We start from the raw sequence: 226,793 nt of genomic DNA, 5'->3' as shown, positions 1-226,793 counted from the left end.
AGCGGCTGCGGCGGCAGCGGCCGCCCCACCGCCTTGCAGGCCGGCCTGCAGGTTCTGCGCCAGCACCTGGCCCAGCGCCACGCCGGCGCCCAGGCCCATGGCGTCACCGGCCACACCGCCGCCGCCCGCACCTTCGGCCAGGCGCGGGATGGCCTGGGCGGTCTGGTACTGCATGAACTGACCCATGTCGCGGCCCACCATGCCCATGCCGATCTTCTGGTCGAGCACCTTCTGCAGCTCTTCGGGCAGGGACAGGTTCTGCACCGTGAAGGTCTGCAGCTGCAGGCCCAGGCGGGCGAACTCGGGGCCCAGCTGCTGGGTCAGGGCCTCGGCGAAACGCTGCTGGTTGGCTGCCAGGTCGAGGAAGGGGATGCCGCTGGCGGCAATGGCCTGGCTGATGTTTTGCAGCACCAGGCCGCGCAACTGGCCGTCCAGGTCGGCCACGCCGTAGCGCTCGCGGGTGCCGGAGATGCCGGCATGGAAGGCCTTGGGGTCGGCGATGCGGAAGCTGTAGTTGCCGAAGGCACGCAGGCGCACGGCGCCGAACTGGGGGTCACGCACGGTGACGGGCTGGGGCGTGCCCCATTTCTGGTCGAGCTGCTCGCGGGTGCTGAAGAAGTAGACATCGCTCTTGAAGGGCGACTCGAAGAGCTTGTCCCAGTTCTGCAGGTTGGTCAGCACCGGCAGGGTCTGGGTGCCCAGCCGGTAGGTGCCGGGGCCGAACAGGTCGGCGATGCGCCCTTCGTTGACGAACAGGGCCATCTGCGACTCGCGCACCACCAGGGTGGCGCCGTTCTGGATTTCCATGTCGGCCATGGGATAGCGCCAGGCCAGCGTGCCGTCGCCCTCTTCGGTCCATTGAAGGACGTCGATGAACTGTTTCTTGATGAAATCCATCAGGCCCATGGCCGTCTCCTGCTCGGTGGGGAACGGCTCAGATGATACCTGCGTACCAGCCCGAAAAGGGCCTGACGGCGCCGGTGCTCAGACCTTGACGTCCAGCAGCGAGCCCATCATCTGGTCGTGGACCTTGAGGGTCTTGAGGTTGGCCTGGAAGCTGTAGCTGGACGAGATCTGGTCGACCATGTCCTGCTCGAGCTGGCTGCCTGGCTGGGGCATGCGTGACACGCTGGTGGTGGTGCCCCCATTGGAATCGGCCTGCTGGTCAACCCGCTCGCGGCGGTAACCCTCGGTGTTCTGGTTGGCGATGTTGTTGGCCGCCGCATCCTGGCGCTGCAGCGCGGCCTGCATGCCGGACTGGGCGATCGAGCTGATGCTGGACATGGTGAAGGCCTCACGGTAGACAGAAGGCCAAATTATCTGCCGCAGCGGCCATTTCACCAAACGGCAGCCCGCCACAAGGCGGGCTGCAGGGGCGCGGGCCCTACTTCTTGGGCCGGATCGCGTCGGCCGTGCCCTGGATGAAGGCCTTGATCTTCTGCACATCATCGAGGCTGAGCCGGTCGCTGAAGTCGGGCATGCCGCGCGCCATGGCCGGGCCCTTGAAGATGAACTTGTCCAGGTGCTCGATCATGGCGGCATCCATGTAGCCCAGGTTGGGGATGTTGCCGCCGCGGTCCACGCCCGGCACGCCGTGGCAGAACACGCAGTTGCTGACATACAGCATGGTGCCGGCCTGCACCTGGGCCGGGTCGTACTTGACGCCCGACACCAGCTCGCCCAGGCGGTAGCCCACAAAGTCGGGCAGGGGCGCCTTGCCGCCCACGGCAAAGGTGTAGACCGTGCCGGGGCCCTGGCGCTCGGTGGCGCGCTGGGCCAGGCCATAGACGCCGCCCCAGCCGACGGCAATCGACACGAACTGGCGGCCGTCCACCTCGTAGGTGATGGGGGCGGCCACCACGCCGGTGCCGGTGGGCGACTCCCAGAGCTTGCCGCCGGTCTTGGCGTTGTAGGCGATCAGGCGCCCGTCGGCCGTGCCCTGGAACACCAGGTTGCCGGCGGTGGTCAGGGTGCCGCCGTTCCAGGGCGAGACTTGCTCCTGGGTCCAGGCGGCCTTCTGGCGCACCGGGTCCCAGGCGATCAGGCGGCCGAAGGGCTTGCCCTTGGGCGGCTCGACGTTGGCGTACATGGCCAGGTTCCAGCCCAGGCCGCCGTGGGGCTCCCCGGGCTGGTTGCCGTTGAACTTCCAGTTCTGGTTGTCCATCAGGTTGATGGGCACGTTCTGTGCTGGCAGGTAGACCAGGCCGGTCTGCGGGTTGAAGGACATCGAATGCCAGTTGTGTGCCCCGAACGGGCCCGGCACGGCGTCATAGGGCTTGTCGGTGGCGCGTGCCTCGGGGTTCTCGATGGGGCGGCCGTTGGCGTCGTAGCCCTTGGCCCAGTTCACGTCGACAAAGTTCTTGGCCGAGATGAAGCGACCGTTGGTGCGGTCGATGACGAAGAAGAAGCCGTTCTTGGGCGCATGCAGGATCACCTTGCGCGGGCGGCCGTCGATCTTCAGATCGGCCAGGATCATGGGCTGGGTGGAGGTGTAGTCCCAGTTGTCGCCCGGGGTTTCCTGGTAGTGCCAGACGTACTCGCCGGTGTCGGGGTTGAGGGCCACGATCGAGGCCAGGTACAGGTTGTCGCCGCCACCCGGGCTGCGCTTGCTGCGTGCCCAGGGCGAGCCATTGCCGGTGCCGATGTACATCAGGTTCAGCTCGGGGTCGTAGGTCATGGTGTCCCAGGCGGTGCCGCCGCCACCCGACTCCCACCACTTGCCGCTGGCGTCCCAGGTCTTGGCGGCGCGCGCCATGGCCTCGTTTTCGAAGGGCTTGGACGGGTCGCCGGGCACGGTGAACCAGCGCCAGGCCTGGGCACCGGTGCCCGCGTCGTAGGCGGTGACGTAGCCGCGCACGCCGTACTCGGCGCCGCCGTTGCCGATCACCACCTTGCCTTTGATGACGCGCGGCGCGCCGGTGATGGTGTAGCTGTGGGTGTGGTCGATCAGGGTGTCCTGCTCCCACACCTTCTGGCCGCTGCGGGCGTTCAGGGCGATCAGGCGGCCGTCATAGGCGGCCACGAAGACCTTGCCCTGGTAGAGGGCCACGCCCCGGTTGACCACGTCGCAGCAGCCCTTGTAGCCCTTGGATTTGTCGACCTGCGGGTCGAAGCTCCAGAGCCGCTTGCCGCTGCGCACATCCACCGCGTGCACCACGCTCCAGGAGGCGGTGACGTACATCACGCCATCGACCACCAGCGGGGTGGATTCCACGCCCCGGGTGGATTCCAGGTTGTACGACCAGACCAGCCCCAGCTGGCCCACGTTGCCGGTGTTGATCTGCTGCAGGCGCGAGAAGCGGGTTTCGGCGTAATCCAGGCCATGGCTGGGCCAGTCGGTCGACTTGGCGGCATTGGCCTGGATGTAGGCGCCGTCAACCTGATCGACACGGCTGGCGGGCTGGGCCTGGGCTGGCAGGGCCACCGTGGCGGCCAGGGCCAGCCCGGCGAGCCCGATGCCCAGACGGCGCCAGGCCGATACCCCAGAAGCGGGGCGGGTGGTGGATTTGGCTTGATGCATAGGGTGATGTCTCCTCGGAATAGGCTTGGGGGGATGGCCTTCGGACCCGACGCTTCTCGCTTCCCGTTCGGGGTTCGTGAACGGCGGGAATCTGTGTGCACCGTCGCTGGTGCACGCCGGAGCGCGGGCGGACCACCCGGATCGGAGCATCTGCTTTTGCCCGCGCCGCTTCATCACCGGGATTTCCCTAGGCCGAAACTGTTCCAAGATGGAACATTCCGGAATCAGGCCGCCAGGGCCACGGCGGCTGTCTCAATTTGCGAATTTCCGACTTGCCCCCACGGTTTCTATGGGCTAACCCTGAGAACGCGCAGCCCCGGGGCTGCCGATACTGCGCTCACCCACCCACCGACCCACCGCTTGATGGAGGCCCCATGCCCCGGCAAGACCCTGGCCGCCCCTGGGCGCGCCCGCTGTTCTTCAACACGCCCAGCCAGCGCGTGGCCCAGGCACGCCAGCAGCTGTTTGAAGAGGGGCAACGCCCCAGCGGTCTGGTGCCCGAGGGGGTGCTGCAATCGTGGCTGCGTTGCCTGCGCCAGGAGCCCCGCACCAGCCGCACGCTGAGCTTCGACCCGGTCACACCCAGCCGCCTGCACGGCGCCCTGGGCCGCAACCGCCCGCTGCTCAGCGCCTCGGGCGACGAACTGCAGGCGCTGGAACACGCCCTCAGCGGCACCGACTGCCGGGTCATCCTGACTGACAGCGAAGGCGTGATCGTGCATGTCACCCACCACCCGCTGGCCGACCAGCCCCTGCTGGGGGTGGCCGCGCGCCTGGGGGTGAACCTGTCGGAATCCGCCGTGGGCACCACCGCCCCCGGCCTGGTGGCCCACACCGGCCAGGCCTGCAGCGTGATGGGGGCGGAACACTATTACGACTGCCTGCAAAGCTTTCACTGTGCCGCAGCCCCGATCCGCGACATCCATGGGCGCCTGGCCGGGGTGCTGGACCTGACCATCGAAACCCACCCCTTCGGCTTCGATGCGGCCAGCCTGGTGGGCGCCTACGCCACCTCGATCGAAAACCGATTGCTCAAGGCCCAGGCCCGCGAGCAGCTGGTGCTGCAGTTCCAGGCCCACCCGGATCTGCTCGACAGCGTCCAGCAAGGCCTGGCCGGCATCGACGATCGGGGCCGGTTGGCCTGGGTCAACCCGGCCGGGCGCCGCCTGCTGGGCCTGGCCCCACGGCCTGCGCAGGAAGACGTCGACGCCACGCTGGGGCTGGACCTGCGCGATCTGCTGGCTTTGAGCCACCACGACCAGCCCCAGGCCAGGCGCCTGGGCAATGGCCTGACCGTCTGGCTGCGCGTGCGACTGCAGGCCACCGATGGCTTGCGCCACCTGCAGGTGATGGGCGAGCCGGTCAGACCACCGGAACCACCCCCTGAACTCAGGTCGGGCCCCACAGCCACCGACACACCGCAGCCCACCGAAACCCGACCCGCCCTGCACGAACACAGCCGCCAGCACATCGAAGCTGCACTGGCCCAGGTCGGCGGCAACATCACGCGCGCCGCCCGGGCACTGGGTGTGTCCAGAGGGCTGCTGTACCGGCGTTTGAAAAGCCGAATCCCGCCATCAGGCCCCGATTGAGTTCGCAGCGGCCCAAAACCCATTCAGAATGGGGCCAGCTTCAGCCCTCCGTTTGACGTGCGGGCTTTTGCCAAATAGTCAAAACCCATTCACCTTTTTACGCAGATTTACTGACTAGGGTTTCCCCCCAGGTGGGTCTACAATCGCGAACCCTTGCGAGTCCGGACAGGCCGCCACCGGTGCGCGACCCCAGCCCCAGCAAGCCAGCAGGAGACATTGGATGCCCATCAACCCACAGGCCAACAAAGAAGAACAGCGCGCTGAATTGCGGCGCGCCGCACTGGAATACCACGAGCTGCCGACCCCCGGCAAGGTGGCCATTGCCGCCACCAAGCAACTGGTCAACCAGCACGATCTGGCCCTGGCCTACTCCCCCGGCGTCGCAGCCCCCTGCGAGGAAATCGTCAAGGATCCCAACGCCGCCTTCAAATACACCAGCCGCGGCAACCTCGTGGCCGTGATCACCAACGGCACCGCCGTGCTGGGCCTGGGCAACATCGGCCCGCTGGCCGCCAAGCCCGTCATGGAAGGCAAGGGCGTGCTGTTCAAGAAGTTCGCCGGCATCGATGTGTTCGACATCGAGATCGACGAGCAAAAAGACCTGGACAAGCTGGTCGACATCATTGCCTCGCTGGAGCCCACCTTCGGCGGCATCAACCTCGAAGACATCAAGGCCCCCGACTGCTTCTATGTCGAGCGCAAGCTGCGCGAACGCATGAAGATCCCGGTCTTCCACGACGACCAGCACGGCACCGCCATCGTGGTGGGTGCGGCCCTGCTCAACGGCCTGAAGGTCGTGGGCAAGGACATCAAGAAGGTCAAGCTCGTCACCTCGGGCGCCGGCGCCGCCGCCCTGGCCTGCCTGAGCCTGCTGCTCAAGCTGGGCCTGCCGCGCGAAAACATCTACGTGACCGACCTGGCCGGCGTGGTCTATGAAGGCCGCACCGAGCTGATGGACGAGGACAAGATCCAGTTCGCCCAGAAGACCGACGCCCGCACCCTGGGCCAGATCATCGAAGGCGCCGATGTCTTCCTGGGCCTGTCGGCCGGCGGCGTGCTCAAGCCCGAGATGGTGGCCAAGATGGCCGCCAATCCGCTGATCTTCGCGCTGGCCAACCCCACGCCCGAAATCCTGCCCGAAGAGGTCAAGGCGGTGCGCGACGACGCCATCATGGCCACCGGCCGCACCGATTACCCGAACCAGGTCAACAACGTCCTGTGCTTCCCGTACATCTTCCGTGGCGCCCTGGACGCCGGCGCCTCGACCATCACGGTGGAGATGGAGATTGCGGCCGTGCACGCGATTGCCGAGCTGGCCCAGGCCGAGCAAAGCGAAGTGGTGGCCGCCGCCTACGTGGGCCACCCCCTGGCCTTCGGCCCCGAATACCTGATTCCCAAGCCCTTCGACCCGCGCCTGATGATGAAGATCGCGCCGGCCGTGGCCCAGGCGGCCGCCGACAGCGGCGTGGCCCTGCGCCCCGTGAAGGACCTGGACGCCTACCGCGAGAAGCTGCAAAGCTTCGTGTATGCCTCGGGCACCACCATGAAGCCGATCTTCACCGCCGCCAAGTCCGCCGCCAAGAAGCGCGTGGCCTACGCCGAGGGTGAAGAAGAACGCGTGCTGCGCGCCGCCCAGATCGTGGTCGACGAGGGCCTGGCCCGCCCGACCCTGATCGGCCGCCCGGCCGTGATCGCCGAGCGCATCGAGAAGTTCGGCCTGCGCCTGCAGGAAGGCCGCAACTACGACGTGGTCAACGTCGAAAACGACCACCGCTACCGCGACTTCTGGCAGACCTACCACCGCATGACCGAGCGCAAGGGCATCACGGTGCCGATCGCCAAGATCGAAATGCGTCGCCGCCTGTCGCTGATCGGCGCCATGCTGCTGCACAAGGGCGAGGTCGACGGCCTGATCGCCGGCACCTGGGGCCATACCACGCTGCACCTGAACTACCTGGATCAGGTGATCGGCAAGCGCCCCGGCGTCAGCACCTACGCCTGCATGAACGGCCTGCTGCTGCCCGACCGCCAACTGTTCCTGGTCGACACCCACGTCAACTACGATCCGACGGCCGAGCAACTCACCGAGATCACCATCATGGCCGCCGAGGAAATGATGCGCTTCGGCATCAAGCCCAAGGCAGCGCTGCTGTCGCACTCGAACTTCGGCAGCAGCAGCCAGCCCAGCGCGGTGAAGATGCGCCGCACCCTGGAGCTGCTGCGCGAACAGGCCCCGTGGCTGGAAGTGGACGGCGAAATGCACGGCGACGTGGCCCTCGATGGTGCCGCCCGCCAGGCGCTGATGCCGCACAGCACCCTTTTGGGCAGCGCCAACCTGCTGGTCCTGCCCAACATCGATGCCGCCAACATCTCGTACAACCTGCTCAAGACGGCGGCAGGCGGCAACATCGCGATTGGCCCGGTGCTGCTGGGCGCGGCACAACCTGTGCACATCCTCACCGCCAGCACCACGGTGCGCCGGATCGTGAACATGACAGCCCTGACGGTGGCCGACGCCAACGCTTCGCGATAAGCAATCGCTCCATAGCGAGCGCTAACTTTTAGACGACGGAAACCCGAGCGCGGCTGCCCATTTTTTGGGCAGCCGCTTGCTTTTCAGGACCAGATACGTCAAACTTGCGACCTTGAAATTTTGGGGTTTACCCGGAGTTTCTGAAAGGTGTTATTTCATGCTGCGAAAAGTTGCCGCCAGAACAAGCCAATTCCTGCTGGTTTGTCTGATGTCGGCAGCGGCGCTCTCAGGCACCACCCTGGTGCATTCCCGAGAGACGCCCGCGATCAGTGCCCAGGCCACGATCTCCCTGGCGGAACTGCCGGCGCAAGGGCGCCAGACTTATCAATTGATCCTGTCCGGGGGGCCGTTCCCCTTCGAGAAGGACGGTGTGGTCTTTGGCAACCGCGAGCGAATCCTGCCCCACCAGCCGCGCGGCTTCTACCGTGAATACACCGTTCAGACTCCAGGCTCGCGTGACCGGGGTGCCCGGCGCATTGTCTGCGGGGGACGCCAGATCAGGGCGCCCGAAGCCTGCTACTACAGCCAAGACCACTATGCGAGCTTTCGCCGCATCGTCGAATGACCTTTGAAATCACCGCAGCCATGAAGGTGCCCCAGGTGGATACCGGGACCAACAGCGTGGACGGACCCATTTTTTTTGACCATAGAGAAAGAGAAGCGGAGATGGATACGCCACTTCGTACCGTTCGAACCAACATCGTTCAGTCGATTCGGGCCTTTCGGGTACAAGACCTTCAGGAAGCCGCACGCGACCTGGGCCAGCACTTTCTGTACGCCAACCTGGCCAATGCACAGTCCAAACAGGACGTGCTGGACATGATTGCGGCGCAATTCACCTTTCCGGCGCACTTCGGCAAGAATTTTGACGCCTTGTATGACTGCATGACCGATCCCTTGCACAAATCGGGCCCGCAGCCAGGCTTCATCGTGGTGCTGGAACAGATTCCGGCCCACGCCAAGTTCGACAAGGAAGCACGCGAGCAATTGCTCGACATCTTCCGGGATGCCGCCGATTACTGGAGCGACCGGAAGATCCCCTTCCGATGTTTCTATTCTTTTCTGTAGCCCGTTCTGCACAAGCTGGCCAAGCAGAACGGGCCAACGAGGCTGAAGTCGGCAAGACCCTGACGGGGATTGCCCTGAACCCGGACAACGGCGACCGCATGCCCACCGACAAACTGGTGGATGTCTCGCCCCAGGCGCTGCGCATGAGCAGCCCTTTCAATGCCGGGTACTGGTTGTCGGCGGCCTGAAGCGCCCCACCTTTGCCCTCTCAAAAAACCCGCAGTCGCGCACTGCGGGTTTTTTTTTGCCGCCTTGGTTCGCCTGGTCGATCGGGCTTGCAAAAAGCCCCGCCAGCTGCGGGCAAGCCCTGCTTGCATGGCATGACTCGTGCAGGCAACATTCGCGCTCCTGACGCAGGGAGGCCCTTCAAATACCCAGTTGGCGTGGCTTTTGCCTGTGCGAGACCGACACGACCCAAAAGGTGCCTATGAACTTGTTGAACCGCCTATCCATCCGGGCCCGCCTTTATTTCGGCACCGGATTCTCCTTGCTGCGGCTGACCGTCATCGGACTGACCGGTTTCTGGGCCCTGCACAGCACCCAAGGCACCCTGAAGACCTTGCTGGAGCAGAAGGTGCAGACCCTCACCTCGCTCGACGAACTGCGGCTCAAGGCCGCCGACATCCGCCGCAGCGAGAAAGACATCATCATCAGCTTCAACAACAGCGTGGAAGTGGCTAACCTGCGCGAAGCCTGGAAGAAGCAACTGGGCAGCCTGCTGAGCGCCACCAGCACCCTGCAAACCCAGAATGCCGATGACAGCGCCCTCACCGAGTCCCTCAAGCAGGTGCAGGCCGCCTTGAAGGAATACGAGACCGGCCTGACCCCCATCCTCGAACAGGTGGAACGCGCCCAGATCGATGGCGCTGCCGCCGGCGCCTATGCCGACCGCCTGAAAAAGCACATGGAGGCCGCCGACCAGGGCCTGTCGCAACTCAGCCACCAGGCCAGCGAGGCCATGCACAACGCCGAAGCCGACATGCAGCGCGACATCTACCGCCTGGGCTCGCTGATCGTGGCCCTGCTGGTGGTGGCGCTGGTGGTGCTGATCCCCTTGACCGTGTTCAGCGTGCGTGGCCTGGCCCGCTCCATCACCCAGGCGCGTGACCTGGCCGAGCGCATCGCCCAAGGCGATCTGTCCAATGAGGTGCGCAGCGATTCGGACGACGAAATCGGCCAGCTCGTCAGTTCCATGGGACAGATGCAGGAATCGCTGCGCGACCTGGTCAAGCAGGTGATGCAGGCCACCGAAAACATCGCCACCGCCAGCAGCGAGATCGCCAGCGGTAACAACGACCTGTCGCACCGCACCGAGCAGACCGCGGCCAACCTGCAGAAGACCTCGTCCTCGATGGAGGCCCTGACACACAACGTGCAGCAATCGGCCGAATCCTCACGCCAGGCCAGCGCTCTGGCAGGCTCGGCCTCCCAGGTGGCCGAGCAGGGCGGGCAGGTGGTGTCACGCGTGGTGAGCACCATGGAAGAAATCCGCACCGCCTCGCGCAAGATTGGCGATATCACCGGTGTGATCGACGGCATTGCCTTCCAGACCAACATCCTGGCGCTCAACGCCGCGGTCGAAGCAGCGCGCGCCGGTGAGCAGGGCCGGGGCTTTGCCGTGGTGGCCGGCGAGGTGCGCAACCTGGCCCAGCGGGCCGCCCAGGCGGCGCGCGAGATCAAAACCCTGATCGGGGCCTCGGAGGCCAAGGTCGAATCGGGCTCGGAGCTGGTGCAGCAGGCCGGCAGCACCATGAGCGAGGTGGTGGTCTCGGTGCAGCGCGTGGCCCACATCGTGGCCGACATCACCCAGGCCACCGGCGAGCAAAGCGGCGGCCTCAGCGAAGTCAACTCGGCCGTGGCCCAGCTCGACCAGGTGACCCAGCAAAATGCCGCCCTGGTGGAAGAATCAGCCGCCGCCGCGCAATCCATGCAGACGCAGGCCGAGCAGCTGGAGCAACTGGTGCGCAAGTTCCGCCTGGGGGCGGGCGAATCGGCCGCCCTGCGTCGTCCTGAGCCCAAGCCCATGTCCAAACCCCTGCCGGCACCGCTGCCGCGCAGCCAGGCCGCACCCGCCCGTGTGGCCGGGCCGGCCCCTGCCAAAGCCGCCGCAACGCCAGCGGCCCAACCCGCAGCCATCGCCCACCAGGCTACGGCCAAGCCACCGGCCAAGGCGGCAGCAGGTCAGGAAGACGACTGGGAAACTTTCTGAACCCGCTCCTGGGGCGCCAAACAAGGCGCCCCGAGCGGGGCCTCAGAGCGACTGCGCCAGCGCCACGTACTCGGCCACCGGCACCTCTTCGGCACGGCGCTGGGTGTTGAACTCACCGCTGAAGCCGCGTGCTTCCAGCCAGCGGCCCAGCGTATGGCGCAGCAGCTTGCGCCGCTGGCTGAAGGCCACCTGCACCAGCTCTTCAAGCAGCTTGGGGTTCAGAGGGGCCGGCTCCGCGCGCGGCACCATGCGCACCACGGCGCTGTCCACGCGGGGCGGTGGGTCAAAGCTCTCGGGCGGCACGAACAGCACGTTCTGCATCGCGTAGCGCCACTGCAGCATCACGCTCAGGCGACCGTAGTCCGAGGTGCTGGGCGCGGCCACCATGCGGTCGATGACCTCTTTTTGCAGCATGAAGTGCTGGTCTTCGACCACGTCCACATGCTCGAGCAGGTGAAACAGGATGGGCGTGGAGATGTTGTAGGGCAGGTTGCCCACCACGCGCAGGCGTGGCACCCCCAGGCTCTGGGCCAGGGCGGTGAAATCCACCTTCAGGACATCCGACTCCACCACGTTGAGCTGGGGGTGCTCACGCAGGCGCCGGGCCAGGTCGCGGTCCAGCTCGATCACGGTGAGGCGGCCCACGCGCTCGACCAGCGGCTGGGTCAGCGCCGCCAGGCCGGGGCCGATCTCGACCATGGGTTGGCCGGGCTGCGGCGCGATCTCGTCGACGATGCCATCGATGATGGCCCGGTCCGACAGGAAATGCTGGCCGAAGCGTTTGCGGGGAATGTGTTTCATGGCTTATTGCGGCGGGTCACGCAGTTCCACGTAGGCGCGGTCACGCACCTCCTGGGCCCAGCTCACGTAAGCCTCTTCCATCTTCTTTTCGCGCAACATGTTGCGCGCCACCTCGCGCTGGTCGCGCAAGGACATCGGCGCGTCGCGCCGCTCCATCAGCTGGATCAGGTGCACGCCAAAGCGCGACACCACCGGCTCGCTGATCTCACCGGGCTCCAGGTGGTTCATCACCTCTTCAAACTCGGGCACGAACTGGCCCGGGTTGACCCAGCCCAGATCACCGCCTTGCTTGGCGCTGCCGTCCTGCGAGTGCTCGCGTGCCAGGTCGGCAAACGAGGCGCCCCCCTCGACGATGCGCTGGCGGTAGCCCTTGATCAGGGCCACGGCGGCGCTTTCGCTGAGCTTCGGGCCGGTGCGCAACAGGATGTGGCGCGCGCGCGACTGGGGCACGGTCACCACGGCCGGCTTGGGATCGTTGCGGTCGATCACCTTGAGGATGTGGAAGCCGGCGCCGCTGCGGACCGGGCCGACGATGGCTTGCACCGGGGCGTCCTTGATGGCATTGATGAAGATCTCGGGGTAGCGCTCGGCAGCGCGCAGGCCCATCTCGCCGCCGCGGGTGCGATCGGTGCCATCGGAGTAATCGCGCGCCAGGGCGGCAAAGTCGACCCCGGCGCGGGCCTGGGCCGCCACCCGGTCGGCACGGGCCTTGAGGTTGGCCACCGTCTCGGGTGAGGCGCCTTCGGGCACCGCCACCAGCACCTGGGCCAGGTTGATCTCCTGCTGCGCCAGCGACTGGCGGGCCAGTTGCTCCTGCAGGAACTGGTCGATCTCCAGGTCGGTGACCTTGGCGCGCGGCTCCACCTCGCGCTCGCGCAGGCGGGCCAGCAGCAGCTGGGTGCGCAGATCGTCACGCAGCTGCTTGAGGCTCAGGCCATCCTGGCTCAGCCGCTTGCGCAGTTCGGCCACCGTGAGCTGGTTCTGACGGGCGATGTTCTGCTCGGCCAGATCGATCGCGCCTTCCTCGACCTTCAGGCCCTGTTCGGCGGCCAGCTGGGCCTGGGCCTTCTCGCCGATCATGCGCTCCAGCACCAGGCGATCCAGCTCAGCGGCAGAGGGCGGGGTGGTGCCCTGCTGCGCCAGTTGCTGCAGGGTGCGGGCCACACGGGCACGCACCTCGTTGTTGGTGATGGGCTCGGAATTGACCACGGCCACGATGTAGTCGGCCTGCTGCGGGCCGCTGGGGGCGGCGGTGCGCACGGCGGGTGCCGGGGCAAACGCAGACGAGGAGCCGCTGCCAGGCATGCGGATGCCCTGGGCCTGGGCTGACAAGGCAGTCAGGCAGGCCAGCGTCAGAACGGTGAGGCGTTGGATCATCATGGAGGGAATAGCTCTGGCCTGGGCCTTAGTCATAGTTGCTGAAACGGCTCGGCGCCGTGACCTGCTCACGCAGGTACTGGTAGCGCGGGATGCTTTGCCGCAAGGTCTGCAGGGGGCTGGCCCCGATGCGGGAGAAGCCCACGAATTCGATCTGGAACAGGATGCGGGTGTTGGCCGTCACCAGGGTGGTGTTGAGGCGGTCCAGCACCACGCGGCCGATCCAGCAGTCGGCATCGTACTCAAAGCCCACGATGGCGTCGACCATGCGGGCGTTCATCATGTCGTAGTTCAGGCGCCCCACGCCATACCAGCGGCCCGGGCCCAGCCCGCGGCCGGCGCCCTTGTCCACGCCCTTGTCACCCCACAGGTCGTTCAGCGGCCATTGCCAGCCGATGTCGACCTGCTCGCTGCTGCCACGCTGGAAGCGGTAGGCGGCATTCACCACCCGGTAGTTGCTGGGGCTGTAACGGGCACTCACGGACGAGGTGTTGGTGACCTTGGTCTCAGGGTTGACCGACACCGTGGTGTCGAACATCCATTGCGGGGTCCAGTTGACCGCCGCGCCCAGCAACAGGTCGCTGGCCCGGTTGGTCACTGCGGTGCCGCCCGGCATGGTGACCAATTGGTCACGGAACAGCAGGCGCTGCGCGATGCCGAAACGGGCGATCTCGGCCCCGCTGTCAGGCGCCAGCAGGCGGCTGGTCACGCCCAGCGTGAGCTTGTTGCTGTCGGAGATGCGGTCATGCCCACCGAAGGCGTTCTCGGTGTAGATGGTGGCAAAGTTGAAATCATTGAGCGCCGTGTCGTACACCGGCAGCGTGCTCTGGTTGCGGTAGGGCGTGTACACGTACATGGCCCGGGGCTCCAGCGTCTGGCGGTAGGCCCGACCGAAGTAGTTGGCGTCACGCTCGAAGAACATGCCGCCGTCCAGGCTGAAGGTGGGGGCCGACAGGGCCGCCGAAGTGCGGCCATCGCTCAGCGGCGCGCTGAAGCTGTAGTTGCTGGTGTACAGCTGCATCTTGGGCGTGAAGAACCAGCCCGGCGCCAGCCAGGGCCGGCTGATCTGGGTCAGGGCGTAGCTGCGCTGGGCATTGGGCTGGCTGGTCAGTGTCGGGTCGGCCTGGAACTGGGTGTGGTCGGCCTCGACCAGCAGGTCGAAGCCCGACAGGTTGTTCTTGGTGTAGCGGCCCAGGAACTGGGGCGCCCGATCATACGGCGGCGTGATCGGCGAGGTCACGTCCTGCAGCGTCTGCCACTTCAGGCGACGGAACTGCGCGAAATACTCGTTGCGCGCCCAGGTCACCGAGACGTCGTTGGGCAGCAGGCGCTGGGTCAGCGAGGGGATGCTGCGGTTGAAATCGCGCCAGTAGTTGTCGTCGCTCACCCGGTTCAGGTTCACGCCCAGGCCCACGGCGCCCAGGCCGGGGAGGCCGGTGTCCACCGTTCCGGTGTGGTTGACCGCATAGCCCCAGCGCGAGCTGTCGCGCAGCTTGTCGCTGGGCATGTAGTCGCCCCACAACTGGCCCCGGTAGCCGTTTTCGAGGTAGCGGAAGTCACCGGCCAGATCCAGCCCGCGCTTGGACATCAGCGTGGGGTAGAAGGTGGCGTCGCGGTTGGGCGCGATGTTCCAGTAGTAGGGCTGGGTGTATTCGAAGCCATCGCGTGAGGACACGCCCACCGAGGGCGGCAACCAGCCCGACTTGCGTGCATCGCTGAGCGGAAAGCTCAGCTCCTTGGCGCGCAGCACCGGCTTGCCATAGAACTCCAGCACCCCGTTCTGGGCGGTGCCGATGCTGTCTTCCTGATCCAGCTTGACGGCGTCGGCGCGCAGCAGCCAGGCCGGCATCCAGTCGGGGCCGGGGGTGGGGCGGCAGGTGCTGTAGGTGCCGTTGCGCACCACCATGTGGTTCTCGCCCACAAAATCGATGCGGGCCGCGTCGCCATAGGCCTGGGTGGCCAGAAACTCGTAGTGCGGCTGGGTGAAGAAGCCCTCGAAGGCATCGACCTTGAGCTCCAGCTCGGTGCCCTGGTAGGTGTTGCCGGCGCGGTTGATGAACACATTGCCTCGGGCCCGCGCCTGGTCATCGGGCTGGAAATACTCCAGCCGGTCGCCGCGGATCACGGTGTCGGCCCGGCGCAACTCACCATGGCCTTCGACCACGGTCTGCAGCTCGCTCTGGCCGGAGATCTGGTCACCCGTGATGAAGGTGGGCATCTGGGGGCGCACCAGTGGCGAAATCTTTTCCTGCAGCAGCGGCGAGGTCCGCAGCCGAGGGCCCGGCGTGTCGTCGGGCTCGGCCGTCTGGCCCCAGGCGCCCTGGCACATCAGGGCCACCAGCAGGGCCACCGGGCTGAGAAGGAAGGGCCGCCGGGCGTGGTTTCTCGGTTCAAGCATCGGTCGGTGCATCCATCGCAGGCAATCAGGGGTCGGGCTCGGGGGGAGAGGCTGGCAGGGCCAGTCCGGATCAGACCGGGCCGGGTTTGTAGAATTCGATTATCCATGACCCAGCCTGTGCCCAACTCCCCCGCCGCCAACACCCCTTCCCCGGTGATCTGGTCCGACCCGGCCCGCGAAGCCGCCTTTCACCAATGGCTGAGTGCCGTGGCCCCACGCCACGGGCTGGAGCCGGCCAGCCTGAGCCTGGCCTCGGCCGATGCCAGTTTCCGCCGCTACCTGCGCCTGCAGGGCAGCCAGGGCCCGCGCATCGTGATGGACGCCCCTCCTGACAAGGAGAACTGCGCGCCCTTCGTGCAGGTGGCCGCGCTGATGGCCGAGGCCGGCCTGAACGTGCCCCAGGTGCTCGAATGGGAGCAGGCCACGGGCTTCATGCTGCTCAGCGACCTGGGCCAGAACACCCTGATGAGCGTGCTGGACGCCGCCCAGCCCCAGGCCGCCGCGCCGCTGTACGAGCAGGCCACCGGCCTGCTGGTGCGCTGGCAACAGGCCTCGCGCCCCGACGTGCTGCCCGCCTACGACGAGGCCCTGCTGCAGCGCGAACTGGCGCTGTTCCCCGACTGGTACCTGGCCCAACACCGCCAGTTCAGCCTGGACGACACCCAGCGCGCCATGCTGAGCAAGACCTTCGACACCATCGTGCGACACAACCTGGCCGCCCCCCGGGTCTATGTGCACCGTGATTTCATGGCGCGCAACCTGATGCTGGGCCTGCCCGATGCCCAGGGCGTGGCCGGCCCGCTGGGCGTGCTCGACTTCCAGGATGCGGTCTACGGCCCCATCACCTACGACATCGCCAGCCTGATGCGTGACGCCTTCCTGACCTGGGAGGAAGACTTCGTGCTCGATGTCACCGTGCGCTACTGGCAGAAGGCCCGCAAGGCGGGGCTGATGGATTTCGAAGACTGGCACAGCGATTTCGGCAGCTTCTACCGCAGCGTCGAATGGATGGGCCTGCAGCGCCACCTGAAAGTGGCCGGCATCTTTGCCCGCCTCACCCTGCGCGACGGCAAGCCGCGCTACCTGGCCGACACGCCGCGCTTCATCCACTACATCCGCTCCACCGCCAGCCGTTACCGCGAGCTGGGCCCGCTGCTGCGCTTCATCGACCAGGTGGAGAACCTGCAGGTGCTCACCGGCTTCGCTTACGGGCGGATGTGAGCATGCCGCGTTTCCACTGCCCCAGCGCGCTGCACAGCGGCGCCACCCTGAGCCTGCCGGCCGCCACCGCGCGCCATGTGCAGGTGCTGCGCCTGCAACCCGGCGGGGTCATCACCCTGTTCAACGGCGAAGGCGGCGAATTCGAGGCCACCGTGACCCGCATGGGCCGCTCCGACGTCGAGGTCGAGGTGGGTGCCCACCACGCCATCGAGCGCGAACTGGCCCGGGCCGTGCACCTGGTGGTGGCCATGCCCGCCAATGACCGCATGGACTGGCTGGTCGAAAAAGCCACCGAGCTGGGCGCCGCCAGCCTGACCCCGGTGATGAGCGCCCACAGCGTGCTGCGCCTCAAGGGTGAGCGGGCCGACAAGAAAGTGGCCCACTGGCAGGCCGTGGCGGTGGGCGCCTGCGAGCAATGCGGGCGCAACCGCGTGCCCCTGATCCACCCGGTGACCGAACTGGCCGACTGGCTGCGCCAAAACCCGGCCCCCGCCGCGGCCGACGACGCCCGCCTGCTGCTGTCGCTGCGCGAGGGCAGCCTGCCGCTGCGCCAGCGCCTGGGCCCGCCAGGCGGCGCCCTGACCCTGCTGAACGGCCCGGAAGGCGGCCTGCAGGCCGAAGAAGAAGACGCCGCCGTGGCCGCCGGTTTTCTGCCCACCGGCCTGGGCGCACGCGTGCTGCGCGCCGAAACCGCGCCCCTGGCCGTGCTGGCCGCCGTCGGCGACTGAAAGTGAATGTGCTCACACTGCAAGACCTGGCCCTGCCCGACCTGAACCTGCCCTTCGCCCCGCCAAGCCCCAGCCCCAGCCCCAGCCCCAGCCCCAGCCCCGAGCCGGGCCCGGCCCCGACCGGCCAAGCCGCCGAGTCCGGCCTGGGCGATCTTTTCAGCCACCCTGACCCCGCCACGGCTTCGCCCTGGGTGATGCACATCGAGCAGCAGTCGGCCCAGATCGACGGCCTGCGCGGCCTGTTCCACGGGCCCGCCGGAGTGGTTCGGCTGCGCCTGTGGATGTTCATGACCCTGGTCGAGCAGCCCGGCATGGTGCTGCACCGCGACGAAGTGGACGCGCTCTGGCAAGCGCTGCGCCCCGACGCGGCGGGCCTGGCCGACACCGTGCTGCAGCGCTTTCGCGACACCGGCCTGCTGGCCTGGGACGACAGCCGACACCGCTGCACCATCACCCCCCTGGCCCGGCAACTGGCCCGTGTGCTGAGCCCCCTGGCCGGCACCAGCGACGCGCCGCCCGCACGCTGAACCAGGGCTTGCCCTGCGCCGACCCGCCCCACCCACCACCCCACCACCAGGAACCCATCCATGTCAGGTTTTCAAGAGGGCAACGAGCTGGACGCGCGGGCCTGGCCCACGACCCCGGCCCCCGAGGTCGACTTCTTTCCGCCCCCACCGCCGCCCCTGCCGGAGCCGCCCCTGCTGGGCGTCTACACCGACCCGAACCTGCAGTTCCGCGCCGGGGTGATGCCGGGCACCGACACCGTCCAGGCCATGACCGCCATGAACGGCGTCCTGCAACGTGAGGCCTGGGCGGCAGACGAAGCCCGGCGCCAGGCCGAGCGAGCCAACACCAACACCAACACCAACACGCCCTCCGGGACCGGCCCCGCCAGCCTGCCGCCCCGCAGCGCCCCCCGCCCCATGACTGCGCCCGCCCCGGCAGCCCCACCCCGGCCCGAGGCCTATGACCTGTGCTGCCAAAGCACCCGGCAGGGCCTGCAGGCGCTGCAGGAGCAACTGCAGGAGCGGCGCGACGAACGCCGCCAGGCGGCCCGCCGCACGGCCCGCCAGGGCGCGGGCCTGTTCGGCCTGGCCGTGTTGTGGATGCTGCTGGCACCGGCGCTGGCCGGGTGGTTCGGCGCACTGCTGCGCCACCAGGGCGCGCTGCTCGTCCTGGGCTGGGCGCTGATGGGGCTGGCCGCCGCCTTCGGGCTGCGGGCCCTGTGGCAAGGCCTGCGCCGCAGCCCCGCCGAGCAGGCCACCGCCACCGTGCTGGCCTGCTGGCAGCAGTTGCTGCCCGACACCCAGGCCCTGCTGGGCCCGGAGCAGGCCGAGGCGCTGTGCGTGGCGGCCCAGCTGCGTGGCGTGCGGCTGCAAGTGCGCTTTTTCAAGTGGCAGGTGCCCGCCCACCGCGTGCACACGCCGCCGCCCGGGCAGAACGGCTTTGTGCTCGAATCCGAGCACTGCCGCCTGGGCCTGGCCCCAGCCCCTCAACACGCCAGCGAAGTGAGCCGCCACCCGCGCGAAAGCATCGCCAACCGCACCTTCCGCATGCTGGAGGGCCACTGAGCCATGAGCCCCGACACGCCGCAAACGCCCCACCCACCGGAAGCGGCCATCCCAGCGACGGCGCCCGACTGGGACACCCTGCTCGAAAGCCCGGCCAGCCAGGCCCTGCTGGAGCGGCTGATCACCGAGGCTGAGGCCGAGATCGAATCACTGCCGGCCCCAGACCAGCCCAAGCCGCCGCGCTGAAATTCCCCGCGCGCATCATCGGCGAGGGCGACGCACCTGCAACAGCAGTTGCACCGGCCCATCGGGGCGCAGGGTCACGTTCATCTGCGGCAAGGCCTCAGGGGCTGGCTCAGGCAGCACAAGACGAAAGCGCTGCAGCAGCATGGCCGCCACCACGGTCATCTCCAGCAGGGCGAAATGCTGCCCGATGCAGACCCGCGGGCCGACACCGAACGGTATCCAGGCGCCACGCACCGGCGGCTCGGCCTCGGGCAGAAAGCGCTCGGGGCGAAAGGCCTCGGGCTCGCTGAACCAGCGCGGGTCGCGGTGCAGCACCCAGGGCGTGATGCGCAGCACCGCCCCGCGGGGAATCTGCCAATGGCCCAGCCGGATGTCGCGCACCGTGCGCCGGCTCATCAAGGCGGCCACTGGCGGGTAAAGGCGCAGGGCCTCCTTCAGGCTGGCGCCCAGCCAGGGCAGTGCCGGCAGGTCTTGCGGGCCAGGCAGGCGGCCCTGCAGCACCTGGTCCACCTCGGTGTGCAGGCGTTGTGCCACCTCGGGGTGGCGCGCCAGCAACAGGCTCCACCACAACAAGGCGGTGGCCGAGGTTTCGTGACCGGCCTGGAAGCTGACCATGCACTGGTCAAACACCTCGGCCGGGCTGAGCGCACTGCCATCGCTTTCGTCGCGCGCCGCCAGCAGGCGGGCCAGCAGGTCGTCGCGCCGGTCGGGCTGGGGTTGGCCACGGCGGGCCTCGATGTGCCGCGCGATCAGCCCGCGCAGGCTGCGCAAGGCCTGGCGCTTGGCGCGCTTGCCCGGCAGCGGCAACCAGTCGGGCAGGGTCATGGGGTGGAACATCTCCCGCATCGCGGTCTCGCTCAGGGTCTGGGTCGCCCAACTGGCGCTTTGCACCTCGTCGACACGGGCCCGGTGGCTGAACAGTGTCCGCAGAATCACGTCCATGGTCAGGCGCGAGAACAAGGCCTCCATCGCCACCAGGCCCTCGCTCTGGCCCGGGGGCAGGGCCTGCGCCAGGGCCTCTGCTGCGGCCTCGCACATCAACCCGGCATAGCCGGCGACCCGCTTGGGGCTGAAGGCCGGCATCAGCAGGCGGCGCTGGCGCTGCCAGAGTGACCCCTCGGTGACCAGCACGCTGCGCCCGAACACCTGCTCGAACACCGCGATGCCACGCTCCCAGCGGATCAGGTGCTCGGCGTTGTCGACCAGGGCCTCGCGCACCAGCTCGGGGCTGAGCAGGTCGTAGGCGCGCTCGTGCACGATGCGCATCAGGGTGAGGTCGCCATGCTCGCGCTGCAGCCGGGTGACAAATCCCAGGTAGTCGCGGCGCAGGGCACGCCACTGGAGCAGCCCCAGCCAGCGCGTGGGCGGCCCCGGCGGATCGGTCGCCTGCCTGGCGCCCCCGGGATCGGGGGAGGGGTTGGTGATGGGCGTGGCGTGGAGCGTGGCGTGGAGCGTGGGCTTTGTGCGGTTCATGTCGCGTAGCGTGCGCGCCCTGCCCCCAGGGGTATAGAACAAAGTCGACATCGCAGGGGCTTTGACAGGGGGTCGCCGCCACGATCTAGACTCTGCCCATGCTGCCAACTCCCTCCTTGCTGGGTGCGCCAACCCGCCTGTACCTGCCCAGGGCCTCGCTGGTGGCCTGCGTGCGCGGCACCATGGTGCGCAGCACCGTGGGCCTGGATCTGAGTGATGAACAGCGCTTCAGCCATTTCCCGGCCACGCCTTTGTGCAGTGTGGGGTGGATGTTCGAGGGCGACGGCGAGTTGCTGGCACGGAGCGCACCGGCCTCACTGGCCTCGCCGCGCCGCCCATACGAATCACGCCTGATGTTCAGCGGCCCGCAAACGGCGCCCTCGATCACCTGGAGCCCCGGGCCGGCCGCCGGCATGATGCTGATGCTCATGCCCGACGCCTTGCAAAATCTGACCGGACTCGATGTCGGCGCCTGGGTGGACCGCGTCGCAGACCTGCGCGAGGCCCTGCCCGCCGACTGGGTGGCGATGGCCGAAACCGTGCTGACCCTGCCCGATGACGCCAGCCGCCTGGCCTGCCTGGAAGACTTCATCGAGCCGCGCTGGCAGGCCGTGCGCCCGCGACTGCCGCTGCAGGCGCAGCGTTACCAGGATTGGGCTCAGTCGATGGCGCTGCGTGCCGCCACCTCGTCGGTGGGACGCAGCCTGCGCCAGGTGGAGCGGCGCATCAAGCAATGGGCCGGCCAACCCATGCGGGAGTTGCGCGGCTTCGGTCGCTCCGAGCGCGCCTTTTTCATGGCCCTGGCCGAAGCCGAAGAAGGCCGGCGCCCGCGCTGGGCCGAAGTGGCCGAGGCCAGCGGCTATGCCGATCAATCGCACCTGTGCCGCGAAACGCGCCGGGTGACCGGCTTTGCCCCCGACGAGCTGATGCGGCGGCTGGCCCGGGACGAGGGCTTCTGGGCCTACAGGCTCTGGCAGTGAGCCCACCTGGCCCCGGGGCTCAGGGCATGGGCAGGCAGTGCAGCCGCGCCGCGCGCCGCGCGCCCGTGGCCGGGCCCAGCCCCTGCAGCACCACGCTGTCGAGCTCGGGCAGGTAGACCACGCTGGCCGGCCCGAGCACGGTGTAGCGCGGGCTGTCCTTGAGGTGCTCTTCGAACACGGCCTGCACGCCGCTGAGCACATGCTCGATCACCAGCCGGCGCCGCCCGGTGTAGAGGCGCTCTGCCTTTTGCTCGGCTTTTTGCTCAGCCTTGTGCTCCCCCTTTTGGCCGGCGCGCGCCGGCGCCAGGCGCGTCTGGCCCTCAAAGCTCAGGCGCAGGCGCAGGGCGCCGTCGTGGCTCAGGCACTGGCCTTCGAGGCCGCTCAGGCAGCGCGGGGGCAGGGCCAGTTCCTCATCGGGCAGGGGGTGCAGCTCGGGTTCTTGCAGGCGCTCGGGTGGCTGCGCCTTGAGGCGGGGGCAGGCGCGGCCGCCGGGGTCGCTCTCCAGCGCCCACAGATGGGCCGGGGGGGTGCCGCCGGCCAGGGCCGTGCTGGCCAGAAAGTACTGCCCCTGATCGCTGCGCCACCAATGCCAGGCGGTGACGGTCGCTCCCACCGGATCGGGGCCGGCCATGGCACGCACCGGCCAGGGGCTGCGCACAGCCTCCAGGGCCCATGAAGCAGGCAGGAACAGGCCCAGCAGGGCCAGCGCAAACACGACACGCATCGGGCGATCCGGGGTGAAACAAGCTCCGGAGTTTAGAGCGTGTCACCGTGGCCCCCCGGGGCACGCCGGCCTCAGCGCCGCGCCAGTGCCGCCTCGCGCAACCCCTGCAGGGTGCCGGCCGGGGTGATGGCCTCGGGGTCGAGCAGGCAGTGCAGGATGGCCGGCAGGCCGCTGGCCCGGGCACGCGCCAGCGCCGGGGCGAAGTCGTCGCTGTGCTCCACCCGCTCGCCATGGCCGCCGAAAGCCTGCGCATAGGCCCGGAAATCGGGGTTCTTCAAGGCCGTGCCGCTGATGCGGCCCGGGTACTCGCGCTCCTGGTGCATGCGGATGGTGCCGTACATGGCGTTGTCCAGCAGCACCACGATCAGGGGCAGGCCGTACTGCACCGCGGTGGCGAACTCCTGGCCGTGCATCATGAAGTCGCCGTCACCGGCGAACACCACCACCTCGCGCTGCGGCCACAGGCGCTTGGCCCCCACGCCCGCGGGCAGGCCATAGCCCATGGAGCCGCTGGTGGGCGCCAGCTGGCTGGCGTAGTGGCGGAAGGGCCAGAAGCGGTGCACCCAGGTGGCGAAATTGCCCGCGCCATTGCAGAAGATGGTGTCGGCCGGCAGCACCTCGCGCAGGTGCTGCATCACCGAGCCCATCTGCAAGGGGCCGGGGATGCGGATGGGCGCGGGGTCGCTCCAGCGCAGAAAGTCGGCATGGGCTTCATCCGCCCGGGCCCGACCCGGGGCCGGTACAGGCGGCGGCAACTGCGCCAGCGCCGCGGCCAGGGCCTGAGGCGTGGCATGGATCGCCAACTCGGGCCGGTACAGGCGGCCCAGTTCGTCGGCATCGGCGTGCACATGCACCAGCGGCTGGCCCGGGTTGGGGATGCCCAGCAGCTCATAGCCCTGCGAAGGCACCTCGGACAGGCGCCCGCCCACCAGCACGATCAGGTCGGCCTCGCGGATGCGCGCCAGCAGACGCGGGTTGACGCCCAGGCCCAGGTCACCGGCATAGCAGGGGTGGTTGGCGCTGAACAGCATCTGGCGGCGGAACGAGCAGGCCACCGGCAGCGCATGGGCCAGGGCAAAGGCCTCGAACTGCTGCACCGCCTCGGCCGACCAGCGCGAGCCCCCCACGATGGCGATGGGCCGCTGTGCCGCCTGCAGCCGCTGCTGCAGCGTGGCCAGCTCGGCGGCCCCCGGGTGGGTTTCGGGCACGGCAAAGGGCTGAGCGTCGGCCACGCTCGCGGCCTGGGTCAGCATGTCTTCGGGCAAGGCCACCACCACCGGCCCGGGCCGGCCCGAGGTGGCCACCTGGAAGGCGCGGGCCACCAGTTCGGGCACCCGGGCGGGGTCGTCGATCTGCACCACCCACTTGCTCATGGTGCCGAACACGGCGGCGTAATCCAGCTCCTGAAAGGCCTCGCGGCCCATCGCGCCGCGGGCCACCTGGCCCACGAACAGGATCATCGGGGTCGAGTCCTGGTGCGCAATGTGGATGCCGGCGGCCGCATTGGTGGCCCCGGGCCCGCGCGTGACAAAGCAGATGCCCGGGCGCCCGGTGAGCTTGCCCTGGGCCTCGGCCATCATGGCCGCCCCACCTTCCTGGCGGCACACCGTGACCGCGATCGAGGCATCGTGCAAGGCATCGAGCACCGCGAGGTAGCTCTCGCCGGGCACACAGAACAGCTGCTGCACACCGTGTGCCAGCAGTTGGTCCACCAGGATCTGGCCGCCGGTGCGGGGGGTGGGATGGGAGGGGAGCGTGGAGGGCGTCATAGCGGGTGCAGGGGTTCAGTGAAACAGGCGCTCTTCAACGAGCGGCATAGCTTTCGAGGGGCAGGTCATTGGGGTTGGCGATCAGCTGGCGCAGGGCCGTGCTCATGGACAGGTTCAGCGGGGTCTGACGCGGCGGGATCGGCTCCAGGAACCACTTGGCATACAGACGTTCCAGCTCGCCGGATTTCATCAGCGCCCGGATCGAGCCATCCACCGCCGCCTTGAAGGCCGGGTCGTCCTTGCGGAACAGCAAGGCGATGGGCTCGGAGCCCAGCGGCTCGCCGACGATGCGCCAGGCCTGGGGCGTCTTGGAATTGGCGATGATGCCGGCCAGCAGGTTGTCGTCCAGCACAAAGGCATCGGCCCGGCCCGACTCGAGGATCAGAAAGCTCTCCAGGTGGTCCTTGCCCAGCGCGGTCTTGAACGTGAGGTTCTGCGCCCGCTCCAGCTTGCGCAGCAACTGGACCGCCGTGGTGCCGGTGGTGGCGGCCACGCTGCGGCCGGCCAGCTGGGCCACCGAGGTGATGCCGGAGTCGGCCCGCACGGCCATGCGCACCTCGCTCACATAGGTGGTCAAGGCAAAGGCCACCTGCTGCTGGCGCGCCAGGTTGTTGGTGGTGGGGCCGCAGCCGATGTCGACCGTGCCGTTGCTCACCAGCGGCAGGGTGTTCTGCGCGGTCAGGGCCATGTACTCCAGCCGGGCCTTGGGCGCGATGTCCTTCAACACGCGCTCGCACAGCTCGACGTGGTAGCCCACAAAGCGCTCATTGGCCCCCAGCGCATAGGCCATGGGCGGCGAGGCTTCACGCACGCCCAGCACCACCTTGCCGGTGTTGCGGATCTTGTCCAGCGTGCCCTCGGCCGGTGCGGCGGTCTGGGCCTGCGCCAGCAGGGCGCCAGCGGCCAGCACCAGGCTCAGGGACTTGGCCAGCCAGGCCAGCGAAAACGTCGATCTCATGCGCGTGCTCCTTGAAGGGGGGTGGGGCCGTCTGAAGCGGCCGCTTTTTTGCAAACGGCCAATATCAGACAAAGCCGGCGCTTGCGATAGCTATAAATCCTCAGCACTTGATTCCGATTGCTCATCAAGTCCAGCCCAAGCCTTGCTTGGTCTGGGTTATCGTGAGGCCTGCCTCATGACGTGAAGACATCACATGCTGCGCCGCAACCTGCTGCCCCCCATCCCCGGCCTGCTGGCCTTTGAAGCCGCGGCCCGCCACGGCAGCATCTCGCGCGCCGCCGCCGAGCTGCACCTGACGCAGGGCGCGGTGTCGCGCCAGATCCACCAGCTCGAAGAGCAACTGGGCCTGGCCTTGTTTCACCGCGTGCGCCAACGGGTGGTGCTGACCGACCCGGGCCGCATCTATGCCGGCGAGCTGCGCCCGCTGCTGCGCCAGCTCAGCGACACCACACAGAAGGTGATGGGCTTTGCCGGCGACGGCGGGGTGCTGAACCTGGCCGTGCTGCCCACCTTCGGCACCCGCTGGCTGACGCCGCGCCTGGGCCGCTTCATGGCCCAGCACCCGCAGGCCAGCCTCAACCTGGCCACCCGCACCGAGCCCTTCGACTTTGCCAGCGAGCCCTTTGACGCGGCCATCCATTTCGGCGCACCGCACTGGGCCGGCGCCACCTGCTACCCCCTGATGCGCGAAGAGGTGGTGGCGCTGAGCAGCCCGGCCTACCAGCGCGAGCAGGGCCTGCGCCGGGTGGCCGACCTGGCGCGCGCCGTGCGCCTGCAGCAGACCACCCGCCCCACACTGTGGGCCGACTGGTTTGCCGCCGCCGGCCACCCGGTGGCGCAGGCGGCGCGCGGGCCGCGCTTCGAGCAGTTCTCGATGATTGCCCAGGCCGCCGTGCATGGCCTGGGGGCCGCCCTGCTGCCGCGCTTTCTGGTGCAGGAAGAGATCGACAGCGGCGCCCTGGTGCCGCTGCCGGGCCCGCACCTGCAAGGGCCCGATGCCTACCACCTGGTGGTGCCCGACGCGCGCGCCGAGACCCCGCTGGTGCAGGCCTTGCGCGACTGGCTGCTGGCAGAGTGCGCGGGCAAGCCCTGAGTCTTCTGACATGGGCTGCGGGATACGATGGACGGTTTGTCTTTCGCCCCCCCCGGAGTCGCCCATGAATCGCCACCTGTTGCTGCTGACCCTGTGTCAGGGCCTGTTCCTGACCAACAACGTGGTGTTCATTGCCATCAACGGCCTGGTGGGCCTGAGCCTGGCCCCCGTGAGCTGGATGGCCACCCTGCCGGTGATGGGCTATGTGGTGGGTGGGGCCTTGTCCACCGCCCTGGTGGCCCGCTCGCAGGCGCGGTTCGGGCGCCGGGGCTCGTTCCAGATCGGGCTGGCGGTGGCCTTTGTGTCGGCGCTCACCTGCCTGGTGGCGGCGCTCACCCGGCAGTTCTGGCTGCTGTGCGCGGCCACGCTGGTGGCGGGCTACTACAGCGCCAATGGCCAGCTGTACCGTTTTGCGGCCGCCGAGCTGGCCGCCCCCGCCTTCCGCGAAAAAGCGGTGTCGCTGGTGCTGGCCGGCGGCCTGATCGGTGCCGTGGCCGGGCCCAACCTGGCCAAGTACACGCGCGACCTCGGCGCCGTGCCCTTTGCCGGGGCCTATGCGGCGCTGATGGGGGTGGCCCTGCTGGCCATGGCCTGCATGTCGCTGATCCGCTTTCCCGAGCCGGCCCGGCCCCCGCACGCTGGTGCCGCCCCGGTCGGGCGGCCGCTGGGCGAGATCATGCGCCAGCCCGTGTTCGTGGTGGCGGCCCTGAGCGCGGCGCTGGGCTACGGCGTGATGAACCTGCTGATGGCCGCCACCCCGCTGGCCATGCAGGTGTGCGGCCTGGGCTTTGACGATGCGGCCCTGGTGCTGCAGTGGCACGTGGTGGGCATGTTCGCCCCGGGCTTTTTCACCGGCCACCTGATCAAGCGCTACGGCCCGCTACCGGTGATGGGGGTGGGCGTGCTGCTGAACGCGGGCTGCGTGGCCGTGGCGCTGAGCGGGGTGGATCTGCAGCAGGTCCTGGTGGCACTGCTCCTGCTGGGGCTGGGCTGGAACCTGCTGTTCACCGGCGCCACCACGCTGGCCATGCGGGCCTACCGGCCCGAGGAAAAAGACCGTGCCCAGGCGGCCATCAATTTCTGCGTATTCGGCACCATGGCCTTCACGGCCTTCGCCTCGGGGGCCCTGGTCACCACCCAGGGCTGGACCCTGCTCAACCTGGGCTCCTTGCTGCCGGTGCTGCTGACCGGGCTGGGCCTGGGCTGGCTGGGCTGGCAGCAGCGTCAACAGCGGCAGCGCAAGCCGGCCAGGGCCTGATCAGGCCGGTGATCAGACCGGCAGTGGGGCGAAGTGCTTGTCGAGCCAGGCCTGCAGGCAGGCCAGCACCGAGGCCGGATCATGCTCTTTGAACGGCTCGTTGAACAGCTCGTGGTAGAGCGCCGGGAACTCGGTGCTTTCAACGCATGAGGGCGCGGCAGCGGCAAAGGCCCGGCTGCCTGCGGGCTGCACCAGGCGGTCGTCGCCCGCATACATCAGCAGGCTGGGCACGCGCCAGCGTGCTGCCTGGGCCACCACGGCCGGGCCGCCGTGGGCAATGAAGCTGGCCAGGCGGGCCGAGATGCGGTCGTGCACCAGCGGGTCGGCCAGGTAGGCGCGCACCACCTCGGGGTCGTGCGACAGGTACTTGGGCTGCAGGCCGTTGCCCACGCGCAGATTCGGCAGCCAGCGCGGCAGCACCGCCAGCAGCAGCTTCTGCAGCGGGCTGAGGCCCGCATCCAGGGCCGGTGAGGACAGCACCAGGCCATCGACCCGGCTCGCGTAGCGGGCCACGAACTGGGCCGCCACCAGGCCGCCCATGCTGTGGCCCAGCAAGATCAGCGGGGTGTCGCGCGGGTAGCGCGCCCGGGTGCTTTCCACCAGATCGGCCAGGTCGTCGAGCAGCCGGGTGTCGCTGCTGAGGCCGCCGCGCGGGCCCCCCGACTCGCCGTGGCCGTACTGGTCATAGCCCCGCACCTCGAAGCCCCAGCCATTGAGGCGGTGCGCCAGCGCGTCGTAACGGCCCGCATGCTCGCCCAGGCCATGCACCAGCAGCACGGCCGCGCGTGGCACACGGCCCTCGGCCAGCGGCCAGTCCTGCACCGCCAGGTTCTCGCCATCGGAGGCGGTGAAGGTGGACAGGGTCGATTCGGGGCTCATCGTGGGTGGGTGTCGTTTGAAGACCGCTGCCGCATCAAGCCGCCGCCGCGGGGGCGGGCAGGCTGGCAATGACCTGCGCCACGGCGGCGGTCAGCTTCTTGGCGTAGGGCACGTGCAGGAACTCGTTGGGGCCGTGCGCATTGCTCTTGGGGCCCAGCACGCCGCAGACCATCATCTGGGCCTTGGGGAAGCCGGCCGACAGCATGTTCATGAGCGGGATGGTGCCGCCCTGGCCGATGTAGCCGCACGAGGCGCCAAAGTGGGCCTGCGAGGCCGCATTCAGCGCCTGCTCGAACCAGGGTGCCGTGTCGGGGGCGTTCCAGCCGGTGGCGCCACCGTTGCTCTCGAAGGTGACCTTGGCCTGGTAGGGCGCGTTGTCTTCGAGCAGCTGCTTGAGTTCGGCCACCGCGCTGTCCGCCTGCACCAGGGGCGGCAGGCGCAGGCTGAGCTTGAAGGCGGTGTAGGGGCGCAGCACATTGCCGGCGTTTTGCAGCGTGGGAAAGCCATCGGCCCCGGTCACGCTGAGCGTGGGCGTCCAGGTGCGGGCCAGCAGGGCCTGCACCGGGTCGGTGGTGGTGGGCAGGGCGAAGCTGGTGGCGCCGCCGCAGTCGTAATGGGCCCAGGGGAAGCGCTTGTACAGCTCGTCGCCCAGGATGGCGGCGGTGGCCCGGGCCTGGGCCAGGCGCTCGGGCGGCACCTCGCAGTGGAAGCTGGCGGGCAGCAGGCGGCCGGTGGCGCTGTCTTCCAGGCGGTCCAGCACCTGGCGCATGATGCGAAAGCTCGAGGGCACCAGGCCCGAGGCATCGCCCGAGTGCACGCCCTCGGTCAGGATCTCGACCTTCAGCGTGCCGCTGGCCATGCCGCGCAGGCTGGTGGTGAGCCAGAGCTGGTCGTAGTTGCCGGCGCCCGAATCGAGGCAGATCACCAGGGCCACCTCGCCCAGGCGGGTGCGCAGGGCATCGATGTAGGGCAGCAGGTCGTACGAGCCGCTTTCCTCGCAGGTCTCGATCAGGCCGACGATGCGCGGGTGGGGCGTTTTCTGCGCCTTCAGGGCCTGCACGGCGGCCATGCTGGCGTACACCGCATAGCCGTCGTCGGCGCCGCCCCGGCCGTACAGCTTGCCGTCTTCGTATTTGGGGGTCCAGGGGCCCAGGTCGTTGCGCCAGCCGCTGAACTCGGGCTGCTTGTCCAGGTGGCCGTACATCAGCACGGTCTGGCTGCTGTGGGCCTGGGTGGCGGCCACTTCAAAGAACAACACCGGGGTGCGGCCTTCCAGGCGGATGATCTCCAGCGTGAGCCCCTCCACCTTCTGGGCCTCGACCCATTGCGCGGCATTGCGCAGCACGGTGTCGAGCAGGCCTTGCTGGGCCCAGTCGGCGGCAAAGGCGGGCGACTTGGCGGGGATGGCGATGTAGTCGGTGATCTGGCGCACCAGATCGCTGTCCCAGCGCTGGCTGACCTCGGCCAGGGCCTGCTCGGGCTGGAAGACGGAAGAAGGAACACGGGCGTTCATGGGGCTCTCCTGGTGATACGGTGCGCACGGTGCGGGGCCCCCGGCATCAGGCCGGGGCCGGGCACAGCGTTTTGATTTTGCCTGAGACCCGGGCGCCCTGCCGGGGCCGCGGCCTGGGCGCTCAGCCTGCGGCGCCGCGCCGCCGGGTTTCGGAGGGCAGCTCGCCGAACAAGGCCTTGTAGTCCTGCGAGAAATGGCCCATGTGCGAAAAGCCCCAGCGCGCCGCCACGGTCTGCACCGAGGCGTCCGCCGGCCCGGCCCGCAGCGCGCGCCGGCAGGCATTGAGGCGCACCGCCTTGAGGAACTCGGCCGGCGATTCGCCGAGCACGGCCTGGAAATGGTTTTGCAGCGTGCGCCGCGTCAGGTGCAGGCGCTGGCACAGCTCGTCCACGCCCAGGGCCTCGTGGCTGGGCTGGCGGGCCAGCTCGCGCGCGGCCATCACCAGGGCAAAGCGCCGCTGGGCCGCCGCCGGTCTGGGCACGCCCGCATCGCCGCCCGGGCCCGCACACAGCAGATGCAGCAATTGCGCCAGCCCGGCCTGCAGGGCCAGCCGGCCCCAGGGCAGGTCGACCTCGCCCGACTGGCCGAGTTGCAGCAACTGCTCGATGGTGTGGCACAGCGCGGCATGGTGCCCGTCACTCAGGGAGATGGCCTGGGCGGGAGAGGCCAGCCCCGGGGCCGCCAGGCCGGCGGCCTCAGCCTGGGCGTGCAGCCAGTCCTGGTCCAGCACCACGCCGTAGATGCCGAAATCGGGCGGGGTGCGCAGCTCGAAGCCTTCGCTGGCGCGCGCCCGCAGCAAGGCGCGCCCCGGGTCGGTGCGCTGGGCCTGCCCACAAAAGTGCAGGGGCTGCCGGCCCTGCCGGTCGGCCAGGCCGAACCACACCGAGCCCGACCAGGGCGCGCATTGCTGGCTGGTCTGCCGCGAGGTGTGCTCGTGGAAGACCTGCAGCCGCGGCCCGTCGACCCACAGCTCACGCACCCGGCCCGAGAAGCGCCCGCCCGAGAGCTGGTCGTACTGCTGCTGCCAGGCCGACAGGTGGCCGGCGTGCTCGTCCACATCGTCGCTGGTGCGCACGCGGTACTGCGGCGGGTCCATCGACCAGCCGGCAGCAGGCGGGGCAGGGGCACGACCGTTGAAGGCCGAGGCAGGGAACATGGGCAGTCAGGCGGCAGAGAGTGACAGAGCCCCCAGTGCAGCAAGAAAAATGCCCGCGGGCAAGCTGCAGTGCAGCACCGAGGCGGGGCGGCGCTGTCCCAAATCGGAAAAAAGCGCGCCGGGCTGGGCGGTTTTCCGATTCGGGATAGGACGCTGGCGTCGTCTTTGCTGCAATGGCAGGCAACGACCACCCACCGAGGCCCCACCATGAAGCCAGCCGCCGCAGCGCCCACCGCCCACCTGAAAAAAGTGCTGGGCACCTTCCAGCTCTGGGGCATTGCCGTGGGGCTGGTGATCTCGGGCGAGTACTTCGGCTGGAGTTATGGCTGGGCCAGCGCCGGCACGCTGGGCTTTCTGGTGGCCACGCTGCTGGTGGCCACCATGTACACCACCTTCATCTTCAGCTTCACCGAGCTGTCCACCGCCATTCCGCACGCGGGCGGCCCCTTTGCCTATGCGCGCCGCGCCTTCGGGCCGCTGGGGGGCTTTGTGGCCGGCTTTGCCACCCTGATCGAGTTCGTGTTCGCGCCGCCCGCCATCGCGCTGGCGATCGGGGCCTACCTGAACGTGCAGTTTCCGGCCATCGACCCGAAATGGATCGCGCTGGGGGCCTATGCGGTGTTCATCGCCCTGAACTGGGTGGGGGTGGGCATTGCCGCCGCCTTCGAGCTGGTGGTGACGCTGCTGGCCATCTTTGAGCTGCTGGTGTTCATGGGTGTGGTGAGCCCGGGCTGGTCGTGGGCCCAGTTTGCCGCGCTGGGCTGGGCCGGCTCGGACGTGCTCAATGGCACGGCCGTGGCGGGCATCTTTGCCTCGATCCCGTTTGCCATCTGGTTCTTTCTGGCCATCGAGGGCGCGGCCATGGCGGCCGAAGAGGCGCGCGACCCGCAGCGCACCATTCCGCGCGCCTACATCGCCGGCATCCTGACCCTGGTCAGCCTGGCCTTCGGCGTGATGATCATGGCCGGCGGCGTGGGCGACTGGCGCAGCCTGGCCAACATCAACGACCCGCTGCCCCAGGCCATGAAGGCCGTGCTGGGAGCGCACAGCGGCTGGCTGCACATGATGGTGTGGATCGGCCTGTTCGGGCTGGTGGCCTCGTTCCACGGCATCTTGATGGGCTACTCGCGCCAGATCTTCGCGCTGGCCCGCGCCGGCTACCTGCCACGCAGTTTTGCGGTGCTGAGCCCCCGCTTCCAGACCCCGCACCGGGCCTTGCTGGCCGGCGGCGCCGTGGGGGTGGCGGCGATCTTCAGCGACAACTGGATCGAGTTCGGCGGCCAGACCCTGACGGCCAACATCGTCACCATGTCGGTGTTCGGCGCCATCGTGATGTACATCATCTCGATGGCCGCCCTGCTGCGCCTGCGCCGCACCGAGCCCGACATGGCGCGCAGCTACCGCGCCCCGTTCTTCCCCTGGTTTCCGCTGCTGGCACTGGGCCTGGGCCTGGTCTGCCTGGGCGCCATGGTGTGGTTCAACCCGGTGCTGGCCGGGCTGTTCGCGGCGCTGATGGCCCTGGCCTGGCTGTACTACGCGGCCACCGCCCAGCACCGCGCCGATGCGGCCCCCGATGCCCTGCTGGACGCAGGCGCCTGAACCCGCACGGAGCCCCCGCATGCGCTACCACACCACCCTGGGCGGCCAGGGCCACTTCTTCGAGGACCTGCGCCAGGTGATGGCCATGGCCAGCCCGGCGCGTTCGGGCGACTACCTGGCCGGCCTGGGCGCGGCCACCGCGCAGCAGCGCATGGCCGCGCGCCATGTGCTGGCCGAGCTGCCGCTGAAGGTGTTCCTCAACGAGGCCCTGGTGCCCTATGAAAGCGACAACATCACGCGGCTGATCCTGGACCAGCACGACGCCCAGGCCTTTGCCCCGGTGGCCCACCTGACGGTGGGCGACTTCCGCAACTGGCTGCTGGGCCCGGCCGCCGACACCGCCACGCTGAGCGCTCTGGCCCCCGGCCTGACGCCGGAGATGGTGGCCGCGGTGAGCAAGCTCATGCGCAACCAGGACCTGATCGCGGTGGCGCGCAAGACCCGGGTGGTGACCCGCTTTCGCAACACCCTGGGCCTGCCGGGCACGCTGGCCGTGCGGCTGCAGCCCAACCACCCGACCGACGAGCTGCGCGGGGTGGCGGCCTCGGTGCTGGACGGGCTGATGATGGGCGCGGGCGATGCGGTGATCGGCATCAACCCGGTGTCCGACAGCCTGCCCACGCTGGCCCGACTGTGCCATGGCTTTGACGAGCTGATCCAGCGCCTGGCGATCCCGACACAGGCCTGTGTGCTGACCCATGTGACCAACACGCTGCAGCTGATCGAGGACGGCGTGCCGGTGGACCTGGTGTTCCAGTCGATCGGCGGCACCGAACTGACCAACCGCAGCTTCGGCGTGAGCCCCGAGCTGCTCGACGAGGCCTGTGCGGCGGCCCGTTCGCTGCAGCGCGGCACGCTGGGCCAGAACGTGATGTATTTCGAGACCGGCCAGGGCAGCGCCCTGTCGGCCAACGCCCATGGCGGGGTGGACCAGCAGACCTGCGAGGCCCGGGCCTATGCGCTGGCGCGGCGCTACCAGCCCTTGCTGGTGAACACGGTGGTGGGCTTCATCGGGCCCGAGTACCTGTACGACGGCAAGCAGATCATCCGCGCCGGCCTGGAAGACCACTTCTGCGGCAAGCTGCTGGGCCTGCCCATGGGCTGCGACATCTGCTACACCAACCACGCCGAGGCCGACCAGGACGACATGGACACGCTCAGCGTGCTGCTGGCCAGCGCCGGGCTGAACTTTCTGATCGGGGTGCCGGGCGCGGATGACGTGATGCTCAACTACCAGAGCACCTCGTTCCACGACGCCCTGTTCCTGCGCGAGACCCTGGGCCTGCAGCGGGCCCCCGAGTTCGAGGCCTGGCTGCAGGCCCAGCAGATCACCGACTCGGCAGGGCGGTTGCTGAGCCCGGGCCAAGGCCACCCTCTGCTGAGCCATTTGAGCCATCTGGGGCAGGAAGGGCGCGCATGACCCCCCAAGAACGGCCTCAGCTTGAGCTTTCGGCGCAGGACCCGCCCGAGGGCGTGACCCCCATGCCCTGGACCGACTGGCGCCGCAGCACGCCGGCGCGCATTGCGCTGGGGCGGGCCGGTGTGGCCATCCCCACCGATGAGACCCTGCGTTTCGGCCTGGCCCATGCCATGGCGCGCGACGCCATCCACACCCCGCTGGACACGGCCGCCCTGCAAGCCACGCTGGAGCAGGCCGGCCACGGCGTGCTGCAGGTGCGCAGCCAGGCCGGCGACCGCACCGAGTACCTGCGCCGCCCCGATCTGGGCCGCCGTCTGGCCCCCGACGATGCGCAGCGCCTGCGCGCCTTGGCCGCCGCGGCGGGGCCGGCGCCCGAGCTGTGCGTGGTGGTGGGCGACGGCCTGTCGTCGCTGGCGGTGCAGCGCCATGCCGCCCCGCTGCTGGCGGCGCTGCTGCCGCGCCTGGCCCCGGGCTGGCGCCTGGCCCCGGTGGTGCTGGTGCAGCAGGCCCGCGTGGCCGTGGCCGACGAGGTGGGCGAGGCCCTGGGTGCGCGCCTGAGCGTGATCCTGATCGGCGAACGCCCAGGCCTGAGCTCGCCCGACAGCCTGGGCATCTACCTGACCCATGACCCCCGCGTGGGCCGCCACGATGCCCAACGCAACTGCATTTCCAACGTGCGCCCGGAGGGCCTGTCCTACCCGCAGGCCGCGCACAAGCTGGCCTGGCTGATCCGCCAGGCCCTGCAGCGCGGCCTGAGCGGCGTGGCCCTGAAAGACGACAGCGAGGCCGAGCCTTGGCTGCCCGGCGCCGCGCCGCGCCCCGAATCCCTTGTCAGCACTCCCCCCTCATCCCAGGAGAAAACATGAAGACCCCTGCCTTGCTCCGCCTCGCCCCCCTGACGCTGGCCCTGAGCCTGCTGGCCACCCTGGCCAGCACCGGCTGCAGCAGCCCGCCGACCGCCGTCCAGGCCGCCGCCCCCCAGACCCTGGCCCCCGGGCAGTGGGAGAGCTTCAACCGCCAGCAGATCAATGAGTTGATCGCGCGCGTGGGCAAGACCAGCGCCGGCTACAACCCGGCCAAGCCGCCCTATGTGGTGTTCGACTGGGACAACACCAGCGTGTTCCTGGACATCGAAGAAGCCGCGCTGATCTACCAACTCGAGAACCTGCGCTTCGGCGCCAGCCCCGAGCAGCTGGAAGTGGCGCTGCGCCGCAACATCCCGGCCACCGCCTTCAAGCCGGCCAACAACAACGCGGCCGGCCAGCCGGTGAGCATCGACACCATCGTGCCCGACATCCTGGACAGCTACCGCTGGCTGTACACCCACTACAGCGGCCTGAAGGGCCAGCAGCCCCTGGCCGAGGTACAACGCAGCCCGCACTACCAGGCCTTCGTGACCAAGGTGCGCTACCTGTACGAGGCGATCGGCGACACCTTCGACCATGACACCGCCTACCCCTGGGTGACCTACCTGTTTGCCGGCATGACCGAAGCCCAGGTGCGCCAGCTCACGGTGGACACGGTGAAGTGGCAGCAGACCCAGCCGGTCGAGAAGGTGAAATGGAGCACACCGGCCGAGCTGCCGGGCCGCGCCGGTCTGGTGTCGGTGAGCTGGAAGAACGGCCTGCGCCTGGTGCCCGAGATGCAGGACCTGTACGGGCGCTTCAAGGCCGCCGGCTTTGATGTGTGGGTGTGCTCGGCCTCCTTCGTGGACGTGATCAAGGAGATCTCGTCCAACCCGGCCTTCGGCTACCAGGTGAAGGAAGGCCATGTGCTGGCCATGGAGCTCGAACGCGACGCCCAGGGCCGCATCCTGCCCGACTACCGCCACGGCTACGACCAGACCCAGGGCCCGGGCAAGACGCGCAGCATCCAGCGCTTCCTGGTCAGCCGCTACGGCTACGGGCCGGTGTTCATCGCCGGCGACAGCGAAGGCGACCAGAACATGATGGCCGACTTCAGCGAGACCCAGAAGGTGCTGATCGTGAACCGCCTGCGCGACCCCAAGAGCGCCATCGGCCAGTTCTCGGCCCTGGCGGTGCAGAACTACGGCAAGCCCGACAGCCGCTACCTGTTGCAGGGCCGTGACGACAACACCGGCCGCTTCGTGCCCAGCCAGCTGCACACGCCGCTGGGGGCGACGGCGGCCAAGGCGCTGAAATAACGATCACCCCTCCAGCAGGGGCTGCGACGACTGAAAAATAGCCACCGCCTGGGCCAGGCGCTCGGCCTGCTCGGTCAGGCTGGCGGCGGCGGCCGCCGATTGCTCGACCAGGGCCGCGTTCTGCTGGGTCATCTGATCCAGCCCGCCCACGGCGGCGTGCACCTGGCTCAAGCCTTGAGACTGCTCACCGGCCACCAAAGAAATGTCGGCAATGATGTGCTTGACCCGTTGCACCGAAGCCATGATGTCGTCCATGGTGCGGCCGGCGGCATGCACCTGCTGGGTGCCGGCTTCGACTTTGTCGGCCGACTGGCTGATCAATGCCTTGATCTCTCGCGCCGCCTCGGCGCTGCGCTTGGCCAGGTTGCGCACCTCGCTGGCCACCACGGCAAAGCCTCGGCCTTGCTCGCCGGCCCGGGCGGCTTCCACGGCGGCATTGAGCGCCAGCAAATTGGTTTGAAACGCAATGCCGTCGATCACCCCGGTGATGTCGGCAATTCGGCTGGAGCTGACCTGGATCGCCTCCATGGTGCTGACCACCTGGCGCACCGCCTCACCACCCCGTTCGGCCACCTGGGCTGCCGAGCCCGACAGTTCGTTGGCCTGACGGGCCGATTCGGCGGAATGCTGCACCGTGACCGTCAACTGCCCCAGGCTGGAGGCGGCCTGGGCCAGGTGGCTGGCCGTCTGCTCGGTGCGGTGGCTGAGGTCGAGGTTGCCAATCGAGATCTCCCTGCAGGCCGACTCGATGCTGCTGGTGGAGGCGTGAACCTGCGACACGGCGCTGTGCACCCGCAGCAGCGCCTGTTGCAGGGCCTGCGCCGGCGCTGAACGCAGCACCAGCTCAGACACGTCAAGCCGGAGGTGGCCGCTGTCAGACACATGGGCGACCAGGCGGGCCAATTCAGCGCCCTCGGTGCCGGCCCGCTTCATGGCCACGGCAAACACCACCTCGAGCGAGGTCTGAATGACCACATAGACCGCGTGCACCAGCACCCGCCCGAAATCGGGCTGGGTCACGCAATAGACCCCGAAACCGGCGGCCTGCAAGCGATCGAACAGCACGTGGTGCACGGCGAACAGGGCGGCGGCCAGCACGATGGGGCGCCAGTCGCGGTACACCAGCAGCAAGGCCAGCGTCACGAAGACACCGAAGTGGTACTCGACCTGGCCCTGTGCCAGCTGGATGTGCAGCATGACCATGACTGCCAGTCCGGTGGTGAGCAGCAATCGCGAGAACAGAGTGGCCGGGGCCACGGCCTGCCCCAGGCCGCACAGCAACAGCAGGGGCAGCGCGACCCCGAGGGCCAGGGACAAGGTGCCATGCAGCCACCCGAGCAGCAGGGCAGCGAGCGCACTCAGCACCATGGCGACCAGCATCATCCGATCGGGCCAGACCGCCCGGGAGGCATCGGGTGTGTCAGTTTTCAGGCGATCAGCAGCGGTGTTGGATGCGGGGATCATGGGGCGCGACCTACTGGTTTGTTTGAAACTGGAATATTGGGTCACATTCTGACCAAATAGTCTCAAAAGGTCGCAGAAAGCCGCCGAACGGTTGTGGACTTGCCGGGCGCCACGCCGGCCGGAACTATCCCAGGTGGAAGGCCTGGATGGCCTCGGACAGGCGCGTGGCCTGGTCGCGCAGGCTGGCCGCAGCGGCGGCCGATTCCTCCACCAGGGCGGCGTTCTGCTGGGTCATCTGGTCGAGTTGGTTGACCGCCCCGTTGACCTGGCCGATGCCGTTGGACTGCTCGACCGCGGCCGATGAGATCTCGCCCACGATGTCGCCGACGCGGTGCACCGAGCTGACGATGTCGCTCATGGTGGTGCCGGCGCTGCCCACCAGCTGGGCCCCGGATTCGACGGCTTCGACCGAGTTGCCGATCAAGGCCTTGATCTCGCGCGCGGCCTGGGCGCTGCGCTGGGCCAGGGTGCGCACCTCGCCGGCCACGACCGCAAAGCCCCGGCCTTGCTCGCCAGCGCGCGCGGCCTCGACCGCCGCGTTGAGGGCCAGGATGTTGGTCTGAAAGGCAATGCCGTCGATGACGCCGATGATGTCGGCGATCTTGCGCGAGCTGCTGTGGATGGCGTCCATGGTCTTGACCACCTCGCCCACCACCGCGCCGCCGCGGGCCGCCACCTCGGCCGCCGAGGCCGCCAGCTGATTGGCCTGGCGCGCCGCATCGGTGGATTGCTGCACCGTGGCCGTGATCTGCTCCATGCTCTGCGCGGTGGACTGCAGGCTGCTGGCGGTCTGCTCGGTGCGCGCGCTCAGGTCCTGGTTGCCGTTGGCGATCTCGACGCTGGCGTTGGTGATGCCCTCAACCGCCGAGCGCACCTGCAGCAGCAGGCGCAGGTAGAGCTGGCGCATGGCGTCGACCTCGCGCACCAGGGCGCCGATCTCGTCCTGGCGGTCGCTGCTGAAGCTGCGCGTGAGCTGGCCCTGGGCCACCGTGGTGACGGCCGCCGTGAGCTCGCGCAGGGGCTGGCTGACACGCCGGCGCAGCAGCCAGAACAGGCCGCCCCCCAGGCCCAGCACGGCCAGGGCAATCACGCCCCAGACCCAGCCCATGGTGGCGCGGTGGCTGGCCATGGCCTCGCGATCAGACACCTCGGCCACCACCCACCAGCCCTGGGTCTTGACGACCTGGCGCACGGCCCAGGGGTCGACCAGATCGACGCCGCGCAGCGGGGTGGCGTCACTGAGGGCGGCCTCTGCGCCGTCGGCCTGGCGCAGGCGATCCAGGAAGGGGCCCGCCTGGGTCACCACCTCCAGCACCCGCTTGCCCGAGGCCTGGGGATGGGCCAGGAAGCGGGCCTCCTCGGCCGTCTTGCCGGGGTCGATCACATACAGGCCGCCACTGTCGAAGAAGCGGGTCTCCTGGGCCTGCTTGAACACCGCCTCTTCGAAGATCGAGATGTCATTGCCCACGAACAGGGCGCCCACCACCTTGCCGGCGTCGTCCTTGACCGGCTCGTAGTGCGTCATGTAGGGCTTGCCGAACAGCACGGCGCGGCCGGTGTAAGTCTGCCCGGCCTGCAGCCGTGCATAGGCCGGGTGCTGGCGGTCCAGCGGGGTGCCCAGGGCGCGCTCGCCATCGGGCTTTTTCAGCGAGGTGGTGACGCGCATGAAATCGTCACCCTTGCGGGCGAAGACGGTGGCCACGCCCCCCGTGTCCTTGGTGAATTTGTCGACCTGGCTGAAGTCGTTGTTGACGGCGATGCCGTAGCTCTGCAGCTCACCGTTGTCCTCATTGAGGCTCATGGTGGGCTGAAAAGCCAGCTTGAAGGATTTGAAGGAGCGCCGCACCAGCTCGCGGGCGGTGGCGTCCTGCGACTCCAGCACCTGCACCACGTTCTCGGCCTTGTCGGCCGCCAGGGCCTGCACCTGCAGGCGGGCGGTGCGCGCGGTGATGCTGCTGATGGCCAGACTGGCCGCCACCAGCACCACCGCCAGCATGGCGATGGCCAGCAAGGAGACCTCGCGGGCCACGGAGCGCTGGGAGCTGGAAGACGTGAGTTTGGCCATGGGGATCCTCTGTTCCAGGTCGGTTGGATGACACGCAGTCTGTTGCCCGGTCAAAACATTCTGAAACACAGGATTGAGCCAGGCCACTGCGGGAATCCCGTAGCCATTCACACATCAGGCGATCAGACGTATCCGATCGCCCTGCGGCCGAGGCTCAGGCGGTGGCGCGGCGCAACCAGCCCAGGCCCTCGGAGGTGCCACCGGGGGTGGCGCCACGGGCGGGGCGGTACTCGCAACCCACCCAGCCTTCATAGCCCAGTTCGTCGATGACGCTGAACAGGTAGTCGTAGTTGAGCTCGCCCAGATCGGGTTCGTGGCGTTGCGGCACGCCCGCGATCTGCAGGTGGCCGACGCGGCCCGTGGGCAGGTACTGGCGCAGCTTCATGGCCACATCGCCTTCGACGATCTGCAGGTGGTAGAGGTCCATCTGCACCTTGAGGTTGGCTGCGCCCACCTCGGCGATCACGGCGTGGGCATCGTCCTGGCGGCTCAGGAAGAAGCCGGGCATGTCGCGCTGGTTGATGGGCTCGATCAGCACGTCGCGGCCCTCGCGCGCGGCTTCGGCCGCGGCCCAGCGCAGGTTGGCGATGTAGGTGGCCCGGTGCTGGGCGCGGTCGGCGCCGGCGGGCAGCATGCCGGCCATCAGGTGGATGCGCGGGCAGTCGAGCACGCGGGCGTATTGCAAGGCCAGCGCGATGCCGGCGCGGAACTCGGCCTCACGACCCGGGATCGAGGCGGTGCCGCGGTCGCCGGCCACGTCCCAGGCCTGGGCGATGCTGGCCGCTTCGGTGCCGCCGGGCGGGGCGTTGAACAGGGCTTGGCTCAGGCCATGGGCCTTCAACTGGGCGAGGATGTCTTCGGCCGCAAAGGCGTAGGGGAACAGGTACTCGACGGCCTTGAAGCCATCGCGGGCGGCAGCGCCAAAGCGCTCCAGAAAGGGCAGCTCGGGGTAGAGCATGGACAGGTTGGCGGCAAAGCGGGGCATGGACGGGTTCTCCAGTCAGGAATCAGAAGTTACCAGCGCGCACCAAAGGTGGTACGCAATTCAGCGATCTGCGGGCCACTCAGCGCGGGCGGCTGGCCGGCGCTGAGCTGCCAGAGGCGGGCGGTTTCCTCGAGCTCTTCGAGCGTGGCCATGGCGGCCTCGGGGCTGTCGTGCCACACATTGGGGCCCAGGCGCTCCAGCATCACGGCGCGGATGGGCGCACCCTGCTCGCCATAGTGGGCGATGGCCTGGGCCACGGCCTGGGCGGCCTCGGGCGCACCGGGGCGGTGGTAGGGGATCAAGGGCACATGGCCCACCTTCATCACGAAGTAGGGGGTGAGGGCGGGCAGCAGCTCCAGGCCCGTGAGCGGCGCCGCCGCCGGCGATGCATACCGGGCGGGCTGCAGGCTCAGCGCCACGCAATGGGTGCTGTGGGTGTGGATGACGCAGCGGGTGCCGCTGTCGAAACGCGTGGCTGCGGCATAGATCTGGCGGTGCAGCACGATGGTCTTGCTGCCGCGGTCGCCCGACAGCTGCTGGCCCTGGGCGTCGAGCCGGGCCAGGCGGGCCGGGTCGAGCGTGCCCAGGCTGGCATCGGTGGGGGTGATGAGGTAGCCGTCGTCCAGCCGCACGCTGATGTTGCCGGCGGTGGCGTGCACATAGCCGCGCTCGAACAGGCTGCGGCCGACGCGGCAGATGGCCTCGCGGGCCTGGTTCTCGTTCATGGGCGGGCTCCGGTTCAGAGCAGGGCGAAGGCCTTGCTGAAGAAGTCGACCGCCCCGAAGTTGCCCGACTTGAGCGTGAGGTGCAGCCCCCCTTCGCCGGCCACCGGCGAGGCGGCATGGCACCAGGGCACGCCCGGGTCGATCTGCGGGCCGATCTGCATCTGGGCGATGTCGAGCGCCTGCACGCAGGCGCCCGAGGTCTCGCCACCGGCCACCACCAGCTGGCGCACGCCCAGGGCCACCAGACCGCGCGCAATGGCGGCCACGGCGTGCTCCACCATGGCACCGGCCTCGGCCACACCGAGCTGGCCTTGAACCGCCTTCACGGCGCCGGGCTCGGCGGTGGAGTACACCAGCACCGGGCCGCTGGCCAGCAGGGGGGCGGCCCAGGCCAGGGCCTGGGCGACCACGTCTTCACCGGCCGCCAGCTTGATCGGGTCGATGGCCAGGGCCGGGCGGCCGCTGGCGATGAAATGCGCCACCTGCTGGTTGGTGGCCACCGAGCAGCTGCCCGAGACCACGGCCTGCAGGCCGCGCGCGGCCGGCAGGGCCGCCGCCTGGGCCGATGGGGCCAGGCCGAAGTTGTGCGGCAGGGCAATGGCCACGCCCGAGCCGGCGGTGAGCAGGGGCAGCTCGGCCAGGGCCGGGCCCATGCGCAGCAGGTCGTCGTTGGAGATGGCGTCGACCACGGCGACGCCCACGCCTTCGGTACGCAACGTGGCGATGCGCTCACGCACGGCCTCGGCGCCCCGGGCCACCACGGCGTAGTCGATCAGGCCGACCCGGCGCTTTGTCTGGGCCTGCATGACGCGCACCAGGTTCGGGTCGGTCATGGGCGTGAGCGGGTGGTTCTGCATGCCGCTCTCGTTGAGCAGGCCGTCGCCGGCAAACAGGTAGCCCTTGAAGACAGTGCGCTTGTTGTCGGGGAAGGCCGGGGTGGCGATGGTGAAGTCGGTGCCCAGCGCGTCCATCAGCGCTTCGGTGACGGGGCCGATGTTGCCCTCGGGGGTGCTGTCGAAGGTGGAGCAGTACTTGAAGTAGATCTGCCGCGCGCCCTGGGCCTGCAGCCAGTGCAGCGCGGCCAGCGACTGGGCCACGGCCTCGGCCGGGGCGATGGTGCGCGACTTGAGGGCCACGACCACGGCATCGACCTCGGCGGCCAGGGGGCCGGTGGGCACGCCGATGGTCTGCACCACGCGCATGCCGGCGCGCACCAGGTTGTTGGCCAGGTCGGTGGCGCCGGTGAAGTCGTCGGCGATGCAGCCGAGGGCAATCTTGGTCATGGGGTTCAGGCCTTCAGGGGCAGTTTCACGGCGGCGGGGTTTTCGCGCACGTAGTCACGGATGATGGTTTCGAAATCGGCATCGGGCAGCAGGCCCAGGGCCTGGGCCCGGCGCGAGGCGATGCGGCTGGGCCAGCTGGTGACGATGGCGGCCACGCGGGCGTCGGGCTGCCAGTCGATCAAGGCGGTGGCGGCCGGGCCGGCCACGCGCTCCAGGGCCTGTGCCATCTCGCCCACGGTGGTGGTGATGGCCGGCAGGTTGAGGGCCACGCGGGGGCCCCACTCGGCGTCCGTGGCCTGGGCGGCGCGCAGCAGGCCGGCGATGGTGTGGCCAGGCGAAGCCAGGGCCACCGGGGTGTTGGGCGACACCGGGCAGTTGGCGCGCTCACCGGCCAGGGGCTCGCGGATCATGCCGCTCAAGAAGCTGGAGGCCGCGCCATTGGGGCGGCCGGGGCGCACGCTGACGGTCATGAGGCGCACGTTGCGGGCGCGGATGAAGCCCTTGCGGCCGAAGTCGGCCACCAGTTGCTCCCCGACGAATTTCTGCACGCCGTAGCTGCCCTGCGGGGTGGGCAGGGTGAGGTCTTCGATGACCTCGGGCAGGGGCAGCTCGGGCGAGCTGCCGAACACGGCCACCGAGCTGGAGAACACCAGCGTGGGGGTGGTCTTCAGGGCGCGGCAGGCCTGCAGCAGGGCCAGGGTGGCGTCGATGTTGCTGTGCAGGCCCAGGTCCATGTCGGCCTCGCACTCGCCACTGACGGCCGCGGCCAGGTGGTAGACCAGCGCGGTGTCGGCCGCGGGCAACTGGCCGGCGGCCAGTTGCTCGTTGAGGTCACCGCCCAGGTAGGCGATGCGGGGGTCGGCGGCCAGGTCGGCCGGCGGCGGCATGCGGTCGGCCAGGGTGATGCGGGTGATCGCGGCAGCGGGTGCGCCCGCCAGGCTGAGCTGGCCGGCGGCCAGCAGGGCGCGGGCCAGGCGGGCGCCGAGGAAGCCGCAGCCGCCCGTGATGAGGATGTGCATGAGAGGTGCTCCGAAGCAGACAGGGTGTGAAGGCTCAGCCGATTGTCATTCGGCGCCCGGCAGGGTGATGCCCGGGAAAATCTTGATGACGGCGCTGTCGTCTTCACGACCGAAACCGGCGGTGGAGGCCTGCATGAACATCTGGTGCGCGGTGCTGGACAGCGGCAGCGGGAATTTGCTGGCGCGAGCGGTGTCGAGCACCAGGCCCAGGTCCTTGACGAAGATGTCCACCGCCGACAGCGGGGTGTAGTCGGCCGCCAGCACGTGGGCCATGCGGTTCTCGAACATCCAGCTGTTGCCGGCGCTGTTGGTGATCACCTCGTACAGGGCCTTGGCCTCGACGCCTTCGCGCAGGCCCAGGGCCATGGCCTCGGCGGCGGCGGCGATGTGCACGCCGGCCAGCAGCTGGTTGATGATCTTGACCTTGCTGCCGGCGCCAGCGCGCTCACCCAGGCGGTACACCTTGGCGGCCATGGCGTCGAGCAGGGGGCCAACCTTGTCGTACACGGCCGGCCGGCCGGCGGTCATCATGGTCATCTGGCCGCTGGCGGCCTTGGCAGCGCCGCCCGAAATGGGCGCATCCAGATAGCCCAGGCCCAGGGCCTCGAGCCGGGTTTCCAGCGCGGCCGACCAGTTGGGGTCGACGGTGGAGCACATCACGAACACGGCGCCGGGCGACATGGCGGCGGCGCAGCCGCCTTGCCCGTCAGCGCCGAACAGCACAGCCTCGGTCTGGGCCGCATTCACCACCACCGACACCACCACGTCAGCGCCTTGCGCGGCCTCGGCGGGCGAGGCGCAGGCGCGGCCGCCCTGGGCGGCAAAGGCGTCGGCCACCTCGCGGCGCACGTCAAACACCTGCAGCGCGTGGCCGGCACGGCGCAGTGAGGCGGCCATGCCGCTGCCCATGGCGCCCAGGCCGATGAATCCGATGGTGCTCATGTGAAGGTTACTTTTTTGAGGTCTGGAATGGGGGTTGAGAGAGTTCGGCTCAGCGGTTGACCAGTTGCTTGGGCGTGAGCCACACCAGCACGGCGCCCACCACCAGCGAGCCGGCCAGCACATACATGCCGATGGCGGTGCTGCCGGTCAGGTCTTTCAGGTAGCCGATCAGGTAGGGGCTGGCAAAGCCGGCCAGGTTGCCCACCGAGTTGATGGCGGCAATGCCGGCGGCGGCGGCCGTGCCCGACAGGAAGGCGGTGGGCAGCGACCAGAACAGCGGCGCGCAGGTCAGCACGCCGGCCGCGGCCAGCGACAGGAAGACCAGCGAGACAACCGTGTTGTCGGCAAACGAGGCGGCCACGGCAAAGCCCACGGCGCCCATCAGGGCCGGGATGATCAGGTGCCAGCGGCGCTCGCGCTTGCTGTCGGCGCTGCGGCCAAACAGGTTCATGGCCACGATGGCGCACAGGAAGGGGATGGCGCTGAGCAGGCCGATGTTGAAGTTGCCTTTGACGCCGGTGGCCTTGACCAGGGTGGGCAGCCAGAAGGTGAGGGCGTACTGGCCCATCACGAAGGCGAAGTAGATGGCAGCCATCCACCAGATGCGGGCGTCGGTGAAGACCGCGGCCACGGTGTGCGGGCCCTTGCTGCCATGGGCTTGATCGAGGTCGATCTCGTGCTGCAGCAGGCGCTTTTGCTCGGGGCTGAGCCACTTGGCCTCGGCCACGTTGTTGTCCAGGTAGGCCAGCACGGCCAGGCCGATCACCAGGGCGGGCACGGCCTCGATGACAAACATCCATTGCCAGCCGCTGAGCGAGGACACCTGGTGGAAGGACTCCATGATCCAGCCCGACAGCGGGTTGCCGAAGATGCCGGCCACCGGAATGGCCGACATGAACACCGCCACGATCTTGGCGCGGCGGTGCGCCGGGTACCACAGCGTGAGGTACAGGATCACGCCAGGGTAGAAGCCCGCCTCGGCCAGGCCGAGCAGAAAGCGCAGCACATAGAACTGGGTGGGCGTCTTGACGAACAGAAAGGCTGCCGAGAGCAGGCCCCAGGTGATCATGATGCGGGCGATCCAGATGCGCGCGCCCACCTTGCTCATCAGGATGTTGCTGGGCACCTCGAACAGGAAGTAGCCCAGAAAGAAGATGCCGGCGCCCAGGCCGAACACGGTTTCACTGAAGCCCAGGTCCTGCGCCATCTGGAGCTTGGCAAAGCCCACGTTGACGCGGTCCAGGTAGGCCACGACGTAGCACAGCATGAGAAAGGGCACCAGGCGCCAGAACACTTTGGCGTAGGTCTGACGTTCGAGATCGGGCGGCGCAGCGGTGGCGCCAGCCAGGGTTTGGGCGGTCATGAGGGTTGTCTTCCTTGGTTGTAACGCCGGGCTGCAGCGGGCAGGATCACCCCTCGGCGTTATTCATATGGTTATCATACAAATTTAAGCGAAGCTCAAAGACAAGGGTTTACCCTGGGAATCAGGGCCCTCAGGCCTGCGGTGTCAGCGCCTTGATCAGTGGCTCGGCCAGCGCCTGGCCCTGCTGCTGCCAGAAGGCGGGGTCGGCCTGCTCGATGCGACGGATGGCGTTGTCCATGTGGCCGGCCGCGGCGGCGCGGGCCGCCGGGGGGTCGCCGGCCTCGATGGCGCGCCAGATGCGCTGGTGCTCTTCAGCCACCTCGCGGGCAAAGTCGGCGCGGCGCGCCTCGTTGGCGCGGGTGACCTGGGTGGCGCCGCGCAGGAACTGGCTCAGGTACTCCAGCGTGCCGATCAGGAAGGGGTTGCGTGCCGCGTCTGCGATGGCGCGGTGGAACAGCACGTCTTCATTGACGCCATCGCCGCCGGCCCGCACCGCAGCATCCAGGGCCTCGATGGCCTGTTGCACACGCAGCACGTCGTCCGGGGTGCGGCGCTCGGCGGCCAGGCCGGCCACCTCGGCCTCCAGGGCCCGGCGCACCTCGGCCATCTGCACCACGGCGCTCTTGGAGACGGCATGACGGGCATCGAAATTGAGCGGCTGGAAGGACTTTTCGCGCACATACACGCCGCTGCCCTGGCGCGAATCGACCAGACCCAGCGACTTGAGGCGCGACACCGCCTCGCGCACCACGGTGCGGCTGACGGCGAACTGCGCCACCAGCACCGCCTCGGTGGGCAGCTTGGCCCCCACCGCCAGCCGCCCGGCCCGGATCTCGGCCGCCAGCGCCTCGGCCACCCGGTCGGACAGGCGGGCGCCGGGGGTGATGGTCTGGAACTGGGGGGTCATGGGCAGAGCGCCTTGGGCGTGGAGAAAAAGCGTGGAGAGGAAAATTGATCGTACAACTTTAGCCCAGGCCGCTGCCCTTGCGGGCTGCGGTTTACCCGGCCCGACAACGGCCCCGACTCAGGCCCGCACGAACTTGAAAACAGCCGTTCCGGCCCGCGCGTTGGGCATCCAGCGCACTTCGCGCCCCTGCTCCAGGCCGAAGCTGTCGACGATGCGCAGTGCGTTCTTGTGTGCCAGGTCGATGAAGTCGGCAAAGGTGCCCACGCGGATGTTGGGCGTGTCGTACCACTGATAGGGCAGGCGCTTGGTGACCGGCATGCGCCCGCGCAGCACACTCAGGCGGTTGGGCCAGTGCGCGAAGTTGGGGAAGGCCACGATGCCGGTCTTGCCCACGCGGGCGGTCTCGCGCAGCATCACCTCGGCATTGCGCAGGTGCTGCAGGGTGTCGATCTGCAGCACCACGTCGAACGAGGCGTCGTCGAACATCGACAGCCCCTCGTCAAGGTTGAGCTGGATCACGTTGACGCCGCGCTTGACGCAGGCCAGCACGTTGGCGTCGGCGATCTCGATGCCGTAGCCGGTGCAGCCACGCTCGCGCTGCAGCACATCGAGCAGGGCGCCGTCACCGCAGCCCAGGTCGAGCACGCGGGCGCCGCGGGGCACCAGGGCGGCAATGCTTTGGAGGTTGTGGGCGTCGCTCATGCCGGCACCTTGTGGTTGAAATAGGCGCGCACCACATCGAGGTAGCGCGGGTCTTCGAGCAAGAAGGCATCGTGGCCATGCGGCGCATCGATCTCGGCGTAGCTGACGTCGCGGCGGTTGTCGAGCAGGCCCTTGACGATCTCGCGGCTGCGCTGGGGCGAAAAGCGCCAGTCGGTGGTGAAGCTGACCAGCAGAAAGCGGCATTTCGCCTGCGCCAGCGCGGCACTGAGGCTGCCGCCGAACGAGCGGGCGGGGTCGAAATAGTCGAGCGCGCGGGTGATCAGCAAGTAGGTGTTGGCGTCGAAGTACTCGCTGAACTTGTCGCCCTGGTAGCGCAGGTAGCTCTCGATCTGGAACTCGACGTCCTGGGTCGAGTAGCGGTAGCCGGTGGCGCTGTCGACCACGGCCTCGCGCAGCTGGCGACCGAACTTCTCGTTCATGACATCGTCGCTGAGGTAGGTGATGTGACCGATCATGCGGGCGATGCGCAGGCCGCGCTTGGGCACCACGTTGTGCTCGTAGAAGTGCCCGCCGTGGAAATCGGGGTCGGTGACGATGGCGCGGCGCGCCACTTCGTTGAAGGCGATGTTCTCGGCGTTGAGGTTGGGCGCGCTGGCCACCACCACGGCGTGGCGCATGCGATCGGGGTACTGCAGGGTCCAGCTCAGGGCCTGCATGCCGCCCAGGCTGCCGCCCATCACCGCCGCCAGCTGCTGGATGCCCAGCGCATCGAGCAGCCGGGCCTGGGCATTGACCCAGTCCTCGACCGTGACCACGGGGAAATCGGCGCCATAGATGCGGCCGGTGTCGGGGTGGGTGTGCATGGGCCCGGTGCTGCCGAAGCAAGAGCCCAGGTTGTTCACGCCGATCACAAAGTAACGGTTGGTGTCCACCGGCTTGCCCGGGCCGATCATGTTGTCCCACCAGCCTTCAGACTTGGGCTGGCCTTCATAGACACCCGCCACGTGGTGCGAGGCATTGAGGGCATGGCAGATCAGCACGGCGTTGGAGCGCTCGGCGTTCAGCGTGCCGTAGGTCTCGTAGGCGAGGGTGTAATCGCGTATCGAGGCGCCGCTTTGCAGGGGCAGCGGGGCCTCGAAGGTCATGAACTGAGGTGTGGCTAGAAAACTCATGGCAACAAAAAACCCGGTTCGCCAAAAACGAGACCGGGTTGAGCCTATCTGTCTTTAGCTGAATTTCGAAACACGGTGGTTTCGGCGCCCGCAAGCTGGAATCAAATCGGCGCCCTGTGAACAGGTGGCCGAAGTATAGCAAGGAGCACCTCTCATGCGTCATGCCGGGGCGAACAGCGCCAGCCCACCCAACACGGCAAAGATCAGGGCCGACACCAGATGCACCACCCGCAGGGGCACCCGCCGCGTGAGGCGGTCCCCCAGCCAGACCACCGGGGCGTTGGCCAGCATCATGCCCAGGGTGGTGCCCGCCACCACCGCGGCCCAGGCCTGGTACTGCGCGGCCAGCATGACGGTGGCGATCTGGGTCTTGTCGCCCATTTCGGCCAGGAAGAAGGCCACCACGGTGGTGCCGAAAATGCCCAGGCGGGGCGAGGCGCCGCCGGTGTCGTCGTCATCGAGCTTGTCGGGGATCAGCATCCACACCGCCATGGCGATGAACGAGGCGCCCAGAATCCAGCGCAACCACTGCGGCCCGAGCACGGTGGTGACCCACGAGCCCACGGCACCGGCCAGGCCGTGGTTGACCACGGTGGCAACGAAGATGCCCAGCACGATGGGCCAGGGCTTGCGGAAACGGGCGGCGAGGACCAGCGACAGCAGCTGCGTCTTGTCGCCCATTTCAGCGAGGGCGACGATGCCAGTGGAGACGAGGAAGGCTTCCATGGGGGAACAGAACTCCGGCCGGACAAAACCCATGACTGCGCTGCACCCCCCGGCCAAAAACGGGGGCTGCGCAGTCAAAGGTCTCGCCAGGTCCGCAGACCGTTTGCGCCATGGGCACTCACCTCGATGGCGGTGCACAAGTCTGTTGACGCAAACCCCTCTCGCGGGCCTGCTGTGGCCCGGAAGGGAGGCTACTCCCCCTTGAACAGGGCGCCAGTGTACCCAATCCGCAAGGCCCTCCGCAGGGTGTGCCGATGCACCGAATCGGCACACCGGGCACGGAGGCGCACCACGATCAAGCAGACAACACCGTTATGGCGCATTTATTGCTTACTACTGGTGCGCATTCTTCGTGAAACGATCGAATGCACCATTTCAGTTCATTTTCTCCACGAGGACACTATGGAAGCACTAAAACAGGGCGCAGACGCCTTGTTCATCCTGCTGGGCGCCGTGATGGTTCTGGCCATGCACGCCGGCTTTGCCTTTCTTGAGCTGGGCACGGTCCGGCAGAAAAACCAGGTCAATGCCCTGGTGAAGATCCTGGTGGATTTCTCGATTTCGACGGTGGTGTATTTCGTGGTGGGCTACGGCGTGGCCTACGGCACCCACTTCTTTGTGGGCGCGGAGGAACTGGCCGCCAAGAACGGCTATGAGCTGGTGAAGTTCTTCTTTTTGCTGACCTTTGCCGCGGCCATCCCGGCCATCATCTCGGGCGGCATTGCCGAGCGCGCCCGCTTCTGGCCCCAGTTGATCGCCACCGCGGTGATCGTGGGTTTCATCTACCCCTTCTTCGAGGGCATCGCCTGGAACCAGCACTTTGGCGTGCAGGCCTGGATCAAGGCCTTGACGGGCGAGGAGTTCCACGACTTTGCCGGCTCGGTGGTGGTGCACGCGGTGGGCGGCTGGATCGCCCTGCCGGCCGTGGTGCTGCTGGGTTCGCGCGCCAACCGCTACCGCAAGGACGGCGCCATTTCGGCCCACCCGCCCTCGAACATCCCGTTTCTGGCGCTGGGGGCCTGGATTCTGGTGGTGGGCTGGTTCGGCTTCAACGTGATGAGCGCCCAGACCCTGGACAAGATCTCGGGCCTGGTGGCCGTGAACTCGCTGATGGCCATGGTGGGCGGCACGCTGGCGGCCCTGGTGCTGGGCAAGAACGACCCGGGCTTTGTGCACAACGGCCCGCTGGCCGGCCTGGTGGCGGTGTGCGCCGGCTCGGACCTGATGCACCCACTTGGGGCATTGGTGGTGGGCGCCGTGGCCGGCACGATCTTCGTGCTGATGTTCACCCTGACGCAGAACAAGTGGAAGATCGATGACGTGCTGGGCGTGTGGCCCCTGCACGGCCTGTGCGGCACCTGGGGCGGCGTGGCCGCCGGCCTGTTCGGCAGCAAGGCCTTCGGCGGCCTGGGCGGCGTGAGCCTGGGCGCCCAGTTGATCGGCACCGCCATGGGGGTGGCGTGGGCCGCCGTGGGCGGCCTGGTGGTCTATGGCCTGCTCAAGGTCACGCTGGGGCTGCGCCTGTCGCAGGAGGAAGAGTTCGAGGGCGCCGACCTGTCGATCCACAAGATCCGCTCCACCCCGGACCGTGAGGCCAGCTGGTAATTGCCGGCGGTGCCCCGTCATGAACGCGCCTCACGGGGCGCGTTTTTCATGGGGTGGTCAGCGTTGAAACCAGCGCGCCAACAACGCGTCCAGGGACCAGCGACCGGTGCCGAAAATCGCCAGTGCGGCCAGCAGACTGCCCCAGAACACATGGCCCTGCAGCGCCTCGGACGAGATCTCGGACAAAGACAGCACGGCCATGATGTTCACCACCAGCAGGCCCAGCGCCGGGATACGCCCGGCCAAACCCAGCACCAGCAGCACCGGCAGCCCGACCTCGCCAGCCGTGCCCATCACGGCCGCCAGGGCCGGTGGCAACAAGGGCACGTGGTACTCGTCCTGGAACAAGGCCAGCGTGATGTCCCAATCACGCAGCTTGGTGAGGCCAGACAAAAAGAACACCTGAGCCACATAGAGGCGGGCCAGCAAGGCGGCCACGGGCTGCAGGGCATCCAGCCCCCCCACCAGCAAGGCGTAGGGCTTCAGGATCGGGTGGCTGGTGGGGGTCATGAAAATCTCCGTGGCATCGTTGTTCAGCGGGGAATGGCATCGCGCACAGCCAACAACAGGCCTTGCGTGACGGCCTCTGGCAGCCAGGCCCCCAGGTCCAGCCCGGGATGGTGCGCCTCCAGCCACTGCATGGCCGCGCCCAGGCTGGGCTGGGTGTGCAGGGCCTGCAGCCAGGCAGCTTCGGCCGCATCGATCAGGCGCACGCGCGGGCGCCAGCCCTGGCGCCAGAACACGGCAAGTTCGGCCTCGCCCGCCTGCAGGCGCTGGCCGGCGGCCTGCAGCGCCTGGGCCGCCGGCTCAGCGCCTTCATCGCCAGGGCCATGGGCCAACAGGACAGAAATCACCGCCGCCTCGAAAGCCAGCACCTGGGTGCCTGCGGGCAGCTCCAGGCGCAGCTGATCGGGGTCTTCCTGTACCAGGCGCGCCAGCGTGCCGGGCTCGGGCAGGGCGTCAGCTGCGGTGGCCAGTTGGTGCAACACCCATTCGGCCCGGGCCAACTCAGGCAACCAGGCCGGCAGTTCATGCTCGGGCCCCAGACGGCGCAGCCAGTCGGGCAATTCAGCCCCCCACCAGGCCAGGTCGCCGCGCAGGGGCGGGCAGTCCAGCCAATGGTCACGGGCCAGGGCCGCCAAGGTGGCTTCGCCCACGCATTGGCGCAGCACGGGGTAGGCGGCCGCCAGGGCGCGCTCGGCCACAGCCCGGGCGTTGCGTTGGTAGGCCGGCAAACCCGCTTCACCCAAGGGCACCGCGGTGGCGGGCGACCACAGCGCGGCCAGCAGCGCCGCTTGCTGCTCCAGCAGGGTCTCGCTCATGGGGCACACTCCGCCAATGCGCCTGCAGCCTGCCGGGCCTGGTCCATCAGCACCGCCCAGGGCGGCAGATCGGTGTCCCATTCAATCAGGGTGGGGCGCGGGCCCCAGCGCGACACGGCGTACCGGTACAGCGCCCAGACAGGCTCACTGGTCGGGCTGCCATGGTCGTCGATCAGCCATTCGCCGGTGTCGGCATGGCCGGCCAGGTGGATCTCGGCCACGCACTCGGCGGGCACCGCATCAAGCCAGGCCCGGGAGACCTCCAGCAGACCCTCAAGGGGCTCCGGCACCTGGGCACCGTGGCGGCGGCGCCAGGCGTTGCGGGCATTGACGTGCAGGTTGTTCAGATCGACCAGCAAGCCGCAACCGGTGCGCCGGGCCAATTCGACGAGGAACTGCACTTCAGAAAAATCATGGTCAGCCCAGCTCAGGTAGGCCGACAGGTTCTCGACCGCCAGCGGGCGGCGCAGCCGGTCTTGCACCTGCTGCACATGGCTGGCCATCAAGTTCAGGGATTCGGTGGTCCAGGGCACGGGAAGCAGATCGGCGGCATGCACGGTCTGGCCGCGCAGGCCCCCGCGTGAAAAACTGGCGTGGTCGCTGACACGCACCGGATCGACGCGCGCCACCAACTCGGCCAACTGGTCCAGATGCCAGGGGTCCAGCCCCACGGCCGAGCCCAGCGACAGGCCCACCCCGTGCAGGCTGATGGGGTGTTGCTCGCGGGCCTGCATCAGCACCCCGAGCGCGGCGCCCCCGGCGCCGAAGAAGTTCTCCGAGTGAACCTCAAGAAAGCCCGGGGCAGGCGCGCCTTGCAGCAGCTCGGCATAGTGGGGCTGGCGCCAGCCCAGGCCCACCCAGGACTCGGGTGAACGCAGGGCTTGCAAGGGCTCGGACATGGAATGCTCCTGCTCAGGCAACTTCAGCCTCAGCCCTTCTTGCCGGCAGCCATCTTGGCTTCGTCCATGGTCATGCCCGACATCTGCTTGCACGTGCCCTTGGCCACGTACTTCCAGTCGGCCTTGGACATGTCTTCCTTGGCCTGGCCGGCACACGAATGGCTGCCACTGAGGTTGGCGCAGTCGTTCTGGCCCGCCTTGGCGATGCCGAAGCATTTTTCCTTGGCCGTGTCTTGCGCCAGCACGGGGCCGGAAGCCAGCAGGGCGGAGGACAGCAAAGAGGCGGCAGCAGCGGCAAACAAAGCACGTTGGTTCATGGAAATCTCCTGGGGTGACGTTGAAGAAAATGACTTTCAACCGGGGCCCGGGTGGGCCAATCAAATCGCCGGTTGAGGGTGAGTCGGCCCGACACAGCGATTCTTACAAGATTGGTGAAATATTTTTTTGCAAGCCTTTCAGTGCTTTGCATGTCATGCCGTTTCAATACACTGCGGCCATGAGTTTCGAACACCAGCTGGCCGAGCATCGGCCCTATCTGATCAAGTTTGCGCGACTGCAATTGCGCAACGAGACCTGGGCCGAGGACGCGGTGTCCGAGACCTTGCTGGCGGCCCTGAGCCGACCCCAGGCGTTTCAACAGCAATCGCAACTGAAGACCTGGCTGGTGGGCATCCTGAAGCACAAGGTGGTCGACCAGATGCGCCAGCGCGCCCGCGAAGTGGTGCTGGACACCGGTGACGACGAGAGCGATGAACTGGAAGCCCTGAGCTTCACGGCCAACGGCCACTTTGCACAGCCCCCGCTCGACTGGGGCAACCCTGAGCAGCAATTGCAGTCGCGCCAATTCATCGAAGTGCTGGAGACCTGCACCGAACGCCTGCCGGCGGCCATGGGCCGGGTGTTTCTGATGCGCGAATGGCTGGAGCTGTCGTGCGAAGAAATCTGCCTGGAACTCAAGCTGAGCCCGAACCACCTGTATGTGCAACTGCACCGGGCCCGCTTGCGGCTGCGGGAGTGCCTTGAAATCCACTGGTTCGGCCTGCCCCGGGGGGTCACGCCATGATCCTGCGACGCAACTGCAAGGAAGTGGCCGCCCTGCTGCTGGCCCGTGAAGACCGCCAACTGGGCCTGAAAGAGAAGCTGGCACTGCGGCTGCATCTGGCCGCCTGCGATGCCTGCCCCCTGTTTGCCAAACAGGTGCTGACCATGCGCAGCGCCTTCACCCAATGGCGACATCAGGCTGACTCTGGCGAAGCCGGCAACCCCCCTCCTCCTGGCGATCAACCCTGACGCAAAAAGGCCATGTCACCTGCGCCACCGATATCGGCCATGAATTGAATTTGTTTTTTTTCGGTTCATTTCCCGCAAAGAAACAAAAAAACACTTGCATTTTTCAATACACCATGGTTTTAATGCAGAAGCATGGCTTCGATTCCATGCAAGCTTGCGGTGATCGGTCAGGTTCGCGTCCGAAGTGTGCGTTTTCGGGACTCCATCGCTTTGTTAATGTGTTTTTGAGGAGTCCCTTGATGGGCAACAAACTGTACGTAGGCAACCTGCCTTACTCGGTGCGCGACAACGACCTGGAACAGGCTTTTGGCCAATTTGGTGCTGTGACCAGCGCCAAGGTCATGATGGAGCGTGACACCGGCCGCTCGAAGGGTTTCGGCTTTGTGGAAATGGCGAGCGACGCCGAAGCACAATCCGCCATCAACGGCATGAACGGTCAATCCCTCGGTGGCCGCAGCGTGGTGGTCAACGAAGCCCGCCCGATGGAACCCCGTCCCCCGCGTAGCGGTGGCGGCTTCGGCGGCGGCGGCGGTGGTGGCGGCTACGGTGGTGGCGGCCGCAGCGGCGGCGGTGGTGGCGGCTTCGGCGGTGGCCGCAGCGGTGGTGGTGGCGGCGAAGGCGGCTTCCGCAGCCCCTACGGCGCTGGCCCGCGTGGCGGCAACGGCGGTGGCCGTGGCGGCTACGGCGGTGGTGGCGGCGGCGGCTACGGCGGCGGCAACAGCTACTGATCGGTTTTGAACAGTACGCACCTGGGCGTTCAACCAGGCAGGCAAAAGGCTCCCCAGGGAGCCTTTTTCTTTGGGGGGCCCACCCACAGCGCCAAACTGGGGCTTGCCGCTGGACGGCCCGGGCTCAGCCCTGCGATGACTGCCGGTGCTTGCGAGGACGGCCCACCAACAGGCGGTCGAACCAGGCATTGGGCAGGGCGCGCAACAAGCTGGCCACCACCCCCATCTGCCAAGGAATGACGCGGTATCGCACGCCCGCGAGGATGGCCCGGTAAGCGCTCTCGGCGAAGGCCTCGGGGCTCATGAGAAAAGGCATGCCGTAGCGGTTCTGGCGGGTCAGGGGCGTGTCCACATAGCCGGGGCAGATCGTGACCACCTTCACGCCATGGGGGCGCATTTCACCGCGCAGGCTCTCGCAATAGCTGATCACGCCGGCCTTGCTGGCGCAATAGCCACCATGGCCCGGCAGGCCACGGATGCCGGCCACGCTGCCCACGCCGACCAGGGTGCCGGCACCGCGCTGGACCATGCCAGTGATGAAAGGGTGGAAGGTGGCCGCCAGACCGATGTTGTTGGTGGCAAAGATGCGGGCCAGCACCGCCAGATCCTCGCGCTCGGCGGTGTCCACCCCGACGCTGATGCCGGCATTGGCCACCACCACATCGGGCAAGCCCTGTTGCTGCAGGCAGGCCTGACCCGCCGCCACGATCTCATCGGTCACCGACACATCGGCCGGGTAGAGGGCGTAGCGCTCAGGGGCCAAGCCCTGCTGCTCGGCCCAGGCCTGCATCTCGGCGTGGCGCCGCGCCACCAGAGCGAGGCGCCAGCCAGCCTGGTGGAACCGCCAGGCCAGGGCCTGGCCGATGCCGCTGGAGGCACCGGTGATGAACACCAGGGGACGCTGTTGCGGGCTCATGCGGCCCTCAGCGCCTGGGCTTCACGGCCACACCCGGCACCAGGGTGCCGTGCACATGGCCGCGCAGTTCGAGGGTGCGGGCCAGGTTGTCGAAATCCATGGTGTCGCCGGTGAAACGGTCATCGCCACGGATCAGCACCACGGGCAGGTGACTGCGCACTTTCTCGGTGTCGGTGAAGGCGTGCAGGAACTCGCTGCGGAACTCCATGCGCGGCGCCACCCGCCCGCTGGCGTCGGTGAAAGGCTCACGCACCACCACGGCATTGCCGAACAGCTGCACCTCGGTGCTGTCGCTGTTGCTCAAGGCCCGCTTGGCGGTGGCCACCGTGACCTGGCCCTCGGCACTGTAGGAGCGCAGATGGACCTGGTCGATCTCCAGCGTGTCGGTGTCGGGGTAATGGCGCCCCTCGGTGCCGCGCACCTCGCTTTTCAGGCGGCCCTGCGGGTCAAAGGTCTTGACCGCGAAGTCGCGCATGAAATAGTCGGGCTCGTGACGCGGCGCCTGCTGCGGGCCGGCGGGGGAGAACACCGGGGTGGTGCGCACCAACCAGTAGGTGCCCAGGGCCAGCACGCCCATGAGCATCACCGGCAGGTAGATGGACAGGTGATCGAGCAGCAGGCGCAACAGGCCCAGGGCGGGCCGGCGCCGTGGCAGGGTGGCGGTGCTCATGAGGCGGCGTCCTGCAGCAGGCCGGCGTAGCGGCCGCTGGCCACCAGCAGCAGGTCACAGAACTCACGCCCGGCCCCTTCGCCCCCACGCAGCCGGGTGACATAGCGGGCGCAGGCCAGGGCTTCGGGGTGGGCATTGGCCGGCGCGGCGGCCAAGGCGCAGCGGCGCAGCACGGGCAGGTCGGGCCAGTCGTCGCCGATGGCGGCGGCCTGCGACCAGTCCAGGCCCAGGGCCTGCAGGGTCTGCTCGGCGGCCGGCCGCTTGTCTTCGGTGCCGTAATGCACATGGGTGATGCCCAGGGCCTGCAGGCGCCGGCGCAGCGGCTGCGAATCACGGCCTGTGATGACCACCGGGGTGATGCCGGCGCGGGGCAGCAGCTTCAGGCCATGACCATCCAGGGTGCTGAAGCGCTTGAGCGTCTCGCCCGCCTCGCTGAAATACAGGCCGCCGTCGGTGAGCACACCGTCGACATCGAAGAAGGCCACCTTGATGCCCTGGGCGGCCAGCAGCAGCTCGGGGTCGAAGCGCAGGGCGGGGAGCAAGGGCGCGAGGGGCGCCAGGGCGGCCACAGAGGCGGGGGCAGAAGGGTTCACAACAGGCTTTCTCAGATGACCTTGGCGCGCATCAGGTCGCCGATGTGCACGATGCCCACCAGGGTATCGTCGGGTTCGCAGACCAGCACGCTGGTGATGCTGTGCTGCTCCATCAGGCTGGCGGCGTCGACGGCCAGCGCATCGCTGCGGATGCGGCGTGGGCGCGGGTGCATCACCTCGCGGGCCACCACGCCGCGCAGGTCCACGCCCTGCTCGATCAGGCGGCGCAGATCGCCATCGGTGAAGATGCCCACCACGGCGCCGGCCTCATCGACCACGGCCGAGGCGCCCAGGCCCTTGACGCTCATCTCACGCATCAGCTCCAGGAAAGGGGCCTCGGGCCGGACCTGGGGCACGGCATCCCCGCGGCGCATGACATCACCGACATGGGTGAGCAGCCTGCGGCCCAGGGCCCCGCCCGGGTGGGAGCGCGCAAAGTCTTCGGCGCCAAAGCCCCGGGCTTCCAGCAGGGCCACGGCCAGGGCATCGCCCAAGGCCATCTGGGCGGTGGTGCTCGCGGTGGGCGCCAGGTTGAGGGGACAGGCTTCGGCTTCGACACCGCTGTCGATCACCAAGTCGGCATGGCGCGCCAGAGATGACTGAGCGCCGCCGGTCATGCCGATCAGCAAGGCCCCCAGGCGCTTGACCACCGGCAAGATGGCGTCCAGCTCGGCCGACTCACCGCTGTTGGAGATGGCCAGCACCACATCGGCTGCGGTGATCATGCCCAGGTCGCCGTGGCTGGCCTCGGCCGGGTGCACAAACATGGCTGGCGTGCCGGTGGAGGCCAGGGTGGCGGCGATCTTGCGGCCCACATGGCCACTCTTGCCCATGCCGGTGACCACCACGCGCCCTTGCGTGGCCAGGATGCGCCGCACCACCTCCACAAACGCGGCCCCGGTGCGGGCCTTGAGGCCCTGGACCGCAGCGGCCTCGATGTCAAAGGTTTGCAAGGCGCGGCTCAGCACCTGTTGGGGATCAAATGTCATGCCGGTGATTTTATCGACCGCACCATGCCCGCAACCTCCGTGGGCTAGTATCGAACGCTATGACCTCACTGGAACTCACGCTGCTTTACCTGCTGGCCGCCGTGCTGGGCGTGGTGGGCTGCCGCAGCCTGAAGCTGCCCCCGATGCTCGGCTACCTGATCGCGGGCGTGCTGATCGGCCCCCATGCACTGGCCCTGGCCCAGAACTCGGAGGGGGTCCGCCACCTGGGCGAGTTCGGGGTGGTGTTCCTGATGTTCGCGATCGGGCTGGAGTTCAGCCTGCCCAAGCTGCGCGCCATGCGCCGCCATGTGTTCGGCCTGGGCCTGCTGCAGGTGCTGCTGACGATCGGCCTGGGCACGCTGGGATCGCTGTTCTTGTCGGTGCTGGCGCCCACGCTCTGGAAGATGGGCTGGCAGACGGCCCTGGCCCTGTCCGGGGCCATGGCGATGAGCAGCACGGCCATCGTGGTCAAGCTGATGGCCGAGCGGCTGGAGCTGGAGAGCGAGCACGGCAAGCGTGTGATGGGCGTGCTGCTGTTCCAGGATCTGGCCGTGGTGCCCCTGCTGGTGCTGATCCCGGCCCTGAGCAGCCCGCCCAACCAATTGCTGACCGAGCTGGGCGTGGCCATGCTGAAGGCCGGTGCGCTGGTGGCCCTGCTGCTGGTGGGGGGCCAGCGCGTGATGCGCTGGTGGCTCACCCTGGTGGCGCGGCGCAAGAGCGATGAGCTGTTCATGCTCAACCTGCTGCTGATCACCCTGGGCCTGTCCTGGCTCACCGAGACCGCCGGGCTGAGCCTGGCACTGGGTGCCTTCATTGCCGGCATGCTGGTGTCCGAGACCGAATACAAGCACCAGGTGGAGATCGACATCCGCCCCTTCCACGACGTGCTGCTGGGGCTGTTCTTCATCACCATCGGCATGATGCTGGACTGGCACATCGTGCTCGAGCGCTGGGGCCTGGTGCTGGTGCTGCTGCTGATGCCGGTGCTGCTCAAGCTCACCCTGGTGGCGGTGCTGGCCCGCACCCTGGGCGCCACGGCCGGGGTGTCTCTGCGCACCGGCCTGTACCTGGCCCAGGCCGGTGAGTTCGGCTTTGTGCTGCTGTCGCTGGCGCAAGAGCACAAGCTGCTGTCGCCCGAGCTGACCAACCCGATCCTGGCGGCCATGGTGCTGTCGATGCTGGCCACGCCGTTTCTGATCATGTACAGCAACCGGATCGTGATGAAGCTGGTGGCCAGCGAATGGCTGCAGCAGTCGCTGCAGATGACCACCATTGCGCGCAAATCGATCAACACCAGCAAGCACGTGATCATCTGCGGCTATGGCCGTTGCGGCCAGAACCTGGCGCGCATGCTGGAGCGCGAAGGCATACCCTACATGGCGCTCGACCTCGACCCCGACCGGGTGCGCAAGGCGGCCGCCGCCGGAGACTCGGTGGTGTTTGGCGATGCGGCCCGGCTGCAGGCCCTGATGGCCGCGGGCCTGGCCCGGGCCAGCGCGGTGGTGGTGACCTACCTGGAAGTGCCCAGCGCCCTGAAGGTGCTGGCCAATGCGCGCTCGCACGCGGCCCATGTGCCGGTGATCGTGCGCACCCAGGACGACCACGATCTGGAAAAGCTGCAGGCCGCCGGCGCCACCGAGGTGGTGCCCGAGGCCATCGAAGGCTCGCTGATGCTGGCCAGCCACGCCCTGGCCCTGGTCGGGGTGCCCATGCGCCGAGTGATCCGCGTGGTGCAGGACCAGCGCGATGCACGCTACAACCTGCTGCGGGGCTACTTCCACGGGGCCGACGACGACACGGGTCTCGAACGCGATCAGGAGCGCCTGCACACCGTCACCCTGCCCGAAGCCAGCCGCCAGGCCGGCCGGCTGCTGGGCCACCTGGCCCTGCAGGCCATGGGGGTGCGGGTGCTCAGCCTGCGCCGCCACGGCGGGCAGTTGGCGCCGATCGCGGACGACACCCCCCTGCTGCCCGGCGACACGCTGGTGCTGTCCGGCCGCCCCGAACCCCTGGCCCTGGCCGAGGAAAAGCTGTTGCGGGGATGATCAGCTGAAGGAGCGCAGGCTCAGGCTGCTTCGCGCACGGCCAGGTCCAACGGCCGCCCCTCGGACTGCTCATAGCGCCGGATGCGGTCGATCAGTCCCTGGGTGAGTTTCTGCCCCGCCGCCAGCAACACCACGCCCTCGGGGGTGGTGAAGTCCTTGCCCAGCACCATGCCCGGGGCCAGGCCATCGGTGTTGACCGGCTGGAGTTTGACCACCCGAGGCACTTCGACCTGGGTCAGCTGCAGGATCACGTCCACCACCTCGGGGTCGAACTGGATGCCACGGGCGCGCTGCATCAGGGTCTGGACCTCGGCCTGTTTGAGCTGGGCCCCGGTCAGGTGCCCCTGCAGCAGGTCGTCCCAGGTGTCGGCCACCGCCAGGATGCGGCTGCCCAAGGGGATGGCGCTGCCTGCAATCTTGTCGGGGTAGCCCTTGCCGTCAAACCGTTCGTGGTGGGCGCGGATCAGGCCGGCCACGGTCTGCATGTCGTCCAGCGCCATCAGGGACTGGGCACCCAGCGCGGCATGGCGCTGATAGAGCTGCATTTCGTCGGGCGTGTAGCGGCCCACCGGCTTGGCCAGCAGGGTGTCAGGCACCGCCATGAAGCCGATGTCATGCAGCAGGCCCGCGACAAAGATGTCCTGCACCTGGTCGCTGGGCACTTCCATGGCCACGGCAATGCGTCGCGCCAGATCGGCCACCCGCTTGCCATGGCCGCCCAGCAGGCCATTGCGCATTTCGAGCAAGCCCGCAAACACGCGGATGGTGGTGAGGTAGTTCTTCTTGAGCCTGTCGTGCGCCACGCCCAGCTCGGCCGTGCGTTCGGCCACCCGTTGCTCAAGACCGGTATTGAGCACCTGGAGTTCTTCGTTCTGTACCTGGGTGAGTTGCTGCAACTGGTCGCGCTCGCGCTGCAGGAACTGGCGTTCGGCGGCCTGACGCACGGTCAGGCGCAGTTCGGTCTCGTCCCAGGGCTTGTGGATGTAGCGGTAGATCTGGCCCTCGTTGATGGCCAGGATGGTGGCATCCATGTCGGCATAGCCGGTGAGCAGCACCCGGGCGGTGCCGGGCCAGCGGGCGCGCACCTCGGCCAGCAGGCGGGCGCCATCCATCACGGGCATGCGCATGTCGCTGACCACCACATCCACCGGCTCGGCTTCGAGCAGCGCCAGCGCCTCGGCCCCACTGCCGGCGGTGAGGATGCGGCAGCCCTCGGCGCGCAGCACCCGGCGCAAGGCCGACAGGATGCTGGGTTCGTCGTCCACGCACAGCACGCTCCAGGACACCATCGAGGCGCTGGCGGGGTTGGCAACAGGGGTCTCTTCCATGAATGTCCTCAGGCCGGCTGCGCCTGACGCACCGGCAGGGTGATGCGAAAGCGGGTGCCCTGCCCCAACTGGGAGCTGACCTCCATGCGCCCGGCATGCTTTTGGATGATGCCATAGGACAGCGACAGCCCCAGGCCCGTGCCCTGGCCCACCGGCTTGGTGGTGAAGAAGGGGTCAAAGATGCGCGACAGGTTCTCGGGGGCGATGCCACAGCCGTTGTCGGCCACCTCAACCCACACCTCGGCCCCCTCATGCCCGGTGCGCAGCGTGATGGTGCCGCGCTCGGCGGTGATCGAATGGGCCGCATTGACCAGCAGGTTCATGAACACCTGATTGACCTCCGAGGGCAGGCACTGCACCTCGGGCAGTTCGCCGAACTCACGCACCACGTCGGCCTTGTATTTGATTTCGTTGTTGACGATGTTGAGCGTGGAGTTGAGGCCGTTGTGCAGGTTGACCCATTCCCACTCCTGGCGTGCATCGACGCGGGAGAAATCCTTCAGGTCCTGCACGATCTTGCGCACGCGCTGGATGCCGTCGCGCGACTCGTTCATCAGGCTGGGGATGTCGTCCTTGAGGTATTCGATCTCCAGTTCTTCGTACAGGGCGCGCAGACGGGCGGCCACCGGGCTGCTGCCCAGCTCGCTTTCGGCCTGCTCATAGGCCGACAGCATCTGGAACAGGTCCTGCAGGTACTTCTCGAGGGTGCTGAAGTTGGAGAAGATGAAACCGATGGGGTTGTTGATCTCGTGCGCGACCCCGGCAGCCAGTTGCCCGATGGAGGCCAGCTTCTCCGACTGGATCAGCTTGGTGCGGGCATCCGACAGCTTGCCATTGAGCTCTTTGAGCTCCTCGTTGGCCTTGAGCAGCTCGCTGACCATGGCACGGACCTGGTCCATGGACATCTGGTCCAGCAGCACTTCGGGCAGGCCGTTGTCGGGGGATGCGGTGTTCATGCCGGAATCTCCTGAGTGGGGCGGAGAATCGCCCGCAGTTGTTCGAACTCCTGCTCGATGCGGGGCAGCAGGCGCGGCAGATGCTGGCGCACGGAGGCCATCCGACCCCAGGCCCCAGGCTGCAGCGGAGGCACGGCTTCATGGGCCACACCCGCCAGGTCCAGGGCATGCACCAGGGTGTTGGCACCGTGCACCAAGTCCGTGAGGCTGAGCTGCGCGCTGTCAGACGGGTGGTGGTGCCCTGCAATCGCCTCGACCACTTCGGGCGCAAAATGCCAGTGCTGGGCCAGCCAGGCCCCCACCTCGGCATGCGACACCCCCAGCAAGGCCTGCTCGGCCTGAAGGTGCGGGGCATCATGTTCGACAGCCCATTGCAGGGCCTGAGCCATCTCGATCGGGTAGAGGCTGTCCAACACCAGCAGACCGACATCGTGCAGCAAGCCGGCTGTGAAGGCGGAGGACTCGTCCAGCCCCTGCGACTCGGCCAAGGCACGCGCCGCCACGGCACTGGCGATGGAATGGCGCCAGAACTCGTCCAGGTGCAGGGCCTTGCCATGCAACTGGTCGAACTGCACGGTCAGCACCGCGGCCAGCACCAGGGTACCCAAGGGACGCAGACCCAGGATGTTGATGCCATCCCGGATTGAAGTGATGCGCCCCGACATCCCATAGAACGGCGAATTGGCCAGTTGCAGCACCTTGGCCGCCAAGGCCTGATCCAGCGACAAGGTCTCGGCAATCGGGTCCAGGTTCACATCCTGCTGCTGCAGCAAGGACATGAGCTGAACCACCACCGCTGGCAGCGAGGGCAAGGCACGCACCTGCTCGATGCAATGCGCCCGGTCCAGCGGCAGAACGTGGGGCAGGTTCATTCGTGGACTCCGCGGTGGTCGGCCAGGACCTGGCGCAGGGGGTGCGCCTGGCAGCGGCGAAACAGATAGGCCAGCCGCTCACCCGGGGTGGGCGGGGCATCAGGGTGCTCTGCGGCGTGCAGCCGAGCCGCCGGGCTGGCTGGCAGCAAGGCAGGTGACGGCGGGTTCGCCTCGTCAAGAGGGATCAAAATCTCTGTGGACATGGATCGTCAGGCCAATTCGTTGAAAACCAGCAAATGTCCCCTGGGGGCAGATGCGCCAAAAGGTCGAGCGTGAGCACGCCAGCGCCTGCCCGACCATTCAAAATCGAGGACCTGCTCGACCGGCTGCTCCCACAACAAGGACAACTGCGCGGGCAGCACGCTCACAGCGCACTGCCCCAGCAGCAAACGCTCGGCGCCCAACATTTGTTGCGCCGCCAGGTTGGCCATCACCACCAGCCCCTCCGGGTCGATGCCAAAAGCGGGCACCGGCAGCAGGTCCAGCATGTCGCGGGCGGCCGTTGCCCGGGAGGCTTCCAGCCCCAACTGCGCCTGCTGGTTGCTCAGCACGCGCTCCAGACGGCCATTGAGCACCGCCATCTCCTCGTTGGCTTCGCGCACCTCCAGGGCCAGCCGCCGGTTCTCGTCGGCCATGCCTTTCTGGCTGAAGGCCTCCTGCACATGCACGCGCAGGCGCTCGTCGTCCCAGGGCTTGGTCAGGAAGCGGTAGATGGCGCCTTCGTTGACGGCATCGGTGATGGACTGCAGCTCGGTGTAACCCGACAGCACCATGCGAACCGTGTCGGGGTACAGCTCCTTGGCCCGGCGCAGGAATTCGACCCCGGTCATGCCCGGCATGCGCTGGTCGGACAGCACCACATCCACCTCGTACTCGGCCATGCGCTGCAGGCCTTCGGCGCCGCTGCCGGCGGTGACGATGCGGTAGCCATCGCGGCGGAACAGGCGCTTGAGCGCGGCCACGATGTTGGGCTCATCGTCCACCAGCAGCAGGGTGCGCTCGCGCTGGCGGCGCATGAAGCGTTCGGGCAGGCGCACGGCGCCGGCACGCAGCTGATTCTCCAGCGTGGCCAGATCGACCACCGGGCTGAAGGCCTGGCCCTGGATGCGGTCGCACCCGTTGGCCACCAGCAGGGCCAACTGCCCATCGGTCTCCACGCCTTCGGCCAGCACCTTCATCTGCAGGCTGTGCGCCATGTTGATGATGGCCCGTGTGAGCGACACCGCGCCGGAGGCGGCCGTGACATCGGGCACACAGGAGCGGTGCACCTTGAGCACATCCACCGGCAGGCTGCGCAGCAGGCTGAGGTTGGAGGAGCCGGTGCCAAAGTCATCGAGCGTGATCTCGATGCCCAGGGCGCGCAACTCGGCCAGCTTGCGCGCCATGTCGGCCGAGCCCGCCATCAAGGCCTGCTCGGACACCTCCATGCCGATCAGCACCGAGGGCAGGCCATGTGACAGCAGGGCCGTCTGGAACTTGGCCACCAGGTCGGGCTGCTGCAGTTGCAGCGCCGAGTGGTTGAGCGCCAGGCGCAGGGGCTTGAGGCCTTCGTGCAGCCAGTTCTGCAGCAAGGTGCAGGCCGCTTCGCGCTGCCAGTCGCCCAGCATCACGATCAGGCCGGTGTGGCGGGCCACGGGCAGAAATTCTTCAGAAGGCACTTCGCCCAAGTCCCGGCTGTGCCAATGCAGCAGCACCTCGGCCCCCATGGCCAGGCCGCTGGCCAGGTCGATCTGCAATTGAAAGCGCAGCTGCAGCTCATCGCGTTCGACCGCATGGCGCAGCCCCGCCTCGATGGCCAGGCGACGTTTGGCCTGCTCGTTGATCTGCGGCGTGAAGAAGGCGATCTGATCCCCTGTGCCCTCAACGCCCTGGCGCGCGGTCTGGGCCGCCTCCAGCAGGCGGCTGGCGGTGTCGGCATCGGCCGGAAAACGGGCCACCCCCACCTGCGGCACCGGCACGATCTCGGCAAAACCCAGGCGTTCGGGCCGCCTCAAGGCCTCCACCACGCAACGCGCCAGCTCGCGGCCGGCAGCGCCCTGATCGTCTGCACTGTCGGGGCATTCGCCCATCAACAGGGCAAACTCGCCGCCGCCCACCCGGGCCACCACATGCTCGGCGCCGCCCAGGGCGCTCAGGCGTGCAGCCACCGCCATGGCCATGGCGTCCCCCGCGCCATAGCCCATGGACTGTGAGAGCTGATCGATCTGCTCGATGTGGATGGACAGCAGGGTGATGGGGCGCGGGTCCCAGCTGGCCGCATGCACGGCGGCGTCCAGGCGGTCCAGCAGCTGATTGCGGTTGGCCAGGCCCGTGACCTCATCGTGGTTGGCCAGTTCCTGGATGCGGTGCTCGGCCTCGCGCTGGGCGGTGATGTCCTGCAGGATCAGGTAGCCATGGCGGCGGCCATCCGGCCCGGTCTCGACCATGCCGCGGTGCAGGATCTCCAGGCGCGAGCCATCGGCCCGCATCAGGCGGTGCTGAAACTCGAAGGGCTCGTCGTCGATGGCCGCGCCCCAGATCGAGGCCACGTAGCCGCGCTCTTCCGGCGGTACCCAGCGCAGCAACCGCCAGGCGGCGATGCCGCCCACGGGCAGGGTGTGCCCGAGCAGCGTACCCAGCCCGCGCGAGACCACCGCCAGCCCATGGTCCAGATCCAGCTCCGCCGAACCCGTGCGGCACATGCCCTCGGCCTGCGCCAGCATGCGCGCCTGCCAGTCGACCGAAAAACTGATCCAGTCGAGCTGGCTGGCATTGACCAGGGTGATGATCTCGGCGTCCGGCCCCAGTGCCGGAACACGCCAGGAGAAGGCCCGCCCATTGAAATTCACACCGTTGGCCAGGTCGCAGGCCACGATGCGATGGTCTTCGCCCAGACCACGCAACTGGGGCCAGAACGTGGGCCAGCACTGGCGCAGCTGAGAGGGCTCCAGCGAGGCTTCATGGCCATCGCCTCCGAGCATGCGGGCAAAGCGCCGGTTCACCAGCCGGGGCTGGCCGGCCACCAACAGGGACAGGCCCAGTGGTGCCTGATCAAACAATGTGGCCCGCAGCAACGACTCGTCGCAAGCAGGGCCTGACGCCCCTGGCAACAGGCTGCACTCGCTCGATGTAAGGCCTTCGCTTGACATGGGGTGGTCCTTTGGAGCCCCTGAAAACAGTTTTTCAGCCAGGCCCCGACTCGCATATTACGAGCACAAATGAGCCGAATCAAGCATTTATAACAATTAATTTCAGTCTAAAACGATATTTATGATTCATTGTACCCATTGATTACCCAAGCCTCGAGAGCCACCGCGGGGACAGGGCGGCTGTACAGATAACCCTGAAAAGCTTCGCAACCATTGCGCATCAGGAAGGCGCGCTGCCCTTCGGTCTCGACGCCCTCGGCCACCACGGCCAGGCCCAGGCTGGCCGCCAGCGCAATGATGGTGCGGGCAATGGTGGCGTCGTTGGGGTCGGTGAGCACGTCGCGCACAAAGGACTGGTCGATCTTGAGCTGGTCCAGCGGCAGGCGTTTGAGGTAGCTGAGGCTGGAGTAGCCGGTGCCGAAATCATCCAGCGAGAAGCCCACGCCGCGCATCTGCAGCCGGGTCATCTTGGCGATGATGTCCTCGACATCGTTGAGCAGCAGGCTCTCGGTGAGCTCCAGCTTGAGCAGCTGGGGCTGCGCCCCGGTGTGCTCCAGCACGGCCACCACGGCCTCGACGAACGCCGGGTCGCGGAACTCGCGCGCACTGACGTTGACGGCCATGGTGAGGTGCGCCATGCGGGGGTTGCGAGACCAGCTGACGAGCTGGCGGCAAGCTGTCTGCAGCACCCAGCGCCCCAGCGGCAGGATCAGCCCGGTCTTCTCGGCCAGCGGGATGAACTCGGCCGGCGAGATGTGGCCGCGCTGCGGGTGGTTCCAGCGCACCAGGGCCTCCACCCCCAGGATGCGGCCACGCCCATCGACCACGGGCTGGTACAGCAGGCGGAACTCGCCGCGCTGCAGGGCCTGGCGCATGTCGGACTCCATGGCCGAGCGGGCGCTGACGGCCTCCTGCATGCCGGGGTCGAAAAAACACAGGGTGTTGCGCCCGGCGGCCTTGGCCTGGTACATGGCCAGGTCGCCCCGCTTGAGCAGTTCATCCGGGGTCAGGCCCGCATCGCTGAACAAGGCGATGCCGATGCTGGGCGTGCTGTGGTGCAGGCTGTCGCCGATCGGATAGGGTTGGTTGAGGGCCAGCAGGATCTTCTGCGCCACCCCCTCCGAGGCGGCCACCGCCCCGGCCGGCTTCCGCCCGAGGTCGTCCAGCACCACCACGAACTCGTCGCCGCCCAGCCGCGCCACCGTGTCATCAGGCCGCACGCAGGCCACCAGGCGGGTGGCCACCTGGCTCAGCAACTGGTCGCCGCGGTCGTGGCCCAGGGTGTCGTTGAGGTCCTTGAAGTTGTCGAGGTCGAGGAACAACAGCGCGCCGTGCCGCTCGCCATGTCCGCAGGCGCTCAAGGCATGGCCCAGGCGCTGCAACAGCAGGCGCCGGTTGGGCAGGCCGGTGAGCTCGTCATAGAAGGCCAGGCGCTCGATGATGGCCTCGCTCCTCTTGCGCTCCGTGATGTCGCGCCCGACCCCCAGATAACCCTTGAACTGGCCCTGGGCATCAAAAAGAGGTGCGCCGCTGACCGACACCCAGCGCCCCAGGCCATCGCCGGCGCCGAAGCGCTGCATCTCAAAATCCTGAAAAGGTTCGTGGGCCTGCAGGGTGCGGCGATGCTCGGCCCACTGGGCCTCGGTCAGGTTGGGCGCATCGATTTCCCACCGGGTGCGGCCCAGCACCTGCGTGGACATCAACCCGCTGCGGCCATCGTGCTGGCCATCGATGCGCACAAAACGGAAGTCGGCGTCCTGCTCCCAATACCAGTCGGAGGACAGCAGGCTCAAATGGCGCCAGCGCTCCTCGCTCAGGCGCAAGGCCTCCTGGGTGTCGACGTAGGGCGTGACGTCGTTGAACGTGCGCACCCAGCCGCCACCGGGCTGCGGACGCGAGCGGACCTCCAGCACACGGCCCGAGACCGTGCGCCGCAGGTACTGATCAGGCAGGTCACGGCCGTCGGTATGAGGATGGGCGACCAGGCCCGCCCGGGCCTCTGGCGAGAGCAGCTCATAGCCTGGCCCCAGATCGCCGCGCGCAACCTGGAACTGCAGCAACTCCTCCGCGGTCACCCCGGGGCGCAACACAGGCTCGGGCACCTCCAGCAATTCCTGGAATCGGCGGTTGTAGAAACGCAACACGCCTTGCTCGTCAAAGCTCGCGATGCCCTGGCTGATGGTGTCCAGTGTCACCTCCAGGGCCCGGGTCTTCTGGGCCAGTTGTTCGGTGGCCTCACGCAGTTGCTCCTGGGCCTGGCGCCGCTCCTGGCGCGCCCGCCAGGCCAGCAGCAACTGGCTGGCCGTGTTGAGCAGGGGCTCGAGCTCCACCAGGTCCGGGCTGGCCACCGAGGCCTCGAACACCAGGCCGACACAGGCCACCACGCGGCCTGCCGAGGCCACCGGGATCACTTGCCAGCGCCGGTCGCCGATCTCGGTCTCGGCCGAGGCCTGCTGGACGCGACCCGGTGCCGCCCCTGGGCCGAGCACCTGCGCCATCCAGGCCGGGAAGGCCTGCGGCAGGGCGCCGACCAGGGCCTGCACGGACCACTGCGGCGCCTGCCCGGTGCCTGACACGCACTCGAACAGCCCCGCCGCCCGGGCACCGGTGATCTCGAGCACAAAGCCCATCATGCCCTCGAAGGCCGCGTGGGGTTCGGCATGCGCGATGAAGGCGCTCTGGGCCCGCGACAGGGCCTGCAAGAGCCGGTGCTGGCGGTTCAAGGCCACGTCGGCGCGATGGCGAGCCGTGACGTCCATGTAGGTGCCACTGATCAGCCTGGCCTGCCCTGTGGAGGTCCAATCGACCACCCGCCCCCGGCTGGCCACCCAGATCCAGTGCCCGTCGCGGTGGCGCATGCGGTACTCGGCTTCATAGGCGGCCTGCGTGCCAGCCAGGTAGTCGTTCAAGGCATCCTGGACCAAGGCCCAGTCATCAGGGTGAACCAGACGCTGCCAGGTGTGGACCGTGTTCTGGGCCTGCGGGCCGTCCAGGCCCAGCATCTCCAGCCAGCGCTGGCTGAGCCGGACCTCTGCCGTGATCAGGTTGCGCTGCCAGAAACCCAGATCGGCCCCTTCCAGCGCCATCTCGGACAAGGCGGCAGATTGCTGGAAGGCCTGCTCCAGCCGCGCCTTGTCGACCGCACTGAGCACCTGCCCCGGCACGGTGAGCAGGTAGCCCAGGCGGGCGTCCTGGATCAGGTAATCGGCAAAGCCCTCGCGCAAGGCCCGGGCGGCCGCCCATTCGCCGCCTTCTTCGACCATGATCACCGCCGGGATCTGACCCAGCGCAGCCAGCAGGTCGAAGGCCGAACCATCGGGCAGCTGGCGGCCAACCAGGGCCACATCAAAGGCCCCCTGCTGCAGGTGGCCCTGTGCCTGGGCCACGGAGCCCGCCACCGCCACGTGCCAGGACGGATGCTCGCGTGCCAGCATGTCGCACAGGGCGCTGCGGTGCGCATCATCGCGCTCAATCAACAACAGGGCGATCGCCATAAGGTAGGGAGGGGCTGAGGCAGCCAGAGAAATCGAATGGGATTATGTGCGCGACTTTGAAACAGAAAGCAAGCGGCCCGGGGCGCGCCTCCGCCCCCAGGCCCTGCACCGAGCCAGGCGCCGAAGGCACGGCTTTGCGGGCAGAATGCGGGCCACATCGAACAGACAAGGGCTTCCTGCGAAGCCCGCCCAGCCATGAACCGTGCCGAATCTTCGCTGCATGTCAGCCAATACCTGAAAGACCACATCCGGACCGTGCCGGACTGGCCCGCCCCGGGCGTGCAGTTTCGCGACATCACCCCTTTGCTGCAGAACCCGCGGGTGTTCCGCGTGTTGATCGATGCTTTTGTGCACCGCTACCTGGACCCGGCGCTGCGCCCGGACGTGGTGGCCGGCCTGGACGCACGTGGCTTCATCCTGGGGGCCGTGGTGGCCTACGAGCTGAACGTGGGCTTTGTGCCCATCCGCAAGAAAGGCAAGCTGCCCTTCACCACGGTGGAGGAGACCTACGAGCTGGAGTACGGCAGCGCCACGGTGGAACTGCACACCGACGCCGTCAAGCCCGGTGACCGGGTGCTGCTGATCGACGACCTGATTGCCACGGGCGGCACCATGATGGCGGGGCGCCGTCTGCTGGAGAAACTGGGCGCCGTCGTCACCGAGGGGGCGGCCATCGTGGACCTGCCGGAGCTGGGTGGATCACAACGGCTGGTGGACAGCGGGCTGCCGCTGTTCACGCTGGTGGATTTCGAAGGCCACTGACAACCCGCGGCGTCACAGATCGCCGTACTGGGTGTTGCTCAGGGCCTGGGGGCGGGAATCCTCGGGATCGTGCCCGGGGATTCTTTCTGTGTCTTCAAAGCCTGTGGGCTGGGCGGGCATGCGTGGCCCGCTTTGCAAGGTCTGCCCGACCGTGGGCTGGGCCGCACCGATCTCGGCCAGGGCCTTGTGGAAGGCGGCCACCTCGTCCGACTGGATGGGCTCGAAGCGCGGCGCAGCATGGGACACCTCTGACGCCTGGGGCGCCAAAGGCACCGGCGCATGGACCGCCTGCGCCACCGCCGCCCGGCGCTCGGGCGACAGGCCGGTCGAGACATGGTTGTTGAGGCGCCAGTACACCGCCGTGACCAGGATCTGGTGGCGGGCCCTGGCCGTCTGGGCCAGCAGCACTTCGATCTCGCTCAGGCGCATGTTGTCGCTGGTGACGTCGGGCGAGATGTCCATCATCACCAGGAACTGGCGCCCCTGCTGATCCAGCGACAGCACCTTGAACTTGTAACGCGACGACAACACCCCGACCCGGGCCATGGTGTCGCGCACCACGCCGTAGAGCAATTCGCGACGACCGTGCCGCTCGCTTTTGCGCTGCGGGGTTTGGGCCTCATGGGCCGGGGCTTCCGACCTGGGCTTGTCTTTGGGGGGCGGGGTATGGCCTGGCCTGGGGTGCAGCGGGCGGGTGTGGTCCATGTGCTGCAGGCCCGAGGAGTCGGGCAGGGCACGCGGGGGCTTTTTGCCAAACAGCCACGCAAGCAGGGACATCGACGCATTCCTTTACAAAGTGCTCAAGGGTAGCCCGAAAACCTGACTTGACGATGAATAGTGAGGGGAACTCAAGTGCTGGCCACGCGGCGGCGCCGCTGGCGCATGCGCCGCGCCATGACCGATCCGAGGGCCAGGCTCAAGGCCAGGGCCAGCGCCGGCTGGCGGTTGGCCAGCTCGGCAAAGCGCAAGGGATTGAGCGCCCACAACTGACAGGCGTTGTTCGCCTGCACGGTGGCGCTGCGGGGTTGGTGGGAGAAGAAGGCCCCCTCGCCCACCACCGAGCCAGCCCCCACCATGGCCAGGCGCAAACGGCCCTTGTCGTCCTCCAGGTGCACGCTGAGCGTGCCACTCTCCACAAGGTACAGCGTGCGGTCGAGCACGTCCTTGTGAAACAGCACCTCTGCGGAGGCCAGGGCCAGGGGCTGCAGGTAGGCGGCCAGGGTGTCCCATTGCAAGGCCGACAGGTTCAGCTCCAGACGGTCTTCGGGCGGCGCGTGAGCCAGGGCCGCCAACAGGCCCTGGAGATCGGTTTTGGCCACAGCGGGCAAGGGTGGAAACATAATGCGCCGAAGGTAACGCCGTCACACAAAGCGCACAAGGCAAGCGGCGCCTCAACGCACATTAAGAAACAATTGTTTCAAACCCCTCAAACAGGGGGTGCAATCAGGGCCTGGGTGGCGGCAGGAAGGTCTGCCGGCCAGGGCTCGCCCAACTCCCGCGCGATCAGCAGCTTGAGGGCCAGGGTGTCGAAGAACTGCCCGGCCAGCGCCTGGTGGTGGTGCTGCAGACGCGGCAGGTCGACCTGCCCGGCCTGGATCTCAAGGGTGGCCAGCAAGGCGGCGGCGGCATCCTGGCCTGGCACCAGGGCCGACTGCGCCAGGGTCAGGGCCGTGGGCAGGTCCCCCGTGAGCTCCGCCAGGCGGGCGCTGACGCGCAGGCGCTCGCTCAGCGCGGCCGCCGGGGCCTCTGGGCCAGCCTGCATGGCACCGATGGCCTGGGCGGCCGCCACCCATTCACACTGGGCCAGCAGGATTTCGGCGCCTTCGCCCTCCAGCGGCGCCCGCTGCTGCGGCGTGGCGCTGCGCAAGCCCTGCTGCACATGGGCCTGGGCCTGCGCGAAATCACCTTGCTGGCGGGCCATCCAGGCCAGCCACCAGCAGGCCTGGGCCGGGCTGGCTTGCGCATCGCTCTGCCAGGCCGCGTGATGGGCCTGGACCGGTGCGGCCAGGTAGCGCAGCAGGCTTTGGCGCGCTGGCGCCCACTCCCCGGCACGCGCCCAGGCACAGCCGGTGGTGAAGTCGAACACCGGGCCATGCAGATCGAGCAGACGCTGGCAGACCCGCGCCGCCTCGAGCAGGCGCCCCTGGTTCACCCAGGCCTCGACGGTGCGGGCCAGCAGCTGGGGCAGAAAGGGCAGGGCGCTTTGCTCGGCCACTGGCAGTTGCAGCACCCGCTCGAGGGTGGCCTGCAGCAGGGCGGCCTGCTCAGCCTGCTGGTGGGCCGGCAGCGAGATGGCGAGCTTGTAGGCCGGGTAGAGGGCATCGGGCGCCTCCTCGTGCACCCGCTGCAACAGGGCGAGGTTGCGTGCGCGCTTGCGCTCGCGCTCGCCGGCCTGCACGTAGCCGTGGTCACACAGGCTGACACCCGATTCGGGCCAATGGCTGCTGCCGATGGCCAGCAGGCTGTCGGCCACATCCTCATGCACCCGGCCCTGGAAGCGGATGCGCGCATCGCGCCGGAACAGGCGCAGCTGAGGAAACGACTGCAACACGGCCAGCGCACGCCCGTCCTTCAAGGGGTTGGCCCGGTCATCGGCCGCCGCCGTGAGCAGCTCGATGGTGACCCTCTGGGCCAGCACGTCCTGGCGCTGCAGGGCCCGCTCCAGCGCCGGCAGACTGGCCGGGTCGAGCTGCTGGTCGGCGTCCAGGCACAGCACCCAGTCGCCGGTGGCGGCCTCCAGGGCCACGTTGCGGGCGCGTGCAAAGTCGTCACACCAGGCAAAGTGCAGCACCCGGGCACCCAGGGCCTGCGCGATCGCTGCACTGTCGTCGGTGCTGCCGGTGTCGACGACGATCAGCTCCTGTGCCACGCCCTGCACCGAGCCCAGGGCGCCGGGCAGGTTGGCGGCTTCGTCGCGGACGATCATGCACACGCTCAGGCGTGGGCGCTGTGAAGGCAGAGAAGTGGGCATGGCGCAGCAGGGCGGTGAAAGGGCCCCAGTCTAGAACGGTGGCCGTGCCCCGATGCCTGGGACAGACGGCACAGTGCCGTCTTATTTGCCGATGCAGAACTTGGAGAAGATCACGCCCAGCAGATCGTCGGGCGTGAACTCGCCGGTGATCTCGTTCAGGGCACCCTGGGCCAGGCGCAGTTCTTCGGCCAGCAAGTCCAGCGCCTGGGCCTGGGCACTCAGGCAGGCCTGGGCCTGATCGAGGTGATCCTGCACCCGCAACAGCGCCTGCACATGGCGCTCGCGAGCAATGTAGACGCCCTCGGGGGCCGACTGCCAGCCGGCGACCTGCAGCAGTTGCTGGCGCACCAGGTCCAGGCCCTGGCCGGTGCGGGCCGACAGCCGCAAGCCCGACGGGGCCCGGTCGGCCGACTCGGCGGCCTGGTCGAGCTTGTTCCAGACATGCAGCACCGGCACCCGGGCCGCCAGGGTGCTGGCCAGTGTGTCGGCAATGGCCTGATCGGCCGCCTGGTAGTCGGCTTGCGCGGCCCGGGTCAGGTCGTGCAGAAAGAGCACCGCATCGGCGGCGGCAATCTCGCCCCAGGCACGCTCGATGCCGATGCGTTCGACCTCGTCGTGGCTGTCGCGCAGGCCAGCCGTGTCGATCACGTGGATGGGCACGCCCTCGATCTGGATGGTCTGCTCGACCTTGTCGCGGGTGGTGCCGGCGATTGGGGTGACGATGGCCAACTCGGCCCCGGCCAGGGCATTGAGCAAAGAGGACTTGCCGGCGTTGGGCTGGCCCGCGATCACCACCTTGATGCCCTCGCGCAGCAAGGCGCCCTGGCGGGTGCGCTGCTGCACACGCTGCAGGCTGGCGCGCAGGCGGTCCAACTGGCCCTGGGCATCGGCTTTTTGCAGAAAGTCGATTTCCTCTTCGGGAAAATCCAGGGTGGCCTCGACCAGCATGCGCAGGTGGATCAGCGCATCGCGCAGTTGCTGCACCTCGCGCGAGAACTCGCCCGACAGCGAACGCCCGGCGCTGCGCGCCGCGGCCTCGGTGCTGGCATCGATCAGGTCGGCGATGGCCTCGGCCTGGGCCAGGTCGATCTTGTCGTTCAGAAAGGCACGCTGGGTGAACTCGCCCGGCTGGGCCACCCGCAGGCCCGGCAGACGCGGCTGCCCGGTGGCGGAATCGACCTCGGCACCCGCCTGCAGGCAACGCGCCAGCAGCAATTGCAGCACCACGGTGCCGCCGTGCGCCTGCAGCTCCAGCACGTCTTCGCCGGTGTAGGAGTTCGGCGCCGGAAAGTGCAGCGCCAGGCCATGGTCGATGGGCTGGCCCTGGGCGTCGCGCAAGGGCAGGTAGGTGGCCTCACGGGGGCGCAGGGCGCGCCCGCACAAGGCCTGCACCAGCGGCCGGACGTCGGGGCCACTGATGCGCACGATGCCCACGGCACCGCGCCCGGGGGCGGTGGCAATGGCAACGATGGGGTCGGATTGGCGGGCCAGCATGGTGGGGCTCTTTCATCAAAAAAGGCCGGCCAACTTGCGCTGGACGGCCTCGATCGAACCGAAGTTCAGGGCTGGGCTCAGTTCACGCCGAGCCGCTTGTTGATCACCCATTGCTGGGCGATGGACAGGATGTTGTTGGTGATCCAGTACATCACCAGACCAGCCGGGAAGGCAAAGAACATCACGCTGAAGACCAGGGGCATGATCCACATCATCTTGGCCTGCATCGGGTCCGGCGGGGTGGGGTTGAGCCAGGTCTGCAGCAGCGAGGTGCCGGTCATGATGACGGGCAGGATGTACAGCGGGTCTTTGGCCGACAGATCGGTGATCCACAGAATCCAGGGCGCGTTGCGCATCTCGACGCTGGACAGCAGCACCCAGTACAGCGCGATGAACACCGGGATCTGGATCATGATGGGGAAGCAGCCCCCCATGGGGTTGACCTTTTCCTCGCGGTAGATGCGCATCATCTCCTGCTGCATCTGCTGCGGCTTGTCCTTCAGGCGCTCACGCATCTCGGTGATCTTGGGATTGATCGCCTTCATCTTGGCCATGCTGGAATAGGCCTTGGCGTTGAGCCAGAAGAAAGCAGCCTTCAGCAGCACCACCAGGCCCACGATCGACCAACCCCAGTTGCCCAGCAGGCCATGGATCTTGTCGAGCAGCCAGTACAGCGGCTTGGCCAGAATGGTCAGCCAGCCGTAGTCCTTGACCAGTTCCAAGCCGGGGCTCAGGGCTTCAAGCTTCTTTTCTTCCTCAGGGCCGGCGTAGAAGCGGGCTTCCAGCGATTGGCTCGCACCCGGAGCGATGCTGGGCAGGGTGGTGATCATGCCCACCGAGTACAGATTGGTGTCGACCTTGCGCATGAACAGATCGCGCTGCACGCCGTCGGCCAGCAGCCAGGCACTGGCAAAGTAATGCTGCACCATGGCAACGTAGCCATTGGCCGATTCCTTCTGGATGTCGGCCTTGCCGTTTTCGATGTCCTTGAATTCAACCTTCTGGTACTTCTTGGCTTCGGTGTAGGCGGCCGGGCCGGTGAAGGTGGAATAGAACGAGGACTCGCCTGGCGGCTTGTTGCCGTCGCGCACCAGTTGGAAGTAGATCTGCGGCGTCACGGCAGCGCTGCCGGTGTTCTGCACTTCGTGCTTCACGGCCATGTCATAGGCACCGCGGCGCAGGGTGTAGGTCTTGATCAGCTTCACGCCGCCCAGGTCAGGCGACTCAAAGCGCACGCTGAGCTCGCTCTCGCCGTCCTTGAGAGTACGGGGGCCGGGCACCACATTCATCGGGGTCTTGTGGGTGGGGAAACCACCACCGATCAGGCCGGTCTGCGCCACGTAGACGCGGTCTTTGCTGTCGTCCAGCAAGGCCACCGCGCGGTCCTTGTTCTCGACGTCCGAGTACTTCAGCAACTCAGCCTTGACCAGGGAGCCGCCCTCGCTGTCGAAGGTCAGCTTGAAGACGTCGGTGGTGACCTCGACCGCTTGGCGGGGAGCCGGCGCAGCCACCGTGCCAGCCGCCGGCAGTTGGGCCGCTGCGTTGGTGGCAGAGGTGGGAACGGCCGCACTGCCGGCCACCGAGGGCTTGGCTGCGCCTTCTGCCGCGGCCGTGGCCGCAGGGGCGCTGGTCGGGAAGAACATGGCCTTGTTGCCGTTGTGGACCTGCCATTTGTCCCACAACAGGACCATGGAGAACCCGAAGATCACCCACAAGATGGTGCGGCGAATGTCGTTCATGAAGACTTCTTTTGCGAAGAATGTTGGGAAATGGGGGCACAGCCAGAGGCGCCGCCCAGCGTGAACAGCCGGGGACGCTCGGCGGGTACCGGGTCGGATCCACCGGCACACCAGGGGTGGCAGCGTACCAGACGCCGCAGGGTCAGGTAACTGCCAGCCGCAGCACCGTGCTGCTCCAGGGCCTGCAGCGAATAGACAGAACAGGTCGGTTCGAACCGGCAGGCCGAGCCCAGCCAGGGGCTCAACAAGAGGCGATAGCCGCGAACCAGACCGATCAGAACACGCTTCAGCATGGTGTCGCTCCAGGCTCTGTCGAAGCGGGAGCAGACGCCACCGGCGCGGGGCGCGATGGCGAGATACAGGCGCGCCGGAACAACTGGTTCAGCTCGGCCCGCACGGCTTGACGCAGCACATCGGAGGTGGCGCTGACAAACTGCTTGCGGTCAAAGCCGGAACGCAAACGCACCACATGGGCAGCGACCATCAGGCGAGGCTCGAATTCGGCCCCCAGCGCATAGATCTGGCGCTTGATGGTGTTGCGGGTCACGGCCCGCTTGGCCCAGCGCTTGGGCACCATGGCCCCCAGCCAGGGCTGCCCAGGAATCGATCCAGGAACGACAAAAAGAGCCTGATCATTTCGCTGAGACGAAACATCAGGCCCTTCTTGAGGCCGAACCGGCGACGCGACAGCGTCGGCGGAGAGCACCAGGCGGTGCAAGGCAAAGTGCGGTGTGCGAGACACCGTACCGCCCGCCATCGCGGCCTGGAACTGCGGACGGGTTTTCAGCCGTTGCACGCGAGCAGCCCGGAGTTCACCAGGCAATGCCTGGCTTAGACAGCCAGACGCTTGCGGCCCTTGGCGCGGCGTGCGTTGATCACGGCACGACCACCACGGGTCTTCATGCGGACCAGGAAGCCATGGGTGCGGGCGCGACGGATTTTGGAAGGTTGGTAAGTGCGTTTCATGATGAATTCCTAGAGGTTCAGTTCTGGCCATTCGTTCATGCACTGCTCGTGCAACACCGCCAAACCCAAGCCTGACGACATCGCTGCAAACCGCGCCCAAACCAGGGGCCTTGTTCTAATCGCCCGACCCAAGCAAGCACCGCAGTGACTGCTGCATCGGGGAAACCCGCGATTATCGCAACATTTCATGGTTGCGACAAGTACAAGCACATTTTGAAGGTCTTTGCCAGTTGCGACATGGCCCTAATGCGGGGGCAGGGGCTTCAGCCCTTCAGGTTGTGGATAACCGTTTGACAAACTAGAATCCAGCCCGCTGTCCGCAATTGACTATCCACAGAAAACAGACCAAGAATGACCGAGGGAAACCTGAACAGCGCCACCGAGAGCGCATCCCCGAACGCAGGACACAGCCTCTGGCAGGCATGTATCGAGCAACTCGCCCAAGAACTGCCTGAACAGCAATTCAACACCTGGATCAAGCCCCTGGTGGCCCAGGCCCCGGACGACCTGTCCAAGATCACCATCTACGTCGCCAACCGCTTCAAGCTGGACTGGATCCGTGCCCAGTATGCGAGCCGCATCGCCCAGATGCTGGAGCGTTTGTACGGCCAGGCCGTGCCCATCGAGTTAGCGCTCACTCAGCGTGAGCCTGCTGCCAGAGCTTACTCTGCGCCCTCGGCATCGACAGCGTCCGAGCCTCAGCAAGCCCCTGAGCCTGCCGCCCCCAGCGAAGACCCGAGCGCCAACACCTTCAAGAACCGACTCAACGCTGCCCTGACCTTCGACACCCTGGTGGAGGGCACGGCCAACCGCATGGCGCGGGCCGCCGCCATGCACGTGGCCGGCACGCCTGGCCACCTCTACAACCCCTTGTTCATCTACGGCGGCGTGGGCCTGGGCAAGACCCACTTGATGCATGCCGTGGGCAACCGCCTGCTGGCCGACAAGCCCGACTCGAAAGTTCTCTACATCCATGCCGAGCAGTTCGTGTCGGATGTGGTTAAGGCCTATCAGCGCAAGGCTTTTGACGAGTTCAAGGAGCGTTATCACTCGCTTGATCTGCTGCTGATCGATGACGTGCAATTCTTTGCCAACAAGGACCGCACGCAAGAAGAGTTCTTCAACGCCTTCGAAGCCTTGCTGGCCAAAAAGTCGCACATCGTGATGACCAGCGACACTTACCCCAAGGGCCTGGCGGACATCCACGAGCGCCTGGTATCACGCTTCGACTCGGGCCTGACCGTGGCCATCGAGCCCCCCGAGCTCGAAATGCGGGTGGCGATCCTGATCAACAAATCCCGCGCCGAAGGCACCGAAATGCCCGAGGAAGTGGCGTTTTTCGTGGCCAAGAACGTGCGCTCGAACGTGCGCGAGCTCGAAGGCGCCCTGCGCAAGATCCTGGCTTACTCGCGCTTCAACCAGAAAGAGATCTCGATCCAGCTGGCCCGCGAGGCCCTGCGCGACCTGCTGTCGATCCAGAACCGCCAGATCAGTGTCGAGAACATCCAGAAGACGGTGGCCGACTACTACAAGATCAAGGTGGCCGACATGTACAGCAAGAAGCGCCCGGCCAGCATTGCCCGCCCGCGCCAGATTGCCATGTACCTGGCCAAAGAGCTGACCCAGAAGAGCCTGCCCGAGATCGGCGAGCTGTTTGGCGGCCGCGACCACACCACCGTGCTGCACGCCGTGCGCAAGATTTCCGGCGAGCGCCAGCAGCTGACCGAGCTCAACCAGCAGCTCCACGTGCTGGAGCAAACCCTGAAGGGCTGATGTGATGAAATGCGCACCAGCCCACACCGGGCCCCAAGAAGCCCGAACAAGCGGTGCCTTGACTCAAAAATGCCCCGAAAAACGGTGAAAATGGCGTGTTTCCAGGGAGGGCCTCGGGTCGGCGCTGCGCCGAGCCGCCCCGGCACCGGAATGTCGCTAGAAGCTGCTACTAAGAATTTGAACTAGAGGTTGACATGATCGTCCTGAAGGCCACACAAGACAAAGTCCTGTCGGTTCTGCAATCGGTTGCAGGCATTGTCGAGCGCCGCCACACCCTGCCCATCCTCGCCAACGTGCTGATCCGCAAGACCGGCAGCGCGCTGCAACTGACCACCAGCGATCTGGAAATCCAGATCCGCACCACCGCCGAGCTCGACGGCGATGCCGGCAACTTCACCACCACCGTGGGTGCCCGCAAGCTGATCGACATCCTGCGCACCATGCCGGGCGACCAGACCGTGAGCCTCGAGTCGAGCCAGAACAAGCTCATCCTCAAAGGGGGCAAGAGCCGCTTCACGCTACAGACCCTGCCGGCCGAAGACTTTCCGCTGGTGCAGGAGGCCGCCAACTTCGGCCCCGTGTTCAGCGTGCCGCAAAAGACGCTCAAGAGCCTGCTGGGCCAGGTGTCGTTTGCCATGGCCGTGCACGACATCCGCTACTACCTCAACGGCATCCTGTTCGTGGCCGAGGGCAAGACCCTGAGCCTGGTCGCCACCGATGGTCACCGCCTGGCCTTCGCCTCGGCCACCCTGGACGTGGAAGTGCCCAAACAAGAGGTGATCCTGCCGCGCAAGACCGTGCTCGAACTGCAACGCCTGCTGTCCGACGCCGAAGGCGGCATCGAAATGCAGTTTGCCAACAACCAGGCCAAGTTCAGCTTTGACGGCATGGAGTTCGTCACCAAGCTGGTCGAAGGCAAGTTCCCCGATTACAACCGCGTGATCCCCAAGGGCCACCGCAACAGCCTGACCCTGGGCCGCACCACCTTGCTGGCCAGCCTGCAGCGCACCGCCATCCTGACCAGCGACAAGTTCAAGGGCGTGCGCCTGAACCTCGAGCCCGGCACCCTGCGCATCGCCTCCAGCAACGCCGAGCAGGAAGAGGCGGTCGACGAACTCGACATCGACTACGGCGGCGACACCATCGAGATCGGTTTCAACGTCACCTACCTGATCGACGCCCTGGGCAACATGGACCAGGACATGGTGAAGATCGAGCTGTCCGACTCCAACAGTTCGGCCCTGGTCACCATCCCCGAAAACGACAGCTTCAAGTACGTGGTGATGCCGATGCGCATCTGAGGCCCCTCCAGCGGAACCAAGGCCTTGCGCACAACGCCACAACCCTGAACCCGACCCGCGCTGAACCAGCTGTGTTCTGCGCGGGTTTGGTCCATCAAGAGATTGAGAAAAACGCACCATGACCGAACCAAACAAGCCGCTGTCCGACGCTGAAACCAGCTCCAACGAAGCCTTCAGCGACCTGCCGCAGACCAAGATCGACACCAACCAGGCAGGGGCGTCCGAGGGCTATGGCGAAGGCGCCATCCAGATCCTCGAAGGCCTGGAGGCCGTGCGCAAGCGGCCCGGCATGTACATCGGCGACACCTCGGACGGCACCGGCCTGCACCACCTGGTGTTCGAAGTGGTCGACAACTCGATCGACGAGGCCCTGGCCGGCCACTGCGACGACATCGTCGTCACCATCCACAGCGACAACTCGATCAGCGTCACCGACAACGGCCGCGGCATCCCCACCGGCGTGAAGATGGACGACAAGCACGAGCCCAAGCGCAGTGCCGCCGAAATCGCCCTGACCGAGCTGCACGCCGGCGGCAAGTTCAACCAGAACAGCTACAAGGTGTCGGGCGGCCTGCACGGTGTGGGCGTGAGCTGCGTGAACGCACTGTCCAAGTGGCTGCGCCTGACCGTGCGCCGCGAAGGCAAGGTGCATGAGATCGAATTCGCCAAGGGCTTTGTGCAGAACCGCCTGCTCGAGACCGTCGACGGCTTCGAGGTCTCGCCCATGAAAGTCACCGGCGCCACCGAAAAGCGCGGCACCGAGGTGCACTTCCTGCCCGACACCGAAATCTTTCAGCAGAACAACGATTTCCACTACGAAATCCTGTCCAAGCGCCTGCGCGAGCTGAGCTTCCTGAACAACGGCGTGCGCATCCGCCTGAAGGACGAGCGCAGCGGCAAGGAAGACGACTTCTCGGGCGCCGGCGGCGTGCGTGGCTTTGTTGAATTCATCAACAAGGGCAAGCAGGTGCTGCACCCCAACATCTTCTACGCCCACGGCGAACGCCCCGCCGAAACCTACGGCGGCATTGCCGGCACCCACATCGGGGTGGAAGTGGCCATGCAGTGGAACAGCGGCTACAACGAAAGCGTGCTGTGCTTCACCAACAACATCCCCCAGCGTGATGGCGGCACCCACCTCACCGGCCTGCGCGCCGCGATGACCCGCGTCATCAACAAGTACATCGAAGAGCAAGAGCTGGCCAAGAAAGCCAAGGTTGAAGTCAGCGGCGACGACATGCGCGAAGGCCTGTGCTGCGTGCTCAGCGTCAAGGTGCCCGAGCCCAAGTTCAGCAGCCAGACCAAGGACAAGCTGGTGTCCAGCGAAGTGCGCGCCCCGGTCGAAGACATCGTCAGCAAGCTGCTCACCGACTACCTGCAAGAGCGCCCCAACGACGCCAAGATCATCTGCGGCAAGATCATCGAAGCCGCCCGCGCCCGTGAAGCCGCCCGCAAGGCCCGCGAAATGACCCGCCGCAAAGGCGTGCTCGACGGCATGGGCCTGCCCGGCAAACTGGCCGACTGCCAGGAAAAAGACCCCGCGATGTGCGAAATCTACATCGTCGAGGGTGATTCCGCCGGCGGCTCGGCCAAGCAAGGCCGCGACCGCAAATTCCAGGCCATCCTGCCCCTGCGCGGCAAGATCCTGAACGTTGAAAAAGCGCGCTACGAGAAGCTGCTCACCAGCAACGAAATCCTGACCCTGATCACGGCCCTGGGCACCGGCATCGGCAAGGCCGGTGGCAGCACGGGCGGTGACGACTTCAACGTCGCCAAGCTGCGCTACCACCGCATCATCATCATGACCGACGCCGACGTCGACGGCGCCCACATCCGCACCCTGCTGCTCACCTTCTTCTACCGCCAGATGCCTGAGCTGGTCGAACGCGGCCACATCTACATCGCCCAGCCGCCGCTCTACAAAGTCAAGGCCGGCAAGGAAGAGCTGTACCTGAAAGACGGCCCCGCACTCGACGGCTTCCTGCTGCGCATCGCCCTCAAGGACGCCAGCATCAGCACCGGCGGCGCCGCCCCGCAAACCCTCAGCGGCGACACCCTGGCCGAACTGGCCCGCAAGCACCAGATCGCCGAAAGCGTCATCGCCCGCCTGAGCAACTTCATGGACGCCGAGGCCCTGCGCGCCATCGCCGACGGCGTGGCCCTGAACCTCGACAGCGTGGCCGATGCCGAAGCCAGCGCCGTCGCCCTGCAGGCCAAGCTGCGCGAGCTGACCACCACCGGCGTGCCCGCCGAAGTGGCCGGCGAATTCGACGCCCGCACCGACAAGCCGGTGCTGCGCATCAGCCGCCGCCACCACGGCAACATCAAGAGCAGCGTGCTCACGCAAGACTTTGTGCGCGGCGCCGACTACGCCGCCCTGGCCGAAGCCGCCGAAACCTTCAAGGGCCTGCTCTCCGAAGGCGCCAAGGCCACCCGCGGCGAAGGCGAACGCCAGAAGGAAGAAAAAGTTGCCGACTTCCGCCAGGCCATGAAGTGGCTCATCGCCGAAGCCGAACGCACCACCAGCCGCCAGCGCTACAAGGGCCTGGGCGAGATGAACCCCGAGCAGCTCTGGGAAACCACCATGGACCCCAACGTGCGCCGTCTGCTGCGCGTGCAGATCGACGACGCCATCGAAGCCGACCGCGTCTTCACCATGCTCATGGGCGATGAGGTGGAGCCGCGCCGCGACTTCATCGAGACCAATGCGCTGCGGGCGGGGAATATTGACGTTTGAGGTGTCTGATCACACGCCAGGTGCAACCCGTGGCAAGTCCATGAAGCGCTTGCACTCCAAAAAATGAAATGGCCCGGAATCACCGGGCCATTTTTTTACTTGAGACGATGCTGGTTCAAGCGCAGGGCTAGCGCCGCCCCTCCAGCACCAAGCGGGTGGCCAATCCCGCCAGCACGGTGCCCATCAACCAGCGCTGCACCCGCTGCCAGGTGGGACGGGCCGCCAGAGCGACTGCGGCGGAGCCGGCCAGCAGGGCCACCATGGCATTGACGCTGAGGCTCACCACGATCTGCGTGAAGCCCAGCACCAGGGATTGCAGCAGCGGGCTGCCATGTTCGGGCTCGATGAACTGCGGCAGCAGGGACAAATAGATCATCGCGATCTTGGGGTTGAGCAGGTTGGTGATGAACCCCATGGCGAACAGCTTGCGCGGGCTGTCCTGGGGCAACTGGCGTATTTGGAATGGCGAGCGCCCGCCTGGTTTGACAGCCTGCCAGGCGAGATAGAACAGATAGAAAGCACCGCCCATCCTCAAGGCGTCATAGGCAAAAGGCACCGCCATCAGCAAGGCCGTGATCCCCAATGCAGCAAACACCATGTAGAACACAAAGCCGAGGGCAACCCCGCCCAGAGAAATCAGGCCAGCCCCTCGCCCCTGGCAGATGGAACGCGAGATGATGTAGACCATGTTCGGCCCGGGCGTGAGCGCCATGCCCAGCGAGATGAGGCCGAAAGCAAACAAACTGGAAATTTCTGGCATGGGCAGGTCCTGTATCAGGGCAAAGCGCTTGAGCTGGGGTGTGAAGCCCCAGCATAGGAACAGACCCTGCACCTGAAAAGATACAGATCCACTCAGATGGGTGCGATACAGCGCTCCCAGACCGACCTCTCGGCGTCACCTGCTCTCCAGGCCCCACCAAAGCCATCACACAACGGCAGCTTCAAGGCGCCTGGCCCGGCGCAGGCTCCGATGGCGCCCGCGCAGGCCATTCACAGCCCTGTCACCCTGGCTGCTTAGCCTGCGAGTCCCTATGGATACTCTCAGAAAGCCCCTCGATATGCTGGCCAAACCCCGCCTTGCCGTTCTCCAGACCGGCCTCTTGTTGAGCCTGAGCTGCCTGCTCTCGGCTTGCGGTGGCTCGGATGGTGGCGCCAATCCGCGCACCTATTACCAGACCAAAACCCCTTACGCGCCACAGCAGGATGCCACGAGCTACGAGGCGCCCCCCAGTGGCTTCAACGCGGTCTACACCGGCCTGCTCGCGCGTCATGGCTCACGGGGGCTGTCCAGCCTGAAGTACGACCTGGCGGTCTACAACATGTGGAAGAAGGCCTCGGATGACGGCGCACTGACGTCCCTGGGCGCACAGTTGGGGCCGGACGTTCTGAAGATCATGAAGGCCAACTTCCTGCTGGGCTATGGCGTGAGCGGCATCACGACGCCCGGCTACGGCAACGAGACCCAACTCGGCATCACCGAGCACACCCAACTGGCCCAGCGTCTGATCAATCGTCAATCGGCACTCTTTGAGTCCGCAGCCAGCGCCGCCTCCAGCAACCCGCGCAAGATCGTCGTGGTCACATCGGGGGTTGATCGCGCCGTCGACAGCGGTGCCTTCTTCGTCAAGTCGATGCTGGCCACCAAGCCTGCGTTGATCAGCCTGGTCAGTTACCCGCCTGCGCCATCCCCCTACCCCGAAGGCGGCACCCCGATTGCACAGCCCGATGGGACCAATCGGTTTCTGCTGTACTTCCACAAACTGGTGGCCAAGACCGACAAGGTGAGCAACACAGCCAATCCGCTGTACACCACCTACCAGGACAGCCAAGCCTTCCAGACCTGGTTGAACGACAGCGATCTGGCCGCCAAACAGGCCGCCATCCTGGCCGACAGCGCAGCCCAGACAGCGGGTCGCGCGGTGTTGGAGCGCTTGTTCACCAAGGCCTTCGTCGACAAGATTGCGGCCGGCACCTACAGCTTCGCCAACACCGGCAGCATGACTTTCAGCAGTGATGACGGCAAGTTCACCAGCACCCTCAGCGGGGATGGCAAGACGGGCATCACGGATCTGGCCAGCGGGGGCTCGCTGATCTATGAGCTGTATGCGATCGCCCCCGCCATGAAGGCCGAGGCCAATGTCGACTTCACGACCTACATGCCTGAGGACCAGGCGCGCTACTTTGCCTACCTGCAGGATGCATCCGACTTCTACAAAATGGGGCCGAGCATCACCGAAAAAGGCAGCGTGACCTGGAAGATGGCCCAGATCCTCGAAGACGACTTCTTCAATGAAGTCGATGCCATTGCCAGCGGCAAATTGACCAACGTCGCCAAGCTGCGCTTTGCCCACGCGGAGATCGTGATCCCGTTCGCCTCAAAGATGGGATTGAAGAACGTTCTCCAGCAGCAAGCACTGTCCACGATGTACACCTACGACAACAACCCCTGGCGCGGCGAGTATGTGTCTCCCATGGCCGCCAACATGCAGTGGGACGTGGTGCGCAACAGCGCGGGCACGGTGTTGGTGAAGATGCTCTACAACGAAAAGGAAACCGACTTCAAAACGGCTTGCGATGGTGCCCGCTATGCCGCAGGCAGCCACTATTACGACTACACGAAACTCAAGACGTGTTACGGCCACGTCAGCAACTGAGTCATCCGATCCGCCAGGCTGGCCCAGGCAACACCCCATGGCGTTTGTCACCGCCATGGCACTGTGCTGTAATAAATTGCAGGTCAGGCACGACTCACGCGAGACAAGAGTCGGCCCGACGGCGTCACACGACCCCGGCTGTGACGCCCACCAGGAGCCCATGAATGCCGCCTACCTCGCCCATCGCCGTGGACCGACCCGGCGACACCGCCATGGGGTCCGACCGACAAGCGCCCATTGAACGCTACCAGGCCGTGCGGCAGCACAGCCTGACCTTGTGCGAAGGACTGGGTGCTGAAGACCTGTGCGTCCAGTCGATGCCGGATGCCAGCCCCGTCAAATGGCATCTTGCGCACGTGAGCTGGTTTTTTGAAGCCGTGGTGCTGCTGCCCCACCAGCCCGGCGCCAAAGCCTTTGACGAGCGCTATCTGCGCCTGTTCAACAGCTACTACGAGGCGCTGGGGCCGCGCCACCCCAGGCCGCAGCGCGGCTTGCTGACCCGGCCGACCCTGGCCGAGGTGCTGGCCTACCGACGACACGTTGACCAGGCCATGGTGGCTTTCATGCAAGCGTGTGACGCGAGCACCTGGGCACGGGCCTGGCCCCTGATCGAGCTGGGGCTGCACCACGAGCAGCAACACCAGGAGCTGATGCGGACCGACCTCTTGCACGCCTTCTCGTGCAACCCCCTGCTGCCGCCCTGGCTTCAAGGGGTGCCACCCAGCCCTGGCCGGGTGGCCGCAAGTGGGCCGGCCTGGCATCGCCTGGAAGAGGGCCTGGTCACCCTCGGGGCCGAGGGCGGTGGTTTTCATTTCGACAATGAAAGCCCGCGCCACCGCGTGTGGCTGCAGGGCTTTGAGATCGCAACCCGCCTGGTGAGTTGCGGGGATTTTCTGGCCTTCATCGAGGATGGCGGCTACCGGCGCCCAGGCTTGTGGTTGTCGGATGGCTGGGCCACCGTGCAGGCCCAGGGCTGGCAGCAGCCGCCATATTGGCTGGCACCCGGCGATGCCCGGGCCCCGGCCGCCCACTGGCAGGTGTTCGGTTTGCACGGTGTGCAGGCGCTGGACCGGCACGCCCCCGTCAGCCAGCTGAGCTTTTATGAGGCCGCGGCCTATGCCGAGTGGGCCGGGGCCCGGCTGCCCACTGAATTCGAATGGGAGGCGGCCAGCGCATCGGCCGCCTGCCACGATCTGCACGGCCAGGTCTGGCAGTGGACCCGCTCGGCCTACCATCCCTACCCCGGCTTCAAGCCCCTGGGTGGTGCGGTGGGCGAGTACAACGGCAAATTCATGGTGGGACAACTGGTGCTGCGCGGCAGCAGCCTGGCCACCCCGGCAGGCCATGCCCGCCACACCTATCGCAACTTCTTTCCGCCTGCGGCACGCTGGCAATTCAGTGGCCTCAGGCTGGCGCGCGACCTGCCAGGCGCCTCGGGGGGGCCGGCAGCATGAGGGCGCTCACGCCTGCCGTGCCGGCCCCCGTGCCTTCATCCGAGGCCGCAGCCTTCGCCGCCGACCTGCATGCGGCGCTGCAGGGCACGCCCCGGCAGATCTCGCCCAAGTACTTTTACGACGCCGCCGGTTCGGCGCTGTTCGACGCCATCTGCGAGCTGCCCGAGTACTACCCCACCCGAACGGAACATCAGATCCTGCAGGCCTGCGGGCGCGCCATGGCCGCGCACATCGGCACATCGGTCGAACTGATCGAGTTTGGGGCCGGCTCCTGCGTCAAGGTGCAGGCCTTGCTGGACCACCTGGGCCCAGACCTGCGCTATTGCCCCATCGACATCTCGGGGGAGCACCTGGCCGTGTCCACGGCCAGGCTGGCCCGCCGCTACCCAGGCATCGAGATCTGCCCGGTGGTGGCCGACTACACCGCCGCGCTGAGCCTGCCCGACGCAGGCTCGCGCCGGCGCGTGGGCTTTTTCCCGGGCTCGACACTGGGCAACTTCACACCTGACGAAGCCCTGCAGTTCTTGCGCCACGCGGCCCGGTTGCTGCGGGGCGGGGCCTTGTTGATCGGGGTCGACCTGATCAAGCACCCCGATCGCCTGCATGCGGCCTACAACGACCGCCAGGGCATCACGGCCGCCTTCAACAAGAACCTGCTGCAACGGGCCAACCAGGAGCTGGGCAGCAATTTCGAGCCGGACCAATTCGATCACAGCGCCTTCTACAACGCCCCCCTGCAACGCATCGAGATGCACCTGGTGAGCCGCCGCCCACAAACCATCGAGCTGCAGCAGCAGCGCTACACCTTTGAGCAAGGCCAGACCCTGCACACCGAGAATTCGTACAAATTCACCATCGACGGCCTGCGCCATCTGGCAGCCCAAGCGGGCTGGCAGGCGGGCACGGTCTGGACCGACCCTGAAGAGCTCTTCAGCCTGCATTGGCTGATCGCGCCCTGAAAGAGGGGCCCTGGCCAGGTGGGCAGGCGCGCCGACAGCGCCCGCCTGCGTGAGGCGTCAAAGCGGGGCGGCCTGGCTGACGGGCCACTCCTGCCGCAGCGCCCTCCAGCCGGGGTCCGCATCCCAACGCGCCTGCCAGGCCAGCAACTCAGCCGCCGGCATGGGCCGGGCGATGCCGAAGCCCTGGGCCATGCGGCAGCCCAGTTGGCGCAGGGCCTGGCCGTGGGCCACCGATTCGACGCCTTCGGCGATCACCTCGCGGCCGAAGGCTTCGGCCAGGCTGACCACGCCGCGCACGATGCTCAAGTCGTCGGGGTCGTCCAGCATGTCGCTGACAAAGCTGCGGTCGATCTTCAGCACCTCCACCGGCAGGTGCTTGAGGTAGGTGAGCGAGGAATAGCCGGTGCCGAAGTCGTCCAGCGCAAAGCGCACGCCCAGCGCACGGCAGTCGCGGATGGCCTGCGAGGCCTGCTCGATGTCCTCCAGCGCGCTGGTCTCCAGGATCTCCAGCTCGACGTAGGTCGGGTCCACCTTCAGGTGCAGGTGCATCAGCCGCGCCAGCCGGTGCTTGAAATTGGCCTGCTGCAGCTGGCGTGCCCCGATGTTCACGCTCACGCTGATCTGCAGGCCGGCCGCATGCCATTCGCTGAGCTGGTGCAGCGCCTGGGCGATCACCCACTCCCCCAGGTCGATGGCCGTGACGTCATTCTCGATCGCAGGCAGAAACGCGCCCGGCAACTGCAGCCCGGCCTGGGGGGATTGCCAGCGGATCAAGGCCTCCACCCCCACCAGGCGGCCCAGTTGCAAGTCCACCTTGGGCTGGTAATACAGCACGAATTCGCCCTTGTGCAGGGCGGCGCGGATCTGCGCCAGTTGCTCGCGGTGCGTCTTGACGGCCGAGTCCTGGATCACATCGAACAGGTGGTAGCGGTTCTTGCCGCCTTGCTTGGCGATGTACATGGCCTGATCGGCATGGCGCATCAACTGGTCGGCGCTCACGTTGTCCTGCGGGTACAGGGTCAGGCCGATGCTGACCGACACCTGCAGGCTCAGGCCCTTGATCTTCACGGGGGTGGAGGCCGCCTCCAGCAGGCGCAGCAGCACTGTCTCATGGGCCGAGACGGATTCCAGATCCACCAGGATCGCCACAAACTCATCGCCGCCGATGCGCGACAAGGTATCGCCCTCGCGCAGGGTGGCCATCAGGCGCGCCGCCAGGGCCACCAGCAGCTCGTCGCCCACCGCATGACCGTGGGTGTCGTTCACGGTCTTGAAGCCATCCAGGTCCAGGTAGGCCACGGCCAGCGACTGGCCGCGGCGCTGGGTCTGGGCCATGGCCTGCTGCAGCCGGTCGGCCAGCAGGGTGCGGTTGGGCAGGTCGGTGAGGGCGTCGTAATGGGCGATGTGCTCCAGCTGCTTTTGCTGCTCCTTCATCGGCGTGATGTCGGTGAACAGCGCCACATAGTTCTGCGTCACGCCCTCGGCGTTCTTGACGGCGCTGATGGTCAGCAGCTCGGCAAACACCTCGCCGTTCTTGCGCCGGTTCCAGATCTCGCCGGACCAGTAGCCGCTATCGGTCAGACTCCGCCACATGGCCTGGTAGTAGGCCCGGCTCTGGCGCCCCGATTGCAGCATGCGCGGGTTCTTGCCCAGCACCTCGGCGCGCTCATAGCCCGTGATGCGCGAGAAGGCCGCATTGACGTCGATGATGGTGCCTTGGGCATCGGTGATCGAGATCGCCTCACGCGCAAAGGTGAACACATTGGCGGCCAGCCGCAGGCTCTCCTCGGCCTTGCGCCGCTCTTCGATCTCGCCGGCCAGCTGCGCATTCGCCTGCTCCAGCTCTTGCGTGCGCAGGGCCACCTGGCGGCGCAGCCGCACGGGCTGCATCAGCAGGGTGTGGGTCAGAAGGGCCAGCAAGGCGGCCATCGAGACGCAGGCCAGCAGGCTCCAGGCGCTGTCTGCCGGGTTGCCCCAGCCCTGCACCGGCTGCACCGACAGCGTCCAGCTGCCATTGGGCACCTCCAGCGTGGTGTCCACCGGGGCCTCCAGCGCCGGCCCGGGCAGGCCGGCAATGATCTGGCGCTGCCGGGTGTCGGGGTGGATGCGCCACAGCTGGTAGCGGTAACCCTGCTCGCCCAGGCGGTTCAACTGGCTGCTCTGCAGCAGATCAGGGATCAGCACCAGCGCCGTGGTGAAGCCCCAGAAACTCGGGGCACCGGCCTTGCCCGGCAGGTACACCGGCAAGCGCCCCACCACGGCCAGGCCGCCTTGCACCAGCTCAAATGGGCCGGCCAGCGTCAGCTTGTGCGTGGCCAAGGCCAGGCGCGCCTCCTTGTTGCGGGCGTTGTCCTCCAGCAGGTTGTGGCCCATGGCCTTCTCGTTGCCCGCCAGCGGCGAGATGGCAGCCACCACGCCCCCCGGGGCCAGTTGCAGGTTGCTGATGCCGCCGAAGGTCAGGATCAGTTGCCGGCACAGGGCGTCGAAATCATCCACCCGGCCGTTGCCCTGGGCCACCACCGCCGCCAGGGCATAGGTGGCCGACAGCGAACGCCCCAGGCGCTCTTCGATGGCATGGGCCGAGGCGTGGGCCAGGTTCTTGGCCACAGATTTGGACTCGAGCAGGTGGTTCTTCTCGACCTGGCCGCGCAGCAGGCCCCCCACCACCAGCGTGGCGCAGAACACCAGGGCTGTGAGCAGCCAGACATGCAGGTTCCCGTTGCGTTTCACCTTGGGGTTCGCCTTGCGCTTGTTGCGTTGCGGGGGTCGATCACCCGGAGTGGGCGGCCGGATTCGGGCGTTCTCAGACCAGGCTGTCTTGCGGCGGCACCGCGCCGGGGCAGCCCGGGCGCCAAGCCGCGCGCCGCCGATTGTAGGAGGCCAAGCCACGCCACAGGCCCCCCATGACGCATTCCTTGACGCCCCTCAAAGTCGGGGCTTGTTGCAGGGGCCGATCGCCATCAAGCCTTCAGGGCGGCACGCGGATCGCGCAGCCCGCTGGCCCCGGCCGCCAACAGGCTCAGCATGGCGGCGGCGGCACAGATCAGCGTGGTCGGGTGCTGCTGCGGCAACAGGCCGAAGGCCAAGGCCACCAGCACGGCCCCAGCCGACTGCCCCAAAAGGCGCCCCATCGATTGCAGGCCGGCCGCCCCGCCGCTGCGCTCGCGCGGGGCACTGCTCACGATCACCCGGTTGTTGGGCGACTGGAACAGGCCAAAGCCCAGCCCGCACAGGCCCATGCGCCAGGCGATGTCCAGCGCCGAGGCCGCCTCGCTCAACAGCGCCAGCGAGCCCAGGCCGGCCGCAAACAGCACCAGCCCCACACTGCTGATCTTCTCGGGGCGCAAACGGTCCGACAGCCTGCCGGCCACCGGCGCCACCAGGGCGGTCATCAAGGGCCAGGGGGTCATCAGCAGGCCGGTCTGCACGGGCGAGCGGCCCAGCGTCTGCTCAAAGTAGAAGGGCAGGGCCACCATGGCCATGGCCTGGGCCGAAAACGAGCAGATCGAGGTCACCAGTGACAGGGCAAACACCGGCATGCGCAGCAGATCGACCGGCAGCATGGGCACAGCCAGCCGGCGCTCGCGCGCCACAAACACCACGCCCACGGCCAGCCCGGCCGCCAGCATGGCGGCGCCCTGGGTTGCACCATCGGGCCGGCTGAAGGCATCCAGCCCCGAGATCACCAGCCCGAAGGTCAGCGCGTTCAACACCGCACTCAACACATCAAACCGGTGCCCCGACGCCGGCGTGAGCGGCAAGGTGCGCGCCGCCACCGCCAAGGCCAACAAGCCCAGCGGCAGGTTCACCAAAAACAGCCACTGCCAGTGCGCCAGCGCCAGGATGGCCGAGGCAATGCCCGGCCCCGCCACCGACGAGGCCGCCACCACCAGCGAGGTGTAGCCCACCCCCACGCCCAGCTGATCGCGCGGAAAGATGAAGCGCACCAGGGCGATGTTCACGCTCATGATGCCCGCCGCCCCCAGCCCCTGCAGCACGCGGGCCGCGGTCAGAACATCCAGACTCTGCGCCTGGGCACAGGCCAGCGAGGCCAGGGTGAACACCGCCAGCCCGGCCATGTACACCCGCTTGTAGCCCAGGATGTCACCCAGCATGGCCAGGGGCAGCAGCGACACCGTGATGGCCAGCTGGTAGGCGTTCACCACCCAGATCGACTGCGCCGCCGACACCTGCAGATCGGCACCGATGGCGGGCAGTGCCACGTTGACGATGGCCCCATCCAGCACCGAGATGCACATGGCCAGCGCAATGGCCGCAAAAGCCAGCATTCGTTGGGGTTGGGGCAAACCGTCAGTCATCGTGTGGAGTTCAAAAAGGGCTTCAACCGGGCCGCCGCTGGGCGGGCGCCGGATGCGAATCAGGAGGAGGGACTGCAGGCAGCCAAGGCAGCCCGGCCCAAAGCTTACGCCGGCACAGCAGGGCTCACCCGTCTTGAATGGGTAAGCCTGCGTTACCACGCTGGCAGGCCAGAGCCCGCCGACAAGGGCGCACGCCACGGCAGATGGGTCGCGCTCTGAAACAACCCGTCACAGCCTGGTCACCGAGCACACCCACACTGCCGGTTTATTTGCCGGAGTCGCCTGCCATGAATACAGCCACCGCCACGGCCCACCCAGCCGAGCCGCCCCACGCGGGGCCTTCCAGGCCCCACCTGAACAGCAAACCAGGCCCCGTCACCCTGATCGTGTTTGTCGGCCTGATGGCCGCGGGCCTGTTCTTCACCGCCTACAGCCTGTTTGCCGACGTGAGCGAGGCCGGCGCCATGGCCCCCACCCTGCTGCCCTACCTGCTGCTGGGCGTGGCCTTGCTGATCGCGCTGGGCTTCGAGTTCGTGAACGGCTTTCACGACACCGCCAATGCGGTGGCCACCGTCATCTACACCCATTCGCTGCCGCCCAACTTTGCGGTGGTCTGGTCGGGCCTGTTCAACTTTCTGGGCGTGCTGACCTCGAGCGGCGCGGTGGCCTTCGGCATCATCTCGCTGCTGCCGGTCGAGCTGATCCTGCAGGTGGGCTCCAGCGCCGGCTTTGCCATGGTCTTTGCGCTGCTGATCGCCGCCATCCTGTGGAACCTGGGCACCTGGTGGCTGGGCCTGCCGGCCTCGTCCTCGCACACCCTGATCGGCTCGATCATCGGCGTGGGCGTGGCCAATGCCCTGATGCATGGCCGCGACGGCACCAGCGGCGTGGACTGGGCCCAGGCCACCAAGGTGGGCTACTCGCTGCTGCTGTCGCCCCTGGTGGGCTTTGGCTGCGCCGCCCTGCTGCTGCTGGCCCTGCGCGCCTTCGTCAAGAACCGCGCCCTGTACGAAGAACCCAAGGGCCACAAACCGCCCCCGTTCTGGATCCGTGCCCTGCTGGTGCTGACCTGCACCGGCGTGTCGTTTGCCCACGGTTCCAACGACGGTCAAAAAGGCATGGGCCTGATCATGCTGATCCTGGTCGGCACCGTGCCCATGGCCTACGCCCTGAACCGCGCCATGCCCGTCGACAACGTGACCCAGTTCGTGGCCGTGGCCCACGTCACACAAGAGTCGCTGCTCAAGGGCCAGCCGGCCATGCCGGTCGACAAGGCCCGCGAAGCCCTGGCCACCTATGTGCGCACCAAGGCCCTCGCCACCGACACCCTGCCCGCCATCGGCGCGCTGACGGCCTCGGTGGGCGACCAGGTCAAGTCGCACGGCTCGCTGGCCAAGGTGCCGATGGAGCAGGTCTCCAATGTGCGCAACGACATGTACCTGCTGTCCGAGGCGCTGCGCTTTGTCGAAAAAGACCCCGGCGCCCGTTTTGACGACGACACCCGGGCCAGCGTGGGCGTGTTCAAGAAAGAGATCGACCAGGCCACCAAGTTCATCCCGCTGTGGGTGAAGGTGGCCGTGGCCATCGCACTGGGCCTGGGCACCATGGTGGGCTGGAAGCGCATCGTGGTCACCGTGGGCGAGAAGATCGGCAAGACCCACCTCACCTACGCCCAGGGCGCCTCGGCCGAGGTGGTGGCCATGCTCACCATCGGCGCGGCCGACATGTACGGCCTGCCCGTCTCCACCACCCACGTGCTCTCTTCCGGCGTGGCCGGCACCATGGCCGCCAGCCGCTCGGGCCTGCAGATGGCCACCCTGCGCAACCTGGCCATGGCCTGGGTGCTGACCCTGCCGGCCGCCATGCTGCTGTCGGGCTCGCTGTACTGGGTGTTCACGCACGTGTTCTGAGCCAGGCTGACAAGCGAAACACGGCCAGGCCCGATCCCCGGTCCTGGAACCCGGCCCCTGTGATCCCAGCGGGGGCATCGGTGTGCACGGCCTTTGTGTGCACGACCGCTTGACGTGGCCTCTGTGGCGCCCCGCCAACCCCACGGCACAATCAGGCCTCCACGCCTCTCAGCCGCCACACCCCATGCACGCATCGTTCTGGCACCAGAAATGGGCCCAAAAAGAGATCGGTTTCCATCAGAGCGAGGTGCACCCGCTGCTGGCCGCGCACTGGCCCCGCCTGCGGCGTGAGTTCGGGCTGGCAGAAGGCAGCCGGGTGCTGGTGCCCTTGTGCGGCAAGACGCTGGACATCCATTGGCTGTTGGCCCAGGGCCACCGGGTGGTGGGGGCCGAGCTGAGCGAGCAGGCGGTGATCGAGCTGTTTGCAGAACTCGGCCTGACCCCTGCCATCCGCCCCCAAGGGGCGTTGCGGCTGTACAGCGCGGCAGGGCTGGATGTCTTCGTGGGTGATTTCTTTGCCCTCACGCCCGAGGCCATGGGCACGGTAGGCCCGGTGGACGCGGTGTACGACCGCGCCGCCCTGGTGGCCCTGCCCGAGGCCATGCGGCGCGACTATGCGGCGCAGCTGCTGGCCCTGTCGGCCCAGGCGCCCCAACTGCTGATCTGCTTCGAGTACGAGCAAAGCCTGCTGGCCGGCCCGCCCTTTGCCGTGCACGAGGCCGAACTGCGCCAGCTCTATGGCGCCACCCTGAACCTGGAGCTGCTGCAACGCACCGAGGTGCCCGGCGGCCTCAAGGGCCGGGTGCCGGCGGCCGATGTGGCGTGGCGGATGAACCGGCGCTGAACCGGATTTGCACAGGCGCTTGAAAGGTCGAGGCTGGCTGCCCCTAGAGCTGCATGGGTACGAGGATTTTCTGTGACGCCAGGGCACGCCCGGCTGGCACCACACGTTCAAACAACTGCTCCAGGTAATGGGCGGGGGCTCGGTTGAAAAAGGGTTGTGGCATGCCAAACAAAACGCTGCCCCCCGTCAAACGTTCACCCGACAAGGCGGCGACGCGCGCCAGGTCCACCAGGGTTTTGAGCAATGCCACCGTGTCGGCCCCATACAAGGCCTCAAGCCTTGAAAAATCAGTGACGAACCTGACCAGGCGTTCTTCCTGGGCTGTCACCACACAGACCCCGACGTTGATACGCTCACCGGCCACGCTATCGGGCTCCAACTGGATCACAAAAGCGTGGCCAACCGGCTCCTGGATCGCTGACGACACAGGTCTCATCGCCGAAATGAAATCAGGGTCAAGTGCACTCATACCAGCATCCTCACACGATCCCGCACAAGATCAACGACCAACAACGATCGCTGCTGCAGCCACTTCAACCACACCGGTCCCCAATGGGGGCCCAACCAGGGCGCCACGGCTGCGAGGTCGGCCTCGTAGTGTCTGAAGAAAACGGCAAACTGCTCGGCAGCAGCCATCAGACCCGCCTTGGCAGGTAAAGCCAGAGTTTCCGCAGGGGCGCAGATCAGGTCAAGGAGTTTGTTGAGGTACCAAGTTTGCGGTCTTTCGAACTCGTCCGGCTCCCAATGGCCGCCCCCAAAACACTCGCTGTGATCTATCGGCACCAAGCGCCCTCCGCCAGCCACCAACAGATTGTTGGCGTGGCGATCGATATTGCCCACCCAGGCATCAAAGGCAGCACAAGCGGCAAAGCCATCCCAGGCAAGCACGTATTGGCGGATCAGCGCCAGCACGGGCCCCACGGTATCAAGAACGCCGACCTCGGCCAGACCGTAGCCCGTCAGGACCGGCAGGCTCGCCCAGCAAACGACCTCCCGGTCCTGCGTCGGGAAACGAAACGTCGGAAACAAGTTCTCCAGCAACCTGGCATCCACCCCGATCAACCCACCGTCCGGCGCGCCAAAGCCAGCCCTGCGGGCCATGGCACTGCCCACGGCTTCGTTGAACAAGCATTTGCCAAACCCGATGGGAAACGCTTTGATATAGGCCGTCTGCAAACGCCCATCCACGCTGAGGTGGGCAAGATGCGTGCAAGCCTGTTGCCCATGGTGGAGAACCCTCGCAGGGCTGACATAGGCGCTGTTTTTCAGCCAAAGCGTTTTCAAGAGGGCTCCCTGCGCCATCGGAAGTGACGCCCCGGGGCCAATGTACCGAAGCACTCAACCAGCACGGCCCCTATCCGATGACCTCGGAAGTTCGACGCTTCTACGGCTGATCCTGCGCGCTCAACTCGGGCCGCAATGCCCTCACAAACCCACCGACGCCCGCTGCCCCATGGCGGCGCGCCAGCGCAGCACATGCGGGTGTCGCTCATCGGGCTTTTGCTTGATGACGCGGGCAAAGTCCACCGCCACCACGGCGGTGATGTCGGCCAGGCTGAAGCGCTCGGTGGCGATGAACTCGCGGCCGTCCAGGTGCTGGTTCAGGTCGACCAGAAACTGCTGCAGCCGGGCGATGCCGCGCTCGGCCAGGGCGGGGATCTGTGGGTAGTTGACCGGGCCGGGCAGGGCCCGGTTGGCCATGGCGGGTGAGCTGTTGCGCAGCGCCTCGGCAATGGCCAGCAGGCCCTCGAACTCGGCACGCCAGTGCCAGTGCGCCACCTCGGCCTTTTCAAGCGCGGTGATGCCCTGCAGGGGCGGCTCGGGGTAGCGGGCCTCCAGGTAGGCGGCGATGGCGGCGTTGTCGGTCAGCACCGGGCCTTCCTCGGTCACCAGGGCCGGCACGGTGCATTGCGGGTTGATGCGCCGGAAGGGCTCGCTGAAGTGCTCGCCCTGGCGCAGGTCGATGGGCACCGTGTCGTGGACCACGCCTTTTTCGGCCAGCAGGATGCGGGCACGGCGCGGGCTGGGGGCGGTGGCGCAGTCGTACAGGGTGACGGTCATGGGGCGGCCTCAGGTCGGGGGGTTGAGCTTGTCTTCGGTGCGGGTGTCGAAGTCGCTGGCGTCGTGGCGCTCGCGCAGTTGCGCCTCGGGCTGGCCCACCGTGCGGTTGACGATGCGGCCGCGCTTCACGGCCGGGCGCTGGGCGATCAGGTCGGCCCAGCGAACCACGTGGGTGTACTCGTGCACCTGCAAAAACTCGCCGGCGCCATAGGTCTGGCCCTTGACCAGGGCGCCGTACCAGGGCCAGATGGCCATGTCGGCGATGGTGTAGTCGTCGCCGATCAGGTAGGTGTGCGTGGCCAGGTGGCGGTTCAGCACGTCGAGCTGGCGCTTCACCTCCATGGCGTAGCGGTCGATCGCGTACTCGATCTTGATCGGTGCATAGGCATAGAAATGGCCGAAGCCGCCGCCCAGAAACGGCGCGCTGCCCATCTGCCAGAACAGCCACGACAGGCATTCGGCGCGCCGCGCCGGCTCGCTGACCGGAGGCAGGAAGGCGCCGAACTTCTCGGCCAGGTGCATCAGGATGGCGCCCGATTCAAACACCCGGATCGGCTCAGGCCCGCTGTGGTCCATCAGCGCCGGGATCTTGCTGTTGGGGTTCACCTCGACAAAACCGCTGCCGAACTGCGCGCCCTCCTGGATGGGGATCAGCCAGGCGTCGTACTCGGCCCCGGCATGGCCCAGGGCCAGCAGCTCTTCGAGCAGCACCGTCACCTTCTGGCCGTTGGGCGTGCCCTGCGAGTACAGCTGCAGCGGGTGGCGCCCCACCGGCAGGGCCTTTTCGTGGGTGGGCCCGGCAATGGGGCGGTTGATGTTGGCAAAGCGCCCGCCGTTGGCGGTGTTCCAGGTCCAGATGGCCGGGGGGGTGTAAGCGGAAGAGTCCGTCATGCCTGTCGCTCCAGAGAAAGTGGCACGCACCGCCCGCGGGTGCGCCAGAATGGGTTGGCGGCAGTTTACGGCGATGCCAGATTTGTTGCAGATCACGGAATCGCCTGGGCGACCGTGCCAGGGTTTCCGTTTTGGCACGAAGATCGCTAAGCCCCGACGGAACCCATGGACACCCAACTCACCGACCCGACCATCAAGTCACCGGCAGGCAACAATTTGCTGCCACAAAATCACCCAGGCATCGAACGCCCCCTGCCGCAGAACTTGGCCTTCACTCTCCACACGCTCCCGCCTCGATGACCCAGCCCACACCACGCGCCAGCGGCGTCCTGCTGCACCTGACCTCGCTGCCCGGCCCGCACGGCAGCGGCGACCTGGGCCCCGATGCCCGCCATTTCATCGACTGGCTGCAGGCGGCCGGGCAGGGCTGGTGGCAGTTCCTGCCGCTCAATGGCGTGGGCCTGGGGCACTCGCCCTACATGAGCCCCTCGGCCTTTGCCGGCAATGTGCTGCTGATCGACCTGGCCGAGCTGCAGCAGCGCGGCTGGCTGCCACCCGAGGCCCTGGCCCAGCCCCCGGCGGGCGATGGCCGCTGGGTGGACTACGAGGCCGTGGCCCCCTGGCGCATGGACGCCCTGGCGCAGGCCCACGCCGGTTTTCTGGCGCAGGGCACGGCGGCTGAACACGCCGCGCTGGCCGGCTTCTGCACCCAGCACGCCCCCTGGCTGGGCAACTACACCCTGTTCATGGCGCTGTCCGAGCGCCAGCCCGGGCGCGACTGGATGGACTGGCCCACCCCGCTGGCCCGGCGCGAAGGCGCCGCCCTGGCCCAGGCGCGGGCCGAACTGGCCCCGCGCATCGCCTTCTGGGCCTTTTGCCAGTGGACCTTCTTTCGCCAGTGGCAGGCCCTGCGCGACTACGCCCACCAGCGGGGCGTGAAGCTGCTGGGCGATGTGCCCATCTTCATTGCCCAGCACAGCGCCGAGGTCTGGGCCCGGCCCGACCTGTTCGAGCTGCGCCCCGATGGCCGCCCCGACGTGGTGGCCGGCGTGCCGCCCGATGGCTTCAGTGCCGAAGGCCAGCGCTGGGGCAACCCGCTGTACCGCTGGGGCGCCCACGCCGCCGAGGGCTACGCCTGGTGGACGGCCCGCATGCGCCTGACCCTGAGCCTGGTCGACCAGGTGCGCATCGACCATTTCCGCGGCTTCGAGAGTTACTGGGAGATCCCCGCCAGCGAGCCCACCGCCATCCACGGGCGCTGGGTGCCCGGGCCTGGTGCCGCCCTGTTCGAGGCCATGGGCAGTGCCCTGGGCCCGCTGCCGGTGGTGGCCGAAGACCTGGGCGTGATCACCCCCGAGGTGACGGCCCTGCGCCGCCAACTGGGCCTGCCCGGCATGCGGGTGCTGCAGTTTGCCTGGGGCGAAGACCAGCAAGAGGCGCACCACCAGCCGCACCGCTTCGAGCCCGACACCGTGGCCTACCCCGGCACCCACGACAACGACACCTCGCTGGGCTGGTGGGCCAGCGCACCCGAGCCCATTCGCCAGCATGTGCGCGACTACCTGGCCTGCGACGGCAGCGATGTGGGCTGGAGCTTCATCCGCGCGGCCTGGGCCAGCGTGGCCGGCCTCGCCATCTGCCCGCTGCAGGATGTGCTGCGCCTGGACGGCAGCCACCGCATGAACCAGCCCGGCACGCCGCAGGGCAACTGGGCCTGGCGCTTTCGTTGGAGCGATGTGCAGCCCGAACACGCCGCCCTGCTGCACCGACTGACCCAGCTCTACGAGCGCCTGGCGCCCGCCTGAGCCCAGCCGCTTCCAGCCTTTTTTCTGCCCCCCAACGAGACAAGCCGACATGCTGAACCAAGAAGAACTGGCGCAACTGATGGAGGCGCGCCACCCCGACGCCTTCAGCGTGCTGGGCCTGCACCAGCGCGGGCCCGACTGGTGGCTGCACGCCCTGCTGCCGGGGGCCAGCGCGGTCACCCTGCTGGCCCAGCCCGGGGGCCAGGCCCAGGCCCTCGCTCCGCTGCAATGCCTGGGCGACAGCGGGGTTTGGGCCGTCGACCTGGGCCCCGACACCCCGCCCACCGATTACCGGCTGCAGGTGCGCTGGCGCGGCCCGGCCGGCGAACCCGCGGTTGAACAGGTGCTGGACGACCCCTACCGCTTCGGCCTGCTGCTGGGCGAGCTGGACCTGTGGCTGCTGGCCGAGGGCCGGCACCTGCGCCCCTGGGAATGCCTGGGCGCCCACCCGATCACGCTCGACGGCGTGGCCGGCACCCGCTTTGCCGTGTGGGCGCCGAACGCGCGCCATGTCTCGGTGGTGGGCGACTTCAACCACTGGGATGGCCGCCGCCACCCCATGCGCCTGCGCCGCGAGGCCGGCCTGTGGGAGATCTTCCTGCCCGGCGTGGCCGCTGGCGCGCTGTACAAGTTCGAGGTGCTGGGCGCCGATGGCAGCCGCCTGCAAAAGGCCGACCCCTTTGCCCTGCGCGCCGAGCTGCGCCCCGCCACGGCCAGCGTGGTGCAGGGCCTGCCAGCGCACCGGCCCATGGCCCCCGAGCGTGCCCGGGCCAACCAGTTCGACCAGCCCATCAGCATCTACGAAGTGCACCTGGGCTCGTGGCGCAAGAAGGACGGCTGGCGCTGGCTCAGCTACCGCGAACTGGCCGACACCCTGGTGCCCTATGCCCGCGACCTGGGCTTCACCCACCTGGAGCTGCTGCCCGTCAGCGAGCACCCCTTCGACGGCTCCTGGGGTTACCAGCCCATCGGCCTGTTTGCCCCCACCTCGCGCTTTGGCAGCCCCGAAGACTTCCAGTACTTCGTTGACGCGGCCCACGCCGCCGGCCTGGGCGTGATCCTCGACTGGGTGCCGGCGCACTTTCCGTCGGACGCGCATGGCCTGGCCCGCTTTGACGGCACCCACCTGTACGAGTACGCCGACCCGCGCGAAGGCTTTCACCAGGACTGGAACACCCTGATCTACAACTTCGGCCGCCTGGAGGTGCGCAACTTCCTGGTGGGCAATGCGCTGTACTGGCTGGAGCGCTTCGGCATCGACGGGCTGCGGGTGGATGCCGTGGCCTCGATGCTGTACCGCGACTACAGCCGCCAGCCGGGTCAGTGGATCCCCAACCGCCATGGCGGGCGCGAGAACCTCGAAGCCATCGAATTTTTGCGCTGGATGAACCACACCGTGGGCGTGCAGCGCCCCGGCGCCATCACCCTGGCCGAAGAGTCCACCGCCTTCCCCGGCGTGAGCCGGCCGCCCAGCGCCGACCTGCAAGGCGGCGGCCTGGGCTTTCACTACAAGTGGAACATGGGCTGGATGCACGACACCCTGCACTACCTGCAGCACAACCCGGTGCACCGCCGCCACCACCAGGGCCAGATCACCTTCAGCATGGTCTACGCCTTTGACGAGAACTTCGTGCTGCCGCTGTCGCACGACGAGGTGGTGCACGGCAAGGGCTCGCTGCTGGCCAAGATGCCGGGCGACCGCTGGCAGCAGCTGGCCAACCTGCGCGCCTGCTATGGCTACATGTGGACCCACCCGGGCAAGAAGCTGCTGTTCATGGGCTGCGAATTCGCCCAGGGGCATGAGTGGCAGCACGAGCAAAGCCTGGACTGGAGCCTGCTGGAGCAGCCCGGCCACGCCGGCATGCAACGCCTGGTGCGCGACCTCAACCTGAGCTACCGCGCCCACCCCGAGCTGCACGAGCTGGACCACGACCCGGCCGGCTTCGAATGGCTCTCGCACGAAGATGCCAGCCAGTCGGTGATCGCCTTCGTGCGCCGCTCGCGCAGCGGCGCCCCGCTGGTGGTGGTGTGCAACTTCACGCCGGTGCCGCGCCTGGCTTACCGCATGGGCATGCCTCAGGCAGGCGCCTGGCGCGTGCTGATCAACACCGACCAGGGCCTGTACGGCGGCAGCGACCACCCGGTGGACCCGGGCCCGGTCGAGGCCCTGCCCATGCACCACCGGGCCCAGTCCATCACCCTGAACCTGCCCCCGCTGGCCTGCATCGTGCTAGCGCCGAGCGCATGAACCTCGCCCAACCCTCACCCGTCGCTCCCCACGCCGCCCCGGCCGAGCTGGGCGCCAGCCTGGTGCCCGGTGGGGTGCACTTTGCCCTGGCCGCACCCGAGGCCACGGCCGTCGAGCTGTGCCTGTACGACCCCGAGGGCCGGCACGAGACGGCCCGCCTGGCCCTGAGCCCCGACACCCGCGACGCCACCGGCGGCGTATGGCATGCCCTGCTGCCCTGCAGCGACGATGAAGCCATCGGCCTGGTCTATGGCTGGCGCGTGCACGGCCCCTGGGCGCCGGAGCAGGGGTTGCGCTTCAACCCGGCCAAGCTGCTGCTCGACCCCTGGGCGCGCGAGGTGCTGGGCCGCTACGACGGCAGCGCGCTGCACCAGGGCGACGAGCGCGTGGACGGCCTACCCACCGGTAGGCCTTGCCCGCTGGACAACGGCGCCAGCGCTCTCAAGGCCCGCGTGGTGGCCGACCTGCCCCCGCTGCAACAGCCCCGGCCCCGGATCGACCCGGCCCGGCGCGTGATCTACGAGCTGCACGTGAAGGGTTTCAGCGCCCTCAACCCAGCCCTGCCGCCGGCCCTGCGCGGCAGCTATGCCGGCCTGGCCCACCCGGCCAGCATCGCCCACCTGCAGGCCCTGGGCATCACCACCGTGAGCCTGATGCCGGTGGCCTTCCGGGCCGACGAGGCGCGCCTGCAGGCCCTGGGCCTGAGCAACCACTGGGGCTACAGCACGGTGGGCTGGAGCGCACCCGAAACCCGCTACTGGAGCGGCAGCCCCGGCAGCAGCCCGCGCACCGAGTTCCGTGCCATGGTCGAAGCCCTGCACGCCGCCGGCCTCGAGGTGGTGCTGGACGTGGTCTACAACCACAGCGCCGAGACCGACGAGCTGGGCCCCACCCTCTCGCTGCGCGGCATCGCCAACCGGCACTACTACCAGCTGGAGCCCGACAACCCGGCCCGCTACGCCAACTGGACCGGCTGCGGCAACTGCCTGGACCTGAACCAGCCCCTGGCCCTGCGCCTGGTGATGGACAGCCTGCGCCGCTGGGTGGGCGAGTTCGGGGTGGACGGCTTCCGCTTCGACCTGGCCCCGGTGCTGGCGCGCGAACCCATCCGCCAACAAGGCCGCTTCAACCCGCAGGCCCCCCTGCTGGCCGCCATTGCCCAAGACCCGCTGCTGCGCCCCCGCCTGATGATTGCCGAGCCCTGGGACATCGGCCCCGGTGGCTACCAGCTGGGCGCCTTCCCCAGCGGCTGGCTGGAGTGGAACGACCGCTTCCGCGACGAGATGCGCGCCCAGTGGCTGCTGCACACCGGCACGCGCGGCGCGCTGGCACACCGGCTGGCCGGCTCCAGTGCCGAGTTGGGCCGGCGCCCGGCGCACAGCAGCGTCAACTTCGTCACCGCGCACGACGGCTTCACGCTGCGTGACCTGGTCAGCTACCAGCACAAGCACAACCTGGCCAATGGCGAAGACAACCGCGACGGCCACAGCCACAACCTGAGCCTGAACAACGGCATCGAAGGCGACACCGACCAGCCCGAGGTGCTGCGCCGCCGTGCCCTGCAGCGCCGCAGCCTGCCGGCCGCGCTGTGCGGCGCGCTGGGCACGCCCATGCTGCTGGCCGGTGACGAGCTGGGCCACAGCCAGCAGGGCAACAACAACGCCTACTGCCAGGACAACCCCATCTCCTGGATTGACTGGCAGCAGGCCGACACCGGCCTGTGCGGCTTTGTGCGGCAGCTGCTGGCCTTGCGCCATGAACTGGGGCTGCTGCAAGCCGCTGGCTGGTGGCGCCACGATGCGCAGGGGCCCGGCCCCCAGGCCCTGTGGTTCAGCCCGGCAGGCCAGCCCCTGGGCGATGCCGACTGGGCCCAGACCGGCAGCGCGGGCCTGATGCTCCTGCTGCTGCCGCCACGCGACCGTGCGCCGCGCACCACAGCGGTCTTGATGCTGCTCAACCCCGGGCCGCTGGCCCTGGATTTCTGCCTGCCCGGCGCCGCGCCCTGGCGGCTCGCGCTCGATACTGAGACCGACCGCCTCAACGCCGCCGGCACCCCGGTGCCAAGCCCGTTCCCGCTGGCCGCGGGCAGCCTCGCGCTGCTGCTGGCCGACCCATCTTGATGCCCGCGTTTTCAGGAGACCCTGCCGCCATGCCATTGCTGATCACCCAAGCCACCCAACCCTACCCAGGCCAGCGCCCCGGCACCTCGGGCCTGCGCAAGAAGGTCAGCGTGTTCCAGCAGCCCCGCTACCTGGACAACTTCGTGCAGGCCCTGTTCGATGTGCTGCCCGATGCCAGCGGCCAGACCCTGGTCGTGGGGGGCGACGGGCGCTACTACAACCGGGTGGCGATCCAGACCATCCTGCGCATGGCGGCGGCCAAGGGCTATGCGCGCGTGCTGGTGGGGCAGGGCGGCATCCTGTCCACCCCGGCGGTCAGCGCCCTGATCCGCCACCACGGGGCCAGCGGCGGCATCGTGCTGTCAGCCAGCCACAACCCGGGCGGGCCCGAGGGCGACTTCGGCATCAAATACAACATCGGCAATGGCGGCCCGGCCCCCGAAAGCGTGACCGAAGCCATCTACCGCCGCAGCCTCGAAGTGAACACCCTGCACAGCCTGGACAGCCCCGACCTGCCGCTGGACACCCTGGGCCGCCACACCCTGCACCACACCGAGGTCGAGGTGATCGACCCGGTGGCCAACTACGCCGAGCTGATGCGCGGGCTGTTCGACTTCGAGGCCATCCGGGCGCTGTTCGCCTCGGGCTTCAGGCTGCGCTTTGACGCCATGAACGCCGTCGGCGGCCCCTACGCCAAGGCCTTGCTCGAAGGCGAGCTGGGCGCGCCTGCGGGCACGGTGGTCAATGCCGTGCCGCTGGAGGATTTTGGCGGCCTGCACCCCGACCCCAACCCCGTCAACGCCACCGACCTGGTGGCGCACATGGCCCGGCCTGATGCGCCCGACATGGGCGCCGCCTCGGACGGCGACGCCGACCGCAACATGATCCTGGGCCGGCACTTTGCGGTCTCGCCCTCGGACAGCCTGGCCGTGCTGGCCGCCCACGCCACCCGCGTGCCGGGCTATGCCCGCGGCCTGCAGGGCGTGGCGCGCTCCATGCCCACCTCAACCGCGGTCGACCGGGTGGCGCGCCGCCTGGGCATCCCATGCTTCGAGACCCCCACCGGCTGGAAGTTTTTCGGCAACCTGCTCGATGCCGGCCGGGCCACCCTGTGCGGCGAAGAAAGCTACGGCACCGGCTCGGACCACGTGCGCGAAAAAGACGGCGTGTGGGCCGTGCTGTTCTGGCTCAACCTGATCGCGGCCACCGGCCAGTCGGTGCCCGAGCTGGTGCAGGCGCTGTGGCGCACCGATGGCCGCTGCTTCTACTCGCGCCACGACTACGAAGGCATTGCCAGCGAGCGCGCCGAAGCCCTGATGCAGGGCCTGCGCGAGCAGTTGCCCAGCCTGCCGGGGCGCGCCGTGGCGGGCTTTCCCACAACCCTGACCACCCCTGCGACCATTGCCCTGGCCGACGACTTTGCCTACACCGATCCGGTGGACGGCAGCGTCAGCCAGCGCCAGGGCGTGCGCATCGTGCTCAGCGATGGCTCGCGCCTGGTGTTCCGCCTCTCGGGCACCGGCACCGAAGGGGCCACCCTGCGCCTGTACCTGGAGCGGCACGAGGCCGATCCGGCCCGCCACGGGCTGGACGCTCAGATCGCCCTGGCCCCCCTGATCGCCCTGGCCGAAACACTGGCCCGGGTGCGCCACTTCACCGGCATGGAGCAGCCCAGCGTGACCACCTGAGGCCGCCCCAGCAAAACAAACCAAGACACACCAACAAAGCAGCAAGGAGACCGAGATGAACGACACCCACAACCAGCAGGCGGCCCTGATTGCCGACCGACTGCACCAACCCCACATGCTGGTGCGCCGCACGATTGCGCTGGTGCTGGCCGGCGGCCGCGGCTCGCGCCTGAAGCAGCTGACCGACCGCCGTGCCAAGCCGGCGGTGTACTTCGGCGGCAAGTTCCGCATCATCGATTTCGCGCTGTCCAACTGCGTCAACTCGGGCATCCGCCGCATCGGGGTGATCACGCAGTACAAGTCGCACTCGCTGCTGCGCCACCTGCAGCGCGGCTGGAGCTTTCTGCGCGCCGAACTCAACGAGATGGTCGACCTGCTGCCCGCCCAGCAGCGGGTGGATGAAGAGCACTGGTACCGGGGCACGGCCGACGCGATCTACCAGAACCTGGACATCATCCAGTCCAGCCGCCCCGAGTACGTGGTGGTGCTGGCCGGCGACCACGTCTACAAGATGGACTACTCGCTGATGCTCAAAGACCACGTGGACAGCGGCGCCGGCTGCACCGTGGGCTGCATCGAGGTGCCGCGCGCCGAGGCCAGCGCCTTTGGCGTGATGGCGGTGGATGCGCAGCGCCGCATCACCGACTTCGTCGAGAAGCCGGCCGACCCGCCCGCCATGCCCGGCAACGACCAGGTGTCGCTGGCCAGCATGGGCATCTACGTGTTCAACGCGCAGTACCTGTACGACCTGCTCGAAGAAGACCTGGCCAACCCCGAGTCCAGCCACGACTTCGGCAAGGACGTGATCCCGCGCGTGGTGCGCGAGGGCCGCGCCCAGGCACACCCGTTCTCGCTGTCGTGCGTGTCGACCTCGCCCGAGGCCCAGCCCTACTGGCGCGACGTGGGCACCATCGACGCCTTCTGGGAGGCCAACCTCGACCTGGCCTCGGTCACCCCCGAGCTCGACATCTACGACACCGACTGGCCCATCTGGACCAGCCAGCGCCAGCTGCCCCCGGCCAAGTTCGTGCAGGACGCCCAGGGCCGCCACGGCCAGACCATCAACACCATGGTGTCGGGCGGCTGCATCGTGTCGGGCTCGCACGTCAGCAACTCGGTGCTGTTCTCCAGCGTGCGGGTGCACTCGTTCTGCGAGATCGACCAGGCCGTGCTGCTGCCCAACATCACCGTGGGGCGGGGCTGCCGGATCCGCAAGGCGGTGATCGACCGCGGCTGTGTGCTGCCCGAGGGGCTGGTGATCGGCGAAGATCCGGTACTCGACGCGCAGCGCTTCGAGCGCACGGACAATGGCGTGGTGCTGGTCACCCGCACCATGCTGGCGCGCCTGGCGGCCGAACCGGCTGCCGCCCCAGCCCACATCACGCCCTGAAGCCCGAGAACGCCCCTGAACGCCCGGAAGGACCCCACCATGCGCATCCTGCAAGTCAGTGCCGAACTGTTCCCCCTGCTCAAGACCGGGGGCCTGGCCGACATTGCCGGGGCCCTGCCCGCGGCCCTGGTGGCGGCCGGCGTCGAACCCCGCGCCCTGTTGCCGGGCTTTCCGGCCATCCTCGCCGGCCTGAGCGATGACACGGTGGTGGGCCACTTCGACGCGCCCTGGGGCGAGCGGCTCAGCCTGCGCCGCGGCAGCCTGGCCGCCGTGCCCACGCCGGCCGGGCCGCTGCAGGCCTATGTGCTGGACGCGCCCAGCCTGTTCGACCGCCCCGGCAACCCCTACGAAGACGCCGAACGCCGACCCTATGCCGACAACGCGCGCCGCTTCGGCGCCCTGGGCTGGGCGGCCGCCCACCTGGCGCACGGCCTGGACCCGGCCTGGCGGCCCGATCTGGTGCATGGCCACGACTGGCACGCCGGGCTGGCCGCCGCCTGCCTGCACACCTGGCCGGGCCGGCCGGTGCCCAGCGTGTACACCGTGCACAACCTGGCCTACCAGGGCGTGTTCGCGGCCCACCACCTGCAGGAGCTGGGCCTGCCGGCGCATTTCTTCCGCCCGGAGGGCCTGGAGTTCCACGGCCAGCTCTCCTTCATGAAGGCCGGCCTGCACTTTGCCGACCGCCTCACCACCGTGAGCCCGAGCTACGCGCGCGAGATCCAGCAGCCCGAGCAGGGCTGCGGGCTCGACGGCCTGCTGCGGCACCGGCGCGATGTGCTCAGCGGCATCCTGAATGCGGTCGACACCGCCGTCTGGAACCCCGCCACCGACACCCTGATCCCCCACCGCTACGACCCGCGCCGCATGACCGGCAAGGCCATCTGCAAGGCGGCCCTGCAGCGCGAGATGAAGCTCGAGCTCACCCCCGGTGCCCCGCTGTTTTGCGTGGTCAGCCGGCTGACCGAGCAAAAAGGCCTGCACCTGGTGCTGGCCGGCGGCGACGACATCGTGGCCGCCGGCGGCCAGTTGCTGGTGCAGGGCACCGGCGACCCCGAGCTGCAGCACGCCTTTGCCCTGCTGGCCCAGCGCCACCCCGGGCGCGTGGCCGTGCACCTGGGCTACGACGAAGCGCTGGCGCACCGCGTGTTTGCCGGCGCCGACGTGACCCTGGTGCCTTCGCGCTTCGAGCCCTGCGGCCTGACCCAGCTGTATGGCCTGCAGTACGGCTGCCTGCCCCTGGTGCGGGCCGTGGGCGGCCTGGCCGACACCGTGGTGGATGCCGACCTGGCCACCCTGGAAGACGACAGCGCCAACGGCTTCGTGTTCCACGACTTCACCGAAGCCGCCTACCGCCACGCCCTGCGCCGCGCCTTTGCGCTGTACCGTCAGCCCACGGCCTGGGTCAAAGTGCGCCAGGCAGGCATGCGTCGTGCTAGCGGCTGGGACGAGTCGGCCCGGCACTATGTGGCGCTGTACGAGGCCCTGCTGCAACACTGACCCCGGGCGGGCGCTTGCCGCACCCGGCGGCCCGACCCACCCACGCCCCTTTCTGATCGCGAAAGACCGCCATGACCCACACCCCGACCGTCTTCGACTACGACGCCCCGCAGCACGATGCGGCCTCGCTCAAGCGGGCCATCGCCAACAAGCTGATGTTCACCGTGGGCAAGGACCCGGCCACGGCGCGCCCGGTGGACTGGCTCAATGCCGCGGCCTACACGGTGCGCGACCTGCTGGTCGAGCGCTGGATGGCCACCACCCGCGCCAAGGCGGCGCAGGACGTGAAAAACGTCTACTACCTGTCGATGGAGTTCCTGATCGGACGCACCTTCAGCAATGCGCTGATCGCGCTGGAGATCGAGCAGCCCTTGCGCACCGCCCTGGCCGAGCTGGGCCTGGACATCGAGGCCATGGCCGAGCTCGAACCCGATGCCGCGCTGGGCAACGGCGGCCTGGGCCGGCTGGCCGCGTGCTTTCTGGACTCGATGGCCACGCTGGGCGTGCCCGGCTATGGCTACGGCATCCGCTACGACTACGGCATGTTCCGCCAGACCATCGTGGACGGGCGCCAGGTCGAGGTGCCCGACTACTGGCTGAACAACCTCAACCCCTGGGAGTTTCCGCGCCCCGAGGTGGTCTATCGCGTGCAGTTCGGCGGCCACGTGCTGCGCCACGGCGACCGCTACGAATGGGTCGACACCCAGGACGTGCGCGCCATGGCCTATGACACCATCATCCCGGGCTTCGGCACCCAGGCCACCAACACGCTGCGCCTGTGGTCGGCCAAGGCCACCGAAGAGATCGACCTGGGCGCCTTCAACCGGGGCAACTACTTCGAGGCGGTGGAACGCAAGAACCACTCCGAGAACGTGTCGCGCGTGCTCTACCCCGACGACTCCACGCCCTCGGGCCGCGAGCTGCGCCTGCACCAGGAGTTCTTCTTCTGCAGCGCCAGCGTGCAAGACCTGCTGCGCCGCTACCTGGCACGGCACGACACCTTCGACCAGCTCAAGGACAAGGTCAGCATCCACCTCAACGACACCCACCCGGTGCTGGCCGTGCCCGAGCTGATGCGCCTGCTGCTGGACGTGCACCACGTGCCCTTTGCCGACGCCTGGCGCATCTGCCAGGGCGTGTTCTCGTACACCAACCACACCCTGATGCACGAGGCGCTGGAAACCTGGCCGGTGGAGATGCTGGGCCGCATCCTGCCGCGCCACCTGCAGATCATCTTCGACATCAATGCCTACTTCCTGGGCCAGCTGGCCCAGCGCCACGGTGGCGACACCGATCTGATGCGTCGCGTGTCGCTGATCGACGAGGGCGGCGAGCGCCGCGTGCGCATGGCCTACCTGGCGGTATTGGCCAGCCACTCGGTCAACGGCGTGTCGGCCCTGCACTCCGAGCTGATGACGCAGTCGATCTTTGCCGACTTCGCCCGCATCTGGCCCGAGCGCTTCAACAACAAGACCAATGGCATCACCCAGCGCCGCTGGCTGGCCCAGGCCAACCCGGCCCTGGCCAGCGTGCTCGACGGCGCCGTGGGCCCGGGCTGGCGGCGCGACCTGAACCTGCTGGCCCAGCTCAAAGACCGGCTGGACGACCCCATCCTGCTGCAGTCCTTCCGCAACGCCAAGCAGCACAACAAGCAGCGCTTTGCCAGCTGGGTGCAGCAGCACATGGGCCTGGCCCTGCCGGCCGATGCGCTGTACGACGTGCAGATCAAGCGCATCCACGAATACAAGCGCCAACTGCTCAACGTGCTGCACGTGGTCACGCGCTACCTGCGCATCATCGAGCAGCCCGGCTCGGTGAAAGTACCCCGCGTGGTGGTGTTCGCCGGCAAGGCCGCCTCGGCCTACCACATGGCCAAGCTGATCATCCAGCTGATCAACGACGTGGCCCGCACCGTCAACAACGACCCGGCCGTGGGCGATCTGCTCAAGGTGGTGTTCGTGCCCAACTACAGCGTGAGCCTGGCCGAGCTGATCATCCCGGCGGCGGATCTGTCGGAGCAGATCTCCACCGCCGGCACCGAGGCCTCGGGCACCGGCAACATGAAGCTGTCGCTCAATGGCGCGCTCACCATCGGCACGCTCGATGGCGCCAACGTCGAGATCCGCGAGGCGGTGGGCCCGGAGAACATCTTCATCTTCGGCAACACCACGCCCGAGGTGGCCGCCCTGCGCAGCCAGGGCTACCAGCCGCGCCAGGTGCTGGCCGGCAAATCGGAGTTGCAGCGGGTGCTGGAGGCCATCCGCGACGGCCGCTTCAGCCCCGAAGAACCCCACCGCTACCAGGCCATCTACGACGTGCTGGTGAACTGGGGCGACCACTACATGCTGCTGGCCGACTACGCCTCGTACGTGGCAGCCCAGGAGAAGGTCGACGCCCTGTACCAGAAACCCGAGGCCTGGAACCGCATGGCGCTGCGCAATGTGGCCGGCATGGGGCCGTTCTCGTCGGACCGCACGATTGCCGAATACGCCGAGAAGATCTGGCGCACTGAATCGGTCAAGCTGACGGACTGATCAGGGCTGCAGGCGTTGCAGCAGCTCCAGCGTGGGGTAGCCGTCGGGCACCAGGCCGGCGCTGCGCTGGTAGCGGCGCACAGCTTCGCGGGTGGCCGGGCCCATCAGGCCGTCGGGGGTGCCGCTGTCAAAGCCGCGCTCGTTGAGGGCGCTTTGCAGGGTGCGGGTCTGGCTGCGCGTGAGCGGCTGCAGATCGCGGGGCCAGGCGGCCCGCACCGCCGGGCCGCCGTCCAGGCGCTGGGCCAGCAGGGCCACGCCCAGCGCGTAGCTGGTGGCGTTGTTGTAGCGCAGGATCACCTTGAAGTTGGGTCCGATCAGAAAAGCCGGACCGCGGGCACCGGCCGGTAAAAACACCGCCGCCTGTGCCAGCTCGGGCAGGGGCGCGCCATCGGGGCCGCGCAGGCCCTCGGCCGCCCACTGGGCGGTGCTTTGCTTGAACTCGCCATCGGCCCGTGCCAAATCGAAACCGGGCGGCAACACCACCTCGCCGCCCCAGGGTTGGCCGCTCTGCCAGCCCGAGCGGGCCAGGAACTGGGCGGTGGAGGCCATCACATCGGCCATGCTGGCCCAGATGTCACGGCGACCGTCGCCGTCGGCGTCCACCGCATGGGCCAGGAACACCGTGGGCATGAACTGCGTCTGCCCCATGGCACCGGCCCAGGAGCCGATCATGTGGGCGCGGTCGATGTCGCCGCTCTGCAGGATCTTCAGCGCCGCCAGCAGCTCGCCCCGGGCCCAGGCCTCGCGCCGGCCCTCATAGCCCAGCGTGGCCAGGGCGTCGATCACCGGGGTGTTGCCGTAGTTGCGGCCGAAGTCGCTCTCCATGCCCCAGATGCCGGCCAGGATGGAGGCAGGCACACCATAGCGCGCGGCCGCCGCATCGGCCTCGGCGCGCACCTGCTGCAGCTTCTTCTGCCCGTTGAGCACGCGCTGCGGGGTGATGGCGCGGTCCAGGTAGTCCCACACCGGGCGGTTGAACTCGGGCTGGGCCCGGTCCAGCTCGATCAGCTGGGGCAGGAACTGCACCTCGTCGAAGGCCGCATGCAGCGTGGCCTCGCTGATCCCGGCGCGCCGGGCCGAGACCTTGAAGCCCTCCACCCAGCGGGCAAAGCCGGCTTCGGGGCTGGGTGGACTCATGGGGGAGACGGCGGCGGCAGGGGTGGCCGCGGCCGGGGCGGCAGGGGTCGCCGCCGGCTCGGGCGGGCGGCTGGCACAGGCGGCCAGCAGCAAGGTGGCGCCCAGGCTCAGCGCCCACAGCGGGCGCGCCAGGGCGGGGCAGGGCAGGAAGAGGCGGGGCAGGAAACGGGTGGCATGCATGGGGCGATTTTCACCCGCATTCAGCACCCAGGCCGACTCAAGGGGCAGGCGCCGCCTCGGGGAAGCTCAGGATCATCCGCTTGAAATCGGGGTACAGCACCCAGTTGCCATAGGCGCTGGGGTGGTCGCCGTCAAAGAACAGGGGGCGGCCCTCGCGCAGGCTGCTGCAGACCTCGCCCGGGCACAGCACGGGCAGCGGGTCCCAGATGCTCAGGCCCGGCACCTGCTGGCTCAGGCGCTGCATGCCGTTCAGCACGGGTGCGCGCAGGTCCAACAAGGTGCTGCGCGGCTGCTGGTTGTCGCCCACGCAGATCGGGTTGTGGCGGTTGAAGGCATCGGCACAGCGGAAAGTGGGCGCCTGGAAGATCGGCTTGGGCGCCTCGAAGACCAGGCGCAGGCCGCGCTGGGCCAGTGGCTGCAGCCAGCCCTGAGCCTCGGCCAGGGCCTCAGCCCGGTCCTTCTCTGCGGCGGGGTTGTAGATGCGCTCGTGCATGTCGGGGATGTTGAAGCTGGCCCATTGGTCACCGTAGCGCGGCATGCGCAGGCTGGGCATGAACAGCACGTCATCCGGCCGGCTCTCCTCGGCGATTTTTTTCAACACTTGCTGGCTGAACGCCAGGCAGCCGGGGTCACGGTAGCGCCCCTGGGGCTGGCTCAGGTCGAGAAAGGGGCAGCTCGGGTAGGTGTACAGATGCACGCTGACCCCGGTGTCGGCACTGAGCTGCTCCAGCATGGGCAGGTAGGCGCCAGCATGCGAGTCACCGATCACATTCACGGTCTGGCGCCGGGCTGGGGTCTTGCAGGCACTGGCCTGGTAGCTGTGCGCAACGCCGCCGGCCAGACCTTGCGAGTGCATCGCCACCTCGCAGTTGCGCTGGGTCGGATCGACGTAGGGCATCTGACTGCCGGCGTACCAGTCCACCGCATGACGCGCCACCGTGCTCAGGCTGAGGTCGTTGCGGTGACGAAACAGGGTGTCGCTGAGCTGGTAGCCCAACAGAGGGAACAGCGCGAAGATCAGAATGCGGGCCCAGGCCGGGCGGGCTTCAAGTCGGGCGTTGTGGCGCAGCGGAAGCTCCAGCCAGTGGAACGAGGCCAGCGCCAGCAGCATCGTCAGCAAGGCCCCGACAGCCAGCGTGAGCGCACTGTCCAGACCCACCGTCCAGCGCAGCAACACGCAGACCGGCCAGTGCCACAGGTAGATCGAATACGAGCGCTTGCCCAGCCACACCGGCACGGTGCTGCCCAAAGCCCGATCACTGAGGCGCCCTTGCGCCGTGGCACCGGCCTGGATGACCAGCGCAGCACCCAGCACCGCCAGGCCATTCCACACCCAGGCGTCTGGCCCGGGCCGGGCCCCCACCAGGGCCACCGCCAGGCCCAGCAAACCCAGCCAGGGCAGACCGGCACTCAGCGACGCCCCAGGGGTGGTGCGGGCCGGCTTCGGTGGCCAGGTCTGGTGCGCAAAGCGCAACACCATGCCCACGGCCAACTCCCAGAAACGGCAGGCAATGAAGTAGAACGCCACGTCGGGTTGGCGGCTGCTTTGCAGCACGAAGTAGGCCAGCGAGGCCACGCACAACACACCGGCGGCACCCAGCGCCAACAGGCGGGCACGGGCAGCACCCTGCTACCCCCAGCGCATGAAGGCATAGATCAGCAGCGGCGCCAGCAGGTAGAACTGCTCCTCGACGCCCAACGACCAGGTGTGGGTGTAGGGGTTGAACTCGGCGCGCGGTGCAAAGTAGGTGTCGGCATTCGACTGCATCACCCAGTTGCTCAGGCCCAGGTAGGCGTACAGGCCGGTCTTGTCACTGAGCTCGCTGAGCCAGGACTGCGGCACCAGCAAGGTCGCGCCCAGGGCGCTGGCCAGCAGCACCGCGCACAGCGCCGGCAGGATGCGCGCAAAGCGCTTGGCATAGAACTCGCCGATCAGGCGCCAGAAGCCCAGGCCACGCTGGCCCAACAACGAGCCGGTCACCACATAGCCCGAGATCACAAAGAACACATCCACGCCCAGAAAGCCGCCCGGCAGGGCGCTGGCGCGCAGGTGGAACACCAGGACGGCCAGCACGGCAACGGCCCGCAGACCGTCGATGTCAGGGCGGTAGGAGGCGTTGGGGCGGATCGAGGGTTCTGACATGGCGGGGGGCATTCACTTTCAGCAGGCGAGAAAGTGTAACGAGCCGCCTGCCAGGCCCCTCAATGGCTCCCCAGGTACAGTTGCGCCATGCGCTCGTCACCGAGCAGCTCGTGGGCCGGACCGTCCAGCACGCAGCGGCCCTGGTCCAGGATGTAGCCCTGCTGGCTGATCTGCAGCGCCTGGCGGGCGCGCTGCTCGACCATGAGCACGGCCACGCCGGCGGCGGGCAGTTTCTGCACCATGTCGAACACCTTGCCCACCAGGGAGGGCGCCAGGGCGGCCGTGGGTTCATCCAGCACCATGATGCGGGGTGAGGGCATCAGGGCGCGGGCGAAGGCCAGCTGCTGGCGCTCGCCGCCGGACAGGTTGCTGGCGGGCTGGGCCAGGCGCTCGACCAGGGCCGGGAAATCGGCCAGCACCTCGTCCATGCGGCGCTTGAGGTGGGGCACACCGCGCACCACCTGCAGGTTCTCGCGCACGGTGAGCGAGGCAAACACATTGGCCACCTGGGGCACATAGGCCAGGCCGGCGTCAAAGCGGTCTTCGGCGCCGAGCCGGGTGATGGAGCGCCCGTCCAGCACGATCTCGCCCTGCACGCGGGGCAGCAGGCCCAGCAAGGCTTTCACCAGGGTCGATTTGCCGGCGCCATTGGTGCCGGCGATGGTGACAATTTGGCCTGCGGCCACGCTCAGGTCGATGCCCTGGATGATGTCGACCTCCGAGTAGCCGCCGCGCAGAGCGCGGATGTCCAGCAGGTTCGCGCTCATGCCACACCTCCCATGTAGGCTTCCTGCACGCGCGGGTCGTCCAGCACGGTGTGCGGGTCGCCCTCGGCGAGGATGCTGCCGCGGTCCATCACGATCATGCGCTGCGACAGGGCCTTGAGCGCCTGCAGGTGGTGCTCGATGACGATGAAGGCGATGCCTCGGGCATGGAGCTCACGCACGCGCTCGCAGATCTCGTCGATCAGCACCGGGTTGACGCCGGCAAAGGGTTCGTCAAGCAGGATGCAGCGCGGGTCAAGCATCAGCACGCGGCCCAGCTCGACCAGCTTTTTCTGGCCGCCAGACAGGCCGCCGGCCAGCTTGTCGCGCACCCGCGTCAGGTTGAGGAACTGCAGGATGCCATCGGCCTTGGCCACCAGTTGCTCCTCGTGCTCGCGCAGGCTGCGGGTGCGCACAAAGGCATTGAGCAGGCGTTCGCCCTGGGGGTTGGCGGCGGCGGCCAGCAGGTTCTGGTGCACGCTCAGGCTCTTGAACTCGCGCGGCACCTGAAAGGTCCGCACCAGGCCCAGGCGGGCCCGGCGGTAGGGCGGCAGGCGGGTGATGTCGTGGCCATCAAAGCGGATGCGCCCGGCGTCCGCCGGTTGCTGGCCCGCAATGGCCGCGAACAGCGTGCTCTTGCCCGCCCCGTTGGTACCGGCGATGCCCAGGATCTCGCGCTCGGCCAGTTGCAGGGACACGCCATCGACGGCCTTGAAGCCCCCGAACTGCCGGGTCACGGTTTCGACGCTCAGCATCATTGGCTTTTTCCTCCCCCCCACAGGCCGTGGGGGCGGTACAAGGTGATCAGGATCAGCGCCAGGCCCACAGCGGCCAGGCGCAGGCTGGCCATGCCCACTTCGGACACGCCGGGCACCCAGTCCTTGGCAAAGCGCGAGCCTTCGAGAAACACCATCAGCAGCAGCGAGCCGAAGATGGCGCCGCGCACCGAGCCGGCGCCGCCCATGATCAGACCCATCCACACATAGAAGGTGATCAGCGGGATGAACTGCTCGGGCGTGATGAAGGTGATGAAGTGGGCATAGAAGGCCCCCGCCAGACCGGCCAGTGCTGCCCCCAGCATGAACACCTGCACCTTGAAGCGGGCCGGGTCCTTGCCCAGGGCCGACAGGGCGGCCTCGTCGTCGCCGATGGCCTTGAGCAGGCGGCCGAAGGGGCTGCCGGTGAGTCGCACCGTGCCCCAGGCCACCACGGCCACGGCGCCCAGCAGCACCGCGAAGATCGCGGCATCCGACACCGGGCCCCAGCTGGCGAACAGCTTGGGCAGGCCAGGCAGGCCTTGCACGCCCTGGGTCAGCCAGCTTTCCTGCTGGATGGTGATGCGAACCGCCTCGGAAAAGCCCAGCGTCACGATGGCCAGGTAGTCGTCGCGCAGGCGCAGCGACAGCAGCCCGATGGGCAGCGCCAGCAGGGCGGCCAGCACGGCCGCGGCGGCAAAGCTCAGCGGCAGGGGCACGCCTTGCAGCGACAACAGACCCGAGGTGTAGGCGCCCACGGCAAAGAAGGCCACCACCCCGAAGTTGACCAGCCCGGTCAGGCCGAACTGCAGGTTCAGCCCCAGGGCCAGCAGGCAATAGATCAGGGCCACGATGCCGATGGCCAGAAGATAAGCGGTCATGGCGTCCTCACCTCACCAGCTGCACCCGGCCCATCAAGCCGGCCGGCCGCAGCAACAACACACCCGCCAGCACGGCAAAGGCCAGCACCAGCTTGTAAGACGGGCCCAGCAAGGGCACGGCCAGCTCCTGCACCACGCCCAGCAGCAAGGCCCCCAATACGGCGCCCACCGGGCTGCCGATGCCGCCCAGCACCATGGCGGCAAAGGCGGGGATCAGGCTCTCCCAGCCCATGTCGGGGGTGACCACGGCCTTCATGCCCAGCAGCACGCCACCCACCGCCGACAGGGCGCCCACCAGCAGCCACAGGCTGATCATCAGCCCCCCGGCCCGGATGCCGCTGGCGCGGGCCAGATCGGCGCTGTCGGCCACGGCACGCAACTGGCGACCGAAGCTGGTGCGGTAGATCAGCACGAACACCCCGGCCAGGCAGGCCGCCGCCAGCGCGGCGATCACCAGGTCGGTGGGCAGCAGGCGCACGCCGCCGAAGTTCCAGGCCCGCACCAGGGGCAGGTCGAAGGTGCGCTGGTCGTGGCCGGCAAAGAACGAGATCAGGCTGCGCAGCAAGAAGCCCAGCCCGATGGCCGCCAGCATCGAGGCCACCATGGGGCGCCCGGCCAGCTTTCGGAAGATCAGCCGGTAGGCCCCGGCCGACACCCCGGCGGTGATCACCGCCCCCAGCAGGGCCGCCGCCCACAGCGGCCAGCCCAGCAGCCACTGCACGGCCACGGCGGCGTAGGCCCCGGTGGTGAGCAGGTCGCCGCTGGCCGCATTGGGAAAGCGGTTGACCCCCATCACCAGGGTCATGGCCAGGGCGGGCAGGGCCACCACCAGGCCTTCGATCAAGCCATTGATCAACAGGTTTGCGAATTCGATCCAGGTCATCAAGTCATCTCATGGGTCATGCCCGTTGGGCCCACCACCAGGGTGGGGCCAGCTGCCCTGCGGGCCGGTGCCGGGTCAGGCGCCCGGCCGGCCCGCCGGACCGTCAGGTGGCGCTGATGGACACCACGTCGCGGCGCACCAGCTGGCCTTTTTCGATCACGTACACCCCGAAGTCGGGGGTGGCGTCGCCGAACTTGTCGAAGTCGAGCTTGCTGGAGGCGCCTTCGTAGTTCACCTTGCCCTTCTTGGCCAGCAGGGCCTTGCCTTCGGCAAAGGTGCCCACGGCCGTGCCGGGGGTGTTGCTCACATCGCGCAGGCGGGCGTTGATCTGCTCGACGCTGGCGCCGGGGCCCGCGGCCTCGATGGCCAGGGCCAGGCTGATCACCATGTCGTAGGCCATGGCGGCGTAGATGTTGGTCGAGGCGGGTTTGCCGCCGGCCTTCTGGAACAGCGCATCGAAATGCGCATAGGCGGTGCTCTTCTCATTGGACACGGTGTCCACCGAGATGATGCCCTCGCACACCTCGGCCCCGAGGGCCTTGACCAGATCGGGGTTGGCGGCCCAGCCGGGGATGACCCATTTGTTGTCGGCACCGGCCTGGAACCATTCGCGCAGCAGGATGGTGGTGTCGGGCAGGTACGAGCCGGTCACGATCACATCGGGCTTGGCCGCCAGGATCTTCTGCAGCTCGCTGCGGTAGCTGGGGCGGTTGGGTTCGTAGGTGACATGGGCCACCACCTGGCCGCCGCGCTGCTTCCAGACCTTGGTGAAGCCCTCGGTGTTGCCCAGGCCCGAGGCGTTGTTGAAGGCCATGGTGGCCGGGCGCTTGAAGCCGCGCTTGGCGCAGATCTCGGCAAAGGCCGCGCCGAAGCGGTCGTTGGTGGCCTGGAAGCGCCACACCAGGTCCTTGGTGTCGAGGGTGGAGATGGCGGGGGCGCCCGAGACATTCATCTCGATCAGGCCGGCCGCCTCGGTCAAGGGCATCACCGCCAGGGTCACGCCCGAGGCCCAGGTGCCGAGCACGGCCTGCACCTTGTTCACCTCGATCAGCTTCTTGGCCGCGAGCACGGCGGCATCGGGCTTGGTCTGGTCGTCTTCGGTGAACAGCTCCAGCTTGCGGCCACCGGCGCCGCCCGCGGCGTTGACCTCGTCCACCGCCAGGCGGATGGCCTGCTGCATGCCCGGGCCATAGGGGCTGCCGGCCCCGGTGATGGGGGTGAGCGAGCCGATGCGGAAGGCCTCACCCTGCTGGGCAAAGCCGAGGCGGGGCAGGCACGACAGGGCGGCAGCCAGGCCGGAGAGCTGGACGAGTTGGCGACGTTGCATGAGGGTTCTCCAAGAGGGGGGGGTGAGGGGGTGGCGAAAAGAGGGAGAAAAAACGGAGAAAAGGCGAAGAAAGGGGGGGCGGCTGGCTTGTTGTGCGTCAGAGCGTGTTCTTGTGCAGCAGCCCGTCCTTGAGGATGGCGCGGATGTGTTCGCCCTGGTTCAGCAGGCAGCGGATGTCGCTCAGGGGGTTGCCGTCCACCAGCAGCAGATCGGCGATGGCACCGGCTGTGACCTCGCCCAACTGGCCGCTCTGGCCCAGGATCTCGGCGCCGATCAGGGTGGCCTGCTGCAGCACCGGGCCGTTGCCCAGGATCTCGGCGCGCAGGCGCAGTTCGTCCGATTGCAGCGGGTGGGTCTCGCCCAGCAGATCGCTGCCCAGGCCCATCTTCACCCCGGCGCGCGCCAGGATCTCGATGGCCTGGCGGCCCTGGCCGCGCACCGACTCGATCTTGGCGATCGAGGCCGCCGGCAGCCCGTAACGCTCGCCGTCGCTGGCCAGGCCTTCGTAGGTGATCAGGGTGGGCACCATGTAGGCGCCCAGCTCGGCCATCAGCTCGGCGGTGGGGGCGTCCACCAGGTTGCCGTGCTCGATGGTGCGCACGCCGCAGCGCACGGCGCGGGCGATGGCGCGCGGCGTGTAGGCATGGGCCATCACGTAGGTGTTGGCGTTGCCGGCTTCTTCGACGATGGCGCGCAGCTCGGCTTCGGAGTAGCCCAGGTTGCCGATCGGGTCGTTGGGCGAGGCCACGCCGCCCGAGGCCATCACCTTGATCTGGCTGGCCCCCTTGAGAATCTCTTCACGCACGGCCAGGCGGCAGGCATCCACGCCGTCCACCACGCGCCCGATGTTGCCCAGCTTGTAGGCGCACGAGCAGGCGTCCAGATCGTCATTGCGGGGCCGGAAGTCGGCGTGGCCACCGGTCTGCGACAGCGCCTTGCCCGAGGTGAACAGGCGCGGGCCCGGCACCAGGCCGGTGCGCACCGCTTCGGCCAGCGACCAGTCGGCGCCCCCCGCATCGCGCACCGAGGTGAAGCCGCGCTCGAGCATGGCCTTCATGATGGGCAGCGCACGCAGCATCACGAACACATTGGGCTGGCGGGCCACCCCGCCCAGGTTGAACGACGAGGCCACCGTGTGCACATGGCAGTCGATCAGGCCGGGCATCAGCGTCATGCCCCGGGCATCCAGGGTGGTGCAGCCAGCAGGCACGCTGAGGTCGGGGCCCACGGCGGCGATGCGCCCGTCCGAGACCAGCACCGAGAGGCCGCTGCGCAGCGTGAGGGCATGCACATCCAGAACATGGCTGTTGACGATCAGCAAGTGGGTCATGGGCGTTCAGAAAATCCGTTGGACACTACAAATTACTCATGGCTTCAGACACGGGGCCAGGGCCTTGAGCTTGGGCAGCCAGCAGGGGTTTCAGGGGTTTTCCCTGGGTAAACCCACCGCCGGTGCTCAAACATGTTGCATTTATCGGGCCAATCGGGTCTGGCTGCAATGCCTAAAATCTCACCACTCCATGACCATTACTCATAGGCTGCGATGCGAAGACTCTGCCCCACCATCTCGGAACTGAACGCCTTCCATGCCGCCGCCAAGCACCAGGCCTTCACCATGGCGGCCAAGGACCTGTGCGTGACGCAAAGCGCCATCAGCCGCCACATCGCCTCGCTGGAGGACTACCTGGGCCAGAAACTGTTCATGCGCAAAAGCGCCGGGCTGGAGCTGACCGAGGCCGGTGCCACCTACCTCAACGCCACCCGCCCGGCCATGGCCGCACTCGAATCGGCCACGGCCCAGCTGATGTCCTATGGCGGCAATGGCGGGGCCCTGAACCTGTCGGTGCCGCCCACGTTTGCCGCGCAGTGGCTGTTTCCGCGCCTGGGCCACTTCAAGCGCACCCTGCCCCAGGTCACGCTGAACTTCGTGCGCTACCAGCATGCCCACGACTTTGCCGTGCCGCACGAATTCGATGCCGCCATCCAGTTCGGCTACGGCAACTGGCCCAGCGCCAACGCGCGCTACCTGATCGGCCAGGAAACCAGCCTCGTATGCAGCCCGCAAGTGCGCGACAGCCTGGCGCTGCGCAGCCCGCAAGACCTGCAGCGCGCCACACTGCTGCAGCACATCGAGGTGCCGCTGGCCTGGCACGACTGGCTGCAGGCGCACCAGTGCGACACCTCGGGCAGCCGCTTCGGGCCGGGCTTCAACCTGTATTCGCTGATCATCCGCGCCGCGGTGTCGGGCTTTGGCGTGGCCATCGTGCCCACCTGCCTGGTGGAGGACGAACTGCAGGCCGGCAGCCTGGTGGAGCCCCTGGGCGACCGCTACCAGAGCCCCCTGGGCTACTACCTGTGCGCCCCCAGCGCACGCGCCAACCTGTCGGCCTACAAGCTGGTCAGCGCCTGGCTGGAGCACTGCTGCAGCCACGCCGAGGCCGCCAGCGCCGAAGCACCGCGCGACTGCATCTTCTGCAAGACGGCGCAGAGTTGAGACCTGCGTGCAGGGCGGGGTGCCCCAGCCGGTTGGCCTGTTTATACTGTGATTATTCACAGCCCCAAAACCATCACACCCATCGCCATGCCCGACCTCAGCCCCGCCCCTGCCGGCCTGTTCAAGGACGACCACCAGACCCTGCGTTGCGTGTGGTGCCGCGCCACCCCCGAGTACCAGCGCTACCACGACACTGAGTGGGGCTTTCCGGTGCATGACGACACCCGGTTGTTCGAAAAGATCTGCCTGGAGGGCTTTCAGGCCGGGCTGAGCTGGCTGACCATCCTGAACAAGCGCGAGGGCTTTCGCCAGGCTTTCGAGGGCTTTGACATCGACCGCGTGGCCGCCCTGGGCGAGGCCGACATCGCCCGCCTGCTGCTCAACCCGGGCATCGTGCGGCATCGCGGCAAGATCGCCTCCACCCTCAACAACGCCCGCCGGGCCCAGGCGCTGCGCGACGAGTTCGGCAGCCTGGCGGCCTACTTCTGGCGCTTCGAGCCCCCCGCCGGCAGCCGCCCCGAGACCATCACCTCGCTGAGCCTGCAAGGCCTGACCACCTCGGCCGAATCGGTGGCCCTGTCCAAAGACCTGAAGAAGCGCGGCTGGAGTTTTGTCGGCCCCACCACCATGTACGCCTTCATGCAGGCCATGGGCCTGGTCAACGACCACCTGGAGGGCTGCCACGCGCGTCCGCAGGCCCTGGCCCGGCGCGCCGCCCTCGGCTGAGCCGGCGCAGACGACAAAAAGGCGGGCCCGAGGGCCCGCCTTTTCGGAGGGGTGCAAGGTGAAGTTGCCGGGCTCAGCGCAGCACCGGGAACACTTTCGACTTGGAGTCCACCGACACGGCCGAATCCTTGGCGGCCTTGACGGCTTCGGCATCCACCTCGGCACGGTCGCGGCTGTTGGTCAGGGCCGGAGCCACCTTGGATTTGGAATCGACCGACACGGCCGAATCGCGGGCCGCCTTGATGGCTTCAGCCTCAACCTCGGCGCGGGTGCGGGTGCTGTTCATCACGGGCGCCACCTTGGACTTGGAATCGACCGACACGGCCGAATCTTTGGCGGCCTTGACCGCCTCGGCTTCGACTTCGGCGCGGCTGCGCACATCGGCCTGGGCCGACACGCTGGCCACGGCGGCCAGGGCTGCAAACAAGAGGGCGGTGAGTTGGGTGGGCTTCATGGTGTCAGGTTCTCGCGGTCAGTGGCGTTGGAAGATCAAACTGGGCCGGCCTTGGGCTTGGCCCCGAATGACGCGACTGTAGACAAGCAATCACCACAACAAAACATCTGGATATTCAAATAAGAATTTCAATTTCAACAACAATCCTGCCATCAGGATGTCATGGAGAGCCGGGTGGGCCCATGCGCCGCCGGGTCAGGCTCTGCCACCCATGGTCGGCGCGCGATACTGTATATAAAATCAGCCATCGCCTGCCGACCCGCACGACGCCGCACCCCATGACGGATCCCATGACGGAACTGACCCTGACCCGCTTTCACCGCACCCGCCTGATGCAGATCTGGCGCTCGGCCGGCTGGCCGAGCAAGGACGGGCTGGAGATCGACCTGCTGGCCGCCGGCCTGGTATCGATGCAGACCAGCCCCGAGGGCCATGAATGCCTGCGCCTGACCGAAGCCGGCATCCAGACCCTGGCGCAGGCGCGCCAGCGCAGCCTGCGGGCCCTGAGCGCGCACGACCGCCTGGCACAACGCTTTGCCGAGCACCTGATGGCCACCGGCCGCATCGTGTGGCGCGAGCTCTCGCTGCGCGCCGCCATCGACCCACCCGGCCAGCCCCCAGCCCCGGAGCCACCGCTGCAGGAGGCCCCGCCCGAAACGGAACCCGCCTCTGCAGCGCCCGCCAGCGCGCTGCCATCGCTCTGGCCTGACGAAGCCCCGCCCGCACCGGCCCCGGTGCCGCATGTGTGGCGCATGGCCCGGCCCGACCTGTTTTCGGTGCGCAACACCTCGGTCGAGGCCTACCTGCAGCCCATGGTGCATGAGATCAAGTTCAGCCGCGCCGACCTGCTGTCCGACCTGCGCCACAGCGCCAAGCGCCAGGCCTACCAGTGGCTGAGCGAAGCCTGCTACTACGTGTTTCCGGCCGGGGTGGCGCGGCCCAACGAGATCCCCGAGCACCTGGGCATCTGGGTGCTGCACGGCAACCTGGCCGACGGCCAGTTCGAGATGCTGCGCGCCGCCCGCCACACGCGCTGCACGCTGCCCTTTCCGGTGTGGCTGGCCCTGTCCAAGGCCACCCCGCTGCGCCGCGAAGGCGACGAGCTGCAGACCCGCCTGGGCGAAGACCCGAGCCAGAGCCAGGAACTGGTGTGAACGCCGACACGGCCCCGGTGCAGCCCCAGGCAAAGGCACAAGCCGAGGCAGAAACGCCCATGGTCTACACCGTGGCCGTGCGCGAACTGTGCGAGTTCACCGCCAAGCAAGGCGACCTCGACCTGCGCTTCACCCCCGCCCCCAGCGCGCTGGAGGGCATGGCCGGCCACGCCCTGGTGGCGCGCCGGCGTGGCCCGGCCTACCAGGCCGAACTCAGCCTCAGCGGCGTGTACCTGGGGCAGCTGCGGGTGCGTGGCCGTGCCGATGGCTTTGACGCCGAACTCGGCCGGCTCGACGAGGTCAAGACCCACAAGGGCTCGCTGGAGCGGCAAAACCCCGCCCAGCGCCTGTTGCACTGGGCGCAAGCCCTGGTCTACGGCTGGCTGCTGTGCCAGCAGCAGGGCCGGGACCAGCTCGAACTGGCCCTGGTCTACCTGGACGTAGGCACCGAGCAAGAGACGGTGTTCACCCGGCACTGCAGCGCCACTGAACTGCAGGCCCATTTCGAGACCCAGTGCGCCCGCTTTCTGGCCTGGGCCCAGGCGCAACAGGCGCATCGCCAAGCCCGCGACGCGGCCCTGCAGGCGCTGGTCTTTCCGCACCCCGATTTCCGCACCGGCCAGCGCCCCCTGGCCGAGGCGGTGTACAAGGCTGCGCGCAGCGGGCGCTGCCTGCTGGCGCAGGCGCCCACCGGCATCGGCAAGACGGTGGGCACGCTGTTCCCGCTGCTCAAGGCCGCGCCCGGGCAGCAGCTCGACAAGCTGTTCTTCCTGAGCGCCAAGACCTCGGGCCGGCCGCTGGCCCTGGCCGCGTTGCGGCGCCTGGCGGGCCCCCCGGGCTGGCCGCTGCGGGTGCTCGAGCTGGTGGCCCGCGACAAGGCCTGCGAACACCCCGACCGCGCCTGCCACGGCGAGTCCTGCCCACTGGCCCAGGGCTTTTACGACCGCCTGCCCGCAGCGCGCAGCGCGGCCCTGGGCGGCAACCCCCACCCCGACGGCAGCGCACCCGTCGACCCGGCCCCACTCGACCAGGCCCGCCTTCGCGCCGTGGCCCTGCAGCACCAGGTCTGCCCCTACTACCTGGGCCAGGAACTGGCGCGCTGGGCCGATGTGGTGGTGGGCGACTACCACCACTACTTCGATGGCGGGGGGCTGCTGCACGGCCTGACCCAGGCCAACGACTGGCGCGTGGCCCTGCTGGTGGACGAGGCCCACAACCTGCTGGAGCGCGCCCGCAGCATGTACAGCGTGGCGCTGCGCCCCGAGCACCTGGCCCGGGCGCGCCAGAGCCCCACCGCTCAGCAGGCGCAGCCCGTGCGCCAGGCGCTGGCCCGGGTGGGCCGTGCCTGGGTGGCGCACGACAAGGCCCAGAGCCCGCACTACCAGGTGCACGAGCAGTTTCCGCCCAAGCTGCTGGCCGCACTGCAGCAGGCCCTCAGCACACTGGCCGAGCACCAGGCCGAACACCCCACCGACAACGACCCGGCCCTGCTCGACTTCCAGTTCGAAGCCCTGCAACTGGGGCGCCTGCTGGAGCAGTTCGGCCCGCATTCGATGGTGGATGTCAGCCCTGGCCCGGGCGCTGGCCCGGCCACCGCCCCGGTACCCGGGCAATCGGTGCTGTGCCTGCGCAACCTGGTGCCGGCGCACTTTCTGCGCGCCCGTTTCGCCAGCGCCCACAGCTGCACCCTGTTCTCGGCCACGCTGCAGCCCATGCACTACCACGCCGACCTGCTGGGCCTGCCCGACAACACGGCCTGCATCGAGGTCGAGTCGCCCTTCCAGGCGGCCCAGTTGCAGGTGCACACCGCGCACGACCTGTCCACCCGTTTCCAGCACCGCGCCCAATCGCTGGACCCGCTGGTGGACCGGATGGCCGCGCAGTACCAGGCCCGACCCGGCAACTACCTGGCCTTTTTCAGCAGCCATGACTACCTGCAGCAGGCCGCAGCGCGCCTGGCCCAACGCCACCCCGAGCTGCCTTGCTGGAGCCAGTCGCGCGGCATGAGCGAAGCCGAGCAACAGGGCTTTCTGGCGCGCTTCCAGGACGAGGGCCAGGGCATCGGTTTCGCGGTGCTGGGCGGGGCCTTTGCCGAGGGCATCGACCTGCCGGGCCGGCGCCTGATCGGCGCCTTTGTGGCCACCCTGGGCCTGCCCCAGCTCAACCCGGTCAATGAAGAGATCCGCCGCCGGCTGCAGGCCCAGTTCGGTGCTGGCTACGACTACACCTACCTCTACCCCGGCTTGCAGAAAGTGGTGCAGGCCGCCGGGCGGGTGATCCGCGGCCCAGGCGACGAGGGCGTGATCCACCTGCTGGACGACCGCTTTGCCCGGCCCGAGGTGCGCCGCCTGCTGCCGGCCTGGTGGGGCCTCAAGGACTGAGCCCGCCATGGCCGCCGTGGCGGCGCGCCGCCTGCACCGTCACCACCTTGCGCACCGGGCTCGACAACACCAGCGAGGTGGTGACGCTGCCATGGGCGGCGAGGGTGTCCACCACCCGCTGCAGGTCGGCAGGCTCGGCGATGGCGCAGCGCACGATGAAGCAGTCTTCGCCGGTCACGCGATCGGCCTCCAGCACCTCGTCCATCGACTCGAACAAGGCCACGTACCGGGCGATGAAGGCGTGTGTGGTCTCGATGCGGATGATGGCCTGCAGCCCCACGCCCAGGGCCCGCAGATTGACCCGGGCGCCGTAGCCCTCGATGACACCGGCGTCTTCGAGCTTGCGCACGCGCTCGCTCATGGCAGGCTGCGACAGCCCGATGCGCTTGCCCAGCGCGGCCAGGCTCTGGCGCGCGTCACGTTGCAGGGCTTGCAGGATCTGAAGGTCTTTCGGGTCTAGTTTCATGCACGCTTTCAGGTGGGCCCGGCGCCACCGATGAAGCATCGGTGCCAGGGCTTGATTTCCGATGCCTGCCCATTCCGGGGCCGGCGACTGCGGCCTATCGTCAGCATCTTTACGCCACAGGACTTGATGATGCAATTGATTGGCATGCTGGATTCGCCCTATGTTCGCCGCGTCGCGGTATCGATGCACTGGCTGGGCCTGCCCTTTGAACACCGGCCGGTGTCGGTGTTCAGGCAGTACGCCGAATTCTCGGCCATCAACCCGGTGGTCAAGGCCCCCACCCTGGTGTGTGACGACGGCACGGTGCTGATGGAGTCGGGGCTGATTCTGGAGTACCTCGAATCGCTCGCCAACACCCGCCTGTGGCCCGCCCCGGGTGCGGCCCGGCTGCAGGCCCTGCGCGCCACCGGGCTGGCCCTGGCCGCCTGCGAAAAAACGGTGCAGATCGTCTACGAGCTGCAGCTGCGCCCGCCCGAGAAGCAACACGCCCCCTGGCTGGAGCGGGTGCGCGGCCAGGCCGAGGCCGCCTTCGATGCGCTCGAGACCGAACTGGCCCGCACCCCCTGGCCCCGGCAAGCCCAACGCCTGACCCAGGCCGGCGTGAGTGCCGCCGTGGCCTGGTCGTTTGCGCAAAGAATGCTGCCCGGGCAGCTGAGCGCGGCACGCTGCCCCCACCTGGCCAGCTTCACCGACTGGGCCGAAACCCTGGACGTGTTCACCCGGGCGCCCATGGACTGAGCCGACGCTGGCCCACCCGGCCTGCTTGCCCCAGGTCAAGCCAACCACGGCGCGGTGCGGCACACTGGGGCCCCATGAACCCCAGCAGCCCCCCTGGCCAACCCAGCCCCCCCGGCGCGGACGCCGTGCTGATCCATGCCCTGCAAGCCCTGTTGCAAGCCCAATCACAGGCCAGCACGGGCCAGCCCGTGCGCCTGATCGAAACCCACATCTCCTGGGTGCTGCTGGCCGGCGAGCAGGCCTACAAACTCAAAAAGCCGGTGCGGCTGCCCTTTGTGGACTTCAGCACCCTGGCGCTGCGCCGCCACTTTTGCGAAGAGGAACAGCGCCTGAACCAGCGCCTGGCGCCGCAGCTGTACCTGGGCGTGCAGGCCATCACCGGCACCCCCGAAGCCCCAGCGCTGGGGGGCCAGGGCCCGGCCATCGAGTACGCGGTGAGCATGCGCCGCTTTGCCCCGGGGGCCCTGCTCAGCGAGCGGCTGGCCGCCGGGGTGCTGGGTGCCGAAGAGCTGCAGGGGCTGGCGCAGCGTGTGGGCCAGTTCCATCAGCAGGCGGCCGTGGCCCACCCCGGGCAGGGCTGGGGCCAGCCACAGCAGATCGAGCAGGCCGCCCTGAAGGTGCTGGCGCAACTGCAGGCCGCCCTGGGCGAGGCCCCCGTGGCAGCGCTGCGGCGATGGATGCAGGCACAAGCGCTGGTGCTGGCGCCGGTCTGGCAGACCCGGCTGGAACAGGGCTGGGTGCGCGAAGGCCATGGCGACCTGCACCTGAACAACTGCGTGCTGACCGAGGAGGGCGCCACCGGCTTCGACTGCATCGAGTTCGACCCGGCCCTGCGCTGGATCGATGTGATGAGCGACCTGGGCTTTCTGACCATGGACCTGCACGCCCATGGCCGCCCCGACCTGGCGGCGGGCGTGCTGGACCACTACCTGCAACAGACCGGCGACTGTGGCGGCCTGGCCGTGCTGCGCTTCTACGAGGTCTACCGCGCCCTGGTGCGCGCCCTGGTGACCACGCTGAGCCCGCCCCAGCCGGGCGCCCCCGACTACCTGGCCTGCGCACACGCCCTGAGCCTGGGCCCACCCGGCGGGCCACGCCTGCTGATCACGCTGGGCCTGTCGGGCTCGGGCAAATCCACGGTGGCCGCCCAGTTGCTGCAAGCCACCGGGGCGGTGCGCCTGCGCTCGGATGTGGAGCGCAAGCGCCTGTTCGGCCTGCAGGCGCTGCAGCGCTCCGAGGCCCTGGGCCTGTCGCTGTACACGCCCGAGGCCACACGGCGCACCTTTGACCGCCTGCATGAGCAGGCCGCCACGGCCCTGCGGGCGGGTTGGCCGGTGGTGGTGGATGCCGCCTTTTTGCGGCGCGGCGAGCGCGACCGCTTCCAGGCCCTGGCCCGGTCGCTGGGCCTGCCTTTCGGCGTGCTGCATTGCCACTGCGACCCGGCCTTGATGCGCTCGCGCATCGAGGCCCGGCAGGCCCGCGGCGACGATGCCTCGGAGGCCACGCCCGAGGTGCTGCAAAGCCAGCTCAAAGGCCCCGGTGGGCCCGAAGCCGACGAACTGCCCTGGGTGCTGTCGGTGGACACCACCGAGCCCCTGGGCCCGGCCGACATCGCCGCCCTGGCGCGCCGCTGGCAGGGCCAGCGCAGCCCCTGACACCCCCAGCCTCTCAGGCGAGAATGCCGCCATGGAATTCCTGTTCGAGTTGCTGTTTGAACTGTTCGGCGAGGTCTTGCTGCAGGTGTTGGGCGAGCTGCTGGCCGAATGGGGCCTGCACCTGACACGCCCCGCCGAGCGCCGTCGCCCACCGCACCCCCTGTTCACCCTGCTGGGCTATGCCTTGCTGGGCCTGGGGGTCGGCGCCTTGAGTCTGCTGTGGCTGCCGCACTCGCTGCTGCCGAGCAAGGGCCTGCGCCTGGCCAACCTGGTGCTGTCGCCCTTGCTGTCGGGCGCGGTGCTGGCGTGGATCGGCCACTGGCGTGCCCAACACGGCTCGCCGGTGCCGGTGCGCAACCGCTTCATGCAGGGGCTGGTGTTCGCCTTTGCCATGGCGGCGGTGCGCTATGGGGCCACGCTGTGAGGCCTTGACGTCTGCGAGGACCGAGGCCTGTCACACCAGCTTGCGGATCGGGCGGCGCCGCCATACCAGCCGGTAGTACAGGCTCTGCAGCAGCAGCATGGCCATGAAGGCCACCGGGTAGGCCACCCACACGCCTTCGATACCGATGTGGCGGCTCATCAGCACGGCCACCGGCACCTCGACCCCCAGGATGCAGAAGATCGAGATGGCCGTGGGCGCGAGCACCGACCCGCTGGCCCGCATCACGCCGGACAGCACGCTGGCCATGCCGAAGATCACGCTGCTCCACAGCATGATGTGCAACAGGTTCTGGGCCAGCTCCAGCACCGGAGCGCTGGTGATGAAGAACCCGATCACGGGGCGCGAGAACAGGTAGGCCACGGTGACCAGCGCCCCGGTGAGCACCAGGTTCATCAAGAGCCCGGTGCGCGCGATGTCGCCCAGGCGCTCGCTGCGCCCGGCGCCAATCGCCTGGGCACCCAGGATGGAGGCGGTGATGGCGATCGAGATGGCCGGGAACTGCACATAGGCCACGATCTGGTTCACCGCACCGTAGGCCGCCGTGGCGTCGGAGCCAAAGCCGTTGACCAGCGACAGCAAGGCCAGCTCGGCCAGCGAGATGACGATCATCTGCAAGCCCGTGGGCACGCCGATGCGCAGCACCGTGGCCAGCAGCCGGGGCTCGATGCGCAGGTGGCGCAGCAAGGTGGCATCGGGTGCCAGCGGGTGCAGGCGCCGGCGCAGGTGCCAGCCCAGCCACAGCAGCGCACAGGCGGTGGACAGCACCGAGGCCAGGGCGCCACTGGCCACGCCCATGCGGGGCAGGCCCGCCCAGCCCAGGATGAAGGCCGGCGTGAACACCAGGCCCAGCACGGTGGACAGCACCAGGGCCTTGAGGGGCGTGACGGTGTCGCTGACGCCGCGCAGCATGGCGGTGGACAGCAGGAACAGGAACATCAGCGGCATGTTGAGCAGCACGATGCGCGCATAGGCCGTGGCCTCGTCCAGGATGTTGGCCGGCGTGCCCAGGGCCCGCATCAGCGCCGGGGTGAAGCTGCCCCCCACCAGCGCCACCACCAGGCCCAGCAACAAGGCCACGCACAGTGCCGTGCCGGCCACGGCCTTGACCCGCCCGGTGTCGCGGGCGCCCCAGGCCTGCCCGATCAGCACCGACGAGCCCGCGCCCAGGCCGATGATGAAGGACACGCAGAAAAAGGCCACCGGAAAGAAGCCCGACACCGCCGCCATGGCCTGCACGCCCAGGATCTGGCCGATGTAGATGTTGTTGATGGTGCCCGACAGCGCCTGCAGGATGTTGCTCAGCAACATGGGTCCGAGAAAGCCCAGGAACACCTGCCACAAGGGCTTGGCGGGGCCCGGTGCCCGCCCGCCCGGATGGCGTGGCACGGCGGGGGCGGTGGAGGGGGCGGAGGCGGAAGCGCTAAGGTGTGTGGTCATGTGCGGACAGGTCAAGGACGGCCGCCAGGATAGGCACCGCTTGGAGCCCAAAACTCTAACAGCCCGGGCCGATGCGCCGCTGTCGCCGCCCGCACAGCCTGGCCGCGCGCTTGCTGCAAAATGAGCCGTCTCCCTTTTTGCCCGGGCCTGCCCCGGCCTCCGTGCCCCATGTCTGCTCCCTCCGCCCACCGGCCCGGCCGCTACGCCGACCTGCAACGCATCGCCACCGCCAGCATGACCGAACGGGGCCTGCAGCCCGAGTTCTCACCCGCCGTGCAGCGCCAGGTTGACGCGATCCGGCAGGCCCCGGCGGCGCCCGATGAGTCCTTGCCCGATCTGCGCGCCTTGCTGTGGTGCTCGATCGACAACGACGATTCGCGTGACCTGGACCAGCTCACCGTGGCCGAGGCCCTGCCCGACGGCGCCACCCACGTGTGGGTGGCGATTGCCGATGTGGACAGCGTGGTGCCCAAGGGCTCGGCCATCGACGAACACGCCTGCTTCAACACCACCTCGGTCTACACCTCGGCGCGGGTTTTCACGATGCTGCCCGAGGCGCTGAGCTACGACCTGACCTCGCTGAACCCCGCAGTGGACCGGCTGGCCGTGGTGACCGAGATGGTGATCCATGCCGACGCCAGCCTGCACAGCGTGCGCCTGTACCGCGCCCGGGTGCACAACCAGGCCCAACTGGCCTACGACGCGGTGGCCGCCTGGCTCGAGGGGCAGGGCCCGCTGCCCGAGGCCGCCGCCCGGGTGAGCGGCATGGAGCAGCAACTGCGTCTGCAGGACCAGGTGGCCCAGACCCTGCGCCGCGCCCGCCATGCCCAGGGCTCGCTGGCGCTGGAGACCTTCCAGCCCCGGGCCGTGTTCGACGCGGGGCAACTGGTGGGCATCGAGCAGCAGGTGCAGAACCGCGCACGCCAGTTGATCGAAGAGCTGATGATCGCCACCAACACCTGCACGGCCCACTTTCTGGCGCGCCACAGCGGGCGCTCGCTGCGCCGGGTGGTGCGTTCGCCCGAACGCTGGATGCGCATCATGGAAGTGGCGGCCCAGTACGGCGAGACCTTGCCGGGCAGCCCCGACTCGCGTGCGCTCGAGGCCTTTCTGGCGCGCCGCCACACGGCCGACCCGCTGCGCTTTCCCGATCTGTCGCTGGTCATCGTGAAGCTGATGGGCTCGGGCGAGTATGTGGTGGAACAGGCAGGCCAGCGCCCGCTGGGCCACTTCGGGCTGGCGCTGCGCGACTACACCCACTCCACCGCGCCGAACCGCCGCTTTCCGGACCTGATCACCCAGCGCATGGTGAAAGCCGCCCTGGCCCACCAGCCCATGCCCTACAGCGACGCCGAGCTGCAGGCCCTGGCCCAGCACTGCACGCGGCAGGAAGACGCCTCGCGCAAGGTGGAGCGCAAGCTGCGCAAGTGCGAGGCGGCGCTGTACCTGGAGCGCTTCGTGGGCCAATCGTTCGACGCGCTGGTGACCGGCGCCGAAGCCTCGGCCACCTGGGTGCGGCTGCTGTCGCCCCCGGTGGAGGGGCGCCTGATCGGGCGGCTGCCCCCGCTGCGCGTGGGCCAGTTGCTGCGCGTGGAGCTCAAACACACCGATGTGGAGCGCGGGTTCATCGACTTTGCGCTGCTGGAAACCGAGCACCCCGCAACGGCCACCAGCCGCTCCGATACTCGGTCTCACAACCGGCCCCACACCCCGCCTCACCCCAGGCATTGAGGCCGGGGGCCTAAACTATCGGGCTTTCATTGCTTCCCCGGACCGCCCCACCATGAGTACCACCCCGCCCGCCTGCCCCCAATGCGGGCTTGAAAACACCTACGCCGACGGCGACCAGTTCATCTGCCCCGATTGCGCCTTCGAGTGGCCGGCCCAGGCCGAAGCCAGCGACGAAGACCAGCCTGCGGGCGACGGCGTGATCCGTGACGCCAACGGCCAGCCCCTGGCCGACGGCGACGCCGTGCTGCTGATCAAGGACCTGAAGGTCAAGGGCAGCTCCACCGTGCTGAAGAAGGGCACCAAGGTCAAGAGCATCCGCCTGGTGCACGACAACGGCGACCACGACGTGGACTGCAAGACCGACCAGGGCCAGTTCATGCTGAAGTCGGTCTTCCTCAAGAAGGCCTGAGCCCAGCCCTGCCTCTGACAACCCCACATCGCCCCGACCATGACTGCCCACGTTCGCGCCTCGGCCGCCTCGCCCGACCACACCCACGACACCACCCGCATCGACGACACCCGCATCCGCGCGGTGCGCCCGCTGATCACGCCCGCCTTGCTGCAGGAGTGGCTGCCCACGCCGGCCTCGGCCCAGGCGCTGGTGGAGCACAGCCGCAGCGCCATCTCACGCGTGCTGCACGGTGCGGACGATCGCCTGGTGGTGGTGGTGGGCCCGTGCTCCATCCACGACCACGCGCAGGCCATGGAGTACGCCCGCCAGCTCAAGCAGCAGGCCGATGCGTTGGCCGCCGACCTGCTGATCGTGATGCGGGTGTACTTCGAGAAGCCGCGCACCACCGTGGGCTGGAAGGGCTACATCAACGACCCGCACCTGGACGGCAGCTTCGCCATCAACGAAGGGCTGGAGCTGGCGCGCCAGCTGCTGCTTGACGTGCTGGAGTTGGGCCTGCCGGTGGGCACCGAGTTCCTCGACCTGCTGAGCCCGCAGTTCATCAGCGACCTGGTGAGCTGGGGCGCGATTGGTGCGCGCACCACCGAGAGCCAGAGCCACCGCCAGCTGGCCAGCGGCCTGAGCTGCCCGGTGGGCTTCAAGAACGGCACCGATGGTGGGCTGAAGGTGGCGGCCGATGCCATCCAGGCCGCCCAGGCCGCGCACGCCTTCATGGGCATGACCAAGATGGGCCAGTCGGCCATCTTCGAGACCCGTGGCAACCAGGACTGCCACGTGATCCTGCGCGGTGGCAAGCAGCCCAACTACAGCGCCGCCGATGTGGACGCGGCCTGCGCCCTGCTCAAGTCGGCCGGCCTGCGCGAGCAGGTGATGATCGACGTGTCGCACGCCAACAGCAGCAAGCAGCACCGCCGCCAGATCGAGGTGGCCGCCGAGGTGGCCAGCCAGATCGCCGCCGGTGACACGCGCATCACCGGCCTGATGATCGAAAGCCACCTGGAAGAAGGCCGCCAGGACATCGTGCCCGGCCAGCCGCTGCAGCACGGTGTGTCGGTGACCGATGCCTGCATCAGCATGGCCCAGACGCTGCCGGTGCTGCAAGGCCTGGCTGAGGCCGTTCGAGCACGCCGCGACCGCGCCGCCCAGTGAGCCCAGTGAGCCCATGGGGCGGGCATGGGGCAACAGCCTGTGCCAACCCCTGCCACGCCTGCCACCCCGGCTTCACAGGGCTCCGCTAAACTGCCAGCACCCCCTTTTCCGAGGGCGCCACCCGCGTCCGACCCCACTGCGATGAGCCACCTGACACCCTCCGCCGCGCCCACAGATTTCGAGAGCATCTTCGAGCTGGCCCCGGTCTCCCTGTGGCTGGAGGATTTCAGCGAGCTCAAGCGCTTCTTCGACCGCCTGCGCAGCCAGGGCGTGCAGGACCTGGCGGCGCACCTGGCCCAACACCCCGAGCAGGTGGCCGAAGGGGCGGCCTGCATCCGGGTGCTGCGTGTGAACGCCAAGACCCTGAGCCTGTTCGGTGCCACCGATGCGGACCACCTGCTGGCCAACCTGGGCCAGGTGTTTCGCGACGACATGTTCCCGCAGGTGGTGGCCGAGTGGTCGCAGCTGTGGAACGGCCAGCACGAGTTCGTCAACCAGACCGTCAACTACACACTCGACGGGCGCCGCCTCGACGTGCTGGTGCGGGCCCGCATCCTGCAGGGCCACGAGGCCGATTGGGCCCGCGTGATGGTGTCGCTGGAAGACGTGACCGACACCACCCGCAACCTGCAGCGCCTGGCCAACAGCGAGCATTACGCGCGCGATCTGTTCGAGCACTCGCCGGTGTCGCTTTGGGTGGAAGACTTCAGCGCCGTCAAGCAGCTGCTGGACGAGGCACGGCGCCAGGGCATCACCGACTTCCCCACCTTCATCCGGGTGCACCCCGAGTTCGTGACCCGCTGCATGCAGGAGATCCGGGTGGTGGATGTGAACCAGCTCACGCTGGGCATGTTCGGGGCCCAATCCAAGGGCGAGCTGCTGAGCCGGCTCGACCAGCTGTTCCGCGGCGAGATGGTGGATTCCTTCTCCGACCAGCTGATCGACCTGTGGCAGAACAAGCTGGTGCAGCACCGCGAGGTGACCAACTACACGCTCAACGGCGACAAGCTGCACATCCACATGCAGTTCTCGGTGCTGGAAGGCCATGAGAACGACTGGAGCCTGGTGCTGGTGTCGCTGGTGGACATCACCGCCCGCAAGAAGGCCGAGGCCTACCTGGAGTACCTGGGCAAGCACGATGTGCTGACCCGGCTGCGCAACCGGGCCTTCTATGCCGACGAACTCAATCGCCTGGCCCGCCGCGGGCCCTGGCCGGTCAGCGTGCTGATCGTCGACCTCAACGGGCTCAAGCGCGTCAACGACGAGGAGGGCCACGCCGCGGGCGACACCATGCTGCGCCGCGCCGGCGAGGTGCTGGGCAAGGCGGTGGATGCACCGGCCTGTGCGGCGCGCATCGGGGGCGACGAATTTGCCCTGCTGCTGCCGGCATCCGATGCGCGCGCCGCTGCGGCCGTGCAGGAGCGCATCCAGTCGCTGCTCGAGATGAACAACCAGTTCTACCCGGGCCAGCCGCTGACCCTGTCGATGGGCAGCGCCACCTGCCAGGACGGCGAGTCGCTCGATGCCGCCGTGTCGCGGGCCGACCAGGCCATGTACGCGGCCAAGGCCCGCTACTACCAAAGCCAGGACTTGAATAGAAGAACAGGCCCGACCTGAACCACTTTCGGAGGCCCGCATGCCGCCAAGGCCCGCAGGCACCAGGTCGATGGCTGCTGGCTCAACAGCCCGCCCTTGCGGCAGCTTCCCAACCCCTTGTCTCACGCCCCATGTCCACCATTGCCGTCATCGACTTCGAAACCACGGGCGTCTCGCCGGAACAGGGCGCGCGTGCCACCGAGGTGGCCATCGTGCTGCTGGAGCAGGGGCGGGTGGTGGACCGTTTTCAGAGCCTGATGAATGCGGGGGTGCGCATCCCGTCCTTCATCACCCAGCTCACCGGCATCACCAACGCCATGGTGGCCGCGGCACCGCCGGCCGAGCAGGTGATGGGCGAGGCCAGCCGCTTTGTGGGCGAGGCGCCCATGGTGGCGCACAACGCGGCCTTTGACCGCAAGTTCTGGGTGGCCGAACTGGACCGCGCCGGCCTGAGCGCACCGCAGCCCTATGCCTGCACGGTGCTGCTGTCGCGCCGCCTGATCCCGCAGGCGCCCAGCCACAAGCTGGGCTCGCTGATCTCCTTCCTGGGCCTGCCGCCGGCCGGCCGGGCCCACCGGGCGCTGGCCGATGCCGAGATGGCCGCCTCGCTGCTGGCCCACCTGCAGCAGCAACTGCAAGAGCGCTGGCAACTGCAGGCCGACCACGCCTTGCTGAGCAGCCTGCAGCGCTGCAGCAAGGCCGCCGTGCCGGGCTGGCTGGCCCAGCAGCGCGAGCGCCACGCCGCCGTTTGAGGCTCTCAGATCGGGTCCAGGTCCTCAGGCCTTGGGGATGTTGAGCTTGGGCACCAGGTCTTTGTAGAAGGCCCGGTCCTTGTCGATGGCCGCCTGGAAGCTGGGCCCATCGGCATAGGCCCAGCCCAGGTTGGCCTTGAGCAGGGCGTCGCGGAACACGGCGTCGTCGGCGGCCTTGCGGGCCACCTCGGCCCAGAGATCGGCCAGCTCCTGGGGCAGGGCCTTGGGCGCCCCCAGGCCGCGCCAGACCTGCACCGACAGATCCACCCCGCGCTCCTTGAGGGTGGGCACTTTCTCGAACAGGGCCGAGCCCACGCGCTGCTCGGCCATCACGGCCAGCGTGCGCATCTTGCCGGCCGCCACATGCTGGGCCACCTCGCCCGGGCTGACGGTGAGCGCATCGACATGCCCGCCCAGCAAGGCCACGGCGGCCGGGGCCGCGCCCAGAAAAGGCACGTGGTTGAAGCTGATGCCGGTCTTGTCGCCGAGCGCGGCCGCGGCCATGTGCCAGATCGAGCCCACACCGGCGTTGCCGATGGCGATCGGGTCCTTGCGTCGGCGTGCGTCGGCCAGGAACTCGTCCACCGTCTGCCAGGGCGCATCGGCGCGCACGGTGATGGCTGCGGGGTCGGCGTTCAGGCGGGCGATGGGGCGCAGATCGGAGGCGGTGTGCTTGGTGATGCCGAGGTTGGGGATGATGGTGAGCTCGCAGATGATGATGCCCAGCTTGTAGCCGTCGGGCTTGGCATTGATGAGCTCGGCGGTGCCGATGGCCCCGCTGGCCCCGGGTTTGTTGGTCACCACCATGGGTTGTTGCGGCAGGTATTTCTTGACCGATTCGGCAAAGGCACGGCCCACCAGATCGGTGCCACCGCCGGCCGCCACGGGCACGATCAGCTCGATCGGGCGCGAGGGGTAGTCGCTGGCCGCACGGGCCGGCGAGAAGGGCGCGGCAATGCCCAGGGCACAGGTGGCGGCCAGAAAGCGGCGGCGGGGGATGGTCATGGTGTTGTCTCCTGTTGTCATGGCTGAAATCAGCGGGTGCACGTGCGCCGGGGCAGGGGGGGTTGCCCCAGGCGGAATCGGGTCCAGCTCAGTAGGTGGCGCGGCCACCCGACAGATCGAACACGGCGCCGGTGGTGAACGAGTTCTCGGCCGTCAGCAGCCAGGCCACCATGGCGGCGATCTCGTCCACCTCGACAAAGCGGCCGCGCGGGATCTTGGACAGCATGTAGTCGATGTGCTGCTGCGACATCTGCTCGAAGATGCGGGTGCGCGCCGCCGCCGGGGTGATGGCATTGACCGCGATGTCGTACTGCGCGGTCTCCTTGCCCAGGCTCTTGGTGAGGGCGATCACGCCGGCCTTGGAGGCGCTGTAGGCCGCCGCGTTGGGGTTGCCCTCTTTGCCCGCGATCGAGGCGATGTTGACGATGCGCCCGTAGTTGCGCTGGACCATGCCCGCCACCACCGCCCGGTTGACATGGAAAGCGCCGTTGAGGTTGACGTCGAGCACGCGCAGCCACTCGGCCGTGGGGTAGTCGACCACCGGGGCATTGGCCCCGGCGATGCCAGCGCTGTGCACCAGCAGGGCCACGGGGCCGCAGTGGGCCTCGGTGTCGCGCAGGGCCGCCGCGACCTGGGCCGGATCGGTGATGTCGGCCTGCACCCGGTGCACGGGCAGATCGGCCTGGGCGGCCAGCGCCGCCGCATCGGCATCCCACAGGCTGACGCGCGCGCCGCCAGCCAGCAGGCGCTGGGCCACGGCCAGGCCGATGCCCTGGGCCCCGCCGGTGATGACGGCGGTGCGGCCTTCAAAGTCGTATTGGGTCATGGTGTCGGGTCCTTCAGGCGGCGACGGTGCGTTGTTGTTGTTCACCCAAGCCTTCGATGCCCAGGCGCAGGGTCTGGCCGGGGCGCAGGTAGACGGGCTCGGGCTTGCAGCCCATGCCCACGCCGGGTGGTGTTCCGGTTGAGATCACATCGCCGGGGTACAGGGTCATGAAGCGGCTCAGGTAGGCCACCAGCTGGGGCACCTTGAAGACCATGGTGCGGGTGTTGCCGTCCTGGTAGCGCTGGCCGTCCACCTCCAGCCAAAGATGCAGCGCATGCGGGTCGGGCACCTCGTCGGCTGTGACCAGCCAGGGGCCGGTGGGGCCGAAGGTGTCGCAGCCCTTGCCCTTGTCCCAGGTGCCGCCGCGCTCCAGCTGGTAGCTGCGCTCGGACACATCGTTGACCACGCAGTAGCCGGCCACGTGGTCCATGGCCTCGGCCTCTTCGACGTAGCTGGCCACGCGCCCGATGACCACACCCAGCTCGACCTCCCAATCGGTCTTCAGCGATCCGCGCGGGATGCGCACATCGTCGTTCGGCCCCACCACGGCCGAGGTCCACTTGTTGAACACCACGGGTTCGCTGGGCACGGCCATGCCCGATTCGGCGGCGTGGTCGGCGTAGTTCAGCCCGATGCAGATGAACTTGCCGATGCGCCCCACGCAAGGGCCCAGGCGGGGCGTGCCGGCCACCATGGGCAGGCTGGCGGAGTCGATGGCGCGCAGGCGGTCGAGGGTGTGCGGGTCGAGGGTGCTGCCCTCGATGTCGGCCACATGGGCCGACAGATCCCTGAGTTGGCCGGCCGCATCCAGCAGGCCAGGTTTCTCCTGGCCCGGGGGGCCGTAGCGAAGCAGTTTCATGCCTTGTCTCCTTGTGCTGCGGGATTCTGGGAGGCGCCCGCCATGCTGCATAGTGAGAGCTTTTGATCTGGCAATAACCTTTTGGAATCCCCATGGTCCCCAGCCTCACCTCGATCACCTCGCGCCTGCGCTTTCGCCAACTGACCCTGCTGGTGGCGCTGGACGAAGCGGGGTCGCTGCACCGCGCGGCCGACCGCCTGGGCATGACGCAGCCGGGCCTGACCAAGGCCTTGCGGGAGATCGAATCGACCTTCGGCATGGCCTTGTTCGAGCGCTCACCCAAGGGGGTGCTGGCCAATGAACTGGGGCGCTGCATCATCCGTTACGCCCGGGTGATCGCCTCCGACCTGGGCCACCTGCGCGAAGAGATCGACGGGGTGCTGCGGGGCAGCGGCGGGCGGGTGGCCGTGGGCACCATCACCGGGGCGCTGCACTCGGTGCTGATCGGCGCCCTGGCCCAGTTGCGCGAGACGCAGCCGGCCTTGTCGATCGAGGTGCGCGAGGGCATCAGCAGCGAGCTGCTGAACCAGCTCAACGAAGGCCGGCTGGACCTGGCCATCTGCCGCACCACGGTGGCCAAGCAGGCCGACCAGTTCGACTACGAGGCCTTGCAGGATGAGAGCGTGGCAGTGGCCGTGGGGCCGCGCCACGCCCTGGCCAAGGCCCGGCGCGTGACACTGGCGCAGCTGGCCTCGTGCCGCTGGATTCTCTACCCCGGCAACATGCCCTTGCGCACCCTGCTGGAGCGCGAGTTCCGCGAGGCCGGCCTGGGCCTGCCGCCCTACCCGATCGAGACGGCGTCGTCGCTGGCCACCATGCTGATGCTCAAGCAGGACCCGACCCTGGTGGCCCTGATGGCCGAGGGCACCATGGCCTTCTGCGAGGAGCACCGGATCGCGCGGCGCCTGCCGCTGGCGATCCGCTCGCGCCATGAGGCCTACGGCATCGTCACCCGCCGCGGGGCACGGCTGTCGCCGGCCGCCAGCCTGCTGGTGCAGTGCCTGCGGGACGCGGCCAACCCGGGCGGGGGCCTCGGTCTTGTGCACACCTGACATGCAAGGCGGCCACAAGGCACCCATAATCAAGCCGGCGCCCGGGTGGCGTGAGGAGGTGAATCCATGACATGGCTGTTGCTGGGCTTGATCTTGTTCCTGGGCGTGCATTCGGTGCGCATCGTGGCCGAAGGCTGGCGCACCCGCACCCGCGAGCGCCTGGGTGAGGGCGCCTGGAAAGGCCTGTACTCGCTGCTGTCGCTGCTGGGTTTTGCCCTGATCGTGTGGGGCTATGGCCAGGCGCGGCAGAACCCCGTGGTGCTGTGGGTGCCACCGGTGGCCACGCGCCATGTGGCGGCCTTGCTGATGCTGATCTCCTTCGTGCTGCTGGCCGCGGCCTATGTACCGCACAACGGCTTCAAGTCGCGGCTGCACCACCCCATGGTGCTGTCCGTGAAGGTGTGGGCGCTGGCGCATCTGCTGGCCAATGGCAACCTGGCCGACCTGCTGCTGTTCGGCGGCTTTCTGGCCTGGGCGGTGCTGGATTTCCGCAGCGCCCGGCAACGCGATCGGGCCCAGGGCACGGTCTACCCGGCGGCGCACAGCGGCAGCACGGCCATGACGGTGCTGGCCGGCCTGCTGGCCTGGGCCGCCTTTGCCTTCTGGGGCCACCAGTGGCTGATCGGCGTGTCGCCACTGGGCATCTGACGCGGCAGGCCATGAGCGCGACACCGACATCGTCAGACACTGGCCTGCGCCACATCCCGGCCGGCATCTGGACCCTGGGCTTCGTGAGCCTGTTGATGGACATTTCGTCGGAGATGATTCACAGCCTGCTGCCCATGTTCATGGTGGGCACACTGGGCATGGGCATGGCCACGGTGGGGCTGATCGAGGGGCTGGCCGAGGCCACGGCACTGATCGTGAAAGTGTTCTCGGGCGTGCTCAGCGACTACTGGGGCCGGCGCAAATCGCTGGCCGTGCTGGGCTACAGCCTGGGCGCCTTGAGCAAGCCGCTGTTCGCCCTCACCGGCGGGGCCAGCCTGATCGTGACGGCGCGCCTGCTGGACCGCGTGGGCAAGGGCATCCGCGGGGCCCCACGCGATGCGCTGGTGGCCGACATCGCGCCACCCCACCTGCGCGGCGCCGCCTTCGGCCTGCGCCAGTCGCTCGACACCGTGGGGGCCTTTGCCGGCCCGCTGATCGCTGCCGGCCTGATGCTGCTGTGGGCGAATGATTTCCGCGCCGTGTTCTGGGTGGCCACGGTGCCGGCCTGGCTGGCCGTGGCCTTGCTGGTACTGGGCCTGAAGGAGCCCGTGCGGCCTGCGGGCGCCCCGCGTGAGAACCCGATCCAGCACGCCAAGCTGCGCCGGCTGCCCACAGCCTACTGGTGGGTAGTTTCTTTGGGCGCGCTGTTCACGCTGGCCCGTTTCAGCGAGGCATTTCTGGTGCTGCGGGCCCAGCAAAGCGGCATCGCGATGGCCCTGGTGCCCCTGGTGATGGTGGCCATGAATCTGGTGTACTCGCTGCTGGCTTACCCCTTCGGCAAGCTGTCCGACCGCATCGGGCACCGCGGCCTGCTGGCCGCCGGGGTGCTGGTGCTGCTGCTGGCCGATCTGCTGCTGGCCACCGAGACCGGGCCCGCCGGCCTGTTGGCCGGCGTGGCGCTGTGGGGCGTGCACATGGCCCTGACCCAGGGCCTGCTGGCCGCCATGGTGGCCGACACCGCACCAGCAGACCTGCGGGGCACGGCCTTCGGCTTCTTCAACCTGGTCAGTGGCCTGGCCATGCTGCTGGCCAGCACCGTGGCCGGCCTGCTGTGGGACAGCCAGGGCCCGGCGACCACTTTTGTGGCGGGCGCCGTGTTCTGCGGCCTGTCACTGCTGGCCCTGGTGCTGCCGCAAGGCAGGCGCTGAAAAGGGCGTCGAACCGGCCACTCAGCCCCAGCACTCCGGCAGCGCCTGCAGGCGCTGCCAGCACAGGGTGCGCCAGGCCGGGCTGCCGTAGGCCTGCACCAGGTCGGGGCCCACGCCCGAAGACAGGTGTTGCAGACTCAGGCCGAGCTCGCGCAGGTAGGGCTCCTCGACCACCACGAACTGGCGCCGATAGGGCAGCAACACGCGCTGCGGCCCAGCCTGGCGCAGCAATTCACGGGCACGGCCGAGGTCGGCAAACCAGTGGTTGAGCAAGCGGTCACAGGCCTTGGCATGCCAGAAGGCGCCCAGGTCGTCACCCGGCTGGGCATGGCCTCCCAGCACACGGCGCGCCTGATCCCAATCGGTGAAGCCCAGGCTGCGCGCCACCAGGGTGAGGCAGTGGCCGAGGCGCCATTCGGCCGGGTCGTTCTGCCGGTGCCCGCCCAGGCGGGCACGCTCCAGCAATCGGGTGTCGCCGGAGCGCAAGGCCTTGAGGCCGAGGCGGGCACGCACCTTGAGTTCGGCCACCAGGGCCTGAGGGGGGGTAGGGGTGAAAGGAACAGAATTTGGATTCATGAGCAGCTCTTGTTTCGTGTGTTCAACCCTCCCGCTGGGGTCAGACGAAATCAAAAAAAGCTGTCCAGAGACAAAGCTTGCCGGGCGCCGGCCGGGTGTGGAAAACCGGGCCGGGCTCGCAGGGGTGAGAGCCTCTTTTGCGGGCGGGCGCCCCCTGGCACCCTAGCGAAAAGTATAGCGCGACCTGGTCACCCCTATCGCGGCGATAGGCGCGGACCACAGACCGGCCGAAAAAAGCTGTGATAGCATTTCGCCCATGCAACGCCAGCAAACCACCACCCTGAAGCTAAGCCTAGTGCTCGGCCGGGGTCTGCTCGCGTTCGTGTCCTGAGCTTCGCGCTCTTCCAAGACTTCCCCCTGACCCCGGCCCACGAACCAGCCTTTGCCTTGCGCAAAGGGCTGCAGGGGATGTCGTCGATTTTTCTTTTCTCTTTTTGTTTTCGACCCCTGCGGCCCTGCCCGGAAACCCCGGCGCCGCAAGCTGTTCGTGGAGCCCGACATGATTGCCAACCCGTCTGCCAAATACGCCCCCTTCGCCCCGATCGCGCTCGCTGATCGCCAATGGCCCTCGCGCACCATCACCCAGGCCCCCTTGTGGTTGTCCACCGACTTGCGCGATGGCAACCAGGCCTTGTTCGAGCCGATGAATGCCGAGCGCAAGATGAGTCTGTTCAAGGAGCTCGTGCGCATCGGCTTCAAGCAGATCGAGGTGGGCTTCCCGGCAGCCTCGCAGACCGACTTCGACTTTGTGCGCAAACTCATCGAAGACAAGCTGATCCCCGATGACGTGACCATCATGGTCATGACCCAATCGCGTGAGGACCTGATTGCCCGCACGGTGGAAGCCGTGAAGGGCTCCCCACGCGCCATCGTGCACCTGTACAACGCCACCGCATCGGCCTGGCGCCGCATCGTGTTCGGCATGAGCGTGCAGCAGGTGATGGGCCTGATCGGCCACCATGTGGGCTACCTCAAGCAGCTCACCGACGCCCAGCCCGACACCCGCTGGACCTTGCAGTACTCGCCCGAAACTTTCAGCGCCACCGAGCTCGAGGTGTCGCTTGAGGCCTGCCACACCGCCATCAACGCCTGGGGTGCCGGCCCGGGCCGCGAGGTGATCATCAACCTGCCCACCACGGTGGAGAACGCCACGGCCAACGTGTTTGCCGACCAGATCGAATGGATGCACCGCCACCTGGTGCCGCGTGAACACATCGTGTTGTCGGTGCACCCGCACAACGACCGCGGCACGGGTGTGGCAGCCGCCGAGTTCGCCATGATGGCGGGCGCCGATCGCGTGGAAGGCTGCCTGTTCGGCAATGGCGAGCGCTGTGGCAATGTGGACATCGTGACGCTCGCGCTCAATCTGTACACGCAGGGCGTGCACCCCCAGCTCGATTTTTCGGACATCAACGCCGTGGCCCGCGTGGCCGAAGAGTGCACCTCGATCCCGGTGCACCCGCGCCACCCCTATGCCGGGGACCTGGTCTTCACCGCATTTTCGGGCTCGCACCAGGACGCGATCAAGAAGGGCTTTGCCGCCCAGGACCCGAACGGCTTGTGGGAAGTGCCCTACCTGCCGATCGACCCGGCCGACCTCGGCCGCACCTATGACAGCGTGATCCGGGTGAACAGCCAGTCGGGCAAGGGGGGCATCGCCTTCTTGCTGGAGCGTGAGCGCGGCGTGGTGATGCCGCGCCGCATGCAGGTCGAGTTCAGTGCCGTGGTGCAACGCCAGACCGATGCCAGCGAGACCGAAATCAATGGCGAAGACATCTGGGCCTTGTTCCGCCAAACCTACCTGCGCGGCAGCAGCACCGGCAGCGATGCCATCCAGTACCACGGCCACACCCTGGACGGCAGCGGACAGGGCATCGAACTGGACTTGAGCATCCAGGGCGTGCGTCAGCGCCTGTCGGGCCAGGGCAATGGGCCGATCGCCGCCACCGTGGACGCCTTGGGCCTGCCGATGCGGGTGGACAGTTATGAAGAACGCGCCACCGGCAGCGGCGCCGATGCCCAGGCCCTGGCGATTGTGGAAGCCGCCCTCGAAGGCGTGGCCGGCAGCGGCTTTGGCGTGGGCATGAGCCACAACATCGTCACCGCCTCGATCCAGGCCGTGATCAGCGTGGCCAACCGCTTGCAGGAACGTCGCCAGGCGCGTGGCGCTGGGGGCAGCGCCGAGGTGAATGCCGAGGTGGGCGCATGAGCGCGCGCGAGCCCCAGAGCACCCTGGCCTGGCCGATCCGGCCCGCAGGCCCGGGGGACACCGATGCCATCCAGGCCCTGATGGTGGCGGCCACCATCCACTCAATTTGGCCCACCCTGGATGCGCGGGCACGTGACCCGGTGCTGGCCAGCTACGCCCGCGCCGGCCTGCGCCAGCGCCTGGGCGATGGGCAGCATCATTTCTGGGTGGCGCTGGACGCCGAAGGCGGCGACCCCTGTGGCGTGTTCGCCCTGAACGGGCCGCGCAAGCTGCAGTACCTGTTCGTGCGCCCACGCTGGCAGCGCAGCGGCGTGGGCCGCGCCCTGTGGCAGGTGGCGCGCGAGCACGCGCTCAAGCTGCAGGCCGACCCGGCGCCCTTCACGGTGAACGCCTCGCTCAACGCGGTGCCGGCCTATGAAAAGCTGGGCTTTGCGGCCGATGGGGCCGCCCAGGACGAAGGCGGGTGGCGCTGGCAGCCCATGCTGGCCCAGGTCTGAACACCTCAGGACGCTCCGGGCACGGGGCGCCAGGGAAAGCACGGTCCCACGAAGACCTTGACCTGAGGCAGTCACAAAATGACACTAGCTGACCTTCCCTCCCGATGCCCCGATGGACACCTCCGACCCCCATGCCAGTGATGCTGCTGCCACCCCTGTGTTCCTGAAGTGGCCCCTGCGCGACTTGCGAACCTGGGTGCGGCATTTCATGCGCGCCGAGATCCCGGTGCTGGCCAGCACGGCACAGGCCCTGGAGGAACTGCGGGCCCGCGAGGACGACATCGGCCCCGGCGACCTGGGGCCGGTGCTGCGTGCCGACCCGCTGATGACGGTGAAGTTCATGGCCCATGTGGCCACGCTGCGCCGCGATGAAGACGACACCGAGACCGAAAGCATCACCAGCGCCCTGGTGATGACGGGCATCACGCCTTTCTTCAACCGATTCGGCCCGCAACCCACGGTGGAGGATCGCCTGCGGGAACAGCCCGAGGCGCTCGAGGCCTTGTACGAGGTGCTGCAACGCAGCGAGCGCGCCGCCCATTTCGCCATGGCCTTTGCGGTGCACCGCAGTGACACCGACATCGACATGATCCACGAGGCCGCCTTTCTGCACGACTTTGCCGAGCTGCTGATGTGGTGCCATGCCCCCGACCTGATGCTGCAGGTGCGCCAGGCCCAGCAGCGCGACCCGGGCCTGCGCAGCGTGCTGGCGCAGCGCAGCCTGCTCAATGTCGAGCTCGACGACCTGCGCCAGGCGCTGCTGCGCCTGTGGCACCTGCCCCGGCTGCTGATCCGCATCAGCGACGGCAAGCACGCCGACCACCCCAGCGTGCAGAACGTGGTGCTGGCCTCGCGGCTGGCCCGCCACACCATGAAGGGCTGGGATAACCCGGCCCTGGGCAGCGATGTCGAAGAACTGTCCCAACTGCTCAACGCCAGCCCGCGCGTGACGCTGGCCTTTTTGCACAAGGTCGACTCGGCCAGCGCGCCGGGCTGATTCTCCCGCCTCCTGATGCTGTCGGTGCCGGCCCGATCGGGCCGGTGTCTTCCGTGCGCCAGCAGGAAATGGGCAACTCACCCATAATCAATGCATATACATCTATCAGGACCGACCCGGGTTGGCCCACCGAGACACCATGCATCCCCCACACGCCACGCCACCAGCACCAGCACCAGCAGCCTCCCCTGCCATGGACCCCCGCACCCGCCTGCTGCTGGAAGGGCCAATTGCGCCGACCTTGCTGCGCCTGGCCGCCCCCAATGTGATCGTGATGGTGGCCCAGGCCGCCGCCGGCCTGATCGAGACCTGGTTTGTGGGCCGATTGGGTACCGACGCGCTGGCCGGCATGGCCCTGGTGTTTCCGGTGGTGATGCTGATGCAGATGATGTCGGCCGGCGCCATGGGCGGCGGCATTGCCTCGGCCATTGCGCGGGCGCTGGGCGCCCACCGGCGCCACGATGCCCACGCGCTGGTGTTCCATGCGCTGGTGTTGTCAGGCCTGTTCGGCCTGGCCTTCACGGCGGCGGCGCTGCTGGGCGGCGAGCGCCTGTATGCCGCCATGGGCGGGCAGGGCGGCTCGCTGCAGGCCGCTCTGGTGTATTCGAACTGGGTGTTTGCCGGGGCGGTGCTGGTGTGGCTGTTCAACTCGCTGGCCTCGGTGATCCGGGGCACGGGCAACATGGCCTTGCCAGCGCAGGTGATCAGCGTGGGCACCCTGCTGCTGCTGCCGGTGTCACCGCTGCTGATCTTCGGCTGGGGCCCGGTGCCGGCCATGGGCATTGCCGGTGGGGCCCTGGCCCTGCTGCTGTATTACGCCGGCGGTTCAGTGGCACTGGGCCTGTGGTTGCTGTCGCCACGCAGCCTGCTGCGCCCCACCTGGGCCGATGCCGGACTGCGCTGGCCGCTGTTTCGCGACATCCTGCGCGTGGGCCTGGCCGGTGCGGTGTCGACGGTGGCCACCAATGTGGCGATTGCCATCGCCACCGGGCTGGCCGGGCGCTTCGGACCCGAGGCGATTGCCGGCTATGGCACGGCCTCGCGGCTCGAGTACCTGCTGGTGCCGCTGGTGTTCGGCTTTGGGGGCCCGCTGGTGGCCATGGTGGGCACCGCCGTCGGGGCGGGCCGGCGTGAACGGGCCTTGCGCGCCACCTGGATCGGGGCGGCCATGGCGGTGCTGCTGTGCGAACTGATCGGGCTGGCGGCAGCGGCCTTTCCCCACGCCTGGCTGTCGTTGTTCGACAGCGATGCCGGCATGCAGGCGGTGGGTGCGCAATACCTGCGCATCGTGGGCCCGGTGTACGGGCTGTTCGGCCTGGGCCTGATCCTGTACTTTGCCTCGCAGGGGGCAGGGCGCCTGCTGTGGCCGGTGCTGGGCAACATCGCGCGGCTGGTGATTGCCGCGGTGGGGGGCTGGCTGGCCTGGCGGGCAGGCTGGGGTCTGGCCGGGGTGTTTGCCGCCCAGGCCTTGGCGCTGGTGGCCTATGGCGGCATCAACGCCGCAGCCATCGCCAAGGGGGTGTGGTTCCGCGACTGAGCCCGCGGCGCCGGCCTGACGTCAGGCGGCTTCGAGCCGGGCCAGCGTCAGGCGGATGGCCTCGGCGATCTGGTCGCGGCGCAGCACGATGTGATCGCTCAAGTGCTGCTCGGCGGCGCTGGCGTCGCGTCGCCGCAAGGCCTCCAGGATGGACTGATGCTCTTGCTGGGTCGAATCACGGCCCACGTGTTCCATGTCGATCCAGCGAAGAAAGCGAATGCGGTCGTTCAGGCTGTCCAACATGCGCTGAAGCTCTGCATTGCCCGACATGGCCGCCAAACGCCGGTGAAAGGCCTCATCCAGGGCCACCAGCTCGGCCATCGGCGTGTCCACAGACACCGCGCGGCTGTGGTTCAGAAAAGTCTGCGCCTCATCGAGTTGCTCAGGTGTGCCGCGCAGCAGGGCCAGGCGCAGGCATTCGCGCTCCACGGCCACCCGGGCCTCGTACAGGTCCAGCGTTTCCTGCACATCGAGCGGGCGCCGCATGAAACCCCGGGAGCAGGGCTGCAGAAAGCCCTCGGTCACCAAGCGGTTGAGGGCCTCGCGCACGGGGGTGCGGCTGACGCCCAGGCGGGCGGCCAGCTCGATCTCGCTCAGGCGCTCGCCCGGTTTGAGCTGGCAGCTGATGGCCATCTCACGCAAGGTGTTGAACACGCCGCTGCCGCGTTCACGCCGGATCGGGGAAATGGGGGCTTTCATGGGTCTGGATTGTGCCTCTGGACGCTGCGCCCAATTTAAGTATACTTAAATTGAAATCTGCCTTTCCAGGCCAAACCGCTGCTGGCAGCAGCCCCACTTTCACGCAATGGATGGTTCATGAGCTCTTCTTTCAACGGCGCCGACGGCCTGGTGCGCATGCTGCAACTCAACGGCGTGAAGCACATCTTCGGCCTGTGTGGCGACACCAGCCTGCCTTTCTACGATGCGTTGGCCCGGCTGGACCATGGCATCGACCACATCCTGACGCGCGATGAACGCAGCGCCGGCTACATGGCCGACGGCTATGCCCGGGTGACCGGCAAGGTGGGGGTGTGCGAAGGCCCCAGCGGTGGCGGTGCCACCTACCTGTTGCCGGGCCTGGTGGAGGCCAATGAATCCTCGGTGCCGGTGCTGGGCATCACCTCGGATGTGTCGGTGGGCGCGCGCGGCAAGTTTCCTCTGACCGAGCTGGACCAGCAGGCGCTGTACAAGCCGCTGACCAAATGGAACACCACCATCGACCGGGTGGACCAGATCCCCGGCGCGGTGCGCAGCGCCTTCCGGGCCATGACCACGGGCCGCCCCGGGGCGGCCCACATCGCCTTGCCCTACGACGTGCAAAAACACGCCCTGGACCCGGCCGAGGTGTGGGACCAGCCCGGGCACGACCGCGTGCCGGCCTACCGCAGTGCGCCCGATCCGGCGGCGGTCGAGCAGGCGGCCGAGCGCCTCGTGGCCGCCCGCTCGCCCGTGATCATCTGCGGCGGTGGGGTGGTGATTGCCGGCGCCAGTGAGGCCCTGGCCGAGTTGGCCACCGCCCTCAACGCACCGGTGTGCACCACCGTCAGCGGCCAGGGCAGCCTGGCCGACACCCATCCCTTGAATGCCGGGGTAGTGGGCACCAACGGGGGTGTGGCTGCCACCCGCGCGGTGGTAGCGCAGGCCGACCTGGTGCTGTTCGTGGCCTGCCGCGCCGGCTCGACCACCACCGAGCACTGGCAGATGCCAGCGCGCAGCGTCACCATCGTGCACCTGGATGTGGACCCCATGACCATCGCCACCAACTACCGCACTGATGTGGCCCTGGTGGGCGATGCCTTGCTGGGCCTGCAGGCCTTGGCGGCGGCCGTGGCGCAGCGGGCTGACCAACGGCCGGCCGACGCGGCCGATGGCCGAGCCCTGGCGGCACGCGCGCGGGCCGAGAAGCAGGCCTTCTTTGCCCCGCTGGCCGCCTCGCTGGACCGCCCGATCAAGCCTGAGCGCGTGGTCGATCTGCTGAACCGCCTGCTGCCGGCCCGCGCCATCGTGGTGGCCGATCCGGGCACGCCTTGCCCTTACTTCTCGGCCTACTTCAATGCCCCCCAGGCGGGGCGGCATTTCATCACCAACCGGGCACACGGCGCGCTGGGCTTTTCGATGTCGGCTGGGGTGGGTGCCGCCTTCGGCCAGCCCGATTCGGTGGTGGTGTCGGTGATGGGCGACGGCAGCTTCGGCTTCACCTGTGGAGAACTGGAAACCATCGTGCGCCGCAACGTGCCGCTGAAGATGATCGTGTTTTCGAACTCGGTGTACGGCTGGATCAAGGCCAGCCAGAAGACCGGCTATGAGCAACGCTATTTTTCGGTCGACTTCAACCGCACCCAGCACGCCCGCGTGGCCGAGGCCTTCGGTGTGAAAGCCTGGCGGGTGGAAGACCCAGCCGAGCTCGAAGCCGCGCTCAAGGCCGCCCTGATGCACGATGGGCCCGCGCTGGTCGATGTGATTTCACAGGAATTGCAGGACACTGCCGTGCCTGTCAGCCAGTGGATGGGCTGAACACCCGCGCCCTCTGCCCCAACCCAGGAGTCTGCCCATGTCCGATGTACCTCTTCACCGCCGCCACGCCCTGAGCCTGCTGGGCGCGGCCGCCCTGGGGCTGGCCCCGGTGGCCCGCGCCGACAACGACACCCCGCTCAAGCTGGTGATCACCTTTCCGCCCGGGGGCAGCACCGACATCGCGGCGCGCATCCTGCAGCCGCGCCTGTCCGAAAAGCTCGGCCGCCCCGTGGTGATCGAAAACCGCCCCGGTGCCGCCAGCCAGGTGGCCACGCAGTACGTGGCCAAGTCCGCGCCCGATGGCAACACCTTGCTGGTGAGCTTCGACACCCACGCCATCAACCCGATCGCCAAACCCCGCTTGCCCTACGACACCTTCAAGGATTTCACGGGGGTCTCGCTGGCGCTGCGTTTTCCGCTGGTGATTGCGGCGGCAGCCTCGGTGCCAGCGCGTGATCTGCGCGGTTTCATCGAGGCCGCGCGCAAGGCGCCCGGGAAGTTCAGCTATGCCTCCACCGGCCTGGGTTCGATGAACCACCTGGTGATGGAAGACCTCAAGCGCCGTGCCGGCATCTTTGTGCTGCACGTGCCCTTCGGCGGAGGTGGCCCGGCCGTGCAGGCGGTGCTCGGCGACGTGACCAGCCTGACCCTGCTGAGCTATGCCGCACTGCGCAGCCAGATTGCGGCGGGCAAACTCAAGGCACTGGCTGTGACAGGCGCGCGCCGCCTGCCGGAGTTGCCCGAGGTGCCCACCGTGGCCGAGTCGGGCTACCCCGGCTTCGAGGCCTATTCGTGGATCGGCATTTTTGCGCCCTCCGGCACGGCGGCGGCCACGGTGCGGCAATTGACCGAGGCTTTTCAGGCCACACTCAACAGCCCGGACATCCACCAGAAACTCAGCCAGGCGGGCTTTGAAGTGATGGCCACCGACGGCCCGGCACTGGAGCGCCACCTGAAAGACGAATACGAGCGCTGGGGCCTGTTCGTGCGCCAGACGCATTTGAAACTCGACGACTAGAAAGAAGCATCATGCCCCTGCCACTCGATCACATCGTCATTGCCGTGCACCAGCTTGATCGGGCCATCGCCGACTACCGGGCACTGGGTTTTCAGGTTCTGATCGGAGGCCGGCACAACGGACGCACCTCGCACAACGCGCTGGTGGTGTTTCAGGACGGCAGTTACCTCGAACTGATCGCCTGGGAGGGCCCGGCGCCGCAGGAGCGCTGGTACAACACCCTGCAAAGTGCCAGCGAGGGCCTGGTCGACTTCGCCCTGCTGCCCGGTGACACCACCGAGGTGCTGAACGCGGCGCGCGCCCGTGGCCTGCTGAGCCTGGAGGGCCCGTTCGATGGCGCCCGCCTGCGCCCTGACGGCGCCCAACTGCGCTGGCAGACGGCCCGCCATGCCAGCCCCGACCTGCCCTTCTTGTGCGGCGACATCAGCCCGCGGGCGCTGCGGGTGTCCGAGTCGCCCGCCGATCGCCTGCACCCCAATGGCTGCTTGGGCGTGGCCAGGCTGGACGTCGCCGTGCAGGATCTGTCCACCTCGCTGGCGCGCTACCAGGCCCTGCTGGGCCCCGATCTGCCAGCGGGCCCGGTGGTGGTTCAAGAGGGTATGCAAGAGGTCAAGCTGACTTTGGGCAGCACCGAACTGCGCCTGCTGAGCCCAGCCCCGGAGCAGGCCGGTGGCGCTGAGGCCCAGGCACTGAAACACCGCCTCGCCACCCGCGGCGAAGGCCCCTGTGCCCTGGTGTTGCGTGGCGGTCCGACGGCCAGCCCTGGCAAAGGGTCTGATCAAGGGGCTGATGCGCTCAGCCATGGTGTGGCCTGGAGCTGGGCATCCCACGACGCACAGCCCTGAAAACACGAAACCCCACGCCAGGTGGGGTTTGCAGCCAGGCCCGCACACAAGGCGGGCTGGCAGTTCAATCGCTGAACAAGCCCGGCTGAATCAACTCAGCCGGGGCAATGATCAACGCGGACGGCGCGGCACCATCGGGCCACGGCCTTCGATGTGGCGGAACTTGATGCGGCCCTTGCTCAGGTCATAGGGCGACAGTTCCAGCGACACCTTGTCGCCAGCCAGGATGCGGATGTGGTTCTTGCGCATCTTGCCGGCCGAATAGGCAATCAGTTCGTGACCGTTGTCCAGCGTGACACGGAAACGCGTGTCAGGCAGCACTTCGTTCACAACACCCATCATTTCAATCAGCTCTTCCTTGGCCATGGTGCTTTCCTTTAATTACGGTGTCAGGAGTTGAGGGCGCGCAAGGTCGCGTACCCATTGGATGCCCTGTTCGATGGCATAGCCCGAAGCAGCGGCACGTGTCGAAAACTGGGGGGTGAAACGCATCACCCGGTCGGTACTGGCGCTGCCACGGCCACTGGCAATGGAGACCTGGGAGGCAAAAGCGCCGTCTTCCAGTTCGCAGGCGCAGGCAGCAATCCGGTATTTACCCATTTGAATGGGGTCTGAAGCAGTTGTTGGATTCGAGTTGAAAATCATCAAGGGGTTGAAAAGACCTGGGTCAGGAGGCGACCACACGGTCCCGGACAAAAAATACTGGCAGCCCCAAATGCCTAGGGAGCCCGTCCTGAACAACCAAGGAACCCGGCCACAACTGGCGCGAACCCGGCAACGCGCCAGCAGTGGCTGCGTCAACAGAAGGGGAAAGCCGCTGGCACTGTGAATGTGCTGACGGACACGCCACAAGCAGGGCTGGACCAACAACCCCCTCTGCCGGGGGTGGGCACATCCACTCAACCAGTGAGCAGGCGCAGTCGGTCGCCAAGGGCGATCCCGCAATGTAACACACTCGCCCCAAAAACGCTGCTGCTGGATTCCGTTGCAAAAATGTCAGTGCTGTGTCGAGCCCCAATTGACGGCCCCGCCGCCATCTGAAACCATTCGACACAATTTCCTTGCTTTACTTTTTCGCAAGGGCTGTGAGTTGTCCGTTTGAGCGCCTTCATTGATTTCTCCCTCTCGCCTGGGCAGCCGGCCCTGCCGACCGGTCTCCAGTGCCATCCTCGATGTGCCGTTCGGGCACTGCCATGAGCGCGGACACCCGCCCGAACGCCGCGCCGTCAAACTTTCCCCTGCCTGACCTGGCCGCTGGTCACCACTTTGACCGTCTGGTTCGCCTGGCTGCCACCTTGTGCGGCACCCATCAGGCCTGGGTGACGGTGTGGCATGACGCAGGCCCGGTGGTGGTGGCCGGCACCGGGGTGGCCTTGGGGCCCATGCCCTGGACCCAGGCCTTGGACACGGCGTGGGAAAACGCTGTCGACACCAGCATCTCCCCGTTCAACCCCCAACAAGATCCGGCCTGGGCCGATCACCCCTGGGTTCAGGGGCCGCCGGGGCTGTGCTTTCTGGCCGGGATGGTGCTGCGCAGCCGCGACGGCGAACGCCTGGGCATGCTGTGTGTCGGCGATCCGCAGCCCCGCGAACTGGATGCCGAACAATGCGAAGCCCTGGACGCCCTGGCCTCGCAAGCCCTGCTGCTGCTGGAGTTCGGGCGCCAGCAATCGCGCTGGAACGACGCCGAAACCCAGAACCGCCAGGCCCGCCAATGGCACCAGCTTCAGACACAGGCCCAGCGCATTGCCGGGCAGGTGGCCGAAGTGGGGGGCTGGATCCTGACGCTGCCGGATCGGCAGTTCGTCTGGTCACCCGAGGTAGCCCACATCCATGGCATGAGGCCCGAAACCACCGTCACCGCAGAGCAGGCTTTCGCCTTCTACCTGCCCGACGATCAGTTGCGGCTGGATGCGGCCTTCCGAACCTGTGTGCGCGACGGCACCCGATTCGAACTGGAGCTGATGCTGCGTCGCGCCGATGGCCAGCCCATCTGGGTGCGCCTGATCGGCGAAGCCGTGCGCAACGAGCAGGGTGTGACCGAGGCGGTACAGGGGGCGCTGGAGAACATCGACGCGCGCAAACGCGAGGTCGAAACGCGCCTGGCCATCGTGCGCATGCAGCAGGAAATCGCCAACGCAGAGCTCGACCTGGACGGCGTGCTCGAGTTGATGGCCCTGCGTGCCGCCGAGCTGACCGGCGCGGAAGGCAGTTCGGTCGAGCTGGTGGAAGCCCAGGATTGCATCTGCCGGGCCTGTGCCGGCACCCTGAGTGCCTATGTGGGGCGACGCATCGGGCTGCACGATACGCTGGCAGGCCAGGTGCTGCAGCAAAACACCACCGTGCGCTGCCAGGACACCGAGCAAGACCCGCGCATCCAGGTGGCCTTGGCCCGTGCGCTGGGGGTGCGCTCACTGATCGTGGCGCCGCTCAAGGCGGGCGATCAGATGCTGGGCGTGATCCGGGTGGTGTCGGGCCGACCCGGAGCCTTCAGCCTGCGCGATGAAACCCATCTGCAGATCCTGGTGCTGACCCTGGGCGGTGTCATCCAGCGCCAGCGCCTGGGCGCCAAATTGCAGGCCTCGGAGGCCCAGTACCGATTGCTGTTTGACCTGAACCCGCAACCCATGTGGGTGCACAGCATCGGTGACATGCGCATGCTGGCCGCCAACAAGGCCATGGTGGCGCACTATGGCTACAGCCATGAAGACCTGCGCCACATGAAGGCGCCCGAATTCTGGGTGGATGACAGCGAAACCACACGCCTGGAGCGTTTGGCTTCGATCCAGCGCGGAGACGTGCAGATCAACACGCCGCGCTGCCACCGCCGGCGCGACGGCTCGCTGATGGATGTGGAGGTGACGGCCAACACCATCACCTTCGATGGCGAAGCCGCCCGGCTGGTGATTGCCACCGACGTGACCGAACGACAGCGCGCGGCCCGTGACCAGCAACGCCTGAGCCGGGCCCAGCTGACCCTGAGTGCCTGCAACGAAGCCCTGGTGCGCGCCAGCACCGAACTGGGTCTGCTGGAAGACGTGACCCGCACGCTGGTCGAGGTGGGTGGCTACCGCCTGGCCTGGGTGGCTTACATCGGACTGGACGAACCCCAGCAGCGGATTCGGGCGGTGGCCCGTTACGGCCAAGGCAGCGGGTTTCTGGAGCGACTCAACCAGGTCGATGCCCCGCAAAGCCCCATGGCCCAGGCCTTGCAGGACGGCCGTTTGCTGATCCTGGCTGATCTCCAGCAAAGCCCGGACTGGCCGGCCTGGCAACCCGAGGCCGTGCAACACGGACTGCGCGGCATGGTGTGCCTGCCGCTGCGCATCGGCGCTCGCCGCCTGGGTCTGTTGACGCTGCACTCGGATGAGCCCTGCCGGATCAGCCATGCCGAAGAGCAGTTGCTCCAGTCCTTGTCCAACGATCTGGCCTTTGGCATCAGCAACCTGAGGGCCCAGGAAGAACAGAACCGGCTGCAGCATGCGGTGCTGAAGCTGGCCACGGCCGTGTCGGCCAGCACAGGCACAGAATTCTTCGATCAATTGGCCCGCAACATGGCGGAGGCACTGGATGCCCAGGCGGGCTTCGTGGCTCGATTGCTGCCGGCCACGCCAGCGGCACCGGCTCGCATGCGCCTGATCGCAGCCCAGGTGGCAGGCCAGGCGATTGCCCAGGCCGATTACCTGCTGGCTGGCACACCCTGTGAACAAGTGCTGAAAGACGGCATGGGCCTGGTGCGCAAGGACCTGGCCTGTGTCTATCCCGGGATGGCGGGGAAGGCCCCGGCGGTGGCCTACGTCGGTCGGCGCCTGGACAATGCGGCCGGTGAACCGGTAGGCCTGGTGTTTGCCCTGTTCGAGCGCCCACTGGCCCAAACCAGCTTTCTGGTGTCGGCTCTGCACATCTTTGCGGCCCGCGCCGGCGCCGAGTTGGCCCGGCTGGCCGCCGACAGCCAGATCCGCGACCAGGCTTCGCTGCTGGACAAGGCCCAGGACGCCATCATCGTGCGCCGCATCGGCGGCGGTCTGAGCTATTGGAACAAGGGGGCAGAACGCCTTTACGGCTTCACCGCCGCCCAGGCCCTGGACCCGGAGATCGGCCGGCGCATCGAGCGTGAGCACCTGCACTTCGATCTCGATCCCGCACAGGTGCTGCAAGAAGGCGAATGGAGCGGCGAAATTGAACAACAGCGTCAGGACGGCACGCTGCTCACGGTGGAGAGCCGCTGGACCCTGGTGCACGATGCCTTCGGCACGCCCGAGGCGATTCTGTCGATCAACACCGATGTGACGGCCCGCAAGCAGGCCGAACAGCAGATCCAGCGCCTGGCCTTCTTCGACGCCCTGACCGAGCTGCCCAACCGCCAGTTGTTGATGGACCGGCTGCAGCACGCCCTGGCCAGCAGCACGCGCACCGGCACCGGCGGGGCCTTGCTGTTCATCGACCTGGACAACTTCAAGACCCTCAACGACACCCTGGGCCACGATCAGGGTGACGAGTTGCTGCGCCAGGTGGCGCGGCGCCTGAGCGCCTGCGTGCGCGAATCGGACACCGTGGCCCGCCTGGGCGGCGATGAGTTCGTGGTGATGCTCGAAAACCTGGGCCACGCTCACCCAGATGTGATCGAACACGCCAGCCGCATCGGGGGCAAGGTGCTGGCCACCCTGGCAGCGCCCTTCCAGCTGGCAGGCCAGCAGCATGAAAGCAGTTGCAGCATTGGCGTGGCCCCCTTCATGGATGGCAACAGCGGCATCAGCGAACTGCTCAAGCAGGCCGATCTGGCCATGTACCAGGCCAAAACAGCCGGGCGCAACACGCTGCGTTTCTTCGATCCGGCCATGCAAGCCGAAGTCAGTGCCCGTGCCACGCTGGAAGCCGCGCTGCGCCAGGCGCTGGCCCGCGGCGAGCTGATGCTGCATTACCAGCCACAGACCGAACAAGGCCGGCACGTCAGCGGGGTGGAAGCCCTGGTGCGTTGGCGCCACCCGGTGCGCGGCATGGTGTCGCCAGCCGAGTTCATTCCGCTGGCCGAAGACACCGGGCTGATCATTCCGATCGGCCGCTGGGTGCTCGACACCGCCTGCAGCCTGTTGGCGCGCTGGGCCGGACAGGCCGAGACCGAGGCCCTGAGCGTGGCCGTGAACGTCAGCTCACGCCAATTCAAACACCCCGATTTTGTGCAGCACGTGATCAGCGCGCTGCAAGCCCATGGTGCCCGACCGGATCGGCTCAAGCTGGAGCTGACCGAAAGCCTGCTGGTGGACGACATGGACGCCATCATCGAACGCATGGGTCAGTTGAAAAACCTGGGTGTGGGCTTCTCGCTGGACGACTTCGGCACCGGCTACTCCAGCCTCAGCTACCTCAAGCGCCTGCCGCTGGACCAGCTGAAAATCGACCAGTCGTTCGTGCGTGATGTGCTGACCGACCCCAACGATGCGGCCATTGTGCGCACCATCATCAACCTGGGCCGCAGCCTGGGGCTGGCGGTGATCGCAGAAGGCGTCGAGTCGCGTGACCAGCAGGATTTTCTGGCCCGCCACGACTGCCACGCCTTCCAGGGCTATGCCTTCGGCAAGCCCATGGCCGACCAGGAACTGAGCCTGTTCCTGAGCCAGAACCAGAACCTGCGGCAGATGCACTGACACACAACCCCGGGCTTGCGGGGCCAGGCTTCAAACCGGGGATTCGCCCCGGGTGCAACTGTCCAGCCAGGGCAACAACGGGGTAGGGCGTGCAAAGTGATAACCCTGCAGACCGTCGCATCCGTGGGCAAACAGGAACGCCACCTGGCGTTCGTTCTCCACCCCTTCGGCAATCACCTGCAGCCGAAACTGGCGTGCCATCAGCAACACCGAGCGCACGATGGCCACATCGCCTTCGTCTTCTGGAATGCCGTCGATGAAGCTGCGATCGATCTTGATCTCATGGATGGGCAGGCGCTTGAGGTAGCCCAGGCTGGAAAACCCGGTGCCGAAATCATCGATCGAGAAACGGATGCCGAGCGCAATCAGCTCATCCATCTGCGACTGCACGCTGTCTGAACGCTCCAGCAGCAGGCCTTCGGTGATCTCGAAGATCAGGCGATGGGCCGGGGCGCCGCTGCGTTGCAACAAGGCCCGCACGCGCTCCACGAAATCGGGCTGACGGAACTGCCTCGGGCTCACGTTCACCGACAGCGGAAAGGCCAGCCCGGCGGCCTGCAGTTGCAGCAAGGCCTGCGCCGCCTGCTCCAGCACCCATTCGCCCAAAGGCACGATCAGGCCGGAGGTCTCGGCCACTGGGATGAACTCCACCGGCGACACCATCCCCCGCACCGGATGCTGCCAACGGATCAGCAACTCGGCACCGATCACCACCTGCCCGGTGCTGAACTGGGGTTGCACATGCAGCGACAGTTGCTGGCCCTGCAGCGCGTGCTTGAGGTCTTCCTCGATCAGAAACCGCTTTTCGATCTCGGTCTGCATGCCGGGCTCGAACAAGGCCACGCGGTTGGCCCCCGTGGCCTTGGCGTGGTTCATGGCGGCATCGGCCTGGCGCAGCACGTCTTCGGCGTCTGGGTAGGCCCCCTGGTCCAGCAAGGGGCACACCGTGACGCCCAGGCTGGCCGTCACGCTGAAACTCTGATCTCCCAGCGGCAAGGGCTGCAACAAGGCCACACGCAGCTGCTCAGCCAGAGTCAGGGCCTGCTGCCAGGGCGCCAGCTCGGCCGAAAGAGGCAGTTGCGGCAGCAGCACCACGAACTCATTGGCGCCCAGACGGGCCAGGATGGCGTCCGGACCGATGGATTCGGTCAGTCGGCGCGCCACGCTGCGCAGCAGCACATCCCCCTGGCCATGGCCCCGGGCATGGTTGAGGCGCTTGAAACCGTCCAGATCGACATGGATCACGGCGCCTGAGCCTTCGGGCGGGCAGGCCTGCAGCCATTCGAACAGCTTGGCCACCATCAAGGCCCGGTTGGGCAGGCTGGTCAAGGGGTCGTAGTAGGCCCGCCGGAAGTTGTCCTCATCGGTCAGCTTGCGTTCGGTGATGTCGGTGTGGGTGCCGATCATGCGCAGCGGCCGACCACCGGCGTCTCGCGCCACCACCAGACCCCGGCTGAGTATCCATTTCCACTGCCCGTCGTGGCACCGCGCCCGGTGCTCGCTGCGAAACAAAGGAGCCACGCCGTCGAAATGCTGCTGGCGGGCCACCTGATGGGCTGGCAAGTCTTCTGGATGCACCCAGGCATCGGGATCCGTGCCCGGCAATTCTTCGGCCTCCCCGTAGCCATACAAAGCCCGGTATTGAGGCGAAAAATAATGCTCGTTGCTTTCGATGTTCCAGTCCCAGACCCCGGCGGCCGAACCCTCGAGCGCAAATTTCCAGCGCGCCTCGGCCTCACGCAGTTCCTGCTCGGCACGGCGGCGGTCAGAGATGCGGATGAAGAGCCCGTGCCAGAGCACTGAACCATCAGGCTCCATGGTCGGCCGTGACTTGCCCTGGAACCACTCCAACCGGCCGTCAGGCAGGTGGCTGCGGAACTCCATGGACCAGGGACTGAGCGATTGCTCGCAAGCCCGCACCGATTGTTTCATCGCCTCGCGGTCATCGGCATGCAGTTGCTCAAAAAAAGGCGCTGCACTGACTTTCAAGACCTCCGGCGACAAACCGAACAGATCCTGGAACGCATGGCTGGCAAAAGGAAAAGAGCCGACACCGGGTAACGAGAGGCGAAATTGGTAGATGGCCGTCGGCATCCAACGTGCCAGCTGATTCAGCTGTTGTTCACAGGCCGCCCATTCGCGCTCCTTGTTGCCCAGGCGCTGTTGGGCTGAAGCCAATTCGATCTGACGACGACGCAGTTCCAGGCGGGCCATCACCAGATCCGCCAGCAGACGCAACTGAACCCGATCCGCTTCGAGCCACTGACGCGGCGATGGGTCCAGTGCGCACAGGCTGCCCAACAGATGGCCTTCTTCATTGATCAAGGGCACGCCGGCATAGGCCCGGATCTGGGGCCCGTCCAACACCAGAGGGTGCAGGGCAAAACGGGGATCAATGCTGGCATCGTCCACCGTCAGCATCTGGCCTGTGGACAACATGTAGCGGCAAAACGACTGCTCCAGGGGCAGCTGTTCAAGGGAAATGCCCACCCGTGACTTGCACCACCAGCGCGGCGTGTCCATGAATCCCACCAAGGCAATGGAAACCCCCAACAAACGGGTGGCCAGCTGGGTCAGTTCATCAAAAGGGGCCTCGGCTTCCGTGTCGAGCACTTGATAGCGCTGCAGGCTGAGTTTGCGGGCCTGCTCCTGCCCAGGTGTTCCCATCCGGTTCATGGCTGAGCGCAGTCCGTCCACCGTGCTCGGCTGGAATCGCAGCGCAAGGGGGTCGGCGTGTGAATCCGGCACCCATTCAGGCGACGTTCACCGAACCCATCAACGTTTGGAACAGAAAAAAGCATCAAAAAAGGGCAGGACAGACAAGTTTTTCCGGGGCACAGACCCGACAGCGAACCGTGATTCTGGCGACAAAAACGCGTTCAAAGCGCCAAAACGGGCAATTTTTACATTCCAAGCCGAACAAATAGGGGGCCAATCATTTATGACTCGCATTTCAATCACATTTCGCCTCGGCAAGTTGTTCCTGACTTCTTCTTTGTATTCAATATATTGAAATAGTAGTAGTAGTAAGGGGGGGCATGATCTGTGGATAACTGATTTTTTTATTTATAAAACAATCACTTAGACACGATTGAAGCATGTGCGCAGCTCTGCGTTCAAGGTGTTCCACTTTCATCAACAACTTTGGCCTGCTGAGCCAGCCTGTGGACAAGCACAGGCTTGTTCCGGATTTATCCCCAAACTTGTCCCACGCAGAGCCTCTTTGGAGGGCATCAACGGGCTTGATCAATAAAACAACAGTCCTTGGGCAACTCGGCGCGCGACAGGGCTTTTTTAGGGGCTCAGGTGGATTGCCCCCTGTCAAAAACGATTTTGGAGCGTCGACTTGCGTGAAAAACGGCCGTTGCTGACGCGGCTGGCGCGGCCAGCCCGCCGTAAAACGCGGCTTGGGTCCGGTTTTTGGCCTGCCTGGTCGGCATGAACCCGTCCCGTTCAGACCGGTTGAGGTCGATCGAGTTGAAAAGCAAAGGTCATCGGGGGGCTTGAAGACCTGCAAGCTGCTTTTTCGACAACGCGTTCAGCCAGTCACAGGCCTCCACGATGCAGGACAAGGCGCTCTGTTCTGTCCCGAAGAGATGTTCCTGACTTCTTCTTTGTATTTAATATATTTAAATAGTAGTAGTAGTAAGCAAGACCACTTTCTGTGGACAAGTCACTTTTCACTTTTGAAATCAATCACTTGCCTTGCGCCAAACACTGTGGGACATGGCCTGGGAATTTCGGGCTCGGCCGGGGACAACTGGGATCGTCAAGCGCCCCCTGTGGATAAACCCCGAGTTGTTCCTGCGCTATCCCCAGAGTTTTCCGAGGCGTTTTTGGGCCTATTTTTCATAATGCAAAAAAAGCCCCCAGGACCTTTCGGTGCTGGGGGGTAGGGCGTGATCAATCTTGGCAGGGTCTGGAGTTCTGCGCCTGGCGTCTTCCTTTCTCAGGCGGGGTGATGGGGGTGGTGCATGCCGTGCTCGGGTCCGGCGCGGAGATCCATCAGGCGCTGGGTCTCGGCGTCGAACACTTTTTGCTGCTCGGCATCGAGTGCCGCATAAAACGCCTTGGTGGCTTGGTGGCGCTGGCTCATGCTTTGGGCGCGCTGCTGCTGCAGCGTCTCCAGTCGGTCCAGGCGCTCGGGGGTGCTGAGCTGCGCCAGTTCAGCCCGGTCCGGTCGGCTGGGTGGGGTGGCCGGTGGTTTGACGGCGCTGGTGAAGGCCGTCCAGGCCGTTTCCTGATCAGCCCGCAATTTCAACCGGGCCTTGAGTTCGGCACTGTGGCGTTCGAATCGGGCCAGTCGGCGAGCCGGGGCGGGCCGATGGTGGCCTGAGTCGCTGAACTGCAAGCTGTGTGGGGGCGGCGGGTTCGTCGCCACATCCGTGGTGGGGGCCGCCTGGGCCAGACCGATGCAGGCCGTGGCGACCAGCAGGTAGGCAGACCATCCGATCTTGGTCAGTGATTTCATGGCTTTCCTTTCAGGGGAGCTGGCGTGCCGGGCGGCACATCAACAGGGTTCCCAGTCTGCTGGTGTGCTGTTTCGCGGCCATGAGCGGGCGGTGAGACTAAGTAAAGCAGCAGGCCCTCGCCAGCCCTCACAATGGAGGGGTGGGGACCTGTCGAAATTCACAGTTCCTGGATGGCTTTTGAAGCAAGGGATTTCAGTGTTCAAGAATTTGATTGTTTACCGCCTGGGCGAAGGCTGGACGGCCTCGCTGGAGCAGGTGGAAGAAGCGCTCGACAAGGCGCGCTATGTGGAATGCGGTGCCAGCCAGGAAAAGGCCGTCGGCTGGGTCGAGCCCCGTGGCGAAGCCCACGGGCCGCTGCTGGAGTCGGTGGGCGGGCAGTGGATCCTGAAGTTCATGATCGAGGTGAAAAGCGTGCCCGGCTCGGTGCTCAATCGCAAGGCCAAGGAACGCGCCCAGCAGATCGAGCAGACCACCGGCCGCAAGCCTGGCAAGAAGGAAACCAAGGAACTCAAGGAAGAGATCAAGCACAGCCTGCTGCCGATGGCCTTTTCCAAGCAGGGCTCGGTGCTGGTCTGGATCGATCAGGCGGCGCGCCTGCTGATGATCGAGGCCGGCAGCCAGGGCCGGGCCGACGAGGTGGTGACCGCGCTGGTCAAGTCGCTCGACGGTTTTGCCGTGGCCTTGCTCGACACGCAGATCAGCCCGGTGAGCGCCATGGCCGAGTGGCTGACCACCCAGGAGCCGCCGGCCGGCTTTGCCATCGAGCAGGAATGCGAGCTCAAGGCCGGTGATGAATCCAAGTCGGTGGTGCGCTATGCACGCCACCCGCTCGACAACGACGAGGTCAAGCAGCACATCGCCCAGGGCAAGCTGCCCACCCGACTGGCCCTGAGCTGGGACGACCGGGTGTCCTTCATGCTGACCGAGGGCATGCAGATCAAGAAGATCAGCTTCCAGGATGTGGTGTTCGAGGGCAAGTCGGCCGACGACGGTGGTTTTGATGCCGATGTGGCCATCGCCACCGGTGAACTGGTGCAGATGCTGCCCGACCTGATCAATGCCCTGGGCGGCGAAGCCCAGCGCCCCAGCCTGGCCCCGGCGGACGCCCAGCCTGCGCCGGCCACCTCTGTGACCGGTGCCGCTTCCACCTCGGCAGACGAAGACGATTCGCCGCCTTTTTGAGCGGCGCCCGCGCTGACACCTTGCCATGGCCTTGAACATCGTCTGGGTGGGCCTGTTCGGGGCGGCTTTTGCGGCCGCGCTGTGGCGCTGGCTGGTGGGCGGTGATGCGGCCGCCTTTCCGGGCCTGCTCGGGGCGATGTTCGATTCGGCCCGCTCGGGTTTTGAGCTGTCGCTGGGTCTGGCCGGCATCATGACCCTGTGGCTGGGGCTGATGCGGGTGGGCGAGCGGGCCGGCATGGTGGCCAGCCTGGCGCGCCTGGCCAGCCCGGTGCTGCGGCGCCTGTTTCCTGATGTGCCGGCAGGGCATGCTGCGCAGGGGGCGATGACGCTCAACCTGTCGGCCAATCTGCTCGGGCTGGACAACGCCGCCACCCCGCTGGGGCTGAAGGCCATGCGCGAGTTGCAGACGCTCAACCCGCAGCCTGAGGTGGCCAGCCATGCGCAGGTGATGTTTGTGGTGCTCAACACCGCCGGCCTGACGCTGATCCCCAGCTCGGTGATCGCGATCCGTCAGAGCGTGGCGCTGAAGCAGGGCCTGTCGTCTTTCAATGCGGCCGACATTTTTCTGCCCACCCTGGTGGTCACGCTCACGTCCTTGCTGGCCGGTGTGCTGGCGGTGGCGGTGGCCCAGCGCATGGCCTGGTGGCGACCGCGTTTCTGGCTGACCGGGCTGGCCCTGGTGGCAGGCCTGCTGGCCGGTGTGGCGGGGCTGGCCAGCCTGCCGGCCGAGCAGGCATCTCGCCTCACGGGGGCGGTGGGTGCTTTTCTGATTGTGGCGCTGGTGATGCTGTTTCTCGGCGTGGGCAGCTGGCGCCGGGTGCCGGTGTACGAGGCCTTCATCGACGGCGCCCGCGAAGGTTTCGGCGTGGCCGTGCAGATCGTGCCCTACCTGGTGGCCATGCTGGTGGCGGTGGGGGCGTTCCGCGCCGCGGGCTGCATGGACGCCTTGATGGCTTGGCTGGGCCAGGGCGTGGCAGCCCTGGGCTGGGACACCGCTTTTCTGCCGGCCCTGCCAGTGGGGTTGATGAAGGTGCTGTCAGGCGCCGGCGCGCGCGGCCTGATGGTCGACGTGCTGCAGACCCATGGTGTGGATTCTTTTGTCGGCCGGCTGGCTGCCATCATCCAGGGCTCGACCGAAACCACCTTTTATGTGCTGGCCGTGTATTTCGGCAGCGTGGGCATTCGCCACACCCGCCATGCGCTGGTGTGTGCGCTGGTGGCCGACGCGGTGGGCCTGCTGGCCGCCATCGGCGTGGCCTACGCGCTGTGGCGCTGAGTGGCGCTGATTTGTGCTGATTGGTGCTCAGTTCTTGCGCAGGCTGCAGGTGTTCCAGCCCAGCAGCTGATACGGCGGGCACCAGCCCAGCAGGCCGGTGGCCAGAGGCACGGCGCCGATCCAGCCCCACAGCCCCACGGTACCCGTGGCTGCCAGGGCCACCAGCACAGCGCCCACGGCGATGCGCAGGATGCGGTCGATGCCGCCCACGTTCTTGGTCATGAATTGCTCCAGATGGGTTGTCGAAGTCTGGATTAGATACCCCTCGGGGTATGTTGGGCATGATCTGTGTCAAAGCCCGGCGCAAGGGCTGGGGTGGGCGCAGGGGCTTGCCTTGCCCTCACTCGAGCTCATTTGCCTTCATGCAGACCGGCCAGATCGTCCAGGATCGGGCATTCGGGGCGTTCGTCACCCGAGCAGCACTGCAGCAGTTGCTGCAGCGAGCGTTGCATGGCCTGCATGGCCGCGATGCGGCGCGACAGGTCGTCCACATGCTGCTGGGCAATGCGCTTGACACTGGCGCTGGTGCGTTCCTGGTTGCCCCACAGGCTGAGCAGTTCAGCGATCTCGGTCATCGAAAAACCCAGCTCGCGGCTGCGCCGGATGAAGCGCAGCCGGTGCACATCGGCCTGAGCATAGAGACGGTAGCCGCTGTCGGTGCGTTGCACGCCCCCGAGCAGGCCCAGCGATTCGTAATGCCGAACCATCTTGGCCGACACGCCGGCCAGGCGGGCCGCTTCGCCGATCTGCACGGGGGCGGTCATGTGGCGACGCTGTAGCCTTCTTCGGCGATCGCCGCCGCCAGTGGCTCGCGCGGCTTGTCGCTTTGCACGGTGACCCGGCCGCTCGTGCGGTCGATCTGCACCTGGGCCTGGGGGTCGAGTGCCTTGAGGGCCTGGGTGACGGCGCGTTCGCAATGGCCGCAGGTCATGCCCTGCACTTGAAAATGATGTTCCATGAGCTTTCTCCTGAACCGGTCTGAAGGCAGACCGTGATGGTGATGATCAAGCTTGCCACGGTGGGAAGGTCAAGCCTGGCTCCGCATTGTGGCGCTTGAATTTTTTTCATTGACCTTGCCCTGGTGGGAGGCTTTAGGCTTGTCGCCATGAATCCCCAATCCTCTCCTGATGCCTCACCCCGGCCTGAGCCGGCCCCGCTCGAAATCAGCACGCTGGACATCGGCATTGGCGGCATGACCTGCGCCTCGTGTGTGGGCCGGGTCGAGCGGGCCCTGCGCAAGGTGCCCGGTGTGCAGCAGGCCACCGTGAACCTGGCCACCGAGTCGGCCCGGGTGCGGGTGCAGGCCAGCCCTCAGGCAGAGGCCCTGTTGCGCCGCTCGGTGCGGGACGCCGGTTACGAGCCCCGCGTGGCCGGGCTGGAAGACCCGGCCGAGCTGTCGCCCTGGGCGGGTTTCGGGCCGGTGGCCTTCGGCCTGCTGCTGTCACTGCCCCTGGTGGTGCCCATGCTGGGGGATCTGGCGGGTCGGCACTGGATGTTGCCGGCCTGGTGGCAATGGCTGCTGGCCACGCCGGTGCAGTTCGGCCTGGGCGCGCGTTTTTACAAGGCGGGTTGGCATGCGCTGAAAGCGGGCTCGGGCAACATGGATCTGCTGGTGTCGCTGGGCACTTCGGCGGGCTATGGCTTGTCGATCTGGCTGTGGCTGAGCACGCCGCCCGATCAGATGCCGCATTTGTATTTCGAGGCCTCGGCCGTGGTGATCACGCTGGTGCTGCTGGGCAAATGGCTGGAGGCCCGCGCCAAGCGCCAGACCACCTCGGCCATCCGCGCCCTGCATGCGCTGCGCCCCGAGCAGGCCCACCTGCTCACGGCCGAAGGCGAGGTGGACGTGCCCTTGGCCGAGGTGCTGGTGGGCGACCGGCTGGTGGTGCGCCCGGGCGAACGCCTGCCGGTGGACGGTCGGATGCTGGAGGGCGAGTCGCAGGTGGATGAATCCATGCTCACGGGCGAGCCCCTGCCGGTGCCCAAGGCGCTGGGGGCTGCCCTGACCGGGGGCTCGATCAATGGCGAAGGCCGGGTGCTGATGCAGGTGACGGCCGTGGGCCAGGAGACGGTGCTGGCCGCCATCATCCGCCTGGTGGAGGACGCCCAGGCCGGCAAGCCCCCGATCCAGCGCCTGGCCGACCAGGTGTCGGCCGTGTTCGTGCCGGTGGTGCTGGGCCTGGCCCTGATCACGCTGGTGGCCTGGTGGTGGCAGGGCGGTGCGTTGGAGCCGGCGCTGATCCACGCGGTGGCGGTGTTGGTGATCGCCTGCCCCTGTGCTTTAGGCCTGGCCACGCCGGCGGCCATCATGGCCGGCACCGGGGTGGCGGCGCGCCACGGCATTCTGATCAAGGACGCCCAGGCGCTGGAACTGGCGCGCCGCGTGGACACCGTGGTGTTTGACAAGACCGGCACTTTGACCGTGGGGCAGCCGCGCTTGCTGGCGTTCGAGCCGGCGCCCGGCCTGGATCCGGCGCCCCTGTTGCTGGCGGCGGCCAGCCTGCAGGCCGGCAGCGAGCATCCCTTGGCCCGGGCGGTGCTGGCCGAGGCGCAAGTGCGTGGCCTGGTCTTGCAGGCGGCCACTTCGGTGCAGGCTGTTCCGGGTCGAGGCAGCCAGGGTGAGGTCGCCGGCCAGACCTGGCTGCTGGGCAGCCTGCGCTGGATGGGCGAACTGGGCCTGAGCCCCGGCTGGCTGCCCGCTGCGCAGGCGGCACTGCAGGCTCAGGGGGCGACCGTGTCGGTGCTGATGCGGCGCGGCTCGGAGGGCGGGCTGGAGGCCTGTGCTCTGTTGGGCTTTGCCGACGAACCCAAGCCGGGTGCAGCCCAGGCCCTGGCGGGGCTGCGCGCTCGGGGCCTGCGCATCCTGATGCTGTCGGGCGACAACCGGGCCGCCGCGTTGGCCATGGGAGAGCGCCTGGGCCTGAGCCCGGCCGAGGTGGTGGCCGATGTGCTGCCGGCCGACAAGGCGGCGCACATCCGCGATTTGAAGGAGGCCGGTGCCACGGTGCTGATGGTGGGCGATGGGGTCAACGACGCGCCGGCCCTGGCGGCGGCCGATGTGGGCATGGCCATGGGCACCGGGACCGATGTGGCCATGCATGCCGCCGGCATCACCCTGATGCGCGGCGATGTGGCCTTGGTGGGCCAGGCCTTGGAAGTGTCACGGCGCACGGTGGCCAAGATCTGGCAGAACCTGTTCTGGGCCTTTGCCTACAACGTGGCCGGCCTGCCCCTGGCGGCACTGGGGTATTTGAGCCCGGTGGTGGCGGGCGCCGCCATGGCCCTGAGTTCGGTCAGCGTGATGACAAATGCCTTGCTGCTCAAGCGCTGGAAACCCTGAAGTCGCTTGGGTTGTTTTGGATCTGTTTCAGTCGTAAAAGTCTGGCAAACTGGGGAATTCTTCACACGTTGCGCACTGTCCAGAATCCACGGGCGAGGCCTGTCATTTCTGAGTGCCACCCGGAGGTTCTTGTATGAATGTCTTTGCGCTGATGCGCTTGTTCACCATCCGCTTCCGGATGATCGGCGCCATTGCGGTGGTCTTGGGGCTTTTGAGCCTGTTGGGTGGGGCCGGCATGCTGGGCATGTTCCGCATCCAGGCCATGAGTGAGGATTTCATGACCCACTCCTATGCCTCGATGGGCAATCTGGCGGAGTTGCGCGCCGAGCTCGGGCAGACCCGGCGCTTCGAAAAGGACATGATCATCCAGTACGAGAAGCCGGAGCAGGTGAAGCAGTTGCGGGCCAAATGGCTGGAGTCGCTGGGCCGGGCCGATCAGATGGTCAAGCGCATGGCCAGCAGCGAAACCATGGGCAACAAGCCCGAACTGGAAACCGTGGGTCAGAAGCTGGTGGCTTACCGGGATCAATTTGCCTCGGTGGCCAATCAGCTCGAATCGGGCGGGTACGAGTCGGCCACCACCGCCAACCGCATGAGCGCGCGCTCGGTGGCTCAGTACGAAGAAGCCGAGAAGGCCGTGGCCGCCATCGAAAAGAGCCTGACCGCCCAGGTCAATGAAGCCGTGGCCGATCAGGCCCGTGTCTCCAAGCAGACCCAGTTGCTGTTCGTGGCCGCCGTGGTGATCACCGTGATCGTGGTGGTGCCACTGACCCTGCTGAACATGCACTCCATCTGCCGTCCGCTGGAGGTGGCCCGCCAGGCCGCGCAGGCGATTGCCGGCGGCGATCTGTCGCGCCGCATCGAGGCCGAGGGCAAGGACGAGGTGACGAATCTGCTCAATGCCCTGGCCGACATGCAGGCTGGGCTGGGGGCCATGGTGTCGCAGGTGCGCGACGCCAGCGAGAGCATTGCCACTGCCAGCCATGAAATTGCCTCGGGCAACCAGGACCTATCGGGCCGCACCGAGCAGACGGCCTCGAACGTGCAGGCCACGGTGTCGTCCATCAGCAACCTGACCGGCAATGTGCAGCAGACCGCCTCGTCGGCCCAGTTGGCCAACCAGCTCTCGGGTTCGGCCTCCACCGCGGCGGTGCGGGGCGGCTCGGTGGTGCGCCAGGCCATCAGCAGCATGCATGAGATCTCGGCCTCCAGCCGCAAGATCAACGACATCATCGGCCTGATCGACACCATTGCCTTCCAGACCAACATCCTGGCCCTGAACGCGGCCGTCGAAGCGGCGCGCGCCGGTGAGCAAGGGCGTGGCTTTGCCGTGGTGGCCAGCGAGGTGCGCGGCCTGGCCCAGCGCTCGGCCGAGGCGGCCAGCGAAATCAAGGGCTTGATCAAGAACAGCGTCAGCGCGGTCGATGGCGGCGTGAAGCTGGTTGAAGATGCGGGCTCGGCCATGGACGAGATCGTCTCCGGCGTGCAGCGCGTGAGCGACATCATCGGCGAGATCACGGCCGCGGCCTCTGAACAGTCCACCGGCATTGGCGACGTGAACCAGTCGGTGAACCAGATCGACCAGATGACCCAGCAGAACGCGGCCCTGGTCGAGCAGTCGGCCGCCGCGGCCGAATCACTGCGCGAGCAGGCCGACCGCCTGGCCAGCGTGGTGCGCCAGTTCCGTCTCAGCGATCAGCACGCCAGTGCAGGTCAAGGCACCCGCCGTGGCGGCGCGCAAGGGGGCTATCTGGGCTCGTCGGCGGGCGAGCCCCATCTGCTGGGCATGTGAGCCCGGCTGGATCCAGCCCTGCGCCGGGCTGGATCGCGGTTCAGACCCGGCTGGCGATCAGCACCGCATTGGTGCCGCCAAAGGCGAATGAATTCGACATCGCGTGGCGCAGCCCCGGCACGGCGCGCGCCGCACCCTGGACCAGGTCCAGGGCGAAGGCCGGGTCGGCCTCGCTGAGGTGGGCGGTGGGCGGCACCTGGCCGCTGGCCAAGGCCTGCAGGGCCACCACCAGTTCCATGGCCCCCCCGGCGCCCAGCAGATGCCCGTGGATGGCCTTGGTCGAACTGACCGCCACCCCACGCTCCCCGAACACGGTTTGCAGCGATTCAGCCTCGGCACGGTCGCCGGCCTGGGTGGCCGTGCCGTGGGCATTCACGTAGCCGATGTCTTGCGGCTGCAGGCCGGCATCACGCAGGGCGGCCTGCATGGCGCGCACCTGGCCGGCTGCATCGGGCTGGCTGATGTGGCGGGCATCGCTGTTGGTGGCGTAGCCCGACAGACACAGCGTGTGCTGCGCCCCCCGGGCCTGGGCGTGCGCCGGGCTTTCCAGCACCAGGGCGGCCGCGCCTTCGCCCATGGCGAAACCGTGCCGATCGGCCGAGAAAGGCCGGCAGGCCGAGGCCGCCAGGCTGCCTTCAGGGCCGGTCGGGGCCATCACCCGCATGGCCTGCCAGCTGGCCAGCACGCCGGGGCTCAACATCGATTCATGCCCGCCCACCACCGCCACATCGATCCAGCCACCGCGCAGGGCGCGCAGGGCTTCGCCGATGGCCACGGCCGACGAGGCACAGGCACAGGCGTAGGTCAGCGAGGGGCCGCGGATGCCCAGCTGCAGGCTGATCTCGGCCACGGCGGCATTGGGCATGGTGCTCAGCACGGTGGTGGGGCGCAGGCGTTTGTGTTCGGCGTAAAGCGTGTGGCAACTGGCGTCGAAGCTGTGCGCCCCGGCCATGCCACTGCCCCAGTACAGGCCCACGCGCTCGGCATCCAGCGTGGCCATGTCCAGCCCGCTGGCGGCCCAGGCCGCCAGCGCGGCCGTCAGGGCCATCGAGGTGCCGCGGTCGGCCGGCACCCGTGAGGGGGTGCGCACTGCGGTGTCATTGAAATCACAGCGCGCCAGGGGCAGCACCACCGGGTCGATGCCCGGCAGGTTGAGCGGCCAGGGTCCGACCGCCGATTCGCCGGCCATCACCTTGGCCTGGAAGGCTTCCAGGGTGTGGCCCAGGGGGCTGATCAAGCCCAGGCCGGCCACGCCGATGGGGGCGGCTGTGCTGCTCATGCGCCGGCAGGTTTGGGGCTGGCGGCCAGGTGTTCGCGGATCACACCGGCCAGGTGCTGCAGGGTGATGCCGCCCTGGCGCGGGTCCAGGCGTTCTTCGGGAATGCGCAGTTGGAACGCATCTTCGATCGCGAAGACGAATTCCATCAGGGCCAGCGAGTCCAGGCCCAGCTCCTCGAGGGCCGCTTCGGGTTTGACCCGTTCGGCTTCGATGTGGAACTTGTCCACCAGGATCTGGGCAATGGTCTGGTCGATATCGGGAGTCATGTTGGAGGCGGCTGGCAGCTCAGATCAGGGGCACGGAGGGCTCGCGGTCAGCGAGCGCACGAAATCGACGGTTTCGCGAACAACTTGCTGACGATCGTTGTCGATGCTGATCATGTGAAAGCTGTTTCTGACGGTAACCGTCTTGAGAGAGACAGCCGCGGATGATAGTCCAACTGCCAGCAGACGCAGATTGTCCGGGCTGGCGACCTCGTCTTCTTCGGCGTGCAAGGCCAGGATGTGGGGGCAGACGACCTGGCTCAGGTTGCGGCGCAGGCGGCGCAGCAGCCGGTCGTTTTCGCGCAGGTAGCTCACGCCCAGGGTGGCGCTGCCGGCGCGGGACACCCGTCGGTTTTCCAGCTCGCGCGCGATCCAGGCCCGGATGCGCTCGTTCTTGACGCCATAGGGCGGCTGCTCCCGGTACTGCCACAACCGGCCGAGCGGGGTGTACAGCGCCAGCGGCAGCAAAAAGTGCCAGGGTGGGATGGCCCAGCCGTCGTAGCGCAGGGTGGTGGACATCAGCACCAGGCCGTCCACCGGGGTGGCCGGGTCCATGGCGGCGCTCAGGGCCAGGCCGGCCCCGGCCGAGATGCCGACCAGCACCACACGCTGGTGGTTCTGGCGTTGTTGGCGCACGCAGTCATGCACGGCGCTGATCCAGTGCTCAAAGCGCTGGGCCGGGGCCTCGGGGTGGTCGGCATCGAAGGAGTAGCCGGCAATCTGCAAGGGCACCACGGTGCAACCGATCTGGCGCAGCGGAGCATTGACGCTCAGCAACTCGTCGGGGGTGCTGCACAGGCCGTGCAGCAACACCACCGCCGTGCTGGGCTGGGTTGCCTGGGTCATGGCCTTCAGGATGCACCTTCGCTGCTCTTGGCGTTCTTGGCCCGCGAGAACCACGACACATACAGCGAGGGCAGCACCACCAGGGTGAGCAGCGTGGCCGTGACCAGGCCGCCGATGACCACGATGGCCAGCGGGCGCTGGGTCTCGGAGCCAATTTCACGCGACAGCGCCATGGGCAACAGGCCCAGGGCGGCCAGCATGGCCGTCATCAGCACGGTGCGCAGGCGCTGCATCGAGCCGATGCGCGCGGCCTCATACACCGTGTGGCCGGCCTTGCGCAATTGCTGGAACACCGAGAGCATCACCACCCCGTTGAGCACGGCCTGGCCGCTCAAGGCGATGAAGCCGATGGCGGCCGACACCGACAGCGGGATGCCGAAGATCCACAACGCCACAAAGCCCCCCACCAGGGCCAGGGGCACGTTGAGCAGGATCAGCGAGGCCATCTTGAAGGACTTGAAGGCATCGAACAGCAGCACGAAGATCAGCAGCAGCGAGATCGGCACCACCACGGACAGGCGCTTCATGGCGCGTTCCTGGTTCTCGAACTCGCCCGACCAGTTCACCACGTAGCCGGCCGGGATGTCGATCTTCGCGACCCGGGCCTTCATGTCGGCCACCACCGAACCCATGTCGCGGTCCTTGATGAAGATGCCGATGGCGGTGGTGCGCCGGCCGGCTTCACGGGCGATGTTCATCGCGCCGCTGGTTTCGGTGATGTGCGTCACCGCGCCCAGTTGCACATAGCCGCCGTCGGCCGTGGGGATGGGGGTGCGTTCGAGCTTGGCCACCAGGCGGTCTTCGGCCGGCAGGCGCACGGCCACGGCAAACTTGCGCTCGCCTTCCCACAGGCTGGTGGCGGCCTTGCCGGCCAGCGCCGCTTCGATCACGTCCTGGATGTCGCCCACGTTGAGGCCGTAGCGGGCGGCCCGGTCGCGGTCGATGTCGATCAGCAGCTGCGGCACCTGGCCGTCGCGGTCGATCTCGGCGCGCGACACGCCCTGCACCTGCTTGACCTCGCGCGTGATGGCTTCGGTGATGCGGCGCATCTCGGCCAGGTCGTCACCGGCGAGCTTGATCACGATCTGACCCTTGATCTGGGAGATCGACTCGAGCACGTTGTCGCGGATCGGTTGCGAGAAGGCCGGGTCGATGCTGGGGATGGCCGACAGCGCGTGGTCCATCTCGTCGATGATCTTGTCGCGCGTCATGCCCGCACGCCATTCGTGCTCGGGTTTCACGTCGACAAAGATCTCGGCCATGCTGATGGTCTTGGGGTCGGTGCCGTCTTCGGGCTGGCCGGCCTTGGACACGGTGGTGCGCACCTCGGGCACGGTCAGCAAGGCCTTGCGCGCCATGCGCAGGATGCGGGCCGCCTCTTCGGTCGACACATTGGGCGACAGCGCGAAGTTGATCCAGGTCGTGCCCTCGTTCAGTTCGGGCAGGAACTCCGAGCCCAGGCGCGAGGCCACCACGCCCGACATGGCAAAGGCAGCGATGGCAATGCCCAGCACCTTGCGGCGGTGGTTCAGGGCCCAGCCCAGCACGGGTTCATAAAAGCCCTTGGCGGCGGTCACCACGCGGTTGTCGTGGTGCGGCAGCTTGCGGCGCAGCATCCAGTAGGCCAGCAGCGGCACCAGGGTGAGCGAGAACACCAGCGAGCCGATCAGGGCCGTGGTCACCGACAGGGCCATGGGCTGGAAGATGCGGCCTTCATGGCGTTGCAGCGCAAAGATGGGGATGTGCGCGGCAATGATGATCAGCATCGAGAACAGCGTGGGGCGGCCCACTTCGTTGGCCGCGTCGATGATGGTCTGCTTGCGCTCCGACTCGGGCATGTCCTCGCGGTTCTGCGCCAGCCGGTGCAGGATGTTCTCGATCACGATCACCGCGCCGTCCACGATGATGCCGAAGTCCATGGCGCCCAGGCTCAGCAGGTTGGCCGGCACGCCCATGATCTTCAGGCCCATGAAGGTGGCCAGCAGGGCCAGCGGGATCACCACCACCACGGCCAGGCTGGCGCGCAGGTTGGACAGGAAGATGTAGAGCACCAGCGACACCAGCACCGCGCCTTCGACCAGGTTGCGGAACACCGTGGTGAGGGTCTTGTCCATCAGCCAGGTGCGGTCGTAGAAGGGCTCGATCTTCACGCCCGGGGGCAGGCCGCGCTCATTGAGTTCGGCGATCTTGTCCTTCACGCCCTTGAGCACCACGCTCGGGTTCTCGCCCTTGCGCATGATCACGATGCCGGTCACCACGTCGTCGTCCAGGTCCTGGCCGACCACGCCCAGGCGCGGCACGGCGCCGATCTTCACCTGCGCGATGTCGCGGATCAGGATCGGGGTGCCGTTGCGCGCGGCCACCACGATGCGGCCGATGTCTTCCGACGACTTGAGCAGGCCCAGGCCGCGGATGGTGTACTGCTGGGCCCCCTGGGCCACATAGCTGCCGCCCGCATTCGAGTTGCCGCGCCCCAGGGCGTCGAGCAGGTTCTGGAAGTTGAGGCGGTAGGCGCGCAGCTTGTCCAGGTCGGGTTGCACCTCGTACTGCTTGATCGAGCCACCCATGGCTACCACATCGGCCACGCCGGGCACCTGGCGCAGCGCGCGCTCGGCCACCCAGTCTTCCAGGGTGCGCAGGTCGGTGGTGCTCAGCCCGTCGCCACGCAGGCGGTAGCGCATGATTTCACCCACCGGGGTGGCGTTGGGCGCGATCTCGGCCTCGACCCCGGCCGGCAGGTCCACCCCGCGCAGGCGCTCACTGACCTGCTGGCGCACCAGGTTCACATCGGCTTTGTCGTCGTAGGTGACGACCATGAAGCTCAGCCCGAACTGGGTGTGCGAGAAGACACGGATCGAATTCGGCAGGCCCGACAAGGCCACCTCGATGGGCAGCGTGACCTGCTTTTCAACCTCTTCGGCGGCGCGTCCGGGGAACAGCGTGATCACCGTGACCTGGGTGTCGGTGACATCGGGGAAGGCCTCGACCGACAGGTTCTTGAAGGCAATCACCCCGGCCAGGGCAAACAGCAGGGTGCCCAGGACGATGAACAGCGGCTGGTAGAGCGCGTACTGGATCAGGCGTCTCATTGGGAATTCCCTTTGCTGGTGCTCTCTTTGCCTTCAGCGGCGGGGGCACTCTTCTGGCTGTCGCTGCGGCCGATGGAATCCTCCTGGGCCACATGGAACTGGCGCGCCAGCAGCAAGGCGTTGTCGGACACGACCAGCTCGCCGGCCTGCAGGCCCTTGCTCACCACCACCTCCTTGGGCCCCTGGTGCACCAGGGTCACGTCACGGGGCTCGAACACCCCGGGCTGGGTCTGCACGAACACCGCATGGTGGGTGCCGTTGAGGGTGATGGCGGCGGCCGGCACGACCACACCGCTGCTGAAGGTCTGGTGCACCCGGGCGGTGGCCAGCATCTCGGCTTTCAGGCGCCGGTCGGCATTGGCCACCAGGCCGCGCACCTTGATCGTGCGGGTGCTGGGGTCGATGAAGTCGGAGGCCGCCAGCACCTTGCCCTGGAACAGCGTGCCCGGGTAGGCCGCCACTTCCAGCTCGAAGCTGGCACCGGGCTTGAGGATGCCGGTGTCGATCTCGCGGGCATCGATCTGCACCCACAGCGAGGCCGGGTCGCTGACCACGAACAGGGCCGGTACACCGGGGCCGGATTGGTCGGGGCGCAGTTCCTGGCCGGGGTTGAGGTTGCGCTCCACCACCACACCGGCGATGCCACTGCTCAGGCTGAGCTGCTGGTTGACCTGGGCCGAGCCGCCATACAGGGCGGTGCGGGCCTGGGCGCGCGCCACTTCGGCCTGGGCGCGGGCGGCATCGGCCTCGCTTTGCTCCAGGTCCTTGCGCGCGATGATGCCGGCGGCAAACAGCTCGCGCTGGCGCTGCACGGCCTGGTTCATCAGGCGGGCATCGACTTGGGCACGGGCGGTGTCGGCCTGGGCCTGGCCGAAATCGGGCGAAGCCAGGTGGGCCAGGGCCGAGCCGGGCTGCACACGCTGGCCCACATCGGCGTCGATGCGGGTGACCCGGCCGGCAAAGGCGGGGTAGATGCGCTGGGTGCGTTCCTCATTCCAGACCAGGCGCGCCGGCAGCTCGACCGTGATGTCCTGGGCGGCGCGAGCCGCCTGGGTGGGCAGCAGGGCCAGTTGCGGGTGGCCGGCCGGGAAGCGCAGCTGCTGGCCTTGCACGATGGGCGTGGCGGGTTGCGGAGCGACGTTGGGTGCAGGGGCGGGGCCGCAGGCCGACAGCAGTGCGCTGGCCAGGACGGCGAGGGTGCAGAGGCGAAGGAGTGGGAGCTTGCGCATGGGGTGGGCAGAAGTGAGGTGGGGCGCCATGGGGGGTGCCAAGTGAATCAGGGGGTGGCCAGCAGGCGCTGGGGTTGGGTGCGCAACAGCCACAGGCCTTGGGCACGGGCATGGTCGGCACGCGCGCTGACGGCTTCGATCAGGGTGGCGCGCAAGGTGCGCCGGGCGTCCAGCAGGTCGACCAGGGGGATGGCGCCTTTGCTGTAGGCCAGTTCGGCACCCGCGGCCACCTGGCGCGCGCGCGGCAGGATCTCGGTTTCGTAGCTGCGGGCCTGGGCCAGGGTGCCCAGCAGGCTTTGCTGCAGGCTTTGCAGCTCCAGCAGGGCGTTCAGGCGCACGCGTTCGAGCTGGGTGCGGGCCTGGTTCAGGCCGGCCAGGGCGCGGGCGATCTCGCCCTGGTAGGCGTAATGGGTTTGCAGCGGCATCTGCAGGCGCAACTCCAGCAGGCGCGTTGACGTGCCGGGGTAGTGGTCCAGCGAGGCGCCCACGGTGATGTCGCTGCGGGTCAGGGCCTGGGCATTGTCGAGCGCGGCCTGGGCTGCGTCCACGCGGGCCTGGGCGGCGCGCACGTCGGCACGGGCATCGACCACGGCGCCCAGGTCGGTGCCGGTGTCCGGCGGGGTCAGGGCGGGCCAGTCCTGCGCCACCTCCAGCGGGCTGGCCGGGCTGCGGCCCAGCACCTGGCTCAGGGCGGCACTGGCACGCTGGCGCTCCAGCTCGGCCAGGCGCACATCGCCCTGGGCGCGTTGGGCCTCGATCTCGGTGCGGGCCGCATCCTGGGCCGCCAGGTCGCCGGCGCGCACGCGCTGGGCCGCGGTAGCGGCCAACTGGCTGGCGCTCTGGCTGATGGCGCGCACCTCGGCCAGCCGTTCCTGGGCGGCCAGCAGGTCGTAAAAGCCGGCCAGGCCGGCCTGCAGTTGCAGCACCTGGGTGTCGTCCACATCGGCCTGGGCCGCGTCGGCCGCGCGCTGCGCCGACAGGGTGCGCAAGGCCCGCTTGTTGCCACGCTCCCAGGTCCAGTCCACGCCCAGGCTCTTGTCGATGCGCTTTTCATTGAGGACGCTGCCCCGGCCCAGGCCGTGCTGCAGGTCCATCTGGCTGGCCTTGGTGGTCAGCACCGGCAGCGGGGCGTGGTCGGCGCTGACGATGTCGGCGCGTGCCGCTGCCGCCAGTTCGTTGGAGAACTGCACGTCGAGGTTGTTGCGGGCGCCCTGCAGCACCTGCTCCAGGCGCAGCACGGAGGGGGTGGCGGTGGCTGTCTGGGCCAGCGCGGCAGAGACGCAGGCGCAGGCCAGCGTCACGGCCATGGAAATCTGTCGGATGCTCATCGTTTCAGCTTATGCCTCATGGTCCCTGACCTCTACCTGACCAGAGCCTGACTTTTAAGTGTTTTCCCCTGTGTCACGAAGCGCGGAGGGCCTGTGGCGGGCCGGTTGACAGGGGGGGCGGCGTTTCCCCTGCTGGCCGTCGTACATGCTGTCGCAGGCAAACTGGGCGAATCGGGGTAGGCTTGCATCCTGCCATTCAGGAATGACAAGCATGCGAATTCTGGTGATTGAAGACGACGCCGTGCTCAGGGACGTGATGGTGCGCAGCCTGAGCGAGGCGGGCCACCGGGTGGATGAAGCCGCCACGCTGGGCGAGGCCGACCACTTCTGGCGCATCCAGCTGTTTGATGCGGTGCTGCTCGACCTGAACCTTCCCGTGGGCCCGGTGGGCCAGGGCATGGGCAGCGGCTTGAGCCTGCTGCGGGCGGCCCGCGCCCGGGGCGACCAGGTGCCGGTGCTGGTGCTGACGGCCCGCGACCGCACCGAGGAGCGCATTGCCGGCCTGGACGCCGGGGCCGACGACTACCTGGGCAAGCCCTTTGACCTGGCCGAGGTCGAGGCCCGGCTGCGCGCCCTGGTGCGGCGCAGCCTGGGCACGCAGGACATCACCACCGTGGGCACCCTCACGCTGGACCGCAAGGCCCGCCGCCTGAGCCTGCAGGGCGACTGGTTCGAGCTGCCCGCGCGCGAGTTCGAGGTGCTGTGGGAGCTGATGACGCCGCCCGGCCGCGTGGTCAGCAAGCGCACGCTGGCTGACAAGCTCTCGGGCTTTGACGAGGCCCTGGCCGACAACGCCCTGGAGGCCTTCATCTCGCGCCTGCGCAAGAAGCTGGTCGGCAGCGGCGCCAGCATCCGCACCCTGCGTGGCCTGGGCTACCTGCTGGAGGCCGAGGCATGACGGGCAGTGTGGGCGCGGCCACCCTGGCCCTGCCTTCGCTGCGCTCGCGGCTGCTGCGCCACGTGCTGCTGCCGCTGGGCCTGACCTGGCTGGCCGGGGCCGTGGTGTCGATCTCGCTGGCGCGCCACTTCACCCAGGCGGCCTACGACCGTTCGCTGCTCGATGACGCCTACTCGGTGGCCAGCAATGTGCGCGCCAACGATGCCGGGCTGGAGCTGATGCTGTCTTCGCGCGAGGTGCGTGCGGTGCTGTTCGACCAGGTCGAGAGCGTGTACTTTGCGGTGCGCCGCCCCGACGGCAGTCTGCTGGCCGGGCACTCGGGGCTCAACATGCCCCCGATCTCCGACACCGACGAAGCCGTGTACGGCTTTGCCGACATCTACTACCAGGGCAAGCCGCTGCGCGCGGTGCGCCTGCGCCGCTCCGAGCCGTTGGCCTTCGAGGTCATCATGGCCCAGACCACACAAAGCCGCAGCGCGCTGCTGCGCAACCTGCTGCTGTATTCGGTGATTCCTGAAGTGTTGCTGCTGGTGCTGCTGGCCGCCTGGCTGGGGCGTGCCATCCGCGCCGAGCTGCAACCTCTGGCCCGATTGCAGCAGGCCCTGGGCCAGCGCAATGCCCAGGACCTGACCCCGCTGCAGGTGCAGGCCAACACCCGTGATGTGCGCCTGCTGGAAGATTCGCTCAATGCCTTGCTGGCCCGGGTGGCGCGCGGGGTGCAGGCCCAGCGCGAATTTGCCGGCAATGTGGCGCACGAGCTGCGCACGCCGCTGGCCGGCATCCGCGCCCTGGCCGAATACGGCCTGGCCCAGCGCGAGCCCGAAGCCTGGCGCATGCAGCTGCAGCGCATCGTGGGCAGCGAGGCCCGCGCCAGCCACCTGGTCGATCAATTGCTGGCCCTGGCCCTGGCGGACGAGGCGCGCACCCAGATGCAGGCCGTGCCGGTGGCCCTCGATGAACTGGTGCGCGACGCGGTGCTGCGCCTGCTGCCGCGCGCCGATGCCGCCGGCATCGACCTGGGCGGGCGCGGTCTGGACGAGCCGCTGCGCGTGATGGGCCACCCCACGCTGCTGGAGGGCATTCTCAACAACCTGCTGGACAACGCGCTGCGCTATGGGCGGCCCGCCACGGGCGAGGGCGGCAGCATCACGGTCGAGTTGCAACGCCTGGCCGACGGGGTGCACCTCTCGGTGATCGACAACGGGCCCGGCATCCCGGGGGCAGAGCGCGAGCGCATCCTGCAACGCTGGGTGCAGGGCGAGGAACGCGAATGGATGGGTGAGGGCGTGGGCCTGGGCATGGCCATCGTGTCGCGCTATGCCCAACTGCTGGGCGCCCGCTTCGAGCTGGGCCGCGGCCCCGACGGGCAGGGCCTGAAGGCCGGCATCGTGCTGCCCCCGGAATTGGTGATCGAGCCCGACGCCCAGCTTTGAGGCCCTGGGCTTGATCTGGGTCAGTGACTTGCGCGGGGCTGCGTGGCACCCTCGTGCTCTTCTCACAGACACCCCCGGGGCACACCATGGCACAAGAATGCATCAAGGTCATCCAGGAAGAACACACTGCGCTGGCGGCCATGCTGCGCTCCATGCTGATGATGCTGGACCGGGGCCCCGGTGACGAGCCCGAGAGCTTCTTCGACGTCATGCGGGCCATGCTGTTCTACATCGACGAATTCCCCGAGCGTCTGCACCACCCCAAGGAGTCGGACCTGCTGTTCCCGCGCGTGGCGCGGCATTCCCCGCATGTGATGACGGTGGTCGAACAGCTGGAGCGCGACCACATGAAGGGCGAGACGGCGGTGCGCGAACTGCAGCACCTGCTGCTGGCCTGGGAGCTGATGGGCGATGGCCGCCGCAAGCGTTTTGAAGACGAGTTGCGCGTCTACATCGACTTCTACCTGGACCACATGCGGCTCGAAGAGACCGTGATCATTCCCGAAGCCCGCAAGGTGCTTGACGAGGGCGACTGGAAGGCGCTGGACGAGGCCTTCCTGAGCAACGCCGACCCCCTGGTCAACCCCAGCCTGCGCGACCCCGCCTACGACCGCCTGTTCACCCGCATCGTGATGCGCGCGCCCAGCCCGGTGGGCCTGGGCTGAGCGACGGCCGCTTCAGACGCTTTTCAGCCCCCGTGCCCGGGGGGCGTCCACATCTGGTGGGCATCCAGCAGCAGGCGGCTCTGGCTTTCCAGGATGTCCAGGCGGGCCGCATCGGCGTTCAGCCGGGCCTCCAGCGCCAGGCGACGCGCCTGCAGGGCCTCGCCCAGGGGCAATTCGCCCAGGCTGTAGGCCCGCCCGGCCAGGCGGGCGCTCTGGTCCATGCCTTGCCAGGCGGTCTGCAGGGCTTGCCAGCTGCTTTCACCCTCCACCGCGTTGATGGCCACGCGCCAGGCTTCCGAGCTCACGCGCTGGCGCACCTCGTCCACCTTCTGGCGGGCCATCTCGGCCTGGGCCAGGGCCGTCTGCTCGTCGGCCCGGCGCCCGGCGCCACCCCAGGGCACTGAAACATACACCCCCAGCACCTGCTCCTGGCCACCGCGCTCACGCGAGGCGCGCACGCCCAGTACCGGGTCGCCCTGCCGGTCCAGGCCGGCCCGGCGGGCCACCAGTTCGGCGTGGCGCGCCTGGGCTTCGGCCAGCTCCAGCTCGTGGTTGTCGGCCAGCACACGCTCCACCCAGTGCTGGGCGGTGTCGGCCAGTCCGGCGGGGGCGGGCAGGTCCTCCGAGACGGCCGTCAACAAAGGCTGGACATCGGGGTAGCGCAGCAGCAGGTCGGCCTGCAGGGCGCGCAGCCGGGTGCCCGATTGCTGGGCAGCGGCCTGGGCACGGCCCATGTCGGCATCGGCCTGCAGCAGTTCCAGCCGCGCGGCCTCGCCGGCCTGCAGGCGCCGCTGTGCCACCGAGCGCTGCTGCTCGGCCAGGGCCACCTGCTCGCGCAGGGTCTGCAGGGTGCGGGCCTCGCGCAATGCGTCGAACCAGGCCTTGAGCAGGGCGCGGGCCGACTCGTGCCAGGTGTCTTCAAAGTTCAGCATGCCGACTTCGGCCTCGTTGCGGCCCAGGGCCTGGTCGGCGTCGAGCTTGGCCGGCAGGCGCAGGCCGCGTTCCACGGCCAGTTCGGTTTCGCGGTAGCGCGGCCCGGGCATTTCACGGCGTTGCTGCAGGCCGGCCTTGAAGGTCCATTCATGCGGGCCGGCGTTCAGGCGGGCCTGGCGCCCGGCGGCGGCATCGACATTGGCGCGTGCCACCTGCACCGTGGGCTGGCGCAGCAGCATGGCCCGCACGCGCTCCTCGGGCGGCAGCACCTTGTGCAAGCGGTCAGCCCAGGGCAGGGCCACTCGCTCCAGCGTGGCGGCCGGGTCGGTGTGGGCCGGGCCGGGCGGCGTGTCGGCCCAGGCCTGCAGGTTCAGTGCGGTCCACAGGGCCAGCACCAGCAGGCGTGGCGGGCTGATGTGAGGGCGTGTCATGCCAGCCTCCCATGCTGCAACAGGGGTGCGCTCCACCAGCTGATGTCGGGGTGCGGCACGCTGGCCTGCAAGGCCTGGATCAGGGCCGGCACCGTGCGCTCGGCCAGCACGGTCAGCACCAGGGTGCGCCGGGCCCGGCCCTGCACCTGCTCCATGGCACTGGGCAGGGCGACGCCGGCACCCAGGCTGTGGCCTTGCAGCACGGTGTAGGGGCCGGGGTGTTCGGGCAGGGCTTGCAGGGCGTCGAGCAGGGTCTCTTCCAGGGCCTGGGGCAGTGACAGCGTCAGCAGGCACAGTGGCACGGAAGAGGGTGCTGTCAGCAATAGGGCAGAAAGGGTTTCAGGGCTCATGCGAGGGCCTGGCGCGAAGGCCGGTGAAAGTGACGGTACAGCAACGGCAGCAGGAACAGGGTCAGCACGGTGGCGCTGAACAGCCCGCCCATGACCACGATGGCCAGCGGGCGCTGGATCTCCGAGCCCGGGCCGGTGGCCAGCAGCAGGGGCACCAGGCCCAGGGCGGTGATGCTGGCGGTCATGAGCACGGGGCGCAGGCGGCGCAGGCAACCCTGGCGCACCACCTCGTCGATCGGCAGGTGGCGCTCGGCGAGCTGGTTGAAGCAGGTCACCAGCACCAGGCCGTTGAGCACGGCAATGCCCATCAGCGCGATGAAGCCCACCGAGGCCGGCACCGAAAGATACTCACCGGTAGCCCCCAGGGCATACACCCCACCCACCAGAGCGAAGGGGATGTTGGCAAACACCAGCAGGGCCTGGCGCAGCTGGCCCAGGGTGGCGAACAGCACCAGCAGGATCAGGGCCAGGGCCACCGGCACCACCACGCTCAGGCGGGCCGCCGCGCGTTGCTGGTTCTCGAACTGCCCACCCCAGGCCAGCAGGTAGCCGGGCGGCAGCTTGACCTCACGGGCCACCGCGGCCTTGGCTTCGTCCACAAAGCCCACCAGATCGCGGTCGCGCACATTGGCGCGCACCACCGACATGCGCATGGATTTTTCGCGGTCGATCTTCACCGGGCCGTCCACCACGCGGATGTCGGCCACCTGGCTCAGCGGCACCGAGGCGCCGTCGGGCAGGGGCAGGCGCAACTGGGAGAACTGCTCGGGGGCCATGCGCAGCGCATCGCTGCCACGGATCATCAGCGGCACGCGCCGGATGCCTTGCACCACGGTGCCGCTGCGCCGGCCTTCCAGCAGGGCCCGAAGGTCGTTCTGCACCTGCTCGACCGACAGGCCCAGGCGGCCCACGGCAGCCCGGTCGATGGCCACGCTGAGGTACTGCACGCCCTCGTTCTGCGCGGTGATCACGTCTTCGCTGCCGGGCACGCCCTGCACCACCTGCACGATCTGCGTGGCCAGGCGGGCCAGCTCCTGCGGGTCGGGGCCGAACACCTTGATGGCCAGGTCGCCTCGCACACCCGACAGCATTTCGGAGGTGCGCATCTCGATGGGCTGGGTGAAGCTGAGGTTGATGCCGGGCACCGGGGCCACGGCTTCGCGCAGCGCGTCGACCAGCGCGTCCTTGCTGGCAAAGCGCCAGGTGTCGCGTGGCTTGAGCACCAGGAAGGTGTCGGTGTCGTTGAAGCCCATGGGGTCCAGCCCCAGTTCATCAGCCCCCACCCGGGCCACGATGCCCGAGACCTCGGGCACGGCCTTCAGGATGCGGCGCTGCAGCTCCAGGTCGGTGGCGCTGGACGATTCGAGCGAAATCGAGGGCAGCTTTTCGATCTGCAGGATCACGTCGCCCTCATCGAGCGAGGGCATGAACGATTTGCCCAGCAAGGGGAACACCGCCAGCGCACCGGCCAGTGCCAGCACCGAGCCCAGCACCACGCTCTTGCCGTGGCCCAGGGCCCAGTCGAGCAGCGGGGTGTAGAGCGCCTCCAGCCGGCGCACCAGCCAGGGGGCCTGGTGGGGCTTGTGGCCGGGCTGGGGCAGGCGCAAAAGCCACGAGGCCAGTGCTGGGATCACGGTCAACGACAGCAGCAGCGAGGCGCCGAGCGCGAACACGATGGTCAGGGCCACCGGGCTGAACAGCTTGCCCTCCAGGCCCTGCAGCGTGAGCAGGGGCAGGAACACGATCATGATGATGGCCACGCCGGCACCGACCGGCTGGGCCACCTCGACGGTGGCGCGGTACACGTGGTAGCGGTTGGGCAGGGCCAGGGCCGGGCCGTGCAGGCTGCTCTGGCGCGCCTCGATGTTCTCCACCACCACCACCGCCGCATCGACCAGCATGCCGATGGCGATCGCCAGGCCGCCCAGCGACATCAGGTTGGCCGACAGGCCCCACTGCTGCATCAGCACAAAGGTGGCCAGCGCCGACAGCGGCAGGATCAGCGCCACCACCAGGGCGGCGCGCAGATTGCCCAGGAACAGCAGCAGCAACACTCCCACCAGCACGATGGCCTCGCCCAGCGCCTTGGTGACGGTGCCCACGGCGCGGTCGACCAGTTGGCCGCGGTCGTAGAAGGGCACGATGCTGATGCCCGGGGGCAGGGTGGGGCCCAGGGCATCGAGGGTGGCGCGCACTTCGCGCACCAGCTGGCGGGCATTGGCGCCACGCAGGCCCAGCACCAGGCCTTGCACGGTCTCGCCGCTGCCGTTGCGTGTCACGGCGCCATAGCGTGCCAGCTCGCCCAGGCGCACCGTGGCCAGGTCGCCCACGCGCACCGACTGACCGTCGCGCGCGGTGATGGCGATGGCCCGCACATCGTCCAGGTTGCGAATGCTGCCCTCGCTGCGCACCAGCAGCGACTCTTCGCCGGCCTGCAGGCGGCCGGCGCCGTCGTTGCGGTTGTTGCCCTCGAGAGCGGTCTGCAGCTGGCTCAGTGCGATGTGGCGGGCCGCCAGGGCCGCCATGTCGGGCACCACCTCGAAGGTCTGCACCATGCCGCCCAGCGAGTTGACGTCGGCCACGCCGTTGATGCCGCGCAGGCGCGGACGGATCAGGGTGTCGAGCACGATGCGGCGCTCGGCCAGGCTGGCTTCGCCCTCCAGGGTGAACATGAACATCTCGCCCAGCGGGGTGGTGATGGGGGCCAGCCCGCCGCCGATGCCGGGGGGCAGTTCACCCATCACGCCGTTGAGCCGTTCGCTGACCTGTTGGCGCGCCCAGTAGATGTCGGTGCCGTCGGCAAAGTCGAGCGTGATGTCGGCGATGGCGTACTTGCTGCTGGAGCGCAGCATGACCTGTTTTGGAATGCCCAGCAGCTCTTGTTCGAGCGGGGCGACGATGCGCGACTCGACCTCGGCCGGGGTCATGCCGGGGGCTTTCAGGATGATCTTGACCTGGGTGCTCGACACATCGGGAAAGGCGTCGATGGGCAGGTCGCGCAGGGCCAGCAGGCCGGCGCCGATCAGGCCCAGGGTCAGCACCAGGGTGAACAGGCGCTGCGACAGCGCCAGGGCAATCAGACGGGCCAGCATCATTTGGCCTTGGTCGGGGTGGCTGGGGCTTCTGCAGGCGCGCCCTCCAGGCCCAGGCCCTGCCACAGGCCCTTGAGGGCCGCGGTGCCTTGCACCACCACCTCGTCACCCGCCTTCAGGCCGCTGAGCACGGTGATCTGCGTGCCCCCGGCGGCGCCGGTGCGCACGGCCACGGGTTCGTAGCCCTGGGCGCGTTTCACGAACACATGGGGCTGGCCCTCGTGCTGCACCAGGGCGGCGGTGGGCACGCTGATGGCGCCCGTGGCGGGCAGGGTGGCGGCCGCATGCAGTTGCACGAACTGGTTCACGCGCAGGCAGTTCTCGCTGCCGCTGAAATCGGCGCGCAGCAGGGCGGCCTGGCTGGCGCTGCTGACCTGGGGCGTGATGGCCGCCAGGCGCGCCGGGGTCTTGCAGCCGTCGACCTTCAGGGCGTCACCCACTTTCAGCCAGGCCAGTTGCTGCTGGCTGGCCTGCACCTCGATGCTGAGCAGGCCGGCGCGTGCCAGCCTGGCCACCGGCATGCCGGCGTCCAGGCGCTGGCCCGGGGTGGCCGAGAGTTCCAGCACCGTGCCGCTGGCCGGCGCCACCAGGGTGAGGCTGGCGTCGAGGGCCGGGTGCTTGAGCTGCTGGGCCGACACACCGGCCAGGCGCAGGGCCTGGCTGCGCTCGTCCAGCGTCACCTGCGCCATGCGGGCCTGGCCGCGGGTTTCGCGCAGGCGTTGCTCGGCAATGATGCCCTCGGCAAACAGCTGTTCGTCGCGTTGCAGGCGCTCACGCGCCAGCTGGGCCTGGGTGTCGGCCTGCAGCCAGTCGCGCTGCCATTCGACCAGTTGCGGGCTGAGCAGGCGGGCCACCGGCGTGCCGGCGCGCACGCTCTGGCCGGGGTTGACCAGCACGGCCTGCACCACGCCGGCCACCGGGGCGCTGACCAGGTCGGTGGCCTGGCTGGGCAGCATCACCGTGCCTTGCAGCACCAGGTTGGCACCGGTGTTGGTGGTGCTGGCCGTCTGGGCGACCTGGGTGCGCAGGTGGGCGGCCTCGGCCTGGGCCGGGCTGAGTTTGAGCAGTTCGGCAGCCTGGGCCGGCGCCCAGGCCAGCAGGCCCAGGGCGAGGCCGGCAGCCAAAGCGGGCCGCAGGGGCAGCGGGCACGGGGGGAGGAGGCGGAGGTTCATGGGCATATTCTGGAGCGAGGCTCCGAGCCTAGGGCCCGCACCTTAATGTTTCATGAATGGGCGGGCAGCAAGTCCAGGGTCACGCACAGCCCCGGTTGGCTCGGGTCGGTGCGCCCCGGTGCCGGCGACTGCAGGCTCAGGCGGCCGCCCTGGCGTTCGATGATGGTGCTGACGATGGACAGGCCCAGCCCGTAGCCGGGTTGCGGGGCAACGCGCGGCAGCGGGCCCTCGGCCTGGGTTGAAGGGGGGGTGGCGGCTTGCGCCTGCTGGTGGTGGCGCTGCAGCAGATCGGCCTGGCGCTCGGGCGGGATGCCGGGGCCGCAGTCGCTCACGCTGAGCCGGGCCGGCAGCTGCACGCCCAGCACGATGGGGCCTTGGGGGGCATGGCGGGCGGCGTTCTCGAGCAGGTTGCGCAAGGCGATGGCCAGGGCGTCGAAGTCGCCCAGGGCCTCGGGCTCGCCGTGCTCGGGCAGCTGCAGTTGAAGCCGGTTGAGCAGGGCCGGGTCGGCCCAGAACTCTTGCGCCACGGCGGCGGCCAGGCGGGTCAGCGGCACGCGCTCGCGTGCCAGGGCAGCACCCGATTCGGCACGCGACATCTGCAGCAGCTTCTCGGTGCGCCGGCTCAATTGGGCCAGCGAATCCAGCGCGTGTTGCAGTTCGCGCTGCACCACCTCGGTGGGCTGCTGCCCCAGCAGGGCCTGCACGCCTTGCAGGCGCAGGCGGGTGGTGGCCAGCGGGGTGCGCAGCTCATGGGCGGCGTTGGCGGCCAGGGCCCGCTCGGTGTCCAGGGCGCCAGAGAGGCGCTGCAGCAGGTGGTTGCTGCGCTCGGTGATCACGGTCAGCTCGGCCGGCAGGCCGGCGCTGGACAGCGGGCTCAGGTTGCGGTCGCTGCGCTCGCGGATCTGGTCGGCCAGCGCGCCCACGCTGGCCAGCTCGCGCTGCGTGATGTGGCGGATCAGCAGGGCCAGAAAGGGCAGCAGGCCCAGCAGGGGCAGCAGCAGCGACAGCACGATGTCGATCTGGGTGTGCTGGCGGTGCTGCAGCGCGTCGGCCACATGGATGCGGGCCTGGCGGGTGGGGTGGGTCAGGCTGAAGACGCGCCAGGCGCCCTGCTCGGAAAAGCCGTAGCGCACCTCGGGCGCCAGCACCTCGGTGGGGGCATCGGCCGAGCGCAGCAGCAGCCGGCCGTCGGGGCTGGTGATCTGGTAGATCAGGTGGTGCGGTGCCAGGTGCAGCGGAAAGCTGCCCGAGCGCGGCGGCGGGGCCTCGCCCAGCACCGGGCTGGCGCCGTGCTCGTCCATCTCGTGGCTGACCAGGTCGAGCAGGCGCCAGGCGCTTTCGCTGAGGGCGCTGTCGTACACGTCGTTGACTTCGGTGCGCACATACCAGGTGGTGCCCAGAGCGGTCATCAGCCACAGCGCGCACACCCACAGCACCAGGCTGCGGCTGAGGCGGGCCGACAGGCTGGCGGGTGGGCGGGCCGGGGTGGGCATGGGCGTCAGAACCTCAGGCCCCGGCGTCGCCGGCCAGGCGGTAGCCCAGGCCGCGCAGGGTCTGGATGCGCTCGCGCCCGATCTTGCGGCGCAGGTTGCTGATGAACACCTCCAGGGTGTTGCTGTCGGTGTCGTCGTCAAAACCGTACAGGGCGTCGAGCAGGCTTTCGCGGCTGTGGATGCGTTCGGGGCGGCTGGCCATCACGCGCAGCAGCGCCCATTCCTTGGCCGTGAGCTCCACCGCCTGGCCGTTGACGCGCACCCGGTCGCGCGCCAGGTCCACGCTCAGGGCCCCCAGGGTGAGCGTGGCGCCCTGGCCGCTGGCGCCGCCCCGGCGGCGTTCCACCGCGCGCAGCCGGGCCAGCAGCTCTTCGGGGTCAAAAGGTTTGACCAGGTAGTCGTCGGCCCCGGCGTCCAGGCCCCGGATGCGGTCGGTGATCTGGTCGCGTGCCGTCAGCACGATGACGCTGCTGTCGGGGTGCTGGCGCTGCAGCAGGGGCAGCAGGCTGAGCCCGTCGCCGTCGGGCAGGTGCAGGTCGAGCAGCACCGCGCCCCAGTGCGCGGCCGGCAGGGTGGCGCGGGCCTGGGCCAGCGTGCCCGCGGTGTCGACCACAAAGCCCTTGGCGCGCAGAAAGCTGGCCAGGGCCTCGCTCAGCTGGGGGTCGTCTTCGATCAGCAGGATTCTCATGGGGCTCTCGCGGGGCGCTTGTGGGTGCGGGCCCGATGTTAGCCCGGGCCGGACACCGGCCCGGTGGCCTGCGCTGGATCAGAGCGTGGGGTAGTCGAGGTAGCCGGCTTCGCCACCGCCGTAGTAGGTGGCACGGTTGCCTTCGTTGTAGGGGCCGTTGCGGCGCAGGCGCTCCACCAGATCGGGGTTGGCAATGAAGGGGCGGCCAAAGGCCACGATGTCGGCGCCGCCCGCCACGGCCGCATCGGCCAGCTCGCGGGTGTAGCCGTTGTTCACCATCCAGGCACCCTGGCCGCCAGCCTGGCGGTAGGCGACCTTGGCGGCGGCGTAGTCGAAGGGGCGATCGGGCAGGGTGCGGGCCCCGCCGGTGGCGCCCTCGATCACGTGCACATAGGCCAGGCCGCAGGGGGCCAGCTGGCGCAGCACGTACTCGAACAGGGGCTGTGGATCGGCATCGATCACGTCGTTGGCGGGGGTGACCGGCGAGAGGCGGATGCCGGTCTTGTCGCCACCGATCTCGGCGCTGATGGCGGCCACCACCTCCAGCAGCAGGCGGGCGCGGTTTTCGATGCTGCCGCCATAGGCGTCGGTGCGGTGGTTGCTGCCGGTCTTGAGGAACTGGTCGATCAGGTAGCCGTTGGCGGCATGGATCTCGACCCCGTCAAAGCCGGCGGTGATGGCGGCGCGGGCGGCGCGACGGTAGTCGTCAACGATGCCGGGCAGTTCGCTCAGTTCGAGGGCGCGCGGGGTGGAGGTTTCGACAAAGCCGGGCACGCCGTCCTTGATCAACACGGTCTTGGTGTTGGCGCGGATGGCCGACGGCGCCACCGGGGCGGCGTTGCCCGGCTGCAGGTCGGTGTGCGAGACCCGACCCACGTGCCACAGCTGCACCACGATCTTGCCGCCCTGGGCGTGCACGGCGGCGGTGACCTTCTTCCAGCCTTCGATCTGGTCGTCGCCATACAGGCCGGGCACGTCGGCATAGCCCTGGCCCTGGTGACTGATGGCGGTGGCCTCGGTGATCAGCAGGCCGGCGCTGGCGCGCTGGGCGTAGTAGGTGGCGGTGATGGCCGCCGGCACGGCGCCGGGGGCGCGGTTGCGTGTGAGCGGTGCCATGGCGATGCGGTTGGCGAGTTTCAGGCTGCCGGCCTGGACGGGTTCGAACAGAGAGCTCATGGGGTTCCTGAAAAAGGGCGGTGATGGGGTCGCAAGAGACGGTGGCACAGCGTAGCGCGCCGGCAATGGGCTTGCTTGCGCAAGATCATGCGTTTTATGCCAGAGCCGTCGCGGGCATGGGGCGGGCCGGCGTCGCCCTCGCGACCCGGTGCGCTCCCTGCAGTGAGCTGCCGGCGCGCTTACAGTGGCGTCATAACAAGTACGGAGACAACACCCATGCCGCGTTCCACCCTGGGCGCTCCTGCGGCCCTGCCCGCCACCTTGCTGGCCCTGGCGCTGTCGCTGGGGGCGGCGGTCTCGCTGGGCATCACCCGCTTTGCCTATGGCCTGCTGCTGCCCACCATGCGCGAGGACCTGGGCTGGTCGTATGCGCTGGCCGGCGCCATGAACACCGCCAATGCCCTGGGCTACCTGCTGGGGGCCCTGGCCACGCCCTGGCTGCTGCGCCGTCAGGGGCCCGAGCGGGTGCTGCTGGGCGGGGCGCTGCTGGCCAGCCTGTTCATGGCCTGCAGCGGGTTTTTCACCGAAGCCGCGCCCTTGCTGGTGCAGCGCCTGCTGGCCGGCGCGGCCAGCGCGCTGGTGTTCATTGCCGGCGGCCTGATGGCGGCGCGCCTGGGGGCCTTGCAGCCCGGGCGCTCGGGCTGGTTGCTGGGTCTGTACTACGGTGGCACCGGCTGGGGCATTGCGCTGTCGGCTTGGGCTGTGCCCGAGGCTTTGCAGCAGGCCGTGCACGAGGCCCATGCCTGGCGCTGGGCCTGGTGGGCGCTGGCGGCGGTCAGCCTGCTGGCCAGTGCGGCGCTGTGGTGGCCGGCGCGCCGCCTGGCGGCCTTGCTGCCGCCGGCCACGGTGGGGGCCACAGGCCGGGGCTTCGACCCGCGCCCGCTGTGGCCGGCCCTGGCGGGCTACACCGCCTTTGGCGTGGGCTACATCGGCTACATGACCTTTGTGGTGGCCCTGTTGCGCGAGCAGGGCGTGGCGCCCGAACGCATCACCTTGTTCTATGCCTTGCTGGGGGCGGCGGTGCTGGCCTCGGCACGGCTCTGGGCCGGCTTGCTGGAGCGCGCGCGCGGGGGTGGCGCGCTGGCCTTTCTGAATGGCTTGCTGGGGGTGGCGGCGCTGCTGCCGGCGCTGAGCGACTGGTGGCCGGCCTTGCTGCTGTCGGGGCTGATGTTCGGCGGGGTGTTCCTGTCGGTGGTGGCCTCGACCACCGCCTTGGTGCGCCACAACCTGCCGGCCTCGCGCTGGGCGGCCGGCATCAGCGCCTTCACCATCGTGTTTGCAGCCGGGCAGATCGTGGGGCCGACGGCGGTGGGCTGGATTGCCGACGGGGCGGGTGGGCTGGTGCGGGGCCTGGTGTTCTCGGCGCTGGCGCTGTGGGTGGGGGCCTTGCTGGCCTGGCGGCAGCGGCCTTTGAGCACGTCGCCTTAGTCGAGATGGGCCGGGCTTTTGCCGGGGTGGGCCGGACCGGTGCAAGTCTTGGAAGCCCTAGGTGAATACAGGCTATTCAGACTATATGCACACGCCCATAATGGTCCGAAAACATCCGTCAGGGGGAAGCTTCCATGAGTGCGCGCGAACCGTGCGACACCCGTCCGGTGGTGCTCGTCGTCGATGATTTGCCGGACAACCTCACCGTGCTGGGGGAGCTCTTGCAGGCGCTTTACCGCGTGCGGGTGGCGAACTCGGGTCCGGCGGCCTTGCGTCTGGCGGCCTCCTCACCCAGGCCCGACCTGATTCTTCTGGACGTGATGATGCCGGGCATGGATGGGCTGGAGGTGCTGCGCCGCCTGCAGGCCGAGCCCCTCACCCGCGACATCCCGGTGCTGTTCGTGACCGCCATGGACGACACCGCCGACGAGGCCCAGGGCCTGTCCCTGGGGGCGCTGGACTACATCACCAAGCCCTTGCGCCCGCCCGTGGTGATGGCCCGCGTGAAGACCCAGCTGGAGCTCAAGCGTGCCCGGGATCTGCTCAGCGATCGCAATGTGAGCCTGGAGGCCGAGGTGGCCCGGCGCATGGCCGAGAACCAGCGCATCCAGCACATCAGCATCCACGCGCTGGCGCGGCTGGCCGAGACGCGCGACCCCGAGACCGGCAACCACCTGCTGCGCACCCAGGGCTATGTGCGCCTGCTGGCCACGCACCTGACACGGCACCCGCGCTTTGTGGCCGAGCTGGACGCCGACAGCATCGAGCGCATCGCCAAGTCGGCGCCGCTGCACGACATCGGCAAGGTGGGTATTCCGGACCATGTGCTGCTCAAGCCGGGCAAGCTCACGCCCGAGGAGTGGCAGCTCATGAAGACCCATGCGCTGCTGGGTGCTCAGGCGATCGAGCGGGCCGAGCAGGACCTGGTGGACGAGGGCGGCCCGCCCATCGACTTTCTGGCCTGCGCCAAGCAGATTGCCCGGCACCACCACGAGCGCTGGGACGGCAGCGGCTACCCCGACGGGCTGGCCGGTGACGCCATCCCGGTGGCGGCGCGCCTGATGGCCTTGGCCGATGTGTTCGATGCCCTGATTTCGCGCCGGGTGTACAAGCCGCCGTTTGCCTTCGAGGTGGCGCGCGACATGATCCTGGCCGAGGCCGGGCGCCATTTCGACCCCGATGTGGCGGCCGCTTTTGCCACGCGTTTTGAAGAGTTCTGCGCCGTGGCCGAGCGCCATGCCGACACCGAGGACGCCGTGGCCGCCAAGTACCAGGCCCTGGGTGGGGTGCTGGTGGGCTGAGGCATGAGCGCCACCGGCCTCGCCACCTCTGTGCCGGCCCGTGATCCCGTGCCCCGGCGGATCCTGCTGGCCGGGCTGGCCGCCGTGCTGATCTGCCTGGCCATGGCCGGCCTGCATGCGCATCAGCAGCAGCGTCTGGCGGCGGCGCAGCAGCAGATGCAGGCCTTGGCCCAGGCGGGTGAGGATCTGCACCAGGGCCTGTTGCACCTGATGCTGGCCAGCGACCCCGATTCCCCCTGGCAGCGCTCGCGCGGTGAGGCCCTGCTCGCGCAGGCGCTGGCGGGGTACACGGTCGCTGCGGTGGGGCCGGTGCTGGAGCGCGCCGGTGTGCCGGACCTGGTGCAGGATCTGGCCCGCTTTCGCCAGCAATTGGAGGTCTTGAAGGCCTCGGGGCCCGGGCCTGCCAGCCCGCAACAGGGCCTGGCCCTGCGCCTGGCGCTGCACCACCTCGACACCGGGGTGGCTGCCGTGAATCACCAGTTGCGACGGGACAGTGAGGCCTTGTCGCAGCGCCTGGACCTGGCTTTTGATGCCGGCCTGCTGGCCTCATTGCTGCTGCTATTGGCGGCTTGCGTGGCCATCTACCGGGCCGAGCGGGCGCGCAGCAGGCTGCTGCAACGCCTGCATGACAGTGAAGCGGCCTACCGGATCATGGTGTCCTCGCTGACCGAAGGGGTGATGGTGTTTGCACCCGACGGCCGCATCCGCACCTGCAACCCCTCGGCCGAGCGCATCCTGGGCTTGTCGCTGCAGGACATGCAGCAGCGCTTTCCAAACCCGAAAGACTGGCAGGCCCGCGACGAAGGCGGAAACATCCTGGCCCCCGAGGACCTGCCCCTGGCTCGGGTGTTGCGCGGCGGGCAGGCGGTACACCAATGCCTGACCGGGCACCCTGATGTGCAGGGTGCGATGCTGTGGCTCAACGTCAATGCCGAACCCCTGCGCGACCCGGCCACCCAGGCCCTGCAAGGGGTGTTGGTCTCGTTCACCGATGTGACCGAAAGCCGGGCCGCGGCGGCCGAACTGGTGCGCCACCGCGAGCACCTGGAGGTGCTGGTTGAGGCCCGCACCCAGGCCCTGGAGCAGGCGGTGCAGGCCCGCCTGGCCAGCGAGACCCGGGCCCAGATCGTGACCGACAACCAGCCTGCGCTGGTGGCCTACTGGGATCGCAGCCTGCGGCTGCGCTTTGCCAACCAGGCCTACCTGGACTGGTTCGGCCAGCAGGCCGACCAGGTGCTGGGCCGCACGGTGAGCGAGGTGCTGGGCGAGGCCTTCTACCAGAGCCAGCGGCCCTTCATCGAGCGTATTTTGCAGGGTGAAACGCTGAACGGTGACTACGACATGCCTGGGCAGGCCGGGCGCTCAGCCCACTTCCTGGTCAAGCGCCTGCCCGACTGGCAGGACGGGGTGGTGCAGGGCTATTACTTCTTTGCCACCAACGTGCAGGCCCTGAAAGACGCCGAGGCATGCCAGCGTGAACTGAATGCCGGCCTGCGCGAGGCCGAGCAGCTGCTGCGCCTGGTGGCCGACAACATCCCGGGCCGCGTGGCCTACTGGGGGCGCGATCTGCGCTGCCGCTTTGTCAACAAGGGCTACCTCGACTGGTTCGGCCTGCGTGAGGAGCAGGTGACGGGCCGCAGCATGGAAGAGATTTTCGGCCCGGCCCGCCTGCAGGCTTTCAACCGCCAGGTGTTTGGCGCATTGGCCGGTGAGCCGCAGCGCTTCGAGCGCGAGGAGCTCAGTGCCAGCGGCGTGCATGCTGTCACCCAGCTGCACTACACGCCCGACTGGCGCGAGGGCGAGGTGCGCGGCTTTTTTGTGCTGGCCACCGACATCACCCGCTCCAAGCAGGCCGAGCAGCGCCTGCTGGAGCTCAATGAAGAGCTGGGGCTGGCGCGCGATCGGGCCGAGTCGGCGGCCCGGGCCAAGGGGGCTTTTCTGGCCAACATGAGCCATGAGATCCGCACCCCCATGAATGCCATCATGGGCCTGACCTACCTGCTGCGACGTGATCTGAGCGACCCCTCGGCCCGTGAGCGCCTGGGCAAGATCGACGATGCCGCCCACCACCTGCTGAGCCTGATCAACGACATCCTGGACCTGTCCAAGATCGAGGCTGGCAAGCTGAGCCTGGAATCGATCGACTTTGCGCTCGACACCATGCTGGCGCGCACCTGTGCGCTGGTGACGGAGACGGCGCGCGACAAGGGCCTGGAGCTGGTGCTGGACACTGACCACCTGCCCCGCACCCTGCGGGGTGACCCGACCCGCCTGTCGCAGGCCCTGCTGAACCTGCTGAGCAATGCGGTGAAGTTCACCGAGCGGGGTTCGGTGCTGCTGCGCGCCCGTCTGCAGCCCGGCGCGCCGGCCGGTGCGTTGCGGGTGCGCTTTGAGGTGCGTGACACCGGCATCGGCATCCCGGCCGACCGCCTGCCCCACCTGTTCAGCGCCTTCGAGCAGGCCGATGCCTCGACCACGCGGCGTTTTGGCGGCACCGGCCTGGGGCTGGCCATCACGCGCCATCTGGTGCAGCTGATGGGGGGTGAGGCCGGGGTGGAGAGCGTGCCGGGGCAGGGCAGTTGCTTCTGGGTGACGGTGTTGCTGCAGGAGGCCGAGAACCCTGTGAGCATCCCCTCGGTGCAGCCGCTGGCCGGCTTGCGTGCCTTGCTGGTGGACGACCTGCCCGAGGCGCGCGAGGCGCTGGCCGACATGCTGAGCCAGCTGGGCCTGCGCACCGATGTGGCCGATTCGGGCCAGCAGGCCCTGGCCCGGGTGGCCCAGGCCGAGCAGGCCGGCGACCCCTACACCCTGGTGCTGCTCGACTGGCTGATGCCCGGCCTGAATGGGCTGGACACCGTGCGGGCCCTGCGTGCGGCCCACCCCGCAGGGCAGGGGCCGGCCTGCCTGCTGGTCAGCGCCAGTGTCGATGCCCACCTGCGGTCCGAGGCGGCTGCCTTGGGGGTGCCGGTGGTGCTGGAAAAGCCGGTGTCCTACTCCTCGCTGCTGGACTGCCTGCTGCTGCTGGTCAGCCGGGTGCGCGAGGCGGTGCAGGCCCTGCCCGAGCAGTGGGTGGCCGGGCAGGGGCCTGAGCATCGGTTTGCCGGCTCGCGGGTGTTGCTGGTGGAGGACAACCCGATCAACCGCGATGTGGCCAGCGAGCTGCTGAGCTCGGTCGGCCTGCAGGTGATTTGTGCCGAGTCGGGCCTGAGCGCGCTGGACCAGGTGCGCGCCGGGTTGCCGGCCTTGCCCGACCTGGTGCTGATGGACCTGCAGATGCCGGGCATGGATGGCCTGGAGGCCACCCGGCACCTGCGGGCCCTGCCGGGCTGTGCCGGCCTGCCCATCGTGGCGATGACGGCCAATGCCTTTGCCGAGGTGCGTTCGAATTGCCTGGCCGCCGGCATGAACGACTTTGTGGCCAAACCGGTGGACCCGCCCACGCTGTATGCCGTCTTGACCCGTTGGCTGCCGCTGGCGCAGGTGGAGGATCCGGTGGACAAGCCGCTGCCGTCGCCCGTGGATGCTGTCGCCCCGTTGCCCGCTCTGGACGCTGCGGCACTCGATGCGCTGGAGCGGACCCTGGCCGAGGCGGGCTTCGAAGCCCACGAGCTGCTGCGCCCCCTGTTGCCGGCGCTGGCCCAGGTGTCGGCCGAATTGGCCGGGCGCCTGGAGCTGAGCGTGCGGCGCTACGAGCACGAAGCGGCGCTGGGTCTGCTGCAGGCGTTGCGCCAGCGCCTGGGGGCTTGATCGGCCGGTGAGGGGTGATTCAGGGGCTGCCGGGCCGGGTCAGCGCTTCGAGTTCGGCCAAACCTTGCAGGGCCGCCTCCCAGCTGTCGCGGCACATGTCGTGGCTGGGTTGCAGCTGACTGCACACGGCAGGGCGGTCGGGGTGGCCGAAGATCTGGCAGCGCTGCTGCGCGTCGAGCTGGATGCAGGGCACACCGGCGGGCTTGCCCTGCGGCATGCCGGGGATGGGGCTGGAGATGGACGGGGCGGTGCAGCAGGCGCCGCAGCCGGGGCGGCATTGCGCTGGGGGAGGGCTTGGTTTCACGTGAAACACGGGCTGATTCATGGGCGACATTGTGAGGGCTGAGCGTCCGGGGCCAGGGCCACAGGCCCTGGTCTTTGGCCACGGTAGGTGCGTGGGCAGGGCGCGCCCGTTAAAATCTCGCCTCCCGGGGCGTTGGCCCCCCGGCCTGGCGCCCACGGCGCCGGTTTCTTGTTTGGCCACCTCTGTCTGCGGCTTCAACAGGGCCGATTTCACCACCATGCTTTACCCACAAGAATTCGACGTCATCGTCGTTGGCGGCGGTCATGCCGGCACCGAGGCCGCCCTGGCCGCGGCCCGCATGGGCTGCAAGACCTTGCTGCTCTCGCACAACATCGAAACCCTGGGGCAGATGAGTTGCAACCCCTCGATCGGTGGCATCGGCAAGGGCCACCTGGTGAAAGAGGTGGACGCCCTGGGCGGCGCCATGGGCATCGCCACCGACGAGTCGGGCATCCAGTTCCGCATCCTCAACAGCTCCAAGGGGCCGGCCGTGCGCGCCACCCGGGCCCAGGCCGATCGCATTCTGTACAAGGCGGCGATCCGGCACCGGCTGGAGAACCAGCCCAATCTGTGGCTGTTCCAGCAGGCGGTGGACGACTTGATGGTGGAGGGCGACCGCGTGGTGGGCGCCGTCACCCAGGTGGGCATCCGCTTCCGTGCGCGCACGGTGGTGCTCACGGCAGGCACCTTCCTGGACGGCAAGATCCATGTCGGCCTGAACAACTACTCGGCCGGCCGGGCCGGCGACCCGCCTGCGGTCACGCTGTCGGCGCGCCTCAAGGAACTGAAGCTGCCCCAGGGCCGCCTCAAGACCGGCACGCCGCCGCGCATCGATGGGCGCAGCATCGACTTCTCCAAGTGCACCGAGCAGCCCGGTGACGGCATGCCCGGCGGCTTGCCGGGGGCCATCCCGGTGTTCAGCTTCATGGGTTCGGTGGCCATGCACCCGCAGCAGATGCCGTGCTGGATCACCCACACCAACGAGCGCACGCACGAGATCATCCGGAGCGGCTTTGACCGCAGCCCCATGTTCACCGGCAAGATCGAGGGCGTGGGCCCGCGCTACTGCCCCAGCGTGGAAGACAAGATCAACCGCTTTGCCGACAAGGACAGCCACCAGATCTTCCTGGAGCCCGAAGGCCTCAGCACCCACGAGTACTACCCCAACGGCATCAGCACCAGCCTGCCTTTTGACATCCAGTACGAGCTGGTGCGCAGCATGGTGGGGCTGGAGAACGCCCACATCCTGCGCCCGGGCTATGCCATCGAGTACGACTACTTCGACCCCCGGGCGCTGAAGAGCAGCTTTGAGACCCGCCAGATCGGCGGCCTGTTCTTTGCCGGCCAGATCAATGGCACCACCGGCTACGAAGAGGCCGCGGCCCAGGGCCTGTTCGCCGGCATCAATGCCGCGCTGCAATGCCGTGGCGACGAGCCCTGGCTGCCGCGCCGCGACGAGGCCTACCTGGGCGTGCTGGTGGACGACCTGATCACCAAGGGCGTGACCGAGCCCTATCGCATGTTCACCAGCCGGGCCGAGTTCCGCCTGCAGTTGCGTGAAGACAATGCCGACATGCGTCTGACCGAGGCGGGCCGGCGCCTGGGCCTGGTGGACGACGCCCGCTGGGCCGCCTTCAGCCGCAAGCTGGAAGCTGTTTCACGTGAAACAGAGCGCCTGCGTGGCACCTGGGTGAACCCGCGCAATCTGCCAGCGGCCGAATCCGAGCGGGTGCTGGGCAAGGCCATTGAGCACGAATACAACCTGGCCGATCTGCTGCGCCGCCCCGATGTGAGCTACGCCGCCCTGATGTCTTTGGACGGCGGCAAGTACCTGCCGGTGGCCACAGAGGCCCAGCCCGTGGTGGTGTCGCGCGAAGCCCTGGGCGAGTTGTATGAGCCGGTGGTGGAGCAGATTGAAATCACGGCCAAGTACTCAGGCTACATCGACCGCCAGCGCGACGAGGTGCAGCGCGCGGCCCATTACGAGAACCTCAAGCTGCCGCCCGATTTCGACTACCTGCAGGTGGGGGCGCTGTCGATCGAGGTGCGCCAGAAGCTCAACAAGCACCGGCCCGAGACCCTGGGCCTGGCATCGCGCATTTCGGGGGTGACCCCTGCGGCCATCTCGCTGCTGATGATCCACCTGAAGAAGGGCGGCTTCCGGGGCTTTGCCAACGAGGCAGCCCGTGCCGATGAAACGGCGGTGGCCCCATGAGCGCGCGCGCCTTTGAAGCCGAGCTGCGGGCTGGCCTGCAGGCCCTGGGCCTGGCACTGAGCGATCAGCAGGTGGGCCGCCTGCTCGACTACATGGCCTTGATCCAGAAGTGGAACAAGGTCTACAACCTGACCTCGGTGCGCGATCCGGCCGAGATGCTGACCCACCACCTGCTCGACAGCCTGGCGGCGGTGCCGCCGTTGCAGCGCCACCTGGCCAGCCTGGGGGAGGGCGTGGCCCGCAAGTTGCTGGACGTGGGTTCGGGCGGCGGCCTGCCCGGGGTGGTGTTTGCCATCTGCTGCCCGGAGCTGTCGGTCAGCTGCGTGGACACCGTGGCCAAGAAGGCGGCCTTTGTGCAGCAGGTGGCGGCCGAGCTGCGGCTGGGCAATCTGCGCGGCGTGCATGCCCGGGTCGAGAACCTGAGCGGCCCCTTCGATGTGGTGAGCTGCCGGGCCTTTGCCTCGCTGCCTGATTTTGTGAACTGGTCACAGGCGGCGCTGGGCGAGGGCAGTGTCTGGCTGGCCATGAAGGCCAAGCACCCGGTGGACGAGCTGGCGGCCCTGCCGGCCACGGTGCAGGTGTTTCACGTGGAACAGCTGGTCGTGCCGGGTTTGGAGGCCGAACGTTGCATCATCTGGATGAAGCCGGCCTGATCTGAGGGTGTCAACACGTTCTGACATCCGGGCGGGCAGGGCGCTCGCGTAAACTCGGCCGCTCAGTTGGTGAAGGAGTGACTCATGTTCGGTGTGGCAGATTACGGCGCTTTCGTGGCGGCCATCGTCCTGTTTCTGGCGATCCCGGGGCCGGGCAACCTGGCACTGATCACCTCCACCGGCAAGGGTGGGCTGCGTGGCGGCATGGCCGCCACCCTGGGCGTGATCGCGGGTGACCAGGTGCTGATGTGGATGGCCGTGGCCGGTGTGGCTGCCTTGCTGGCCGCCTGGCCGCCGGCTTTCCATGCGGTGCAGTGGCTGGGCGCGGCCTACCTGGCCTGGCTGGGTTTTCGCATGCTGACGGCCAAGCCCGGATCGGCCCCGGTGCTGAACATCCGGCCGCGCCAGTATTTTCAACAGGCCGCTGCCATCACCTTGCTCAACCCCAAGGCCATCGTGTTCTACATGGCTTTCTTCCCGCTGTTTGTCGACCCGGTGCACCACCAGGGCCTGCTGACCTTTGGCGTCATGGCGGCCACCATCGCGGCCCTGACCCTGGCCTATGGCGTGATCGTGGTGTTGCTGACGCATTTTCTGGCCGAACGCCTGCGTGCCAACCCCGTGATCGTGCGCGGGCTGGAAAAGCTGGCCGGCGTGTTCCTGATCGGCTTTGGCCTGAAGCTGGCCCTTACCAAATAACCCAGACCCCATAACAAGAACGAATTCATGGCCAAGATTTTTTGCGTCGCCAATCAAAAAGGGGGGGTCGGCAAGACCACCTCCACCGTCAACCTTGCAGCCGGCCTGGCCAAGATCGGCCAGCGCGTGCTGATGGTCGACCTGGACCCGCAGGGCAATGCCACCATGGGCTCGGGCGTGGACAAGCGCCAGCTCGAATTCACGGTGTACGACGTGCTGATCGAATCGGCCTCGGTGGCCGAGGCCAAGGTGCATTCCGAAACCTGCGGCTACGACGTGCTGGGGGCCAACCGCGAGCTGGCCGGTGCCGAGGTCGAGCTGGTGCAGCTGGAGCGGCGTGAAAAGCGCCTCAAGACCGCGCTGGCCGCGGTCGATGCCGACTACGACTTCATGCTGATCGACTGCCCGCCCTCGCTGTCGATGCTGACCCTGAACGGCCTGTGTGCCGCCCATGGGGTGATCGTGCCCATGCAGTGCGAGTACTTTGCGCTGGAGGGGCTGACCGACCTGGTCAACACCATCAAGCAGGTGCATGCCAACCTCAACAAGGATCTGCAGATCATCGGCCTGCTGCGTGTGATGTTCGACCCGCGCATCACGCTGCAGCAGCAGGTGAGCGAGCAGCTCAAGGGCCACTTTGCCGACAAGGTGTTCAACACCGTGATCCCGCGCAATGTGCGCCTGGCCGAGGCCCCCAGCTACGGCTTGCCGGGTGTGGTGTTCGACCCGCAGGCCAAGGGCAGCCAGGCCTTCGTCGAGTTTGCCGAAGAAATGGTGCAGCGCATCAAAACCATGTGAGCCCCCGGAGGCATTCGATGATTCAGGCTTCAGATGTTCTTCTGCTGCCGGGCTGGCAGAACAGCGGCTCCGGCCACTGGCAGACCCTGTGGGAGCAGCAGCACGGTTTTGTGCGGGTGGAGCAGCACGACTGGATGCGCCCGTTGCGCGGCGACTGGAATGCCCGCCTCGAAGAGGTGCTGCTGGCCCGGAGTGCGCCGGTGGTCCTGGTGGCGCACAGCCTGGGCTGTGCCCTGGTGGCGGCCTGGGCCGCGCACTCGCGCAACACGGGCCGGGTGCGCGGCGCGCTGCTGGTGGCCCCGCCCGAGCTGGAGCGCGACGACCTGCGCGTGATGCTGCCCGGCTGGGCCCCGATGGCGCGCCAGCGCCTGCCCTTTGCCAGCGTTCTGGTGGCCAGCAGCAACGACCCCTATGCCAGCATGGCGCACGCCCAGGGCCTGGCCCAGGCCTGGGGCAGCCGCTTGGTGGACGCCGGCCCGCGCGGGCACCTGAACGCCGAATCGGGCCTGGGCGACTGGCCCGAGGGGTTGGCCTTGCTGCAATCTCTGCAATCTCCTCGGGCGCTTTGACGGGCCCTGCAATCCAAGTTCCAAGAAAGATCTGACCAAGATGGCGACCAAGAAACCCAAGGGCCTGGGCCGTGGACTCGAAGCCCTGCTGGGCCCCAAGGTGGACGAAGCCGCCGCGGACGGCAGCGCCCCCGTGGCCAACAGCGGCCAGCCCGCCACCCTGCTGCTGGACCAGCTGGTGCCCGGCGTCTACCAGCCGCGCACCCGCATGGACGAGGGCGCGCTGTACGAGCTGGCCGAAAGCATCAAGGCCCAGGGCATCATGCAGCCCATCCTGGTGCGCCGCCTGCACGCCGGCCCGAACGACGGCAAGTACGAAATCATTGCCGGTGAGCGCCGCTTCCGCGCCTCGCGCCTGGCCGGCCTGGACAGCGTGCCGGTGCTGATCCGCGAGGTGCCCGACGAGGCCGCCGCGGCCATGGCACTGATCGAGAACATCCAGCGCGAAGACCTGAACCCGCTCGAAGAAGCCCAGGGCCTGCAACGCCTGGTGAAAGAGTTCGGCCTGACCCACGAGCAGGCCGCCCAGGCGGTGGGCCGCTCGCGCAGCGCGGCCTCCAACCTGCTGCGCCTGCTGAACCTGGCCGAGCCGGTGCAGACCATGCTGATGGCGGGCGACCTGGACATGGGCCATGCGCGCTCGCTGCTGTCGCTGGACCGGGCCACCCAGATCACTGCCGCCAACCAGATCGTGGCCAAGAAGCTGTCGGTGCGCGAGGCCGAGGGCCTGGTCAAGAAGATCGGCGCCGAGTTCAGCCTGACCTCGCCCAAGCCCGCCAAGAAAGACAAGTCGCGCGACCTCAAGCGGGTGGAAGAAGAACTCTCCGACCTGCTGACCGCCACCGTGGAAGTGCGCGTGAAAAAGCGCGTCAAGCGCGCCGGCCGCACCGAGGAAATGGGCGAACTGGCCATCCAGTTCGGCTCGCTGGAAGAACTCAACGGCCTGATCGACCGCCTGCGCGGCAGCACCTCGGGCGCTTGATGCGATGAGCCGCCCTGTGCCCGGCCACCGCCCGGCCGCCCGCTTGCGCCTGCCCTGGCCCCTGCCGGCCCTGCTGGTGTGGGCGGCGGCCTGGGGCCTGTTTGCCGTGCTGGCACAGGCCGGGGTGGACCTGCTGGTGGCCCTGGGCTGTGCCGCGGCCCTGGGGGCCCTGGGCAGCGTGCTGGGGCCCAACTGGTGGCGCCGCTTCATGATCGCGCTGGGCTTTCCGCTGTCGCTGCTGGTGTCGGGGGCCGTCACCCTGCCGGGCTGGGTGTGGCTGCTGCCACTGGGCCTGGTGCTGCTGGTCTACCCGATCAATGCCTGGCGCGATGCGCCGATCTTCCCCACCCCCCGGGCCGCCTTGCTGGGCCTGCCCCAGGCAATCGCCTTGCCCGCGGGCGCCGCGGTGCTGGATGCCGGCTGTGGCCTGGGCGACGGCCTGCGGGCCCTGCGTCGGGCCTGGCCCGAGGCGGCGCTGCATGGCCTGGAGTGGAGCTGGCCCTTGCGCCTGCTGTGCGCCTTGCGCTGCCCCTGGGCCCAGGTGCGGCGCGGCGACATCTGGCGTGAATCCTGGGCGCCGTACCAGCTGGTGTATGTGTTCCAGCGCCCCGAGAGCATGGCGCGGGCCCTCGCCAAGGCCCAGGCCGAGATGGCCCCGGGCAGCTGGCTGGTGAGCCTGGAGTTCGAGGTGGTGGGCCAGCCCCACCAGGCCCGGCTGATGGCGCCCGATGGGCGCCCGGTCTGGATCTACCGGGTCTGAAGGCGGTGCTGATCCGGCTTTCGAGCGGAGCCGGGGCGACCTATCATCCGTTGCTGGTGTCCCGCCAGCCTACCGCGCCAGGAGCGCCCACCATGAACACCGCCAGCCGCCTTCCAAGCCGCCACCGCCGGGCCCTGCTGGCCTGCGTGGTCGGCGGGCTGTCCACCCGCGTGCTGTGGGCCCAGGATCGCTCGGCCCAGGCCCCGCCGCCCGCGCTGTGGTGGCCCCCGGAGCGGCACTGGCAACTGCTGCGCGAGCGCGCCCCTCAGTCGCCCGAGGTGCAGGCCGTCATGAAGGCCCAGTACCAGTTGCTGGCGCGCGGCTGGAGCCAGCCCCCGCACGCCTTGGCCCACCTGCCTGCCGAGCCCCACTGGCAGGGCGAGGCACCGCCACGCCGTGTGGCCGACAGCCTGGGCGAGTTCGAACAGCTGCAGGCCCTGGCCTTTCTGTACACGCTCAACGGTCAGGCGGCCTACCGGGAGCGGGCCCTGGAGCTGCTGCGCCCCTGGGCGCGCAGCCTGGGCCCGGTGGCCCAGCCTCTGGCCCTGCGCTGGCTCGAGCCCGCCATGTGGGCCTACCGCCTGTTGCGCCCCCAGCTGGGCGCGCCGGACCGGGTCCGCCTGGATGCCTGGTGGCAGGCCCATGCCCTGGCCCAGCAGGGCGACCGGCAACTGGACCGGCCCGACGCCCTGGACCGCCGCAACAGCCACCGCCTGTGCAGCATCGGCCTGATCGGTTGGGCCCTGGGTGATGCCACCCTGGTCGAATCGGCCCGGCGTGGCTTGCAACAGCAGCTGATGGACGCGTTGTTGCCCACGGGCGAGAGCCTGGACTACCGCCAGAGCGGCCGCCTCGCCGACCAGGTGGACGCCTTGCGCCCCCTGCTCACGCTGGCCCTGGCGCTGCGTGAAAGTGGCGACGACCTGTACCACTGGGGCACCCCGGCCGGCGCCTCGATGGCGCGCAGCGTGGCCTGGCTGCTGGCCCGCACACAGAACCCCAGCCGCTACCCGGAGTTGCGCGGCCAGACGGTGGAGGCGGCTCAGCTGCAGCCACTGCAGGCCCTGATCGAGGCTTGGCAACCCGGCCTCACCCCGCTCGGCACGGGGTCCGGGCGCCAACACAGTCTGGCCGGCGTGCGCCTGCGCCTGCTGCTCAACAACCTGCCTGAAGAGCGCTGAGCCCGGGGCCTTTCGGCCAGCTCAGGCAAAGTTCCGCGTCGATTGTTTCTAAATACGGAATAGCCATTTGCTCATGACGATGTTTTATTGTTGGTGTTAACCCTATAAAGTTCATTCCATCGATGAGCCAGACACCTCTGCAAAGACTCACCGAGCTGGACAAGACGGCGCCCCTCGAGGCCTCCGCCCTGCCCGGAAGTCCATCAACTTTGAAAGGAAACATCATCATGAACCGCCAACTGATCGCCTCCGCCCTGATTGCCGCCTCTGCCTTCGTGGCCGCCGTACCCAGCTTTGCCGAAGGCCTGGCCGAATACAACCAGCGCGCCGACGTGGTGTCGCAATACAGCCGTGCCGAAGTGAAGACCCAGGCCGTGGCCGCCGCCCGCCACGCCGCCGACGTGGACACCAACTCGCAGGTGCTGCCGGCCGTGAAGTCCGCCATCACCCGCCAGGAAGTGCGCCAGGCCGCCGCCGCCGCCAACCGCGCCGGCCTGCTGCCGCACGGCGAACTGTGATCGCCCGGCCCGCCTTGGGCGGGCCCGCTTGAATGAAGAAACCCCGCCTCGGCTCATGCCAGGCGGGGTTTTTTCATGGCGCTCCGATCAGGTTGGGAGGGCCTGATGTCCCGATGGATGCACTCGACCCGCCGCATGGCAAAAACGAGGATCAACAGACCCCGTCCAGCCGAGGTGCTCTGTGTCTGTTGATCAAAATTCGTTCATAAACGAGAATTTGCCCCGATCCATTGCGCACTACCTCACAGCAGGGAGCCACCGCGATCTGTACCTGGAGTGGCTGCGTGGAATGCGCGATGTCCGGGCCAAAGTGGCGGTCATTCGACGGGTGGGCCAGTTGGAGCGGGGCCTCTTCGGCGACCACAAGTTTTGTCGTGACGGCGTCTGGGAGTTGCGGGTGGATGTGGGGCAAGGCTACCGGATCTACTACGCACGGCCTGGATCGATGGTTTTGTTGCTGGGTGGGTGGCACCAAGCGAAGCCAGCCGGCCGACATCGAAAGAGCCGTCACGGCGTGGACGGATTGGCAACGGAGAACCGATGATGAAAAACAGACCCCATGACGATGCCATGGTCGAGTTGTACCGGTCCGATCCGGCCCTGGCCCTGGAGGTCATCAACAGCATCCTGGAAGATGGCGATCAAGCAGAGCTGTTGGTGGTGTTGCGTCAGCTCGCCCAGGTCTTGGGCGGGGTTCCCGCGCTGGCGCAACAGGCCCGGCTGAATCCCACCCAGCTTTACCGCACCCTGTCGCCCAGTGGCAACCCGGCGCTCAGCAGCTTGCTGGTCATCCTGAAAGCACTGGGCTTGCGGCTGGCGGTGCAGCCGCTGGCATCAAGCCCTTCGCTGGATGCCAACGCCGAGCCGGCGTGAGGCCTGCGGCGTTTTTTCAAAGCGCGAAGATCTTGCCCGGGTTCAGGATGTTCTTGGGGTCGAGGGCGCGTTTGATGGTGCGCATCATGTCGACCGCGCCGGCGCCGGTTTCGTCGAGCAGAAAGCCCATCTTGTGCAGGCCCACACCGTGCTCGCCGGTGCAGGTGCCGCCCAGTTGCAGCGCCCGGGTGACGAGCTTGTGGTTCAGTTCCTCGGCCTTGGCGCGTTCGTCGGCGTCATCGGGGTTGATCAGGTAGCCGAAGTGGAAGTTGCCGTCGCCCACGTGGCCCACCAGGAAGTAGGGGATGCCGCTGGCGTCGGTCTCGGTCACCGAGTCGAGCAGGCAGTCGGCCAGGCGGCTGATGGGCACGCAGGTGTCGGTGGAGATGGCCTTGCAGCCCGGGCGTGACTGCACGGCGGCAAAGTAGGCGTTGTGCCGGGCCGTCCACAGGCGGGTGCGCTCTTCGGGGGTGCTGGCCCATTCGAAGGCGTTGCCGCCGAACTCGCTGGCGATCTCCTGCACGGTTTCAGCCTGCTCTTTGACGCTGGTGGGTGAGCCGTGGAACTCCATCAGCAGCATGGGTTCTTCGCGCAGGCTGAGCTTGGAGTACTGGTTGACCATGCGCACGGTGTTGTGATCGATCAGCTCGACGCGGGCAATCGGCACGCCCAGCTGGATGGTCTGGATGGTGGTGCGCACCGCCGCTTCGATGCTCGGGAAAGAGCAGATGGCGGCCGACACGGCTTCAGGCAGGGGGTACAGGCGCACGGTGATCTCGGTGATCACGCCCAGCGTGCCTTCGCTGCCCACCATCAGTCGGGTCAGGTCGTAGCCGGCGCTGCTCTTCTTGGCGCGGGTGCCGGTGCGGATCACCTCGCCGCTGGCGGTGACGACCTCCAGGGCCAGCACGTTTTCACGCATGGTGCCGTAGCGCACGGCGTTGGTGCCGCTGGCGCGGGTGGCGGTCATGCCGCCGATGGTGGCGTCGGCGCCCGGGTCGATGGGGAAGAACAGGCCGGTGGACTTGATCTCTTCGTTGAGCTGCTTGCGGGTGATGCCGGGCTGCACGGTCACGGTCAGGTCTTCGGCGTTCACGCTGAGCACCTGGTTCATCCGGCTGACGTCGAGGCTGATGCCGCCTTGCACGGCCAGCAGGTGGCCTTCGAGCGAGGAGCCCACGCCAAACGGAATCACCGGCACCTCGAACTGGCTGGCCAGGCGCACGGCATCGGCCACATCGGTGGTGCTCTGGGCAAACACCACGGCCGCGGGCGGCGGCACCTGGAACGAGGACTCGTCGCGGCCGTGCTGTTCACGCACCACCAGGGCGGTGCTGCACTGCTCGCCGAAGCGGGCTTTGAGGGCATCGATCAGGGCGGCGGGCACATCGCGTTGCTGCACTTCGGGCAGCAGGTGCAAGGGGGCGGTGGGGGCGTTCATGGTGTCTCCAGTACGGCGTGAAATAGGGGGCCGGGTCAGGCCAGCCTGCCATTCTAGGAGTGTGGGCGGCATCCTGCCGAGGCCAGGGGTTGACGGCCCGGCGCAGCGGCAAGGCAGGGCGATCTCGCGCAAAATCGGGGGCCCGACAGCCGGTCGAGGCCCACCTTTTTCATCCCCCCTTTTCCAATGTTTGCAAGGACCCCCGCATGGCCAACCGCCTGACCCAGATCGCCACCCGCACCGGAGACAACGGCACCACCGGCCTGGGCGACAACACCCGGGTGTCCAAGAACAGCCTGCGCGTGCACGCCATGGGCGATGTGGACGAGCTCAACTCGCACATCGGCCTGCTGCTCAGCGAGGCCCTGCCCGAGGCGGTGCGCGAGCTGCTGACCGACATCCAGCACCAGTTGTTCAACCTGGGCGGCGAGCTGTCGATCCCGGGCTTCGAGCTGCTCAAGACCGAGGCGGTGCTGCAGCTCGACGAGGCGCTGGAGCGCTTCAATGCCGAGCTGCCGCGCCTGCAGGAGTTCATCCTGCCCGCCGGCCGGCGCAGCGCCGCCCAGGCCCATGTGTGCCGCACCGTGGCGCGCCGCGCCGAACGTGCCGTGGTGGCCCTGGGCAATGAAGAGGCGCTCAAGGACACGCCGCGCCAGTACCTGAACCGACTGTCTGACCTGATGTTCGTGCTGGCCCGGGTGCTCAACCGGGTCGATGGTGGCGACGACGTCTACTGGAAGAGCGAGCGCCTGCAGCGCGGCAGCTGAGGCGGGATCCCCCCATGCGCCTGCGCCACATCGAGGTCTTCAACGCCATCATGCTGACCGGCAGCGTGAGCGCGGCGGCCCGGCTGATCAACATCACCCAGCCCGCTGTCAGCCGCACCCTGCAGCACGCCGAGATCCAGCTGGGCTTTGCGCTGTTCCAGCGCGCCAAGGGCCGGCTCACCCCGACCACCGAGGCGCTGACGCTGTTCCCACACATCGAGCGCCTGTTTGCCCAGCTCGACGAGGTGCAGCGCCTGGCCACCAGCCTGCGCGGCGGCCAGGTGGCGGGCGAGCTGCGCATCGTCTCGGTGCTGGCGCTGAGCTACGACATCCTGCCGCGGGCGCTGGCCCGCTTCAAGAAGAAGCACCCGGACATCGTGGTCAGTGTCGAGGCCCTGCATTCGCCCCAGATCGCCTCCAGCCTGATGCTGCAGGAGGCCGATGTGGGCTTTGTCTTCAGCACGCTCAGCCACCCCTCGCTGACCCACGAGCCTCTGGCCGAATGCGCCATGGTGTGCGTGGTGCCCAAGGGCCTGCTGCCGGCGCGCAAGCTGCGCCAGGGTCAGCTCAGCCTGGCCGACCTGGTGGAGGTGCCGGTGATCAACCTCGATGCCCGCGACCCGGTGGGCACGCGCCTGAGCCAGGCCTGCCGCGAGGCCGGCGTGGGCCTGAATTCGTACGTCACCGTGCAGACCTACCACGCGGCGCTGGCCATGGCCCACCACGGCCTGGGCGTGGCCCTGGTGGATGCCTGCACCGCCGTGTCGGCCGACCGCAGCAAGGTCGAGGTGCTGGCGCTGGAGCCCGCCATCCACGTGCCGGTGCAGGCGCTGCGCCTGGCCGACAAACCCGGCTCGGTGCTGGTGCGCGCCATCACCGAGGAGATGCAGCAGGCAATCCGGCAGGCCTTGTGAGGTCGGATCGCTGAGGCGCCTCAGCGGGCCGGCTGCAGGCTCTGCAGCACCTGGCCCTGGGCATCCAGCAGCAGCAGGTGACCCCCTTCGAGCCGGGCCGAGCGCGTGGCCTCCAGGCTGGCCAGGAAGGGCCCCTCCTGCTCGCCACCCGGGGTCAGGCACATCATGCGGGTGGCCGCCAGCGGGCCCAGGCGCAGCTGGCCACCGTCGATGCGCCAGCGCCCGCTGAACCGGTTGCAGCCGCCAAAGCCGCTGGCCTGGCCATTGGCATCCAGCCGCAGCTGGGTGGGTGGGTTGCCGTCGCCCTGCCAGCGGGTGTCCCCCAGTTCAGGCAGTGCGGGGGCCTGGGCGCAGGCGCCCAGCAGCGCGCTCAGCGCCACCACCGCCATCAGCGCCGGCCAGGCGCAGAGACGGGATCGGAAAGAAGATGACTGGGCCATGGGCACCTCATGCAGCGTGTTCAAGCGCGCATTCTGGCACCGCTGGCGCGGCGTTGGATCAGGCCCGCAAGGCCTCGCTGAGCTGGCGTGCGGTGCCAAAAGCCAGCGTGAAGCCCAGGGCGCCGTGGCCGGTGTTCATCCACAGGTTGTCGGGGCCCTGGGGCAGGCGCCCGACGATCGGCAGGCCGGTCGGTGTGGCCGGCCGCAGGCCACACCAGGCCTGCACCTCGCTGAAGTCTTTGACGCCGGGGAACACCTGGGCCGTGGACTGGCACAGGCTGCTGATGCGGTCGGGCGGGATGTCACGCCCGTAGCCCACCAGCTCCACCATGCCGGCCACTCGCAAGCGCTCGCCCAGGCGGGCAAACACCACCTTGCGGGTGCTGTCGGTCACGCTGACCCGGGGGGCGCGGCCAGGCTCGGTGCCCACCGGCAGGGTGATGCTGTAGCCCTTGAGCGGGTAGACCGGCAACTGCAAGCCCAAGGGGCGGCTCAGCGCCACGCTGTCGGCGCCCAGGGCCAGCACAAAGTGGTCGGCCTGCACCGGCCCCTGGGCCGTGTGGGCGGCCTGCACACGGCCACCGGCCACTTCCAGCCGGGTCACCGCTCGGCCATAGAGTCGTTGCGCACCGCGCTGCGCCAGGGCCTGGTCCAGCGCCTGGCACACCTTGAGGCAGTCGGCCGCGCTCTCGCTGGGGGTGTAGACCGCGCCGGCCATGGCCGGCTGATAACTGGCCAGCGCAGGCTCCAGGGCCACGCATTCGGCGGGCGACACCAGGCGCTGGGGGGCGCCACCCAGGCGGGCCTGCAGCTCGATCTGCCGCGCCGCGGCCTGCAGACCGGCATCGGTGGGGTAGAGCACCAGCTTGCCCGGGGTGCTGTGGTCGCTGTCGGGCCGCAGGTCGCTCAGCATCTGCTCAAAACCTGCGCGGCTGCGCGCGGCCAGGCCCAGCAGGGTGGCGGTGCTGCGCTCCGAGCGCACTCGGTTGCAGGCCGCCATGAAGCTCAGCCCCCAGGCCCATTGGTGAAGATCGGCCTGCAGGCGGAACTTCAGCGGTGAGTCGGCGGCCAGCAGCAGCTTGGGCAACTGGCCCCAGATCGAGGGGTCTGCCAGGGGTTGCACGTACGAGTAGCTGAGCTGGGCCCCGTTGCCGCCGCTGGCGCCCTGGCCGACGGCCTCGGCCGCGTCGAGCAGGGTCACCTGGTGGCCTTCTTGCTGCAGTGAATAGGCGGCGGCCAGCCCGGTGATGCCGGCGCCGAGCACACAGATGTGCATGAGCGATCCTTTTTTTGGCTTTGAAACTGCTGCCAATGTAGGGCGCGCAGCGCGAAGGCGCTCATGCCAATCGAGGCCTGGGCCATGCAGCGCGGTTATGGGGCAGGTCGGTGACGGGGGCTTCCGGTCGGACTCCATCGCTCAGGGCGGTCTCTCTTTGGGGCCAGACCCATTACCTTTTGTAATGCCCATGCCGTGAAAAGGAATTACCGCGCGGGGCCCGGGCCTTCCTACACTGGGCTTTCGACGTTCACCCCCTCATCCACCCATCACACCCTCGAGAGGTCTGCGCATGAAAATGATCCCCCTGCTGCTCACTGCGGCCACCCTGGCCACTGGCTCTGCCCTGGTGCAGGCCGACACCCTGGAGAAGATCGCGGCCTCCGGCAAGATCACCCTGGCCTACCGGGAATCGTCGGTGCCCTTCAGCTACCTGGACGGCCCCTCCAAGCCCATCGGCTTTGCGGTGGACATGTCCAATGCCGTGGCCGATGCGGTGCGCAAGCAACTCAAGAAGCCCGATCTGCAGATCGAGTGGCAGCCGGTGACCTCGCAGAACCGCATTCCGCTGATCATGAATGGCACGGTCGACCTGGAGTGTGGCTCGACCACCAACAACATGGCACGCGGCAAGGACGTGGCCTTTGCGATCAACCACTTCTACACCGGCACCCGGCTGGTGGTGAAAAAGGGCTCGGGCATCAAGGACTACGCTGATCTGGCGGGCAAGAACGTGGCCACCACCACGGGCACCACCAACCTGCAGGTGTTGCGCAAGTACAGCACCGAGAAGAACCTGAACTTCAACATGCTGTTCGGCAAGGACCACGCCGACTCCTTCTTGCTGGTGGAATCGGGCCGGGCCCTGGCTTTCGGCATGGACGACATCCTGTTGTTCGGCCTCAAGGCCAATGCCAAGAACCCCGACGAGTTCGAGGTGGTGGGCGAGGCGCTGCAGGTCGAGCCCTATGCCTGCATGCTGCGCAAGGACGATGCCGGCTTCAAGCACCTGGTCGACGGCGTGATCGGCGGCATGATGAAGAGCGGTGAGTTCGAGAAGCTCTACACCAAGTGGTTCATGCAGCCCATCCCGCCGCGCGGTGTGCCCCTGGGCCTGCCCATGAGCCCGCAGCTCAAGGACAACCTGAAGGCCCTGAGCGACAAGCCTGCCGTCTGATCATGGGCCCTGCATCGCGCTCTGCGTCGCTCTCTGAATCGCTGTCTGCGCCGCAGGTGGTCGGCATCCTGGGCGGCATGGGGCCGGCGGCGGGGGCCGATTTTGTGCGCCTGTTTGTCGAGGCCTGCTCGCGCCAGCTGCAGGCCCTGGGCCGCGGCGTGCAGGACCAGGCCTTCCCCGAGCACTGGCTGGCCCAGGTGCCGGTGCCGGACCGCACCGGCGCCTTGCTGAACCGCGACAGCGGTGCGCACCAGCCGCTGGAGCCCATGCTGCAGGCGCTGGGGCGGCTGGCCGCCCTGGGTGCGCGCAGCGTGGCCATGGCCTGCAACACGGCGCACGCCTGGCATGGGCGGCTGCAAGAGCGCTTTCCGCAGCTGGAGCTGCTGCATGTGGCCCAGGAGGTGGCGCAGGCCCTGCAGGCCCAGGGGGCGCGCCAGGCCATCCTGCTGGCCACCGAAGGCACCTACCGCAGCGGGCTGTATGAGCAGGCCCTGGGGCAGGCCGGCATCGCGCTGATCCTGCCCGATGCGGCCCAGCGCGAGCGCCTGATGCAGGGCATCTACCAGGGCGTCAAGCAAGGCGACCGGGTGCTGGCACAGGCCTGTTTTGCCGAGGTGGCCGCGGCCTTGCTGGAGCGGCACGGCGCGCAGCCGGTGCTGATGGCCTGCACCGAGATCCCGCTGGCCTTGCCCGGGGCGCCCGAAGTGGCGGGGGCCACCTTGATCGACCCGGCCCAGGTGCTGGCGCAAGCCTTGGCTGGGCGCGCGTATGGGGTGGCTGGCGTGTCCGGCCTGGCGCTTCAGATTTCGTAGTCGGCGCTGCCGCCCGATTCGTCCTGCAGGGCCTTCTCCACGATGGCGCGGTTCAGCGTGGGGGCAAAGGACTCGATGAAGGCATACACATAGCCGCGCAGGTAGCTGCCGCGGCGCACGGCCAGGCGGGTCAGGTTGATGCCGAACAGGTGGCCGGCGTCGATGGCGCGCAGGCCGGTGTCGCGCTCGGCCTCGTAGGCGATCGAGGCCACGATGCCGGCCCCCATGCCCAGCTCCACATAGGTCTTGATCACATCGGCATCCATGGCGCTGAGCACGATGTGCGGGTTGAGTTTGCGCTGGGTGAAGGCCTCGTCGATGTGGGTGCGGCCGGTGAAGCCGTTGTCGTAGGTGATCAGCGGCCAGGCGGCCAGGCGCTCCAGGGTCAGGGGGGCGTCCAGCAATGGGTGGCCCGGCGGCACCAGCACCGAATGCGTCCAGCGGTAGCAGGGCAGGGCGACCAGGGCTTCGTACTGGGCCAGGGCCTCGGTGGCGATGCCCACATCGGCCTCGCCCGACAGCAGCATCTCGGCCACCTGGCGCGGCGAGCCCTGGTGCAGGTTGAGCTTGACGTTGGGGAACTGCTGGCGGAACTCTTGCACCGCAGCCGGCAAGGCGTAGCGGGCCTGTGAGTGGGTGGCGGCAATCGACAACTGGCCGTTCTGCTGGGCCACGAACTCCTGACCGGCTTTGCGCAGGTTGGCGCTGTCGAGCAGGATGCGCTCGATGATGGGCAGCACATGCTCGCCCGGGTCGGTCAGTCCGGTCAGGCGCTTGCCGGCGCGCACGAACAGCTCGATCCCCAACTCTTCTTCCAACTCGCGGATCTGCCGGCTCACGCCGGGCTGCGAGGTGTGCAAGGCATTGGCCACCTCGGTGAGGTTGAAGCCGCAGCGCACGGTTTCGCGAACGGAGCGCAGTTGCTGGAAGTTCATTTTTTGAAGGGCTGGGGGGCTTTTAAATAAGGAAAAGTAATTATTGAAGCGTTTGATACAACGTCCAAATACATAAAAGTGACATGCATATGGGGTTTTCAGGGCCCTGTCAGAGGGCGTGCACAGATTGGGGGGCATCCCCAATGCCGGTGAGCGGCTCTGAATGGCAGACTGGAGGTTTAGCCCGAACCCATGAGCCCTGGTATGCCCCAACGCCGTCAATTTCTGTCTCTTGCTCCCCGGCTGCTGGCCGCCGCTGCGGCACCGGCCCTGATCGGCCTGGCCCGGGCGCAAGAGGGGGTGTCCGGGCGCAGCGTGGTGATTGGCTCGTCGGCGGCGCTGTCGGGCCCGCTGGCGGCCCTGGGCCAGGACCTCAAGCTGGGCATTGACGCGGCCATGGGCCAGATCAATGCGCGCGGTGGTGTGCAGGGCCGCAGCCTGCAGCTGCAGATGGTGGACGACGCCTACCAGCCCAACCGCACCCTGGACAACGTGCGCAAGATGGCTGCTGAGGGCGGCGTGCTGGCCTTGCTGTCGTGCGTGGGCACGCCCAACAACACCGCCATCCTGCCGGTGATCGAGGAAAACAGCCTCCCGTATGTGGCGCCCCTGACCGGGGCCAGCTCGTTGCGCAAGGGCAGCAGCCGCAACCTGTTCCATGTGCGCGCCAGCTACACCGATGAAACCCAGCGCCTGATCCAGCGCCTGGGCTCGATGGGGCTCAACGGCCTGGCCATCGTCTACCTGGACAACGGCTTCGGGCGCGAGGTGCTGGGCGATGCCCTCAAGGCCATGGAGGGGCAGGGCATGAAGGCCGTGGCCCAGGTGGCCTTGGACACCGGGGGCAAGAACCTGGCCGAGGTGGTGAACCAGGTGCTGGCGGCCAAGCCCAGCGCGGTGTTCATGGCCACGGCCGGCGCCGTGTCGCAGGCCTTGGTGACGGGCTTGCGCAAGCCTTCGCCGTCCATGCCGGTGGTCGGCCTCAGCGTCGCGCTGAGCAACGAGGGCGTGAAGGCGCTCGGCTCTCTGGGCAGTGGGGTGGCGCTGACCATGGTGTTTCCGGATCCGAACCGGGCCAAGATCCAGCTGGTGCGTGACTACCAGGCGGCCATGCGGGCCCTGGGCCAGACCGAGTTCTCGCCCGGCAGCCTGGAGGGCTACATCAACACCCGGGTGCTGGCCGAAGGCCTGGACCGCGCCGGCAAGGACGTCAACCGGGCCCGCCTGCGCACCGCTCTGGCGGGCGTGCGCGGGCTGGATCTGGGGGGCTTTGTGGTCGACTTTGGCAATGCGCCCTATGTGGGCTCGCACTATGTCGAGCTGGGGGTGCTGGGGGCATCGGGCCGTTTCGTGGGCTGAAGCCCCTCCCCCAAGGGAGGGGGCCTGGGCCGGGTTCAGCCGGCCTGGATGACGGCACAGGCCACGCGAGGGCCGGAATTGCCGGTGGGCTGGGTGGTGTAGTCGTCGGGGTCGCGGTGCACGATCAGGCCTTTGCCGACGATGCTTTGCGGGCCGGCCACCAGGGTGATGCCCCGGCTTTCGAAGTCGACCCGGGCCACGCCCTGGGCGTCGGCCTTGAGCACGGGCAGGTCACCCACATGGTGGGCGCTGGCGTCATGCCGGCCGTGGGCGCTGCTGCCGGGGTTGAAGTGGCCGCCGGTGCTCATGCCGTCGCCGCTGCTGCAGTCGCCTTTTTCGTGCACATGAAAGCCGTGTTCAGCATTCGGCTTGAGGCCGCTGATCTGGCCGCTCACGCGCACCACATCGCCGCTCTGGCTGAAGCTCAGGCGGCCGCTGACGCTGTTGCCCCGGGTGGGCTGCAGATCGGCCACGGCCCGGGGGCCGGGCGGGGCGCTGGCGCATCCGGCCAGGGCCAGGGCGACCAAGGCGCTGCCGCCGCACAGGCGGGCCATGCGGGAACGCGGTGTCGGAGCTTGCGGGGCTGTCGGGGTCATGAGAATCCTCCTGGGGTGTGGAGGACCGAGGGTAGCGCAATCTGTGCCCCGGAGGGGGCAGGGCGCGCCCTCATGCCCCGGCCGGGCAGGCCGGGGCGAAAGCGCTTCAGGCAGAGCGCCGGTTGAGCAGGGCGTACAGCCCGATGGCGCCGAAGGTCGCGGTGCCGATGCCGCCCAGGCCAAAGTCGCCGAACTTCAGCGTGAAGTCGCCGGTGCCCAGGATCAGGGTCACGGCGGCCACGATCAGGTTCTTGTTGTCGGAGAAGTCGACCTTGTTGTCCACCCAGATCTTGGCGCCAGCCACCGCGATCAGGCCGAACACCACGATGGACACCCCGCCCATCACCGGCAGCGGGATCGCCTGGATCACGGCCCCGAACTTGGGGCTGAAGCCCAGCACCACCGCCAGCACGGCAGCGCAGGCGAACACGGCGGTGGAATAGATCTTGGTGGCGGCCATCACGCCGATGTTTTCGGCATAGGTGGTCACGCCGGTGCCGCCGGCGCTGCCCGAGAGCATGGTGGCCACACCGTCGCCGATGAAGGCCCGGCCCATGTAGGCGTCCAGGTTCTTGCCGGTCATGGCGGTCACGGCCTTGATGTGGCCCAGGTTCTCGGCCACCAGGATGATGGCCACCGGGGCGATCAGCAGCATGGCGTTGGCGCTGAACACCGGGCTGGCGAAGCCGGGCAGGCCCAGCCAGGCGGCATTGGCCACGCCCGACAGGTCCAGCGGCTTGCCCAGGCCCAGGCCATTGGTCAGCAGCGCATAGATCACGCTGGCCACGATCAGGCCCACCAGGATCAGCAGGCGTTGCAGCATGCCGCGCGTCAGCACGGCCACCAGGCCCACGCAGACAAAGGTCACGGCCTGCATCCAGCTGTCGAAGTTGCTGGCCGCCATGTTCTTGATCGGCACGCTGGCCAGGTTCAGGCCGATCACGGCCACCACCGCACCGGTGACGACCGGGGGCATCAGGCGTTCGATCCAGCGCGTGCCCACGGCCTGAACCAGCACACCGATGGCGGTGTAGATGGCGCCGCAGGCCACGATGCCGCCCAGCGCCACCGCCATGCCCGCATTGGGGCCCTTGCCTGCGTAGCCCGAGGCGGCGATCACCACCCCGATGAAAGCAAAGCTCGACCCCAGGTAGCTGGGCACCTTGCCGCCGGTGATCAGAAAGAACACCAGGGTTCCGATGCCGCTCATCAGGATGGCGATGTTGGGGTCGAAGCCCATCAGGATCGGCGCCAGCACGGTGGCGCCGAACATGGCGATCACGTGTTGTACCCCCATCAGCGCGGTCTGCCCCCAGGGCAGTCGTTCATCCGGGCCGATCACCCCTCCCTGCTGCAACACCTCGGGGCTGCGCAGCCGCCAGTCGAATAGTCCCATGCTGAAATCCTGTCTGTTGGGTTAGAAACGCGGCGAATGCTAGCAGGCAGACGGGTGGTAAATGGCGGGGGCAGTACGGAGTGTTCGCACTTTGACAAACGTGATAAGCGTTTGATCCTGCAACGGTTTTTGTGCTGGTTCTGTTAACAAATTGATACGACAATCGGGGCTCTTGCGCCAACCTGCGACGGGCCACCCGCCCGCCACCTTGTGACCTCCAAGCTGCCCATTCCCGACATCGAAACCGCCCGCCGCAACCCGGCCGTGCGCGACATCCTGATTCCCCCTTGCCCGGAGCTGCTGGTGCGCCTGCAACAGGCCATCGCCCAGCGCGAGCCCGATGTGGAAGAGATTTCCCAGGTGGCCGCAGCCGATGTGGCCATGGCCGCGGCCTTGATCCGCCAGGCCAACAGCCCGCTGCACGGCCTGGCCCAGCCGGTCAACACCGTGGGCATGGCCTTGACGGTGCTGGGGGTGCGCCCCTCGGTGGAGCTGTTGACCGGCTTTCTGGTCAAACATGCCCTGCCCGTGCGTTCGGCGCTGTTGGACCATTTCTGGGAAAGCTCACAGCGCCGGGCCATCGCCTGCGAGCACATCGGGCGCCAGCTCTACAGCCTGGACCCGGGCCTGGGTTACAGCTTCGGCCTGTTCTGCCACGTGGGCATCCCGGTGATGATGCGGGCCGTGCGAGGCTACTCGGGCACCTTGACCGAAGCCCTGGCCCGCAAGGACCGCACCTTCACCCAGACCGAAAACGCCAACCACCGCACCGACCATGCCGTGGTCGGCGCCATCGTGGCACGCACCTGGCGCCTGTCCGACGAGGTGGCCCAGGCCATCTGGCTGCACCATGACTTTGCCTGCCTGGACGATGAGCGCTTTCCGGACACCGTGCGCCACCTCGTGGCCATGGGCCTGATGGCCGAGTACCTGGTGGGCCAGCACGAACTGCTGGCACCCTCACGCGAATGGGGTCAGCACGGCGAAGCCTGTCTGGCCCACCTCAACGTCAACCAGGACGAACTCAACCACTGGATTGATGAGTTGCACCCGGCCTTTGAGGCCGTGCACCTGTAAGCCTCAGCCGGCTGAGTCCTGGGTTGCGAGCAGGGTTTCCAGGGTCGACGCTGTGAACAGCTGATCGGCCCAGTGCTCCAACTGAGGTGACGATGCCGACTGAAGGCGCTGGCTGGCCCATTCGGGCAGCGGTCCAAAACGCTGCTCCAGCAGCCGGCTCAGAAGTTGGCTTGCGCCTTGAGACAGGCCCTGGGATAAGCCCTGAGATAGACCCTGGGACAGACCTTGGGACATCCCGATCGACTGTCCTTTGGCCAGGCCTTTTTCAATCGCTTCGGTGTAGAGGCGCTCCAGGGTTTCTTCGAGCATGGTGGGGCCTTTCAAAAGATCATCGATCTGATCGAGTTCTGCGGCGGCAATGTCCGGCATTTTGCGCCGGATCAGGCGTCGCAGCCAGAGGTTGACGGTTCGGCGCAGTGGTTGATGTTCGGGCGCTTGCAGGGCTTCGCCCACGGCGGCGGCCAAGTGCGCGATGTCGGTTGGTGTGTTGCTGCGCTCCAGTTGAAACAAGGCGCTGGCCACGTTGCGCACACCTGGGGTGGAGGACAGCTGCAGTCGCGCCTCATCGATCAGGTGGTATCGCAGCTGGGGGCGAAACGGCGCCAGACCTGGCAGGCTGGGGGCAAAGCAGTCGGCCACGTTGGTCGGGCTTTTCCAGCTGCGACCCCCGTTGTAAAGCACGATGGGGATCAGGGCAGGCAACTTGCCCTGTTCGAGTTGTCCCTCTTTGATCAGATGTTGGCTCAACAGGCTGACGTAGGCCATCATCCGCACGGCCATCCATTCGTCAGGCTGGCTTTGGAACTCAAGCAACAGGTACACCCAGACCCAATGCGGCCCCACCTTCAGTCGCCACACCATGTCCTCATGCCGCTGTCGGTCGGTGTCGCTCACGTAGCTGGCATTGACGCGCTCCAGGCTGTCGAACTGAGCGGTTTGTGACCAGTCGCCCGGGACGAAGCCGATCAGCAGATCGCGCACCATCTCGGGGTGTGAGAACAAAAGCTTGTAATGGCTGTCGTGGGCGCTGGGCATGGTGGGCCCATGGTGGGGGGCGCTCAATGCTTTGTGGCGCGTCATGGGCTGGAATGCCCGGTCCATTTGATGAGTGGCGTCCTGTCAAACCCGTGACACGCAGGCCGCCAGACCGCGGGACATCCCGGCTGACGGGCGGGCGGGGCCGCTGCTAGTCTTGGGCCACAAGGAGACCGCAAGATCATGACCATGAGCCCCCCGGGCCCGGCCCCGTTCCGCCCGCAGATGACCCTTTACCGCGAGTGGCTGCAGCGTGAGCGCGGCCTGGCCTTTGACAGCTATGACGCCCTGTGGCGCTGGTCGGTGACGGACCTGGATGCTTTCTGGCAAAGCATCTGGGACTATTTCGAGCTGCAGTCGCCCACGCCGCACACGGCGGTGCTGGCGCGCAACACCATGCCGGGCGCGCAGTGGTTTCCGGGGGCCCAGGTCAATTACGTGCAGCAGGTGTTTCGCCATGTGCAGCCGGCCCACCAGGCGGGCTTTGCCGCCTGGATCAGCTGCAACGAGAAGGGCCAGCAGCGCGAGCTCAGTTGGCCCGAGCTGCGCCGCCAGGTGGCGGCCCTGGCCTTGCATCTGCGCGCCCAGGGGGTGCAGCGCGGTGACCGCGTGGCGGCCTACCTGCCCAACATCCCCGAGGCCACCATCGCCTTCCTGGCCACCGCCAGCCTGGGGGCCGTCTGGAGCCTGTGCGCCCCCGACATGGGCACCCATGCGGTGCTCGACCGCTTCAAGCAGATCGAACCCAAGGTGCTGATCGCCTGCGATGGCGTCAGCTACGGCGGGCGCGACCATGACCGCCTGCCCGTGGTCGCCGAGTTGCGCCAGGCCCTGCCCAGCGTGCAGCACCTGGTGCTGCACGGCAATCTCGACCCGGCGGCCAGCCTGCCTGGGGCCACGCCCTGGGCGCAGGCCCTGCTGGGCGATGACGCCGCCACGGCCGCCTTCGAACCCGAATGGCTGCCGTTCGACCACCCGCTGTGGATCGTCTATTCCAGCGGCACCACCGGCTTGCCCAAACCCATCGTGCATGGCCATGGTGGCACCGTGGTGGTGGCCCTGGCCCTGAAAACACTGCACAACGACATCGGTTGCAGCTACGAGGCCAACTCCTGGGGCGAGCGCTACCACTGGTACAGCTCCACCGGCTGGGTGATGTGGAACGCCCAGGTCAGCGGCCTGCTCAGCGGCACCACCTGCGTCACCTACGACGGCAACCCCGGTGGCAGCCGCGACAAGCCCGACTGGGCCACCTTGTGGCGCTTTGCCGCCGAGACCGGCGTCACCTTCTTCGGCGCCGGCGCGGCCTTCTTTGCCAACTGCATGAAGGCCGGGGTGGACTTGCCCTCGGTGGGCGACCTCAGCGCCGTGCGCGCGCTGGGCACCACGGGCTCGCCCTTGTCGGAAGACGTGCAGCGTTGGGGCACGGCGCAGTTTCGCCAATTGCGCCAGGCCCGGGCGGCGGCCGCCGGCCAGCCCGAGCTGCGAGAGGCCTATGCGCCCGAGGCCGACATCTGGTGGTGCAACATCTCTGGCGGCACCGACTTTGCCGGCGCCTTCATTGGCGGCAACCGCGAACTGCCCCAGGTGCCCGGTCAGATGCAGTGTCGCATGTTGGGCAGTGCGGTCGAGGCCTGGAGCGAGCAGGGCCAGCCCGTGCAGGGCGAGGTCGGCGAGCTGATCTGCAGCCAGCCCATCCCGTCCATGCCGCTGTTCTTCTGGGGCGATGAAGGGGGGCGGCGCTACCTGTCGAGCTACTTCGACATGTACCCCGCCGGCCACGGCCGCCGGCCTGGCGGCGGCGATGCGGGGCCCGAGGCCGGCGGCGTGTGGCGCCACGGCGACTGGCTGCGCATCGGTGCCGACGGCGCCTGCGTGATCTATGGCCGCTCCGACGCCACCATCAACCGCCATGGCCTGCGCATGGGCACCAGCGAGCTTTACAGCGCCGTCGAAGCCCTGCCCGAGGTGCTGGACTCCATGGTGGTCGACCTCGAATACCTCGGCCGCGACAGCTACATGCCCCTGTTTGTGGTGCTGCGCGAGGGCCTCAGCCTCGATGAGGCGATGCGCCATCGCCTCAATGAGGCGGTCAAGGTGGCGCTGTCGCCGCGCTTCGTGCCGGACGAGATCTTCCAGGTAGCCGAGATCCCGCGCACCCTCACCGGCAAGAAGCAGGAACTGCCCATCAAGAAGCTGCTGCTGGGCCAGCCCATCGAGAAGGTCATCAACAAGGACGCCATGGCCAACGCGGCCTGCCTGGACTGGTACGTCGACTTTGCCGCCCGGCGCGCTGCGGCCCACCCCGCTTGACGGGGGCTGAGCCGGCCTGCACCCCGGCGGGCCGGCGCTTCAGCGCCGGTTGACCAGCACAATGCCCGTGCCCACCAGGGCCAGGGCACCGATCAGGCCGGGCGTCACCGGCTCGCCCAGCCAGCCCGCCCCCACGGCCAAGGCGAACACCGGGGTCAGAAAGACAAAGGCCGACACCTTGGTGGCGGGGTAGTGGCCGAGCACCCACATCCAGGTCAGGTAGCTGGCAAAGGCCCCTACCGCGGCCTGGATGACCACCGAACCGAGGGCGAAGGTGCTGGGCGGCCAGGCCCAGTGTTCGCCCAGGGCCCACGACACCAGTGGCAGCAGGACCACCGACAGTGCGGTCTGATAGAACAGCTGTTTTTCAGGCCCCACCTGGCCCAGCGGCGTGCTGCGCAGCACGACGGTGGTCAGGCCCCACATCAGGCCAGCCGTCAGCCCGAGCAGATCGCCCAGCCACTGGCCGCCCGGGCCGCCTCCCAGCCGCTCGCCCAGGGCGGCCAAGACCCCGCCAAAGGCCAGCACCAGGCCCGCCCATTGCACCCGGCGCAGGCGCTCGGTCGGCAGAAAGCGGGGCAGGATCAGCGCCACCCAGAACGGCGAGGTGTACAGAAACACGGTCAGGCGCGAGGCCGTGGTGTGCTGCAGCCCCACATAGATGCACACGAACTCACCGGCAAACAGCGCGCCCGCCAGCAGCCCCCAGCCCAGCGCCCCATCGCGCTGAAACAGCGCCACGCCGCGCCAGCGGCACCAGGCCCACAGCAGGGCGGCCGCCAGGGCAAAGCGCAGCCAGGCCTGAAACACGGGGGCCATCTCGGGCACCGTGGCCTTCACCAGCACTTGCTGGAAGCCCCAGAACAGACAGCAGGCCAGCAACAGGCTCAGGGCCAGGCCGTCGAGGTGGTTTTTGCGCGTGACACTCATTTTTGGATGATAGGACGAGGTGGGTGTGTGAGCGGTCGCTTAGGTGGCGATGCCCTTCCTGATCAATTGCCGGTGGCCGGCCTTGTGTCGCGCTGTAAACTTGGCCCATTTTGCGTACCACAAGCCTCCCATGACCGGTGTGACCACGGGCTCTGCCCGCGCCAATTTTGATTTCAAGAGCGCCACCTTGCCCTTGGTGGCCTTGTTGATCAAGACCACCGACGCTGCGGCGCTGGTGGCCGACCTGACACGCCGTCTGAGCGACACGCCGGATTTTTTCTCCAACGACCCGCTGGTGATCGACCTGAGCGCCGTGCGCGACAGCGAGGCCAGCCCTGATTTCCCCGCCCTCATCGCCCTGCTGCGGCGCCACCGCGTGCTGCCGGTGGCCGTGCGCGGCGGCAACCCGGCCCAGACGGCCGCTGCGGTGGCGGCCGGCCTGATCGATGTGCCCGAGGTGGTGCTGCCCCAGCGCCACGAAACACCCCAGGTGGAGGTGCGTGAGGTGGTGCGCGAGGTCAAGGTCGAAGTGCCCGTGGCCGGCCCGGGCACCGTGGTGATCGACAAGCCCCTGCGTTCGGGTCAGCAGGTGTATGCGCGTGGCGCCGACATCGTGGTGCTGGCCCTGGTCAGCAACGGGGCCGAGGTGATCGCCGACGGCAACGTGCACGTCTATGCCCCGCTGCGCGGCAAGGCCATCGCTGGCGCCCGTGGCAACACCGAGGCCCGCATCTTCAGCACCTGCCTGGAGCCCGAGCTGGTCTCCATCGCCGGCATCTACCGCACCACCGAAGTGGCCCTGCCGCCCGAAGTGGCCGGCAAGGCCGCCCAGATTCGCCTGGTGGGCGAAAAGCTGCTCATCGAAGCGCTTTGAGCCCGCCCCCATTTAAGACAATTTTCCAAGAACCAAGGACTCGCAACACATGGCCAAGATCGTCGTCGTGACCTCCGGCAAGGGTGGCGTGGGCAAGACCACCACCAGCGCCAGCTTTGCATCCGGCCTCGCCTTGCGCGGCCACAAGACCGCCGTGATCGACTTTGACGTCGGCCTGCGCAACCTCGACCTGATCATGGGGTGTGAGCGTCGTGTGGTGTATGACCTGATCAACGTGATCCACAACGAGGCCAACCTCAACCAGGCCCTGATCAAGGACAAGCAGTGCGACAACCTGTTCGTGCTGGCCGCCTCGCAGACCCGTGACAAGGACGCCCTGACGCAGGAAGGCGTCGAGCGCGTGCTCAATGAGCTCAGCACCATGGGCTTCGAGTACATCGTGTGCGATTCGCCCGCCGGCATCGAGACTGGTGCCCTGATGGCCATGCACTTTGCCGATGAGGCTCTGCTGGTGACCAACCCCGAGGTGTCTTCGGTGCGCGACTCGGACCGCATCCTGGGCATGCTGGGCTCCAAGACCAAGCGGGCCATCGAAGGCAAGGAGCCCGTCAAGGAACACCTGCTGATCACGCGCTACAACCCCAGCCGCGTCGAAGATGGCCAGATGCTGTCGCTGGAAGACATCCAGGACATCCTGCGCATCAAGCTGATCGGCGTGATCCCCGAGTCGGAAGCCGTGCTGCAGGCCTCCAACCAAGGCACCCCCGCCATCCACGCCCAAGGCACCGATGTGTCCGAGGCCTACAAGGATGTGGTGGCCCGTTTCCTGGGTGAAGACAAGCCGATGCGCTTCGTCGAGGCAGTCAAGCCCGGTTTCTTCAAGCGCATGTTCGGAGGACGTTGACCCATGTCCTTCCTGTCATTCCTGCTCGGTGAAAAGAAGAAAACCGCCAGTGTGGCCAAGGAACGGCTGCAGATCATCCTGGCCCACGAACGCAGCGGCCGCAGCGCCGCCAGCCCCGACTACCTGCCCGACCTGCAGCGCGAACTCGTGGCCGTGATCTCGAAGTACGTCTCCATCAACGCCGACGACATCAAGGTCCACCTCGAACGCCAGGACAACCTCGAAGTCCTCGAAGTCAAGATCGAACTCCCCGACGCCCGCTGAGCCAGCGTGGGGGCCGTTCGGCTTCCTTTTGAATTCAGCCAGCCTTCAACGAAGAGGTCAGGCCGGCGCCGGGCCGCCCCAAGGCGGCCTGCTGCCCCCTCGGGGGGCAGCGATCACACGAAGTGAGTGAGCGTGGGGGTCACATCAGCCCGCCGCCCGGCCGCCCGAAGGCGGGCTGGGCCCCCCTCGGGGGGGCAGGGAGCGACACGCAGTGCGTGACCGTGGGGGCCACCAGCCTGCCGCCGGGCCGCCCCAAGGCAGGCTGCGACCCCCCTGGGGGGCAGGGAGCGACACGCAGTGCGCGACCGTGGG

General features: G+C 68.0%; 192 protein-coding genes, 1 pseudogene and 1 riboswitch (1 of these 194 only partly in view). Of the genes and pseudogenes, 93 read left to right on the top strand and 100 right to left on the bottom strand.

The window, feature by feature from the left end; all coding sequences use genetic code 11:
• The 3 genes from F624_RS0108400 to F624_RS0108390 all read right to left on the bottom strand — a co-directional run.
• Nucleotides 1-906, bottom strand: partial view of an SPFH domain-containing protein gene (locus F624_RS0108400; RefSeq protein ID WP_019573846.1) — the 5' portion only. The gene continues 132 nt to the left of window position 1, outside the view; the window shows 906 of its 1,038 coding nt (coding positions 1-906); its start codon is at nt 904-906; its stop codon lies off the left edge, out of view.
• Between the two features lie 78 nt (nt 907-984).
• Nucleotides 985-1,284, bottom strand: coding sequence for a flagellar basal body protein (locus tag F624_RS0108395; protein ID WP_019573845.1), 300 nt, complete (start codon nt 1,282-1,284; stop codon nt 985-987).
• Between the two features lie 100 nt (nt 1,285-1,384).
• A complete protein-coding gene (locus tag F624_RS0108390) occupies nt 1,385-3,520 on the bottom strand; it encodes a PQQ-dependent dehydrogenase, methanol/ethanol family (protein ID WP_019573844.1) in 2,136 nt (711 codons plus the stop codon).
• Nucleotides 3,521-3,894: 374 nt separating this feature from the next.
• On the opposite strand from F624_RS0108390, the gene F624_RS0108385 reads away from it, so the two are divergent.
• From F624_RS0108385 to F624_RS0108360, 6 genes are all read left to right on the top strand, one after another.
• Nucleotides 3,895-5,112: a helix-turn-helix domain-containing protein gene (locus tag F624_RS0108385; RefSeq protein ID WP_019573843.1), complete on the top strand. Its 1,218-nt coding sequence runs from the start codon at nt 3,895-3,897 to the stop codon at nt 5,110-5,112.
• Between the two features lie 220 nt (nt 5,113-5,332).
• Nucleotides 5,333-7,645, top strand: coding sequence for an NADP-dependent malic enzyme (locus F624_RS0108380; protein WP_019573842.1), 2,313 nt, complete (start codon nt 5,333-5,335; stop codon nt 7,643-7,645).
• 157 nt (nt 7,646-7,802) lie between these two features.
• On the top strand, nt 7,803-8,210 hold the full coding sequence (locus F624_RS0108375; protein ID WP_031254500.1) for a guanyl-specific ribonuclease: 408 nt from the start codon (nt 7,803-7,805) through the stop codon (nt 8,208-8,210).
• A gap of 101 nt (nt 8,211-8,311) precedes the next feature.
• Nucleotides 8,312-8,713, top strand: coding sequence for a barstar family protein (locus F624_RS0108370; protein ID WP_027474772.1), 402 nt, complete (start codon nt 8,312-8,314; stop codon nt 8,711-8,713).
• Entirely contained in the window at nt 8,692-8,901 is a 210-nt protein-coding gene (locus tag F624_RS34770; RefSeq protein WP_157443375.1) for a hypothetical protein, read from the top strand. The genes F624_RS0108370 and F624_RS34770 overlap by 22 nt, the downstream gene beginning before the upstream one ends.
• Before the next feature lie 239 nt (nt 8,902-9,140).
• A complete protein-coding gene (locus F624_RS0108360; RefSeq protein WP_019573838.1) occupies nt 9,141-10,922 on the top strand; it encodes a methyl-accepting chemotaxis protein in 1,782 nt (593 codons plus the stop codon).
• A gap of 42 nt (nt 10,923-10,964) precedes the next feature.
• Here F624_RS0108360 and rsmA read toward each other — a convergent pair whose 3' ends face one another.
• Genes rsmA through F624_RS0108345 form a run of 3 tightly spaced genes read right to left on the bottom strand, consistent with a single transcriptional unit; the run spans nt 10,965 to nt 15,498 of the window.
• The gene (gene rsmA / locus F624_RS0108355; protein ID WP_019573837.1) at nt 10,965-11,723 is read right to left on the bottom strand and encodes a 16S rRNA (adenine(1518)-N(6)/adenine(1519)-N(6))-dimethyltransferase RsmA; all 759 of its coding nucleotides are present in this window, start codon (nt 11,721-11,723) and stop codon (nt 10,965-10,967) included.
• 3 nt (nt 11,724-11,726) lie between these two features.
• A complete protein-coding gene (locus F624_RS0108350) occupies nt 11,727-13,103 on the bottom strand; it encodes a peptidylprolyl isomerase (protein ID WP_019573836.1) in 1,377 nt (458 codons plus the stop codon).
• A 25-nt stretch (nt 13,104-13,128) separates the two neighbouring features.
• The gene (locus F624_RS0108345; RefSeq protein WP_211224141.1) at nt 13,129-15,498 is read right to left on the bottom strand and encodes an LPS-assembly protein LptD; all 2,370 of its coding nucleotides are present in this window, start codon (nt 15,496-15,498) and stop codon (nt 13,129-13,131) included.
• 105 nt (nt 15,499-15,603) lie between these two features.
• Between F624_RS0108345 and F624_RS0108340 the strand changes: the two genes are divergently transcribed.
• Genes F624_RS0108340 through F624_RS0108320 form a run of 5 tightly spaced genes read left to right on the top strand, consistent with a single transcriptional unit; the run spans nt 15,604 to nt 19,204 of the window.
• Nucleotides 15,604-16,719 carry an aminoglycoside phosphotransferase family protein gene (locus tag F624_RS0108340; RefSeq protein WP_019573834.1) on the top strand — a complete coding sequence of 372 codons (1,116 nt, stop codon included), beginning with the start codon at nt 15,604-15,606 and terminating at the stop codon, nt 16,717-16,719.
• 2 nt (nt 16,720-16,721) lie between these two features.
• Entirely contained in the window at nt 16,722-17,447 is a 726-nt protein-coding gene (locus tag F624_RS0108335) for a 16S rRNA (uracil(1498)-N(3))-methyltransferase (protein WP_031254496.1), read from the top strand.
• Nucleotides 17,448-17,449: 2 nt separating this feature from the next.
• Nucleotides 17,450-17,974: a hypothetical protein gene (locus tag F624_RS0108330; RefSeq protein ID WP_019573832.1), complete on the top strand. Its 525-nt coding sequence runs from the start codon at nt 17,450-17,452 to the stop codon at nt 17,972-17,974.
• Between the two features lie 60 nt (nt 17,975-18,034).
• Nucleotides 18,035-19,018, top strand: coding sequence for a 6TM ABC transporter family protein (locus tag F624_RS0108325; protein WP_031254494.1), 984 nt, complete (start codon nt 18,035-18,037; stop codon nt 19,016-19,018).
• Nucleotides 19,019-19,021: 3 nt separating this feature from the next.
• A complete protein-coding gene (locus tag F624_RS0108320; RefSeq protein ID WP_019573831.1) occupies nt 19,022-19,204 on the top strand; it encodes a hypothetical protein in 183 nt (60 codons plus the stop codon).
• 15 nt (nt 19,205-19,219) lie between these two features.
• Here the strand turns inward: F624_RS0108320 and F624_RS0108315 are convergent, their stop codons facing one another.
• On the bottom strand, nt 19,220-20,677 hold the full coding sequence (locus tag F624_RS0108315) for a cytochrome P450 (protein WP_019573830.1): 1,458 nt from the start codon (nt 20,675-20,677) through the stop codon (nt 19,220-19,222).
• A 98-nt stretch (nt 20,678-20,775) separates the two neighbouring features.
• On the opposite strand from F624_RS0108315, the gene F624_RS0108310 reads away from it, so the two are divergent.
• On the top strand, nt 20,776-21,657 hold the full coding sequence (locus tag F624_RS0108310; RefSeq protein ID WP_019573829.1) for a helix-turn-helix domain-containing protein: 882 nt from the start codon (nt 20,776-20,778) through the stop codon (nt 21,655-21,657).
• Nucleotides 21,658-21,676: 19 nt separating this feature from the next.
• Here F624_RS0108310 and F624_RS0108305 read toward each other — a convergent pair whose 3' ends face one another.
• From F624_RS0108305 to F624_RS0108295, 3 genes are all read right to left on the bottom strand, one after another.
• Entirely contained in the window at nt 21,677-22,381 is a 705-nt protein-coding gene (locus F624_RS0108305) for a hypothetical protein (protein ID WP_019573828.1), read from the bottom strand.
• 71 nt (nt 22,382-22,452) lie between these two features.
• Nucleotides 22,453-24,150 (bottom strand): thiamine pyrophosphate-binding protein, encoded by a 1,698-nt coding sequence (locus F624_RS0108300; RefSeq protein WP_019573827.1) that lies wholly within the window; start codon nt 24,148-24,150, stop codon nt 22,453-22,455.
• Nucleotides 24,151-24,184: 34 nt separating this feature from the next.
• Nucleotides 24,185-25,108, bottom strand: a complete 924-nt coding sequence (locus tag F624_RS0108295; protein WP_019573826.1) for an amino acid ABC transporter substrate-binding protein — start codon at nt 25,106-25,108, stop codon at nt 24,185-24,187.
• 193 nt (nt 25,109-25,301) lie between these two features.
• On the opposite strand from F624_RS0108295, the gene F624_RS0108290 reads away from it, so the two are divergent.
• Both F624_RS0108290 and F624_RS0108285 read left to right on the top strand, forming a co-directional pair.
• Nucleotides 25,302-26,201: a LysR substrate-binding domain-containing protein gene (locus F624_RS0108290; RefSeq protein ID WP_019573825.1), complete on the top strand. Its 900-nt coding sequence runs from the start codon at nt 25,302-25,304 to the stop codon at nt 26,199-26,201.
• Nucleotides 26,202-26,265: 64 nt separating this feature from the next.
• The gene (locus F624_RS0108285; protein ID WP_019573824.1) at nt 26,266-27,459 is read left to right on the top strand and encodes an MFS transporter; all 1,194 of its coding nucleotides are present in this window, start codon (nt 26,266-26,268) and stop codon (nt 27,457-27,459) included.
• A gap of 12 nt (nt 27,460-27,471) precedes the next feature.
• Here F624_RS0108285 and F624_RS0108280 read toward each other — a convergent pair whose 3' ends face one another.
• The 3 genes from F624_RS0108280 to F624_RS0108270 all read right to left on the bottom strand — a co-directional run bounded on the left by F624_RS0108280 (nt 27,472) and on the right by F624_RS0108270 (nt 31,007).
• On the bottom strand, nt 27,472-28,338 hold the full coding sequence (locus tag F624_RS0108280; protein WP_019573823.1) for an alpha/beta hydrolase: 867 nt from the start codon (nt 28,336-28,338) through the stop codon (nt 27,472-27,474).
• A 34-nt stretch (nt 28,339-28,372) separates the two neighbouring features.
• Entirely contained in the window at nt 28,373-29,851 is a 1,479-nt protein-coding gene (locus F624_RS0108275; protein ID WP_019573822.1) for a M20 family metallopeptidase, read from the bottom strand.
• 121 nt (nt 29,852-29,972) lie between these two features.
• The gene (locus F624_RS0108270; protein WP_019573821.1) at nt 29,973-31,007 is read right to left on the bottom strand and encodes a helix-turn-helix domain-containing protein; all 1,035 of its coding nucleotides are present in this window, start codon (nt 31,005-31,007) and stop codon (nt 29,973-29,975) included.
• A 207-nt stretch (nt 31,008-31,214) separates the two neighbouring features.
• Between F624_RS0108270 and eat the strand changes: the two genes are divergently transcribed.
• Genes eat through F624_RS0108250 form a run of 4 tightly spaced genes read left to right on the top strand, consistent with a single transcriptional unit; the run spans nt 31,215 to nt 36,190 of the window.
• Nucleotides 31,215-32,606, top strand: coding sequence for an ethanolamine permease (gene eat / locus F624_RS0108265; protein ID WP_031254490.1), 1,392 nt, complete (start codon nt 31,215-31,217; stop codon nt 32,604-32,606).
• Between the two features lie 19 nt (nt 32,607-32,625).
• The gene (locus F624_RS0108260) at nt 32,626-34,026 is read left to right on the top strand and encodes an ethanolamine ammonia-lyase subunit EutB (protein ID WP_019573819.1); all 1,401 of its coding nucleotides are present in this window, start codon (nt 32,626-32,628) and stop codon (nt 34,024-34,026) included.
• On the top strand, nt 34,023-34,892 hold the full coding sequence (gene eutC / locus F624_RS0108255) for an ethanolamine ammonia-lyase subunit EutC (RefSeq protein ID WP_019573818.1): 870 nt from the start codon (nt 34,023-34,025) through the stop codon (nt 34,890-34,892). Before F624_RS0108260 ends, eutC begins: the two co-directional genes overlap by 4 nt.
• Nucleotides 34,889-36,190, top strand: coding sequence for an HAD family hydrolase (locus tag F624_RS0108250; protein ID WP_019573817.1), 1,302 nt, complete (start codon nt 34,889-34,891; stop codon nt 36,188-36,190). Before eutC ends, F624_RS0108250 begins: the two co-directional genes overlap by 4 nt.
• A 3-nt stretch (nt 36,191-36,193) precedes the next feature.
• On the opposite strand, the gene F624_RS0108245 is transcribed toward F624_RS0108250, so the two are convergent.
• From F624_RS0108245 to F624_RS0108190, 12 genes are all read right to left on the bottom strand, one after another.
• Nucleotides 36,194-37,654 (bottom strand): methyl-accepting chemotaxis protein, encoded by a 1,461-nt coding sequence (locus F624_RS0108245; RefSeq protein ID WP_019573816.1) that lies wholly within the window; start codon nt 37,652-37,654, stop codon nt 36,194-36,196.
• A gap of 124 nt (nt 37,655-37,778) precedes the next feature.
• On the bottom strand, nt 37,779-39,719 hold the full coding sequence (locus F624_RS0108240) for a methyl-accepting chemotaxis protein (RefSeq protein ID WP_019573815.1): 1,941 nt from the start codon (nt 39,717-39,719) through the stop codon (nt 37,779-37,781).
• Nucleotides 39,720-39,873: 154 nt separating this feature from the next.
• Entirely contained in the window at nt 39,874-40,704 is an 831-nt protein-coding gene (gene otnI, locus F624_RS0108235) for a 2-oxo-tetronate isomerase (RefSeq protein WP_019573814.1), read from the bottom strand.
• A gap of 29 nt (nt 40,705-40,733) precedes the next feature.
• A complete protein-coding gene (locus tag F624_RS0108230) occupies nt 40,734-41,429 on the bottom strand; it encodes a class II aldolase/adducin family protein (RefSeq protein WP_019573813.1) in 696 nt (231 codons plus the stop codon).
• A 14-nt stretch (nt 41,430-41,443) separates the two neighbouring features.
• Nucleotides 41,444-42,712, bottom strand: coding sequence for a 3-oxo-tetronate kinase (gene otnK, locus F624_RS0108225; protein ID WP_019573812.1), 1,269 nt, complete (start codon nt 42,710-42,712; stop codon nt 41,444-41,446).
• A gap of 5 nt (nt 42,713-42,717) precedes the next feature.
• Nucleotides 42,718-43,731 (bottom strand): D-erythronate dehydrogenase, encoded by a 1,014-nt coding sequence (denD, locus tag F624_RS0108220; RefSeq protein WP_019573811.1) that lies wholly within the window; start codon nt 43,729-43,731, stop codon nt 42,718-42,720.
• A gap of 45 nt (nt 43,732-43,776) precedes the next feature.
• Complete coding sequence (gene ltnD, locus F624_RS0108215; protein ID WP_157443374.1) at nt 43,777-44,796, bottom strand: L-threonate dehydrogenase; 1,020 nt, start codon at nt 44,794-44,796, stop codon at nt 43,777-43,779.
• Complete coding sequence (locus F624_RS0108210; RefSeq protein ID WP_019573809.1) at nt 44,723-46,036, bottom strand: MFS transporter; 1,314 nt, start codon at nt 46,034-46,036, stop codon at nt 44,723-44,725. The genes ltnD and F624_RS0108210 overlap by 74 nt, the downstream gene beginning before the upstream one ends.
• 130 nt (nt 46,037-46,166) lie before the next feature.
• Nucleotides 46,167-46,943: a FadR/GntR family transcriptional regulator gene (locus F624_RS0108205; RefSeq protein ID WP_019573808.1), complete on the bottom strand. Its 777-nt coding sequence runs from the start codon at nt 46,941-46,943 to the stop codon at nt 46,167-46,169.
• Nucleotides 46,944-47,060: 117 nt separating this feature from the next.
• Nucleotides 47,061-47,645 carry a methionine biosynthesis protein MetW gene (gene metW, locus F624_RS0108200; RefSeq protein WP_019573807.1) on the bottom strand — a complete coding sequence of 195 codons (585 nt, stop codon included), beginning with the start codon at nt 47,643-47,645 and terminating at the stop codon, nt 47,061-47,063.
• A complete protein-coding gene (gene metX, locus F624_RS0108195) occupies nt 47,642-48,778 on the bottom strand; it encodes a homoserine O-succinyltransferase MetX (RefSeq protein WP_031254488.1) in 1,137 nt (378 codons plus the stop codon). Before metX ends, metW begins: the two co-directional genes overlap by 4 nt.
• A 159-nt stretch (nt 48,779-48,937) precedes the next feature.
• Entirely contained in the window at nt 48,938-49,504 is a 567-nt protein-coding gene (locus F624_RS0108190) for a TMEM165/GDT1 family protein (RefSeq protein WP_019573805.1), read from the bottom strand.
• Nucleotides 49,505-49,512: 8 nt separating this feature from the next.
• Nucleotides 49,513-49,716: riboswitch (yybP-ykoY riboswitch) on the bottom strand.
• 190 nt (nt 49,717-49,906) lie between these two features.
• On the opposite strand from F624_RS0108190, the gene F624_RS0108185 reads away from it, so the two are divergent.
• Entirely contained in the window at nt 49,907-51,109 is a 1,203-nt protein-coding gene (locus tag F624_RS0108185; RefSeq protein WP_019573804.1) for an ammonium transporter, read from the top strand.
• Between the two features lie 57 nt (nt 51,110-51,166).
• Here the strand turns inward: F624_RS0108185 and F624_RS0108180 are convergent, their stop codons facing one another.
• From F624_RS0108180 to F624_RS0108165, 4 genes are read right to left on the bottom strand one after another with little or no spacing between them, the layout of a single operon-like run.
• Nucleotides 51,167-51,619 (bottom strand): DoxX family protein, encoded by a 453-nt coding sequence (locus F624_RS0108180; protein ID WP_019573803.1) that lies wholly within the window; start codon nt 51,617-51,619, stop codon nt 51,167-51,169.
• 23 nt (nt 51,620-51,642) lie between these two features.
• On the bottom strand, nt 51,643-52,431 hold the full coding sequence (locus F624_RS0108175; protein WP_019573802.1) for an HvfC/BufC N-terminal domain-containing protein: 789 nt from the start codon (nt 52,429-52,431) through the stop codon (nt 51,643-51,645).
• Nucleotides 52,428-53,330 carry an MbnB/TglH/ChrH family RiPP precursor modification enzyme gene (locus F624_RS0108170; protein ID WP_019573801.1) on the bottom strand — a complete coding sequence of 301 codons (903 nt, stop codon included), beginning with the start codon at nt 53,328-53,330 and terminating at the stop codon, nt 52,428-52,430. The genes F624_RS0108175 and F624_RS0108170 overlap by 4 nt, the downstream gene beginning before the upstream one ends.
• Nucleotides 53,331-53,359: 29 nt before the next feature.
• A complete protein-coding gene (locus tag F624_RS0108165) occupies nt 53,360-53,647 on the bottom strand; it encodes a BufA1 family periplasmic bufferin-type metallophore (protein WP_019573800.1) in 288 nt (95 codons plus the stop codon).
• A 179-nt stretch (nt 53,648-53,826) separates the two neighbouring features.
• Here F624_RS0108165 and F624_RS0108160 point away from each other — a divergent pair, with 179 nt between their 5' ends.
• The 3 genes from F624_RS0108160 to F624_RS0108150 all read left to right on the top strand — a co-directional run bounded on the left by F624_RS0108160 (nt 53,827) and on the right by F624_RS0108150 (nt 55,348).
• A complete protein-coding gene (locus tag F624_RS0108160; protein WP_031254486.1) occupies nt 53,827-54,393 on the top strand; it encodes a sigma-70 family RNA polymerase sigma factor in 567 nt (188 codons plus the stop codon).
• The gene (locus tag F624_RS0108155) at nt 54,390-54,620 is read left to right on the top strand and encodes a zf-HC2 domain-containing protein (protein ID WP_019573798.1); all 231 of its coding nucleotides are present in this window, start codon (nt 54,390-54,392) and stop codon (nt 54,618-54,620) included. The genes F624_RS0108160 and F624_RS0108155 overlap by 4 nt, the downstream gene beginning before the upstream one ends.
• 239 nt (nt 54,621-54,859) lie before the next feature.
• Nucleotides 54,860-55,348, top strand: a complete 489-nt coding sequence (locus F624_RS0108150) for an RNA recognition motif domain-containing protein (protein WP_019573797.1) — start codon at nt 54,860-54,862, stop codon at nt 55,346-55,348.
• 124 nt (nt 55,349-55,472) lie between these two features.
• Here F624_RS0108150 and F624_RS0108145 read toward each other — a convergent pair whose 3' ends face one another.
• Genes F624_RS0108145 through F624_RS0108130 form a run of 4 tightly spaced genes read right to left on the bottom strand, consistent with a single transcriptional unit; the run spans nt 55,473 to nt 58,516 of the window.
• On the bottom strand, nt 55,473-56,264 hold the full coding sequence (locus F624_RS0108145; protein WP_019573796.1) for an SDR family oxidoreductase: 792 nt from the start codon (nt 56,262-56,264) through the stop codon (nt 55,473-55,475).
• Nucleotides 56,265-56,271: 7 nt separating this feature from the next.
• A complete protein-coding gene (gene lptC, locus F624_RS0108140; protein ID WP_019573795.1) occupies nt 56,272-56,934 on the bottom strand; it encodes an LPS export ABC transporter periplasmic protein LptC in 663 nt (220 codons plus the stop codon).
• Entirely contained in the window at nt 56,931-57,527 is a 597-nt protein-coding gene (locus tag F624_RS0108135) for a KdsC family phosphatase (protein WP_051107347.1), read from the bottom strand. Before F624_RS0108135 ends, lptC begins: the two co-directional genes overlap by 4 nt.
• 11 nt (nt 57,528-57,538) lie before the next feature.
• Nucleotides 57,539-58,516 carry a KpsF/GutQ family sugar-phosphate isomerase gene (locus F624_RS0108130; RefSeq protein WP_019573793.1) on the bottom strand — a complete coding sequence of 326 codons (978 nt, stop codon included), beginning with the start codon at nt 58,514-58,516 and terminating at the stop codon, nt 57,539-57,541.
• A gap of 59 nt (nt 58,517-58,575) precedes the next feature.
• Between F624_RS0108130 and F624_RS0108125 the strand changes: the two genes are divergently transcribed.
• On the top strand, nt 58,576-60,561 hold the full coding sequence (locus F624_RS0108125; RefSeq protein ID WP_019573792.1) for a monovalent cation:proton antiporter family protein: 1,986 nt from the start codon (nt 58,576-58,578) through the stop codon (nt 60,559-60,561).
• A 20-nt stretch (nt 60,562-60,581) separates the two neighbouring features.
• Here the strand turns inward: F624_RS0108125 and nosR are convergent, their stop codons facing one another.
• The 6 genes from nosR to F624_RS34000 form a co-directional block, all read right to left on the bottom strand.
• Nucleotides 60,582-61,889, bottom strand: a complete 1,308-nt coding sequence (gene nosR, locus F624_RS0108120; RefSeq protein WP_019573791.1) for a response regulator c-di-GMP phosphodiesterase, NosR family — start codon at nt 61,887-61,889, stop codon at nt 60,582-60,584.
• 8 nt (nt 61,890-61,897) lie between these two features.
• On the bottom strand, nt 61,898-62,845 hold the full coding sequence (locus F624_RS0108115; protein ID WP_019573790.1) for an ATP-binding protein: 948 nt from the start codon (nt 62,843-62,845) through the stop codon (nt 61,898-61,900).
• Nucleotides 62,842-63,717: an HDOD domain-containing protein gene (locus F624_RS0108110; protein WP_019573789.1), complete on the bottom strand. Its 876-nt coding sequence runs from the start codon at nt 63,715-63,717 to the stop codon at nt 62,842-62,844. The genes F624_RS0108115 and F624_RS0108110 overlap by 4 nt, the downstream gene beginning before the upstream one ends.
• Nucleotides 63,714-63,920 (bottom strand): hypothetical protein, encoded by a 207-nt coding sequence (locus F624_RS34765; RefSeq protein ID WP_157443373.1) that lies wholly within the window; start codon nt 63,918-63,920, stop codon nt 63,714-63,716. Before F624_RS34765 ends, F624_RS0108110 begins: the two co-directional genes overlap by 4 nt.
• Before the next feature lie 6 nt (nt 63,921-63,926).
• Entirely contained in the window at nt 63,927-66,845 is a 2,919-nt protein-coding gene (locus F624_RS33350) for an EAL domain-containing protein (protein WP_084679452.1), read from the bottom strand.
• Between the two features lie 119 nt (nt 66,846-66,964).
• The gene (locus F624_RS34000; protein ID WP_019573786.1) at nt 66,965-70,339 is read right to left on the bottom strand and encodes an EAL domain-containing protein; all 3,375 of its coding nucleotides are present in this window, start codon (nt 70,337-70,339) and stop codon (nt 66,965-66,967) included.
• A 195-nt stretch (nt 70,340-70,534) separates the two neighbouring features.
• Here F624_RS34000 and F624_RS0108090 point away from each other — a divergent pair, with 195 nt between their 5' ends.
• Nucleotides 70,535-71,101, top strand: a complete 567-nt coding sequence (locus F624_RS0108090; RefSeq protein WP_019573785.1) for an adenine phosphoribosyltransferase — start codon at nt 70,535-70,537, stop codon at nt 71,099-71,101.
• A gap of 12 nt (nt 71,102-71,113) precedes the next feature.
• Here the strand turns inward: F624_RS0108090 and F624_RS0108085 are convergent, their stop codons facing one another.
• The 8 genes from F624_RS0108085 to rpmH all read right to left on the bottom strand — a co-directional run bounded on the left by F624_RS0108085 (nt 71,114) and on the right by rpmH (nt 78,271).
• On the bottom strand, nt 71,114-71,878 hold the full coding sequence (locus F624_RS0108085) for a hypothetical protein (RefSeq protein WP_019573784.1): 765 nt from the start codon (nt 71,876-71,878) through the stop codon (nt 71,114-71,116).
• A 71-nt stretch (nt 71,879-71,949) separates the two neighbouring features.
• Nucleotides 71,950-72,441, bottom strand: a complete 492-nt coding sequence (locus F624_RS0108080; protein WP_019573783.1) for a cyclic nucleotide-binding domain-containing protein — start codon at nt 72,439-72,441, stop codon at nt 71,950-71,952.
• A gap of 86 nt (nt 72,442-72,527) precedes the next feature.
• Nucleotides 72,528-74,027 carry a glycosyltransferase family 2 protein gene (locus F624_RS33345; RefSeq protein ID WP_019573782.1) on the bottom strand — a complete coding sequence of 500 codons (1,500 nt, stop codon included), beginning with the start codon at nt 74,025-74,027 and terminating at the stop codon, nt 72,528-72,530.
• Between the two features lie 126 nt (nt 74,028-74,153).
• The gene (gene mnmE / locus F624_RS0108070; protein WP_019573781.1) at nt 74,154-75,566 is read right to left on the bottom strand and encodes a tRNA uridine-5-carboxymethylaminomethyl(34) synthesis GTPase MnmE; all 1,413 of its coding nucleotides are present in this window, start codon (nt 75,564-75,566) and stop codon (nt 74,154-74,156) included.
• Nucleotides 75,567-75,643: 77 nt separating this feature from the next.
• A complete protein-coding gene (yidC, locus tag F624_RS0108065) occupies nt 75,644-77,305 on the bottom strand; it encodes a membrane protein insertase YidC (protein WP_019573780.1) in 1,662 nt (553 codons plus the stop codon).
• Nucleotides 77,302-77,598, bottom strand: coding sequence for a membrane protein insertion efficiency factor YidD (gene yidD, locus F624_RS0108060; protein WP_019573779.1), 297 nt, complete (start codon nt 77,596-77,598; stop codon nt 77,302-77,304). The genes yidC and yidD overlap by 4 nt, the downstream gene beginning before the upstream one ends.
• Complete coding sequence (locus F624_RS0108055) at nt 77,592-78,101, bottom strand: ribonuclease P protein component (RefSeq protein ID WP_031254478.1); 510 nt, start codon at nt 78,099-78,101, stop codon at nt 77,592-77,594. The genes yidD and F624_RS0108055 overlap by 7 nt, the downstream gene beginning before the upstream one ends.
• Nucleotides 78,102-78,136: 35 nt before the next feature.
• Complete coding sequence (gene rpmH, locus F624_RS0108050) at nt 78,137-78,271, bottom strand: 50S ribosomal protein L34 (RefSeq protein ID WP_006299042.1); 135 nt, start codon at nt 78,269-78,271, stop codon at nt 78,137-78,139.
• 351 nt (nt 78,272-78,622) lie between these two features.
• Between rpmH and dnaA the strand changes: the two genes are divergently transcribed.
• The 3 genes from dnaA to gyrB all read left to right on the top strand — a co-directional run bounded on the left by dnaA (nt 78,623) and on the right by gyrB (nt 84,082).
• Entirely contained in the window at nt 78,623-80,044 is a 1,422-nt protein-coding gene (dnaA, locus tag F624_RS0108045) for a chromosomal replication initiator protein DnaA (RefSeq protein WP_019573777.1), read from the top strand.
• A 194-nt stretch (nt 80,045-80,238) separates the two neighbouring features.
• Entirely contained in the window at nt 80,239-81,345 is a 1,107-nt protein-coding gene (dnaN, locus tag F624_RS0108040; RefSeq protein ID WP_019573776.1) for a DNA polymerase III subunit beta, read from the top strand.
• Between the two features lie 181 nt (nt 81,346-81,526).
• Nucleotides 81,527-84,082, top strand: coding sequence for a DNA topoisomerase (ATP-hydrolyzing) subunit B (gene gyrB / locus F624_RS0108035; RefSeq protein ID WP_425387278.1), 2,556 nt, complete (start codon nt 81,527-81,529; stop codon nt 84,080-84,082).
• A 127-nt stretch (nt 84,083-84,209) separates the two neighbouring features.
• Here gyrB and F624_RS0108030 read toward each other — a convergent pair whose 3' ends face one another.
• Nucleotides 84,210-84,842 (bottom strand): LysE family translocator, encoded by a 633-nt coding sequence (locus F624_RS0108030; protein ID WP_031254475.1) that lies wholly within the window; start codon nt 84,840-84,842, stop codon nt 84,210-84,212.
• A gap of 298 nt (nt 84,843-85,140) precedes the next feature.
• On the opposite strand from F624_RS0108030, the gene F624_RS0108025 reads away from it, so the two are divergent.
• The 3 genes from F624_RS0108025 to egtD all read left to right on the top strand — a co-directional run bounded on the left by F624_RS0108025 (nt 85,141) and on the right by egtD (nt 89,149).
• Nucleotides 85,141-86,736 (top strand): histidine-type phosphatase, encoded by a 1,596-nt coding sequence (locus tag F624_RS0108025; protein WP_019573773.1) that lies wholly within the window; start codon nt 85,141-85,143, stop codon nt 86,734-86,736.
• 212 nt (nt 86,737-86,948) lie between these two features.
• The gene (gene egtB, locus F624_RS0108020; RefSeq protein WP_031254474.1) at nt 86,949-88,190 is read left to right on the top strand and encodes an ergothioneine biosynthesis protein EgtB; all 1,242 of its coding nucleotides are present in this window, start codon (nt 86,949-86,951) and stop codon (nt 88,188-88,190) included.
• The gene (gene egtD / locus F624_RS0108015) at nt 88,187-89,149 is read left to right on the top strand and encodes an L-histidine N(alpha)-methyltransferase (RefSeq protein ID WP_051107346.1); all 963 of its coding nucleotides are present in this window, start codon (nt 88,187-88,189) and stop codon (nt 89,147-89,149) included. Before egtB ends, egtD begins: the two co-directional genes overlap by 4 nt.
• Nucleotides 89,150-89,206: 57 nt before the next feature.
• On the opposite strand, the gene F624_RS0108010 is transcribed toward egtD, so the two are convergent.
• Both F624_RS0108010 and F624_RS0108005 read right to left on the bottom strand, forming a co-directional pair.
• Nucleotides 89,207-91,879, bottom strand: a complete 2,673-nt coding sequence (locus F624_RS0108010; protein ID WP_019573770.1) for a bifunctional diguanylate cyclase/phosphodiesterase — start codon at nt 91,877-91,879, stop codon at nt 89,207-89,209.
• 230 nt (nt 91,880-92,109) lie between these two features.
• Nucleotides 92,110-93,468, bottom strand: coding sequence for an MFS transporter (locus F624_RS0108005; RefSeq protein ID WP_031254472.1), 1,359 nt, complete (start codon nt 93,466-93,468; stop codon nt 92,110-92,112).
• Between the two features lie 287 nt (nt 93,469-93,755).
• On the opposite strand from F624_RS0108005, the gene F624_RS0108000 reads away from it, so the two are divergent.
• Together F624_RS0108000 and tmpT are read left to right on the top strand one after the other, a co-directional pair.
• Nucleotides 93,756-95,378 carry an inorganic phosphate transporter gene (locus F624_RS0108000; RefSeq protein ID WP_019573767.1) on the top strand — a complete coding sequence of 541 codons (1,623 nt, stop codon included), beginning with the start codon at nt 93,756-93,758 and terminating at the stop codon, nt 95,376-95,378.
• Between the two features lie 184 nt (nt 95,379-95,562).
• Nucleotides 95,563-96,222, top strand: coding sequence for a thiopurine S-methyltransferase (tmpT, locus tag F624_RS0107995; protein ID WP_019573766.1), 660 nt, complete (start codon nt 95,563-95,565; stop codon nt 96,220-96,222).
• Between the two features lie 43 nt (nt 96,223-96,265).
• Here the strand turns inward: tmpT and F624_RS0107990 are convergent, their stop codons facing one another.
• The 4 genes from F624_RS0107990 to yghU all read right to left on the bottom strand — a co-directional run bounded on the left by F624_RS0107990 (nt 96,266) and on the right by yghU (nt 99,174).
• Nucleotides 96,266-96,691 carry a DUF3037 domain-containing protein gene (locus tag F624_RS0107990; protein ID WP_019573765.1) on the bottom strand — a complete coding sequence of 142 codons (426 nt, stop codon included), beginning with the start codon at nt 96,689-96,691 and terminating at the stop codon, nt 96,266-96,268.
• On the bottom strand, nt 96,688-97,506 hold the full coding sequence (locus tag F624_RS0107985; RefSeq protein ID WP_169426558.1) for a protein kinase family protein: 819 nt from the start codon (nt 97,504-97,506) through the stop codon (nt 96,688-96,690). The genes F624_RS0107990 and F624_RS0107985 overlap by 4 nt, the downstream gene beginning before the upstream one ends.
• A 141-nt stretch (nt 97,507-97,647) precedes the next feature.
• On the bottom strand, nt 97,648-98,283 hold the full coding sequence (locus F624_RS0107980) for a glutathione S-transferase family protein (protein WP_019573763.1): 636 nt from the start codon (nt 98,281-98,283) through the stop codon (nt 97,648-97,650).
• Nucleotides 98,284-98,292: 9 nt separating this feature from the next.
• Nucleotides 98,293-99,174, bottom strand: coding sequence for a glutathione-dependent disulfide-bond oxidoreductase (gene yghU / locus F624_RS0107975; RefSeq protein WP_019573762.1), 882 nt, complete (start codon nt 99,172-99,174; stop codon nt 98,293-98,295).
• Nucleotides 99,175-99,470: 296 nt separating this feature from the next.
• Here yghU and malQ point away from each other — a divergent pair, with 296 nt between their 5' ends.
• From malQ to F624_RS0107940, 7 genes are all read left to right on the top strand, one after another.
• Nucleotides 99,471-100,979, top strand: coding sequence for a 4-alpha-glucanotransferase (malQ, locus tag F624_RS0107970; protein ID WP_019573760.1), 1,509 nt, complete (start codon nt 99,471-99,473; stop codon nt 100,977-100,979).
• A 49-nt stretch (nt 100,980-101,028) separates the two neighbouring features.
• Entirely contained in the window at nt 101,029-103,227 is a 2,199-nt protein-coding gene (gene glgB / locus F624_RS0107965; RefSeq protein WP_019573759.1) for a 1,4-alpha-glucan branching protein GlgB, read from the top strand.
• Entirely contained in the window at nt 103,224-105,347 is a 2,124-nt protein-coding gene (gene glgX, locus F624_RS0107960) for a glycogen debranching protein GlgX (RefSeq protein ID WP_019573758.1), read from the top strand. The genes glgB and glgX overlap by 4 nt, the downstream gene beginning before the upstream one ends.
• Before the next feature lie 29 nt (nt 105,348-105,376).
• Nucleotides 105,377-107,035, top strand: coding sequence for an alpha-D-glucose phosphate-specific phosphoglucomutase (locus F624_RS0107955; RefSeq protein ID WP_019573757.1), 1,659 nt, complete (start codon nt 105,377-105,379; stop codon nt 107,033-107,035).
• A gap of 55 nt (nt 107,036-107,090) precedes the next feature.
• Complete coding sequence (gene glgC / locus F624_RS0107950) at nt 107,091-108,425, top strand: glucose-1-phosphate adenylyltransferase (RefSeq protein ID WP_019573756.1); 1,335 nt, start codon at nt 107,091-107,093, stop codon at nt 108,423-108,425.
• Nucleotides 108,426-108,464: 39 nt separating this feature from the next.
• On the top strand, nt 108,465-109,925 hold the full coding sequence (gene glgA / locus F624_RS0107945; RefSeq protein WP_019573755.1) for a glycogen synthase GlgA: 1,461 nt from the start codon (nt 108,465-108,467) through the stop codon (nt 109,923-109,925).
• A 71-nt stretch (nt 109,926-109,996) separates the two neighbouring features.
• Nucleotides 109,997-112,459: a glycogen/starch/alpha-glucan phosphorylase gene (locus F624_RS0107940; RefSeq protein ID WP_019573754.1), complete on the top strand. Its 2,463-nt coding sequence runs from the start codon at nt 109,997-109,999 to the stop codon at nt 112,457-112,459.
• Here the strand turns inward: F624_RS0107940 and F624_RS0107935 are convergent, their stop codons facing one another.
• From F624_RS0107935 to F624_RS0107900, 9 genes and pseudogenes are all read right to left on the bottom strand, one after another.
• The gene (locus F624_RS0107935) at nt 112,460-113,776 is read right to left on the bottom strand and encodes a lytic murein transglycosylase (RefSeq protein WP_084679450.1); all 1,317 of its coding nucleotides are present in this window, start codon (nt 113,774-113,776) and stop codon (nt 112,460-112,462) included.
• Between the two features lie 37 nt (nt 113,777-113,813).
• Complete coding sequence (locus tag F624_RS35715; protein WP_245573588.1) at nt 113,814-114,632, bottom strand: SGNH hydrolase domain-containing protein; 819 nt, start codon at nt 114,630-114,632, stop codon at nt 113,814-113,816.
• 249 nt (nt 114,633-114,881) lie between these two features.
• Nucleotides 114,882-115,919 (bottom strand): annotated as a pseudogene (locus tag F624_RS35710) (acyltransferase family protein); the annotation flags it as partial.
• A 59-nt stretch (nt 115,920-115,978) separates the two neighbouring features.
• On the bottom strand, nt 115,979-116,686 hold the full coding sequence (locus F624_RS0107925) for an ABC transporter ATP-binding protein (RefSeq protein ID WP_019573750.1): 708 nt from the start codon (nt 116,684-116,686) through the stop codon (nt 115,979-115,981).
• Nucleotides 116,683-117,441, bottom strand: a complete 759-nt coding sequence (locus tag F624_RS0107920) for an ABC transporter ATP-binding protein (RefSeq protein ID WP_019573749.1) — start codon at nt 117,439-117,441, stop codon at nt 116,683-116,685. Before F624_RS0107920 ends, F624_RS0107925 begins: the two co-directional genes overlap by 4 nt.
• Entirely contained in the window at nt 117,438-118,319 is an 882-nt protein-coding gene (locus F624_RS0107915) for a branched-chain amino acid ABC transporter permease (protein WP_019573748.1), read from the bottom strand. Before F624_RS0107915 ends, F624_RS0107920 begins: the two co-directional genes overlap by 4 nt.
• Nucleotides 118,320-118,326: 7 nt before the next feature.
• Entirely contained in the window at nt 118,327-119,202 is an 876-nt protein-coding gene (locus F624_RS0107910; RefSeq protein ID WP_019573747.1) for a branched-chain amino acid ABC transporter permease, read from the bottom strand.
• A gap of 103 nt (nt 119,203-119,305) precedes the next feature.
• Nucleotides 119,306-120,529 carry an ABC transporter substrate-binding protein gene (locus tag F624_RS0107905; protein ID WP_019573746.1) on the bottom strand — a complete coding sequence of 408 codons (1,224 nt, stop codon included), beginning with the start codon at nt 120,527-120,529 and terminating at the stop codon, nt 119,306-119,308.
• A gap of 97 nt (nt 120,530-120,626) precedes the next feature.
• A complete protein-coding gene (locus F624_RS0107900; RefSeq protein ID WP_019573745.1) occupies nt 120,627-121,859 on the bottom strand; it encodes a metal-dependent hydrolase family protein in 1,233 nt (410 codons plus the stop codon).
• A 213-nt stretch (nt 121,860-122,072) separates the two neighbouring features.
• On the opposite strand from F624_RS0107900, the gene F624_RS0107895 reads away from it, so the two are divergent.
• Both F624_RS0107895 and F624_RS0107890 read left to right on the top strand, forming a co-directional pair.
• A complete protein-coding gene (locus F624_RS0107895) occupies nt 122,073-123,023 on the top strand; it encodes a LysR substrate-binding domain-containing protein (protein WP_019573744.1) in 951 nt (316 codons plus the stop codon).
• A gap of 87 nt (nt 123,024-123,110) precedes the next feature.
• A complete protein-coding gene (locus F624_RS0107890) occupies nt 123,111-123,749 on the top strand; it encodes a DNA-3-methyladenine glycosylase I (RefSeq protein ID WP_019573743.1) in 639 nt (212 codons plus the stop codon).
• Nucleotides 123,750-123,822: 73 nt separating this feature from the next.
• Here the strand turns inward: F624_RS0107890 and F624_RS0107885 are convergent, their stop codons facing one another.
• Entirely contained in the window at nt 123,823-124,203 is a 381-nt protein-coding gene (locus F624_RS0107885) for a hypothetical protein (RefSeq protein ID WP_019573742.1), read from the bottom strand.
• Between the two features lie 290 nt (nt 124,204-124,493).
• Between F624_RS0107885 and F624_RS0107880 the strand changes: the two genes are divergently transcribed.
• Both F624_RS0107880 and F624_RS0107875 read left to right on the top strand, forming a co-directional pair.
• The gene (locus F624_RS0107880; protein WP_019573741.1) at nt 124,494-125,357 is read left to right on the top strand and encodes a hypothetical protein; all 864 of its coding nucleotides are present in this window, start codon (nt 124,494-124,496) and stop codon (nt 125,355-125,357) included.
• A 59-nt stretch (nt 125,358-125,416) separates the two neighbouring features.
• Entirely contained in the window at nt 125,417-127,738 is a 2,322-nt protein-coding gene (locus F624_RS0107875) for an ATP-dependent DNA helicase (RefSeq protein ID WP_043425748.1), read from the top strand.
• On the opposite strand, the gene F624_RS0107870 is transcribed toward F624_RS0107875, so the two are convergent.
• Nucleotides 127,728-128,204 (bottom strand): Lrp/AsnC family transcriptional regulator, encoded by a 477-nt coding sequence (locus F624_RS0107870; protein WP_019573739.1) that lies wholly within the window; start codon nt 128,202-128,204, stop codon nt 127,728-127,730. The two genes, F624_RS0107875 and F624_RS0107870, sit on opposite strands and share 11 nt — an antisense overlap.
• A 129-nt stretch (nt 128,205-128,333) precedes the next feature.
• On the opposite strand from F624_RS0107870, the gene F624_RS0107865 reads away from it, so the two are divergent.
• The 3 genes from F624_RS0107865 (at nt 128,334) to F624_RS0107855 (ending at nt 131,021) form a co-directional block, all read left to right on the top strand.
• On the top strand, nt 128,334-128,942 hold the full coding sequence (locus F624_RS0107865; RefSeq protein WP_031254469.1) for a glutathione S-transferase family protein: 609 nt from the start codon (nt 128,334-128,336) through the stop codon (nt 128,940-128,942).
• Nucleotides 128,943-129,016: 74 nt separating this feature from the next.
• The gene (locus F624_RS0107860) at nt 129,017-130,597 is read left to right on the top strand and encodes a bifunctional aminoglycoside phosphotransferase/ATP-binding protein (RefSeq protein ID WP_019573737.1); all 1,581 of its coding nucleotides are present in this window, start codon (nt 129,017-129,019) and stop codon (nt 130,595-130,597) included.
• A 31-nt stretch (nt 130,598-130,628) separates the two neighbouring features.
• On the top strand, nt 130,629-131,021 hold the full coding sequence (locus F624_RS0107855) for a hypothetical protein (protein WP_019573736.1): 393 nt from the start codon (nt 130,629-130,631) through the stop codon (nt 131,019-131,021).
• A gap of 30 nt (nt 131,022-131,051) precedes the next feature.
• Here F624_RS0107855 and F624_RS0107850 read toward each other — a convergent pair whose 3' ends face one another.
• Nucleotides 131,052-132,350 carry an MATE family efflux transporter gene (locus tag F624_RS0107850; protein WP_019573735.1) on the bottom strand — a complete coding sequence of 433 codons (1,299 nt, stop codon included), beginning with the start codon at nt 132,348-132,350 and terminating at the stop codon, nt 131,052-131,054.
• A gap of 297 nt (nt 132,351-132,647) precedes the next feature.
• Here F624_RS0107850 and F624_RS0107845 point away from each other — a divergent pair, with 297 nt between their 5' ends.
• From F624_RS0107845 to F624_RS0107825, 5 genes are all read left to right on the top strand, one after another.
• A complete protein-coding gene (locus F624_RS0107845) occupies nt 132,648-134,210 on the top strand; it encodes an RNB domain-containing ribonuclease (RefSeq protein WP_019573734.1) in 1,563 nt (520 codons plus the stop codon).
• 52 nt (nt 134,211-134,262) lie between these two features.
• Nucleotides 134,263-134,619, top strand: coding sequence for a zinc ribbon domain-containing protein YjdM (locus F624_RS0107840; RefSeq protein WP_019573733.1), 357 nt, complete (start codon nt 134,263-134,265; stop codon nt 134,617-134,619).
• A gap of 39 nt (nt 134,620-134,658) precedes the next feature.
• The gene (locus tag F624_RS0107835) at nt 134,659-135,771 is read left to right on the top strand and encodes a 3-deoxy-7-phosphoheptulonate synthase (protein WP_019573732.1); all 1,113 of its coding nucleotides are present in this window, start codon (nt 134,659-134,661) and stop codon (nt 135,769-135,771) included.
• Nucleotides 135,772-135,912: 141 nt separating this feature from the next.
• Nucleotides 135,913-137,388 (top strand): sensor domain-containing diguanylate cyclase, encoded by a 1,476-nt coding sequence (locus F624_RS0107830; protein ID WP_019573731.1) that lies wholly within the window; start codon nt 135,913-135,915, stop codon nt 137,386-137,388.
• Between the two features lie 110 nt (nt 137,389-137,498).
• Nucleotides 137,499-138,119: a 3'-5' exonuclease gene (locus F624_RS0107825; protein WP_019573730.1), complete on the top strand. Its 621-nt coding sequence runs from the start codon at nt 137,499-137,501 to the stop codon at nt 138,117-138,119.
• Between the two features lie 24 nt (nt 138,120-138,143).
• On the opposite strand, the gene F624_RS0107820 is transcribed toward F624_RS0107825, so the two are convergent.
• The 3 genes from F624_RS0107820 to F624_RS0107810 all read right to left on the bottom strand — a co-directional run bounded on the left by F624_RS0107820 (nt 138,144) and on the right by F624_RS0107810 (nt 140,809).
• Nucleotides 138,144-139,124, bottom strand: coding sequence for a Bug family tripartite tricarboxylate transporter substrate binding protein (locus tag F624_RS0107820; protein ID WP_019573729.1), 981 nt, complete (start codon nt 139,122-139,124; stop codon nt 138,144-138,146).
• Between the two features lie 88 nt (nt 139,125-139,212).
• A complete protein-coding gene (locus F624_RS0107815; protein ID WP_019573728.1) occupies nt 139,213-139,950 on the bottom strand; it encodes an SDR family NAD(P)-dependent oxidoreductase in 738 nt (245 codons plus the stop codon).
• 13 nt (nt 139,951-139,963) lie between these two features.
• Entirely contained in the window at nt 139,964-140,809 is an 846-nt protein-coding gene (locus F624_RS0107810) for an ureidoglycolate lyase (protein WP_019573727.1), read from the bottom strand.
• Between the two features lie 92 nt (nt 140,810-140,901).
• On the opposite strand from F624_RS0107810, the gene F624_RS0107805 reads away from it, so the two are divergent.
• From F624_RS0107805 to F624_RS0107795, 3 genes are all read left to right on the top strand, one after another.
• Complete coding sequence (locus F624_RS0107805; RefSeq protein ID WP_019573726.1) at nt 140,902-141,861, top strand: LysR family transcriptional regulator; 960 nt, start codon at nt 140,902-140,904, stop codon at nt 141,859-141,861.
• A 66-nt stretch (nt 141,862-141,927) separates the two neighbouring features.
• A complete protein-coding gene (locus F624_RS0107800) occupies nt 141,928-142,509 on the top strand; it encodes an NnrU family protein (RefSeq protein ID WP_019573725.1) in 582 nt (193 codons plus the stop codon).
• Nucleotides 142,510-142,520: 11 nt separating this feature from the next.
• Nucleotides 142,521-143,717: an MFS transporter gene (locus tag F624_RS0107795; RefSeq protein ID WP_019573724.1), complete on the top strand. Its 1,197-nt coding sequence runs from the start codon at nt 142,521-142,523 to the stop codon at nt 143,715-143,717.
• A 21-nt stretch (nt 143,718-143,738) separates the two neighbouring features.
• On the opposite strand, the gene F624_RS0107790 is transcribed toward F624_RS0107795, so the two are convergent.
• The gene (locus tag F624_RS0107790) at nt 143,739-144,293 is read right to left on the bottom strand and encodes a hypothetical protein (RefSeq protein WP_051107344.1); all 555 of its coding nucleotides are present in this window, start codon (nt 144,291-144,293) and stop codon (nt 143,739-143,741) included.
• Nucleotides 144,294-144,792: 499 nt separating this feature from the next.
• Here F624_RS0107790 and leuA point away from each other — a divergent pair, with 499 nt between their 5' ends.
• From leuA to F624_RS0107770, 4 genes are all read left to right on the top strand, one after another.
• A complete protein-coding gene (leuA, locus tag F624_RS0107785; protein WP_019573722.1) occupies nt 144,793-146,502 on the top strand; it encodes a 2-isopropylmalate synthase in 1,710 nt (569 codons plus the stop codon).
• On the top strand, nt 146,499-146,999 hold the full coding sequence (locus tag F624_RS33335; protein WP_019573721.1) for a GNAT family N-acetyltransferase: 501 nt from the start codon (nt 146,499-146,501) through the stop codon (nt 146,997-146,999). Before leuA ends, F624_RS33335 begins: the two co-directional genes overlap by 4 nt.
• Before the next feature lie 112 nt (nt 147,000-147,111).
• Nucleotides 147,112-147,996, top strand: a complete 885-nt coding sequence (locus F624_RS0107775; protein ID WP_019573720.1) for an HDOD domain-containing protein — start codon at nt 147,112-147,114, stop codon at nt 147,994-147,996.
• A gap of 193 nt (nt 147,997-148,189) precedes the next feature.
• Nucleotides 148,190-149,533 (top strand): MATE family efflux transporter, encoded by a 1,344-nt coding sequence (locus F624_RS0107770; protein WP_019573719.1) that lies wholly within the window; start codon nt 148,190-148,192, stop codon nt 149,531-149,533.
• Between the two features lie 21 nt (nt 149,534-149,554).
• Here the strand turns inward: F624_RS0107770 and F624_RS0107765 are convergent, their stop codons facing one another.
• Nucleotides 149,555-150,232, bottom strand: coding sequence for a GntR family transcriptional regulator (locus F624_RS0107765; RefSeq protein WP_019573718.1), 678 nt, complete (start codon nt 150,230-150,232; stop codon nt 149,555-149,557).
• A gap of 117 nt (nt 150,233-150,349) precedes the next feature.
• Between F624_RS0107765 and F624_RS0107760 the strand changes: the two genes are divergently transcribed.
• From F624_RS0107760 to F624_RS0107750, 3 genes are read left to right on the top strand one after another with little or no spacing between them, the layout of a single operon-like run.
• Nucleotides 150,350-152,047, top strand: a complete 1,698-nt coding sequence (locus F624_RS0107760) for a thiamine pyrophosphate-binding protein (protein ID WP_019573717.1) — start codon at nt 150,350-150,352, stop codon at nt 152,045-152,047.
• A gap of 37 nt (nt 152,048-152,084) precedes the next feature.
• Nucleotides 152,085-153,065 (top strand): tripartite tricarboxylate transporter substrate binding protein, encoded by a 981-nt coding sequence (locus F624_RS0107755; protein ID WP_019573716.1) that lies wholly within the window; start codon nt 152,085-152,087, stop codon nt 153,063-153,065.
• Nucleotides 153,066-153,076: 11 nt separating this feature from the next.
• Complete coding sequence (locus F624_RS0107750; RefSeq protein WP_019573715.1) at nt 153,077-153,910, top strand: VOC family protein; 834 nt, start codon at nt 153,077-153,079, stop codon at nt 153,908-153,910.
• Nucleotides 153,911-154,021: 111 nt separating this feature from the next.
• Here the strand turns inward: F624_RS0107750 and infA are convergent, their stop codons facing one another.
• Both infA and F624_RS0107740 read right to left on the bottom strand, forming a co-directional pair.
• Nucleotides 154,022-154,276 (bottom strand): translation initiation factor IF-1, encoded by a 255-nt coding sequence (gene infA / locus F624_RS0107745; protein WP_019573714.1) that lies wholly within the window; start codon nt 154,274-154,276, stop codon nt 154,022-154,024.
• 15 nt (nt 154,277-154,291) lie between these two features.
• The gene (locus F624_RS0107740; protein ID WP_245573583.1) at nt 154,292-154,555 is read right to left on the bottom strand and encodes a hypothetical protein; all 264 of its coding nucleotides are present in this window, start codon (nt 154,553-154,555) and stop codon (nt 154,292-154,294) included.
• 548 nt (nt 154,556-155,103) lie between these two features.
• Here F624_RS0107740 and F624_RS0107735 point away from each other — a divergent pair.
• Entirely contained in the window at nt 155,104-159,555 is a 4,452-nt protein-coding gene (locus tag F624_RS0107735; RefSeq protein WP_019573712.1) for an EAL domain-containing protein, read from the top strand.
• A 30-nt stretch (nt 159,556-159,585) separates the two neighbouring features.
• Here F624_RS0107735 and F624_RS33330 read toward each other — a convergent pair whose 3' ends face one another.
• Both F624_RS33330 and F624_RS0107725 read right to left on the bottom strand, forming a co-directional pair.
• Nucleotides 159,586-162,231: a sensor domain-containing phosphodiesterase gene (locus F624_RS33330; RefSeq protein WP_019573711.1), complete on the bottom strand. Its 2,646-nt coding sequence runs from the start codon at nt 162,229-162,231 to the stop codon at nt 159,586-159,588.
• 1,273 nt (nt 162,232-163,504) lie between these two features.
• The gene (locus F624_RS0107725; RefSeq protein WP_019573710.1) at nt 163,505-164,026 is read right to left on the bottom strand and encodes a Spy/CpxP family protein refolding chaperone; all 522 of its coding nucleotides are present in this window, start codon (nt 164,024-164,026) and stop codon (nt 163,505-163,507) included.
• Nucleotides 164,027-164,222: 196 nt separating this feature from the next.
• On the opposite strand from F624_RS0107725, the gene F624_RS0107720 reads away from it, so the two are divergent.
• Nucleotides 164,223-165,209: a recombination-associated protein RdgC gene (locus F624_RS0107720; RefSeq protein WP_019573709.1), complete on the top strand. Its 987-nt coding sequence runs from the start codon at nt 164,223-164,225 to the stop codon at nt 165,207-165,209.
• A 25-nt stretch (nt 165,210-165,234) separates the two neighbouring features.
• Nucleotides 165,235-166,485 (top strand): nucleoside recognition domain-containing protein, encoded by a 1,251-nt coding sequence (locus tag F624_RS0107715; protein WP_019573708.1) that lies wholly within the window; start codon nt 165,235-165,237, stop codon nt 166,483-166,485.
• Nucleotides 166,486-166,512: 27 nt separating this feature from the next.
• Here F624_RS0107715 and F624_RS0107710 read toward each other — a convergent pair whose 3' ends face one another.
• From F624_RS0107710 to F624_RS0107700, 3 genes are all read right to left on the bottom strand, one after another.
• The gene (locus F624_RS0107710) at nt 166,513-166,707 is read right to left on the bottom strand and encodes a YgaP family membrane protein (RefSeq protein ID WP_019573707.1); all 195 of its coding nucleotides are present in this window, start codon (nt 166,705-166,707) and stop codon (nt 166,513-166,515) included.
• A 128-nt stretch (nt 166,708-166,835) separates the two neighbouring features.
• On the bottom strand, nt 166,836-167,249 hold the full coding sequence (gene cueR, locus F624_RS0107705; protein WP_019573706.1) for a Cu(I)-responsive transcriptional regulator: 414 nt from the start codon (nt 167,247-167,249) through the stop codon (nt 166,836-166,838).
• Nucleotides 167,246-167,443: a heavy-metal-associated domain-containing protein gene (locus F624_RS0107700; protein WP_019573705.1), complete on the bottom strand. Its 198-nt coding sequence runs from the start codon at nt 167,441-167,443 to the stop codon at nt 167,246-167,248. The genes cueR and F624_RS0107700 overlap by 4 nt, the downstream gene beginning before the upstream one ends.
• 147 nt (nt 167,444-167,590) lie before the next feature.
• Between F624_RS0107700 and F624_RS0107695 the strand changes: the two genes are divergently transcribed.
• Both F624_RS0107695 and F624_RS0107690 read left to right on the top strand, forming a co-directional pair.
• Entirely contained in the window at nt 167,591-169,825 is a 2,235-nt protein-coding gene (locus F624_RS0107695) for a heavy metal translocating P-type ATPase (RefSeq protein WP_019573704.1), read from the top strand.
• 133 nt (nt 169,826-169,958) lie between these two features.
• Nucleotides 169,959-171,617 carry a methyl-accepting chemotaxis protein gene (locus tag F624_RS0107690; RefSeq protein ID WP_019573703.1) on the top strand — a complete coding sequence of 553 codons (1,659 nt, stop codon included), beginning with the start codon at nt 169,959-169,961 and terminating at the stop codon, nt 171,615-171,617.
• 40 nt (nt 171,618-171,657) lie between these two features.
• Here F624_RS0107690 and F624_RS0107685 read toward each other — a convergent pair whose 3' ends face one another.
• From F624_RS0107685 to F624_RS0107660, 6 genes are read right to left on the bottom strand one after another with little or no spacing between them, the layout of a single operon-like run.
• Entirely contained in the window at nt 171,658-172,896 is a 1,239-nt protein-coding gene (locus F624_RS0107685) for a beta-ketoacyl-[acyl-carrier-protein] synthase family protein (protein ID WP_019573702.1), read from the bottom strand.
• Nucleotides 172,893-173,162 (bottom strand): acyl carrier protein, encoded by a 270-nt coding sequence (locus F624_RS0107680; protein ID WP_019573701.1) that lies wholly within the window; start codon nt 173,160-173,162, stop codon nt 172,893-172,895. The genes F624_RS0107685 and F624_RS0107680 overlap by 4 nt, the downstream gene beginning before the upstream one ends.
• A 24-nt stretch (nt 173,163-173,186) precedes the next feature.
• A complete protein-coding gene (locus tag F624_RS0107675; protein WP_019573700.1) occupies nt 173,187-174,005 on the bottom strand; it encodes an alpha/beta hydrolase in 819 nt (272 codons plus the stop codon).
• Between the two features lie 5 nt (nt 174,006-174,010).
• Nucleotides 174,011-177,094 (bottom strand): efflux RND transporter permease subunit, encoded by a 3,084-nt coding sequence (locus F624_RS0107670; RefSeq protein WP_019573699.1) that lies wholly within the window; start codon nt 177,092-177,094, stop codon nt 174,011-174,013.
• On the bottom strand, nt 177,091-178,323 hold the full coding sequence (locus tag F624_RS0107665; protein WP_019573698.1) for an efflux RND transporter periplasmic adaptor subunit: 1,233 nt from the start codon (nt 178,321-178,323) through the stop codon (nt 177,091-177,093). The genes F624_RS0107670 and F624_RS0107665 overlap by 4 nt, the downstream gene beginning before the upstream one ends.
• Nucleotides 178,324-178,370: 47 nt before the next feature.
• A complete protein-coding gene (locus tag F624_RS0107660) occupies nt 178,371-179,651 on the bottom strand; it encodes a TolC family protein (protein WP_019573697.1) in 1,281 nt (426 codons plus the stop codon).
• Nucleotides 179,652-179,862: 211 nt separating this feature from the next.
• On the opposite strand from F624_RS0107660, the gene F624_RS0107655 reads away from it, so the two are divergent.
• The 3 genes from F624_RS0107655 to F624_RS0107645 all read left to right on the top strand — a co-directional run bounded on the left by F624_RS0107655 (nt 179,863) and on the right by F624_RS0107645 (nt 182,647).
• Nucleotides 179,863-180,549, top strand: coding sequence for a response regulator transcription factor (locus tag F624_RS0107655; RefSeq protein WP_019573696.1), 687 nt, complete (start codon nt 179,863-179,865; stop codon nt 180,547-180,549).
• Nucleotides 180,546-181,982 carry a sensor histidine kinase gene (locus F624_RS0107650; protein ID WP_019573695.1) on the top strand — a complete coding sequence of 479 codons (1,437 nt, stop codon included), beginning with the start codon at nt 180,546-180,548 and terminating at the stop codon, nt 181,980-181,982. Before F624_RS0107655 ends, F624_RS0107650 begins: the two co-directional genes overlap by 4 nt.
• Before the next feature lie 86 nt (nt 181,983-182,068).
• Nucleotides 182,069-182,647 carry a hemerythrin domain-containing protein gene (locus tag F624_RS0107645; RefSeq protein ID WP_019573694.1) on the top strand — a complete coding sequence of 193 codons (579 nt, stop codon included), beginning with the start codon at nt 182,069-182,071 and terminating at the stop codon, nt 182,645-182,647.
• A 23-nt stretch (nt 182,648-182,670) separates the two neighbouring features.
• Here F624_RS0107645 and F624_RS0107640 read toward each other — a convergent pair whose 3' ends face one another.
• The 7 genes from F624_RS0107640 to F624_RS0107610 all read right to left on the bottom strand — a co-directional run bounded on the left by F624_RS0107640 (nt 182,671) and on the right by F624_RS0107610 (nt 191,982).
• Nucleotides 182,671-184,011 carry a TolC family protein gene (locus tag F624_RS0107640; protein WP_019573693.1) on the bottom strand — a complete coding sequence of 447 codons (1,341 nt, stop codon included), beginning with the start codon at nt 184,009-184,011 and terminating at the stop codon, nt 182,671-182,673.
• Nucleotides 184,008-184,313 (bottom strand): DUF3240 family protein, encoded by a 306-nt coding sequence (locus F624_RS0107635; RefSeq protein ID WP_019573692.1) that lies wholly within the window; start codon nt 184,311-184,313, stop codon nt 184,008-184,010. The genes F624_RS0107640 and F624_RS0107635 overlap by 4 nt, the downstream gene beginning before the upstream one ends.
• Before the next feature lie 44 nt (nt 184,314-184,357).
• The gene (locus F624_RS0107630; RefSeq protein WP_043425727.1) at nt 184,358-187,453 is read right to left on the bottom strand and encodes an efflux RND transporter permease subunit; all 3,096 of its coding nucleotides are present in this window, start codon (nt 187,451-187,453) and stop codon (nt 184,358-184,360) included.
• Nucleotides 187,453-188,625: an efflux RND transporter periplasmic adaptor subunit gene (locus F624_RS0107625; RefSeq protein ID WP_157443370.1), complete on the bottom strand. Its 1,173-nt coding sequence runs from the start codon at nt 188,623-188,625 to the stop codon at nt 187,453-187,455. The genes F624_RS0107630 and F624_RS0107625 overlap by 1 nt, the downstream gene beginning before the upstream one ends.
• A 50-nt stretch (nt 188,626-188,675) precedes the next feature.
• Nucleotides 188,676-190,118 (bottom strand): sensor histidine kinase, encoded by a 1,443-nt coding sequence (locus F624_RS0107620; RefSeq protein ID WP_019573689.1) that lies wholly within the window; start codon nt 190,116-190,118, stop codon nt 188,676-188,678.
• A gap of 13 nt (nt 190,119-190,131) precedes the next feature.
• The gene (locus F624_RS0107615; protein ID WP_019573688.1) at nt 190,132-190,806 is read right to left on the bottom strand and encodes a response regulator; all 675 of its coding nucleotides are present in this window, start codon (nt 190,804-190,806) and stop codon (nt 190,132-190,134) included.
• A 78-nt stretch (nt 190,807-190,884) separates the two neighbouring features.
• A complete protein-coding gene (locus F624_RS0107610) occupies nt 190,885-191,982 on the bottom strand; it encodes an alkene reductase (protein WP_019573687.1) in 1,098 nt (365 codons plus the stop codon).
• Between the two features lie 216 nt (nt 191,983-192,198).
• Here F624_RS0107610 and F624_RS0107605 point away from each other — a divergent pair, with 216 nt between their 5' ends.
• The 3 genes from F624_RS0107605 (at nt 192,199) to F624_RS33325 (ending at nt 198,458) form a co-directional block, all read left to right on the top strand.
• Nucleotides 192,199-193,410: a YbfB/YjiJ family MFS transporter gene (locus F624_RS0107605; protein WP_019573686.1), complete on the top strand. Its 1,212-nt coding sequence runs from the start codon at nt 192,199-192,201 to the stop codon at nt 193,408-193,410.
• Nucleotides 193,411-193,544: 134 nt separating this feature from the next.
• Nucleotides 193,545-194,711, top strand: a complete 1,167-nt coding sequence (locus tag F624_RS0107600) for a response regulator (protein ID WP_019573685.1) — start codon at nt 193,545-193,547, stop codon at nt 194,709-194,711.
• A 3-nt stretch (nt 194,712-194,714) separates the two neighbouring features.
• A complete protein-coding gene (locus F624_RS33325) occupies nt 194,715-198,458 on the top strand; it encodes a PAS domain-containing hybrid sensor histidine kinase/response regulator (protein ID WP_019573684.1) in 3,744 nt (1,247 codons plus the stop codon).
• Nucleotides 198,459-198,477: 19 nt separating this feature from the next.
• Here F624_RS33325 and F624_RS33995 read toward each other — a convergent pair whose 3' ends face one another.
• Nucleotides 198,478-198,762, bottom strand: coding sequence for a YkgJ family cysteine cluster protein (locus F624_RS33995; RefSeq protein WP_245573582.1), 285 nt, complete (start codon nt 198,760-198,762; stop codon nt 198,478-198,480).
• 217 nt (nt 198,763-198,979) lie between these two features.
• Here F624_RS33995 and mnmG point away from each other — a divergent pair, with 217 nt between their 5' ends.
• From mnmG to F624_RS0107535, 11 genes are all read left to right on the top strand, one after another.
• Nucleotides 198,980-200,977, top strand: coding sequence for a tRNA uridine-5-carboxymethylaminomethyl(34) synthesis enzyme MnmG (gene mnmG / locus F624_RS0107585; protein WP_031254449.1), 1,998 nt, complete (start codon nt 198,980-198,982; stop codon nt 200,975-200,977).
• On the top strand, nt 200,974-201,630 hold the full coding sequence (rsmG, locus tag F624_RS0107580; protein WP_019573681.1) for a 16S rRNA (guanine(527)-N(7))-methyltransferase RsmG: 657 nt from the start codon (nt 200,974-200,976) through the stop codon (nt 201,628-201,630). The genes mnmG and rsmG overlap by 4 nt, the downstream gene beginning before the upstream one ends.
• 84 nt (nt 201,631-201,714) lie before the next feature.
• Nucleotides 201,715-202,329 carry a LysE family translocator gene (locus F624_RS0107575; protein ID WP_019573680.1) on the top strand — a complete coding sequence of 205 codons (615 nt, stop codon included), beginning with the start codon at nt 201,715-201,717 and terminating at the stop codon, nt 202,327-202,329.
• Between the two features lie 27 nt (nt 202,330-202,356).
• Nucleotides 202,357-203,127 carry a ParA family protein gene (locus F624_RS0107570; protein ID WP_019573679.1) on the top strand — a complete coding sequence of 257 codons (771 nt, stop codon included), beginning with the start codon at nt 202,357-202,359 and terminating at the stop codon, nt 203,125-203,127.
• Nucleotides 203,128-203,144: 17 nt separating this feature from the next.
• Nucleotides 203,145-203,696: an RBBP9/YdeN family alpha/beta hydrolase gene (locus tag F624_RS0107565; RefSeq protein ID WP_019573678.1), complete on the top strand. Its 552-nt coding sequence runs from the start codon at nt 203,145-203,147 to the stop codon at nt 203,694-203,696.
• A 40-nt stretch (nt 203,697-203,736) separates the two neighbouring features.
• Nucleotides 203,737-204,678, top strand: a complete 942-nt coding sequence (locus F624_RS0107560) for a ParB/RepB/Spo0J family partition protein (protein ID WP_019573677.1) — start codon at nt 203,737-203,739, stop codon at nt 204,676-204,678.
• A gap of 4 nt (nt 204,679-204,682) precedes the next feature.
• Nucleotides 204,683-205,438 (top strand): class I SAM-dependent methyltransferase, encoded by a 756-nt coding sequence (locus tag F624_RS0107555; protein ID WP_019573676.1) that lies wholly within the window; start codon nt 204,683-204,685, stop codon nt 205,436-205,438.
• A gap of 92 nt (nt 205,439-205,530) precedes the next feature.
• A complete protein-coding gene (locus F624_RS33320) occupies nt 205,531-206,619 on the top strand; it encodes an alginate lyase family protein (RefSeq protein ID WP_019573675.1) in 1,089 nt (362 codons plus the stop codon).
• A 227-nt stretch (nt 206,620-206,846) separates the two neighbouring features.
• Nucleotides 206,847-207,137 carry a hypothetical protein gene (locus tag F624_RS0107545; protein ID WP_019573674.1) on the top strand — a complete coding sequence of 97 codons (291 nt, stop codon included), beginning with the start codon at nt 206,847-206,849 and terminating at the stop codon, nt 207,135-207,137.
• Between the two features lie 289 nt (nt 207,138-207,426).
• The gene (locus F624_RS32320) at nt 207,427-207,681 is read left to right on the top strand and encodes a type II toxin-antitoxin system RelE/ParE family toxin (protein WP_425387277.1); all 255 of its coding nucleotides are present in this window, start codon (nt 207,427-207,429) and stop codon (nt 207,679-207,681) included.
• On the top strand, nt 207,681-208,010 hold the full coding sequence (locus F624_RS0107535; protein WP_019573673.1) for a helix-turn-helix domain-containing transcriptional regulator: 330 nt from the start codon (nt 207,681-207,683) through the stop codon (nt 208,008-208,010). Before F624_RS32320 ends, F624_RS0107535 begins: the two co-directional genes overlap by 1 nt.
• Before the next feature lie 16 nt (nt 208,011-208,026).
• Here F624_RS0107535 and F624_RS0107530 read toward each other — a convergent pair whose 3' ends face one another.
• Nucleotides 208,027-209,451 carry an FAD-binding oxidoreductase gene (locus F624_RS0107530; RefSeq protein WP_019573672.1) on the bottom strand — a complete coding sequence of 475 codons (1,425 nt, stop codon included), beginning with the start codon at nt 209,449-209,451 and terminating at the stop codon, nt 208,027-208,029.
• Nucleotides 209,452-209,657: 206 nt separating this feature from the next.
• On the opposite strand from F624_RS0107530, the gene F624_RS0107525 reads away from it, so the two are divergent.
• Together F624_RS0107525 and F624_RS0107520 are read left to right on the top strand one after the other, a co-directional pair.
• Nucleotides 209,658-210,218 (top strand): cob(I)yrinic acid a,c-diamide adenosyltransferase, encoded by a 561-nt coding sequence (locus tag F624_RS0107525; RefSeq protein ID WP_019573671.1) that lies wholly within the window; start codon nt 209,658-209,660, stop codon nt 210,216-210,218.
• A gap of 14 nt (nt 210,219-210,232) precedes the next feature.
• On the top strand, nt 210,233-211,132 hold the full coding sequence (locus F624_RS0107520) for a LysR substrate-binding domain-containing protein (RefSeq protein ID WP_019573670.1): 900 nt from the start codon (nt 210,233-210,235) through the stop codon (nt 211,130-211,132).
• 20 nt (nt 211,133-211,152) lie between these two features.
• Here F624_RS0107520 and F624_RS33315 read toward each other — a convergent pair whose 3' ends face one another.
• A complete protein-coding gene (locus tag F624_RS33315) occupies nt 211,153-211,596 on the bottom strand; it encodes an META domain-containing protein (RefSeq protein ID WP_051107342.1) in 444 nt (147 codons plus the stop codon).
• A 34-nt stretch (nt 211,597-211,630) separates the two neighbouring features.
• Nucleotides 211,631-212,848 (bottom strand): D-amino acid dehydrogenase, encoded by a 1,218-nt coding sequence (locus tag F624_RS0107510; RefSeq protein ID WP_019573668.1) that lies wholly within the window; start codon nt 212,846-212,848, stop codon nt 211,631-211,633.
• Between the two features lie 298 nt (nt 212,849-213,146).
• Between F624_RS0107510 and F624_RS0107505 the strand changes: the two genes are divergently transcribed.
• Together F624_RS0107505 and F624_RS0107500 are read left to right on the top strand one after the other, a co-directional pair.
• On the top strand, nt 213,147-214,025 hold the full coding sequence (locus F624_RS0107505) for an amino acid ABC transporter substrate-binding protein (protein WP_043425678.1): 879 nt from the start codon (nt 213,147-213,149) through the stop codon (nt 214,023-214,025).
• Between the two features lie 2 nt (nt 214,026-214,027).
• Nucleotides 214,028-214,837, top strand: coding sequence for an aspartate/glutamate racemase family protein (locus F624_RS0107500; RefSeq protein ID WP_019573666.1), 810 nt, complete (start codon nt 214,028-214,030; stop codon nt 214,835-214,837).
• Here F624_RS0107500 and F624_RS0107495 read toward each other — a convergent pair.
• A complete protein-coding gene (locus F624_RS0107495) occupies nt 214,825-215,772 on the bottom strand; it encodes a CysB family HTH-type transcriptional regulator (RefSeq protein WP_019573665.1) in 948 nt (315 codons plus the stop codon). The two genes, F624_RS0107500 and F624_RS0107495, sit on opposite strands and share 13 nt — an antisense overlap.
• Nucleotides 215,773-215,976: 204 nt before the next feature.
• Here F624_RS0107495 and F624_RS0107490 point away from each other — a divergent pair, with 204 nt between their 5' ends.
• On the top strand, nt 215,977-217,131 hold the full coding sequence (locus F624_RS0107490; RefSeq protein WP_019573664.1) for an ABC transporter substrate-binding protein: 1,155 nt from the start codon (nt 215,977-215,979) through the stop codon (nt 217,129-217,131).
• 35 nt (nt 217,132-217,166) lie between these two features.
• On the opposite strand, the gene F624_RS0107485 is transcribed toward F624_RS0107490, so the two are convergent.
• Both F624_RS0107485 and F624_RS0107480 read right to left on the bottom strand, forming a co-directional pair.
• Nucleotides 217,167-217,685, bottom strand: coding sequence for a superoxide dismutase family protein (locus F624_RS0107485; RefSeq protein WP_019573663.1), 519 nt, complete (start codon nt 217,683-217,685; stop codon nt 217,167-217,169).
• Nucleotides 217,686-217,833: 148 nt separating this feature from the next.
• Nucleotides 217,834-219,123 carry a solute carrier family 23 protein gene (locus tag F624_RS0107480; protein WP_019573662.1) on the bottom strand — a complete coding sequence of 430 codons (1,290 nt, stop codon included), beginning with the start codon at nt 219,121-219,123 and terminating at the stop codon, nt 217,834-217,836.
• A 210-nt stretch (nt 219,124-219,333) separates the two neighbouring features.
• Between F624_RS0107480 and F624_RS0107475 the strand changes: the two genes are divergently transcribed.
• Nucleotides 219,334-220,200 carry an HDOD domain-containing protein gene (locus tag F624_RS0107475; protein WP_019573661.1) on the top strand — a complete coding sequence of 289 codons (867 nt, stop codon included), beginning with the start codon at nt 219,334-219,336 and terminating at the stop codon, nt 220,198-220,200.
• A 3-nt stretch (nt 220,201-220,203) separates the two neighbouring features.
• On the opposite strand, the gene F624_RS0107470 is transcribed toward F624_RS0107475, so the two are convergent.
• Complete coding sequence (locus tag F624_RS0107470) at nt 220,204-221,235, bottom strand: Rpn family recombination-promoting nuclease/putative transposase (RefSeq protein ID WP_031254444.1); 1,032 nt, start codon at nt 221,233-221,235, stop codon at nt 220,204-220,206.
• 183 nt (nt 221,236-221,418) lie between these two features.
• Between F624_RS0107470 and F624_RS0107465 the strand changes: the two genes are divergently transcribed.
• Nucleotides 221,419-223,548 carry an acetoacetate--CoA ligase gene (locus F624_RS0107465; RefSeq protein WP_019573659.1) on the top strand — a complete coding sequence of 710 codons (2,130 nt, stop codon included), beginning with the start codon at nt 221,419-221,421 and terminating at the stop codon, nt 223,546-223,548.
• 39 nt (nt 223,549-223,587) lie between these two features.
• On the opposite strand, the gene F624_RS0107460 is transcribed toward F624_RS0107465, so the two are convergent.
• Entirely contained in the window at nt 223,588-224,478 is an 891-nt protein-coding gene (locus F624_RS0107460) for a DMT family transporter (protein ID WP_019573658.1), read from the bottom strand.
• A 130-nt stretch (nt 224,479-224,608) separates the two neighbouring features.
• Here F624_RS0107460 and minC point away from each other — a divergent pair, with 130 nt between their 5' ends.
• From minC to minE, 3 genes are read left to right on the top strand one after another with little or no spacing between them, the layout of a single operon-like run.
• On the top strand, nt 224,609-225,352 hold the full coding sequence (gene minC, locus F624_RS0107455; RefSeq protein WP_019573657.1) for a septum site-determining protein MinC: 744 nt from the start codon (nt 224,609-224,611) through the stop codon (nt 225,350-225,352).
• A 49-nt stretch (nt 225,353-225,401) separates the two neighbouring features.
• A complete protein-coding gene (minD, locus tag F624_RS0107450; RefSeq protein WP_019573656.1) occupies nt 225,402-226,217 on the top strand; it encodes a septum site-determining protein MinD in 816 nt (271 codons plus the stop codon).
• Nucleotides 226,218-226,220: 3 nt separating this feature from the next.
• The gene (gene minE, locus F624_RS0107445; protein WP_019573655.1) at nt 226,221-226,481 is read left to right on the top strand and encodes a cell division topological specificity factor MinE; all 261 of its coding nucleotides are present in this window, start codon (nt 226,221-226,223) and stop codon (nt 226,479-226,481) included.
• Nucleotides 226,482-226,793 lie beyond the last annotated feature (312 nt).

Source organism: Curvibacter lanceolatus ATCC 14669 (genome assembly GCF_000381265.1).
GTDB lineage: Bacteria > Pseudomonadota > Gammaproteobacteria > Burkholderiales > Burkholderiaceae_C > Curvibacter > Curvibacter lanceolatus.
This window is presented reverse-complemented; position numbering and strand designations above follow the sequence as displayed.

What these genes read in the sequence shown, in the direction of transcription:
- F624_RS0108395 (WP_019573845.1), bottom strand. Translation starts at nt 1,284, where the DNA reads ATGTCCAGCATCAGCTCGATCGCCCAGTCCGGCATGCAGGCCGCGCTG.
- F624_RS0108390 (WP_019573844.1), bottom strand. Translation starts at nt 3,520, where the DNA reads ATGCATCAAGCCAAATCCACCACCCGCCCCGCTTCTGGGGTATCGGCC.
- F624_RS0108385 (WP_019573843.1), top strand. Translation starts at nt 3,895, where the DNA reads ATGCCCCGGCAAGACCCTGGCCGCCCCTGGGCGCGCCCGCTGTTCTTC.
- F624_RS0108380 (WP_019573842.1), top strand. Translation starts at nt 5,333, where the DNA reads ATGCCCATCAACCCACAGGCCAACAAAGAAGAACAGCGCGCTGAATTG.
- F624_RS0108375 (WP_031254500.1), top strand. Translation starts at nt 7,803, where the DNA reads ATGCTGCGAAAAGTTGCCGCCAGAACAAGCCAATTCCTGCTGGTTTGT.
- F624_RS0108370 (WP_027474772.1), top strand. Translation starts at nt 8,312, where the DNA reads ATGGATACGCCACTTCGTACCGTTCGAACCAACATCGTTCAGTCGATT.
- F624_RS34770 (WP_157443375.1), top strand. Translation starts at nt 8,692, where the DNA reads ATGTTTCTATTCTTTTCTGTAGCCCGTTCTGCACAAGCTGGCCAAGCA.
- F624_RS0108360 (WP_019573838.1), top strand. Translation starts at nt 9,141, where the DNA reads ATGAACTTGTTGAACCGCCTATCCATCCGGGCCCGCCTTTATTTCGGC.
- rsmA (WP_019573837.1), bottom strand. Translation starts at nt 11,723, where the DNA reads ATGAAACACATTCCCCGCAAACGCTTCGGCCAGCATTTCCTGTCGGAC.
- F624_RS0108350 (WP_019573836.1), bottom strand. Translation starts at nt 13,103, where the DNA reads ATGATGATCCAACGCCTCACCGTTCTGACGCTGGCCTGCCTGACTGCC.
- F624_RS0108345 (WP_211224141.1), bottom strand. Translation starts at nt 15,498, where the DNA reads ATGCTTGAACCGAGAAACCACGCCCGGCGGCCCTTCCTTCTCAGCCCG.
- F624_RS0108340 (WP_019573834.1), top strand. Translation starts at nt 15,604, where the DNA reads ATGACCCAGCCTGTGCCCAACTCCCCCGCCGCCAACACCCCTTCCCCG.
- F624_RS0108335 (WP_031254496.1), top strand. Translation starts at nt 16,722, where the DNA reads ATGCCGCGTTTCCACTGCCCCAGCGCGCTGCACAGCGGCGCCACCCTG.
- F624_RS0108325 (WP_031254494.1), top strand. Translation starts at nt 18,035, where the DNA reads ATGTCAGGTTTTCAAGAGGGCAACGAGCTGGACGCGCGGGCCTGGCCC.
- F624_RS0108320 (WP_019573831.1), top strand. Translation starts at nt 19,022, where the DNA reads ATGAGCCCCGACACGCCGCAAACGCCCCACCCACCGGAAGCGGCCATC.
- F624_RS0108315 (WP_019573830.1), bottom strand. Translation starts at nt 20,677, where the DNA reads ATGAACCGCACAAAGCCCACGCTCCACGCCACGCTCCACGCCACGCCC.
- F624_RS0108310 (WP_019573829.1), top strand. Translation starts at nt 20,776, where the DNA reads ATGCTGCCAACTCCCTCCTTGCTGGGTGCGCCAACCCGCCTGTACCTG.
- F624_RS0108305 (WP_019573828.1), bottom strand. Translation starts at nt 22,381, where the DNA reads ATGCGTGTCGTGTTTGCGCTGGCCCTGCTGGGCCTGTTCCTGCCTGCT.
- F624_RS0108300 (WP_019573827.1), bottom strand. Translation starts at nt 24,150, where the DNA reads ATGACGCCCTCCACGCTCCCCTCCCATCCCACCCCCCGCACCGGCGGC.
- F624_RS0108295 (WP_019573826.1), bottom strand. Translation starts at nt 25,108, where the DNA reads ATGAGATCGACGTTTTCGCTGGCCTGGCTGGCCAAGTCCCTGAGCCTG.
- F624_RS0108290 (WP_019573825.1), top strand. Translation starts at nt 25,302, where the DNA reads ATGCTGCGCCGCAACCTGCTGCCCCCCATCCCCGGCCTGCTGGCCTTT.
- F624_RS0108285 (WP_019573824.1), top strand. Translation starts at nt 26,266, where the DNA reads ATGAATCGCCACCTGTTGCTGCTGACCCTGTGTCAGGGCCTGTTCCTG.
- F624_RS0108280 (WP_019573823.1), bottom strand. Translation starts at nt 28,338, where the DNA reads ATGAGCCCCGAATCGACCCTGTCCACCTTCACCGCCTCCGATGGCGAG.
- F624_RS0108275 (WP_019573822.1), bottom strand. Translation starts at nt 29,851, where the DNA reads ATGAACGCCCGTGTTCCTTCTTCCGTCTTCCAGCCCGAGCAGGCCCTG.
- F624_RS0108270 (WP_019573821.1), bottom strand. Translation starts at nt 31,007, where the DNA reads ATGTTCCCTGCCTCGGCCTTCAACGGTCGTGCCCCTGCCCCGCCTGCT.
- eat (WP_031254490.1), top strand. Translation starts at nt 31,215, where the DNA reads ATGAAGCCAGCCGCCGCAGCGCCCACCGCCCACCTGAAAAAAGTGCTG.
- F624_RS0108260 (WP_019573819.1), top strand. Translation starts at nt 32,626, where the DNA reads ATGCGCTACCACACCACCCTGGGCGGCCAGGGCCACTTCTTCGAGGAC.
- eutC (WP_019573818.1), top strand. Translation starts at nt 34,023, where the DNA reads ATGACCCCCCAAGAACGGCCTCAGCTTGAGCTTTCGGCGCAGGACCCG.
- F624_RS0108250 (WP_019573817.1), top strand. Translation starts at nt 34,889, where the DNA reads ATGAAGACCCCTGCCTTGCTCCGCCTCGCCCCCCTGACGCTGGCCCTG.
- F624_RS0108245 (WP_019573816.1), bottom strand. Translation starts at nt 37,654, where the DNA reads ATGATCCCCGCATCCAACACCGCTGCTGATCGCCTGAAAACTGACACA.
- F624_RS0108240 (WP_019573815.1), bottom strand. Translation starts at nt 39,719, where the DNA reads ATGGCCAAACTCACGTCTTCCAGCTCCCAGCGCTCCGTGGCCCGCGAG.
- otnI (WP_019573814.1), bottom strand. Translation starts at nt 40,704, where the DNA reads ATGCCCCGCTTTGCCGCCAACCTGTCCATGCTCTACCCCGAGCTGCCC.
- F624_RS0108230 (WP_019573813.1), bottom strand. Translation starts at nt 41,429, where the DNA reads ATGAACGAGAACCAGGCCCGCGAGGCCATCTGCCGCGTCGGCCGCAGC.
- otnK (WP_019573812.1), bottom strand. Translation starts at nt 42,712, where the DNA reads ATGACCAAGATTGCCCTCGGCTGCATCGCCGACGACTTCACCGGCGCC.
- denD (WP_019573811.1), bottom strand. Translation starts at nt 43,731, where the DNA reads ATGCACATCCTCATCACGGGCGGCTGCGGCTTCCTCGGCGCCCGCCTG.
- ltnD (WP_157443374.1), bottom strand. Translation starts at nt 44,796, where the DNA reads ATGTGCTGGCCGGCTCGCTGGTGGTGGGCGCCGTGCTGGTGTGGCTCA.
- F624_RS0108210 (WP_019573809.1), bottom strand. Translation starts at nt 46,036, where the DNA reads ATGACCGCCCAAACCCTGGCTGGCGCCACCGCTGCGCCGCCCGATCTC.
- F624_RS0108205 (WP_019573808.1), bottom strand. Translation starts at nt 46,943, where the DNA reads ATGACCCCCCAGTTCCAGACCATCACCCCCGGCGCCCGCCTGTCCGAC.
- metW (WP_019573807.1), bottom strand. Translation starts at nt 47,645, where the DNA reads ATGAGCGACGCCCACAACCTCCAAAGCATTGCCGCCCTGGTGCCCCGC.
- metX (WP_031254488.1), bottom strand. Translation starts at nt 48,778, where the DNA reads ATGAGTTTTCTAGCCACACCTCAGTTCATGACCTTCGAGGCCCCGCTG.
- F624_RS0108190 (WP_019573805.1), bottom strand. Translation starts at nt 49,504, where the DNA reads ATGGAAGCCTTCCTCGTCTCCACTGGCATCGTCGCCCTCGCTGAAATG.
- F624_RS0108185 (WP_019573804.1), top strand. Translation starts at nt 49,907, where the DNA reads ATGGAAGCACTAAAACAGGGCGCAGACGCCTTGTTCATCCTGCTGGGC.
- F624_RS0108180 (WP_019573803.1), bottom strand. Translation starts at nt 51,619, where the DNA reads ATGACCCCCACCAGCCACCCGATCCTGAAGCCCTACGCCTTGCTGGTG.
- F624_RS0108175 (WP_019573802.1), bottom strand. Translation starts at nt 52,431, where the DNA reads ATGAGCGAGACCCTGCTGGAGCAGCAAGCGGCGCTGCTGGCCGCGCTG.
- F624_RS0108170 (WP_019573801.1), bottom strand. Translation starts at nt 53,330, where the DNA reads ATGTCCGAGCCCTTGCAAGCCCTGCGTTCACCCGAGTCCTGGGTGGGC.
- F624_RS0108165 (WP_019573800.1), bottom strand. Translation starts at nt 53,647, where the DNA reads ATGAACCAACGTGCTTTGTTTGCCGCTGCTGCCGCCTCTTTGCTGTCC.
- F624_RS0108160 (WP_031254486.1), top strand. Translation starts at nt 53,827, where the DNA reads ATGAGTTTCGAACACCAGCTGGCCGAGCATCGGCCCTATCTGATCAAG.
- F624_RS0108155 (WP_019573798.1), top strand. Translation starts at nt 54,390, where the DNA reads ATGATCCTGCGACGCAACTGCAAGGAAGTGGCCGCCCTGCTGCTGGCC.
- F624_RS0108150 (WP_019573797.1), top strand. Translation starts at nt 54,860, where the DNA reads ATGGGCAACAAACTGTACGTAGGCAACCTGCCTTACTCGGTGCGCGAC.
- F624_RS0108145 (WP_019573796.1), bottom strand. Translation starts at nt 56,264, where the DNA reads ATGAGCCCGCAACAGCGTCCCCTGGTGTTCATCACCGGTGCCTCCAGC.
- lptC (WP_019573795.1), bottom strand. Translation starts at nt 56,934, where the DNA reads ATGAGCACCGCCACCCTGCCACGGCGCCGGCCCGCCCTGGGCCTGTTG.
- F624_RS0108130 (WP_019573793.1), bottom strand. Translation starts at nt 58,516, where the DNA reads ATGACATTTGATCCCCAACAGGTGCTGAGCCGCGCCTTGCAAACCTTT.
- F624_RS0108125 (WP_019573792.1), top strand. Translation starts at nt 58,576, where the DNA reads ATGACCTCACTGGAACTCACGCTGCTTTACCTGCTGGCCGCCGTGCTG.
- nosR (WP_019573791.1), bottom strand. Translation starts at nt 61,889, where the DNA reads ATGGAAGAGACCCCTGTTGCCAACCCCGCCAGCGCCTCGATGGTGTCC.
- F624_RS0108115 (WP_019573790.1), bottom strand. Translation starts at nt 62,845, where the DNA reads ATGAACACCGCATCCCCCGACAACGGCCTGCCCGAAGTGCTGCTGGAC.
- F624_RS0108110 (WP_019573789.1), bottom strand. Translation starts at nt 63,717, where the DNA reads ATGAACCTGCCCCACGTTCTGCCGCTGGACCGGGCGCATTGCATCGAG.
- F624_RS34765 (WP_157443373.1), bottom strand. Translation starts at nt 63,920, where the DNA reads ATGTCCACAGAGATTTTGATCCCTCTTGACGAGGCGAACCCGCCGTCA.
- F624_RS33350 (WP_084679452.1), bottom strand. Translation starts at nt 66,845, where the DNA reads ATGTCAAGCGAAGGCCTTACATCGAGCGAGTGCAGCCTGTTGCCAGGG.
- F624_RS34000 (WP_019573786.1), bottom strand. Translation starts at nt 70,339, where the DNA reads ATGGCGATCGCCCTGTTGTTGATTGAGCGCGATGATGCGCACCGCAGC.
- F624_RS0108090 (WP_019573785.1), top strand. Translation starts at nt 70,535, where the DNA reads ATGAACCGTGCCGAATCTTCGCTGCATGTCAGCCAATACCTGAAAGAC.
- F624_RS0108085 (WP_019573784.1), bottom strand. Translation starts at nt 71,878, where the DNA reads ATGTCCCTGCTTGCGTGGCTGTTTGGCAAAAAGCCCCCGCGTGCCCTG.
- F624_RS0108080 (WP_019573783.1), bottom strand. Translation starts at nt 72,441, where the DNA reads ATGTTTCCACCCTTGCCCGCTGTGGCCAAAACCGATCTCCAGGGCCTG.
- F624_RS33345 (WP_019573782.1), bottom strand. Translation starts at nt 74,027, where the DNA reads ATGATCGTCCGCGACGAAGCCGCCAACCTGCCCGGCGCCCTGGGCTCG.
- mnmE (WP_019573781.1), bottom strand. Translation starts at nt 75,566, where the DNA reads ATGCTGGCCCGCCAATCCGACCCCATCGTTGCCATTGCCACCGCCCCC.
- yidC (WP_019573780.1), bottom strand. Translation starts at nt 77,305, where the DNA reads ATGAACGACATTCGCCGCACCATCTTGTGGGTGATCTTCGGGTTCTCC.
- yidD (WP_019573779.1), bottom strand. Translation starts at nt 77,598, where the DNA reads ATGCTGAAGCGTGTTCTGATCGGTCTGGTTCGCGGCTATCGCCTCTTG.
- rpmH (WP_006299042.1), bottom strand. Translation starts at nt 78,271, where the DNA reads ATGAAACGCACTTACCAACCTTCCAAAATCCGTCGCGCCCGCACCCAT.
- dnaA (WP_019573777.1), top strand. Translation starts at nt 78,623, where the DNA reads ATGACCGAGGGAAACCTGAACAGCGCCACCGAGAGCGCATCCCCGAAC.
- dnaN (WP_019573776.1), top strand. Translation starts at nt 80,239, where the DNA reads ATGATCGTCCTGAAGGCCACACAAGACAAAGTCCTGTCGGTTCTGCAA.
- F624_RS0108030 (WP_031254475.1), bottom strand. Translation starts at nt 84,842, where the DNA reads ATGCCAGAAATTTCCAGTTTGTTTGCTTTCGGCCTCATCTCGCTGGGC.
- F624_RS0108025 (WP_019573773.1), top strand. Translation starts at nt 85,141, where the DNA reads ATGCTGGCCAAACCCCGCCTTGCCGTTCTCCAGACCGGCCTCTTGTTG.
- egtB (WP_031254474.1), top strand. Translation starts at nt 86,949, where the DNA reads ATGGGGTCCGACCGACAAGCGCCCATTGAACGCTACCAGGCCGTGCGG.
- egtD (WP_051107346.1), top strand. Translation starts at nt 88,187, where the DNA reads ATGAGGGCGCTCACGCCTGCCGTGCCGGCCCCCGTGCCTTCATCCGAG.
- F624_RS0108005 (WP_031254472.1), bottom strand. Translation starts at nt 93,468, where the DNA reads ATGACTGACGGTTTGCCCCAACCCCAACGAATGCTGGCTTTTGCGGCC.
- F624_RS0108000 (WP_019573767.1), top strand. Translation starts at nt 93,756, where the DNA reads ATGAATACAGCCACCGCCACGGCCCACCCAGCCGAGCCGCCCCACGCG.
- tmpT (WP_019573766.1), top strand. Translation starts at nt 95,563, where the DNA reads ATGCACGCATCGTTCTGGCACCAGAAATGGGCCCAAAAAGAGATCGGT.
- F624_RS0107990 (WP_019573765.1), bottom strand. Translation starts at nt 96,691, where the DNA reads ATGAGTGCACTTGACCCTGATTTCATTTCGGCGATGAGACCTGTGTCG.
- F624_RS0107980 (WP_019573763.1), bottom strand. Translation starts at nt 98,283, where the DNA reads ATGACCGTCACCCTGTACGACTGCGCCACCGCCCCCAGCCCGCGCCGT.
- yghU (WP_019573762.1), bottom strand. Translation starts at nt 99,174, where the DNA reads ATGACGGACTCTTCCGCTTACACCCCCCCGGCCATCTGGACCTGGAAC.
- malQ (WP_019573760.1), top strand. Translation starts at nt 99,471, where the DNA reads ATGACCCAGCCCACACCACGCGCCAGCGGCGTCCTGCTGCACCTGACC.
- glgB (WP_019573759.1), top strand. Translation starts at nt 101,029, where the DNA reads ATGCTGAACCAAGAAGAACTGGCGCAACTGATGGAGGCGCGCCACCCC.
- glgX (WP_019573758.1), top strand. Translation starts at nt 103,224, where the DNA reads ATGAACCTCGCCCAACCCTCACCCGTCGCTCCCCACGCCGCCCCGGCC.
- F624_RS0107955 (WP_019573757.1), top strand. Translation starts at nt 105,377, where the DNA reads ATGCCATTGCTGATCACCCAAGCCACCCAACCCTACCCAGGCCAGCGC.
- glgC (WP_019573756.1), top strand. Translation starts at nt 107,091, where the DNA reads ATGAACGACACCCACAACCAGCAGGCGGCCCTGATTGCCGACCGACTG.
- glgA (WP_019573755.1), top strand. Translation starts at nt 108,465, where the DNA reads ATGCGCATCCTGCAAGTCAGTGCCGAACTGTTCCCCCTGCTCAAGACC.
- F624_RS0107940 (WP_019573754.1), top strand. Translation starts at nt 109,997, where the DNA reads ATGACCCACACCCCGACCGTCTTCGACTACGACGCCCCGCAGCACGAT.
- F624_RS0107935 (WP_084679450.1), bottom strand. Translation starts at nt 113,776, where the DNA reads ATGCATGCCACCCGTTTCCTGCCCCGCCTCTTCCTGCCCTGCCCCGCC.
- F624_RS35715 (WP_245573588.1), bottom strand. Translation starts at nt 114,632, where the DNA reads ATGCACTCGCAAGGTCTGGCCGGCGGCGTTGCGCACAGCTACCAGGCC.
- F624_RS0107925 (WP_019573750.1), bottom strand. Translation starts at nt 116,686, where the DNA reads ATGAGCGCGAACCTGCTGGACATCCGCGCTCTGCGCGGCGGCTACTCG.
- F624_RS0107920 (WP_019573749.1), bottom strand. Translation starts at nt 117,441, where the DNA reads ATGATGCTGAGCGTCGAAACCGTGACCCGGCAGTTCGGGGGCTTCAAG.
- F624_RS0107915 (WP_019573748.1), bottom strand. Translation starts at nt 118,319, where the DNA reads ATGACCGCTTATCTTCTGGCCATCGGCATCGTGGCCCTGATCTATTGC.
- F624_RS0107910 (WP_019573747.1), bottom strand. Translation starts at nt 119,202, where the DNA reads ATGACCTGGATCGAATTCGCAAACCTGTTGATCAATGGCTTGATCGAA.
- F624_RS0107905 (WP_019573746.1), bottom strand. Translation starts at nt 120,529, where the DNA reads ATGCAACGTCGCCAACTCGTCCAGCTCTCCGGCCTGGCTGCCGCCCTG.
- F624_RS0107900 (WP_019573745.1), bottom strand. Translation starts at nt 121,859, where the DNA reads ATGACCCACTTGCTGATCGTCAACAGCCATGTTCTGGATGTGCATGCC.
- F624_RS0107895 (WP_019573744.1), top strand. Translation starts at nt 122,073, where the DNA reads ATGCGAAGACTCTGCCCCACCATCTCGGAACTGAACGCCTTCCATGCC.
- F624_RS0107890 (WP_019573743.1), top strand. Translation starts at nt 123,111, where the DNA reads ATGCCCGACCTCAGCCCCGCCCCTGCCGGCCTGTTCAAGGACGACCAC.
- F624_RS0107885 (WP_019573742.1), bottom strand. Translation starts at nt 124,203, where the DNA reads ATGAAGCCCACCCAACTCACCGCCCTCTTGTTTGCAGCCCTGGCCGCC.
- F624_RS0107880 (WP_019573741.1), top strand. Translation starts at nt 124,494, where the DNA reads ATGACGGAACTGACCCTGACCCGCTTTCACCGCACCCGCCTGATGCAG.
- F624_RS0107875 (WP_043425748.1), top strand. Translation starts at nt 125,417, where the DNA reads ATGGTCTACACCGTGGCCGTGCGCGAACTGTGCGAGTTCACCGCCAAG.
- F624_RS0107870 (WP_019573739.1), bottom strand. Translation starts at nt 128,204, where the DNA reads ATGAAACTAGACCCGAAAGACCTTCAGATCCTGCAAGCCCTGCAACGT.
- F624_RS0107865 (WP_031254469.1), top strand. Translation starts at nt 128,334, where the DNA reads ATGCAATTGATTGGCATGCTGGATTCGCCCTATGTTCGCCGCGTCGCG.
- F624_RS0107860 (WP_019573737.1), top strand. Translation starts at nt 129,017, where the DNA reads ATGAACCCCAGCAGCCCCCCTGGCCAACCCAGCCCCCCCGGCGCGGAC.
- F624_RS0107855 (WP_019573736.1), top strand. Translation starts at nt 130,629, where the DNA reads ATGGAATTCCTGTTCGAGTTGCTGTTTGAACTGTTCGGCGAGGTCTTG.
- F624_RS0107850 (WP_019573735.1), bottom strand. Translation starts at nt 132,350, where the DNA reads ATGTTGCTGAGCAACATCCTGCAGGCGCTGTCGGGCACCATCAACAAC.
- F624_RS0107845 (WP_019573734.1), top strand. Translation starts at nt 132,648, where the DNA reads ATGTCTGCTCCCTCCGCCCACCGGCCCGGCCGCTACGCCGACCTGCAA.
- F624_RS0107840 (WP_019573733.1), top strand. Translation starts at nt 134,263, where the DNA reads ATGAGTACCACCCCGCCCGCCTGCCCCCAATGCGGGCTTGAAAACACC.
- F624_RS0107835 (WP_019573732.1), top strand. Translation starts at nt 134,659, where the DNA reads ATGACTGCCCACGTTCGCGCCTCGGCCGCCTCGCCCGACCACACCCAC.
- F624_RS0107830 (WP_019573731.1), top strand. Translation starts at nt 135,913, where the DNA reads ATGAGCCACCTGACACCCTCCGCCGCGCCCACAGATTTCGAGAGCATC.
- F624_RS0107825 (WP_019573730.1), top strand. Translation starts at nt 137,499, where the DNA reads ATGTCCACCATTGCCGTCATCGACTTCGAAACCACGGGCGTCTCGCCG.
- F624_RS0107820 (WP_019573729.1), bottom strand. Translation starts at nt 139,124, where the DNA reads ATGACCATCCCCCGCCGCCGCTTTCTGGCCGCCACCTGTGCCCTGGGC.
- F624_RS0107815 (WP_019573728.1), bottom strand. Translation starts at nt 139,950, where the DNA reads ATGACCCAATACGACTTTGAAGGCCGCACCGCCGTCATCACCGGCGGG.
- F624_RS0107810 (WP_019573727.1), bottom strand. Translation starts at nt 140,809, where the DNA reads ATGAAACTGCTTCGCTACGGCCCCCCGGGCCAGGAGAAACCTGGCCTG.
- F624_RS0107805 (WP_019573726.1), top strand. Translation starts at nt 140,902, where the DNA reads ATGGTCCCCAGCCTCACCTCGATCACCTCGCGCCTGCGCTTTCGCCAA.
- F624_RS0107800 (WP_019573725.1), top strand. Translation starts at nt 141,928, where the DNA reads ATGACATGGCTGTTGCTGGGCTTGATCTTGTTCCTGGGCGTGCATTCG.
- F624_RS0107795 (WP_019573724.1), top strand. Translation starts at nt 142,521, where the DNA reads ATGAGCGCGACACCGACATCGTCAGACACTGGCCTGCGCCACATCCCG.
- F624_RS0107790 (WP_051107344.1), bottom strand. Translation starts at nt 144,293, where the DNA reads ATGAATCCAAATTCTGTTCCTTTCACCCCTACCCCCCCTCAGGCCCTG.
- leuA (WP_019573722.1), top strand. Translation starts at nt 144,793, where the DNA reads ATGATTGCCAACCCGTCTGCCAAATACGCCCCCTTCGCCCCGATCGCG.
- F624_RS33335 (WP_019573721.1), top strand. Translation starts at nt 146,499, where the DNA reads ATGAGCGCGCGCGAGCCCCAGAGCACCCTGGCCTGGCCGATCCGGCCC.
- F624_RS0107775 (WP_019573720.1), top strand. Translation starts at nt 147,112, where the DNA reads ATGGACACCTCCGACCCCCATGCCAGTGATGCTGCTGCCACCCCTGTG.
- F624_RS0107770 (WP_019573719.1), top strand. Translation starts at nt 148,190, where the DNA reads ATGGACCCCCGCACCCGCCTGCTGCTGGAAGGGCCAATTGCGCCGACC.
- F624_RS0107765 (WP_019573718.1), bottom strand. Translation starts at nt 150,232, where the DNA reads ATGAAAGCCCCCATTTCCCCGATCCGGCGTGAACGCGGCAGCGGCGTG.
- F624_RS0107760 (WP_019573717.1), top strand. Translation starts at nt 150,350, where the DNA reads ATGAGCTCTTCTTTCAACGGCGCCGACGGCCTGGTGCGCATGCTGCAA.
- F624_RS0107755 (WP_019573716.1), top strand. Translation starts at nt 152,085, where the DNA reads ATGTCCGATGTACCTCTTCACCGCCGCCACGCCCTGAGCCTGCTGGGC.
- F624_RS0107750 (WP_019573715.1), top strand. Translation starts at nt 153,077, where the DNA reads ATGCCCCTGCCACTCGATCACATCGTCATTGCCGTGCACCAGCTTGAT.
- infA (WP_019573714.1), bottom strand. Translation starts at nt 154,276, where the DNA reads ATGGCCAAGGAAGAGCTGATTGAAATGATGGGTGTTGTGAACGAAGTG.
- F624_RS0107740 (WP_245573583.1), bottom strand. Translation starts at nt 154,555, where the DNA reads ATGATTTTCAACTCGAATCCAACAACTGCTTCAGACCCCATTCAAATG.
- F624_RS0107735 (WP_019573712.1), top strand. Translation starts at nt 155,104, where the DNA reads ATGAGCGCGGACACCCGCCCGAACGCCGCGCCGTCAAACTTTCCCCTG.
- F624_RS33330 (WP_019573711.1), bottom strand. Translation starts at nt 162,231, where the DNA reads ATGAACCGGATGGGAACACCTGGGCAGGAGCAGGCCCGCAAACTCAGC.
- F624_RS0107725 (WP_019573710.1), bottom strand. Translation starts at nt 164,026, where the DNA reads ATGAAATCACTGACCAAGATCGGATGGTCTGCCTACCTGCTGGTCGCC.
- F624_RS0107715 (WP_019573708.1), top strand. Translation starts at nt 165,235, where the DNA reads ATGGCCTTGAACATCGTCTGGGTGGGCCTGTTCGGGGCGGCTTTTGCG.
- F624_RS0107710 (WP_019573707.1), bottom strand. Translation starts at nt 166,707, where the DNA reads ATGACCAAGAACGTGGGCGGCATCGACCGCATCCTGCGCATCGCCGTG.
- cueR (WP_019573706.1), bottom strand. Translation starts at nt 167,249, where the DNA reads ATGACCGCCCCCGTGCAGATCGGCGAAGCGGCCCGCCTGGCCGGCGTG.
- F624_RS0107700 (WP_019573705.1), bottom strand. Translation starts at nt 167,443, where the DNA reads ATGGAACATCATTTTCAAGTGCAGGGCATGACCTGCGGCCATTGCGAA.
- F624_RS0107695 (WP_019573704.1), top strand. Translation starts at nt 167,591, where the DNA reads ATGAATCCCCAATCCTCTCCTGATGCCTCACCCCGGCCTGAGCCGGCC.
- F624_RS0107690 (WP_019573703.1), top strand. Translation starts at nt 169,959, where the DNA reads ATGAATGTCTTTGCGCTGATGCGCTTGTTCACCATCCGCTTCCGGATG.
- F624_RS0107685 (WP_019573702.1), bottom strand. Translation starts at nt 172,896, where the DNA reads ATGAGCAGCACAGCCGCCCCCATCGGCGTGGCCGGCCTGGGCTTGATC.
- F624_RS0107680 (WP_019573701.1), bottom strand. Translation starts at nt 173,162, where the DNA reads ATGACTCCCGATATCGACCAGACCATTGCCCAGATCCTGGTGGACAAG.
- F624_RS0107675 (WP_019573700.1), bottom strand. Translation starts at nt 174,005, where the DNA reads ATGACCCAGGCAACCCAGCCCAGCACGGCGGTGGTGTTGCTGCACGGC.
- F624_RS0107670 (WP_019573699.1), bottom strand. Translation starts at nt 177,094, where the DNA reads ATGAGACGCCTGATCCAGTACGCGCTCTACCAGCCGCTGTTCATCGTC.
- F624_RS0107665 (WP_019573698.1), bottom strand. Translation starts at nt 178,323, where the DNA reads ATGCGCAAGCTCCCACTCCTTCGCCTCTGCACCCTCGCCGTCCTGGCC.
- F624_RS0107660 (WP_019573697.1), bottom strand. Translation starts at nt 179,651, where the DNA reads ATGAGCATCCGACAGATTTCCATGGCCGTGACGCTGGCCTGCGCCTGC.
- F624_RS0107655 (WP_019573696.1), top strand. Translation starts at nt 179,863, where the DNA reads ATGCGAATTCTGGTGATTGAAGACGACGCCGTGCTCAGGGACGTGATG.
- F624_RS0107650 (WP_019573695.1), top strand. Translation starts at nt 180,546, where the DNA reads ATGACGGGCAGTGTGGGCGCGGCCACCCTGGCCCTGCCTTCGCTGCGC.
- F624_RS0107645 (WP_019573694.1), top strand. Translation starts at nt 182,069, where the DNA reads ATGGCACAAGAATGCATCAAGGTCATCCAGGAAGAACACACTGCGCTG.
- F624_RS0107640 (WP_019573693.1), bottom strand. Translation starts at nt 184,011, where the DNA reads ATGACACGCCCTCACATCAGCCCGCCACGCCTGCTGGTGCTGGCCCTG.
- F624_RS0107630 (WP_043425727.1), bottom strand. Translation starts at nt 187,453, where the DNA reads ATGCTGGCCCGTCTGATTGCCCTGGCGCTGTCGCAGCGCCTGTTCACC.
- F624_RS0107625 (WP_157443370.1), bottom strand. Translation starts at nt 188,625, where the DNA reads ATGAACCTCCGCCTCCTCCCCCCGTGCCCGCTGCCCCTGCGGCCCGCT.
- F624_RS0107620 (WP_019573689.1), bottom strand. Translation starts at nt 190,118, where the DNA reads ATGCCCACCCCGGCCCGCCCACCCGCCAGCCTGTCGGCCCGCCTCAGC.
- F624_RS0107615 (WP_019573688.1), bottom strand. Translation starts at nt 190,806, where the DNA reads ATGAGAATCCTGCTGATCGAAGACGACCCCCAGCTGAGCGAGGCCCTG.
- F624_RS0107610 (WP_019573687.1), bottom strand. Translation starts at nt 191,982, where the DNA reads ATGAGCTCTCTGTTCGAACCCGTCCAGGCCGGCAGCCTGAAACTCGCC.
- F624_RS0107605 (WP_019573686.1), top strand. Translation starts at nt 192,199, where the DNA reads ATGCCGCGTTCCACCCTGGGCGCTCCTGCGGCCCTGCCCGCCACCTTG.
- F624_RS0107600 (WP_019573685.1), top strand. Translation starts at nt 193,545, where the DNA reads ATGAGTGCGCGCGAACCGTGCGACACCCGTCCGGTGGTGCTCGTCGTC.
- F624_RS33325 (WP_019573684.1), top strand. Translation starts at nt 194,715, where the DNA reads ATGAGCGCCACCGGCCTCGCCACCTCTGTGCCGGCCCGTGATCCCGTG.
- mnmG (WP_031254449.1), top strand. Translation starts at nt 198,980, where the DNA reads ATGCTTTACCCACAAGAATTCGACGTCATCGTCGTTGGCGGCGGTCAT.
- rsmG (WP_019573681.1), top strand. Translation starts at nt 200,974, where the DNA reads ATGAGCGCGCGCGCCTTTGAAGCCGAGCTGCGGGCTGGCCTGCAGGCC.
- F624_RS0107575 (WP_019573680.1), top strand. Translation starts at nt 201,715, where the DNA reads ATGTTCGGTGTGGCAGATTACGGCGCTTTCGTGGCGGCCATCGTCCTG.
- F624_RS0107570 (WP_019573679.1), top strand. Translation starts at nt 202,357, where the DNA reads ATGGCCAAGATTTTTTGCGTCGCCAATCAAAAAGGGGGGGTCGGCAAG.
- F624_RS0107565 (WP_019573678.1), top strand. Translation starts at nt 203,145, where the DNA reads ATGATTCAGGCTTCAGATGTTCTTCTGCTGCCGGGCTGGCAGAACAGC.
- F624_RS0107560 (WP_019573677.1), top strand. Translation starts at nt 203,737, where the DNA reads ATGGCGACCAAGAAACCCAAGGGCCTGGGCCGTGGACTCGAAGCCCTG.
- F624_RS0107555 (WP_019573676.1), top strand. Translation starts at nt 204,683, where the DNA reads ATGAGCCGCCCTGTGCCCGGCCACCGCCCGGCCGCCCGCTTGCGCCTG.
- F624_RS33320 (WP_019573675.1), top strand. Translation starts at nt 205,531, where the DNA reads ATGAACACCGCCAGCCGCCTTCCAAGCCGCCACCGCCGGGCCCTGCTG.
- F624_RS0107545 (WP_019573674.1), top strand. Translation starts at nt 206,847, where the DNA reads ATGAACCGCCAACTGATCGCCTCCGCCCTGATTGCCGCCTCTGCCTTC.
- F624_RS32320 (WP_425387277.1), top strand. Translation starts at nt 207,427, where the DNA reads ATGCGCGATGTCCGGGCCAAAGTGGCGGTCATTCGACGGGTGGGCCAG.
- F624_RS0107535 (WP_019573673.1), top strand. Translation starts at nt 207,681, where the DNA reads ATGAAAAACAGACCCCATGACGATGCCATGGTCGAGTTGTACCGGTCC.
- F624_RS0107530 (WP_019573672.1), bottom strand. Translation starts at nt 209,451, where the DNA reads ATGAACGCCCCCACCGCCCCCTTGCACCTGCTGCCCGAAGTGCAGCAA.
- F624_RS0107525 (WP_019573671.1), top strand. Translation starts at nt 209,658, where the DNA reads ATGGCCAACCGCCTGACCCAGATCGCCACCCGCACCGGAGACAACGGC.
- F624_RS0107520 (WP_019573670.1), top strand. Translation starts at nt 210,233, where the DNA reads ATGCGCCTGCGCCACATCGAGGTCTTCAACGCCATCATGCTGACCGGC.
- F624_RS0107510 (WP_019573668.1), bottom strand. Translation starts at nt 212,848, where the DNA reads ATGCACATCTGTGTGCTCGGCGCCGGCATCACCGGGCTGGCCGCCGCC.
- F624_RS0107505 (WP_043425678.1), top strand. Translation starts at nt 213,147, where the DNA reads ATGATCCCCCTGCTGCTCACTGCGGCCACCCTGGCCACTGGCTCTGCC.
- F624_RS0107500 (WP_019573666.1), top strand. Translation starts at nt 214,028, where the DNA reads ATGGGCCCTGCATCGCGCTCTGCGTCGCTCTCTGAATCGCTGTCTGCG.
- F624_RS0107495 (WP_019573665.1), bottom strand. Translation starts at nt 215,772, where the DNA reads ATGAACTTCCAGCAACTGCGCTCCGTTCGCGAAACCGTGCGCTGCGGC.
- F624_RS0107490 (WP_019573664.1), top strand. Translation starts at nt 215,977, where the DNA reads ATGCCCCAACGCCGTCAATTTCTGTCTCTTGCTCCCCGGCTGCTGGCC.
- F624_RS0107485 (WP_019573663.1), bottom strand. Translation starts at nt 217,685, where the DNA reads ATGGCCCGCCTGTGCGGCGGCAGCGCCTTGGTCGCCCTGGCCCTGGCC.
- F624_RS0107480 (WP_019573662.1), bottom strand. Translation starts at nt 219,123, where the DNA reads ATGGGACTATTCGACTGGCGGCTGCGCAGCCCCGAGGTGTTGCAGCAG.
- F624_RS0107470 (WP_031254444.1), bottom strand. Translation starts at nt 221,235, where the DNA reads ATGCCCAGCGCCCACGACAGCCATTACAAGCTTTTGTTCTCACACCCC.
- F624_RS0107465 (WP_019573659.1), top strand. Translation starts at nt 221,419, where the DNA reads ATGACCATGAGCCCCCCGGGCCCGGCCCCGTTCCGCCCGCAGATGACC.
- F624_RS0107460 (WP_019573658.1), bottom strand. Translation starts at nt 224,478, where the DNA reads ATGAGTGTCACGCGCAAAAACCACCTCGACGGCCTGGCCCTGAGCCTG.
- minC (WP_019573657.1), top strand. Translation starts at nt 224,609, where the DNA reads ATGACCGGTGTGACCACGGGCTCTGCCCGCGCCAATTTTGATTTCAAG.
- minD (WP_019573656.1), top strand. Translation starts at nt 225,402, where the DNA reads ATGGCCAAGATCGTCGTCGTGACCTCCGGCAAGGGTGGCGTGGGCAAG.
- minE (WP_019573655.1), top strand. Translation starts at nt 226,221, where the DNA reads ATGTCCTTCCTGTCATTCCTGCTCGGTGAAAAGAAGAAAACCGCCAGT.